At 59.9% G+C, this 230686-nt stretch carries 195 protein-coding genes, 4 tRNA genes and 8 pseudogenes (2 of these 207 only partly in view); 107 read left to right on the top strand and 100 right to left on the bottom strand.

The features are described from left to right. From M0746_RS08400 to M0746_RS08390, 3 genes are all read right to left on the bottom strand, one after another. A protein-coding gene (locus tag M0746_RS08400) for a TetR/AcrR family transcriptional regulator (protein ID WP_090282838.1) crosses the window boundary here: on the bottom strand, positions 1-325 show its 5' portion. It extends 296 nt beyond the left edge of the window; 325 of the gene's 621 nt are visible here — the first part of the coding sequence; its start codon is at positions 323-325; its stop codon lies off the left edge, out of view. A gap of 76 nt (positions 326-401) precedes the next feature. Next, a complete protein-coding gene (locus M0746_RS08395; RefSeq protein ID WP_093102428.1) occupies positions 402-1544 on the bottom strand; it encodes an HlyD family secretion protein in 1143 nt (380 codons plus the stop codon). After that, positions 1541-3196, bottom strand: a complete 1656-nt coding sequence (locus M0746_RS08390; protein WP_258448781.1) for an MFS transporter — start codon at positions 3194-3196, stop codon at positions 1541-1543. Before M0746_RS08390 ends, M0746_RS08395 begins: the two co-directional genes overlap by 4 nt. Before the next feature lie 307 nt (positions 3197-3503). On the opposite strand from M0746_RS08390, the gene M0746_RS08385 reads away from it, so the two are divergent. From M0746_RS08385 to M0746_RS08360, 6 genes are all read left to right on the top strand, one after another. Continuing rightward, positions 3504-4799: an OprD family porin gene (locus M0746_RS08385; RefSeq protein ID WP_423815354.1), complete on the top strand. Its 1296-nt coding sequence runs from the start codon at positions 3504-3506 to the stop codon at positions 4797-4799. A gap of 410 nt (positions 4800-5209) precedes the next feature. Beyond that, positions 5210-6034 (top strand): NAD-dependent epimerase/dehydratase family protein, encoded by an 825-nt coding sequence (locus M0746_RS08380; protein WP_208940710.1) that lies wholly within the window; start codon positions 5210-5212, stop codon positions 6032-6034. A 30-nt stretch (positions 6035-6064) separates the two neighbouring features. Beyond that, positions 6065-6958 carry an SMP-30/gluconolactonase/LRE family protein gene (locus M0746_RS08375; protein ID WP_258448780.1) on the top strand — a complete coding sequence of 298 codons (894 nt, stop codon included), beginning with the start codon at positions 6065-6067 and terminating at the stop codon, positions 6956-6958. 60 nt (positions 6959-7018) lie between these two features. Further along, positions 7019-7993: a TRAP transporter substrate-binding protein gene (locus M0746_RS08370; RefSeq protein ID WP_258448779.1), complete on the top strand. Its 975-nt coding sequence runs from the start codon at positions 7019-7021 to the stop codon at positions 7991-7993. A 77-nt stretch (positions 7994-8070) separates the two neighbouring features. Next, positions 8071-8598 carry a TRAP transporter small permease gene (locus M0746_RS08365; protein WP_258448778.1) on the top strand — a complete coding sequence of 176 codons (528 nt, stop codon included), beginning with the start codon at positions 8071-8073 and terminating at the stop codon, positions 8596-8598. Next, on the top strand, positions 8598-9878 hold the full coding sequence (locus M0746_RS08360; protein WP_258448777.1) for a TRAP transporter large permease: 1281 nt from the start codon (positions 8598-8600) through the stop codon (positions 9876-9878). The genes M0746_RS08365 and M0746_RS08360 overlap by 1 nt, the downstream gene beginning before the upstream one ends. Before the next feature lie 45 nt (positions 9879-9923). On the opposite strand, the gene M0746_RS08355 is transcribed toward M0746_RS08360, so the two are convergent. The 3 genes from M0746_RS08355 to M0746_RS08345 all read right to left on the bottom strand — a co-directional run bounded on the left by M0746_RS08355 (position 9924) and on the right by M0746_RS08345 (position 12487). Beyond that, the gene (locus M0746_RS08355) at positions 9924-10724 is read right to left on the bottom strand and encodes a sulfite exporter TauE/SafE family protein (protein WP_258448776.1); all 801 of its coding nucleotides are present in this window, start codon (positions 10722-10724) and stop codon (positions 9924-9926) included. A gap of 9 nt (positions 10725-10733) precedes the next feature. After that, positions 10734-11978: an NAD(P)/FAD-dependent oxidoreductase gene (locus tag M0746_RS08350; RefSeq protein WP_258448775.1), complete on the bottom strand. Its 1245-nt coding sequence runs from the start codon at positions 11976-11978 to the stop codon at positions 10734-10736. A 167-nt stretch (positions 11979-12145) separates the two neighbouring features. Next, entirely contained in the window at positions 12146-12487 is a 342-nt protein-coding gene (locus M0746_RS08345) for an ArsR/SmtB family transcription factor (protein WP_093102455.1), read from the bottom strand. 91 nt (positions 12488-12578) lie between these two features. Between M0746_RS08345 and M0746_RS08340 the strand changes: the two genes are divergently transcribed. Further along, complete coding sequence (locus M0746_RS08340) at positions 12579-13442, top strand: MBL fold metallo-hydrolase (protein ID WP_258448774.1); 864 nt, start codon at positions 12579-12581, stop codon at positions 13440-13442. A 184-nt stretch (positions 13443-13626) separates the two neighbouring features. On the opposite strand, the gene bkdR is transcribed toward M0746_RS08340, so the two are convergent. After that, positions 13627-14115 carry a Bkd operon transcriptional regulator BkdR gene (gene bkdR / locus M0746_RS08335; protein ID WP_025111414.1) on the bottom strand — a complete coding sequence of 163 codons (489 nt, stop codon included), beginning with the start codon at positions 14113-14115 and terminating at the stop codon, positions 13627-13629. 185 nt (positions 14116-14300) lie between these two features. Between bkdR and M0746_RS08330 the strand changes: the two genes are divergently transcribed. From M0746_RS08330 to M0746_RS08310, 5 genes are all read left to right on the top strand, one after another. Next, positions 14301-15536, top strand: a complete 1236-nt coding sequence (locus M0746_RS08330) for a 3-methyl-2-oxobutanoate dehydrogenase (2-methylpropanoyl-transferring) subunit alpha (RefSeq protein WP_208940703.1) — start codon at positions 14301-14303, stop codon at positions 15534-15536. A 1-nt stretch (position 15537) separates the two neighbouring features. After that, positions 15538-16596: an alpha-ketoacid dehydrogenase subunit beta gene (locus M0746_RS08325; RefSeq protein WP_064390582.1), complete on the top strand. Its 1059-nt coding sequence runs from the start codon at positions 15538-15540 to the stop codon at positions 16594-16596. Then, a complete protein-coding gene (locus M0746_RS08320) occupies positions 16597-17868 on the top strand; it encodes a dihydrolipoamide acetyltransferase family protein (RefSeq protein WP_258448773.1) in 1272 nt (423 codons plus the stop codon). It begins immediately after the preceding gene. A gap of 7 nt (positions 17869-17875) precedes the next feature. Beyond that, complete coding sequence (lpdA, locus tag M0746_RS08315; RefSeq protein ID WP_258448772.1) at positions 17876-19249, top strand: dihydrolipoyl dehydrogenase; 1374 nt, start codon at positions 17876-17878, stop codon at positions 19247-19249. Positions 19250-19492: 243 nt separating this feature from the next. Further along, entirely contained in the window at positions 19493-20512 is a 1020-nt protein-coding gene (locus tag M0746_RS08310; RefSeq protein WP_039762213.1) for a branched-chain amino acid aminotransferase, read from the top strand. A gap of 188 nt (positions 20513-20700) precedes the next feature. Here M0746_RS08310 and M0746_RS08305 read toward each other — a convergent pair whose 3' ends face one another. The 4 genes from M0746_RS08305 to M0746_RS08290 form a co-directional block, all read right to left on the bottom strand. Next, the gene (locus M0746_RS08305) at positions 20701-21603 is read right to left on the bottom strand and encodes a TIGR03915 family putative DNA repair protein (protein WP_258448771.1); all 903 of its coding nucleotides are present in this window, start codon (positions 21601-21603) and stop codon (positions 20701-20703) included. Continuing rightward, a complete protein-coding gene (locus tag M0746_RS08300) occupies positions 21600-22820 on the bottom strand; it encodes a putative DNA modification/repair radical SAM protein (RefSeq protein ID WP_090282821.1) in 1221 nt (406 codons plus the stop codon). Before M0746_RS08300 ends, M0746_RS08305 begins: the two co-directional genes overlap by 4 nt. Before the next feature lie 233 nt (positions 22821-23053). After that, positions 23054-24322 (bottom strand): Nramp family divalent metal transporter, encoded by a 1269-nt coding sequence (locus tag M0746_RS08295; protein ID WP_446731292.1) that lies wholly within the window; start codon positions 24320-24322, stop codon positions 23054-23056. A 114-nt stretch (positions 24323-24436) separates the two neighbouring features. Then, positions 24437-24976, bottom strand: coding sequence for a chalcone isomerase family protein (locus tag M0746_RS08290; RefSeq protein ID WP_258448769.1), 540 nt, complete (start codon positions 24974-24976; stop codon positions 24437-24439). 146 nt (positions 24977-25122) lie between these two features. Here M0746_RS08290 and M0746_RS08285 point away from each other — a divergent pair, with 146 nt between their 5' ends. After that, complete coding sequence (locus M0746_RS08285) at positions 25123-25896, top strand: hypothetical protein (RefSeq protein ID WP_258448768.1); 774 nt, start codon at positions 25123-25125, stop codon at positions 25894-25896. A gap of 84 nt (positions 25897-25980) precedes the next feature. Then, positions 25981-26538, top strand: coding sequence for a hypothetical protein (locus M0746_RS08280; protein WP_258448767.1), 558 nt, complete (start codon positions 25981-25983; stop codon positions 26536-26538). On the opposite strand, the gene M0746_RS08275 is transcribed toward M0746_RS08280, so the two are convergent. The 4 genes from M0746_RS08275 to M0746_RS08260 all read right to left on the bottom strand — a co-directional run bounded on the left by M0746_RS08275 (position 26528) and on the right by M0746_RS08260 (position 30206). After that, positions 26528-27244 carry an alpha/beta hydrolase gene (locus M0746_RS08275; RefSeq protein ID WP_258448766.1) on the bottom strand — a complete coding sequence of 239 codons (717 nt, stop codon included), beginning with the start codon at positions 27242-27244 and terminating at the stop codon, positions 26528-26530. The genes M0746_RS08280 and M0746_RS08275 overlap by 11 nt on opposite strands. Before the next feature lie 194 nt (positions 27245-27438). Continuing rightward, the gene (locus M0746_RS08270; protein ID WP_258448765.1) at positions 27439-28551 is read right to left on the bottom strand and encodes a succinylglutamate desuccinylase/aspartoacylase family protein; all 1113 of its coding nucleotides are present in this window, start codon (positions 28549-28551) and stop codon (positions 27439-27441) included. A gap of 203 nt (positions 28552-28754) precedes the next feature. Next, on the bottom strand, positions 28755-29534 hold the full coding sequence (locus tag M0746_RS08265; RefSeq protein WP_258448764.1) for an ABC transporter substrate-binding protein: 780 nt from the start codon (positions 29532-29534) through the stop codon (positions 28755-28757). A gap of 243 nt (positions 29535-29777) precedes the next feature. Further along, positions 29778-30206: a rhodanese-like domain-containing protein gene (locus M0746_RS08260; RefSeq protein ID WP_258448763.1), complete on the bottom strand. Its 429-nt coding sequence runs from the start codon at positions 30204-30206 to the stop codon at positions 29778-29780. A gap of 102 nt (positions 30207-30308) precedes the next feature. On the opposite strand from M0746_RS08260, the gene ftrA reads away from it, so the two are divergent. Then, the gene (gene ftrA, locus M0746_RS08255) at positions 30309-31277 is read left to right on the top strand and encodes a transcriptional regulator FtrA (RefSeq protein WP_258448762.1); all 969 of its coding nucleotides are present in this window, start codon (positions 30309-30311) and stop codon (positions 31275-31277) included. A 72-nt stretch (positions 31278-31349) separates the two neighbouring features. On the opposite strand, the gene M0746_RS08250 is transcribed toward ftrA, so the two are convergent. Together M0746_RS08250 and M0746_RS08245 are read right to left on the bottom strand one after the other, a co-directional pair. Continuing rightward, positions 31350-31760: a hypothetical protein gene (locus M0746_RS08250; RefSeq protein ID WP_258448761.1), complete on the bottom strand. Its 411-nt coding sequence runs from the start codon at positions 31758-31760 to the stop codon at positions 31350-31352. Positions 31761-31796: 36 nt separating this feature from the next. Further along, positions 31797-32135, bottom strand: coding sequence for an FKBP-type peptidyl-prolyl cis-trans isomerase (locus M0746_RS08245; RefSeq protein ID WP_258448760.1), 339 nt, complete (start codon positions 32133-32135; stop codon positions 31797-31799). Between the two features lie 141 nt (positions 32136-32276). On the opposite strand from M0746_RS08245, the gene M0746_RS08240 reads away from it, so the two are divergent. Together M0746_RS08240 and M0746_RS08235 are read left to right on the top strand one after the other, a co-directional pair. Further along, the gene (locus M0746_RS08240; RefSeq protein WP_258448759.1) at positions 32277-33323 is read left to right on the top strand and encodes a M4 family metallopeptidase; all 1047 of its coding nucleotides are present in this window, start codon (positions 32277-32279) and stop codon (positions 33321-33323) included. 14 nt (positions 33324-33337) lie between these two features. Continuing rightward, positions 33338-33649 (top strand): protealysin inhibitor emfourin, encoded by a 312-nt coding sequence (locus tag M0746_RS08235; protein ID WP_258448758.1) that lies wholly within the window; start codon positions 33338-33340, stop codon positions 33647-33649. 22 nt (positions 33650-33671) lie between these two features. Here M0746_RS08235 and M0746_RS29180 read toward each other — a convergent pair. Continuing rightward, positions 33672-33979: pseudogene (locus M0746_RS29180) on the bottom strand (RcnB family protein). 765 nt (positions 33980-34744) lie between these two features. Between M0746_RS29180 and tcuC the strand changes: the two are divergent. Further along, the gene (gene tcuC / locus M0746_RS08220; RefSeq protein ID WP_258448755.1) at positions 34745-36037 is read left to right on the top strand and encodes an MFS transporter; all 1293 of its coding nucleotides are present in this window, start codon (positions 34745-34747) and stop codon (positions 36035-36037) included. A gap of 12 nt (positions 36038-36049) precedes the next feature. Further along, positions 36050-36820: a substrate-binding domain-containing protein gene (locus tag M0746_RS08215; protein WP_208940681.1), complete on the top strand. Its 771-nt coding sequence runs from the start codon at positions 36050-36052 to the stop codon at positions 36818-36820. On the opposite strand, the gene M0746_RS08210 is transcribed toward M0746_RS08215, so the two are convergent. Further along, entirely contained in the window at positions 36810-37724 is a 915-nt protein-coding gene (locus M0746_RS08210; RefSeq protein WP_090284255.1) for a LysR family transcriptional regulator, read from the bottom strand. The two genes, M0746_RS08215 and M0746_RS08210, sit on opposite strands and share 11 nt — an antisense overlap. 249 nt (positions 37725-37973) lie before the next feature. On the opposite strand from M0746_RS08210, the gene M0746_RS08205 reads away from it, so the two are divergent. Next, complete coding sequence (locus tag M0746_RS08205; protein ID WP_258448754.1) at positions 37974-39782, top strand: monovalent cation:proton antiporter-2 (CPA2) family protein; 1809 nt, start codon at positions 37974-37976, stop codon at positions 39780-39782. Between the two features lie 268 nt (positions 39783-40050). Here M0746_RS08205 and hcnC read toward each other — a convergent pair whose 3' ends face one another. The 7 genes from hcnC to M0746_RS08170 form a co-directional block, all read right to left on the bottom strand. After that, positions 40051-41310, bottom strand: coding sequence for a cyanide-forming glycine dehydrogenase subunit HcnC (gene hcnC / locus M0746_RS08200; protein ID WP_258448753.1), 1260 nt, complete (start codon positions 41308-41310; stop codon positions 40051-40053). Next, on the bottom strand, positions 41303-42712 hold the full coding sequence (hcnB, locus tag M0746_RS08195; protein WP_258448752.1) for a cyanide-forming glycine dehydrogenase subunit HcnB: 1410 nt from the start codon (positions 42710-42712) through the stop codon (positions 41303-41305). Before hcnB ends, hcnC begins: the two co-directional genes overlap by 8 nt. After that, positions 42709-43023, bottom strand: a complete 315-nt coding sequence (gene hcnA / locus M0746_RS08190) for a cyanide-forming glycine dehydrogenase subunit HcnA (protein ID WP_090284264.1) — start codon at positions 43021-43023, stop codon at positions 42709-42711. Before hcnA ends, hcnB begins: the two co-directional genes overlap by 4 nt. 241 nt (positions 43024-43264) lie before the next feature. Further along, positions 43265-43951, bottom strand: a complete 687-nt coding sequence (locus M0746_RS08185; protein WP_342454855.1) for a hypothetical protein — start codon at positions 43949-43951, stop codon at positions 43265-43267. Then, positions 43927-45003, bottom strand: a complete 1077-nt coding sequence (locus tag M0746_RS08180) for a hypothetical protein (RefSeq protein WP_258448751.1) — start codon at positions 45001-45003, stop codon at positions 43927-43929. The genes M0746_RS08185 and M0746_RS08180 overlap by 25 nt, the downstream gene beginning before the upstream one ends. Before the next feature lie 23 nt (positions 45004-45026). After that, a complete protein-coding gene (locus M0746_RS08175) occupies positions 45027-45269 on the bottom strand; it encodes a delta-60 repeat domain-containing protein (RefSeq protein ID WP_258448750.1) in 243 nt (80 codons plus the stop codon). Positions 45270-45559: 290 nt separating this feature from the next. Beyond that, positions 45560-46489, bottom strand: coding sequence for a hypothetical protein (locus M0746_RS08170; protein WP_208940675.1), 930 nt, complete (start codon positions 46487-46489; stop codon positions 45560-45562). A gap of 297 nt (positions 46490-46786) precedes the next feature. On the opposite strand from M0746_RS08170, the gene M0746_RS08165 reads away from it, so the two are divergent. Further along, positions 46787-47470 carry a response regulator transcription factor gene (locus M0746_RS08165; protein ID WP_203418544.1) on the top strand — a complete coding sequence of 228 codons (684 nt, stop codon included), beginning with the start codon at positions 46787-46789 and terminating at the stop codon, positions 47468-47470. After that, positions 47448-48842 carry a sensor histidine kinase gene (locus M0746_RS08160; protein ID WP_208940673.1) on the top strand — a complete coding sequence of 465 codons (1395 nt, stop codon included), beginning with the start codon at positions 47448-47450 and terminating at the stop codon, positions 48840-48842. Before M0746_RS08165 ends, M0746_RS08160 begins: the two co-directional genes overlap by 23 nt. A 177-nt stretch (positions 48843-49019) precedes the next feature. Here the strand turns inward: M0746_RS08160 and M0746_RS08155 are convergent, their stop codons facing one another. Both M0746_RS08155 and M0746_RS08150 read right to left on the bottom strand, forming a co-directional pair. Continuing rightward, positions 49020-49688 carry an HAD-IA family hydrolase gene (locus M0746_RS08155; protein WP_258448749.1) on the bottom strand — a complete coding sequence of 223 codons (669 nt, stop codon included), beginning with the start codon at positions 49686-49688 and terminating at the stop codon, positions 49020-49022. Between the two features lie 54 nt (positions 49689-49742). After that, the gene (locus M0746_RS08150) at positions 49743-50156 is read right to left on the bottom strand and encodes a response regulator (protein WP_208940671.1); all 414 of its coding nucleotides are present in this window, start codon (positions 50154-50156) and stop codon (positions 49743-49745) included. Positions 50157-50354: 198 nt separating this feature from the next. On the opposite strand from M0746_RS08150, the gene M0746_RS08145 reads away from it, so the two are divergent. Then, a complete protein-coding gene (locus M0746_RS08145; protein ID WP_258448748.1) occupies positions 50355-51296 on the top strand; it encodes a class I SAM-dependent methyltransferase in 942 nt (313 codons plus the stop codon). Between the two features lie 125 nt (positions 51297-51421). On the opposite strand, the gene M0746_RS08140 is transcribed toward M0746_RS08145, so the two are convergent. Then, the gene (locus M0746_RS08140; RefSeq protein ID WP_258448747.1) at positions 51422-52054 is read right to left on the bottom strand and encodes a TetR/AcrR family transcriptional regulator; all 633 of its coding nucleotides are present in this window, start codon (positions 52052-52054) and stop codon (positions 51422-51424) included. Between the two features lie 165 nt (positions 52055-52219). Between M0746_RS08140 and M0746_RS08135 the strand changes: the two genes are divergently transcribed. Next, positions 52220-52660, top strand: a complete 441-nt coding sequence (locus tag M0746_RS08135) for a hotdog fold domain-containing protein (RefSeq protein ID WP_258448746.1) — start codon at positions 52220-52222, stop codon at positions 52658-52660. Between the two features lie 168 nt (positions 52661-52828). Here M0746_RS08135 and M0746_RS08130 read toward each other — a convergent pair whose 3' ends face one another. The 3 genes and pseudogenes from M0746_RS08130 to M0746_RS08120 all read right to left on the bottom strand — a co-directional run bounded on the left by M0746_RS08130 (position 52829) and on the right by M0746_RS08120 (position 55586). After that, entirely contained in the window at positions 52829-53515 is a 687-nt protein-coding gene (locus M0746_RS08130) for a GNAT family N-acetyltransferase (protein WP_208940667.1), read from the bottom strand. Between the two features lie 75 nt (positions 53516-53590). Then, a pseudogene (locus M0746_RS08125) lies at positions 53591-54147 on the bottom strand (YceI family protein). A gap of 83 nt (positions 54148-54230) precedes the next feature. Then, entirely contained in the window at positions 54231-55586 is a 1356-nt protein-coding gene (locus M0746_RS08120) for an MATE family efflux transporter (protein ID WP_208940665.1), read from the bottom strand. 201 nt (positions 55587-55787) lie between these two features. Between M0746_RS08120 and M0746_RS08115 the strand changes: the two genes are divergently transcribed. Continuing rightward, entirely contained in the window at positions 55788-56348 is a 561-nt protein-coding gene (locus M0746_RS08115; RefSeq protein WP_258448745.1) for a chorismate mutase, read from the top strand. Between the two features lie 136 nt (positions 56349-56484). Next, positions 56485-58128 (top strand): sensor domain-containing diguanylate cyclase, encoded by a 1644-nt coding sequence (locus tag M0746_RS08110; protein ID WP_258448744.1) that lies wholly within the window; start codon positions 56485-56487, stop codon positions 58126-58128. Between the two features lie 54 nt (positions 58129-58182). Here M0746_RS08110 and M0746_RS08105 read toward each other — a convergent pair whose 3' ends face one another. Continuing rightward, positions 58183-58569, bottom strand: coding sequence for a c-type cytochrome (locus M0746_RS08105; RefSeq protein ID WP_258448743.1), 387 nt, complete (start codon positions 58567-58569; stop codon positions 58183-58185). Positions 58570-58623: 54 nt separating this feature from the next. Beyond that, positions 58624-59955, bottom strand: coding sequence for an aminotransferase-like domain-containing protein (locus M0746_RS08100; RefSeq protein WP_258448742.1), 1332 nt, complete (start codon positions 59953-59955; stop codon positions 58624-58626). A gap of 91 nt (positions 59956-60046) precedes the next feature. On the opposite strand from M0746_RS08100, the gene M0746_RS08095 reads away from it, so the two are divergent. After that, positions 60047-60940, top strand: coding sequence for a DMT family transporter (locus M0746_RS08095; RefSeq protein ID WP_258448741.1), 894 nt, complete (start codon positions 60047-60049; stop codon positions 60938-60940). Here M0746_RS08095 and M0746_RS08090 read toward each other — a convergent pair. After that, a pseudogene (locus M0746_RS08090) lies at positions 60941-61758 on the bottom strand (cupin domain-containing protein). It lies immediately after the preceding gene. Between the two features lie 218 nt (positions 61759-61976). Here M0746_RS08090 and M0746_RS08085 point away from each other — a divergent pair. Together M0746_RS08085 and M0746_RS08080 are read left to right on the top strand one after the other, a co-directional pair. After that, entirely contained in the window at positions 61977-62495 is a 519-nt protein-coding gene (locus tag M0746_RS08085; protein ID WP_258448740.1) for a carboxymuconolactone decarboxylase family protein, read from the top strand. A gap of 190 nt (positions 62496-62685) precedes the next feature. Continuing rightward, positions 62686-64917, top strand: coding sequence for a GAF domain-containing hybrid sensor histidine kinase/response regulator (locus M0746_RS08080; protein ID WP_258448739.1), 2232 nt, complete (start codon positions 62686-62688; stop codon positions 64915-64917). Here M0746_RS08080 and M0746_RS08075 read toward each other — a convergent pair. Beyond that, on the bottom strand, positions 64885-66330 hold the full coding sequence (locus tag M0746_RS08075) for a SulP family inorganic anion transporter (protein ID WP_258448738.1): 1446 nt from the start codon (positions 66328-66330) through the stop codon (positions 64885-64887). The two genes, M0746_RS08080 and M0746_RS08075, sit on opposite strands and share 33 nt — an antisense overlap. Positions 66331-66484: 154 nt before the next feature. On the opposite strand from M0746_RS08075, the gene M0746_RS08070 reads away from it, so the two are divergent. Then, the gene (locus M0746_RS08070; RefSeq protein WP_258448737.1) at positions 66485-66784 is read left to right on the top strand and encodes a DUF7693 family protein; all 300 of its coding nucleotides are present in this window, start codon (positions 66485-66487) and stop codon (positions 66782-66784) included. Between the two features lie 70 nt (positions 66785-66854). Beyond that, entirely contained in the window at positions 66855-67403 is a 549-nt protein-coding gene (locus tag M0746_RS08065; protein WP_258448736.1) for a hypothetical protein, read from the top strand. Positions 67404-67444: 41 nt separating this feature from the next. Here the strand turns inward: M0746_RS08065 and M0746_RS08060 are convergent, their stop codons facing one another. Further along, on the bottom strand, positions 67445-68080 hold the full coding sequence (locus M0746_RS08060) for a hypothetical protein (RefSeq protein ID WP_258448735.1): 636 nt from the start codon (positions 68078-68080) through the stop codon (positions 67445-67447). A gap of 151 nt (positions 68081-68231) precedes the next feature. Next, positions 68232-69242, bottom strand: coding sequence for a lysozyme inhibitor LprI family protein (locus M0746_RS08055; protein WP_258448734.1), 1011 nt, complete (start codon positions 69240-69242; stop codon positions 68232-68234). Here M0746_RS08055 and M0746_RS08050 point away from each other — a divergent pair. Next, positions 69235-69603: a hypothetical protein gene (locus M0746_RS08050; RefSeq protein ID WP_258448733.1), complete on the top strand. Its 369-nt coding sequence runs from the start codon at positions 69235-69237 to the stop codon at positions 69601-69603. The genes M0746_RS08055 and M0746_RS08050 overlap by 8 nt on opposite strands. 39 nt (positions 69604-69642) lie before the next feature. On the opposite strand, the gene M0746_RS08045 is transcribed toward M0746_RS08050, so the two are convergent. After that, positions 69643-70179, bottom strand: a complete 537-nt coding sequence (locus M0746_RS08045) for a cysteine hydrolase family protein (RefSeq protein WP_258448732.1) — start codon at positions 70177-70179, stop codon at positions 69643-69645. A gap of 65 nt (positions 70180-70244) precedes the next feature. Beyond that, positions 70245-71972: a gamma-glutamyltransferase gene (ggt, locus tag M0746_RS08040; protein ID WP_258448731.1), complete on the bottom strand. Its 1728-nt coding sequence runs from the start codon at positions 71970-71972 to the stop codon at positions 70245-70247. Positions 71973-72122: 150 nt separating this feature from the next. On the opposite strand from ggt, the pseudogene M0746_RS08035 reads away from it, so the two are divergent. Continuing rightward, positions 72123-72636: pseudogene (locus M0746_RS08035) on the top strand (methylated-DNA--[protein]-cysteine S-methyltransferase). A 1-nt stretch (position 72637) separates the two neighbouring features. Here the strand turns inward: M0746_RS08035 and M0746_RS08030 are convergent. The 3 genes from M0746_RS08030 to M0746_RS08020 form a co-directional block, all read right to left on the bottom strand. Next, positions 72638-73228: an NUDIX domain-containing protein gene (locus tag M0746_RS08030; protein WP_208940649.1), complete on the bottom strand. Its 591-nt coding sequence runs from the start codon at positions 73226-73228 to the stop codon at positions 72638-72640. Between the two features lie 365 nt (positions 73229-73593). Further along, complete coding sequence (locus M0746_RS08025) at positions 73594-74229, bottom strand: lytic polysaccharide monooxygenase auxiliary activity family 9 protein (protein WP_258448730.1); 636 nt, start codon at positions 74227-74229, stop codon at positions 73594-73596. Between the two features lie 220 nt (positions 74230-74449). After that, positions 74450-74887: a hemerythrin domain-containing protein gene (locus tag M0746_RS08020; protein WP_258448729.1), complete on the bottom strand. Its 438-nt coding sequence runs from the start codon at positions 74885-74887 to the stop codon at positions 74450-74452. A gap of 150 nt (positions 74888-75037) precedes the next feature. Between M0746_RS08020 and M0746_RS08015 the strand changes: the two genes are divergently transcribed. Then, entirely contained in the window at positions 75038-75463 is a 426-nt protein-coding gene (locus M0746_RS08015) for a GNAT family N-acetyltransferase (RefSeq protein ID WP_258448728.1), read from the top strand. Between the two features lie 106 nt (positions 75464-75569). On the opposite strand, the gene M0746_RS08010 is transcribed toward M0746_RS08015, so the two are convergent. Further along, positions 75570-75920 carry a hypothetical protein gene (locus M0746_RS08010; RefSeq protein ID WP_258448727.1) on the bottom strand — a complete coding sequence of 117 codons (351 nt, stop codon included), beginning with the start codon at positions 75918-75920 and terminating at the stop codon, positions 75570-75572. 134 nt (positions 75921-76054) lie between these two features. Between M0746_RS08010 and M0746_RS08005 the strand changes: the two genes are divergently transcribed. The 7 genes from M0746_RS08005 to M0746_RS07975 all read left to right on the top strand — a co-directional run bounded on the left by M0746_RS08005 (position 76055) and on the right by M0746_RS07975 (position 80022). Next, positions 76055-76384, top strand: coding sequence for a DUF6388 family protein (locus M0746_RS08005; protein ID WP_258448726.1), 330 nt, complete (start codon positions 76055-76057; stop codon positions 76382-76384). A 171-nt stretch (positions 76385-76555) separates the two neighbouring features. Beyond that, complete coding sequence (gene tusD / locus M0746_RS08000) at positions 76556-76948, top strand: sulfurtransferase complex subunit TusD (protein ID WP_208940643.1); 393 nt, start codon at positions 76556-76558, stop codon at positions 76946-76948. Between the two features lies 1 nt (position 76949). Beyond that, positions 76950-77306, top strand: a complete 357-nt coding sequence (gene tusC, locus M0746_RS07995; RefSeq protein ID WP_258448725.1) for a sulfurtransferase complex subunit TusC — start codon at positions 76950-76952, stop codon at positions 77304-77306. Continuing rightward, entirely contained in the window at positions 77306-77599 is a 294-nt protein-coding gene (gene tusB / locus M0746_RS07990; protein ID WP_258448724.1) for a sulfurtransferase complex subunit TusB, read from the top strand. Before tusC ends, tusB begins: the two co-directional genes overlap by 1 nt. Then, positions 77596-77931 carry a TusE/DsrC/DsvC family sulfur relay protein gene (locus tag M0746_RS07985; RefSeq protein WP_258448723.1) on the top strand — a complete coding sequence of 112 codons (336 nt, stop codon included), beginning with the start codon at positions 77596-77598 and terminating at the stop codon, positions 77929-77931. The genes tusB and M0746_RS07985 overlap by 4 nt, the downstream gene beginning before the upstream one ends. Next, the gene (locus M0746_RS07980; RefSeq protein WP_258448722.1) at positions 77928-78929 is read left to right on the top strand and encodes a glycosyl transferase family protein; all 1002 of its coding nucleotides are present in this window, start codon (positions 77928-77930) and stop codon (positions 78927-78929) included. Before M0746_RS07985 ends, M0746_RS07980 begins: the two co-directional genes overlap by 4 nt. A gap of 91 nt (positions 78930-79020) precedes the next feature. Further along, positions 79021-80022: a glutathione S-transferase family protein gene (locus M0746_RS07975; RefSeq protein WP_258448721.1), complete on the top strand. Its 1002-nt coding sequence runs from the start codon at positions 79021-79023 to the stop codon at positions 80020-80022. A gap of 132 nt (positions 80023-80154) precedes the next feature. Here the strand turns inward: M0746_RS07975 and cysG are convergent, their stop codons facing one another. The 6 genes from cysG to M0746_RS07945 all read right to left on the bottom strand — a co-directional run bounded on the left by cysG (position 80155) and on the right by M0746_RS07945 (position 87822). Further along, positions 80155-81549: a siroheme synthase CysG gene (cysG, locus tag M0746_RS07970; protein WP_258448720.1), complete on the bottom strand. Its 1395-nt coding sequence runs from the start codon at positions 81547-81549 to the stop codon at positions 80155-80157. Continuing rightward, complete coding sequence (gene serS / locus M0746_RS07965; RefSeq protein WP_125927824.1) at positions 81550-82830, bottom strand: serine--tRNA ligase; 1281 nt, start codon at positions 82828-82830, stop codon at positions 81550-81552. It lies immediately after the preceding gene. A gap of 15 nt (positions 82831-82845) precedes the next feature. Then, positions 82846-83220: a fluoride efflux transporter CrcB gene (crcB, locus tag M0746_RS07960; protein ID WP_208940637.1), complete on the bottom strand. Its 375-nt coding sequence runs from the start codon at positions 83218-83220 to the stop codon at positions 82846-82848. Then, on the bottom strand, positions 83220-84542 hold the full coding sequence (locus M0746_RS07955) for a replication-associated recombination protein A (protein ID WP_090284341.1): 1323 nt from the start codon (positions 84540-84542) through the stop codon (positions 83220-83222). Before M0746_RS07955 ends, crcB begins: the two co-directional genes overlap by 1 nt. Before the next feature lie 153 nt (positions 84543-84695). Then, on the bottom strand, positions 84696-85316 hold the full coding sequence (gene lolA / locus M0746_RS07950) for an outer membrane lipoprotein chaperone LolA (RefSeq protein ID WP_208940636.1): 621 nt from the start codon (positions 85314-85316) through the stop codon (positions 84696-84698). Positions 85317-85392: 76 nt separating this feature from the next. Next, on the bottom strand, positions 85393-87822 hold the full coding sequence (locus M0746_RS07945; RefSeq protein WP_167359897.1) for a DNA translocase FtsK: 2430 nt from the start codon (positions 87820-87822) through the stop codon (positions 85393-85395). Positions 87823-88308: 486 nt separating this feature from the next. On the opposite strand from M0746_RS07945, the gene aat reads away from it, so the two are divergent. The 3 genes from aat (at position 88309) to infA (ending at position 90086) form a co-directional block, all read left to right on the top strand. Further along, positions 88309-88989: a leucyl/phenylalanyl-tRNA--protein transferase gene (aat, locus tag M0746_RS07940; protein ID WP_258448719.1), complete on the top strand. Its 681-nt coding sequence runs from the start codon at positions 88309-88311 to the stop codon at positions 88987-88989. A 58-nt stretch (positions 88990-89047) separates the two neighbouring features. Then, positions 89048-89755, top strand: coding sequence for an arginyltransferase (locus tag M0746_RS07935; protein ID WP_090284349.1), 708 nt, complete (start codon positions 89048-89050; stop codon positions 89753-89755). A gap of 112 nt (positions 89756-89867) precedes the next feature. Further along, positions 89868-90086: a translation initiation factor IF-1 gene (gene infA / locus M0746_RS07930; protein ID WP_002553999.1), complete on the top strand. Its 219-nt coding sequence runs from the start codon at positions 89868-89870 to the stop codon at positions 90084-90086. A gap of 674 nt (positions 90087-90760) precedes the next feature. Here infA and clpA read toward each other — a convergent pair. Further along, positions 90761-93031 carry an ATP-dependent Clp protease ATP-binding subunit ClpA gene (gene clpA, locus M0746_RS07925; RefSeq protein ID WP_007964841.1) on the bottom strand — a complete coding sequence of 757 codons (2271 nt, stop codon included), beginning with the start codon at positions 93029-93031 and terminating at the stop codon, positions 90761-90763. 30 nt (positions 93032-93061) lie between these two features. Beyond that, a complete protein-coding gene (clpS, locus tag M0746_RS07920; protein ID WP_011334948.1) occupies positions 93062-93445 on the bottom strand; it encodes an ATP-dependent Clp protease adapter ClpS in 384 nt (127 codons plus the stop codon). 224 nt (positions 93446-93669) lie between these two features. Between clpS and M0746_RS07915 the strand changes: the two genes are divergently transcribed. Further along, complete coding sequence (locus tag M0746_RS07915) at positions 93670-93981, top strand: cold shock domain-containing protein (RefSeq protein ID WP_258448718.1); 312 nt, start codon at positions 93670-93672, stop codon at positions 93979-93981. Between the two features lie 80 nt (positions 93982-94061). Here the strand turns inward: M0746_RS07915 and icd are convergent, their stop codons facing one another. Beyond that, positions 94062-95318 carry an NADP-dependent isocitrate dehydrogenase gene (gene icd / locus M0746_RS07910; RefSeq protein WP_258448717.1) on the bottom strand — a complete coding sequence of 419 codons (1257 nt, stop codon included), beginning with the start codon at positions 95316-95318 and terminating at the stop codon, positions 94062-94064. A gap of 481 nt (positions 95319-95799) precedes the next feature. On the opposite strand from icd, the gene M0746_RS07905 reads away from it, so the two are divergent. From M0746_RS07905 to M0746_RS07790, 24 genes and pseudogenes are all read left to right on the top strand, one after another. Beyond that, complete coding sequence (locus M0746_RS07905; protein ID WP_258448716.1) at positions 95800-98025, top strand: NADP-dependent isocitrate dehydrogenase; 2226 nt, start codon at positions 95800-95802, stop codon at positions 98023-98025. A gap of 223 nt (positions 98026-98248) precedes the next feature. After that, positions 98249-98689, top strand: a complete 441-nt coding sequence (locus M0746_RS07900; RefSeq protein WP_258448715.1) for an NUDIX hydrolase — start codon at positions 98249-98251, stop codon at positions 98687-98689. 59 nt (positions 98690-98748) lie between these two features. Then, positions 98749-99873 (top strand): tRNA 2-thiouridine(34) synthase MnmA, encoded by a 1125-nt coding sequence (gene mnmA / locus M0746_RS07895; protein WP_258448714.1) that lies wholly within the window; start codon positions 98749-98751, stop codon positions 99871-99873. Then, positions 99870-100493 carry a high frequency lysogenization protein HflD gene (hflD, locus tag M0746_RS07890; RefSeq protein WP_090284360.1) on the top strand — a complete coding sequence of 208 codons (624 nt, stop codon included), beginning with the start codon at positions 99870-99872 and terminating at the stop codon, positions 100491-100493. Before mnmA ends, hflD begins: the two co-directional genes overlap by 4 nt. Positions 100494-100619: 126 nt before the next feature. After that, positions 100620-101990: an adenylosuccinate lyase gene (gene purB / locus M0746_RS07885; protein ID WP_003223822.1), complete on the top strand. Its 1371-nt coding sequence runs from the start codon at positions 100620-100622 to the stop codon at positions 101988-101990. An 86-nt stretch (positions 101991-102076) separates the two neighbouring features. Next, positions 102077-103246, top strand: coding sequence for a ribosomal protein uL16 3-hydroxylase (locus M0746_RS07880; RefSeq protein WP_093100576.1), 1170 nt, complete (start codon positions 102077-102079; stop codon positions 103244-103246). Then, entirely contained in the window at positions 103239-103664 is a 426-nt protein-coding gene (locus tag M0746_RS07875; protein WP_258448713.1) for a GNAT family N-acetyltransferase, read from the top strand. The genes M0746_RS07880 and M0746_RS07875 overlap by 8 nt, the downstream gene beginning before the upstream one ends. 243 nt (positions 103665-103907) lie before the next feature. Continuing rightward, the gene (locus M0746_RS07870; protein ID WP_258448712.1) at positions 103908-104669 is read left to right on the top strand and encodes a secretin N-terminal domain-containing protein; all 762 of its coding nucleotides are present in this window, start codon (positions 103908-103910) and stop codon (positions 104667-104669) included. A 473-nt stretch (positions 104670-105142) separates the two neighbouring features. After that, positions 105143-106468, top strand: a complete 1326-nt coding sequence (aceA, locus tag M0746_RS07865) for an isocitrate lyase (RefSeq protein ID WP_016775277.1) — start codon at positions 105143-105145, stop codon at positions 106466-106468. A 647-nt stretch (positions 106469-107115) separates the two neighbouring features. Beyond that, the gene (locus tag M0746_RS07860) at positions 107116-107529 is read left to right on the top strand and encodes an NADH-quinone oxidoreductase subunit A (protein ID WP_003223812.1); all 414 of its coding nucleotides are present in this window, start codon (positions 107116-107118) and stop codon (positions 107527-107529) included. Between the two features lie 10 nt (positions 107530-107539). After that, entirely contained in the window at positions 107540-108214 is a 675-nt protein-coding gene (locus M0746_RS07855) for a NuoB/complex I 20 kDa subunit family protein (RefSeq protein WP_016775278.1), read from the top strand. Between the two features lie 69 nt (positions 108215-108283). Continuing rightward, positions 108284-110068, top strand: coding sequence for an NADH-quinone oxidoreductase subunit C/D (gene nuoC, locus M0746_RS07850; protein WP_258448711.1), 1785 nt, complete (start codon positions 108284-108286; stop codon positions 110066-110068). 2 nt (positions 110069-110070) lie between these two features. Continuing rightward, positions 110071-110568, top strand: coding sequence for an NADH-quinone oxidoreductase subunit NuoE (gene nuoE / locus M0746_RS07845; protein WP_003223804.1), 498 nt, complete (start codon positions 110071-110073; stop codon positions 110566-110568). Continuing rightward, a complete protein-coding gene (gene nuoF, locus M0746_RS07840; RefSeq protein ID WP_258448710.1) occupies positions 110565-111920 on the top strand; it encodes an NADH-quinone oxidoreductase subunit NuoF in 1356 nt (451 codons plus the stop codon). Before nuoE ends, nuoF begins: the two co-directional genes overlap by 4 nt. A gap of 136 nt (positions 111921-112056) precedes the next feature. After that, entirely contained in the window at positions 112057-114771 is a 2715-nt protein-coding gene (gene nuoG / locus M0746_RS07835) for an NADH-quinone oxidoreductase subunit NuoG (protein WP_258448709.1), read from the top strand. After that, entirely contained in the window at positions 114768-115775 is a 1008-nt protein-coding gene (gene nuoH / locus M0746_RS07830) for an NADH-quinone oxidoreductase subunit NuoH (protein ID WP_039763316.1), read from the top strand. The genes nuoG and nuoH overlap by 4 nt, the downstream gene beginning before the upstream one ends. An 11-nt stretch (positions 115776-115786) precedes the next feature. Beyond that, entirely contained in the window at positions 115787-116335 is a 549-nt protein-coding gene (gene nuoI / locus M0746_RS07825) for an NADH-quinone oxidoreductase subunit NuoI (RefSeq protein ID WP_016775283.1), read from the top strand. Positions 116336-116344: 9 nt separating this feature from the next. Continuing rightward, positions 116345-116845 (top strand): NADH-quinone oxidoreductase subunit J, encoded by a 501-nt coding sequence (gene nuoJ, locus M0746_RS07820; protein WP_090284375.1) that lies wholly within the window; start codon positions 116345-116347, stop codon positions 116843-116845. A gap of 3 nt (positions 116846-116848) precedes the next feature. Then, a complete protein-coding gene (nuoK, locus tag M0746_RS07815; RefSeq protein WP_003180046.1) occupies positions 116849-117157 on the top strand; it encodes an NADH-quinone oxidoreductase subunit NuoK in 309 nt (102 codons plus the stop codon). After that, the gene (nuoL, locus tag M0746_RS07810; protein WP_258448708.1) at positions 117154-119007 is read left to right on the top strand and encodes an NADH-quinone oxidoreductase subunit L; all 1854 of its coding nucleotides are present in this window, start codon (positions 117154-117156) and stop codon (positions 119005-119007) included. The genes nuoK and nuoL overlap by 4 nt, the downstream gene beginning before the upstream one ends. A 39-nt stretch (positions 119008-119046) precedes the next feature. Then, on the top strand, positions 119047-120579 hold the full coding sequence (gene nuoM / locus M0746_RS07805) for an NADH-quinone oxidoreductase subunit M (protein ID WP_208940624.1): 1533 nt from the start codon (positions 119047-119049) through the stop codon (positions 120577-120579). Between the two features lie 7 nt (positions 120580-120586). Then, complete coding sequence (gene nuoN, locus M0746_RS07800) at positions 120587-122050, top strand: NADH-quinone oxidoreductase subunit NuoN (RefSeq protein ID WP_208940623.1); 1464 nt, start codon at positions 120587-120589, stop codon at positions 122048-122050. A 313-nt stretch (positions 122051-122363) separates the two neighbouring features. After that, positions 122364-122715 (top strand): annotated as a pseudogene (locus M0746_RS07795) (toxin). Beyond that, complete coding sequence (locus M0746_RS07790) at positions 122705-123019, top strand: helix-turn-helix domain-containing protein (protein ID WP_126364511.1); 315 nt, start codon at positions 122705-122707, stop codon at positions 123017-123019. Before M0746_RS07795 ends, M0746_RS07790 begins: the two are co-directional and overlap by 11 nt. 87 nt (positions 123020-123106) lie before the next feature. Here the strand turns inward: M0746_RS07790 and M0746_RS07785 are convergent, their stop codons facing one another. The 3 genes from M0746_RS07785 to M0746_RS07775 all read right to left on the bottom strand — a co-directional run bounded on the left by M0746_RS07785 (position 123107) and on the right by M0746_RS07775 (position 127884). Then, positions 123107-124267 carry a hypothetical protein gene (locus M0746_RS07785; RefSeq protein WP_258448706.1) on the bottom strand — a complete coding sequence of 387 codons (1161 nt, stop codon included), beginning with the start codon at positions 124265-124267 and terminating at the stop codon, positions 123107-123109. Positions 124268-124369: 102 nt separating this feature from the next. Continuing rightward, positions 124370-125935: a hypothetical protein gene (locus M0746_RS07780; protein WP_258448705.1), complete on the bottom strand. Its 1566-nt coding sequence runs from the start codon at positions 125933-125935 to the stop codon at positions 124370-124372. Positions 125936-125976: 41 nt separating this feature from the next. Further along, complete coding sequence (locus M0746_RS07775) at positions 125977-127884, bottom strand: hypothetical protein (RefSeq protein WP_258448704.1); 1908 nt, start codon at positions 127882-127884, stop codon at positions 125977-125979. A 285-nt stretch (positions 127885-128169) separates the two neighbouring features. Here M0746_RS07775 and M0746_RS07770 point away from each other — a divergent pair, with 285 nt between their 5' ends. The 7 genes from M0746_RS07770 to M0746_RS07740 are packed head-to-tail and all read left to right on the top strand — an operon-like array spanning position 128170 to position 144163. Next, positions 128170-131751, top strand: a complete 3582-nt coding sequence (locus M0746_RS07770) for a Tc toxin subunit A (RefSeq protein ID WP_258448703.1) — start codon at positions 128170-128172, stop codon at positions 131749-131751. A gap of 9 nt (positions 131752-131760) precedes the next feature. Next, the gene (locus tag M0746_RS07765) at positions 131761-135816 is read left to right on the top strand and encodes a neuraminidase-like domain-containing protein (protein WP_258448702.1); all 4056 of its coding nucleotides are present in this window, start codon (positions 131761-131763) and stop codon (positions 135814-135816) included. Beyond that, the gene (locus M0746_RS07760) at positions 135716-136624 is read left to right on the top strand and encodes a Tc toxin subunit A-related protein (RefSeq protein WP_258451450.1); all 909 of its coding nucleotides are present in this window, start codon (positions 135716-135718) and stop codon (positions 136622-136624) included. The genes M0746_RS07765 and M0746_RS07760 overlap by 101 nt, the downstream gene beginning before the upstream one ends. After that, positions 136621-136857, top strand: coding sequence for a hypothetical protein (locus tag M0746_RS07755; RefSeq protein WP_258448701.1), 237 nt, complete (start codon positions 136621-136623; stop codon positions 136855-136857). Before M0746_RS07760 ends, M0746_RS07755 begins: the two co-directional genes overlap by 4 nt. Then, positions 136746-140420, top strand: coding sequence for a SpvB/TcaC N-terminal domain-containing protein (locus M0746_RS29175; RefSeq protein WP_258451449.1), 3675 nt, complete (start codon positions 136746-136748; stop codon positions 140418-140420). Before M0746_RS07755 ends, M0746_RS29175 begins: the two co-directional genes overlap by 112 nt. Beyond that, positions 140402-141190, top strand: coding sequence for a hypothetical protein (locus M0746_RS07745; protein WP_258448700.1), 789 nt, complete (start codon positions 140402-140404; stop codon positions 141188-141190). Before M0746_RS29175 ends, M0746_RS07745 begins: the two co-directional genes overlap by 19 nt. A 45-nt stretch (positions 141191-141235) precedes the next feature. Further along, positions 141236-144163: an RHS repeat-associated core domain-containing protein gene (locus M0746_RS07740; protein WP_258448699.1), complete on the top strand. Its 2928-nt coding sequence runs from the start codon at positions 141236-141238 to the stop codon at positions 144161-144163. A 193-nt stretch (positions 144164-144356) separates the two neighbouring features. On the opposite strand, the gene M0746_RS07735 is transcribed toward M0746_RS07740, so the two are convergent. From M0746_RS07735 to M0746_RS07705, 7 genes are all read right to left on the bottom strand, one after another. Further along, the gene (locus M0746_RS07735) at positions 144357-146999 is read right to left on the bottom strand and encodes an RHS repeat domain-containing protein (protein WP_258448698.1); all 2643 of its coding nucleotides are present in this window, start codon (positions 146997-146999) and stop codon (positions 144357-144359) included. A 215-nt stretch (positions 147000-147214) separates the two neighbouring features. Beyond that, a complete protein-coding gene (locus M0746_RS07730) occupies positions 147215-148957 on the bottom strand; it encodes an ABC transporter substrate-binding protein (RefSeq protein WP_208940616.1) in 1743 nt (580 codons plus the stop codon). 47 nt (positions 148958-149004) lie between these two features. Then, entirely contained in the window at positions 149005-149277 is a 273-nt protein-coding gene (locus M0746_RS07725; RefSeq protein ID WP_038861868.1) for a DUF2160 domain-containing protein, read from the bottom strand. 10 nt (positions 149278-149287) lie between these two features. After that, positions 149288-150088, bottom strand: coding sequence for a carbohydrate ABC transporter permease (locus tag M0746_RS07720; protein ID WP_208940615.1), 801 nt, complete (start codon positions 150086-150088; stop codon positions 149288-149290). Between the two features lie 9 nt (positions 150089-150097). Next, complete coding sequence (locus M0746_RS07715) at positions 150098-150964, bottom strand: carbohydrate ABC transporter permease (protein WP_007912484.1); 867 nt, start codon at positions 150962-150964, stop codon at positions 150098-150100. Further along, positions 150961-152070, bottom strand: coding sequence for an ABC transporter ATP-binding protein (locus M0746_RS07710; RefSeq protein ID WP_258448697.1), 1110 nt, complete (start codon positions 152068-152070; stop codon positions 150961-150963). The genes M0746_RS07715 and M0746_RS07710 overlap by 4 nt, the downstream gene beginning before the upstream one ends. Beyond that, positions 152070-153164, bottom strand: coding sequence for an ABC transporter ATP-binding protein (locus M0746_RS07705; protein WP_258448696.1), 1095 nt, complete (start codon positions 153162-153164; stop codon positions 152070-152072). Before M0746_RS07705 ends, M0746_RS07710 begins: the two co-directional genes overlap by 1 nt. A 383-nt stretch (positions 153165-153547) precedes the next feature. Between M0746_RS07705 and M0746_RS07700 the strand changes: the two are divergent. Further along, positions 153548-155382 (top strand): annotated as a pseudogene (locus tag M0746_RS07700) (sigma-54-dependent Fis family transcriptional regulator). Between the two features lie 201 nt (positions 155383-155583). On the opposite strand, the gene cysS reads toward M0746_RS07700, so the two are convergent. Together cysS and M0746_RS07690 are read right to left on the bottom strand one after the other, a co-directional pair. Continuing rightward, on the bottom strand, positions 155584-156966 hold the full coding sequence (gene cysS / locus M0746_RS07695; protein WP_208940612.1) for a cysteine--tRNA ligase: 1383 nt from the start codon (positions 156964-156966) through the stop codon (positions 155584-155586). Positions 156967-156984: 18 nt separating this feature from the next. Beyond that, a complete protein-coding gene (locus M0746_RS07690) occupies positions 156985-158682 on the bottom strand; it encodes a glutamine--tRNA ligase/YqeY domain fusion protein (protein ID WP_258448695.1) in 1698 nt (565 codons plus the stop codon). A 249-nt stretch (positions 158683-158931) separates the two neighbouring features. Here M0746_RS07690 and M0746_RS07685 point away from each other — a divergent pair, with 249 nt between their 5' ends. Both M0746_RS07685 and lpxH read left to right on the top strand, forming a co-directional pair. Continuing rightward, complete coding sequence (locus M0746_RS07685; RefSeq protein ID WP_076567676.1) at positions 158932-159438, top strand: peptidylprolyl isomerase; 507 nt, start codon at positions 158932-158934, stop codon at positions 159436-159438. Beyond that, on the top strand, positions 159435-160187 hold the full coding sequence (gene lpxH, locus M0746_RS07680) for a UDP-2,3-diacylglucosamine diphosphatase (RefSeq protein WP_258448694.1): 753 nt from the start codon (positions 159435-159437) through the stop codon (positions 160185-160187). Before M0746_RS07685 ends, lpxH begins: the two co-directional genes overlap by 4 nt. 136 nt (positions 160188-160323) lie before the next feature. Here lpxH and M0746_RS07675 read toward each other — a convergent pair whose 3' ends face one another. The 7 genes from M0746_RS07675 to M0746_RS07645 all read right to left on the bottom strand — a co-directional run bounded on the left by M0746_RS07675 (position 160324) and on the right by M0746_RS07645 (position 171535). Further along, a complete protein-coding gene (locus tag M0746_RS07675) occupies positions 160324-161853 on the bottom strand; it encodes a DHA2 family efflux MFS transporter permease subunit (RefSeq protein ID WP_258448693.1) in 1530 nt (509 codons plus the stop codon). Between the two features lie 161 nt (positions 161854-162014). Beyond that, positions 162015-163217, bottom strand: coding sequence for an HlyD family secretion protein (locus tag M0746_RS07670; protein ID WP_258448692.1), 1203 nt, complete (start codon positions 163215-163217; stop codon positions 162015-162017). Between the two features lie 15 nt (positions 163218-163232). Beyond that, positions 163233-164702, bottom strand: coding sequence for an efflux transporter outer membrane subunit (locus M0746_RS07665; protein ID WP_258448691.1), 1470 nt, complete (start codon positions 164700-164702; stop codon positions 163233-163235). Then, on the bottom strand, positions 164692-165174 hold the full coding sequence (locus M0746_RS07660) for a MarR family winged helix-turn-helix transcriptional regulator (RefSeq protein WP_258448690.1): 483 nt from the start codon (positions 165172-165174) through the stop codon (positions 164692-164694). The genes M0746_RS07665 and M0746_RS07660 overlap by 11 nt, the downstream gene beginning before the upstream one ends. Before the next feature lie 246 nt (positions 165175-165420). Continuing rightward, positions 165421-169095, bottom strand: a complete 3675-nt coding sequence (locus M0746_RS07655) for a translocation/assembly module TamB domain-containing protein (protein WP_258448689.1) — start codon at positions 169093-169095, stop codon at positions 165421-165423. Next, positions 169092-170819, bottom strand: a complete 1728-nt coding sequence (locus tag M0746_RS07650; RefSeq protein ID WP_258448688.1) for an autotransporter assembly complex protein TamA — start codon at positions 170817-170819, stop codon at positions 169092-169094. The genes M0746_RS07655 and M0746_RS07650 overlap by 4 nt, the downstream gene beginning before the upstream one ends. A 65-nt stretch (positions 170820-170884) precedes the next feature. Beyond that, positions 170885-171535, bottom strand: a complete 651-nt coding sequence (locus tag M0746_RS07645; RefSeq protein WP_258448687.1) for a GNAT family N-acetyltransferase — start codon at positions 171533-171535, stop codon at positions 170885-170887. A 323-nt stretch (positions 171536-171858) separates the two neighbouring features. Here M0746_RS07645 and xthA point away from each other — a divergent pair, with 323 nt between their 5' ends. Together xthA and M0746_RS07635 are read left to right on the top strand one after the other, a co-directional pair. Next, the gene (gene xthA, locus M0746_RS07640; RefSeq protein ID WP_208940602.1) at positions 171859-172671 is read left to right on the top strand and encodes an exodeoxyribonuclease III; all 813 of its coding nucleotides are present in this window, start codon (positions 171859-171861) and stop codon (positions 172669-172671) included. 206 nt (positions 172672-172877) lie between these two features. Continuing rightward, positions 172878-174212 carry a phosphate ABC transporter substrate-binding/OmpA family protein gene (locus tag M0746_RS07635; protein WP_258448686.1) on the top strand — a complete coding sequence of 445 codons (1335 nt, stop codon included), beginning with the start codon at positions 172878-172880 and terminating at the stop codon, positions 174210-174212. A gap of 127 nt (positions 174213-174339) precedes the next feature. On the opposite strand, the gene M0746_RS07630 is transcribed toward M0746_RS07635, so the two are convergent. Beyond that, the gene (locus M0746_RS07630) at positions 174340-175569 is read right to left on the bottom strand and encodes an acyl-CoA dehydrogenase (RefSeq protein ID WP_258448685.1); all 1230 of its coding nucleotides are present in this window, start codon (positions 175567-175569) and stop codon (positions 174340-174342) included. Between the two features lie 166 nt (positions 175570-175735). On the opposite strand from M0746_RS07630, the gene M0746_RS07625 reads away from it, so the two are divergent. The 3 genes from M0746_RS07625 to M0746_RS07615 all read left to right on the top strand — a co-directional run bounded on the left by M0746_RS07625 (position 175736) and on the right by M0746_RS07615 (position 178300). After that, a complete protein-coding gene (locus tag M0746_RS07625) occupies positions 175736-176665 on the top strand; it encodes a LysR family transcriptional regulator (RefSeq protein WP_016775308.1) in 930 nt (309 codons plus the stop codon). Positions 176666-176853: 188 nt separating this feature from the next. After that, complete coding sequence (locus M0746_RS07620; RefSeq protein ID WP_093100512.1) at positions 176854-177255, top strand: MerR family transcriptional regulator; 402 nt, start codon at positions 176854-176856, stop codon at positions 177253-177255. Positions 177256-177400: 145 nt separating this feature from the next. After that, complete coding sequence (locus M0746_RS07615; RefSeq protein ID WP_090284431.1) at positions 177401-178300, top strand: hydroxymethylglutaryl-CoA lyase; 900 nt, start codon at positions 177401-177403, stop codon at positions 178298-178300. A gap of 654 nt (positions 178301-178954) precedes the next feature. Here the strand turns inward: M0746_RS07615 and M0746_RS07610 are convergent. Further along, positions 178955-180652, bottom strand: coding sequence for an AMP-binding protein (locus M0746_RS07610; protein ID WP_258448684.1), 1698 nt, complete (start codon positions 180650-180652; stop codon positions 178955-178957). 298 nt (positions 180653-180950) lie between these two features. Here M0746_RS07610 and M0746_RS07605 point away from each other — a divergent pair, with 298 nt between their 5' ends. From M0746_RS07605 to M0746_RS07590, 4 genes are all read left to right on the top strand, one after another. Further along, positions 180951-182114: an isovaleryl-CoA dehydrogenase gene (locus tag M0746_RS07605; protein ID WP_208940597.1), complete on the top strand. Its 1164-nt coding sequence runs from the start codon at positions 180951-180953 to the stop codon at positions 182112-182114. Between the two features lie 112 nt (positions 182115-182226). Continuing rightward, entirely contained in the window at positions 182227-183831 is a 1605-nt protein-coding gene (locus M0746_RS07600; protein WP_258448683.1) for a carboxyl transferase domain-containing protein, read from the top strand. Positions 183832-183844: 13 nt separating this feature from the next. Further along, the gene (locus tag M0746_RS07595) at positions 183845-184660 is read left to right on the top strand and encodes a gamma-carboxygeranoyl-CoA hydratase (protein WP_208940595.1); all 816 of its coding nucleotides are present in this window, start codon (positions 183845-183847) and stop codon (positions 184658-184660) included. Then, a complete protein-coding gene (locus tag M0746_RS07590) occupies positions 184660-186609 on the top strand; it encodes an acetyl-CoA carboxylase biotin carboxylase subunit (RefSeq protein ID WP_258448682.1) in 1950 nt (649 codons plus the stop codon). The genes M0746_RS07595 and M0746_RS07590 overlap by 1 nt, the downstream gene beginning before the upstream one ends. A 40-nt stretch (positions 186610-186649) precedes the next feature. Here the strand turns inward: M0746_RS07590 and M0746_RS07585 are convergent, their stop codons facing one another. Then, complete coding sequence (locus M0746_RS07585; RefSeq protein ID WP_258448681.1) at positions 186650-187309, bottom strand: LexA family protein; 660 nt, start codon at positions 187307-187309, stop codon at positions 186650-186652. Positions 187310-187437: 128 nt separating this feature from the next. On the opposite strand from M0746_RS07585, the gene M0746_RS07580 reads away from it, so the two are divergent. Beyond that, entirely contained in the window at positions 187438-187779 is a 342-nt protein-coding gene (locus M0746_RS07580; RefSeq protein WP_208940592.1) for a DUF6124 family protein, read from the top strand. Between the two features lie 480 nt (positions 187780-188259). Next, the gene (locus M0746_RS07575) at positions 188260-189411 is read left to right on the top strand and encodes a M14 family metallopeptidase (protein ID WP_258448680.1); all 1152 of its coding nucleotides are present in this window, start codon (positions 188260-188262) and stop codon (positions 189409-189411) included. A 57-nt stretch (positions 189412-189468) separates the two neighbouring features. On the opposite strand, the gene M0746_RS07570 is transcribed toward M0746_RS07575, so the two are convergent. Both M0746_RS07570 and M0746_RS07565 read right to left on the bottom strand, forming a co-directional pair. Further along, positions 189469-190014: a cytochrome b gene (locus M0746_RS07570; RefSeq protein ID WP_208940590.1), complete on the bottom strand. Its 546-nt coding sequence runs from the start codon at positions 190012-190014 to the stop codon at positions 189469-189471. Continuing rightward, on the bottom strand, positions 190011-191114 hold the full coding sequence (locus M0746_RS07565; protein ID WP_258448679.1) for a catalase family peroxidase: 1104 nt from the start codon (positions 191112-191114) through the stop codon (positions 190011-190013). The genes M0746_RS07570 and M0746_RS07565 overlap by 4 nt, the downstream gene beginning before the upstream one ends. Before the next feature lie 157 nt (positions 191115-191271). Between M0746_RS07565 and M0746_RS07560 the strand changes: the two genes are divergently transcribed. The 4 genes from M0746_RS07560 (at position 191272) to M0746_RS07545 (ending at position 195156) form a co-directional block, all read left to right on the top strand. Continuing rightward, entirely contained in the window at positions 191272-191778 is a 507-nt protein-coding gene (locus M0746_RS07560; protein WP_258448678.1) for an RNA polymerase sigma factor, read from the top strand. Then, the gene (locus tag M0746_RS07555; RefSeq protein WP_258448677.1) at positions 191775-192530 is read left to right on the top strand and encodes an anti-sigma factor family protein; all 756 of its coding nucleotides are present in this window, start codon (positions 191775-191777) and stop codon (positions 192528-192530) included. The genes M0746_RS07560 and M0746_RS07555 overlap by 4 nt, the downstream gene beginning before the upstream one ends. 98 nt (positions 192531-192628) lie before the next feature. Further along, positions 192629-193759 carry a cell division protein ZapE gene (gene zapE, locus M0746_RS07550; protein WP_258448676.1) on the top strand — a complete coding sequence of 377 codons (1131 nt, stop codon included), beginning with the start codon at positions 192629-192631 and terminating at the stop codon, positions 193757-193759. Positions 193760-193842: 83 nt separating this feature from the next. After that, complete coding sequence (locus tag M0746_RS07545; protein WP_258448675.1) at positions 193843-195156, top strand: leucine-rich repeat-containing protein kinase family protein; 1314 nt, start codon at positions 193843-193845, stop codon at positions 195154-195156. A 113-nt stretch (positions 195157-195269) separates the two neighbouring features. Here the strand turns inward: M0746_RS07545 and M0746_RS07540 are convergent, their stop codons facing one another. After that, complete coding sequence (locus M0746_RS07540) at positions 195270-195974, bottom strand: YebC/PmpR family DNA-binding transcriptional regulator (RefSeq protein ID WP_093100472.1); 705 nt, start codon at positions 195972-195974, stop codon at positions 195270-195272. A gap of 222 nt (positions 195975-196196) precedes the next feature. Here M0746_RS07540 and M0746_RS07535 point away from each other — a divergent pair, with 222 nt between their 5' ends. Continuing rightward, complete coding sequence (locus M0746_RS07535) at positions 196197-197594, top strand: type VI secretion system Vgr family protein (RefSeq protein WP_258448674.1); 1398 nt, start codon at positions 196197-196199, stop codon at positions 197592-197594. Between the two features lie 159 nt (positions 197595-197753). On the opposite strand, the gene M0746_RS07530 is transcribed toward M0746_RS07535, so the two are convergent. Further along, positions 197754-198614 (bottom strand): LysR substrate-binding domain-containing protein, encoded by an 861-nt coding sequence (locus M0746_RS07530; protein WP_258448673.1) that lies wholly within the window; start codon positions 198612-198614, stop codon positions 197754-197756. A gap of 111 nt (positions 198615-198725) precedes the next feature. Between M0746_RS07530 and M0746_RS07525 the strand changes: the two genes are divergently transcribed. From M0746_RS07525 to M0746_RS07515, 3 genes and pseudogenes are all read left to right on the top strand, one after another. Then, on the top strand, positions 198726-199835 hold the full coding sequence (locus tag M0746_RS07525; RefSeq protein WP_258448672.1) for a 2-aminoethylphosphonate--pyruvate transaminase: 1110 nt from the start codon (positions 198726-198728) through the stop codon (positions 199833-199835). A gap of 144 nt (positions 199836-199979) precedes the next feature. Beyond that, positions 199980-200808: pseudogene (gene phnX, locus M0746_RS07520) on the top strand (phosphonoacetaldehyde hydrolase). 187 nt (positions 200809-200995) lie between these two features. Continuing rightward, the gene (locus M0746_RS07515; RefSeq protein WP_258448671.1) at positions 200996-201544 is read left to right on the top strand and encodes a cytochrome b; all 549 of its coding nucleotides are present in this window, start codon (positions 200996-200998) and stop codon (positions 201542-201544) included. A 3-nt stretch (positions 201545-201547) separates the two neighbouring features. On the opposite strand, the gene M0746_RS07510 is transcribed toward M0746_RS07515, so the two are convergent. Both M0746_RS07510 and M0746_RS07505 read right to left on the bottom strand, forming a co-directional pair. Next, entirely contained in the window at positions 201548-202504 is a 957-nt protein-coding gene (locus M0746_RS07510; RefSeq protein WP_258448670.1) for a 1-aminocyclopropane-1-carboxylate deaminase/D-cysteine desulfhydrase, read from the bottom strand. A gap of 148 nt (positions 202505-202652) precedes the next feature. Beyond that, the gene (locus M0746_RS07505; RefSeq protein ID WP_258448669.1) at positions 202653-204692 is read right to left on the bottom strand and encodes an NADPH-dependent 2,4-dienoyl-CoA reductase; all 2040 of its coding nucleotides are present in this window, start codon (positions 204690-204692) and stop codon (positions 202653-202655) included. Between the two features lie 208 nt (positions 204693-204900). Here M0746_RS07505 and M0746_RS07500 point away from each other — a divergent pair, with 208 nt between their 5' ends. Together M0746_RS07500 and M0746_RS07495 are read left to right on the top strand one after the other, a co-directional pair. Further along, positions 204901-206031: a nitrilase-related carbon-nitrogen hydrolase gene (locus M0746_RS07500; protein ID WP_258448668.1), complete on the top strand. Its 1131-nt coding sequence runs from the start codon at positions 204901-204903 to the stop codon at positions 206029-206031. A gap of 3 nt (positions 206032-206034) precedes the next feature. Continuing rightward, positions 206035-207075, top strand: coding sequence for an AraC family transcriptional regulator (locus tag M0746_RS07495; protein ID WP_258448667.1), 1041 nt, complete (start codon positions 206035-206037; stop codon positions 207073-207075). Between the two features lie 420 nt (positions 207076-207495). On the opposite strand, the pseudogene M0746_RS07490 reads toward M0746_RS07495, so the two are convergent. Together M0746_RS07490 and M0746_RS07485 are read right to left on the bottom strand one after the other, a co-directional pair. Then, a pseudogene (locus tag M0746_RS07490) lies at positions 207496-208360 on the bottom strand (DUF2242 domain-containing protein). A 92-nt stretch (positions 208361-208452) separates the two neighbouring features. Further along, entirely contained in the window at positions 208453-209352 is a 900-nt protein-coding gene (locus M0746_RS07485) for a LysR family transcriptional regulator (protein ID WP_258448666.1), read from the bottom strand. Between the two features lie 123 nt (positions 209353-209475). Between M0746_RS07485 and M0746_RS07480 the strand changes: the two genes are divergently transcribed. Next, a complete protein-coding gene (locus M0746_RS07480; protein WP_258448665.1) occupies positions 209476-210660 on the top strand; it encodes an MFS transporter in 1185 nt (394 codons plus the stop codon). Positions 210661-211305: 645 nt separating this feature from the next. Here the strand turns inward: M0746_RS07480 and M0746_RS07475 are convergent. The 10 genes from M0746_RS07475 to M0746_RS07430 form a co-directional block, all read right to left on the bottom strand. Beyond that, positions 211306-213177 (bottom strand): SurA N-terminal domain-containing protein, encoded by a 1872-nt coding sequence (locus M0746_RS07475; RefSeq protein WP_258448664.1) that lies wholly within the window; start codon positions 213175-213177, stop codon positions 211306-211308. Positions 213178-213403: 226 nt separating this feature from the next. Continuing rightward, positions 213404-213676 carry an HU family DNA-binding protein gene (locus M0746_RS07470; RefSeq protein ID WP_003183171.1) on the bottom strand — a complete coding sequence of 91 codons (273 nt, stop codon included), beginning with the start codon at positions 213674-213676 and terminating at the stop codon, positions 213404-213406. Between the two features lie 148 nt (positions 213677-213824). Continuing rightward, a complete protein-coding gene (lon, locus tag M0746_RS07465) occupies positions 213825-216221 on the bottom strand; it encodes an endopeptidase La (RefSeq protein WP_208940569.1) in 2397 nt (798 codons plus the stop codon). Between the two features lie 163 nt (positions 216222-216384). Beyond that, entirely contained in the window at positions 216385-217668 is a 1284-nt protein-coding gene (gene clpX / locus M0746_RS07460) for an ATP-dependent Clp protease ATP-binding subunit ClpX (protein ID WP_016775335.1), read from the bottom strand. 112 nt (positions 217669-217780) lie between these two features. Further along, a complete protein-coding gene (gene clpP / locus M0746_RS07455; RefSeq protein WP_007951559.1) occupies positions 217781-218416 on the bottom strand; it encodes an ATP-dependent Clp endopeptidase proteolytic subunit ClpP in 636 nt (211 codons plus the stop codon). Between the two features lie 91 nt (positions 218417-218507). Then, on the bottom strand, positions 218508-219818 hold the full coding sequence (gene tig / locus M0746_RS07450) for a trigger factor (protein ID WP_093100444.1): 1311 nt from the start codon (positions 219816-219818) through the stop codon (positions 218508-218510). 400 nt (positions 219819-220218) lie between these two features. Next, a tRNA-His gene (locus M0746_RS07445) sits at positions 220219-220294 on the bottom strand. 76 nt (positions 220295-220370) lie between these two features. After that, positions 220371-220455: transfer RNA gene (locus tag M0746_RS07440), tRNA-Leu, on the bottom strand. A 57-nt stretch (positions 220456-220512) separates the two neighbouring features. After that, a tRNA-His gene (locus tag M0746_RS07435) sits at positions 220513-220588 on the bottom strand. A 32-nt stretch (positions 220589-220620) separates the two neighbouring features. Next, a tRNA-Arg gene (locus M0746_RS07430) sits at positions 220621-220697 on the bottom strand. Positions 220698-220972: 275 nt separating this feature from the next. Between M0746_RS07430 and folD the strand changes: the two genes are divergently transcribed. Both folD and pbpG read left to right on the top strand, forming a co-directional pair. After that, positions 220973-221827 carry a bifunctional methylenetetrahydrofolate dehydrogenase/methenyltetrahydrofolate cyclohydrolase FolD gene (folD, locus tag M0746_RS07425; protein ID WP_208940568.1) on the top strand — a complete coding sequence of 285 codons (855 nt, stop codon included), beginning with the start codon at positions 220973-220975 and terminating at the stop codon, positions 221825-221827. Between the two features lie 229 nt (positions 221828-222056). Then, positions 222057-222995 carry a D-alanyl-D-alanine endopeptidase gene (gene pbpG / locus M0746_RS07420; RefSeq protein ID WP_208940567.1) on the top strand — a complete coding sequence of 313 codons (939 nt, stop codon included), beginning with the start codon at positions 222057-222059 and terminating at the stop codon, positions 222993-222995. A 55-nt stretch (positions 222996-223050) separates the two neighbouring features. Here the strand turns inward: pbpG and M0746_RS07415 are convergent, their stop codons facing one another. The 3 genes from M0746_RS07415 to M0746_RS07405 form a co-directional block, all read right to left on the bottom strand. Then, complete coding sequence (locus M0746_RS07415; protein WP_258448663.1) at positions 223051-223257, bottom strand: hypothetical protein; 207 nt, start codon at positions 223255-223257, stop codon at positions 223051-223053. An 11-nt stretch (positions 223258-223268) separates the two neighbouring features. Further along, positions 223269-223472, bottom strand: a complete 204-nt coding sequence (locus tag M0746_RS07410; protein ID WP_208940565.1) for a DUF6021 family protein — start codon at positions 223470-223472, stop codon at positions 223269-223271. Between the two features lie 90 nt (positions 223473-223562). Continuing rightward, positions 223563-224234, bottom strand: a complete 672-nt coding sequence (locus M0746_RS07405) for a peptidase C39 family protein (RefSeq protein WP_258448662.1) — start codon at positions 224232-224234, stop codon at positions 223563-223565. Between the two features lie 232 nt (positions 224235-224466). On the opposite strand from M0746_RS07405, the gene M0746_RS07400 reads away from it, so the two are divergent. After that, on the top strand, positions 224467-224634 hold the full coding sequence (locus tag M0746_RS07400) for a hypothetical protein (RefSeq protein WP_258448661.1): 168 nt from the start codon (positions 224467-224469) through the stop codon (positions 224632-224634). Positions 224635-224874: 240 nt separating this feature from the next. Here M0746_RS07400 and M0746_RS07395 read toward each other — a convergent pair whose 3' ends face one another. Continuing rightward, positions 224875-225624 (bottom strand): TerC family protein, encoded by a 750-nt coding sequence (locus M0746_RS07395; RefSeq protein WP_203418679.1) that lies wholly within the window; start codon positions 225622-225624, stop codon positions 224875-224877. 30 nt (positions 225625-225654) lie between these two features. After that, complete coding sequence (locus M0746_RS07390; RefSeq protein WP_258451448.1) at positions 225655-225897, bottom strand: hypothetical protein; 243 nt, start codon at positions 225895-225897, stop codon at positions 225655-225657. A 133-nt stretch (positions 225898-226030) separates the two neighbouring features. On the opposite strand from M0746_RS07390, the gene nhaR reads away from it, so the two are divergent. Further along, positions 226031-226930, top strand: a complete 900-nt coding sequence (gene nhaR / locus M0746_RS07385; RefSeq protein ID WP_208940561.1) for a transcriptional activator NhaR — start codon at positions 226031-226033, stop codon at positions 226928-226930. Here the strand turns inward: nhaR and M0746_RS07380 are convergent. Beyond that, the gene (locus M0746_RS07380; protein WP_093100186.1) at positions 226925-228082 is read right to left on the bottom strand and encodes an MFS transporter; all 1158 of its coding nucleotides are present in this window, start codon (positions 228080-228082) and stop codon (positions 226925-226927) included. The two genes, nhaR and M0746_RS07380, sit on opposite strands and share 6 nt — an antisense overlap. 309 nt (positions 228083-228391) lie before the next feature. On the opposite strand from M0746_RS07380, the gene sstT reads away from it, so the two are divergent. Continuing rightward, positions 228392-229624 carry a serine/threonine transporter SstT gene (sstT, locus tag M0746_RS07375; RefSeq protein WP_208940559.1) on the top strand — a complete coding sequence of 411 codons (1233 nt, stop codon included), beginning with the start codon at positions 228392-228394 and terminating at the stop codon, positions 229622-229624. 183 nt (positions 229625-229807) lie between these two features. Here the strand turns inward: sstT and M0746_RS07370 are convergent, their stop codons facing one another. Beyond that, the gene (locus M0746_RS07370) at positions 229808-230317 is read right to left on the bottom strand and encodes a DUF1993 domain-containing protein (RefSeq protein ID WP_208940558.1); all 510 of its coding nucleotides are present in this window, start codon (positions 230315-230317) and stop codon (positions 229808-229810) included. 125 nt (positions 230318-230442) lie between these two features. Between M0746_RS07370 and M0746_RS07365 the strand changes: the two genes are divergently transcribed. Beyond that, positions 230443-230686: the 5' portion of a YceH family protein gene (locus M0746_RS07365; protein WP_258448660.1), read on the top strand. Its footprint extends 401 nt past the window's final position; the window shows 244 of its 645 coding nt (coding positions 1-244); the start codon lies at positions 230443-230445; the stop codon falls past the right edge of the window.

Below are 230686 nucleotides of genomic sequence, written 5' to 3'. Positions count from 1 at the left end.
CCCAGACTTTCGAGCCGTACGGGCGGCTGCGCGAGTGGTTCATCTTGGCGCGGATGTAACTGCTGAGCACAACGCGCGGATCGTCGAACATCTCAAAGCACAGCGCGTCCTGCTTCCACACTTCGAGCAGGTCGAACAGCACCGCGCTGTACAGCTCGCTCTTGGTTGAAAAGTAGTAATGTAGATTGGAGCGTGGCAGTTGCACCTCGGCGGCGATGTCGGCCATGGCGGTACTGCCGAAGCCTTTTTCGGCGAAGACTTTTTCCGCCGCCAGCAGAATTTTTTCGACGTTGCTGCGGCGAATTTCGATCTTGTGATTGCCCATGTGGGCTCCCTGACGACAGCGTTGACCAAGACTAGCATTCGCTTGCAACGGATGGAAAACCCAGGCTCCCACAGGCTCAATGCGGTTGTGTGTCACCCGCCGCGGTGTCAATGCTGACCACCACCGACATCCCCGGCCGCAACCGCTCCTCTTCCTGCTGATCCGGATCTATGGTGATCCGCACCGGCACGCGCTGGGCGATCTTGACGAAGTTGCCGGTGGCGTTGTCGGCCTGCAGCAAGGCGAATTCAGAACCGGTGCCCGGGGAAATATGCTGCACGTGCCCGGTGAATTTGCGGTGGTTCAAGGCATCGACAGTGAAGCGCACCGGTTGCCCGACGCGGACGTTGTCCATCTGGGTTTCCTTCATGTTGGCGATCACCCATTTCTGATCCGGCACCAGCGCCATCAACTGTGCACCGGAGTTGACGTAAGCGCCGAGGCGCACGCCAATCTGCCCGAGCTGGCCGTCGCGCGGGGCGACGATGCGCGTATTCGACAGGTCGATCCGCGCCAGTTTTACCGCCGCTTCGGCGCTGGCCACGGCGGCTTCCAGCGAGCCACGATTGACGATCACGGTTTGCAGGTCCTGGCGGGCGATTTCCAGGTTGGCCTTGGCTTGCGCTACGGCAGCGGTGCTCTGCGCATTGGCGGCAAGGGTCACGTCGAATTCGCGCTTGGACACCGAGCCGTCGCTGACCAGATCCTTGTTGCGGCGCAGATCCGCCTCGCTCTTGCGCAACTGCGCTTCACTGTCGGCCAGTACCGCCTGGCGCAACTTGATCGTCGCTTCGGCGCTGTTGCGTTGCTGTACCACGTTGGCCAGCGCCGCGCGCTGCACTGCCAGTTGCGCCAGCGCCTGATCGAGGCGCTGCTGGTAGATCCGGTCATCCAGACGCACCAGCAGATCGCCGGCCTTCACGTATTGAAAATCCTGCACCGGCACTTCAAACACATAGCCGCTGAGCTGCGGCCCGATGATCGTCACCTGCCCGCGAATCAAGGCGTTTTCGGTGGTTTCGACGGCGCTGCTGAACGGCGGCAATTGCCAGGCGTACAGCACGATCAGCACGCCGACGATGGCAATCGCGGCAAAGCCCAGTGACGAGATGATGCGCACGCGCAGCGAGCGTGGCGCGGTGTTTGGCGATGACGGCGGCGTCTGCCCTTCAGGCGTGGCGGCAATTGCGTTGGTGGTTGTGGTGGTCGGTTCGGTCATGAAGAAGTGGCACCGCTTGATGGTACGGAAGGCGTCGGCTCGATGGCTTTGGTGGTGCTCATCAGCCACAACGCGCGAATCGAAAGCCAGATCATGGTCAGTACGGCAATGACCGCGATCAGCATGAAGACATCGTTATAGGCCAGCACGTTCGCTTCGCGGGTTGCCGCATTGGCGAGGCTGCGGATGCCGACCAGATTGCGCAGGCCGGGGTCGGCGAAAAACCCGCTATAGGCCGCACCACCACTTTGCACGCGCGCCGCCACGAGCGGATCGGACATCACCAGTTGCTCGACGATGTGGCTGGAATGGTATTTCTCGCGCACGATCTGAAAGGTCCCGAGCAGTGCCGCGCCGAGCAGCCCGCCGAGGTTGTTGCAGATCCCGAACAGCACGGAAAAGCTCACCAGATTGCGCGGATTGGTCAGCACGTTGCGCGTGCCGAAGACCATGGTCGGGCCGAGAAAAAACGTACTGCCGAACGCCAGCAAAAACTGGCTGACATACATGTTTTGCGGGCGCGTGATGTTGCTGGAAAAACTGTCCATCACCGACCCCGTGGCCATCAGCGCCAGGGAGATGATCAGTGGCATCAGCAAGTGTTTCGGGTCGATGGTCAACGCGCTGGTCGCCAGCCCGGCGATGCTGCCGATCAGCATCACCACGTACAGGCTGTGCAACTGCTCATAGCCCATGTTGAGGTTCTGCAGGAAACCCACCGCGCCGGTGGATTGCTCCGAAGTGACCATGCGAATCAGGGTCACCGCCAGCGCCAGGCGGATCATCGTTCCGCTGCCCAGCCAGCGCGTCATCAGCAGCGGGTTGCTACGGTTGTGCTCAATGGCCAGGCCCATGATGATCAGCGCGATCGACGCCGCCAGTGCGACGCCGATCCAGTCGGCTTCCAGCCACCAGTCGATACGCCCCAGTGACAGCACCGCACAGAGCAGGCCGACGCCGGTGGCGAGAATGGCGAAGGTCAGGAAGTCGAGTTTTTCAAAGGTCTTGAAGCGGTCGCCCGGCGGCAACTTGAGCAGCAATACGCAGCCCAGCGACAGCAGCGCCATGCCCAGTTCGAACAGGTACAAACCGCGCCACTCGGCAATCTGCAACAGGTCTTCGGAGAACAGCCGCGCCAGGGGCAGCGCCAGTTGCGAGGTGCCGAGGCCAAGCACCAGTGCCTTTAGCCGCCACTTCGCCGGGAACGCCTGAACCATGTAATACAGGCCCAGCGAACTCAGCGCCGCGCCGACCATGCCATGCGCCGCCCGCACCGCTATCGCCGAATTCAGGTCGTTGACGAACAGATGCCCAAAGGTCACCAGCGCATACAGCACCAGAAACACCTCGGTGAAAGCACGCAAGCCGAACTGCTGCCGAAACTTCACCAAAAGCAGGTTCATCGACACGTTGGTCATCACGAAGGCTGCCGGCAACCAGGCCATTTCTGCAGTGGTCGCGCCGAGCGAGCCTTGCAGATAAATCAGGTTGGCGACCACCAGCGAGTTACCCAAACCGCCGGTCACCGCCACCAGCACACCGACCAGCGCATAGGCCAGGCGCTTGCGGTTGGAGTGCAACGGCGTCGAAGGCGAACCGGGCAGGCTGGGCTTCTCGTGCGGCTGCCATTGGCGCGGAGCGTATTTATCCATCGAAAGGCCTTGTGCGGAGGATGGGCCAAGTTTGCCGCAATTCGCCCGGCAACACACATTCCCTGGACAACACAAAACCCTGTAGGAGTGAGCCTGCTCGCGATAGCGGCGTGTCAGTCATCGATTTCGTCACTGACAAACCGCTATCGCGAGCAGGCTCACTCCTACAGGGGACAATGCGCCCCGCTGGAGTCATCGTATAACTTGCTGTTGACAATCCCCGAAAATATGGGAAATATCCGCATCGATGTTGTACGACGACGTATGACAAATAATAAAAACAACAAGCGAATCTGGGAGCGTCACAGTGAGCACACTCGCCCGCAATTCCGTCCGCCCTTCACCTGTTTCCAATTTCAAACCCCGTTCGACCCTGAGCCTGATCGGCTGCAGCAGTCTGGTCCTCGCCCTGCCGATGAGCGCCCAGGCCGAAGGTTTCCTCGAGGACAGCAAAGCCACGCTGAACCTGCGCAACGCCTACTTCAACCGCAACTTCGTCAACCCGGCCAACCCGCAGGGCAAGGCTGAAGAGTGGACGCAGAGCTTCATCCTCGACGCCAAATCCGGTTTCACCCAGGGCACCGTCGGCTTCGGCCTCGATGTGCTCGGGCTGTACTCGCAAAAGCTCGATGGCGGCAAAGGCACCGGCGGCACGCAACTGCTGCCGATCCACGATGACGGTCGCCCGGCGGACAACTTCGGTCGCCTCGGTGTCGCGCTGAAAGCCAAGGTGTCGAAGACCGAATTGAAAGTCGGTGAGTGGATGCCAGTGTTGCCGATCCTGCGCTCCGACGACGGACGTTCGCTGCCGCAAACCTTCCGCGGTGGCCAGATCACCTCCACCGAAATCAACGGTCTGACCGTCTACGGCGGCCAGTTCCGTGGCAACAGCCCGCGCAACGATGCAAGCATGGAAGACATGTCGATGAACGGCCGCGGCGCGTTCACTTCGGACCGCTTCAACTTCGGCGGCGGCGAGTACACGTTCAACGACAAGCGCACCATGGTCGGCGTGTGGTACGCCGAGCTGACCGATATCTATCAGCAGCAATATTTCAACCTCAGCCACAGCCAGCCGCTCGGCGACTGGACCCTGGGCGCCAACCTCGGTTTCTTCACCGGCAAGGAAGACGGCAGCGCTCAGGCCGGCGACCTCGATAACAAGACCGCGTTTGCCATGCTTTCGGCCAAATACGGCGGCAACACCTTCTACGTCGGCCTGCAGAAACTCACCGGTGACGATGCCTGGATGCGGGTCAACGGCACCAGCGGCGGGACCCTGGCCAACGACAGTTACAACGCCAGTTATGACAACGCCAAGGAACGCTCCTGGCAGTTGCGTCATGACTACAACTTCGTCGCCCTCGGCATTCCTGGTCTGACGTTGATGAACCGCTACATCAGCGGTGATAACGTGCACACCGCCAGCACCAACGACGGCAAGGAATGGGGCCGCGAATCGGAACTGGCCTACACCGTGCAGAGCGGCCCGCTGAAAAGCCTCAACGTGAAATGGCGCAACGCGACCATCCGCCGCGACTTCAGCACCAACGAGTTCGACGAGAACCGGATTTTCATCAGCTATCCGATTTCGTTGTTGTAACGGTTGGTGGTTTGCTCTGTGGGAGCGAGCTTGCTCGCGAAAGCTTGAAGTAAGCGGGAGCCTTTTTTATTGCTCGAGCGGGCCCCATCGCTGGCAAGCCAGCTCCCACAGGGTTTTGTGGCGGAAAGAAGGATTGGAGCCGACTCAGATTATTGTGGGAGCTGGCTTGCCAGCGATGGCGGCGGCAGATTCGGCAGTAATGGACTCTGACACACCGCCCTCGCGAGCAGGCTCGCTCCCACAAGGGATTGCATTGCAAGGCGGGAATCAGGGGTTCAGAAAAATGATTCGGCCCTTCCGTCATCTACACCAAAAGTCGCGTTGACAAGTTCCGGGAACCCTACCGATACTTCAGCGCAGTCATACGACAACCTACAACAAACCTAATAACAATGTGTTCAGGGATTGCCATGACTTCTACCTCTACTCCGCGCGCTCCATTCAATCGCCTGCTGCTGACCGGCGCTGCCGGTGGCCTGGGCAAAGTTCTGCGCGAACGCCTGCGTCCTTACGCCAATGTGCTGCGTTTGTCCGATATCGCCGCCCTCGCCCCGGCCGTCGATGATCACGAAGAAGTCGTACTCTGCGATCTGGCCGACAAACAGGCCGTGCATCAACTGGTCGATGGGGTCGACGCGATCCTGCATTTCGGCGGTGTCTCGGTCGAGCGCCCGTTCGAAGAAATCCTCGGCGCCAACATCAGCGGCGTGTTTCACATCTACGAAGCCGCACGCAAGCATGGTGTGAAGCGGGTGATCTTTGCCAGCTCCAACCACGTCATCGGCTTCTACAAGCAAGACGAAAAACTCGACGCCAGTTCCCCGCGCCGCCCTGACGGTTACTACGGTCTGTCCAAGTCCTACGGCGAAGACATGGCCAGCTTCTATTTCGATCGCTACGGCATCGAAACCGTCAGTATCCGCATCGGCTCCTCGTTCCCGGAACCGCAGAACCGCCGGATGATGCACACCTGGCTGAGCTTCGACGACCTCACGCAACTGCTCGAGCGTTCGCTGTACACGCCGAACGTCGGTCACACCGTGGTCTACGGCATGTCCGACAACAAAGACGTGTGGTGGGACAACCGCTACGCCAGCCACCTCGGTTATGAAGCCAGGGACAGCTCGGAAGTGTTCCGCGACAAGGTCGAAGCACAACCGATGCCGGCCGCCGATGATCCGGCGCGAATCTATCAGGGCGGCGCCTTTGTAGCGGCCGGCCCGTTCGGCGACTGATCCCCGCGACCACGACACGAGGTAATCAGTATGCAAGCCGAATTGATCGTCGATGCGCGCAACGCTGTGGGCGAAAGCCCGGTCTGGGTCGCCGAGGAAAACGCCCTGTACTGGGTGGACATTCCCAACGGCGGGCTGCAACGCTGGAGCGCCGACAGCGGGCACGTGGCGTCGTGGAAAGCGCCAGAAATGCTCGCCTGCATCAGCCGCCACCGCAGCGGTGGCTGGGTGGCCGGCATGGAAAGCGGTTTCTTTCGCCTGCACCCGCACAGCGACGGCAGCCTCGACAGCGAATTGCTCGCCAGCGTCGAACACAGCCGCGCCGACATGCGCCTCAACGATGGTCGCTGCGACCGTCAAGGGCGTTTCTGGGCCGGCAGCATGGTGCTGAACATGGGCCTGAATGCGCCTGAAGGTCGACTCTATCGCTACGGTGCCGGGCAGTCCGGTGTGGTCGAAGCGCAACTCGACGGTTTCATCGTGCCCAACGGCCTCGGCTTCAGCCCGGACGGCAAGACCATGTACCTGTCGGATTCGCATCCCGAGGTGCAACTGATCTGGGCGTTCGACTACGACACCGAGACCGGCACGCCGTCGAACCGCCGGGTGTTTGTCGACATGAACCACTTCCCCGGCCGCCCCGATGGCGCCGCCGTGGATGCCGAAGGTTGCTACTGGATCTGCGCCAACGACGCCGGCCTGATTCACCGTTTCGCCCCGGACGGTCGTCTGGATTTTTCACTGGAAGTGCCGGTGAAGAAACCGACCATGTGTGCCTTCGGCGGCAGCGACATGAGCACCCTGTTTGTCGCCTCGATTCGCCCCGGCGACGACCACGATCCGCAATCCCTGGCCGGTGGCGTGTTTGCCCTGAAGCCCGGCGTCAAAGGACTCGCCGAACCACTGTTCAACGATTTGCTTTAAACCCTCTGCTGCACCGCTGCGCCTTGAACACAAAAATAACAAGACTGGAGACTCACCCCCATGAACTTCAAACGCACCTTGCTCGCCGCTGCACTCCCGCTGATCTTCACCTTTGCCGGTGCCGCTCAGGCGGAGATGAAACTGAAATTCGCCGACATTCACCCCGCCGGTTACCCAACCGTGGTGGCAGAAAAATCCATGGGCGATACCCTGACCAAGGAAACCAACGGCGAGCTGACTTTCCAGTATTTCCCGGGCGGTGTGCTGGGTTCGGAAAAGGAAGTCATCGAGCAGATGCAGGTCGGCGCGGTCCAGCTGTCGCGCGTCAGCCTGGGGATCGTCGGCCCGGTGGTGCCGGACGTGAACGTGTTCAATATGCCGTTCATCTTTCGCGATCAACAGCACATGCGTAACGTCATCGACGGTCCGGTGGGCGACGAGATCCTCGACAAGATCACCAACTCCGAATTCGGCCTGGTGGCCCTGGCCTGGATGGACGGCGGCACGCGCAACATCTACACCAAGAAACCGGTGCGCAATCTCGAAGACCTCAAAGGCATGAAAATCCGCGTGCAGGGCAACCCGATGTTCATCGACATGATGAACGCAATGGGCGGCAACGGTATCGCCATGGACACCGGCGAGATCTTCAGCGCCCTGCAGACCGGGGTGATCGACGGCGCGGAAAACAACCCGCCGACCCTGCTCGAACACAACCACTTCCAGAACGCCAAGTTCTACAGCCTGACCGGTCACCTGATCCTGCCAGAGCCGATCGTGATGTCGAAAATCACCTGGGAAAAACTCACTCCGGATCAGCAGACCCTGGTCAAGAAAGCTGCCAAGGCTGCCCAGGCTGAAGAACGCGTACTGTGGGACAAGAAGTCCGCTGCCAGCGAAGAAAAACTCAAGGCCGCCGGCGTCGAGTTCATCACCGTCGACAAGAAACCCTTCTACGACGCCACCGCTCCGGTACGCGAGAAGTACGGCGCGAAATACGCTGACCTGATCAAGAAAATCGAAGCCGTTCAGTAACGCCCTCCCGCTCCGTACTCATGAAAAAGGCCCGGCGCGCCTGCTGTTCGAGGCGCGCCCGGTTACGGTGGAACCCGATGAAGAATCTGCTGCTGCGTATCAACGACAAGATCTACATGACGTGCATCTGGGTCGCCGGCCTGTCTGTCCTGGCAATCTCCCTGATGATCCCCTGGGGCGTATTCGCCCGCTACGTGCTCGGCACCGGCTCCAGTTGGCCGGAGCCCACGGCGATCCTTTTGATGATGGTGTTCACCTTCATCGGCGCCGCCGCCAGTTACCGCGCCGGTGCGCACATGGCCGTGGCCATGCTCACCGACCGCATGCCGCCGCAGCTGAAATCCGCCGCGGCGATTTTCTCCCAACTGCTGATGGCCGCGATCTGCATCTTCATGACCATTTGGGGCGCCAAGCTGTGCATGTCGACCTGGAACCAGTTCATGGCCGCCCTGCCCGATTTGCGCGTTGGCGTGACCTACCTGCCGATTCCCGTGGGCGGCTTGCTGACGCTGATTTTCGTGCTGGAAAAACTCTTGCTCGGTGACCAGAGCAAACGTCGGGTCGTGCAGTTCGACCTGGTTGAAGAAAGTGAAGGTACCGCTTAATGGACGCTCTGATTCTGCTGGGCAGTTTTATCGTATTGATCCTGATCGGCATGCCGGTCGCCTACGCGCTGGGCGCTGCGGCGCTGATCGGTGCGTGGTGGATCGACATTCCGTTCCAGGCGGTGATGATTCAGGTCGCCTCGGGGGTGAACAAGTTCTCCCTGCTTGCGATTCCGTTCTTCGTCCTGGCCGGGGCGATCATGGCCGAGGGCGGCATGTCGCGGCGCCTGGTGGCGTGTGCCGGCGTACTGGTGGGTTTCGTGCGCGGCGGCCTGTCACTGGTCAACATCGTCGCTTCGACGTTCTTCGGCGCGATCTCCGGCTCCTCGGTAGCGGATACCGCTTCGGTGGGTTCGGTGTTGATTCCGGAAATGGAACGCAAGGGCTATCCGCGGGACTTCTCCACTGCCGTGACCGTCAGCGGCTCGGTGCAAGCCCTGCTCACCCCGCCAAGCCATAACTCGGTGCTCTACTCGCTGGCTGCCGGCGGTACGGTGTCGATTGCCTCGCTGTTCATGGCCGGCATCGTCCCGGGCCTGATGATGAGCGCGTGCCTGATGGTGCTGTGCCTGATCTTCGCGAAAAAGCGCAACTACCCCAAGGGTGAAGTGATCCCGATGCGCCAGGCGTTGAAAATCGTCGGCGAAGCGCTGTGGGGCATGATGGCCATGGTGATCATTCTCGGCGGTATCCTCTCGGGTATTTTCACCGCCACCGAATCGGCGGCCATCGCTGTGCTGTGGTCGTTCTTCGTGACCATGTTCATCTACCGCGACTACAAGTGGAGCGAACTGCCGAAACTGATGCACCGCACCGTGCGGACGATTTCCATCGTAATGATCCTGATCGGTTTCGCCGCCAGCTTCGGCTACGTCATGACCCTGATGCAGATTCCGGCGAAGATCACCACGCTGTTCCTGACCCTGTCGGACAACCGTTACGTGATCCTGATGTGCATCAACGTCATGCTGCTGTTGCTCGGCACGGTGATGGACATGGCGCCGCTGATCCTGATCCTTACGCCGATCCTGATGCCGGTGATTCTCGGGATCGGGGTCGACCCGGTGCAGTTCGGCATGATCATGCTGGTCAACCTGGGGATCGGATTGATAACACCGCCGGTGGGAGCCGTGCTGTTCGTCGGTTCGGCGATAGGCAAAGTCAGCATCGAAAGCACCGTGAAAGCGCTGCTGCCGTTCTACGGCGTGCTGTTCCTGGTACTGCTGCTGGTGACCTACGTGCCGGCCATTTCCCTGTGGCTGCCGCACCTGGTGTTGTAAACCGCTGACCCATCGCAGCCCAGGCCGGGCTGCGATGGTTTTACCTCAGGCCCGCAGCAACATGTACCCCGCCACCACCACGCAGACACTTGCAAACCCGAGCTGCAAGGCCCGCGCCGGCACCCGCGCACAGAGTTTGCGGCCGATGATCATGCCGACCACGCTGGCGATAATGAACGCCGCGCCCTGGCTGTCGATCCGCACGCCGGCGTGAAACGCGCCGATCACACCCATCGCAGAAATCAGACTGATCACCATCAACGAGGTGGCGACAATGCCGCGCATCTGCACATCGGTGAGTTGCTTGAACGCCGGCACGATCAGAAAACCGCCACCGACCCCGAGCAAACCCGAAACCACCCCCGTAACCGCGCCCAACGCCGCCAGGGTCGCGGTGCATTTGGCGGTCCAGTCGAAGCGCCCGGTCTGCTCGTTGAGCATGCAGTTTTTCTGGCCCCAGCTGGCGTGACCGTGATCGCTCGGCCCCGCTTGCTGGCGCTCTTTTCTGAACATGCGCCAGGCGACCATGACCATCAGCAGGCTAAACAGGATCATCAGCACCTTTTCCGGCAACTGATGCGCGAAATAGATCCCCAATGGCGAAAACACCGCCCCTAATGCTGCGATCAGCAGCGCCGCGCGATACCGCACCAGGCCGTGGCGCAAGCCATCGATAGCGCCGACTGCCGCCGCGCTGCCCACCGCAAACAACGCCACCGGCGCCGCTTGCGTCATGCTCCAGCCAAGCCCGAGCACCAGCGCCGGCACCGCAAGAATCCCGCCGCCAGCGCCGGTCAAACCCAGCACCAGGCCCATCACCACGCCAAACACACTTGCCAGCCACATAAGGTTTTCTCAGTCGACTCTGGACAGGCCGGTCAGCCATTCGCGGCCTTTGAGCATGCCGTTCCAGTAGAACCATGGCAGCAGCGTCGCCTTGAGCCACCACGCCGAGCGGCGCGCAAGGGTCGGGTCCAGGGCAAAGGTCGGCAGCAGTTTTCCGCCATAGCCAAACTCGGCCAGAATCACCTTGCCCTTCTCCACCGTCAGCGGGCAGGAACCGTAGCCGTCGTACTTCAGCGGCAGCGCTTGTTGCTGACGCGCGGCCAACAGATTTTGCGCAACCACCACGACTTGCTTGCGCACCGCCGCGGCGGTTTTCGCATTTGTCGTGCCGCAGATATCTCCCAAGGCAAACACCTCGGCAAAGCGCGGATGTTGCAGGCTGTGCGGGTCGACCTCGCACCAGCCAGCGGCGTCGGCCAGCGCACTGTGCGCGATGAAATCCGGCGAAACCTGCGGCGGTACGACATGCAGCAAGTCGAAGGTTTTCGCCACGCGGCTGACGTTGCCCTCGGCATCCTTGACCTCGAACCAGGCGGTTTGCGCCGGGCCGTCGACTTTCACCAGATTTGAGTTAAAGGCCAGTTGCGCGTTGTATTTTTCGATGTATTTCATCAACGGCGGCACGAAGGTCGCCACGCCAAACAGCGCGGCACCGGCCAGATTGAATTCGACCTCGATATTGTTCAGCGCCGCGCTTTTGCGCCAGTGATCGCAGGACAGGTACAAGGCTTTTTGTGGCGCGCCCGCGCACTTGATCGGCATCGCCGGTTGGGTGAACAGCGCACGGCCACCGCGCAGCTTTTGCACCTGATCCCAGGTGTATTGCGCATGCTGATAGCTGTAGTTGGAGGTCACGCCGTGCTGGCCGAGACTGTCCTGCAGGCCTTCGATTTTCTCCCAGGCCAGGCGCAGGCCGGGGCAGACGATCAGGTTCTGATAGCTGACCGTGCGCTGATCGTTGAGCTTGAGTTGACGTAGCTCAGGGTCGATTGCTGTGACTGCCGCCTGCACCCAGTTGGCTTGCCGGGGCATGACGTTGCTCATCGGGCGGACGCTGTCCTTGACGTCGAAAGCGCCGCCGCCGACCAGTGTCCACGCCGGCTGGTAATAGTGATGGCTGCTCGGTTCGATCACGGTGATGTTCAGCGCCGGATCGCGCTTGAGCAGGCTGGCGACCAGCGCAATCCCGGCCGAACCGCCACCGATGACCACGATATCGGCACTGATGGATGGGCCCCAGTGTTGATCGTTCATTGCTTGTTCCTTTTGCTGCACGCAAGGATTTGTTCGGGTCAAACCAAAGAACCTGTGGGAGCTGGCTTGCCAGCGATAGCGGTGTGTCAGTCACATAAATGTTGGCTGATAAGCCCTCATCGCTGGCAAGCCAGCTCCCACAGGGTAAGTTGTGTTCCGGCTGGCATTTATTGATGGCCCAGAGTTTTGAGCACCGCCCCGCAATAAAGCCCGGACAGGGTCTTCATCACCTGGATCACTTCGTGACTGGCGAGGCCGTAAAAGATGTACTTGCCTTCTCGGCGGGTCGCGACAAGCCCTTCGTCACGCAGGATGCCCAATTGCTGGGACAGCGTCGGCTGGCGCACGCCGGTCATGGTTTCCAGCTCGCCGACGTTGCGTTCGCCCTGGGTCAGTTGACAGAGGATCAGCAGGCGATCCTCATTGGCCAAAGCCTTGAGCAGCGCGCAGGCCTTGGAGGCCGAGGCGCGCAGTTGGGCGACTTCACATTCGGTCAGACTGGATTGCATTTGCACGAGGCCTTGAAGGTCACTTAAGCTGCGAACATTATGTTTTTAGATAAAGTGTTGCAACCCATTTTCCTCGTTCAGGTTGGTGTCCATGCCCGCGCAGATTGAAGCTTTCCTCGACCCCGCCTCTTCGACCTACAGCTACGTGGTCTATGAAGTCGACGGCGGCCAATGCGCAATCGTCGATCCGGTGCTCGATTACGACGGTGCCGCCGGGCGTACCGGCACCGTGCAGGCGGACAGGATCATTGCGTTTGTCGAGGCGCATCATTTGCAAGTGCAATGGCTGCTGGAGACCCACGCCCACGCCGATCACCTCTCCGCTGCGCCGTATCTGCGGCAGAAGGTGGGTGGGAAAATCGCCATCGGTGCCTCGATCAGCCAAGTGCAGAACGTGTTCAAGACGCTGTTCAATCTGGAGCCGGAGTTCTCGGTCGACGGTTCGCAGTTCGATCATCTGTTCGCGCCGAACGAGTCATTCCACATCGGCAATCTCAAAGCCACCGCCCTGCATGTGCCCGGCCACACCCCGGCCGACATGGCCTATCTGATCGACGGCGAGCAGATTCTGGTCGGCGACACGCTGTTCATGCCGGATGTCGGCACGGCGCGCTGCGACTTCCCCGGTGGCAATGCTCATCAGCTGTTCGCTTCGATCCAGAAACTGCTGGCCTTTCCCGCCAGCGTCAAGCTGTACGTTTGTCACGACTACCCGCCCGAAGGCCGCCAATCACATTGCCAAACCACGGTCGGCGAGCAGCGTAAAAGCAATATCCATGTGCATGACGGCATCGACGAAGCGACGTTTGTCGAAATGCGCACCCGGCGCGATGCCGGCCTGGGTATGCCGACGCTGTTGTTGCCGGCCATTCAGGTGAACGTGCGCGCGGGGAATTTGCCGGCGGCGGAAGACAATGGCGTGGTGTACCTGAAGATTCCGCTCAACAAACTCTGACCCTTGGTCAGGCCCCAAAGCTGATCGTTCCCACGCTCTGCGTGGAAATGCCGCCAGGGACGCTCCGCGTTCCGCTTCAGGAAGTGACGCAGAGCGTCACGGGATGCATTCCCACGCGGAGCGTGGGAACGATCGGCCTCGGCAGGTCGGGTCGGGTCGGGTCGGGGGATCAGATCAGATCACGTTATGCGCCCAGGGTCAGGCCGTTGGCGGGTAGTGGCAACGCGGTTTTATAGCGCACCTGCTTCAGGGCGAAACTCGAGCGGATATTCGCCACCCCCGGCACCTTGGTCAGAAAATCCATCATGAAGCGCTCCAGCGACTGAATCGTCGGCACTAGCACCCGGATCAGATAGTCCGGGTCGCCGGCCATCAGGTAGCACTCCATCACTTCCGGACGATCGGAGATGGCTTCCTCGAAATGCTGCAGCGCTTCTTCGACCTGTTTTTCCAGGCTGACGTGGATGAATACGTTCACGTGCAGCCCCAGCAGGTCGGCATCCAGCAGCGTCACCTGCTCGCGGATCAGCCCCAGTTCTTCCATGGCCTTGACCCGATTGAAGCACGGCGTCGGCGATAGATTGACCGAGCGGGCGAGGTCGGCGTTGGTGATCCGCGCATTCTCCTGAAGGCTGTTGAGAATGCCGATGTCGGTACGGTCCAGTTTGCGCATGAGACAAAACCACCTGCTTTTTATGTTTATGCAGAATTTCTATCTGCAAATCACCTTCAGCGCAACGAAACACAGATAAATATTCTTCTTGGCCGCGCCTATGATTGTTGTAGGACAAGATTTCTTCTACCGAGGAATGATTGCCAGCTCACTACAAGAAATTCACAAGATCGAGCGTAGAAGCCATGACCCAAGCGTATGAACCGCTGCGTCTGCACGTCCCTGAACCCTCGGGCCGCCCAGGCTGCAAAACCGATTTTTCCTACCTGCATCTGACCGACGCAGGCACGGTGCGCAAACCTCCCATTGATGTAGAACCTGCCGACACCGCTGACCTGGCGCGAGGCCTGATTCGCGTGCTCGACGATCAGGGCAACGCCCTCGGTCCGTGGGCGGAAAACGTGCCGGTCGAGATCCTGCGCAAAGGCATGCGCGCGATGCTCAAGACGCGCATCTACGACAACCGCATGGTCGTCGCCCAGCGCCAGAAAAAAATGTCGTTCTACATGCAGAGCCTTGGCGAAGAAGCCATCGGCAGCGCCCAGGCGTTGGCGCTGAACATCGATGACATGTGCTTCCCGACCTATCGCCAGCAAAGCATTCTGATGGCCCGCGATGTGCCGTTGGTCGATCTGATCTGCCAATTGCTGTCCAACGAGCGCGATCCGCTCAAGGGCCGTCAGTTGCCGATCATGTACTCGGTCAAGGATGCTGGTTTCTTCACGATCTCCGGCAACCTCGCCACCCAGTTCATTCAGGGCGTGGGCTGGGGCATGGCCTCGGCGATCAAGGGCGACACCAAGATTGCCTCGGCATGGATCGGTGACGGCGCCACCGCCGAATCAGACTTCCACACCGCCCTCACCTTCGCCCACGTTTATCGTGCGCCGGTGATCCTCAACGTGGTCAACAATCAGTGGGCGATTTCGACCTTCCAGGCCATCGCCGGTGGTGAAGCGACCACCTTCGCCGGACGCGGCGTCGGTTGCGGCATCGCCTCGCTGCGGGTCGATGGCAATGACTTCTACGCGGTCTACGCCGCTTCTGCCTGGGCCGCTGAACGTGCGCGACGCAACCTCGGCCCAACCATGATCGAATGGGTCACCTACCGCGCCGGCCCGCACTCGACCTCTGATGATCCATCCAAATACCGCCCGGCCGATGACTGGAGCCACTTCCCGCTCGGCGATCCGATTGCGCGTCTGAAACAGCATCTGATCAAGGTCGGTCACTGGTCGGACGAAGAACACGCCGCCGTCAGCGCCGAACTAGAAGCCGAAGTGATCGCCGCGCAGAAACAGGCCGAACAGTACGGCACTCTTGCCGGCGGCCAGATCCCAAGCGCCGCGACCATGTTCGAAGACGTCTACAAAGAGATGCCGGAGCACTTGAAGCGCCAGCGTCAGCAGTTGGGGATCTGAGATGAACGATCACAACAACAATATTCAGCTGGAAACTGCCATGACCACGACCACCATGACCATGATCCAGGCCCTGCGCTCGGCCATGGATGTGATGCTTGAACGTGATGACAACGTGGTCGTGTTCGGTCAGGACGTCGGCTACTTCGGCGGCGTGTTCCGCTGCACCGAAGGCCTGCAGACCAAGTACGGCACCTCGCGTGTGTTCGACGCGCCGATCTCGGAAAGCGGCATTGTCGGCGTGGCCGTGGGCATGGGTGCCTACGGTCTGCGTCCGGTCGCTGAAATCCAGTTCGCCGACTACGTCTATCCGGCTTCCGACCAGATCATTTCCGAAGCGGCGCGCCTGCGTTATCGCTCGGCCGGCGAGTTCACCGCGCCGATGACCCTGCGCATGCCCTGCGGCGGCGGCATTTATGGCGGCCAGACCCACAGCCAGAGCATCGAAGCGATGTTCACTCAGGTCTGCGGTCTGCGCACGGTGATGCCGTCCAATCCGTATGACGCCAAAGGCCTGCTGATCGCCTCCATCGAAAACGATGACCCGGTGATCTTTCTTGAGCCAAAACGCCTGTACAACGGCCCGTTCGATGGCCACCACGACCGCCCGGTAACCCCTTGGTCGAAACACCCGCAGGCCCAGGTGCCGGACGGTTATTACACCGTGCCGCTGGACGTCGCCGCGATCACCCGTCCAGGCAAGGACGTGACCGTGCTGACCTACGGCACCACCGTCTACGTGTCACAAGTGGCGGCCGAAGAATCCGGCGTCGATGCCGAAGTCATCGACCTGCGCAGCCTGTGGCCGCTGGACCTGGACACCATCGTCAAATCGGTGAAGAAAACCGGCCGCTGCGTGGTGGTTCACGAAGCCACCCGCACCTGCGGTTTCGGCGCCGAACTGGTGTCGCTGGTGCAAGAGCATTGCTTCCATCACCTGGAAGCGCCGATCGAACGCGTCACCGGTTGGGACACCCCCTACCCGCACGCGCAGGAGTGGGCGTATTTCCCAGGGCCGTCCCGAGTGGGCGCGGCGTTGAAACGGGTCATGGAGGTCTGAATGGGCACGCACGTTATCAAGATGCCGGACATTGGCGAAGGCATCGCAGAAGTGGAACTGTCGCAATGGCACGTCAAGGTCGGCGATCTGGTCGTTGAAGATCAGGTACTGGCGGACGTGATGACCGACAAGGCGATGGTCGATATTCCGTCGCCAGTGCATGGCAAGGTGATTGCGCTCGGTGGTCAGCCGGGTGAAGTGATGGCGGTCGGCAGTGTGCTGATCAGCATTGAAGTGGAAGGCGCCGGCAACCTTAAAGAGTCCGCCGCGCCTGTGGTGACCAAAGAGCCTGCGGCGCCGACAGTTGAAACCGTCGTTGAGAGCAAACCTGCTGCAGCCGCAGCACCGCGCCCTGCTCCTGTTTGCCAAGGCCCGATGGTGGCTCGCGAAGCAGACGAGCGCCCGCTCGCCTCGCCAGCCGTACGTAAACATGCGCTGGATCTGGGTATTCAACTGCGTCTGGTACGCGGCAGCGGCCCGGCCGGTCGCGTGCTGCACGAAGACCTTGAAGCCTATCTCGCGCAAGGTCAGTCGAACGCTTCGGCACCCGCTGCCGCTGCTTATGCCCAGCGCAACGACGAAGAACAGATTCAAGTGATCGGCATGCGCCGCAAAATCGCCCAGCGCATGCAGGACGCCACGCAGCGTGCTGCGCATTTCAGTTATGTCGAGGAAATCGACGTCACCGCCATCGAAGAACTGCGCGCGCACCTCAACGAAAAGCACGGTGCCAGCCGTGGCTGGTTGACCTTGTTGCCGTTCCTGGTGCGTGCACTGGTCGTGGCCTTGCGCGACTTTCCGCAGATGAACGCCCGTTACGACGACGAAGCGCAAGTCATCACCCGCCTCGGCGCGGTGCATGTCGGCGTCGCCACGCAAAGCGATGTTGGCCTGATGGTGCCAGTGGTGCGTCATGCCGAGGCGCGCAGCCTGTGGGATAGCGCTGCGGAAATCTCGCGCCTGGCCAACGCCGCGCGCAATGGCAAGGCCAGTCGCGACGAGTTGTCCGGTTCGACCATCACCTTGACCAGCCTCGGTGCGCTGGGCGGCATCGTCAGCACGCCGGTGCTGAACCTGCCGGAAGTGGCAATCGTCGGCGTGAACAAGATCGTTGAACGGCCGATGGTCGTCAAAGGCCAGGTGGTGATCCGCAAGATGATGAACCTGTCCAGCTCGTTCGATCACCGTGTGGTCGACGGCATGGACGCGGCGCTCTTCATCCAGGCCATTCGCGGCCTGATCGAACAACCTGCCACTTTGTTTGTGGAGTAAGGCGCCCATGCAATCTTTGAACACCACGCTGCTGATCATCGGCGGCGGCCCCGGCGGTTACGTCACGGCAATTCGCGCCGGGCAACTGGGCATCCCCACGATTCTGGTCGAAGGCCAGGCGCTGGGCGGCACTTGCCTGAACATCGGCTGCATTCCGTCGAAGGCGCTGATTCACGTCGCCGAACAGTTTCACCAGACGCAACATCACAGTCAGCATTCGGCGCTGGGCATCAGCGTTTCGACGCCGATCCTCGACATCAGCAAGAGCGTCGAATGGAAGGACGGCATCGTTGATCGCCTGACCACCGGCGTTGCCGCGCTGCTGAAGAAGCACAAGGTTCAAGTCATTAACGGCTGGGCGAAAATCATCGACGGCAAAACCGTCGAGGTGGGCGATACGCGCATCCATTGCGAACATCTGGTACTGGCCACCGGGTCGACCAGCGTCAACCTGCCGATCCTGCCGATTGGCGGGCCGATCATCTCCTCCACCGAAGCGCTGACGCCGAAGTCGGTGCCCAAACGCTTGATCGTGGTCGGCGGCGGTTATATCGGTCTGGAACTGGGCATCGCCTATCGCAAACTCGGTGCCGAGGTCAGCGTGGTCGAGGCGCAGGATCGCATCTTGCCGGCTTACGACGCGGAACTGACGCAACCCGTGCATGACGCGTTGAAGCAACTGGGCGTTAAGTTGTATTTGAAGCACAGCGTGCTGGGTTTCGATGGCACTTTGCAGGTGCGCGACCCTGAGGGCGAAACCCTGAATCTGGAAACCGATCAGGTGCTGGTCGCCGTCGGCCGCAAACCGAGCACCCAGGGCTTCAACCTCGAAGCGCTGAATCTGGACATGAACGGTTCGGCGATCAAGATCGACAGCCGCTGCCAGACCAGCATGCGCAACGTCTACGCCATTGGCGACCTCAGCGGCGAACCGATGCTGGCGCACCGCGCGATGGCGCAGGGCGAAATGGTCGCCGAGCTGATCAGCGGCAAGACCCGCGAATTCAACCCGACCGCCATCGCTGCAGTGTGCTTTACCGACCCGGAACTGGTGGTGGTCGGCAAGACCCCGGACGAAGCCAAGGCTGCGGGACTGGACTGCATCGTTTCCAGCTTCCCGTTCGCCGCCAACGGCCGGGCGATGACCCTGGAATCGAAAAGCGGTTTTGTCCGCGTGGTCGCGCGTCGCGACAATCATCTGATTGTCGGCTGGCAAGCGGTGGGCGTTGGCGTGTCGGAGTTGTCGACGGCGTTCGCGCAAAGCCTGGAAATGGGCGCGCGCCTGGAAGACATCGGCGGCACCATCCACGCCCACCCGACGCTGGGTGAAGCGGTGCAGGAAGCGGCGTTGCGTGCTCTTGGGCATGCGCTGCATCTGTGACACTTGATCGTTCCCACGCTCCGCGTGGGAATGCAGCCGGGGACGCTCTGCGTCCCGACAGCCGAACGCGGAGCGTCCGATGAGGCATTCCCACGCAGAGCGTGGGAACGATCAGGCGTAGGAACGATCGGCGGAGCGAATTCCGGCTGCGAAACCGCTCAAGAATGAAGTATTGTTGTGCCCATCCAAAAAACGTCAGAAGCCTTGAACCGTTTCGGCGGTTGTTCAGTGATAGAGGGTGTCATGGGTAACGAGAGCATCAATTGGGACAAGCTGGGTTTTGATTACATCAAGACCGACAAACGCTATCTGTCGTACTTTCGCGATGGCGAGTGGGACAAAGGCACCCTGACCGAAGACAACGTGCTGCACATCAGCGAAGGCTCGACGGCTCTTCACTATGGCCAGCAATGCTTCGAAGGCATGAAGGCCTATCGTTGCAAGGACGGCTCGATCAACCTGTTCCGCCCGGACCAGAACGCCCTGCGCATGCAGCGCAGCTGCGCGCGGCTGCTGATGCCGACTGTGGACACCGAGCAATTCATCGAAGCCTGTAAAGCCGTGGTTCGCGCCAACGAGCGTTTCATCCCGCCTTACGGCACCGGCGGCGCGCTGTACCTGCGTCCGTTCGTGATCGGCGTCGGTGACAACATCGGCGTGCGTACCGCACCCGAGTTCATCTTCTCGATCTTCTGCATCCCGGTCGGCGCCTACTTCAAGGGCGGCCTGACCCCGCACAACTTCCAGATCTCCAGCTACGACCGCGCCGCCCCGCAAGGCACCGGCGCCGCCAAGGTCGGTGGCAACTACGCGGCCAGCCTGATGCCGGGCTCGAAAGCCAAGAAAGCCAACTTCGCCGACGCGATCTATCTCGACCCGATGACCCACACCAAGATCGAAGAAGTCGGCTCGGCCAACTTCTTCGGGATCACCCACGACAACAAGTTCGTCACCCCGAACTCGCCATCGGTGCTGCCAGGCATCACCCGCCTGTCGCTGATCGAACTGGCAAAATCGCGTCTGGGCCTGGAAGTGGTTGAAGGCGACGTGCTGATCGACAAACTGGCGGACTTCAAGGAAGCCGGCGCTTGCGGCACCGCTGCCGTGATCACCCCGATCGGCGGCATCAGCTACAACGACCATCTGCATGTGTTCCACAGCGAAACCGAAGTTGGCCCGGTGACGCAGCAGCTCTACAAAGAGCTGACCGGCGTGCAGACCGGCGACATCGAAGCGCCAGCGGGCTGGATCGTCAAGGTTTGATTTGACGGTTCTGGCTAAAGAAAGCCCTCCACCAAGTGATTGGTGGAGGGCTTTTTTGATTGTGGTTGTTGGTTTTTTTGGGTAAGGCTGGAGATCTTTTCCCCTCACCCCAGCCCTCTCCCCCAAGGGGGCGAGGGGAAAGGGAGCAGATCGTTGGGCTTTTCAAAACCTGAGTTCGACTCGAGTTCTCAGGTCGATGTAGTACGGGCGGGCTCCTCGGTCGGCTCCCTCTCCCTCCGGGAGAGGGCTGGGGTGAGGGTAGGCTTTTCGCTCTTCAAGGCAATCCGCTTACCCGACCGCGCCGCAATCCCGCTTGCCTGCCCATCCCCCTGCTTGCCCATCCGCGCCTGCGTAATCAACCCGGGAATCAATTCCCCCTCCGGCAGGTTCTTCCAGAACCGCACCGGCAAATGCCCTTGCATGACCTTGGGGTTCAACCGCGCCGGGTTGAAGATGTGGCTGTAATAGGTCAGCCACAGATCACCATGGGGATCGTCAACGTTCTGCGCCAGTTGCTGCCATTCCACCGGGCATTGGCGCTGATGGATCAGTTGCTCGCCATCGTAATAAACCCCGTCCCGGGGCGTGGCGATCAGCCAGCGATGGCGGCCCATGCGTCCGATAAAATGCGCGCTGGCGCTGTGCAGGATGTCGTGCGCCGGTTCATGCCACGCGACGTATTCGGGCCCGGCGCTGTCTTTCGGTCGTTCGATGAAGCGCACGAACGCATGCAGATGATGAGCTTCACGATTCACCTGTTTGATCCGCCGCTGCAACTCGCTGCCGAGTTTGTCGCCGGCCATCATCGCGGTACGGTCGCCGTGGCTGACGCGCCACAACACTTCGTACAGCAAACTCCAGCGCTGATCACCGCGATAGCGCGAGGCCTGTTCCAGGGTGTCGAGCAACGTTCGCGGAATGCGCGCCTGAAACGGCCCCTGCCCTTCAGGCACCGGGTCGTCATTGGCGAACAGATCGCCGACGCCCTGCGTGGCCCAACTGACCAGACTCGGGTCGATTTCGTGGCTGAGCAGCCAGCGCGCCTGCTGGCGCCAGGTATCGAACAGGTCGTCGCAATCGAGATTGATCATCCCCACAACCCCATCTGCTGCGGCATCGGCCGGTCGCGCAATTGCTGATAGAGCATGTGGCTGGTGACTTCGGCCTGCTGCGGATGGTAATCGCTGGTGATGATGAACGGCTTGGCCTTGGCCAGTACGCAACGCATGCGCGCGACGTCTTCGTAGCGGATGCGTCGCTGTCGGCGCAACTCGACCAAACGTTCAGTGGTGCGCAGACCGATGCCGGGAATGCGTGCGATCAACGAGGCCTCGGCACGATTCAGATCCAGCGGAAACACTTCACGATTCTGCAACGCCCAGGCCAGTTTCGGGTCGATGTCGAGCGCCAGATTGCCCGGTCCCTTGAGCAATTCGTCAGCGCTGTAGCCATAACTGCGCAAGAGGAAATCGGCCTGATACAAACGGTGCTCGCGCATCAGCGGCGGCGCGGCCAGTGGCACGCTTTTCGGGCTGTCGGGGATCGGGCTGAACGCCGAGTAATAAACCCGGCGCAGACGGAAGTTGCCGTACAGGGATTGAGCGCTATGCAGGATGGTGCTGTCGTCGGTGTCATCGGCGCCGACAATCAATTGCGTGCTCTGCCCGGCCGGGGCGAACTTCGGCGCGCGCGGCTCGTTAAGCACGGTCTGCACGCCGGTGTAGATGGTGTTCATCGCTTGCTTGATCGAGCCAATGTCCTTCTCCGGCGCCAGGGTTTGCAGGCTGGCATCGGTGGGCAGTTCGATGTTGACGCTCAGGCGATCGGCGTAACGCCCGGCCTCCTCGATCAGCGCCGGATCGGCCTCGGGGATGGTCTTGAGATGGATGTATCCGCGAAACTCATGCTCCTCGCGCAACAGCTTCGCCACCCGCACCAGTTGCTCCATGGTGTAGTCCGCCGAGCGAATGATGCCGGAGCTGAGAAACAGCCCGCTGACACAGTTGCGCCGGTAGAAATCCATGGTCAGCGCCACGACTTCCTCGGGGGTGAAACGCGCGCGCGGCACATCGCTGGAACGGCGATTGACGCAGTATTGGCAATCGTAAAGACAGAAATTGGTCAGCAGGATTTTCAGCAGCGACACGCAACGCCCGTCCGGCGTGTAGCTGTGGCAAATGCCCATGCCATCAGTCGAGCCCAACCCGCTCTTGCCCTCGGAGCTGCGCTTGGGCGCGCCACTGCTCGCACAGGACGCGTCGTACTTGGCGGCGTCGGCGAGAATGCTCAGCTTGTCGATGATTTGCATGGCGCGGGCTCTTTACTGTGTGCATATACAGTATAGGCTCGACCGCTTTGACACAAGGTGACGGATAACCCCCTCGTCGGGTGGTGTTGCCTAGGCTCGCTTGTATTGCGGGACCTGATCGTTCCCACGCTCCGCGTGGGAATGCAGCCACGGACGCTCCGCGTCCGCTGTGACGCAGAGCGTCACGGGAGGCGTGACCACGCAGAGCGTGGGAACGATCAGTCTGTCAAAGATCAAACCACCCACTGCGAAATCAGCCAGCCATTCGCCCCGCTGATCACCACAAACACCCCCCACGCCAGCACCCGCGTCGGCCAGCGATTCACAAACGGCCCCATCAGTTGCTTGTCATTGGTCATGCGAATCAACGGATACAGGGCAAACGGCAATTGCAGACTCAACACCACCTGGCTCAACACCAGCAACTTGCCGATGGCGTTGTCGCCCATCAGCCACACGCCAATGAACGCCGGAATCAGCGCCAGCCCTCGGGTGATCAACCGCCGCTGCCAGCACGGTATCCGCAGGTTCAGATAACCCTCCATGATCACCTGCCCGGCGATGGTGCCGGTGAAGGTTGAACTCTGCCCCGACGCCAGCAACGCGACGCCGAACAACACGCTGGCCAGTGCCCCGCCCACCAGCGGATCGAGCAAGTGATAGGCATCCTGAATGTCCACCACATCGGTGTGCCCGGACTGGTGAAACGCGGCAGCGGCGAGGATCAGGATCGCCGCGTTGACCAGCAGCGCCAGCGCCAGTGAACCGATGGTGTCGATGCGCGCCAGTTTTACCGCATCCTGCTTGCTCGCCAGGTCCTTGCCGATCATCCGCGTCTGCACGATCGAGGTGTGCAGATACAGGTTATGCGGCATCACCGTGGCGCCGAGAATACCGATGGCCAGGTACAGCGGTGCGGCATCGCTGATCGCCGCCAGTGAGGGTTTGAAGCCTTGGGCGACGTCCGGCCAGTAGGGTTTGATCAACAGCAATTCAACGAAAAAACACACGCCGATGGTCGCCACCAGCACCAGCATGATCGCTTCCAGCCGCCGGAAGCCGCGATTCTGCAGGGCCAGCACCAATAGCGTGTCGAACGCGGTCAGGGCGATGCCGAAGGTCAGTGAACAACCGAGTAGCAAGTGAAACGCCAGGGCGCAACCGAGCACTTCGGCAAGGTCGGTGGCGATGATCGAGATTTCCGCCAACACCCACTGCAAGCGCGCGGTCGGGGTGCTGTAGCGCTCGCGCGACAGCTGTGCCAGATCGCGTCCGGTGGCAATGCCCAGCCGCGAACACAGGCACTGCACGACCATCCCCGCGAGGCTCGCCAGCAACACCACGAACAACAGGCTGTAGCCAAACCGCGAGCCGGCCTCGATCGCCGTCGCCCAGTTGCCGGGGTCCATGTAGCCGATCGACACCAGCAAACCGGGCCCGGCAAAACGCAGTACACGTTTGAAGAACGCGGCAGAAGGGTCGACCGCAACGCTGCCGGCCACTTCCGGCGGGCAAAACGGCGCGGTGGCGAGTTTGGGCAAGCTGAATTTCACGCACACATCCAGAAACAAGTCGAAAGGACGCAGCTTAGACGGTTCGCCCGGTGCGGTGGAAGGTCAAGGTTGGCGGGTGCCCAACAATTGCTCGCGCAGATCGGGATTGCGCGTGCGCGGGTCGAGCCAGATATCGAAAAACGCCCGGGCGAACTGCGGATCGTCGATCTCGTGCTGCAAGCGCTGGCCGACAAAAAACCGCGCGCCCTGCCCCGGCAGATAGACCCCGGTGATCCGCGTGCCGGCCTGCACATCAACGAACGATTGCTCCATCTGCGCTTGCCACCCGGCCAGTTGCGCTGGACTTACACGATTACCCGACAGCCGTTTGATCTCGTCGACGCTGGCCTGCACCAGGTCGTCGCGGGAAATCTTGCGGCGGTAGATCAGCTCCAGCGCAAACGGCTGTTCATCAGCCAGCGGGTGTGCGGCACTCCACAGCCGTGCATCGTAAACGTCGAAACCGAACACGCTGAATTCGCCGCTGCCAATGATCTGCGCCCCCGGCACCGCGTCCTGCCAATTGGCCCAGGTCGGCGTCAGCAACAGCGCCCACAGGCCGATGCCGCAACAGCCGCGAAGCATTTTTGAAGTTCTGTTCATCGCGCATCGCTTCCGGCCGACCTTGATAGTCAGAGCATAGCCGTAATTGCTTTCGAGTTTTTGTATACAAAAATTGCAAACATAGGCAGCAATCACTTTTCCACGGTGCTAACGTGGCCTCCCTGCATCCCGATGGAGACACCTGCGTGCTGATCCTTAAACTGCTGCTGATTCCGGCCTTCCTCTTGCTCATCTCGCTGGCGGGCAAACGCTGGGGGCCGAGTGTGGCCGGATGGCTGTCGGGGTTGCCGGTGGTGGTCGGGCCGATTCTGTTTTTCCTCGCCATCGAACAGGGGCCGGAGTTTGCCGCGCAATCGGCGGTCGCAGCCCTATCGGCGATGTTTGCGATGATTGCTTTCTGCATCACTTACGCGCAGGTGGCGCAACGGGCGAACTGGCCGTGGGCACTCGCGGCCTCGCTGGCCGTCTGGACGGTACTGGCGCTGCTGCTGTCGCTGGTGCCGCCGTCGCTGCCGTTTTCGTTGGCGGCAGCGACGATTGCGCTGCTGGCCTCGCCTTATCTGTTTCCGCTGGTGCAGCCCGTGCTGAACGCTCCTGCGCCAAAGTCCGACCGACTGGTCTGGCGCATGCTCGCCGGTGCCGCGCTGACGTTGGCGGTGACGATGCTGGCCAGCACCGTCGGCGAGCGCTGGAGCGGTTTGCTCGCGGTGTTCCCGGTGCTCGGCAGCGTGATGGCGGTGTTCTCGCAGCAGACCCGCGGCCCGGCCTTCACCGCCGCGCTGTTGCGGGCGACGGCGACCGGCATGTATTCATTTTCCGCGTTCTGTCTGGTGTCGGCGCTGACCCTGCCGAGCCTTGGCCTGAACGGTTTCATCGTCGGTGTGGCGGTGTCGGTGGCCATGCTCGGGGTGACCAGAAAACTGCTGGCCCGGCCAGTGGCCAACGCGCCGGCGCAGTAACCGCTCGGGCGAATCGTGCTGGAACGTGCGCCCCGCTCCGTGGGATCATCGCCCGCCTCGCGCGACCATCCCACGGAGATTCACATGTCATTGTTGAGCAAAAAAGCTGCCGTCCTGCTGCTGTCGGCGGTTGCCGCTCTCGGCGCGATCAACGCGCAAGCGGCCAAGGAAAAATCCACCAGCGAAAAAGTCTCGCTGCTCGATGGCAAGTTCAGCTTCGTCCTGCCCAAAGGTTTCGTCGCCGACCCGCTGCCGCCAAGCCCGAGCGGCGCCAAGGGCACGATGTACACCAACCAGGCGACGAAAACCGTGGTCATCGCCGCTGAAAACCAGATTCCGCAAGGGCAGAACGTCAAGGACAACGACGGACCGTTCCTCGACGGTGCGGTGTCCAGCTTCATTGAAGACCAGCGCAAAGCCCTGCCGGATTTCAACAAGCTCAGCGAAAAAAGCCTGACCCGCAAAGGCACCGGCCTCGGCTTGCGCCAGGTCGACAGCACCGCCACTCAGGGCGGCGGCCAGACCCTCAACACCACGTTGATGGCCGGCTCCGGGACGAAAATGGCGCTGGTGCAGGTGATCTCCCGCGCCAGCGACAAGAAAGGTCACGACGCGCTGATCAAGACCCTGCTCAAGGATTGAGCTGCTGTAGCCAGCCGCTCAGGTCGCGCAATTCCGCCGCTGTGATGCTGTGACCGATGCCGGGGTAAGCGTGAAACTGCGGCTTGTAGCCGAACTTTTGCAGTTGCGCGTTGGCTTCGGTGCCGAGTCGGTAAGGCACCGGATCATCGGCGGTGCCGTGGCCGATGAAGATGTGCAGCGGCAGCGGCGCCTGCCCGGCCTGCAACTGGCTTTTCAGTACCGGCAGCAAACGTCCGCTCAACGCGGCAAACCCGCCGATGACCAGCGGCGGCCGCAGCCCTACCTCGTAACTCATCATCGCGCCCTGGCTGAAACCGATCAGGTACACCTTCTCCGGGGTCGTGTGATATTTGCCCGTGGCTTGAGTGATGAACTCACGCAGCTTCTGGCCGCTGACTTTCAGATCATCGGTCTCGCCGTTGTAGGCTCCTTCGCCCTTTTTGCGAAACCACTGGTAACGTCCTTCACCGAGCTCCATCGGCGCCCGCACCGACAGGTAGTTGTACTGCGCCGGAAGCTGAAATTTCATCCCGATCAGATCGGCTTCGTTACTGCCGTACCCGTGCAGGAAAATCACCAGCGGCCGCGGCTCGGCATCGGGGTGGACCTGTTCGAGGTATTTGAGCGGCAGATCGGATTGCAGGGTAGTTTGCGCGTGGACAGCGGTGGATGCGAGCAGGGTCAGCAGAGCGAATATCTTCAACATTGCAGCGTTCCTTCACAGAGTGTCGGGTTCGGGGGGAGCCTAACATTCTGAAAGATAGCGGTGTTGCCGCTCACGCCATCGCTGGCAAGCCAGCTCCCACAGAGAGCGAGGGAGATTGCAAAAAATGTGTTCACCGCAAAACCTGTGGGAGCTGGCTTGCCAGCGATGAGGCCATCCGCCTCAACGAAAATCTGTCAGTCGTTGGTCAGCTTGCCAGTGCGAAACGGCACCCGCCCCGCCACTTTCGCCTGCCAGATCCCCGGTTCGGTATAGCGCCCGCGATCCAGCGCAAACAACACGCCGCTGGTACCGGCGCGCACGGTGCTGACGCGGTCTTGCAACGGGTCGACCACTTCAAACAATGCGTCGCCCTTCTCCACCCATTCGCCGGCATTACGCAGGAAACTCACCACGCCATGGTGCGGTGCAAACAGGTACTCGGTGCCTTCGAACGGTAGGCCTTCGCAGCATTCGCTCGGCACCGCCGGCCATTCGCCGCTGATGAAACCCTGCTCGGCGAGAAAGCCGAGGATCGCCTCGCAATTGGCCTGCGCCTGATCGACCCGCGTGTCGCCCATGCTGCCCAGTTCCAGCGTGGTCGCCAGATTCGCTGCCGGAATCGCCGCCTGCGGAAACGCCCGCGCCAGGCGCAACCATGGTGTCGAGCAGGATTCATCGAACGAGCTGCCGCCAGAATCCTCACACAACAACGCCACACCGGCCCTCAAGCGCGCCGCCAACGATTGCCATTGCGGCCAGTGTTGCGGCAGTGCGTAGAGGTGAATCGCCGCATCGAAATCGCAATGCAGATCAAGGGTGATATCGGCGTCGCAGGCGTGGCGCAGCAACAGCCGATGCAGCGCTTCCAGTTGCGAAGCCGGCGCCGGCAGCGCCTCGAATACCTCGCCCATGGCCTTGCGGATCAGCGCGACGTTAGCCTCGGCATCCGCGCCCAACCGCTCGCCGACCAGCGCCGCAACCGGCGCGCTGAGTTCGACAAACGCGCGGTTGAAATTCTTGCCGCTGCCCAGTTCGAAACGGCCCATGTGCGCGCCTTGCACGTGCTGATCGAGGCCGATCGGGTTGGCCACCGGCACCAGTTCGATCATGCCTTGCAAACGGCCTTGTTGTTCAAGTTGGTTAAGACGTTGCTTGAGTTCCCACGCCGTGCGCATGCCCGGCAATTCATCGGCGTGCAGGCTGGCCTGGATGTACACCTTGCGAGTGCCTGCGCCATAGCGAAACACGCTCAGAGAACGCTCGCTGCCCAAGTGGCTCCAGGGCAGGATGTGGTCGATGCGTTGCATGGGGAAACTCCTGAAATATGAGCGCGACACAAATCCCCTGTAGGAGTGAGCCTGCTCGCGATAGCGGTCTGTCAGTCAATCATGATGTTGAATGATAAACCGCTATCGCGAGCAGGCTCACTCCTACAGGTTCTTCGTCGGTAGGAAGAAAGCATAAAAAAAGTGGCCACCGCGCAAGCGGGGCCACTTTTTTCTAACGCGTATTAATGGCCGTACACGTCAAAATCGAAGTACTTGTCCTGGACTTTCTTGTATTCGCCGTTAGCGCGGATTTCGGTGATGGCTTTGTTGAACTGCTCGGCCAGCGCGGTATCGCCCTTGCGCACTGCAATGCCGGCGCCGCCGCCGAAATACTTGGCGTCTTCGTAGGTCGGGCCGACGAATTCGAAGCCTTTGCCGGCGTCGGTTTTCAGGAAACCGTCGCTGAGGTTGACCGAGTCGGCCAGCATCGCGTCGATACGACCGGACACCATGTCGAGGTTGGCTTCCTGTTGCGAGCCGTAGCGCACCAGTTCGATCCCGGCCGGGACCAACACTTCGGTGGCGTAGCGATCGTGGGTACTGGCACGCAGCACGCCGACTTTCTTGCCCTTGAGTTCGGTCAGCGGGTCTTTCACGCCCGAGCCTGCCTTCATCACGAAGCGCGCCGGGGTGTGGTAGTACTTGATGGTGAAATCGACGTTCTTCTTGCGATCGTCGGTGATGGTCATCGACGACAGGATCGCGTCGATCTTCTTCACTTTCAGCGCCGGGATCAGGCCGTCGAATTCCTGCTCGACCCAGGTGCATTTGACCTGCATCTGCGCGCACAGGGCATCGCCGATGTCCACGTCGAAACCGGTGAGTTTGCCGTCAGGGGTTTTCATCGAGAATGGCGGGTAACCGGCTTCGATACCGATGCGGATCGGCTTGGCGTCGGCGGCCACGGCGGTCAGGGACAACATCGACAGTGCCAGGGCACCGAACATCACTAGCTTGTTCATTTATAACTCCTGTGTGCGGAGGCTTTTATTGGCAGCTTCGAGTCAGCGTTCGGTCCGGCCTTGGAACGGCAAAAACCGACGTGGCCGGCAGTCTATGGCGGCGCGCACAGGGCAAATTGTGTTTAAGCGACAAATACTTATGTAAGTTCGGCGCAGCGCTTGACCGGGGTCAAAGGCTGCGCCGTCGTGGTGCAAAGGCTGTAGGACAAGCGTCGTTTTGGCCCGGATTTTTCTATTAACGGGTCAGCATTCGCAGGCCATCGGTGCCTTGGCGGATTGCGCAAGACTCAGTTTGAAACCCTCATCGAGCCAACCGGTGACACCACCGATCATCTCCTTGACCGGGTAGCCGAGCGCCGCCAGTTTCACCGCAGCCTTGTTCGCACCGTTGCAATGCGGGCCGGCGCAATAGACCACAAACAGCGTGCTTTTTGGGTAGCTCGCCAGCTCGGTCGCGGTGAGCAAGCGCGTCGGGATATTGATCGCGCCCGGCACATGCCCGCGTTCGAACGCCAACGGCCCGCGCACGTCCACCAGGACAAAGTCGACGTCGCCGGCCTCGTAGCTGCTGAAGACGTCGGAACAATCGGTTTCGAAGGTCAGACGATTGCTGAAGTGCATCAGGGCAATCGCCGAGGGGGCAGCAGGAATGTCGCGAACCAGGCTGGTCATGGGTGTGGCTCCTTGCTTCTGTTCAGGTGTGAACAGACTTTATCGCCGGCTCGCTTGCCGCTACAGTGGCGGACAAGACACCTACCGGGAATTTTCCGCCAAATGCCCACATCCTCCAATCTGGTCGCGATTCTGGCCTACGACGGCCTCTGCACATTCGAGTTCGGCATCGCCGTGGAGATCTTCGGCCTCGCCCGGCCGGAGTTCGACTTCCCGTGGTATGCACACGCGATTGCCGCAGTCGATCAGGGGCCAATGCGCGCCATGGGCGGCATTCAGGTGCTGGCCGACGGTGGTCTGGAAATATTGGCCGAGGCACGCACCGTCATCATTCCCGGCTGGCGCGACCGTAACGCGGCGGTACCCGAAGAATTGCTCGACGCCCTGCGCCTGGCCCACGCCCGCGGCGCGCGATTGCTGTCGATCTGCTCCGGCGTCTTCGTGCTGGCAGCCACTGGTTTACTCGACGGCCACCGCGCCACCACGCACTGGCGCTACACCGACGAACTGGCACAACGCTTCCCGGCCATCGCAGTCGACCCGGACGTGCTCTATGTCGACGCCGGCCAACTGATCACCTCAGCCGGCAGCGCCGCCGGCATCGACGCCTGCCTGCACCTGGTCGCCCGCGACTTCGGCACGCAAGTCGCCAACAGCGTCGCGCGGCGACTGGTAATGTCGCCACAACGCACCGGCGGCCAGGCGCAATTCATCCCGACCCCGGTCAGCGCCACGCCGCGTAACGACCTGTCGCGAGTCATGCAATGGGCCCGCGAGCGTTTGCATCAACCGCTGGAAGTGCGCGACCTGGCCAGCGAAGCGGCGATGAGCGAACGTACGTTTTTGCGGCGCTTTACCGAGGCCAGCGGGCAGTCGCCCAAGGCATGGTTGCAGCACGAGCGACTGGCCCGGGCGCGGGAGCTGCTGGAGAGCACGGATCAGCAGACCGAGCAGATTGCCGAGCGCTGCGGGTATCGCTCGGTGGAGAGCTTTCGAGTGGCGTTTCGTGGGGTGGTGGGGGTACCGCCCTCGGTTTATCGGGAGCGGTTTGGGCGCGGGGTCGACGCCTGAACTGATTTCGATGAGCCATTCACCAGCAGGCTCACTCCTGCCGTGAAACTGCGGCGTACTCAATTGTGGTGGCTAAGGCCGGAAATCCGCCAAGACAAACGGCGTACGGCTGCGCAAATAAACGTCGACATCGTCCAGCGAGTGCAACGCCTCGCTGGAGGATTCCGCGCTCCCCTCATCGTCCTGACGAACGACCGTGACGAAGAAGATTTCTTCCTCGCGGACCAGCGTTGCAGTGCGTTTGACTGGCCTGCCCGCCTCCTGCGCAAAAGAAACCGCTCGTAAAGTCTGGGTCTGCAGCGTCTCGACCACCTTTGTTTTGAGCGCTTTGCGCTTGGCGATCAATTCTCTGGAGACCAGCCAGCTGCCCAATGTCGCGGCAGCGGACACCAACAACATGTAGTTATAGGTGGCGCCCCTGCGCGTCGCATGTTTTTCGACCAGCCAGTCGGCAACCTGTGAAACCACCTGCCACGCATCCATTGCATCGATTCCTCAGCAAAACAAACCTATCCGGTTTCAATCCTCCCGCGTCAAAACCTCCAACAACTCAATCTCAAACACCAGATTCGAATTCGGCGGGATCTTGCCCATCGTCCGCTCGCCATAACCCAGATGCGCCGGCACCAACAATTTGCGTTTGCCGCCCACCTGCATGCCCATCAGGCCCTGATCCCAGCCTTTGATCACACGACCCGTGCCGATCACGCACTGAAAGGGTTTGCCGCGGCTCCTGGACGAATCGAATTCGCTGCCGTCTTCCAGCCAGCCGGTGTAGTGGGTGGTAATCAGCGCACCTTTGACGGCGGCTTTGCCGTCGCCCGGTTGCAGGTCGATGATTTGCAGTTCGTCTGACATGTGGTTGACTCAATCAGGATGGCCCGGTTGGGCGCGGGCGGGTTTTTTCGCAGAATTACGCGCCGATGGCAATCGATGGAACCGAAATTCACGCCGCGGCTCACATGGATATCGACATCGTATGACGACAAGGAAGCTTTGATGACCGACTCTCGTTTGCTGCGCAGTTTTATCCCGCCTTACATCCTCAACCGGATCATTGCCCACGGTTCGGAACCGCAACGCAACGCCGCGATGCAGACGCTCAACCATGTACGCAGCCTCTTGCCCAACCCCGGCCGCCCTTCACAGCCGCCAGCGCGGGCGGTGTTGCCGCAGGCGACCAAACCGGGTCTGGCCCGGCGCAGCGTGCATGATGCGCATAACAAAATGCTCCTGCCGGGCATGCCGGTACGCCTCGAAGGCCAGCCGCCGTCGGGAGATCCGGCGGTCGACGAAGCCTACGACGCATTGGGCGCCAGCTATGATTTCTTCTGGAAAGTGCTCGGGCGCGACTCGATCGACAATCAGGGCTTTGCGCTGATCGGCAGCGTGCATTACGGTCAGGGTTACGAAAACGCATTCTGGAACGGCGCGCAAATGGTCTTCGGTGATGGCGACGGCGAAATCTTCCAGCGCTTCACCCGCTCGCTCGACGTGATCGCCCATGAACTGGCGCACGGGGTCACCGAAAGCGAGGCTGGCTTGATTTACGCCAATCAATCAGGGGCACTCAACGAATCGCTGTCGGACGTGTTCGGCGTGCTCACCAAGCAATACACCCTCGGCCACACAGTCGAGCAGGCCGACTGGTTGATCGGCGCCGATCTGCTGATGCCGAAAATCCAGGGCAAGGGCTTGCGGTCAATGTCGCACCCCGGCACCGCGTACGACGACCCCTTGCTGGGCAAGGACCCGCAACCGGAGCACATGCGCAAATTCGTCATCACCAGCGAAGACAATGGCGGCGTACACATCAACTCCGGAATCCCCAACCGCGCATTCTATCTGGCGGCTCGGGCACTGGGCGGCTTCGCCTGGGAGAAGGCCGGACGGATCTGGTACGACACGCTGTGCGATGATCGCTTGAGCCAGGACGCCACATTCGACGCGTTCGCAAAACTGACGATCGACCACGCCGGCCAGCGCTTCGGCACCAAGGAAGTTGAAGCGGTACAGCACGCCTGGGCGCAGGTCGGCGTTGAGTAAGCTGAGGAGACTGTATGAAAACGCTACCCGATTTAGGTGACGATTCCGTTTTGCGTGTATCCCGCCAGGGTGGCGTCGCCGCGATTCACAGCCTGAGCCGCCCGCGTGAAATTGAATTCGCGCAATGCGACATCAGCCAACGCTCACGCATCTGCTCAGTCCTCGAAGGCTGCCTGCCGCTGGACAGCAGCGACTCCGGACGCGGGGACCAGCGCTTCTATCAGATTGAAGTGCGTTACAAGTCGGGGGAAATGTTGCTGAAGGTGCCTGAGGACCGGGCGCCGGGTGAACTGGTGCATCTGTGGGACAAGGGAGAGGTTTTGTAAACGCTCTCCCGGCATTCGGTGTTTAACGCTCGACCGGCTGCATCTCGACAATCGTGCCGTTGGTGATCATCACCATCACGTACTTATCGTTGATCTGCACCCACTGCGCCTGCTCGATTGGCGCCTTCAGACCTTTGGCCTTCCAGTTCTGCAGGGCCTTGTCCTTGCGTTGATACATCTCCGGCGCACGGTCGTTGACCTTCAACTGACGATCGCTGGTCGGCGATTGAACGGAAGGATCGCTTGAGGTTTGCGCCGCTTGAACAAGGGGGTGATCCCGGCAACGCCGGCAACCAGAGCCAGACTGGCGATAAGGGTCTTGCTGTTCATCGGTGAACCTCCTGAATTGGGTAGTACCTGAACTCCGACTGCGTGGGGCGCGAATCATTCCTTTTTTTGCCCGGGGGTGGCTGTCGACGGGTTTGTGGAAAACAAAAGCAAGATCAAGAGCCCCTCACCTAGCCCTCTCCCGGAGGGAGAGGGAACTGATCGTGGTGTCTGGGCGAGATGCGCCGGCCTGCAATACCGAGTTGTACTTAATTTCCAAAGCCAACGCAGATCGGCTCCCTCTCCAGGGGGAGAGGGCTGGGGTGAGGGGCGAATCCAAAACAAATCCCAAGCCTAGCGCCGCTTCTAACCACTCAACAATGAGCGTTAGCTCGAGTGCCCTTGATCTTGATCTTGCCTAACCAGCGACATCGGAAGGCTGAGCGCAGGGATTGATCCGGGCGTGGGAGCGCAGCGACCGTACGACGAAGTCGTACACAGCGGAAGTAGGTGCAGCGAAGCAAACCGTAGCCGCTGCGCCCGGATCAATCCCGGAGCGAAGGGACCCGAGCTTGCGAGGGCCGAACGTAGGAGCAAGCCTTTGGGTTACCTTTTTGGCGTTTGAAAAAGGTGACCCGCCGTAAGGGCGGACCCCTAAGCCGCCGTTACCGCAGCAATGGATATGTACTCGATTGATCCGCCCTGAACATCAATCCATGCCAACAATGCAATTAACAGATTGTTACATCTGCGCCACCATCCACCTCAATAAAAACCGTGCGCCGCCCTCCCGTAGCGCACGTCATAAAAGCGGTGGAGTCCTTTACCATGACAACCTCAATCCCACACGGCGGCTCACGCGCCGGTGCCATTTTCCGGGTCACCTCGGGCAACTTCCTCGAACAGTTCGACTTCTTCCTGTTCGGTTTCTACGCCACACAAATCGCCGCGGTGTTCTTCCCGGCAAGCAGTGAATTCGCCTCCCTGATGATGACCTTCGCCGTATTCGGCGCAGGCTTCCTCATGCGCCCGCTCGGCGCCATCGTGCTCGGTGCCTACATCGACGACGTCGGCCGGCGCAAAGGCCTGATCGTCACCCTGTCGATCATGGCCAGCGGCACGATATTGATCGTGCTGGTGCCCGGATACGAAACCATCGGCCTGTTCGCCCCGGCGCTGGTGCTGATCGGACGCCTGCTGCAAGGCTTCTCGGCCGGCGCCGAACTGGGCGGAGTGTCGGTGTACCTGTCGGAAATCGCCACGCCCGGTCGCAAGGGTTTCTTCACCGCATGGCAATCGGCGAGCCAGCAAGTGGCGATCATCGTCGCTGCCGCACTCGGCTATGGCCTGAACCTGTGGATGGCGCCGCAGGCGATCGCCGACTGGGGCTGGCGGATTCCGTTTTTCGTCGGTTGCATGATCGTCCCGTTCATCTTTTTCCTGCGCCGCAACCTGGCGGAAACCGAAGAGTTCGCTGCGCGCAAGCACCGTCCAAGCATGGCCGAAGTGTTCCGCACCCTCGGCCAGAACTGGGGTGTGGTGCTGGGCGGCATGTTGATGGTCGCGCTGACCACCACGGCGTTCTACCTGATCACCGTATACGCGCCGACCTTCGGTAAAACCGTGCTGCACCTGAGCACTTCCGATGCGCTGCTGGTGACGCTGCTGGTCGGCGTTTCGAACTTCTTCTGGCTGCCGATTGGCGGCGCGCTGTCCGATCGCATCGGCCGTCGCCCGGTACTGATCGCCATGGCGTTGCTGGCGCTGGCCACAACCTATCCGGCGCTGTCGTTCCTGGTGCAGTCGCCAAGCTTCAGCCACATGTTGCTGTCGCTGTTGTGGCTGTCGTTCATCTATGGCCTGTACAACGGCGCGATGATTCCGGCGCTCACCGAGATCATGCCGGTGGAAGTGCGCGTGGCCGGTTTCTCCTTGGCCTACAGCCTGGCCACGGCGATTTTCGGCGGATTCACCCCGGCGATGTCGACCTTCCTGATTCAGTACACCGGCGACAAAGCCGCGCCGGGTTACTGGATGAGCATCGGTGCGCTGTGTGCGTTGTGCGCCACTCTTTATCTGTACCGCCGTGCCGGTGGTCGTCTGCAACCTGTCGCGGCCTGAGGAAAACCTGCCATGAAAAAACTCTTTACTGTCACCGCCCTCCTCGCCGGTCTGGCGTTCAACCTGAGCGCCCACGCCGCAGAACTCAGCGTGATGACTTCCGGTGGTTTCACCGCCGCCTACAAAATCCTCGGGCCGAAATTCGCCGCTGCCAGCGGTAACACGCTGACCACCAGCCTCGGCCCGTCGATGGGCAAAGCCCCGGAGGCGATCCCTAATCGTCTGGCGCGCGGCGAGCATGCCGATGTGGTCATCATGGTCGGCTATGCCCTCGACGAGTTGATCAAGCAAGGCAAGGTCGACCCGGCTTCGCGGGTGGAACTGGCGGATTCGCGGATCGGCATGGTGGTGCGCGAAGGCGCGGCGAAACCGGACATCAGCAGCGTCGACGGCTTGAAGAAAACCCTGCTCGGTGCGCAATCCGTGGCGTACTCCGACAGCGCCAGCGGCGTGTACATCGAGCAGCAGCTGTTCAAGAAACTCGGCATCGAAGATCAGTTGAAGCCGAAGGCCAAGATGATCGCGAAAATCCCGGTGGGCTCGGTGGTCGCCAGCGGTGACTATCAACTGGGCTTCCAGCAGGTCAGCGAATTGCTGCCGGTGCCAGGGGTGAGCTTCGTCGCAAAGATTCCGGAATCGGTGCAGTCGGTGACCCGTTTTGCTGCCGGCATTCCGGTCAAGGCCGAGCATCCAGAAGAAGCCAAAGCCCTGCTCGCCTACCTCGCCGCGCCTGCTGCCCAGGCTGACGTCAAGGCCACCGGGCTGGATTCGGTCAAGCGCTGATCGTTGGCGGCTGGACCTTCATTTCCACCACCAGCCGCTCCAGTTCCAAAGCCGCCGGGGTCAGCGTACGACCCCGGCGCTTGAGGATGCCGACACTGCGCATCACTTGCGGATCGGTCAGCGGCACCCGTGTCAAAATCGGATGATCCGGCCCGGGCAACGCCATCAATGGCACCGCCGCTACGCCCAACCCCGCCTCGACCAAGCCGATCATCGTCGTCACATGCCGCGTCTCGCAGATGCTCTGACGCTGCGGCACCACCCCGCCCAACGCCTGGTCCAGCAGAAAACGATTGCCGGAAGTCTTGTCCAGGCCGATGTAATCCTGCTGATAGAACTCGTCCCACGTCACGCTGCTGCGCTGCGCCAACGGATGATCGCGGCGACAGGCGACCACGTAGCACTCCTGCACAAGCGGTTCGAAGTCGACTTTGGCATCCTGCGTGCCGAGAAAACTCAAACCGAAATCCGCCTCGCCATTGACCACTGCACTCAACACATCATGCGCGCTGGAGTCGAGCACCTTGACCTTGATCCGCGGGAACTGCTGGTGATAACGCGCGATGACCCGCGGCATGAAGTAGTACGCCGCCGACGGCACGCAGGCGACGGTGACATGGCCCAGCCGCGTCGAGGCCACTTCGCTGATACCCAGCAATGCGACGTCGAGATCATCCAGCAAACGTTCGACGCTGGGCATGAAACCGCGCCCGGCCTGGGTCAGGCTGACCTTGCGCGTGGTGCGCTCGAAGAGCTTGACGCCGAGCGCGTCTTCGAGCTTTTCGATGCGCCGGCTCAGCGCCGGTTGCGACAGGCGTACGGTATCGGCGGCCTTGCGAAAACTGCCCTGCTCGACCACCGCGCGAAAGGCTTGCAGGTCGTTGAGGTCGAAGTTGATGGCCATGGCGGTTCCGGAAATTGATGCGCAGGGATTATAAATGTAACCATTTGATGCAAAACATTACAGCCACGACGCAAATCCCTTGTAGGAGTGAGCCTGCTCGCGATAGCGGTGAGCCAGTCAACGATGATGTCGAATGACCCACCGCTATCGCGAGCAGGCTCACTCCTACAAGGGATCTTGGGTGGATGCAAAGCCGCTGCAACCCTTATCCTTGTCGCCCCCCGCCGTACCGTTGTCAGGAGTAGACCCATGCCCCATGAAGGCAATCTGTTGCAAGCCGCTGTCGTGTTTCTGTTCGCGGCGGTGCTCACCGTGCCTTTGGCCAAACGTCTGCAACTGGGCGCGGTGCTCGGTTATCTGTTCGCCGGGGTGATCATCGGCCCGTCGGTGCTCGGCCTGATCGGCAACCCACAGAGCGTGGCGCATATTTCCGAACTGGGCGTGGTGTTGCTGCTGTTCATCATTGGCCTTGAGCTGTCGCCGCGACGCTTGTGGGTGATGCGCAAATCAGTGTTTGGCGTCGGCCTGGCGCAGGTGTTGCTGACCGCGTCGGTGATCGGCGTGCTGGCGTTGTCGGTGTTTGGCCAACCGCTGAACAGCGCGATTGTGCTGGGTCTGGGCCTGGCACTTTCCTCGACCGCGTTCGGCCTGCAGAGTCTGGCCGAACGCAAGGAACTGACCAGCCCTCACGGGCGGCTGGCGTTTGCGATTCTGTTGTTCCAAGACATCGCCGCGATCCCCTTGATTGCCCTGGTGCCGATGCTCGCCGGCGTCGATCACCACACCAGTACCGCCGACGATATCCGTCACAGTCTGCAGGTGCTCGGCGGCATCGCCGTGGTGGTGATTGGCGGACGCTATCTGCTGCGCCCGGTGTTTCGCGTGGTGGCGAAGACCGGTTTGCCTGAGGTGTCCACCGCCACCGCATTGCTGGTGGTCATCGGCACCGCGTGGCTGATGGATCTGGTCGGTGTGTCGATGGCGCTGGGGGCGTTTCTGGCCGGTCTGCTGCTGGCGGACTCGGAATATCGGCATGAGCTGGAAGCGCAGATCGAACCGTTCAAAGGCCTGCTGCTTGGGCTGTTTTTCATCAGCGTCGGCATGGGCGCGAATCTGAGTCTGCTGCTCAGTGCGCCGATCACCGTGCTGGGGCTGACGCTGCTGCTGATCGGCCTGAAATTGCCGCTGCTGTTTGTGGTTGGACGGCTGGCGGGCGGCCTGAACAAGATCAGTGCGATTCGCCTCGGCATCGTGTTGGCGGCTGGCGGTGAGTTCGCTTTCGTGGTGTTCAAGATCGGTCGCGATCAGGGCCTGTTCGAGCCGCGTCTCTACGACCTGCTGGTGCTGACCATCACCCTGTCGATGGCGGTGACGCCGTTGCTGCTGTTGCTTTGCGCGCGGCTGGTCAGCCCGAAAGTGCAGCCCGTGGAAGTGCCGGAGAAATTCCGCGAAATCGATACCGAAGCACCGCGCGTGGTGATCGCCGGCATGGGCCGGATGGGCCAGATCGTCGCGCGGATTCTGCGCGCGCAAAATATCAATTTCGTCGCGCTGGACACGTCGGTGGAAACCATCGAACTGTCGCGCAGTTTCGGCGGTGTACCGGTGTTCTATGGCGACCCGATGCGCCCGGAAATCCTCCATGCGGCGAAAGTCGGCGAGGCGGAATATTTTGTCATCGCCACCGATGATCCAGACACCAACATCAAGACCGCCGAGGTGGTGCGCAAGCTCTATCCGCACATGAAAATCATCGCCCGCGCCCGTAACCGTCAACACGTGCATCGTTTGATCGATGTCGGCGCCGAGGCGATTCGGGAAACCTATTATTCGAGCCTGGAAATGAGTCGACGTACGCTGGTCGGGCTCGGTCTGACCCAGGAACAGGCCGATGCACGGATCAAGCGCTTCAAGCATCACGACGAACAGGTGCTGGAGGCGCAGCACGCGGTCTACGACGACGAGGCCAAAGTCCTGCAGACCGCTCAGGAAGCCCGAGCAGAACTGGCCAAACTGTTCGAGTCGGATCAGCTGGAAGAAGAAGCCCGAAAATCCTGAAAATGTGGCGCAGCTCACGCCGCCATCGCGGGCAAGCCCGCTCCCACAGTGGCCGAGTCGAACCGACATTTCGTGTACGCCATCTAACCCTGTGGGAGCGGGCTTGCCCGCGAAGAGGCCGGCACCGTCAACACTAATATCCTGATTGTTCCCACGCTCCGCGTGGTAACACAGCCCGGGACGCTCCGCGTTCCATTCGCGAGCTGGAACGCGGAGCGTCCCTTGAGGCATTCCCACGCAGAGCGTGGGAACAATCATGTCGTTCAGGTCAGGCCAGTTCGGCCGTGCGTTGCTCCTTGACCGGCGCCACCGAAAACCGGTCCGCCAGAAACGGTGCGATATCCAGTGGCAACGGCTCGTCATTCACCAACTTGTCGAGCAATACGCCGGTAATCGCCGAAGTCAGGATGCCCGTGCGAAAGTGCCCGCAAGCATTCAGGTAACCCTCCACCCCTCGCATCGGCCCGAGGATCGGCAGTTCGTCCGGCGAACCCGGACGCAGCCCGGCCCAGGTGCGCTTCAGATTCACATCGGCCAGTTCCGGCAGGCAGCGCACCGCGCCCTGCACCAGCCCGGCGATTTCCGGGAAGGTGGTGGTGACGTCGAAGCCCTTGTCTTCGGTGGTGCTGCCGATGAGGATCTCGCCGTTGTCCTTTTGCGCCACGTAGCAGTCGCTGGTGGTCAGGCAGCCGTTGAGGATCTTCGGCATGCGTTCGGTCAGCAGAATCTGGCCCTTGACCGGTTTCACCGGAATGCGAATCCCGGTGGCCCACTCGCTCAGATCCGCCGCCCAGGCGCCCGCGGCGTTGATCAGCGTCTTGCAGTGGAACACGCCCTCCTCGCTCGTTTGCACCCCGGTCACCCGCGTGCCGTGATGCAGTACCCCGGTGACATTGGTGTTGACGAAAATGTCCACGCCATTCTGCCGCGCACCTTCCAGGTAGGCATCGGCGAGGCGGAACGGGCTGACCTGATGATCGCAAAGGAACTCCAGCGCGCCGCGTGCCTCGTGGCTGACGCTCGGTTCGGCTTCGCGCAACGCCGCTTGATCGAGCCAGCGCACCTGATCGGCCAGATGCGGAATGCAGCCAACGATGTGCTCAGCGTAGAGCCGGTCTTCTTCATCATAAATGACGAATTTCAGCCCGGTCCGCTCGAACTTGAAATCCATCCCGTGATGGTCTTTCAGCTCGCGGTGCAAGGCCGGGTACAGCGCGTTGGACTGCAAGGCGAAATCGAAAAACGACGTCGGCAGAATGTGCGGCGTGCTCGCATCCACCGCCACCGCCGCGCCCTGGGTTTCGCGCTTGCGATTGGCCGACATCATGCGAAAGAAAATCACCCCGCAGCCCAGCCCGACTGACTCGCCGATCGCCCACAAACCACCGGCCGACGCACGGGTGGCGTTGCCGGGGCGCTTCGCGTCGATCAGCGCAATCCTCAGGTTTTTGCGTTTGGACAATTGATAGGCGCAGGACGCCCCGATCACGCCGCCACCGGCAATGACCACGTCGTAGAACTTACTCATGGGCAGCGGCCTCCGTGCCGACGGACTGGAACGCGGAAAAAGGAATCGGATCAATCGGGAAGCGCGGACGCAGCCAGCCGACATCCTTGCGACCGGTGGCCTGGCGCAGACGATCACTGCAATAGCCGACGCACATGCGCCCCTGGCAATCGCCCATGCTCACACGGGTGCGCATTTTCAGGCTGGCGATGTCTTGCACGCCTTGCTCCAGCGCCCGATCAATGTCGGCGCGGGTGGCGTTTTCACAACGGCAGATGACCGTTTCGGCCGTCGGCAACGCGGTCTGGCCAACGCCGCGCTCGGTGTAGCGATCCACCGCCGCACGAAAACGCACGATGGCTTTGAGTTTGCTCAAGTAGCGGTCGCGGCGCACCCGCGCCAGTTCTTCTTCGAGCACGCCGCGTTGCAGCAGGATTGACGTCGCCGCAATCTTGCCAGCGAGCATCGCCGCTTCACCGCCACGAATCCCGCCCATGTCGCCGGCCAGATGCACGTGCGGCTCGTTGCTTTGCTGCCAGATATTGGCATTGGCGCGCAGGTAACCGTCGTCACTGAAGCCGTGATCGAGGCCCATCTGCTGGCTCAACTGCGTGCGCGGGATAAAGCCGTAACCGACTGCCAGGGTCTGCGCTTCGAAGCGCTCGACGCGGCTCAGGTCCGGTTCCCAGGTCGCCGAATACGGCGCGACGCTGACACTTTTCAGTTCGCCCTCGCCATGCGCTTCGACCACGCCCCAGCCGTATTGCAGGGGGATGCCGTGCAGTTTCAGGTACGCGAGCATGCTCAAGCCATCGAGGAACAGCTGCGGCTTGTTCAACAACGCCAGACTTTCCCGGGCGATCTTGCCAAATGCACAAGCCTCATACACGCCCGCAACACGGACGCCGGAGGCATGCAGTTGCGTCGCCACAAGCGGCAACAGCGGCCCGGTGCCGGCAATGATCACCGGCCCTCGTGGCTTGACCACGCCACTTTTGATCTGCAACTGCAGGCCGCCCAGCATGATCACGCCAGGCAACGTCCAGCCGGGAAACGGCACGCTGCGCTCGTGACAACCGGCGGATAACAGCAACTGTGCGTATTCGATTTCATGCAGTTGCTCGTTGTCGTCGAGCACCACCAGCGCGCGAGTGCCTTCAGCGCCGACCACGCGGTGGTTGAGGCGCACGTCAATCAGCCCGGCCTGCTGCTGAAATTCACCGTGCAGCTTGCCCAGCACCTCGGCGTAACGCGGGCCGAGATAGTCCAGTTGCACGCCGTCACGCAGCGGCCCGCGATAGACCACGCCGCCGAGGCGCGACGCTTCTTCGAGCAAGGTGCAGCGCACGCCGTGACGGGCCAGTTCGATGGCGGCCGCCATGCCGGCAGGACCGCCGCCGACAATCACTGGTTGCAGGCTCATACCACCTCCTGCGCAGTGATGCGATTGACCTGGGTTTGAATCTGCATGCCGTCGCGTACCACGGTCTGACAGGCGCGGCGTTTATGCCGACCGTTGATCCGCACCAGACAGCACTGGCACACACCCATGCCGCAGTAGGCACCGCTGATTTGGTTGTGATCGTTGCGCGCGATCTGGCGCAGGCCGAGGGATTGAATAACGCTGAGAACGGTTTCGCCGATGGCAGCGGTGACAGGCTGGCCGTTGATGTGCACGGTCATGTCCGCCTGCACCAACGGCTGGATATCGAAGGATCTTTCTAGGCAGTTCATTGCGGTGTTCGTCCGTGAAGGTTCGGTTGAGGTGGTGTCAGCTCCTTGCTGCACTACACCGTGTCGACGCGTTTATTGTTGCTGTGTTGGGCCGTCGACGCGGGTACTCCGTCAGCGCAACAAGGTGCGCGTGAAGCACTGTAGTTCATACCTCAGCAAAGGCCTGGATCATTTACGTTAAGCGATATCACCAGAGGAAATATTGATCCAGGCCAGTAAAGACGGTGGGATTGTCCAGCGATCAGTTGGAGAAAACGAACTGCCCTTTGATCTTCTTCGCACCAATAAAGCCCAGGTCCGGAAACAACAGGGATTTGATCCAGGCGGCGTAGAACACAATGGCCAGCGTGATGCCGACGGCGATCACAGTCGACAACGGATCTTCCTCATAGCCTTTGAACATGGGCGACACCTGACTGATGGTGAGGAGAACGTAAACGGTGTAAGCGGCTGCAACGTTCTTGTAGAAACCCCACGCAAACAACAACGGGATGCCACCGGCGATCAGCAACATGATGAGTGCCAGAACCGGGGTTGCGTCATAGAACAGAAAGAAACCGAAGACTGCGCCGATCAATGCCTGGATGCAGGTCAACACAACCAGCAAGGTGACTTTAAGTGAATGTTTTTCTCTGAGGACCGGATCCGCACGCCCCCGATCCAGGCTGCTAACACGCGATCTTTGACCGCTCCACCCGACAACGCTTTGAACGTTTCGGTTTTCGAGCGCCCGGCTTCGAGCATTTCCACCAACTGGCGTTTGATTTCCTTCTTGTTCAACGTGTTCATCCTTAAAGAGATAAAGCGGCCAATCCACTTCCGGCGGCGATTCTCGCCGTTGGCCCCGCAGAAAGCAAAGAGCCGCTTCCAATTCAAAGTGAAAGCGGCTGCAATCTGATTGCTTTAACCCAGAAGACGTGTGGCCCACCCACCGACTACCACCCATTCCCATGTATCAAGCAAGTAATAGCCACAGGCAACGATTCGCCCGTCGTCCAGCACGTTCATATCCTTGTAATAACAAAACATCGTTTCATCATCAAAAACGTAGAAACCTTTTCCGTTAAACGCCGGATCCAATGAGCCGTCAGCACGATAGCGGGCTGCAATATACGTATCCCCACCGTTGATATATCGAATGCTGCCATTACCGGCTACGACGATTACCCCATCCTTCTGCGATACGCATTTTTTCCAGTGAACGCCAGCCTCTTGCAGGGGCGCAAACAAAGGTTGGCCTCCATTGAATACAAGGTTGTAACTACCATTGGAATTAAGCACAACAATGGCGCCTTGTAATGTGCCCATTGGAGCACCTGCACCTACGACTACAATTCTCCCATCGCCTTCTCTCACCGCTATGTCGTTGAACTCGACCCAGCGGTGCTTTAGCGTGAAAGCCCGGCCATCATTGAAGGAATTATCGATATGGCCGGAACCATCAAAACGAATCAGGTAACCACCCTGTAGCCCCGGGGTATCGTCAGTATATTTTCCACAGACCAATACCTTGCCATCTGGCTGAGTAGCGACTCCCAAGGCCGTATTGGATGTATTGTCAAAGTCAACCAGCGCAAACCCATGATCATTGAACGTCTTGTCTTTCGACCCGTCCGGGTTGAGCCGAAGAATGATGCCGTTCGAGTTCACGAATTCGTCGAAGACATTGGAAACCACGATTATCTTGCCATCCGCTTGTTCTGTGACTGAACTGCCCGATCCCGCAGTTGCCCGCGAAGACCGTACTCTCTTCCAATGTCGCGGACCTGAACTGACATTGCCGGGCGGAATCAGCTCAGGCTTATCCATTTCATCGAAACGAAGGTAACAAACACCTTCTTCACCGAAGGACGGATCTTGCTGTCCATCAGGGAGACAACGCACGAGCGCTATTCCCTCTACAGAGCCTGCTTGTTGATAGGTACCCCGCAACAGCCACGCGCCATCTTGCAAGAGACTGAGCCCGACAACATGCGCCATGATTGCGTTTTCCAAAGCAATTACTACAAACCCCTTTCCCCGCCGAATCCAGTGTCCAGTGTTCCGTCTTCGTGAAACCGGGCAACCGTGGCCGACCCGAATAAATCAAACGGGTAAAATCCAACCAGAGTCTTTTTGTCAGGCAATGCCAATACGGCTGCTGATTCGATATCAGGCAATCCGTCTAACGGAAACTTTAGCTTCCCCGCATCGGCGAAGGCCGGATCAAGAGTACCTGCGTTTTCAGGTTTCAATCGCGTGTTCATGTCAGTCACTCGAGGCAAACTTGAATAAACGTCTTGTCTATTCCCGCTCCGATTCCAGCACTTTCATCACGCGGCGCCACCTGTCAGAAATACTAGTTCCACTTGCCGTGCAGGCCAAATACATGACCCTATAAGCCAGAAATGAAAAAGCCGCTTTCACCCGAAGATGAAAGCGGCAGAGGCATCCTGCCTCAGAGGGATCAGTGCACGAACAGGGCGATCAGGATGATGATCGGGATAGGCACGCCGAGGAAGAACAGCAGTAATGAGCGCATGGTTTTGCTCCTTGTTTAACGGACTGGAGTGGTCGTGGTGTAGGTGTCGACTTCGACGTATTCCACCGCGTCGCGACGACGACCGCCGAAGGTGGCGGCGAGGCTGGCAAAGAACGCACCGGCCAGCAGTGCGACGAACATCCACAGCGAGGTGTAGGCAGCGACTTTGGCGGCGGTGTCGGCGGCTTGCTGAGCTTTCAGTTTGGCGTCGGCGATGGCTTTCTGCGTGCTGGCGTAGATCTCGTCGACACGACGTTCAGCATCGGCCTGGCTCAGATTGGTTCGCTGGGCGACCAGTTGGGCCAGGTAGGTACGGTCTTCGGCACTGAGCTGACCGTTGGCCAGGCTCTGGGCGAAGATGCGGGTCACGGTGCCGCGTGCGGCGTCATCGCTGACAGCAACAGGACGGTCGTCGCGAAACAGGCTGTCGACGAAATAGCCGTACTGATCGCTGTCAGTGTTGGCAGCCGCCGAACCGGCCGCCTGACTCATCGCACCGGCAGCACCGCCGACAACGTTGGCACCGGCCTGCACACCGCCGCTGACGACGCTGCTGACCGAGCCGACCACCAGCATCGCGGTGACCAGTGTGGCCACGCACCAAGCGAGGAAACCGTGGGCGGTGTCGCGGAAATACACCTCGTCACCGTGCATGTTCGCCCACTTCACCCGCAGGCGACCGGCAATATAGCCACCCATGCCGGAAGCGATGATCTGCGTCACTGCCAGCCAGACAATCGTCGAAATACCCAGGCCCTTGGCGCTGACGCCCTCTCCGGCCCACGGCGAAACAGCGGAGAAACCCAGACCGAAGCCGAGCAACACCAGAATCATCGACAACGCCGCAGCCGCCGCAGCGCCCGCGAAAATCGCGCCCCAGGACACACCCGAAACGCTGCTTGACTCTTCAACGGCAGAATAAAATCCATCAGAAGATCTGTTCATTGTTGTTCTGCTCCACGCATGAAAAATGATGTTACAAGTACTCAACGGAGCAATTGCAGCGACCGTGCCAGTCGTCAGAACAAAATAAATTCATGATTTTCAATCATTTAGAAAAGATGAACTTCCTCAGACCATGCAATTTGCAACAACTGCGGGTTATCAGCGGGTTTTCTGCATTGGCTGGCGCGCTGAAATCTGCATTTGTGACAGCCTGAAGATGAAAGTTAATTTAAAGCGTCAGCGGAATTTCTTGGCAAAATGCTGCCATTCCGTTTGAACCGATCAGCAGGCCTGCCTATGACTCGTATCTTGACCATCGAAGACGACGCCGTGACCGCTCGGGAAATCGTCGCCGAACTCAGCAGCCACGGGCTCGATGTCGACTGGGTCGACAATGGCCGCGAAGGCCTCGACCGCGCCGTGAGCGGCAATTACGACCTGATCACCCTTGACCGCATGCTGCCCGAGCTGGATGGCCTGGCCATTGTCACCACTCTGCGCACCATGGGCGTGGCGACGCCGATTCTGATGATCAGCGCCCTTTCCGACGTCGACGAGCGCGTGCGTGGCTTGCGCGCTGGCGGTGACGATTACCTGACCAAGCCGTTCGCCACCGACGAAATGGCCGCGCGGGTCGAAGTGCTGTTGCGCCGCCAGACCAGCGTCGCCACGCAAGCGACGACGCTGCAGGTCGCTGACCTCGAACTCGACTTGATCAGCCACGAAGCGCGCCGTGCCGACCAGGTGCTGACGCTGCTGCCGACCGAGTACAAACTGCTCGAATTTCTCATGCGCAACAGTGGCCAGATCCTTTCGCGGATGATGATTTTCGAAGAGGTCTGGGGTTATCACTTCGACCCGGGCACCAACCTGATCGACGTGCACATCGGCCGCCTGCGCAAGAAGATCGACGCCGCCGGCAACGTTCCGCTGATCCGCACGGTACGGGGCTCCGGCTATGTCATTGCCGAACCCGTCTGACGGCTGGCGCTCTTCCAGCAGTCGTTTGCTGGCGCTGTACAGCTCGCTGTTCGTGGCCTGGAGCGCGATCCTCATGGGGGTCATGTATTACGAGGTATCGGGCTACCTCGACAACCTCGCCAAGCATTCGCTGATGCAACGCCAGCACCTGTTTTCGCACTTTCGTGGCGAGCAACTGGAAGACGCCCTCGCCGCCAGCATGACTTTCGATATTCGTGGCATCGACGCCTACGGCCTGTTCAGTGCCGACGGCGTTTACCTCGGCGGTGCGCTGCAACAGATTCCCGAAGGCTTGCCGCTGGACGGCAAGATCCACATGCTCGCCGACTGCGCCGATTCCGACGATCCGACCCTGCCGAACGACAGCTGCGATGCCGTGGCCACGCAAACCCGCGATGGCCGCTGGCTGGTGCTGCTGCGCGACAACGGTTCGCTGTTCGCGGTGACGCGGATCATTTTGCATGCGTTGTTCTGGGGCGTGTCGCTGACCATTTTGCCAGGTGTCGCCGGATGGCATCTGCTGCGGCGCCGGCCGCTACGACGGATTCGGGCGATTCAGGACAGCGCCCAGGCGATCGTTGCCGGTGATCTGACCCATCGTTTGCCGCTGTCCAATCGCCGCGATGAGCTGGACATGCTCGCCGCCATCGTCAACGCGATGCTGGAGCGCATCGAGCGGCTGATGAACGAAGTCAAAGGCGTCTGCGACAACATCGCCCACGACCTGCGCACGCCACTGACGCGCCTGCGCGCGCAGTTGTATCGCATGCAGCAACAGGCCGGCGAAGGCTCGCAGGAAGCGGCGCAACTGGATCTGGTGCTGGCCGAAGCGGATACGCTGATGGCACGGTTTCGCGGCTTGCTGCGGATTTCCGAGCTGGAAGATCGTCAGCGTCGCTCGGGTTTCGTGCAGCTCGACCCGGTGCAACTGCTCGAAGAACTGCATGAGTTTTACTTGCCACTCGCCGAAGAAGGCGAGCTGCGTTTCGAGCTGAACATGCCGGAAACCCTGCCGCCGCTCAATGGCGATCGGGCGTTGCTGTTCGAGGCACTGGCGAATCTGTTGAGCAATTCGATCAAGTTCACCCCGCCCGGCGGCACGGTCTTGTTGCGCGGGGTCAATGTCGGTGGGCAGACGCAGATCGAAGTGCACGACTCGGGGCCGGGAATTCCCGAGGCGGAGCGTGAGGCAGTATTCCAGCGTTTCTACCGCGCCGACGGCGGGCAACCGAAGAGCGGTTTTGGCCTTGGGTTATCGATCGTCGCGGCGATTGTCAGCCTGCACGGCTTCAGCCTGCAGGTGAGCAATAGCGATCTGGGCGGGGCGAAACTGCTGCTCGATTGCCAGCAAAGCCTGATCGGCAGTTCCTGATCAGCGCTTGAAATGCAGCACCTGCGATGATCGTTCCCACGCTCTGCGTGGGAATGCAGCCCGGGACGCTCCGCGTCCCTGTTCGAGAGGCGGAACGCGGAGCGTCCCTTGAGGCATTCCCACGCAGAGCGTGGGAACGATCGGTCCGGGGTGACCTAGACCGGGGAGAGGGGCCTTTCAGTTTTCCAACAACCGCAGTAACCCCTGACCATCAACCTCAACCCTGATCGCGTCATAACTGGCAATCGTCGCGTGCGTGGTCTCCAGCGGATGCTGATGAGTCGTGGTAATGATCATCACCGGCGCACCCGCCGCTTCCGCCGCTTGAATGCCCACCGTCGCGTCTTCGAATATCAGGCAATCGCGCGGTTCAACCCCGAGGCGTTGCGCCGCCAGGCGATACCCCGCCGGATCAGGCTTGCCGGCCTTGACGTCTTGCGCCGTGATCAACACTGCAGGCGCGGCAATCCCGGCGGCCGCCATGCGCCGCAACGCCAGATCCCGCGGTGCCGAGGTGACCATGGCCCAGCGCTCGGCCGGCAGGCTATTGAGAAACGCCGCGGCGCCGGGAATCTCGACAATGCCTTCGACGTCGTCGATTTCCGCAGCGGTAATGAACGCCGCTTGGGCTTCGGCGTCCACCCCCGGCAGGTTCAGACGCGTGATGGTGTCGATAGCACGTGCACCGTGGATGGTCGGCAGAAACGCCTCGACATCGACGCCATGGCGTACCGCCCAGGCCGACCAGATACGCTCCGCAGCGGCGATCGAATTGAGCACGGTGCCGTCCATGTCGAACAGGAAGGCACCGAACGCGCGGTCGAAAACAGAAATTTCAGCAGACAAAAGGGCAAATCCTCTGACAAGGGCGGGCAAATTCGCCCGCCAATGTAGCACCCGTCAGTGCAATTGCGGGGCCTTGGACTTGAATGCCTCTTCCACGCAATCGAGCAACTGACCGATCGCCCAGGGCTTTTTGATGAACGCCACCGAATGCTTGACTCCCGAGGTTTCCGGGGTCTCGTAACCGGACATGACCATCACCGGTTTTTCCGGCCAGCGATCACCGAACAAATTGGCCAGGTCGGCGCCATTGAGTGTGCCGGGCATGGTGATGTCGGTCAGCAACAGCGCAACGTCCGCCGCGTGTTTTTCCAGATACAGTGACGCTGCGTCAGCGCTGGTTTGCGGTTCGACCTTGAACCCTTCCTCCTGAAGAATTTCGCAAAGAAACTCCAGAATCAACGGATCGTCCTCGACTACCAGAATCAACCCGCCAGGAAGGTGCGCGCTCGACGTAGGTGTAGGGCACATGAACAGCACTCCCCGAATTACATTTTTCGATTAGCGGTTTGGATCCGCTGCTTATCTGGTATGAGCCACGCGCTCTGCAGAAATTCACTTTTGATACAGGACTTTTCGACAACGAGGTTTCCAGCGGTATGGGTCGGGGTTCGCAACGCAGCAATTGTGGTTAAAATGCCGGCCCCTTCTGCTTGCCGATCCTGACCGATGACCCCTGACGCTCTCGCCACCCTCCGCGCCCATTTGCTGCCGGCGCTCGCCGCCGCTCCCAGCGAAACCCGTCGCCTGTTTCACGGTCGCGGGCGCTGCTGGCCGGGGCTGGAGCAGTTGACGGTGGACTGGCTGCAGGGCGTGGTGCTGGTGTCGCTGTTCAAAGAACCGGCGCCTGAGCAACTGGCAGATCTGAAACGCTTGCTGCTGGACATCACTGCCAGCGAAGAATGGCGGCAGTGCGGTGCGCATACTTTGTTGATCCAGCATCGCTACTTGCCACAAAGCACCGCCGAATGGCTGCTCGGCGACGAAATTGAGGAAATGACCATCGTCGAGGGCGGCTTGCAGTACCGCGTCGATCTGGGGCGCAAGCAGAACGCCGGGCTGTTTCTTGACATGCGTTACGGGCGCGACTGGGTGCGTGAACAGGCCAGCGGCAAACGCATTCTCAACCTGTTTGCCTACACCTGCGGTTTCTCGGTCGCGGCCATCGCCGGCGGCGCCAGCCATGTAGTCAACCTCGACATGTCCCGCGCGGCGCTGAGCCGCGGTCGCGACAATCATCGCCTGAACGGCCACGACCTGAGCAAAGTCAGTTTCCTCGGCCACGATCTGTTCAAGTCCTGGGGCAAGGTGATCAACGGCGGCCCGTACGATCTGGTGATCATCGATCCGCCGTCGTTCCAGAAAGGCAGCTTTCTGCTGACCAAGGATTACCAGCGCGTGCTGCGGCGCCTGCCGGAATTGCTCACAGCACAGGGCAGCGTACTGGCGTGCATGAACGACCCGGCGTTCGGCTCGGACTTTCTGATCGATGGTGTGACGCGGGAAGCGCCGGGGTTGCGTTTTGAGCAGCGGCTGGATAATCCGCCTGAGTTTCCGGACATCGATCCGGAGAGCGGCTTGAAGGCGCTGGTTTTCCAGCGCAACGCCTGACTTGACGAAAACTTTCTGAACAACACCCATCTCGCTCCCACAGGGTTAGCGTTCTGCTTGAGAAACATGGCGGGCCAGCGCAAACAACTTGGGCTGCCCATTGACTGCCATCCCCCTGCGCAAAATCAGTCTGGCAACGCCGAGTCGGCGCGAATCGAGCGCCATGCGGCTTGCGCCAGTACTTCGCGATATTTCATCGGGCTGCCTTTCACTCGCCCCGCCAGCCACGCCCGGCAGTAGCTATCGGCCTGGCCGATGATCAGTGATGGCAACAATTCGAACGGCAACTCGCGCAGTTCGCTAATGCGCCCGGACTCGCCGAGCCATTCGCGCAGGCGCCGATTGCGCGCCTTGTTGCGTTCCGCCAACTCGTCCTTGAACGGTCCCTTGGTCACGGCAAACCGCGCGTGATACTGAAAGCGCGCCCATTGCGGCTGGCGCTCGACCCAGTCGAGGTAGCTGAACACCAGCGCCTGCACGCCTTGTTCGGTGGTTTGTGCGGCATCCAGATATTCATCACGAAGCCGCGTCTGATCCTCCAGCGCCGTAAAAAACAGCGCCGCGACCAAGCCTTCCTTGTTGCCGAAATGGTGATAGATCGCGCCGACGCTGGTATCGCACTCGGCGCGAATCATCTCGATGGTGGTGGCCTCGATGCCCTGTTCATTGAACAGGTCCAGTGCTTTGCGAAAGATATCGCGCTTGAGCTCGGCGCGCCGGCCGGGGTAACTGCGTTCAAGTAGATCTGCGGTGTCCATGCTGCTCACAGCCTGAAAAATGAAAAAGTCGAAGACACGCTCGTGCCCAATAAAAAAGCCTGCACAGGTTGACAGATTTGGCGCAGACAGAATACCGTTCCGTTACAGAATATTATTCTGTAACGGAACATAGTTCTGCAAATTACTTAGCGCGAGGCGTTTTCCATGAGTCAGTCTCTCAGCATGTTCAACAGCGTCGGCTCCGACGCTTTCAGCAAAATGGCCTGCCAGTTCGCCCCCTACTTCAGCACGATCAACCCGTTGATCACCGAACTGCGCCCGAATGCAGCCACCGTGCAAGTGCCGTTTCGCAAGGAAATCACCAACCACCTCGGCACGGTCCATGCGATTGCCATGTGCAACGCGGCAGAACTCGCCGGCGGCATGATGACCGACGTTTCGATCCCCGACGGCGCACGCTGGATTCCCAAAGGCATGAGCGTGGAATACCTGGCCAAGGCCAAAACCGACGTGACGGCGGTGGCCAGCGCGGAAGGCGTGGATTGGCAAAGCGCGGGCGACAAGGTGGTGACCGTCGATATTCACGATACCGAGGGCAAAAAGGTCTTCACGGCGCGGATTATCATGAATGTGAAGCTTGGCTGAATGGACGGGTGTTGCGTGAGCCTGACCTCACCCCAGCCCCTCACCCGGCGGTAAGGGCGCCGATCCCGGTTGCCTGCCGACCTGATCGTTCCCACGCTCCGCGTGGGAATGCAGCCCCGGACGCTCCGCGTCCATGACGCAAAGCGTGATGAGAAAACTCCGGTCAACTCAGTGCAGCGTCAGCCGCTGCCGGACAAACTCCTCGGTATGCCGGGTCGTCTGATCCAGATGCCGGTCGCGCTGTTTCTCGGCGTCGAGCATCGCGCGCTTGCCGTTTTTCTGCAGCAGATAGGTATGAATCTGCTGCACCTCGAGTGAGCGATAGATCGGGGTGGTATCGATGAAACCGCGCAAGCCGTTGCTGCGATAGTGCCGGGTACTCATCAGCACCTGGGTTTCGCGCGAGCCGATCACCTCAAAGCCCAGCGCCTCGAAATACGCGACCTTGCCAACGCTACACGTCAGTTCGGCATGCGGGTATCGCCCGACCATCTCGCCGAGCATCGCCCGTGCCACACCCTGGCGCCGATGCCCTTCGCGCACCGCCATGTAGGCGACGCTGCACGCTTCCCAGTCGCCCTGCACCGGCAGGTACAGAACAAAGCCGATGACCTGCTCCGGGTCGTCCTCAGCGGTCGCGACCAGCAATTCCACTTCGGTGCCCTTCTCGCCGTTCAACGCTTCCAGATACAGATGCACCTCATAACCCACCGCGTACTGATAGACGTTGTACAGCAGGTTGCTCGGCCCCAAGCCGACGGCGCTGATGTCGGTCAGGTAGTCGACGACCATTTGCAGGATCTGGCTGTTGACGCTTTCAGGGCATGGGGTTTTGTAGTGGGTGATGCGTGGCATGACAGGCAAACTCCGGCGGAAAACGGCGACATCATACCTTGTGGATCAACAGAGTCTGCCGATGTCAGCTCAGCGTCACTGCTGCGGCGCCACGACCTTGAACTTGATCGCGATCTCTGTGGACACCACAGAGTCCGCCCACTCCCCGCGCCGAGGCCGAACTCGTCGCGCTTGAGGATCATCTCGCCGTCGAACACACCGATGCCTTTGCCCGGTTTCAGTTCTACTGGCACCTGAACAGCGCGAGTCATGCCTTTAAGGGTGAGCTGGCCGTCGACCAGATAGCGATGCTGTGCGACTTCAGTGAAACGCGTCGACTGAAACACCGCCACCGGAAAGTTCTCGATGTCGAACCACGCCGGTTTCAACAGTTCGGTGTTGGCGTCTTCACTGCCGGCATCGATGCTGCTGAGGTCGATGTGTAAAGTGGTCCGGGCGTTGCCGAGGTCATTGCTGTCGAAATCCAGCGTTGCCTCGAACTTGCCGAAGATGCCATACATCGGCGCGCCCATCTGTTTGTAAGTGAAGCTGATCTGGCTGGCGGTGGTGTTGACCCGGTTGTACTCGACGGCCTGCGCCGCAGCCGAGACGCATAAGGAAAACGCGGCAGCCAGCAGCAATCGGATCAACATGACTTTCTCCAGGCTGGGCTCGCTATAGGGACACCCCGATTGACTTAAGCAAACAACTGACCGTTACGCCAACGCTAATCGGGCTAAACCAACCGTTCGATCTTCTGATGCCGCCAGACCAGTTTGTAATACAGCGTCTGCAGCACCAGCATGCCCAGATACGCGACCGGAAATGCCATCCACACACCTTGCAAACCAAACTGCCCGTCGAGCCAATACGCTGCCGGCAGTTGCACGCCGACCACGCAGATGATCGCAATGGCCACCGGCACCAGCACCGTACCGCTGGCGCGCATGATGCCGCCGATGATCGCCTGGAAGCCGAACACCAGCAGGCTCCATAACATGATGTGCAACAGGTGCTCAGCCATCGCCCGGGTCGAGTCATCGGTGAGGAACAGCCCGAGCAACCAGTGCGATAGCAGGTAACCGAGAACGATCAAACCACCGGTCAGGCACACGTTGATCAAAAGGCCCGTACGCAGGATCGGGCCCATGCGTTCCAGCCGCCCGGCACCGATGGCCTGTGCACCAAGAATCGATGCGGTGATCGCAATCGACAGCGCCGGAAACTGCACGTAGTTGACGATCTGCGTCACTGCGCCGTAAGCCGCGGTTGCTTGCGAACCGTGCTGGTTGACCAGTGCCAGAATCACCAGCTCCGACAGCGACAGCACAATCATTTGCACGCCGGTCGGCAGGCCGATGCGCAGCACTTTGCCGAGAATCGCACCGTCGAGTCGCAGTGCGGCAAAAAATTCCCGGTCCGGCGCCAGTGGATGCCCCTTGCGAATCAAGCGCCACGCCAGCCACGCCATCGCCGACAGGTTACCGGCCAGTCCGGCATAGGCCGCGCTCTGAATACCCAGTTGCGGCAAGCCGAACCAGCCACGAATAAGCGCCGGCGTCAGCGCCAGCCCGACGCAGGTCGAGACCATCAGTGCCAGCAGCGGTGACAGCGTATCGCTGACCCCGCGCAGCAATTGCGTGAACAGCACGAATACCAATAGCGACGGCAGAATCCACAGCATCACATGGGCGTACGCCACTGCATCGTCCAGCACATCCGCCGGCGTTCCCAGCCCGGTCAGCGCCTGTCGCGCAAATACACTGCCGAGCACCGCCGCCAGCAACCCGATCAACACCCCCAACAGCAGCGTCGCGCCGGCGATCGCCTTGACCATGTGCGTTTCGCGCGCGCCCCAGGCCTGGCCGATCAGCACACCCGCCCCCGCACCGAGGCCGATCACCAATGCGATAAAGAAGAACACGACGGGAAACATCCCCGACACCGCCGCCAGCGCCTGGGTGCCGAGCATCTGGCCGATGTAGATGCTGTTGACCGTGCCCGACATGGATTGCAGAAAGTTTGACAGCACCATTGGCGCAAGGAACAGCAGATAGGTTTGCCAGAGCGGGCGGTGGTCGGCGACTTGCATTGAGGGGTGGTCCATCTCTACGGCGGGAGGGTTGATGGAGGATAGCTTCGATGACATGCGGGCGGTGTGCAATTAACATTTCCGTTCGCTGTTTATCAGCGGTCCAAACATTGTCTAAACGATCGCTGAGGGCAGTAGGTAGCGTGTCACGGGCTGTGGTAAATACAACGCACGCCAATTTCTCTGCTTGAGGTTCTGTACATGCCGCACCTTGCCAATCTGCTGACCGGTACCTTTCTCGCCCTCCTCGTCACCGGCGCTCAAGCCGCTACGCCCGCCGAAACCCTGAAGCCGTTGGTGCAGACGCTGAACGAACGCCTGAACATCGGCGACCTCGTGGCGCTGACCAAATGGAACAGCGGCAAGCCGATCCAGGACAGCCCGCGTGAAGCGCAAGTCATCGCCAATGCACGAACGCTGGCCACAGAACACCAACTCGATCCGGAAGATGTCGCGCAATTGCTCGCTGCGCAAATGGAGGCGAACAAGCTGGTGCAGTACGGTCTGCTGGCCCGGTGGCAAGCCGCCGGAGCCGCGCCAGACACGCCGCGTCCTGATCTGGGCAAGCAGATCCGCCCACGCCTGGATCAATTGCAAACGCGGCTGCTGCAGCAGTACGCCGACTTCGCGCCGTATCGCCATGATGCCGACTGCCCAAAGTGGCTGGTCAACGCGCGCAATGGCCTGACCGAGGATGCGCTGCATGAGCTGGCGCTGACCCGTGCGACCGGTGAACTGTGCATTCGGCCGGTAGCGCCGTAGGCAACAGCGTACGCACCTCTTCCAGAATCACAGGCAAGCCAACCTGAAACGGCCGCGGGGTATCCACACTTGACTGGCCCCCGCCGCCCATTGCGCATACCATTCGCCGACAAAATCAGAACAGACCCCGCCTGCCATGCTCAAAGCCAGTCTGCGTAGCCACCTCACCCTCTGGTTCGCCGGACTGTCCTTGCTGACGCTGTTGAGCGTGGGTTTCTATGTCGGCCATATCGCCACCGAGCAGATGAAGCAGGCCAGCGGCAACGCGCTGCTCAATACCGCGCGCGCGGCGGCGTCCTCGTTGGGCGAGCAACTGCGCGAACGCCAGCTGGAGGTTTATCTGCTCAGCCGCGCTCCGCACCTGGAGCGCGGCGATCTCGACAACCCGGCGATCCTCAAATCCATGCAATTGCGCACCGATGCCCGCGCCGAGTATGCGTGGATGGGCGTTACCGATGCCGAGGGCAAGGTGCGTCAAGCGGTGGGCGGTTTGCTGGTCGGCCAGTCGGTGCAGCAACGGCCGTGGTTCCGCGCCGGGCTGGATGGCGAGTACACCGGCGACCCGCACGAGGCCGTGCTGCTGGCGAAAATGTTGCCCGGCCTGCCCAACGGCGAACCGTTGCGTTTCATCGATTTTGCCGCACCGATCCATAACGCCGATGGTCAGGTGATCGGCGTGCTGGGCGCGCATGCGCACTGGAGCTGGGTGACCCGCATGATCGAGTCGGCGGCATTCGCGCATAAACATTCTGCGCCGGACATCCAAGCGTTGATCATCGATCACGATGGCAAGGTTCTCTATCCGGAAGCACTGGCGGGCCAGCAAGTGGCGACGGCAGACGAAGAGCTGCAAGGCTGGACGGCGAGCAATGGTTTTCTGACCAGTACGGTCAGCGTGCCGACGCCCTCCAGCACGGCACTGACCTGGTCGATTGCCGTGCGCCAGCCACTGGAAACCGCACTGCAACCGGCACGCCTGCTGTTCTACAAACTGCTGATTCTCGGCGTGTTCGCGGCGCTGATTTTCGGCCTGGTGGCTTACTATCTGGCGCTGTATTTGAGCCGGCCGATCGAGCAGCTCGCGCACTCGGCCCGGCAGGTGCAGAACAAACAGACCGGCGCGCAATTTGCCCTGCAACACCCGGTGCAGGAAATTGCCCAGCTCGGTCAGTCGATCGAGGCCATGACCCAGTCGCTGCTCGCCAAGGAACGTGAGCTGCAACAAGCCAATGCGTCGCTGGAGGCCACCGTCGCGCAACGCACCGCAGCGCTGACCAAGGCCAATGCCGAACTGCTCAATCTGGCGACTCACGACGCCTTGACCGGCGTTTATAACCGCCGTCGCTTCGACGAAAAACTCACCGAGTACACGCTGCTGTTTCGCCGCACCGGCCGCCCGTTCTCGCTGCTGCTGATCGACGCTGACCACTTCAAACGCATCAACGACACCCACGGTCACGCAGTGGGCGATGCCGTCCTGCAACAATTGGCGCAACTGATTCAGGCCAGCGTGCGCAGCACCGACTTCGTCGCGCGTTACGGCGGCGAAGAGTTCGCCGTACTGCTGCCGGAAATCGCCACCCCCGACACACCGGACGTGGTCGCCGAAAAGATCCGCGCGGCCATCGCCAGCGCGGATTTCCCCGGCATCGAACAGGTCACGGTGAGCATCGGTATCGGTCTGGCTGACCCGGCCGACAACAGCCATGCCGCGCTGCTCAAACGTGCTGACCAGCAGCTCTATCAAGCCAAGGCAAACGGTCGAAATCGGGTGGCGTGATCAGGCGATGTTCAGATATCGCTTCGGCGTCGCAGTTGGAAATCGCCGCAGGATTTACTGAGAAAACGTCTGCAGATACGCCAGCAGATTATTCAGCTTCTCCTCGTCGCTCAGCCCCCAGAAAATCATCCGTGTGCCGGGCACCACGCCTTTAGGGTCTTTCAGGTAGGCAATCAGCGTTTGGCGATCCCAGGTCAGCCCGGAGTTTTTCATCGCGTCGGAATATACATAGTTCGCTGAAGTCCCCGCCGCCCGGCCAATGATGCCATTGAGTTGCGGGCCGAATCCGGGGCGCGCGGATTCGCCGACCTGGTGGCAGCCGCCGCACAGGCGCGGGAAGATTTTTGCGCCGGCTTCGGGGTCGCCTGCGGCCTGCGTGAGAGGACTGAGCAGGCCGGTGCCGAGCAGCAGCGAGAGGGTCAATGCAGCAGAGTTTTTCATCATCACGGATTCCGGTTCGATTGCAACGGGCGGCGCAAGGTTAGCATCTTGTCTTCATAGATAAGCACCGAGGATCTGGCGGATTTTCTTCAGCGCCTGGCGTAGCACATCGATGTCGACCGAGCCCAATGCCAGACGAATCGCGTGCGGCACATGGCTTGCCACGGCGAACGGTTCGGCGCTAGTGACCGAAATCTGCTCACGCATCAATTCGACGACGATTTGGTCCGCACGGACATCCTCCGGCAGCGGTAACCAGAGGAAATACGAGGCCGGATGGCCAATACAATGCAGGCCTTTGAGCACCTCGGCGGCCAACGCTTGTCGCGTCTTGGCGTCGTTGCGTTTCTGCTCTTCAAGCAGCGTCACGGTGCCGTCGTCGAGCCAGCCGCAGGCGATGGCGGTCATGACGCCGGGGGTGTTCCAGGTCGTGGCCCGGATCACCCGTTCCAGCGCTGGCACCTGCTCGATGGGTGCGGCGATGAAGCCCACGCGCAGGCCCGTGGCGATATTTTTCGACAGGCCCGAGACGTACACCGTGCGTTCCGGCGCCAGATCGATCAATGCGCGCGGCGGGTTGTCCACCAGAAACGCGTAGGCCGCATCCTCGATCAATGTCAGATCGTGCCGCCGGGCAATCGCCACCAATTGCTCGCGCTGCACCAATGGCGTCACCCAGCCCAGCGGATTGTGCAGCGTCGGCATGCAGTACACGGCACGCACTGCGCGATGGCGGCAGAGTTTTGCCAGGGCGTCGAGGTCCGGGCCCTGGGCGCCGGACGGGATCGCGACAATTTCCAGATGCAGTGCTTCGGCCAGGACCTTGAAGCCGGAATAGGTCAACGCGTCAGCGGCGATCACATCGCCGGGCTTGAGCAGCGCCATCAACGTCACCGCCAGCCCCTGCTGGGCGCCGTTGACGATCAGCACTTGCTCGGCCGAGACCTCAACACCGCGGCTCAGCAAATGCCGGGCGACTGATGCGCGCTCGTGGCCTCGACCGGCGTGGGGTTGATAGCGCAGCAGCGCTTCGAGGTCGCCCGACAAGGCCAATTGGCGCAGCGCTGTGCGCAATAGCTCGGCCTGCCCAGGCAATGACGGGTAGTTGAAATTGAGGTCGATCATGCCGACCGCCACGTCTTTCTGATCGATGCCCTGCCCCGGCGCCAGCAACGTTTCACGGACAAAGGTGCCGCGCCCGGTTTCACCGCTGACCAGCCCCATGGCCTCAAGCTCGGCGTAAACGCGCGAGGCGGTGACCAGCGCCAGCCCTTCCTGCGTCGCCAATTGCCGATGGGTCGGCAAGCGTGTGCCCGGTGCCAGACGCCCCGAACGAATGTCCGCAGCATAAGCGTCGACCAAGGTTTTATAACGGGAGCGTGGCATGTCGAAGTGTATCCATGACAATTTTTTGATTGTGCTGATTCTCGGCCCTAGCATCGGCGCAACGCCACTCACTTGTCGAGCGTGACTTCGTATGGAACAGACCTCGCACCTGCCCGCCCCGGCAATGGAAAAAACCAGTGGCTGGATCAACGGTTTCATCGGCGTGCTGATTTTCAGCGGCTCGCTGCCCGCCACACGCCTGGCGGTGCTGGAGTTCGATCCGGTGTTTCTGACGGTGCTGCGCGCTGCTACCGCCGGGGTGCTGGCCGTGGTTCTGCTGGGGTTGTTCCGCCAACCACGGCCGGCGCGCAATCAATGGCTGTCGCTGCTGATTGTCGCGCTCGGCGTGGTGCTGGGTTTTCCACTGCTGACCGCGTTGGCACTGCAACACGTAACGTCGGCGCATTCGATTGTGTTTGTAGGATTGCTGCCACTGGCCACGGCGATTTTCGGCGTGCTGCGCGGCGGTGAGCGGCCACGTCCAGTGTTCTGGCTGTTTTCGATTATTGGCAGTGCGCTGGTGGTCGGTTTCGCCCTGTCGCAAGGTTTGACCGCCTCGCCCATTGGCGACCTGTTGATGCTCGCAGCGATTCTAGCGTGCGGCCTCGGTTATGCCGAAGGCGCGAAGCTGTCACGTAGCCTCGGTGGCTGGCAGGTGATTTGCTGGGCGCTGGTGCTGTCGTTGCCGCTGATGACGATAACCAGTGTGTGGCTGGCGCCCGCCTCGTTCGCCACCATCAGTGCATCGGCTTGGCTGAGTCTGGGCTACGTGTCGCTGTTCAGCATGCTGATCGGTTTTGTGTTCTGGTATCGCGGCCTGGCTCAGGGCGGGATCGCAGCGGTCGGGCAATTGCAATTGCTGCAGCCGTTTTTCGGCCTGGCACTGGCGGCGACCTTGCTGCACGAACAGGTCAGCCTCGGCATGCTGGCAGTGACGTTAGGGGTGATTCTCTGTGTCGCCGGGGCGAAAAAATTCGCGCGATGATTATTCCAAAGCGGCCTTCCATTCGCGCGGACTGAGCCCGGTCTTGCGGCGAAACGCCCGGGCCAATGCCGACGGGCTTTCGTAACCGACTTCCTCGGCGATCAGCGCGATGGGCCGGCCCTCGCGCAGGCGTTTCTGCGCCAGACTGACCCGCCAGCTCAGCAGATAATCGGCCGGCGTCTGCCCAACCACCCGACGAAACTGCTCGGCAAAACCGGCACGGGACAGGTTGGCGACTGACGCCAGCTCGGCCACGCTCCAGGGTTTTTGGGGTTGTTCATGCATCAGGTTCAAGGCCCGGGACAAGCGCGGATCGGCGAGCCCGGCAATCATTCCGGGCTGTTGCTCGCGGCTGCTGATCAAGTGCCGTAACAGCAGAATCACCAACAATTCGAACAGCCGATCCATCACCGCCACACGGCCGCAATGGCCTTCGAAGGCTTCCTTGAACAACCATTCGAGAGTGCTGCCCAGTTCGGGAATATCGGTCAGCTTCAGCACCAGATAATCCGGTAGCGCCGCCGCAAGGGCATTGCCGGAGCCGCCGTCGAATGTCAGCGAGGCACAGACCAGCCGGGTGTCCATGGCTTCGTCGGCAAACATGCGATGAGTGAAGGGCCGGGGAAAAAGATCAGCGACGGTTCAGTCAGCCGCATCTCACGCTCACGGCCCGGCTGCAACAGCAGCTCGCCCGCCTGCAATAGATGAACATGGCCGACCGGTTCGTCCTCATGCACGCTGACGCCACAAAACGCGCCGCTGTGAAAGGTCCCGGCATTTACGCCGAAATGGCTGAGCAAGGTTGACAGGCGATCCATGGACGACTCCGGCTTTGTTGGCTGCTTGGGGTGTTGCAACGCTGGCTCCGCGTCGACACTTTCGCGAGCAGGCGGCCGTCCAGTCAATGAACTCTCTAAGCGCTTATTTGGACGATCTGCAGCATATCCTCGACGATTTGCCGCCAAAGCACCAGTCGCTCTCAATAACATGGCCTCCATCCCCGGCGCACTTCGCACCGGTCCTTCGGAGAATCACCATGAGCCGCATCAACGCTATCAGCCTCGACACCGCCACCGACGCCACCCGCCCAGTGCTGGAAGGCGTGAAAAAGAAAATCGGTTTTCTGCCGAATCTGTTCTCCACACTGGCCAAGGCGCCGGTCGCCCTCGACACTTATGTGCAGGCTTCGGCGATCCTCGGCAAGACCTCGCTGAGCGCCCAGCAAAAAGAAGCGGTGTACCTCGCCACTTCGCAAGTCAACGGTTGCGACTACTGCCTGGCAGCGCACACCCTGTTCGCCGGCAAGGCCGGACTGTCGGCCGAGGACATCGTCGCCGCCCGTCACGGCGAACTCAACGCTTACGCCGCCCTCGCCCGCCAATTGGTCGAAACCCGCGGCCACTTGAACGATGAACAGATTGCTGCCGCACGCGCCGCTGGTATCGACGACGTGAAAATCATTGAAGTGATCGCATTGGTAGCGGTGCAGACGTTGACCAACTACCTGAACAACACCGCGCTGACGGACATCGATTTCCCCACCATCGACGCGTGATAAAAAGTCAGCAACAACGCCGTGGCGAGGGAGCGATACCCTCGCCACAAATCGTTTCGTGCGCTGCATCGTGGCATGATGCGCACAGGTCCGGATCCACCGCTGGCCAACACCACGCCGGCACTCTGAAACCAAACACCGGCACGAGGGTCTTCTTCACATGCTGACGTCAGGATAAGACAAGTTCCCCATGAAAGACTGGTTGCAGGACAACGGCGCAATGGCCGAGCAGATTCGACGTCACGATTGGGCGAACAGCCCGCTCGGTCCGTTGGAGCACTGGCCCGATGTGCTCAAGACCACTGTCTCGCTCTGCCTCGCCTCGCACTTCCCCCAAGCGATCATTTGGGGACCGGAACTGATCACCCTGTACAACGACGCGTTTGTGCCGATTCTCGGCGACAAGCCCGACGCATTGGGTCGCCCCTTCAGCGATATCTGGAAAGAAGCCTGGAGCGAGATCAGCCCCATTGCCGATGCGGCCTACGCCGGACGCGCCACCTATATCGAAAACTTCGCGCTGATGATCGAGCGTGGCCGCGGCCCCGAGCAGGCCTATTTCACCTTCTGTTACAGCCCGATTCGCGACTCTCTTGGCAATGTCGTCGGAATGATCGACACCGTCACCGAAACCACGCAGACCGTCCACCTCAACCAGCGCCTGGTGGTCCTCGATGCGATCGGCAAGGCGGTGACCAACGCCACTGACGCCCAGGACATTCTGGCGACGAGCACGCGGCTGATGGTCGAGCAGTTGCAACTGTCCAATTGCGCCTACGCCGACATGGATGCCGACGAAGACGGCTTCACCATTCGCGGCGACTACGCGGCGCCGGGCTCGCCGAGCATCGTCGGCCATTATCAGTTACGCGATTTCGGCAAAAAAGCCGTGACCCTGCTGCGTGCCGGCAAGCCGTTGATCATCCATGACAATCGCAGCGAACTGCCGCCGGAAGAATCGGCGACATTCCAGGCCATCGGCATCACGGCGACCATCTGCATGCCGCTGATCAAGCAAGGTCGCTTGACCGCATTGATGGCCATTCACGACAAGGCGCCGCGAGTCTGGTCGGACTTCGAGCAAGCGCTGCTGAGCGAAGTGACCGAACGTTGCTGGGCGCACATTGAGCGGGTCCGCGCCGACGCCAGCGTGCGCGAAGGCCTCAACGCGCTGGCCGAACTCAACGCCACGCTGGAACAGCGAGTCGAAGAGCGCAGCCTGCGCCTGGCCCATGCCGAATCAGCGTTGCGCCAGTCGCAAAAACTCGAAGCCATCGGCCAGCTCACCGGCGGCGTCGCGCATGACTTCAACAACCTGCTGACGATCATCCGCTCGTCGGTGGATTTTCTGCGCCAGCCCAATCTTTCCGAAGAGCGCCGCCAGCGTTATATGCGTGCGGTGTCCGATACGGTTGAACGCGCTTCCAAGCTGACCAGCCAGTTGCTCGCCTTTGCCCGTCGCCAGCCGCTCAATCCGCAGGTGGTCGATGCCGGCGAGCGTCTGGAAAACATCGGCGAAATGCTCGAATCGGTCACCGGTGCGCAAATCCATGTGTGCGTTGAACGGCCCGATCATCCCTGTTATATCCGCGTCGACCTGAGTCAGTTCGAGACGGCGCTGATCAACATTGCACTCAACGCCCGTGATGCCATGAACGGTCAGGGGCTGCTGAAATTGCGCCTGGAGTGCAACAAGGCACTGCCAGCGATTCGCGGCCACGCCAGCTCCGGCGGGCAGTTTGCGTCGATTGCTCTGGCGGACAGTGGCCCCGGCATTGATGCGAAGACGCTCGAGCATATCTTCGAACCGTTTTTCACCACCAAAGATGTCGGCAAAGGCACCGGGCTGGGCTTGTCGCAAGTGTTCGGCTTTGCCAAGCAATCGGGCGGCAACGTCGACGTGTCCAGCGTGCTCGGTGAAGGTTCGGAGTTCACCCTGTACCTGCCGCAGGTGCCTGCCAGCGAAGTGGAATGCAACGATGCGGCGGACGATGCCGATGCAGAGCCGCTGCACGAAAAGCGTCGGGTGCTGGTGGTCGAGGACAATCTTGAGGTGGGCCGCTTTGCCAATCAGATTCTGCAGGACCTGGGCTACGAGACGGTCTGGGCGACCAACGCCGAGGAAGCGCTGCAACTGGCCGGTGCCGACGCCATGGGCTTCGATGCGGTGTTTTCCGACGTGGTGATGCCGGGCATCACCGGCGTCGCACTCGCCAAGGAGCTGCGCCGACGCCGCCCGGATCTGCCGGTGATTCTGACTTCTGGCTACAGCGAAGAACTGGCGCGCAGCGGTTACGAGGGGTTCGAGTTCATCGCCAAGCCCTACTCCGCCGATCAGGTCTCGCGCATTCTCGGCAAGACCTGGCTCAAGGACACGAACTGTGAAGGTTCAGTCGTGGTCGACGCCGGCACGCTTGAGTAACTTCTTGCAGCGCTCCGACAGATGAAACACCTGCAAATGCTTGCCGGCCTTGGCGTAGCGTTCGCGCAGGGTTTTCAACGCGGCGATTGCTGAATAATCGACGAAGCTCAGATGCCGGCAATCCAGCGTCACCCGGGCCGGGTCATTGGCTGGGTCGAACTGGTTCAGGAACGGCGTGGTCGAGGCGAAGAACAACGTGCCGTGCAAGCGATAGAGCTTGCTGCCGTCGGCTTCCAGATGCTCGTCGGCGTACAGTTCGCGCGCCTGCTGCCAGGCGAAGTTGAGCGCAGCAATAACGATGCCGCAGAGCACGGCAGTGGCCAGATCGGTGAACACGGTGATGGTGGTCACAGCGATGATCACCAGCACATCGTTGAACGGCACTTTGTTGATTACTCGCAACGATGCCCAGGCAAAGGTCTGCTGCGACACCACGAACATCACGCCGACCAGCGCCGCCAGCGGAATCCGCTCGATCAGCGGCGACAGGAACAGAATGAACAACAGAATCAGCACGCCGGCGACCACCCCGGACAACCGCCCGCGCCCGCCGGAACTGAGGTTGATCACCGTCTGGCCGATCATCGCGCAACCGCCCATGCCGCCGAACGCACCCGAGACCATGTTCGCCGCGCCAAGCGCCACGCACTCGCGATCCGGGTAGCCGCGGGTTTCGGTGATTTCGTCAGTGAGGTTGAGGGTCAGCAGGGTTTCCAGCAGGCCAACCAGCGCCATCAGGATTGCGTAAGGCGCGATGATGCGCAGGGTTTCGAGATTCCACGGGATGTCCGGCAGCGCGAAAGTCGGCAAGCCACCGGCAATATGCGCCATGTCGCCGAGGGTGCGGGTCGGCAAACCGAACACATAGACCAGCAGACCGACGCCGAGAATCGCCACCAGCGCCGGCGGCACCGCACGGGTCAGGCGCGGCAGGACGTAGACGATGGCCATGGTCAGCAGCACCAGACCGGTCATCAGATACAACGGCGTGCCGCTGAGCCAGTCTTCACCGCTCTTGAAATGCTCCAGTTGCGCCAGGGCAATGATGATCGCCAGGCCGTTGACGAACCCCAGCATCACCGGGTGCGGCACCATGCGCACCAGTTTGCCCAGGCGCAGCAGCCCGAACGCCATCATGATCAGACCGCCGAGCAGCACCGTCGCCAGCAGATACTGCACGCCATGCTGCACCACCAGCGCCACGATCACCACGGCCATCGAGCCTGCGGCGCCGGACACCATGCCCGGCCGCCCACCGAACAACGCCGTCAGCGTACAAATGATGAACGCGCCATACAGGCCCATCAGCGGATTGAGGTGCGCCACCAGCGCGAATGCAATGCATTCGGGCAACAGGGCAAACGAGGTAGTGAGTCCGGCCAGGACATCGGCGCGCAGACGAATCGGTTTCATGGCTTACCTGACTGAGCGGCCGACGCGGCGACCGCAGGTGTTCGGGAAAAGAGGGGGCGAATGTTACGGAATTGTTCCGTGTCGGGCCAGTGATCGCTGACAGGTGTCGACCCGGACCTTATGCTGGGGCTTCCTTTTTTCAATCGAGTTCAACATGTCGTCATCTTTGACCGCCCGCGAAGTTTGTCAGCGTCTTCGCGAAGCGGCGCTGGGCGTATTGACGCTCAAGGTCTGCGAAGGGCCTGACGCGATGGGGCTGATGAGCGTCGATATCGACGGCTGGCGCCTGCTGCTGGATTTTGCCGATCAACGATTGCATCACTGTGAATACGCCTGCAGTCCTGAAGGTAATGAGGGCGCGCTCGAGACGTGGCAGCGTTATGGCATGGATCCGGTAAGCCTGCTCAGTACCCGGGAACTGGCACAGGTTGAGTGTTTGTTGCAGAACAAATGAACAAGATTGCCCAATGGTGGCACAGTGCCCATAATTCGCCCCCCTTTAGATACATACGCAAGGAATTGCCGTGAAGAAGTCTCTGTTGCTGCTCCCGATGCTGGCGCTGTTGCTGCAAGGGTGTGGCATGACCATGACCCGCTACGAGCCGAGCTACGAAAACGTGCAGAAGCTCAAGCAAACCCCACCATTGAATGCGATCAGCAACCCGCAAGTCAGCGCCGAATCCGGTGAAGGTTCGCTGGTGGTTCGCGCCAATCCGGTTCGCTCCCCTCCCTCCGGCAGCATCCCGGCGCATATCCAGGACGCAATCACTGAAGAACTGCGCAAGGCCGGCTTGCTCGACCCTCAGGCTCAGCGTCACTTGAACGTTCTGGTGGTGAAAAATGAACTGTCCGCCGGCATGGGCACGGGCGATGGCAAGCTGGCTGCCCGCTTCACCCTGCTCAAAGGCAATGACGTGGTGTACGACGCAACCAAGACCGTCAGCAGCCAATGGAGCAGCAGCTTCTTCGGTTTCATTGCGATTCCGAACGCAGTCAATGCTTACAACCCGATGTTGCGTGACCTGCTGAAAGATTTGTACAGCGATCCACAATTCATTCAGGCGTTGAAATAACCGTTGAAAAAAGAGCCGCAATTGCGGCTCTTTTTTTGGCGTTACGCTCGTGGGATTCGGGTTTCGAGTGCCGAATACTTGAGATTTTTGTTATCTACCATTTGCTTCAGCAACGCGTTGACCTGACGGGTGAACGTGTCATTCACCGCCTCAGCCGGAGTGTTGCCCATCAACGGAATGAACCAGATGCCGATCCACGTGCCGACCGCATCGTGGTTGCTGGCGGTGGTCAGGGGCTGACCCGTTCCATCCTGTGCTTCAAGGCTCATGGTGTACTGATCGGTGCCGTACGCCGGAATCACGCCCAGGCTGAGACCACCGATGAAGGCCAGCACCATCGAACCGGCATTCGGCGGATGGTTGTACATCTTCAGACGCAGGCTGTAATCGCCTGGCTGTTTCTGAAATTCGTCCAGAGTGACGCGACCGAACAGGCCGGAGTCAGTGAGGATTTTCTGCAACTGCGGTTTAAGTTGCTCACGCGCTTGTGGCACTTCCACGGCGGAGGCACTTTTCGGCTCGCCCTGATAGAAGTCGAAATCCACGTAGACGTTTGGCTTGTTGGCGTAGCTGTCCATCGACGGCATGGTCACCGGTGCCACTTCGTCTTTAGTGAAACTGGCACAACCGCCCAGCGCAAGTACCAGCCCCAGCGCGAGTATTTTCCCGAATTGCATGATATCCGTCCCTATGTGTACACAAACAAATGATGGCATTACGCCTCCAGCGTGAAGGCCGGGCGGATTCTAGAGAGTGCTGTGGCTGCGGGAAAGCCTGAAAGCAGAAATTTGACGAAAAATATTTGGCGCATTGCAGATGGGATGCCCGTCAGGGCATGAAATCCACGGGCAATTGCAGATGATCTTTCATGCGGTCGTACCAGGCTTGCAGCGCGTCGGGCAGATGGGTCTTCCAATGCGTGACGTTGGTGTAATAACGCAGCCGTGATTGACCGTTATCGTTGGTCACCAATAAAACCCAGTAGCGCGCATCGGGTGCCCTCATCACGACGCCGGTAGCCCCAAGGCCGCGCATCGACATCTCTGTCACCTCATTGCCCGGGATATCCTTTGAGGCGTCAGCGCTCATCAAGCTGCCAGACTTTTCGACGAGCCTTTGATAATCCTCGCCAAGCAGCGAACGCAGCGCCTGATCCTCCATTAGCGTGCGCGCCAGACCCAGGCTGAGCAGGTCATAATCGAGCGTCAGAGGCTGCTGCGCAGCAACGAAGCGCCCGGTGTAAAACACCCCCAATCCGGCACTGCAATATCCGCCCGCTGCGGGTTGAGAAATGTCCAGCACACCGTTCACCGGCGTGAAAACCAGGATGCACTCGTCTTGGGCGAAAACGGCCTTGCCGTCCTTGAACTCGGCAATGCCGGTCAGATCCCCGGAATTGCCACCCTCCGCTGCCGTGATGTCGAAACTGATGTGTGTGGCGTCATCGCGCTGCGTGACGACGGTTGCCGAAGTCGAAGCACTTGGCGGGATCAATTGCCAGGTGGCGTGCCAACTGAAGGGCTGACCGGCGTGCTCCAATTCGGCCAGACGCATCAAGTACGCACGACGCAGACAGGCCGTCGAATCGCCACAGGCGTTGCGGCTCTTCAGCCACTGGCGCTGATCGGCCTTGAGCATTTTGGCGTTGGCGACCTTGGCCAGCGTGGAGCGCCAAAGCGTCGCCAGCTTGTCATCGAGCGCCGAAATTTGTGCGTCGCTACAAACGGCTTTTTCGGTTTTGCTGACAGCGCTGGCGCAATCGAAACTGCTGGCGTGGATGGCGCCGGTAAACACAAGGCAAGTCAGGGCAACCATGTGACGCAGGTTGGAAATGAACATCGGCAGATTCCATTCTTCGGATGGCGCACAGTATGCCAGCGCTGGAGCTGGAAATCTGTGGCTGGGCCTGCTCGAAAGCGCCGGAGCCGCTATTGATGATCTGGCTGGACTGACGCCTCCCGAAGGTTTTGCGATGGGCTCGAGTTTGGAGTCAGCGCAGGCCCCTTGTGGGAGCCAGCCTGCTGGCGATGGCGGTGGGTCAGGTGCTGATGCTTTGGCTGGGCTGATGCTTTCGCGAGCAGGCTCGCTCCCACAGTTTTTTGCAGTGCATGCAAAATCCTGGGTAAATCACGAGTCCACTGTGGGAGCGAGCCTGTTCGCGAAAGCGGTGTGTCAGTTGCTGATGATTTGGCTGGACTGACGCCATCGCGAGCAGGCTCGCTCCTACAGTTGTCGGGTGTTATTTGAACTGGATGGTCGCCGCGGGCTTGACGTCGGTCCGCGCCACGGAGCTGGTCAAGGCGGCAAAGCCCTTGTTGTGTTCGGCAATGATGTCTTCGGCGCTCATCGTGCCGTTGTCGACGGTCGAATGCGCGTCTTGCGCGACGACTACGTCATAGCACAGTTCATGGGCTCGGCGCACGGTGGCGTTGACGCAGTAATCGGTCTGCAGACCGCAGATCACCAGACGTTCGAAGTCTTCGTTGGGTAGCAGCTTGCCCAGGTCGGTCTGGTAAAAGGAGTCGCCAGTGGTTTTATTCACACGCAGATCTTTGGTGGATATCAGCAAACCATCGGCGAGTTGCCATCCGTCAGCATCGCGAACGAACGGCCCGTCCTTTTCTTCATGTTGAATCAGCACCACCGGAACGCCGGCCTCTCGAGCGCGGCGGCTCAGATCATTGATCGTAGAGATCACGCGGTCGATTTCGAAACACTGATATTCACCAGCACACAGAGCCTGCTGGACATCGATGATCAGTAATGCGGTGGACATGGCGAGCCTTCCTTGATCAGTCCTTGAAAATCGGGCGGACCTGAGCCCGCCCCTTTTTACCCCGCTCAGTAGCCCAATGACAACCCGGTATTGCGCCGTGGATCGTTGGCACCGTAGAAGCGGTTCTTGCCGACCGGTTTGCCGCCGAGTGATGGCGCGCCGACCAGAATCGCGGCGATATGGTTAGGGTCTTGCGGACCGGCAAATTTGTGGCCCCAGCTTTCGAGTAGCTTTTTCGTGTCGGGGCTGGCGGCAAAGTCTTCGAGGTTGGTTTCTTCCGGCATCCACTGTTGGTGGAAACGCGGAGCGTCGACGGCTTCCTGCAGGCCCATGCCGTAATCGATGACGTTGAGCATGGTCAGCAGCGTTGCGGTAATGATCCGGCTGCCGCCCGGCGTGCCGACCACCATCACCACCTTGCCATCCTTGGTGACAATGGTCGGGCTCATCGACGACAACGGCGCCTTGCCCGGCGCGATGGCGTTGGCTTCGCCCTGCACCAGGCCGTACATGTTCGGCACGCCGACCTTGGAGGTAAAGTCGTCCATTTCGTCGTTGAGAATAACGCCGGTCTTGCTCGCCATCACGCCCGCACCGAACCAGTCGTTGAGGGTGTAGGTGACCGACACCGCATTGCCCCACTTGTCGACAATCGAATAATGCGTGGTGTTGCTGCCCTCATGTGGCGCCACGCCGGGTTTCAGTTCAGCCGATACACCGGCCTTCTGCGGCTGGATCGCGTCGCGCAGTTTGGTCGCGTAATTCTTGTCCAGCAGATGCTCGATCGGGTTTTTGACGAAATCCGGATCGCCGAGATAGCTGTTGCGGTCCACATAAGCGTGGCGCATCGCCTCGATCTGGTAATGCATGCCCTGGGCGGAATGGAAGCCCAGATCCTTCATCGGATAGCCTTCGAGAATGTTCATGATCTGGCAGATCACCACGCCACCGGAGCTTGGCGGCGGTGCCGAGACCACGTGGTAACCGCGGTAATCGCATTCCACTGGAGCCAGTTCGCGGGTCTTGTACTTGTCGAGGTCGGCCTGAGTGATGATGCCTTTGTTGGCCTGGCTGGAGGTCACGATCGCATCCGCGACCCAGCCTTTGTAGAAGCCGTCGACGCCTTTTTCGGAAATGCTGCGCAAGGTCTTGCCAAGGTCCTTCTGCACCAGTTTTTGCCCGACCTGCATCGGTTCGCCGTTGTGCAGGAAAATCGAACCGGAATCGCGCATGTCCTTTTTGAATACGTCGGTGGCGTACTCCAGCAACTCGACATCGCCCTGCTCCAGCGCAAATCCGTCTTCGGCCAGTTTGATTGCCGGCGCGATCATTTCCTTGCGCGATTTGGTCCCGTACTTGCTCAGTGCCAGTTCCATGCCGGACACGGTCCCCGGCACGCCAACCGCCAGGTGCCCGCGGGTACTCAATTCAGGAATGACATTGCCGTCCTTGTCCAGGTACATGTTCGCCGTTGCCGCCAGCGGTGCTTTCTCGCGAAAATCAAGAAAGGTCTTGCGTCCGTCCGCCAACTGAATGGTCATGAAACCGCCGCCGCCGAGGTTGCCTGCCGCGGGATACACCACCGCCAGCGCATAGCCCACCGCGACCGCCGCATCGACAGCATTGCCGCCGCTTTTAAGCACATCGACGCCGACATGCGTGGCCAGATGTTGTGCGGTGACTACCATGCCGTTTTCGGCAGCGACCGGCGCCACCGATGCGGCGTGAGCCATCAGACAGCTGAGTGCCAGGGACGTCGCAATCAGCGACCTGGTCAAAGGTTCGTACTTCATGAGTCGATCTCTTTTTTGTTTTAGGGGACGGCGCAAAACCCTGTGCAGCGTTTCAAGCGCAATCAGCAGTATGGTCGGCTTTAAGTATTGCGCCTCCCTGTGTCGCCGGTATGCTGGACGCGGTTCACACTTTCCAGCGGGGTTGCACTGATGCCTTACACATTCATCACCCTGCCCTCGCCGGTCGGCGAGCTGAAGCTCGTCGCGAACGGATCGCGACTGGCGGCCATCCTCTGGGAAAACGAAGCCGAACCGGGTACGCCTCGGGCCGATGAGCGAAGCGCCGGACAATCCGCTCCTGCAAAACGCTGCGCGGCAACTGGAAGAATATTTCTCCGGGAGCCGCATTCACTTCGATCTGGAACTCGACTTCACTGGCACGACTTTTCAGAAACAAGTCTGGGCTGCGCTACTGACCATTCCATTCGGCGAAACCCGCACCTACCGCCAGATCGCCGAGCAGATCGGCAACCCCACTGCCGTGCGGGCCGTGGGCGCGGCGAACGGGCGCAATCCGATCTCCATCATCGCGCCGTGTCACCGAGTGATCGGCGCGTCGGGAAAACTCACCGGTTTCGCCGGCGGGCTTGAAGCTAAAGAGCGACTGCTGACCCTTGAGGGTGGCCAATGGTCGCCCATTGGCAAAACCGGCGAGCTGTTCTGACTCAAGCACCAAACAGATTATTCATCGCCGCGTACTGCAACAGCATGATGGTCTTGGCATCGCAGATCTCACCGCGCTGAAACGCCGCCAGCGCCTCGTCGAACGCCCATTCCAGCACCTCCAGCTCCTCGGTTTCCTCCTCCAGCCCGCCACCGTCGCTGACCTTTGAGGCCGCGTCGTATTCGGCGATGAAAAAGTGCAGCTTTTCGGTCACCGAACCCGGGCTCATGTAAGCCTCGAACACCTTCTTCACATCGTGCACGCGATAACCGGTTTCCTCCTCGGCTTCATCGCGAATACGTTGCTCCGGCGCGGCACCTTCAAGCAGCCCGGCCGCCACTTCGATCAGCAAACCGTCATGCCCGTTGACGAACACCGGCAAGCGGAACTGCCGGGTCAGCACCACCGTGCGTTTGTCGCGATTGAACAACAGAATTGCCGCGCCATTACCACGATCGTAGACCTCACGGGTCTGACGCTGCCATTGGCCATTGTTGCGGTGATAGTCAAAGGTGATCTTTTTCAGCAGGTACCAGTCGTGGGACAACACCTGAGTGTCGATGATATTGACCCGCTCGGCTGTGTTGGACATGACGCCTGATCCTTTAGTCATTGTTGGCCTCCGGGCCTGCAAATGCCCGGTTATTTGAACGAAAAAACCAACCATATATCGCCCTATAAAGCATGTCGAACCGTCCTACGGACACTGCCTATTTCCTCGCCCTCCTCGCTGATCTGCAGCCCAACAGCGAAAACTTCTCGAGTATCTGAGCGACCTCGAGCTGGAGGCGCTGCCTGCTCTGTTTTCCAATGACGCATAGCCCTTTGAACAAAAGCCCGGCAGCGCTACCGGGCTCGTTCATGTACCGTTAAATAGCCATGAAGTCTCCACTGATAAAGTCGTCATGGAGCACTGCTTGATCCTTTCAAGCAATTATTCTCGAGGCCATCACCCCCTCATTTAAAATCAACATCAAACGCCTGATAAAACGCATTACCAGTATTGGCAACGATCCACATCAGCACGATGACGTGACGACCCTTTTTGCTTGTCGGCAGTACCACCTCGTGGTCGACCTTGGCCTTCAATTCGCCCGCATGGCTGTAATACGGCACTTGCGGGTAGAAATCCTCAAAAAACGGTTGAGCTTCGAGTTGCGCCCGGGTGATACGTTGCTGCGGATCCCAGCCATCCCGGGTAATCAACCAGCGATAACCACGGGTGGTGTGCGGCGCGGTGTATTCCCATTTGACCTGCAGGGTTTGACCGGCGGTGACATTGAGCAGCGGCCACGCAAACGGACGACCGAGCTTTTTGCTCATCTCGGCATCGGTGAAGTTCACACAGTCGCGTGCATCGTCCTTCCCGCCGCTGAGGATGTAACCGTCGGCAGGTGGCGCAACGCTGGCCGAGTCGGTTTCATACGGTGGCGGAAACGGCCCTGCCACCAGCGCCGGAAAGTTCTTGCCACCCTCCATCTCGTTGACCTGCCAGCCACCCAGCAAGCCGAGATCGATGGCCACCCCACCGCGACTGGCTGGAGACGTCACGCGACCGTGTTTCAATTGGTTTTCTGGTATTGCCTGATTCATGATTTTCACTCCATTGATTGATGACTCTCCTTCCCGAGGAGAGGACTTCAAGCTAACGGAGGTGAATTTTTTGTCCATTGGCGAATTTGTCGCGGTCAGCGAATTGCTGCCAACCAAACGCCGTAAATACTGGATAGATATACAGTCACAGACGTCAACGCCCACGCGCGATAACGGCAAAGGATTACATGCCAACACTACAAGGGCTGCCATCCGGTATTCAGGTGAGCTGCGCCTGGAACTCCTTCTCATACTCCCCAGCCAATTGCTCTTTCTGCTTCTCATCAAGCAGTTTCCCGGCCATCTGAAAGAACTTATGTTCCTCCTCCTCAAGATGATGATGAACCTTGTCCGACAGCTTCTTCGCCGTCGCCAGCCACGCCGGGCTGGACATCTCGGTCTCGTCGAGTTCTTCCATCATTTCGTCCATTTCATGGTGCTCGGCGATGGCGTGACGGCTCAGGTCGACGCCTTCATCCATTGCCATCAACGGAATATAGAAGTGACGCTCTTCTGCGGTTTCGTGGGCTTGCAATTCTGCTTTGAGCTGTTTGTAGGCCTCGACCCGCTCCGGACTGTCGCCGCTGGTTTCGATCAGGGCTTTGGCGTAAGTGCGCTGGCGTTCGTGGCTTTCGCGCAGGGCTTGAAAAATATTCACGAAATGTCCTCGTTAATCGCGCTCAGGGGAAGGCGCGATAGAGCCTAGACCGCATCGCGTGATTGACGGTTCCGCTTGTTTGATCGACGTGCTTGGAAGTGCTTGCCCGGACGCGTTAGGCTGAGCGTTCAATACACAAGGAAGTCATCCATGAATGTGCGAATCGAGCTGACGCAGAGCCCTACCGAGGAACAACGCCAGGCCATTCTCCAACCATTGATTGAATACAACGATGCGAGGGCCGGCATATCGAAAACGGAGCCGTTCGCCTTGATGGTCAAAGATGAACGTGGCGCAATACTGGGCGGTTTGTACGGGCGAGTGACGTTGCGCTGGATGTTCATCGATTTGCTGTCTGTGCCGGAGCAGGTTCGCGGACAGGGAATTGGCTCGAAATTAATGGCCCAGGCACAAGCATTAGCCACAGAAAAGAATTGCCTGGGCATCTGGCTCGATACTTTCGACTTTCAGGCGCCGGGGTTTTACCAGAAGATGGGTTTCAGCCAATTCGGTGAGATCGTTGATTATCCACCGGGACACAAACGACACTTCTTCCAGAAGCGGCTGATCGATTGAACGTGCCGCCCCCATTCGCGAGCAGGCTCGCTCCCACCTTTGATTTGTGATCGACACAGAACAAAGTTGGCGTGAGCCATGGCAGCCCAGGGCTCAACGCTATTGCTTACAGACAGGTCGCCAACGCCGCCAACCGGCGCTTGGCAACAAAATCGTCTTGCTGCGCGTAGTAATTCAGCGTCGTGCCCGAAGCGTCAGTGATCACGTCGACAAACGACTCGGCCGAACGCGTATACACCGTCGTGCCGCCGGAATTGCGCGGTTCCATGTAGGCCGCCGCGTCCACACCAAATACCGCTTCGTCCTGCCAGCCGAATTGCACGCACTGCGCGACGACTTTTTCGGCCTTGTCCGAGGACAGCACCTTATAAGGGGTTTTGGTCCGCGCATCGTTCATTACCGAACCCGCGCAACCGGCAAGCATCGTGGCCGCCAGCGCTACCATCAGAATTCGCATCGCATTCGCTCATTGGCAAAAAAGCGGACTGTATCACCGCAGCCGCTGAAATCGTTCTGCTTTACTGCATTTATAACGCGACAGGTGCAAGCCGCTGCGGCACCCTAAGGTCATCAGCCTCACAAGGAAAACTAATGGCGCCTACCGATCAGCGACATGAGCATGCTCTGAAATTGTTTCTCGACGCACGTCCCGAACTGCGCGAAACCCTCGACCACCTCAACCCGTTGCTGGCGCAGGCCAAGGGTGAAACCCAGGCGCAGTACCGCGAAGAGCGGCTGCACGAAGCGTTTGAAGCCGAGGCGGAAAGTCAGGGGTTGTTTGCCTGGGAGCTGACGTTGCAACTGACCGCTGATACGCCTGAGGAATATCAGGCGCAGCGTCTGGAAGTGCACCGTGAAGTCGCGGAAATGGCCGGGATGGACTGGCTGGAATATTGCGATCTGTATGGCATCGAACCGTAACCAATTGCAGGCCTTCGACTGCTCGCAATAGCGGTGTGTCAGGAATATGAGTTGATTGGCATACCACTATCGCGAGCAGGCTCGCTCCTACAGGGGCGTGCATCAACTTGGGTTTCGCGGCAGCCTGCATAAAGCTTTATCATGGCCGCAGTTTTGCTGATCGAGTCCGTCATGAAATTCGCCATTGCGCTGTTTTCCGCCGCCCATGCGCCCTCCTCGCGCCGCGCCCTGCTGTTTGCCCAGGCAGCGCTGGCCGGCGGGCATGAGATTGTCCGGCTGTTTTTCTATCAGGACGGCGTCTATAACGCCTCCGACGCGCTGGTCACGCCGCAGGACGAACTGGACCTGCCCAAGCAATGGCGCACATTCATCGACGAGCAGAAACTCGACGGCGTAGTGTGCATCGCCGCCGCGCTGCGCCGTGGTGTATTGAACGCGGAAGAAGCCAAGCGCTACCAGCGCGAGGCGGTTTCCATCAGCGCACCGTGGGAATTGTCCGGCCTCGGTCAGTTGCATGATGCGGTGCAGGATGCCGATCGCCTGATTTGCTTCGGAGGTGCGTGACATGGCCAAATCACTGTTGATCGTCAGCCGCCAGTCACCCTGGTCTGGCCCCGGCGCTCGCGAAGCGTTGGACATCGTGCTCGCCGGTGGCGCGTTCGATCTGCCGATCGGTCTGCTGTTTCTCGATGATGGCGTGCTGCAACTGGCGGCTGGGCAGAACGCCAAAGCGCTGCAGCAAAAAGACCTCAGTGCCAATCTGCAAGCGCTGCCGATGTTCGGTGTCGAGGAGCTGTTTTATTGCCTGGAAAGCGCCAACGCGCGCGGGCTCGAAAAACCCTCGCTGGACGAAGCGCAGCCGCTCTCTGCCGAACACATCACCGCCCTTATTGACCGCTACGATCAGGTGATCACCCTCTGATGTCGACTTTGCATGTGTTGTCTCACTCCCCTTTTGGCGATGATCGCCTGAACAGTTGCCTGCGCTTGCTCGGCAGTGCTGATGCGCTGTTGTTGTGTGGCGATGCGGTGTACGCCCTGCAACCGGGTGGTGCACCGTTTTCCGCCCTGCAAGACAAAAAAATCAGCCTGTTTGTGTTGCTTGAAGATGCTCAGGCGCGCGCGATCGAGATTCCGGACTGGGCCAAAGTCATCGACTACCCGGCCTTCGTCGAGCTGTCGATCGACCATGACAAGGTCAACAGCTGGTTATGAATGCACTGACCGTCGGCGCCCGCGCCATCGAACTGGACAAGGACGGTTTTCTTGTCGATCTGAGCGACTGGTCGGCCGACGTCGCCAGCGCCCTGGCCGCCGCAGAAGATATCGAGTTGACTGGCGAACACTGGGAAATCCTCGAACTGCTGCGCAGCTTCTATGCCGAATTCCAGCTGTCCCCGGCCACGCGCCCGCTGATCAAGTACACCGCGTTGAAACTCGGCGCGGACAAAGGGAACAGCCTGCACCTCAACCGACTGTTCAAAGGCACCCCTGCCAAACTCGCCGCAAAACTGGCGGGCCTGCCCAAACCGACGAATTGCCTATGACCGACTTTCCAGCATTGACCCTCGAAACGCCCGCCGAGCATCCGTTTGCGCAGTTCGTGCGCATTCTCGGCAAAGGCAAGCGCGGCGCGCGTGATCTGACGCGCGAGGAGGCCCGCGAAGCCATGGGCATGGTGCTCGATGACACGGTCGAAGACACCCAGCTCGGCGCCTTCCTGATGTTGCTGCGGCACAAGGAAGAAAGCGCCGAGGAAATGGCCGGTTTCACCGAAGCCCTGCGCGAACGCTTGCAAGCGCCAGCCCTGAACGTTGACCTCGACTGGCCGACCTATGCCGGAAAAAAACGTCACTTGCCGTGGTATCTGCTGGCCGCCAAGTGCCTGGCGCAGAACGGCGTGCGCATCTTCATGCATGGCGGCGGCGCGCATACCGCCGGGCGTCTTTACAGCGAACAGCTGTTGGGCGAACTGAATATCCCGCTGTGCCGCACCTGGCCGCAGGTCGGCGACGCGCTGGATAACGGCGGACTGGCGTTCATGCCGCTGGTGGACTGGGCGCCGCAACTGCAAAAGATGATCGACCTGCGCAATACGCTGGGTCTGCGTTCGCCGATTCATTCGCTGGCACGGATTCTCAACCCGCTGGGCGCGCGATGCGGCCTCCAAAGCATTTTCCATCCCGGCTATCAGGCAGTGCATCGCGATGCCAGCGGTTTGCTCGGCGATACGGCGATCGTGGTCAAGGGTGATGGCGGCGAAATCGAGATCAACCCGGACGCCACCAGCCACCTCTACGGCACCACGGGCGGGCAGAGCTGGGACGAGGAATGGCCGCAGCTGTCGGCGCAACGCCATGTCAAACCGGCGACGCTGGATATCGAGCAGCTGAAAGCGGTATGGCGTGGCGACGTGGTCGACAGTTATCCGCAAATGGCATTGATCGCGACCATGGCACTGGCCCTGCGCGGCCTCGGTGACAGCCGTGAGCAAGCCTTCGCCACGGCCGAGCAATACTGGGCCGTGCGAGACAAATCGATTTAACCGATCATTCACGCCCGATCTTTGCGCTTTTTGTTCGAACTCATCGGAATAGACTCGGCTCCAATGAATATTGGTATACGGAGTCTGGATCATGGGTTTACTCGTCGATGGCCACTGGCAGGACAAGTGGTACGAAAGCAGCAAGGACGGCGCGTTTCAGCGCGAACAGGCTCAACGCCGCAACTGGGTCACCGCCGACGGCCAGCCGGGTCCGAGCGGTGAAGGCGGCTTTGCTGCCGAAGCCGGGCGCTATCACCTCTACGTTTCGCTCGCCTGCCCGTGGGCGCATCGCACCCTGATCCTGCGCAAGCTCAAGGGCCTGGAGAGTCTGATCGACGTCTCGGTGGTCAGTTGGCTGATGCTGGAAAACGGCTGGACCTTCGACAAGGCCCTCGGCTCGACCGGCGACAAGCTCGACGGCTTCGATTACATGCACCAACGCTACACCGCCGACACGCCTGATTACACAGGGCGCGTCACGGTCCCCGTGCTGTGGGACAAGAAGCTCAAGCGCATCGTCAGCAACGAATCCGCGGAAATCATTCGCATGTTCAACAGCGCATTCGACGCGCTGACCGGCAACGATCTCGACTTCTACCCGGCGCCGTTACGCAGCGAAATCGATGCGCTGAACGAGCGCATCTATCCGGCAGTGAACAACGGCGTGTATCGCGCCGGTTTCGCCACGTCGCAGCAGGCTTATGAGCAAGCATTCGATGAGGTGTTCGCCGAACTTGATCATCTGGAACAGCTGTTGGGCGCCAATCGTTATCTGGCGGGCGAGTACCTGACCGAAGCCGATGTGCGTCTGTTCACCACAATGATCCGCTTTGACGCGGTGTATCACGGCCACTTCAAGTGCAACCTGCGGCGGATTGCCGATTACCCGAATCTGTCGAACTGGTTGCTTGAGATGTATCAGGTCGACGGTGTTGCCGAGACGGTGGATTTTCAGCACATCAAACATCACTACTACGGCAGTCACAAGACGATCAACCCGACGGGCGTTGTGCCGAAGGGGCCGGAGCAGGACTTTACTGTGGCCCATGACAGGGCGCGGTTGGCGAGCAAAGGGGTTTGGCGCCGGGGTTGAAATTCGAGCAGCTCTTGAGGGCGCCATCGCTGGCAAGCCAGCTCCCACAAAGTCTTGTGTAATGCTGAAGATTGCAGCTTTGACACAATACCTGTGGGAGCTGGCTTGCCAGCGATTGGGGCGACGCGGTGTTTAGACCTGCGCCTGAGCCCCTTCAAACCACGCAAGCTTCTCGCGCAATTGCACCACTTCACCGACGATTACCAGTGTCGGAGCATGCACTTCATGCTCCGCCACCAGTCGCGGCAAGTCGGCCAGCGTGCCAGTAAAGACCCGCTGATTGACTGTGGTGCCCTGCTGAATCAATGCTGCCGGGGTATCCGCCGAACGACCATGCTTGATCAACTGCTCGCAGATGATCGGCAGCCCCACCAAGCCCATGTAGAACACCAGCGTCTGCGCCGGCGCGACCAGGTCGGACCATGGCAGATCGGTGGAACCGTCCTTCAAGTGGCCGGTGACAAAGCGTACCGACTGCGCGTGATCGCGATGGGTCAACGGTATTCCTGCATACGCCGCGCAACCACTGGCCGCGGTGATGCCTGGGACGACCTGGAACGGAATGCCGTGGGCCGCGAGTTCTTCGATCTCTTCGCCGCCACGCCCGAAAATGAACGGATCGCCGCCCTTCAACCGCACGACACGCTTGCCGGCCTTGGCCAGATCGACCAGTTGCTGATTGATCTGCTCCTGCGGCACCGCATGCTCCGAACGGCGCTTGCCGACGTACACCCGCTCGGCATCGCGCCGGCACAGTTCGAGGATTGCCGGTGCAACCAGGCGGTCGTAAAGCACCACATCAGCCTGCTGCATCAGACGCAAGGCCTTGAACGTCAGCAGATCCGGATCGCCCGGCCCGGCACCCACCAGATAGACCTCACCGGTGGTGACCATCGCTTCGCCATCGATCTTCGCTTGCAGCAGGCGCTCGGCTTCGGCGCCCTGCCCGGCCAGTTGCCGATCGGCAATCGGCCCCTGAAACACGTCTTCCCAAAAACCGCGACGCTGCTGCACATCCGGAAACAGGTTTTTCACCTGATTGCGAAACCGCGCAGCGAGCCCGGCCAGATGGCCATAGGTCGATGGAATCCAGGTTTCAATCTTGGCGCGAATCAAGCGCGCCAGCACCGGCGCGTCGCCGCCGCTGGACACGGCAATGATCAGCGGCGAGCGATCGACGATCGCCGGGAAGATCACACTGCACAGGGCCGGCGCGTCGACCACATTGACCGGTACGCAACGTCGATGCGCATCCGCCGAGACTTGCGCATTGAGCGTCTCGTCGTCGGTGGCGGCAATGATCAGCCCGCAGCCGTCGAGATCCGTCTCAACATAGCCACGCAGCACACATTCGCCGCCACTGGCAGCGACGAGTTCGGCCAGTTGCGGTTCGATTTCAGGTGCGACCACCCGCAGCAGCGCACCGGCATCGGCCAGCAGGCGGGATTTGCGCAAGGCAATTTCCCCTCCACCGACCACCAACACACGACTGCCGCGCAGGTTGTGAAACAGCGGCAGATATTTCATTTAGCCGATGACCTCAAGGCCACCCATGTACGGTTTCAGTACGTCCGGCACGCGGATCGAACCGTCAGCCTGCTGGTAGTTTTCCAGCACCGCAACCAGCGTACGACCGACTGCCAGACCGGAACCGTTCAGGGTGTGCACCAGTTCCGGCTTGCCGGTTTCCGGGTTGCGGAAGCGCGCTTGCATGCGGCGGGCCTGGAAATCACCGCAGTTGGAGCACGAGGAAATTTCGCGGTATTTGTCCTGGCTCGGGATCCACACTTCCAGATCGTAGGTCTTGACCGCGCTGAAACCCATGTCGCCGGTGCACAGTGCCAGGGTGCGGTATGGCAGACCCAGCAGTTGCAGGACTTTTTCGGCGTTGGCGGTCAGGCCTTCCAGCGCTTCCATCGACTGCGACGGCTCAACGATCTGGACCATTTCGACTTTGTCGAACTGGTGTTGACGGATCATGCCACGGGTATCGCGACCTGACGCGCCGGCTTCGCTACGGAAGCACGGAGTGTGGGCAACGAATTTGATCGGCAGCAGCTTCGAGTCGACGATTTCACCGGCAACGATGTTGGTCAGCGACACTTCGGCGGTCGGGATCAGGTACAGATCGGCTTCGCCTTCGCGAGCGATCTTGAACAGGTCTTCCTCGAACTTCGGCAATTGACCGGTGCCTTGCAGCGCCGGCGCCTGAACCAGATAAGGCGTATAAGCCTCTTCATAGCCATGCTCGTTGACGTGCAGGTTGATCATGAACTGCGCCAGCGCACGGTGCAGACGAGCGATCGGGCCACGCAACAGGGCGAACCGCGCGCCGGACAACTTGGCCGCGGTTTCAAAATCCAGCCAGCCGAACTTCTCGCCCAGGGCAACGTGGTCTTTCACTTCAAAATCAAACTGCGTCGGGGTGCCCCAGCGACGCACTTCGACGTTGTCGTCTTCGTCCTTGCCGACCGGCACGGATTCGTGCGGCAGGTTGGGAATGCCCAGCAGGATGGAGTCCAGTTCGGTCTGGATCGCGTCCAGCTCGACTTTACCGGCGCTCAACTCGCCCGCCATACGCTCGACGTCCGCCATCAGCGGCGCGATGTCTTCGCCGCGCTGCTTGGCCTGACCGATGGATTTTGAGCGCGCGTTACGTTCAGCCTGCAGTGCTTCGGTGCGGGTCTGGACGGTCTTGCGCTGTTCTTCCAGCGCTTCGATGCGCGCGGTGTCCAGGGCAAAGCCACGGGAAGCCAGGCGGTCCGCTACGTCCTGAAGGTTGCTACGTAACAGTTTGGAATCGAGCATGTCGGTTTCTCGTTATCAAAGTTTGGTCAGAGACAGGCCAGCCCACGTCGCAAGCAGCCCGCCGAATACGCTGAGTGCCGCATAGCCCAGGGCCAGCGGCACCTGCCCGCTTTCCAGCAGGCGCACCGTATCCAGTGAAAAGGATGAAAAAGTCGTCAGCCCCCCGAGGAAGCCGACCATCAACCCGGCACGCACCTCGATGGGTACTTCCGGGCGTATCAAAAACAGGCCGTACAACACGCCAATCAGCAGACAGCCCACGATATTAACGGCCAGCGTCGCGGTATAGAAGTGCCGCGGCCAATTGGCGCTGATCCAGTTGCCGGTGGCGAAGCGCAGCAAGGTACCGGCCATCCCGCCGACAGACACCGCAACAATTAATGGGACCACTATTTTCTCCGCTGCCGAGGGCTCAGACGATCGAGTTGAGCGAGGTGATTGAGCTTCTCGCCGATCTTCAATTCCAGACCGCGCGGCACTGGCTGATAGAACGGAATCGGTTCAAGTTCTTCCGGGAAATAGTCTTCACCGGCCGCGTACGCATCCGGCTCGTCGTGGGCATAGCGGTATTCGTCGCCATAGCCGAGTTGCTTCATCAGTTTGGTCGGCGCATTGCGCAGGTGCAGCGGGACTTCAAGCGAGCCGTTTTCGGCCGCCGCGCGCAAAGCGGTCTTGAAGCCCATGTACACCGCGTTGCTTTTCGGCGCACAGGCCAGATAAGTGATGGCCTGCGCCACCGCCAGTTCGCCTTCCGGACTGCCGAGACGCTCCTGCACTTCCCACGCTGCCAGGCACAGGCTCAGCGCGCGCGGGTCGGCGTTGCCGATGTCTTCGCTGGCCATGCGCACTACGCGCCGGGCCAGATAAAGCGGATCGCAACCGCCATCGATCATCCGCGCGAACCAGTACAGCGCGCCGTCAGGATTGGAACCGCGCACTGACTTGTGCAGCGCGGAGATCTGGTCGTAGAACGCTTCACCACCCTTGTCGAACCGGCGACGGGTATCGCCGAGCAGGCTTTGCAGCAAATCAGTGCCTATCTCACTGTTGTCTTCGGCCAGGTCCGAGGCGTTTTCCAGCAGGTTGAGCAGGCGCCGGCCATCGCCATCGGCGGCAGACAGCAGCATCTGGAAACCTTCATCGCTGAGGGTCAGGTTGCGCTTGCCGAGGCCGCGCTCTTCGCTCAGTGCGCGGCCGACCAGTTTGCGCAGCGCCGCTTCGTCGAGGCTTTTCAGCACGTAGACGCGAGCGCGGGACAACAAGGCGTTGTTGAGTTCGAACGAGGGGTTTTCCGTGGTCGCACCGATGAAAATCAGCGTGCCGTCTTCGACGTAAGGCAGGAAGGCGTCCTGCTGGGACTTGTTGAAACGGTGGACTTCATCGACGAACAGAATCGTGCGCTTGCCGTACTGGCCGGCCTGCTGCTTGGCGATTTCGACGGCCTGACGGATCTCTTTGACCCCGGCGAGCACCGCCGAGACCGTTTCGAAGTGCGCATCGGAGACTTCCGCGAGCAATCGCGCCAGAGTGGTCTTGCCCACACCTGGCGGTCCCCAGAAGATCATCGAATGCAGGGCACCCTGCTCCAGCGCTTCACGCAGCGGCTTGCCACGCGCGAGCACGTGTTCCTGACCGACGTACTCGTCCAGATTGGTCGCACGCAAACGCGCGGCCAGTGGCTGGGCAATCGGTGCACTGCGAAACAGATCCATCACGTAGCGTTGAAACCTCTATTTGAACCGGTTGCCATTCATGCTTTTGATTTTGCAGGAGTGAGCCTGCTCGCGATAGCGGTGGATCAGACAACGAAGTGGTGCTGACAGATCGAATCGCGAGCAGGCTCACTCCTGCAAGGGGTTTTGTGTTTATTCCTGGATAACGTCGGCACCCTTGGGAATGTCGAACTTGAACTTGGAGGCCGGCACCGCTTCGTTGGCCTTGACCCCGGTAAACAGGATATTGGTGCGCTGGCCGACGCTGTCGATCAATTGCATGTCGTTAAGCAGACCGTTGCGGAACGACAGGCGCAGATTGTCGAACAGGGTGTCTTTGGTTTTCGGCTTGAGGGTGAAGTCGATCACACCGCCCGCCTCTTTCGCGCTGATATCAAAGCTCTGGCTGATCTTCGACACGTCACCGGACAGCAGCAGCGCCGGGGTCTGGGTCAGGCGCTCGTCGAGCTTCTTGATCGTTGCCTGTTCGAGATCCGGGTCCCACAGGGTGACCTTCTTGCCATCGGAGACCATGGTCTGCTCGGCCGGAGCATTGGTGTGCCAGTAGAACAGGCCCGGACGCTGCAGGGTCATGTTGCCGGTGGTTTCCTGCAACTGGGTGCCGCTGCCGTCAAGGGTCAGCTGCGAGAAGTTCGCGCTCAGGGTCTTGGATGTTTCCAGCAATTGGGTCAGACGCGCCACGTCCTTTTCATCGGCGTGGGCCGTGAAGGTGGTCAGCGCCAGTACTGGCAACAGCATGCGGATAAGACGCATGGGAGTCCTCTTGAATACTCGTTGGGAGAGGACGGCGCGTCATTGCGCCATCCCTTGGGCAAAAAGGCGTTTCGAATCAGTCGCGCACCGGGCCCGGGGCCAGAACCTCGCGGGAACCGTTGGTGTTCATCGAGGTGACGACGCCGGCCATTTCCATGGCTTCGATCATTCGGGCAGCGCGGTTGTAGCCAATCTTCAGCTTGCGCTGTACTGCGGAAATCGAAGCCCGGCGGCTTTCGAGGACGAACTGTACGGCTTCGTCATACAGCGCATCGGCTTCCGGATCATCGCCGTCGCCGCCACCGCTGCTGCCTTCAAAACCGCTGCCCGCCTCTTCGACACCGTTAAGAATGTCGTCGTTGTATTCTGGTGCGCCGCGCAGTTTCCACGCCTCGACCACACGGTGAACTTCATCGTCGGACACGAACGCGCCGTGAACCCGAATCGGCAGACTGGTGCCCGGCGGCATGTAAAGCATGTCACCGTGGCCAAGCAGTTGTTCGGCGCCACCCTGGTCGATAATGGTCCGCGAGTCGATCTTGCTCGACACCTGGAACGCCATACGGGTCGGAATGTTGGCCTTGATCAGACCGGTGATCACGTCTACCGACGGACGCTGGGTCGCGAGGATCAAGTGAATGCCGGCGGCACGGGCCTTCTGTGCGATACGGGCGATCAGTTCTTCAACTTTCTTGCCGACGATCATCATCATGTCGGCGAATTCATCGACCACTACGACGATGGTGGGCAGTTTTTGCAGCAGCGGCGCTTCGTCGTGGATGCTCTCGCGCTTGTACAGCGGATCGCTCAACGGCTCGCCAGCGTCCTGCGCTTCCTTGACCTTGGCATTGAAGCCGGACAGGTTACGCACGCCCATCTTGGCCATCAGCTTGTAACGACGCTCCATCTCGGCAACGCTCCAGCGCAGGGCGTTGGCGGCGTCTTTCATGTCGGTCACAACCGGGCACAACAGGTGGGGGATGCCTTCATAGATCGACAGTTCAAGCATCTTCGGGTCGATCATGATCAGTTTGGCGTCTTCCGGGCCGGATTTGAACAGGATCGACAGGATCATCGCGTTCACACCAACCGACTTACCGGAGCCGGTGGTACCGGCGACCAGCAGGTGCGGCATCTTCGCCAGGTCAGTGATGACCGGTTTGCCGCCGATATCGTGACCGAGGGCCAGGGTAACAGGCGATTTGAAGTTGTCGTATTCAGGCGTCGACAGCACTTCGGAGAAACGCACGATCTGCCGGTCTTCGTTGGGAATCTCGATACCGACCGTGGTCTTGCCCGGAATCACCTCGACCACTCGCACGCTGGTCACTGCCAACGAACGCGCAAGGTCCTTGGCCAGGTTGGCGATGCGGCTGACCTTGACCCCTGCTGCAGGCTGAATCTCGTAACGGGTAATCACCGGGCCGGGATGGATCGAATCCACCGCCACTTCGACACCGAACTCCTTGAGTTTGATTTCCAGCAAATGCCCGACCGCCGCAAGCGATTCCGGCGAGTAATTGAGTTGTTTCTTTTCCGCAGGATCGAGGATCGAGATCGGCGGCAACGTGCCTTCCACGGCGCTGTCGACGAACAACGGCACCTGCTTCTCTTTCTGCACGCGCTTGCTTGGCTCGGGCGCTTTGGCCGGCGCCGGGGCGATCACTGGCGGCACCTGCTTCTCGCGATCGGACATGTGCTTGCTCAGGGCTTGCTCGCGTTCGATCAGGCGTTCTTTGACTTTGGCCTGCTCGCGCTTATCGGTGACCGTTGGCGCGACCACATCATGCACACGATCATCGACCTCTCGCAGTTGCGCGACCAGTTGCTTGCGTTCGGTGCGCGCCGCCCACCAGCGATTGAGCGCACCCTGAAACAGTTCGAACAGGTCGAGGGTGATCTTGCCGGTGATGTCCATCACCTTGAACCACGACAGATCGGTAAACACCGTCAGACCGAACAGGAACAGCGCGATGAACAGCAACGTGCTGCCCTGAATGTTCAGTGCATTCTTCGCCAGGTTGCCCAGGCTTTCGCCCAGTGCACCACCGGCGCCCGCCGGCAGCCCAGACGCGGCATGAAAATGCAGATGCGCCAGCGCCGCGCCGGACAGCACCAGAAATACCAGACCGATCAGGCGCCAGGAGAAAAGCCAGCCGCTCCACTGCCACGGCTCGTGGCGCTGACGGAAGATCTGATACGCCTTGATCGCCAGCAGCAACGGGAAGATGTAGGCGAAGTAACCGAGCACCATGAACAGGATGTCGGCGCTGTAGGAGCCCGCCGGTCCGCCGAAATTCTGTACGTCATCGATCTTACTGTTGTGGCTCCAGCCCGGATCGTCCTTGCCGTAGGTCAGCAAAGCCATCATCAGGAACAGGCACAAGGCACCGATGGCGATCAATGCACCTTCCTTGAGCCGGTAGTGCAATTGTTGGCGCCAGAGCGGAACGACTGTTTTGGGTGCTTCGGTGGATTTCTTCAAAACGCTTCTTTTCCTGCGCACAAGGCGCGTCCATCTATTGAATGACGATAAAAAACTGCCCAATCCAGGCAGGTAAAAAATCAAACGAGCGCAAACGGAACTACTTTTAACATTACGCCGCGCTTTTTATAAACACAGCACATGGCCGACATTGTCCGATAACCCGCCATTGTACGGGTTTGTGCGTTCGATGCCATGCTTCAAACCCCGTGATTGAGCATAGCCAAGCACACAGAAGCTGCGACGCAATTTGAGCATGCATTTACCTTTTGTGACAAAGGCTTATGACGGCTAGTTGATGAACGTAGCGAAGCAGCCGATATCTGCCCGGCGGCGACGCTTGCCGCGCACTGCCACGGCGTCGTTTACGACCGCGACCGACACACCAAGTTGCAGCTCAATACTGACTACGTCGAACATCTGTGCAGGACATCAGCGCCGTTTCGCGGCAAACTCTTTCGCGGTGGCCTGCGCGCCCCGCCCTCCCCTTCTGCAAGCCTGGATGCCATGCTGACTTGGTTACAACGTAATTCGATGACCTTCCCGCCACTGGAAAAGGCCATGCGCGAGCCCAACGGATTGCTCGCCGCCGGTGGCGATCTGTCTGCCGATCGTCTGATCCAGGCTTATCGTCATGGCTGCTTTCCGTGGTTTTCCGAAGGCCAGCCGATTCTCTGGTGGTCGCCGGATCCACGCACCGTACTGTTTCCCGACGAACTGCACGTTTCGCGCAGCCTCGGCAAACTGCTGCGCAAGGAACGCTATCAAGTGACCTTCGATCAGGATTTCGAAGCCGTGATTCGCGCCTGCGCCGCGCCACGGGATTACGCCGATGGCACCTGGATCACCGAGGCCATGCAGGACGCCTACATCGAACTGCATCGTCGCGGCTTTGCCCATTCGGTGGAAGTGCGCGATCAGGGCGAACTGGTCGGCGGCCTGTACGGCCTGGCGATGGGGCAGCTGTTTTTCGGTGAATCAATGTTCAGCCGCGCCGACAATGCCTCCAAATATGGCTTCGCCACACTGGTGCGCCACCTCAGAGAAGCGGGTTTTGTGCTGATCGATTGCCAGATGCCGACCGATCATCTGCACAGCTTCGGTGCACGAGCGATTCCCCGCGAGCAATTTGCCGACTATCTGGCACGCCATCTGGATCAACCCAATCAGGCAAGCTGGGTTTGCTGAGCGACTTTTGCGCAGGTGGCTTACACTTAATCCACCAGCTTATTCCGAGGGTTGATTCATGACCGAGTTGGCGCGCCTGAAGTTCTATGCCACTCAGCCCCACTCTTGCAGTTATCTGCCCGAGGAGCAGGCTACGACCCTGTTTCTCGATCCGAGCCAGCCCATGGATGTGCATGTCTACGCAGACCTGTCGGAAATGGGCTTTCGTCGCAGCGGCGATCATCTGTACCGCCCCCATTGCCAGAATTGCAATGCGTGCGTACCTGCGCGCATACCGGTGGCGCAGTTCCTGCCCAACCGCCAGCAAAAACGCATTTTCAAACGCAACGCCGATTTGCAGGTGCGTCCGGCCAAACCGCAATTCAGCGAAGAATATTTCGACCTCTACCAGCGCTACATCGAACAACGCCACGCCGACGGCGACATGTACCCGCCGAGCCGCGATCAGTTTTCGACCTTTCTGGTCCGCGACCTGCCCTTCTCGCGCTTCTACGAGTTCCGACTCGACGGACGGTTGCTGGCGGTAGCAGTGACCGATTTGCTGCCTAACGGCCTCTCGGCGGTCTACACCTTTTACGAACCGGCCGAAGAACGCCGCAGCCTGGGACGTTTCGCGATCCTCTGGCAAATCGCCGAGAGCCAGCGCCTGGGGCTTGAGGCGGTCTACCTCGGCTATTGGATCAAGAACTGCAAAAAGATGAACTACAAGACCCAATATCGCCCTATCGAACTGCTGATCAACCAGCGCTGGGTCATCCTCAACTAAAGCAAAAGCTCAAACCCCTTGGCGTAAACCCCATTTTTCGGGCACAATGCACGCCGCTTTTGCCTGGCGCAGTTGCACCGGGCCATTCACTGGATACCGAGGGCTTTACTGCATGTCGAAAGAAGACAGCTTCGAAATGGAAGGCACTGTCGTCGACACCCTGCCCAACACCATGTTTCGTGTGGAGTTGGAAAATGGGCACGTCGTAACCGCGCATATTTCCGGCAAGATGCGCAAGAACTACATTCGTATTCTTACCGGTGACAAAGTGCGCGTCGAACTGACGCCCTATGACTTGAGCAAAGGGCGCATCACCTACCGCGCTCGCTAATCAAGTCAATACAAAACGCCCGGCTTTTAGCCGGGCGTTTTTGTGTCTGGGGTTTGGGTGCAGCCGTTTGCTGCGGCTGCGCTTGAATTGCTCGAAGATCAAAAGCAACGTCAAAAGCCCCTCACCCTAGCCCTCTCCCGGAGGGAGAGGGAACTGACCGAGGTGGTTGGAAGAGTTACGCAGACATGAAATACCGAGTCGTACGCAAAATTTGAAAAGCACAACGATCGGCTCCCTCTCCCTCGGGAGAGGGCTGGGGTGAGGGGCAGCCACACCACAAATCAAAATCCATGCGACGCTTCTCACCACTCAATAGGCCGAGTGTCAGCTCGCCTGCTTTTGATCTTGATCCACCGGCGACGTCGGAAGGCTGAGTGGAGGGATTGATCCGGGTGTGGGAGCGCAGCGACCGTCTGGCGCAGCCAGACACAGCGGAAGGAGGTGCAGCGAAGCAAACCGTAGCCGCTGCGCCCGGATCAGTCCCGGAGCGAAGGAACCCGAGCTTGCGAGGGCCGTACGTAGGAGCAAGCGTTTTTTGCTTACTTTTTTGGCGCTTGTAAAAAAGTAAGTCGCCGTCAGGCGAAACCGCCAGAAGCAACACCCGCAGCAACGGATATACCCCCAATCCCGAGACAAAGAAAGGCGCCCGAAGGCGCCCTCTTAAACCACAGCCGTCAGGCCATTTCCGCCGTAGTCTCGAAGTCAAACGTCAACTCGCCATCCTTGATGTCGATGTGCACCACACCGCCATGCTCGGCCAGTTCGCCAAACAGAATCTCTTCCGCCAGCGGACGCTTGATCTTGTCCTGGATCAGACGCGCCATTGGACGTGCGCCCATTGCCGAGTCGTAACCACCCGCCGCCAGCCAACTGCGCGCCGCATCGGTCACCTCAAGCAACACGCGCTTGTCTTCCAGCTGCGCCTGAAGCTCGGTAAGGAACTTGTCCACCACGCTCTTGATGACCTCATGACTGAGGCGACCAAACTGGATAATGGTGTCCAGACGGTTGCGGAATTCCGGCGTAAAGCTCTTCTTGATCACTTCCATCGCATCGGACGAGTGGTCCTGATGGGTGAAACCGATCGAAGCGCGCGCCGCCGTTTCGGCACCGGCGTTGGTGGTCATGATCACGATTACGTTGCGGAAGTCCGCCTTGCGCCCGTTGTTGTCGGTCAGCGTGCCGTGGTCCATGACCTGCAACAGCAGGTTGAAGACTTCCGGGTGCGCTTTCTCGATTTCATCGAGCAGCAGTACGCAATGCGGCTGTTTGGTGATCGCTTCGGTCAACAGACCGCCCTGATCAAAGCCGACATAGCCTGGAGGCGCACCGATCAGACGCGAGACGGTGTGACGCTCCATGTACTCGGACATGTCGAAACGAACCAGCTCAATCCCCAAGGCCTTGGCCAACTGCCGCGCGGCCTCGGTTTTACCAACACCGGTCGGCCCAGCAAACAGGAACGAACCGACCGGCTTGTCCGGCGACTTGAGCCCGGCGCGTGACAATTTGATTGCAGTCGACAGCGAATCGATCGCTGCGTCCTGACCGAACACCGTCAGCTTCAGGTCACGCTCCAGATTACGCAGCAGCTCCTTGTCGGAACTGGTGACGTGCTTCGGTGGAATCCGCGCGATTTTCGCCACGATATCTTCGACCTGCGGCACTTCGATACGCTTGACGCGCATCTCGACCGGTTGCAGACGCTGATAGGCGCCCGCCTCGTCGATCACATCGATGGCCTTGTCCGGCATGTGCCGGTCGTTGATGTAGCGCGAAGCCAGTTCGGCAGCGGCGCGCAACGACTCATCGCTGTACTCGATGTTGTGGTGCTGCTCGAAACGGCCTTTGAGACCACGCAGGATGCCGATGGTGTCTTCCACCGACGGCTCGACGACATCGACCTTCTGGAAGCGACGCGCCAGCGCACGATCCTTCTCGAAGATGCCGCGGAACTCCTGGAACGTGGTCGAACCGATGCAACGAATGTCGCCAGACGACAGCAGCGGCTTGAGCAGGTTAGAGGCGTCCATAACGCCACCGGACGCAGCGCCGGCACCAATAATGGTGTGGATCTCGTCGATGAACAGGATCGCCTGCGGACGCTTTTTCAGTTCATTGAGCAGCGCCTTGAAACGCTTCTCGAAATCACCGCGGTACTTGGTGCCTGCCAGCAGAGCGCCAAGGTCCAGCGAGTAGACGACGCTGTTGGCCAGCAGGTCCGGCACCTGATTGTCGACAATGCGCTTGGCCAGACCTTCCGCAATCGCGGTTTTACCCACGCCTGCCTCGCCGACCAGCAGCGGATTGTTTTTGCGCCGCCGCGCGAGAATCTGCGCAACACGCTCGACTTCCGATTCGCGGCCGACCAGCGGATCGATACGACCCTGGCGCGCGAGCTCGTTGAGGTTGCTCGCATAAGCATCCAGAGGATTGCCTGAAGAAGAAGACTCACCGCCCTCGTCGTCCTGCATATCTTGTTCACCTTCAGAGTGATCGCCATGCCCCGGCACTTTGGAGATGCCGTGGGCGATGTAGTTGACGACATCAATGCGCGCAACGCTCTGCTGTTTCAGCAGGAATACGGCCTGACTCTCTTGCTCACTGAAGATGGCGACCAGCACATTGGCGCCAGTCACTTCGCGTTTGCCCGAGCTCTGTACGTGGAAAACAGCACGTTGCAGGACACGCTGGAAGCCCAGGGTTGGCTGGGTTTCGCGATCTTCGTCATGGACGGGGATCAATGGCGTGGTGGAGTCGATGAACTCCTGCAGGTCGTGCTTGAGTTTGTCGAGGTTCGCGCCGCAGGCACGCAAAACGGTGGCGGCAGCCTCATTGTCCAATAGGGCCAACAGGAGATGTTCGACGGTCATGAACTCATGACGCTTCGAACGAGCCTCCTTGAAGGCTAGATTGAGGGTGACTTCGAGCTCGCGGTTTAACATAGCTTCACCTCATACCCAAGTGGTCGGCGATTAACCGTCCTTCTCGATTTCACAGAGTAGCGGATGCTGGCTTTCCCTGGCGTACTGGTTGACCTGCATGGCCTTTGTCTCGGCGATGTCGCGGGTAAACACTCCACATACTGCCCGCCCTTCTGTATGGACGGCCAGCATGACCTTGGTCGCCAGCTCGCGATTCAGGTTAAAAAACACCTCGAGCACTTCGACGACGAAATCCATCGGTGTGTAGTCATCGTTGAACAAAACCACCTTGTACATTGGCGGCGCCTGTAAAGCAGGCTTTGCTTCCTGAACAGCAACGCCTGCCGAATCGTCGTCGTGCTCCTGTGGAAGATCCTTTTGGAGAAGCGGGCGATCCTGATTGAATGTTAGTCGAATCTGGCTGATTGCATGCATGGAAAGAAAGGTTCGTCAGTTGTGCAAATACAGTGGTGGGGGCGGCTGCCTGCGTTTTCAACTCCGACTGCCCGGTCACCTTGACTATCGGGAAAACGGTGTTACAACCAATAGAGCCCACAGTGGGTAAAAAAGATCCGCGGAGTCAATTCTTTTATCGAATTCGATTGCGGATGAACGGGATGATACTCCAGCGATGGAGACTGTTGCAGAGGGATTTGAGCATGGTTGTCGGCAAGGTGAAATGGTTCAACAATGCCAAGGGATTCGGTTTCATCAACACCGACGCTCGTGCAGGCCGCGATGAAGATGGTAAAGACATCGATTTCTTCGCGCACTACTCCGCGATTGACATGGATGGCTACAAAACCCTCAAGGCCGGACAGGCCGTGGTTTTCACGATTGTTCAAGGCCCCAAAGGGCTGCATGCCGTAGGCATCAAACCTGTGATCGAGAAACCAGCCAGTGCCGCCGAAGGCGCTGCAGTGGGCGCTGCTGCTGCCGCGGCTGCCGCGGCTGCCAAAGCGATGAGCTGACCGACTCTCTGGGAATACTCTCGATAATAAAAAACCGCCTGACCCTTGGATGAGTCAGGCGGTTTTTGTGTATCCGCGTTTTACATATGCGAAATCAACGCATCCCCAAAGCCCGAAGACGAAACCAGCTTGGCCCCCTCCATCAAGCGCTCAAAGTCATACGTCACAGTCTTCGCCCCGATCGCACCGTTGGTGCCCTTGATGATCAGATCGGCCGCTTCGGTCCAGCCCATGTGTCGCAGCATCATTTCGGCCGAAAGAATCAGCGAGCCAGGGTTGACCTGATCTTTGCCGGCATACTTCGGCGCGGTACCGTGGGTCGCTTCGAACATCGCCACGGTGTCGGACAGGTTGGCGCCCGGTGCAATACCGATACCGCCCACTTCTGCCGCCAGGGCGTCGGACAGGTAGTCGCCGTTGAGGTTAAGGGTCGCGATCACATCGTATTCGGCCGGACGCAGCAGGATCTGCTGAAGCATGGCGTCGGCAATGGCGTCCTTGACCACCACGTTCTTGCCGGTTTTCGGGTTCTTGAACTGCATCCACGGACCGCCGTCGAGCAGGGTCGCGCCGAATTCTTCCGCCGCCACCTCGTAGGCCCATTCCTTGAAGGCACCTTCGGTGAACTTCATGATGTTGCCTTTGTGCACGATGGTCAGCGAATCGCGATCGTTATCGACCACATACTGCAGAGCCTTGCGCGCCAGACGCTTGGTGCCTTCGCGGGAAACCGGCTTGACGCCGATGCCGCAGTTTTCGTCGAAACGGATCTTGGTGACGCCCATTTCTTCTTTAAGGAATTTGATCACCTTGGTGGCTTCCGGCGAACCGGCCTTCCACTCGATGCCTGCGTAGATGTCTTCGGAGTTCTCGCGGAAGATGGTCATGTCGACGTCGCCAGGCTTTTTCACCGGGCTAGGCACGCCTTCGAACCAGCGCACCGGGCGCAGGCAGACGTAGAGGTCGAGTTGCTGACGCAGGGCCACGTTCAGCGAGCGGATGCCGCCACCGACCGGGGTGGTCAGCGGGCCCTTGATGGAAACGACATAATCCTTGACCGCGTCGAGGGTTTCCTGCGGCAGCCAGGTGTCCTGATCATAAACCTGGGTGGCTTTTTCCCCGGCGTAGACTTCCATCCAGGAAATCTTGCGCTTGCCGCCGTAGGCCTTTTCAACAGCAGCATCGACAACCTTGATCATCACCGGACTGATGTCGACACCAATGCCGTCACCTTCGATGAAGGGGATGACCGGGTTATCAGGAACATTGAGAGAATGGTCTGCATTGACGGTGATTTTGTCGCCGACGGCTGGAACCTGAATCTTCTTGTAACCCATGCTGAACTCCATTGTTTGGATTGAACACCTGGCTTGCTTCGAGCGTAACCCAGTTGAATCAACACGCAAACCCTATGTTCCGCCGCCGCGCACATCTCGTTTCGTACAAGCCTGAAAGCAAAGGGAAAAGCGCCAAACTCCAGCATTCGTAACGAGTCTTTGCCCAACCCTGCCCTGCGACCTTTAGACCAATGGACGAGAATCGTTGCATATGAACCATCGGCAGATTGCCAGCTACCTATGTATAATGCCGCCCGCTGACCACAGGGTCACGACGGCTGGCCTCTCTAGCACGAGACTTTCCGCCTGATTGGTCGGGTTGTTACCGCAGCCTGACTGCTTGACGCTCTACTGATGCACCCAACATCACCGCGAAGAATCTCGACATTCGGTTCATGGATGACTTTGAACGAACGCGCTTACCCGGCGCCCCTCGAGTTTCTGCGCACGCTTTAGCAAAGAAGAGAGAGTTAATCCGAATATGCCCACCCGCTCGAAGATCATCTATACCTTCACCGACGAAGCTCCTGCCCTCGCCACCTATTCCCTGCTGCCGATCATCGAGGCTTACACCGCCTCGGCCGATATCGCCGTGGAAACCCGCGATATCTCTCTTGCAGCGCGCATTCTGGCAAGCTTCCCCGAGCAACTGGGCGACAAAGCCGTAGCCGACCACCTTGCCGAACTGGGCGAACTGGCCGTTACGCCTGAAGCCAACATCATCAAGCTGCCGAACATCAGCGCTTCGGTGCCGCAACTGCAAGCCGCGATCAAAGAGCTGCAGGCGCAGGGCTACAACCTGCCGGACTACCCGGAAACCGTGACCAGCGACGCCGACAAAGAAGCCAAGGCGCGTTACGACAAGGTCAAGGGCAGCGCTGTGAACCCGGTGCTGCGTGAAGGCAACTCCGACCGTCGCGCTCCGCTGTCGGTGAAGAACTACGCACGCAAGCACCCGCACAAGATGGGCGCCTGGGCCAAAGACTCCAAGTCCCACGTCGCTCACATGAGCACCGGCGATTTCTACGGCAGCGAAAAAGCCGCCCTGATCGACGCCGCTGACGCCGTGAAGATCGAACTGATCGCCAAGGACGGTACTGCAACCGTTCTGAAAGAAAAAACCACCGTTCAGGCCGGCGAGATCCTCGACTGCGCCGTGATGAGCAAAAACGCCCTGCGCGCGTTCATCGCTGCTGAAATCGAAAGCGCCAAGGCTCAGGGCGTGCTGCTCTCGGTGCACCTGAAAGCGACCATGATGAAGGTCTCCGACCCGATCATGTTCGGCCAGATCGTTGCCGAGTACTACAAAGACGCGTTGACCAAGCATGCTGACGTGCTGGCCGAAATCGGCTTCAACCTGAACAACGGCATCGGCGACCTGTACGCGCGCATCAAAGCGCTGCCGGCCGCGCAGCAAGCGCAGATCGAAGCGGACATGGCTGCGGTCTACGCTGTGCGTCCAGCGCTGGCGATGGTCAACTCCGACAAGGGCATCACCAACCTGCACGTGCCGAGCGACGTCATCGTTGACGCCTCGATGCCCGCCATGATCCGTGACTCCGGCAAGATGTGGGGCACCGATGGTCAACTGCACGACACCAAGGCAGTGATCCCGGATCGTTGCTACGCGACCATCTATCAGGCCGTGATCGAAGACTGCAAAGCCAATGGCGCTTTCGATCCGACCACCATGGGCAGCGTGCCGAACGTCGGCCTGATGGCGAAGAAAGCCGAAGAGTACGGCTCGCACGACAAGACCTTCCAGATCAAGGCTGACGGCGTGGTTCGCGTGACCGACAGCAAAGGCATCGTGCTGATGGAGCAGGCTGTTGAAGCCGGCGACATCTTCCGCATGTGCCAGACCAAAGACGCGCCGATCCAGGACTGGGTGAAACTGGCCGTCAACCGCGCTCGCGCCAGCAGCACCCCGGCGATCTTCTGGCTCGACCCGATGCGCGCTCACGACGGCGTGGTGATCGAGAAGGTTCAGGCGTACCTGAAGGATCACGACACCGCCGGTCTGGACATCCAGATCATGGCGCCGGTCGATGCCATGAAGTACACCCTGCAGCGCACCCGCGAAGGCAAGGACACCATTTCGGTGACCGGCAACGTACTGCGCGACTACCTGACCGACCTGTTCCCGATCATGGAACTGGGCACCAGCGCCAAGATGCTGTCGATCGTGCCGCTGATGAACGGCGGTGGCCTGTTCGAAACCGGCGCTGGCGGTTCGGCTCCAAAGCACGTGCAGCAACTGGTTGAAGAAAACTTCCTGCGCTGGGATTCGCTGGGTGAGTTCCTCGCCCTCGCCGCTTCCCTCGAGCATCTGGGTGTGAACTACAACAACCCGAAAGCACTGGTGCTGTCGAAAACCCTGGACCAGGCCACCGGCCAGTTCCTCGACAACAACAAGTCGCCATCGCGCAAAGTCGGCAACATCGACAACCGCGGCAGCCACTTCTATCTGGCGATGTACTGGGCTCAGGCTCTGGCTGCCCAGACCGAAGACGCTGCACTGCAATCGCAGTTCGCGACGCTGGCCAAAACCCTGACCGAGAACGAGGCGACCATCGTTGCCGAGCTCAACGCCGTTCAGGGCAAGCCAGTCGACATCGGCGGTTACTACCACGCCGACGCCGAGCTGATCAGCCAGGCCATGCGCCCGAGCGCAACCTTCAACGCGGCGATTGCTGCGCTGGTTTAAGGTTGTAGTGCGGCAAACGAACCCCGGCCCTGTGCCGGGGTTTGTGTTTCCAGACTTTGTGATTAGCACAAAACCCTGTGGGAGCTGGCTTGCCAGCGATGGCGGTTTATCATCCAGCATGGATGGTGACTGACCCACCGCTATCGCTGCGATGCGGCGTTCCGACAAGCCAGCTCCCACAGGGATTGGGGTTTAACCAATAGATTGAGGATGATTTTATGGAATGGCTCCCCACATCACCGTCGCCACCATTGTCGAGGACAATGGTCGCTTCCTGATGGTCGAAGAGCACAAGGCCGGGCGCAACGTGCTCAATCAGCCCGCCGGGCATCTCGACCCGGATGAAACGCTGATCGAAGCCGCCGTGCGCGAAACCCTCGAAGAAACCGGCTGGGATGTCGAGCCCACCGGTGTCATCGGTATTTACCTGTACACCGCGCCGAGCAACGGCGTGACTTACCAGCGTGTTTGCTTCAGCGCCAAAGCCGTCAAACACCACCCGGACTATCAGCTTGACGACGGCATCCTCGGCGCCAAGTGGCTGAGCCGCGACGAATTATTGGCCCAGCGGGACAACTGGCGCAGCGAGTTGATCATGCGCTGCATCGACGATTATCTGGCCGGTCATCACTTCAGCCTCGAACTGATCCGCCCTTCCCTTTAGCCTTGCGGCCGCGAGCCTGCTAGAATCGCGCCCTTTTCCAAGACACTCATTGAATCCCTATGCGTGATCCAGCCCCTTCTGACACATCCAAGAAGCGCGTCATTGTCGGCATGTCCGGCGGCGTGGACTCTTCCGTTTCCGCTCTCCTGCTGATCGAGCAGGGGTATGAAGTGGAAGGCCTGTTCATGAAGAACTGGGAAGAAGACGACGGAACGGAATACTGCACTGCCATGGACGACCTGGCGGATGCTCAGGCTGTCTGCGACAAGATCGGTATCAAACTGCACACGGCCAACTTCGCCGCTGAGTACTGGGACAACGTGTTCGAGCACTTCCTGGCCGAATACAAGGCCGGACGCACGCCGAACCCGGACATCCTGTGTAACCGCGAAATCAAGTTCAAAGCGTTCCTCGACTACGCGATGATGCTCGGCGCCGACCTGATCGCCACCGGCCACTATGTGCGCCGCCGCGACATCGATGGCCACACCGAACTGCTCAAGGGCCTCGATCCGAACAAGGATCAGAGCTACTTCCTGCACGCGGTGGGCGGTGAACAGATCGCCAAGACGCTGTTCCCGGTCGGTGAGCTGGAAAAACCGGAAGTGCGCGCAATTGCCGAGAAATACGAGCTGGCCACCGCCAAGAAGAAGGATTCCACCGGGATCTGCTTCATCGGCGAGCGGCGTTTCAGCGACTTCCTCAAGCAATACCTGCCGGCGCAACCCGGCGAGATCAAAACCACCGAAGGCGAAGTCATCGGCCGTCACCACGGCTTGATGTACCACACCATCGGTCAGCGCCAGGGCCTAGGCATCGGCGGCTTGAAAGACGCCGGCGATGAACCGTGGTACGTGCTGCGCAAGGACCTGGACGTCAACGAACTGATCGTCGGCCAGGGCAACAACCATCCGTGGCTGTTCTCCGGCGCCCTGCTTGCTTCGGAGATCTATTGGGTCAACCCGATCGACCTAAGCCAGCCGCTGCGCCTGACCGCCAAAGTGCGTTATCGCCAGAGCGATCAGGCCTGCACCCTGGAGAAAACCGCCAGCGGCTATCGCGCCGTGTTCGACGAGCCGCAACGCGCGGTGACGCCGGGCCAATCGGTGGTGTTCTATGACGGTGAAATCTGCCTCGGCGGTGGCGTGATCGAAGTCGCCGAACCGTGGAGCGGCCAGGCATGAGCCCGACTCAGGAGCAACTGACGGCGCTGGGCGGTGTGTTTCTCGCTGCCGTGCTGGTTGATCGCATTGCCAAGACCGGCCAGACCAACGAGGCTGGCCTGAGCTGCATGCTCGGCAGCCTGCTGGTGCGCGACCCGAAAGACACGCTGGACGTGTACGGCGGCGATGACATCAATCTGCGTGAAGGCTATCGCGCGCTGATTGGCGCTTTGGAGCGCGACCCGAGCACCTTGCAGCGCGAGCCGCTGCGTTATGCGCTGTCGATGCTCGGCCTGGAACGCCAACTGGCCAAGCGCGACGACATGCTCGACACCATCAGCAAGCGTTTGCCGCAGATCCAGTCGCAGGTTGAGCACTTCGGTCCGGCCCACGAAAACGTGGTCGCTGCGTGCGGCGCGCTGTATCAGGACACCCTGAGCACCTTGCGTCAACGCATTCAGGTGCACGGCGACATGCGCAACCTGCAACAACCGAGCAACGCCTCGAAGATTCGCGCCTTGCTGTTGGCGGGGATCCGTTCGGCGCGTCTGTGGCGCCAGCTTGGCGGTCATCGCTGGCAATTAGTGATCAGCCGTCGCAAGTTGCTTAAAGAGCTGTATCCGCTGATGCGCAGCGAGTAAACGCCGCGTAATACCAGTTTTGTAGTCTGTAACGCGTAATACGCCGGTCAGTTGGCGACGGACCGGCGGATTTTTTCATGTATGATACGCGCCCCATTTCGTTGCCCGACTGTCCGAGAACACCCCATGCAGCTCTCTTCGCTCACTGCGGTTTCCCCTGTTGACGGCCGCTACGCCGGCAAAACCCAGGCCCTGCGCCCGATTTTCAGCGAGTACGGCCTGATCCGTGCCCGCGTTCTGGTTGAAGTGCGCTGGCTCCAGCGCCTGGCCGCCCACGCCGGTATCCCTGAAGTGCCGGCCTTCTCCGCCGAGGCCAACGCCGTTCTCAATGAACTGGCTGAAAACTTCTCGCTGGAGCACGCCGAGCGCGTCAAAGAGATCGAGCGCACCACCAACCACGACGTCAAGGCGATCGAATACCTGCTCAAGGAGCAGGCGGCCAAGCTGCCGGAGCTGGCCAAGGTCAGCGAGTTCATCCACTTTGCCTGCACCAGCGAAGACATCAACAACCTGTCCCACGCACTGATGCTGCGTGAAGGCCGTGACGACGTGATGCTGCCGCTGATGCGCCAGACCGCCAACGCCATCCGCGAACTGGCCATCCGTTTCGCTGACGTGCCGATGCTGTCGCGCACCCACGGTCAACCAGCCTCGCCGACCACCTTGGGCAAAGAACTGGCCAACGTGGTTTACCGTCTCGAGCGCCAGATCGCGCAAGTCGCTGCCGTACCGCTGCTGGGCAAGATCAACGGCGCTGTCGGCAACTACAACGCGCACCTGTCGGCCTACCCGCAGATCGACTGGGAAGCCAACGCCCGCGCTTTCATCGAAGACGAGCTGGGCCTGGGCTTCAACCCCTACACCACGCAGATCGAACCGCACGACTACATCGCCGAGCTGTTCGACGCGATCGCGCGCTTCAACACCATCCTGATCGACTTCGACCGTGACATCTGGGGCTACATTTCCCTGGGTTATTTCAAGCAGCGCACCATCGCTGGCGAAATCGGTTCGTCGACCATGCCGCACAAGGTCAACCCGATCGACTTCGAAAACTCCGAAGGCAACCTGGGTATCGCCAATGCGCTGTTCCAGCACCTGGCGAGCAAACTGCCGATCTCCCGCTGGCAGCGCGACCTGACCGACTCCACCGTCCTGCGCAACCTCGGTGTCGGCTTCGCCCACAGCGTGATCGCCTACGAAGCCAGCCTCAAAGGCATCAGCAAACTCGAACTCAACGAGCAGAAGATTGCCGCTGACCTTGACGCCTGCTGGGAAGTGTTGGCCGAGCCAATCCAGACCGTGATGCGCCGCTACAACATCGAAAATCCGTACGAAAAGCTGAAAGAACTGACCCGCGGCAAGGGCATCAGCCCTGAAGCACTGCAGACTTTCATCGATGGCCTGGACATGCCAGCCGAAGCGAAAGCCGAGCTCAAGCAACTGACCCCGGCCAACTACATCGGCAATGCTGTGGCACAAGCCAAACGCATCTGATCGACCGTTTGCCCCGTTCAAGACGCCCGGCCGCGCCGGGCGTTTTTATTCCCGTCTGAAAAGTGCTTTTTTTCAATAGGTTACATATGAATTCCGACATTCCTCTTCAACTTCTGGGCGGCCTCACGGCACGCGAATTCCTGCGCGACTACTGGCAGAAAAAGCCGCTGCTGATCCGTCAGGCCATTCCTGACTTCGAAAGCCCGATCGACGCCGACGAACTGGCCGGCCTCGCCCTGGAAGAAGAAGTCGAATCGCGCCTGGTCATCGAGCACGGCGAGCGCCCATGGGAACTGCGTCGCGGCCCGTTCGCTGAAGACGAGTTCAGCAAACTGCCGGAAAAAGAATGGACTTTGCTGGTCCAGGCAGTTGATCAGTTCGTGCCGGAAGTCAGCGAGCTGCTGGAAAATTTCCGCTTTCTGCCGAGCTGGCGCGTCGACGACGTGATGATCAGCTTCGCCGCTCCCGGTGGCAGCGTTGGCCCGCACTTCGATAACTACGACGTCTTCCTGCTGCAAGGTCACGGCAAGCGCAACTGGAAAATCGGCCAGATGTGCGATTCCGAGAGCCCGCTGCTGCAACATGCCGACCTGCGCATCCTCGCCGAATTCGAACAGACCGAAGAATGGGTCCTGGAACCGGGCGACATGCTTTACCTGCCGCCGCGTCTGGCCCACTGCGGCGTTGCGGTCGACAACTGCATGACCTACTCGGTCGGCTTCCGCGCGCCGAGCGCCGCTGAAGTGCTGACCCACTTCACCGACTTCCTCAGCCAGTTCCTGACTGACGAAGAGCGTTACACCGACGCCGACGCCAAGCCAGCCGCCGACCCGCACCAAATTCAACACGATGCGCTGGACCGCCTGAAGAGCCTGCTCGCCGAACACATGAGCGACGAGCGCCTGCTGCTGACCTGGTTCGGCCAGTACATGACCGAGCCGCGCTACCCGGAACTGGTGGTCGGCCCGGAAGACGTCGAAGAGGAAGATTTCCTCGCCGCCCTGCAGGACGGCGCCGTGCTGATTCGCAACCCGAGCGCGCGCCTGGCCTGGTCGGAAGTCGATGACGACCTGCTGCTGTTCGCCAGCGGCCAGAGCCGTTATCTGCCGGGCAAGCTGCGCGAACTGCTGAAGCTGATCTGCGCCGCTGACGCCTTGCACGCCGATAACGTCGGTGACTGGCTGAACGACGAGGACGGTCGCAGCCTGCTTTGCGAACTGGTCAAGCAAGGTAGCCTGGGGTTCGCCGATGAATAAAATTCGCGTTCGTGTCGCAGACTGGCAAAAGGACAACGCCGAGATCCGGCGCATTCGTGAAACGGTGTTCATCGCCGAACAATCGGTGCCACCCGAGCTTGAGTGGGACGCGGACGACGCGACCGCCGTGCATTTTCTGGCGTTTGAAGGCGACTTCCCGATCGGCACCGCGCGCTTGCTGGCCGATGGGCACATCGGCCGGGTCTCCGTGCTGAAAGACTGGCGCGGGATGAAGGTCGGCGACGCACTGATGCAAGCGGTCATCGCCGAAGCCGAAGCGCGCGGCCTGAAGCAGCAAATGCTCAGTGCGCAGGTGCAAGCCACGGCGTTCTACGAGCGCCTGGGCTTCAGCCTGGTCAGCGAGGAATTCCTTGAAGCCGGGATTCCGCATGTCGACATGGTTCGGCATTCGGCTTAAGACCGCGTCGCGGCCTTCGCGAGCAGGCTCGCTCCCACAAGGGATAATCAGTGAACACAAGTTTGGTGTCCGGCCGAGATCCAATGTGGGAGCGAGCCTGCTCGCGAAGGGGCCCTTGAGAACACCACTAAACGCCCCGCCATCCAACGATGCCGGGGCGTTTTGCTGTCTACGATTCAACTTGCCCCACCCCGGGCCGACAAACTGGCAATATCAAGCCTTTCGAACGCGGAGATAACGGACATGTCCCTACGCACCCTGCTCACCACCCTGCTGCTCGGCTGCAGCTTTTCGGTGCTGGCAGCCACAGAAATCGTGCCGCTCAATTACCGCACCAGCGCCGACATGCTGCCGATGGCACAGGACTTTCTCGGCAAGGACGGGCAAGTCAGCGCCTATGGCAATCAACTGATCATCAAGGCTGAACCGGACAAGATTCAGGAGCTCAAGGCACTGATCGGCCAGCTCGACACTGCGCCCAAGCGCTTGCTGATCACCGTCGACACCAATGAAAACAATGGGCGTGGCGACGAAGGTTATTCAGTCAACGGCGCCCAGCCGAACCAGACTCGCATCATCAGCCGCAGCACGACCAGCCGCGAAGGCGGCGTGCAGCAAGTGCAAGCCACCGACGGCATGCCGGCGTTGATCCAGGTCGGGCAAAGCGTGCCGATCACCAACGTTCAGAGCGATTCCTACGGCGGTTACAACAGCCAGACGCAGTACCGCAACGTCACCCAGGGTTTCTACGTAACCGCCAGCGTCACCGGTGACATTGTCCATCTGGCGATCAGTACCAATCGTGACCGCATGAGCCAGGAACGTCCCGATGTAGTGAACGTGCAAAGCACCGACACAACCGTCAGCGGACGCCTCGGTGAGTGGATCACCCTGGCCGGCGTCAATCGCCAGACTCAGGCCGATAAACAGGGCCTGACCCGCAGCTACTCGACTCAAGGCCGGGATGACATGACCCTGCGGGTGAAAGTCGACGCACTGGACTAAAGCACCGAAAACTGACTGATTAGTCGTATTAGACGAAAGATGTAGTGCTTGAAAAAAGCACTACAAAACGTTTGACGCGAAAAAAAAGCGCGGGCATGATGGCCTCGCTCCCGCTAATCAGAGGCCCTGGCAAGGGCCTTCGAAGCGCTGCCCGCACCTACCCAGCGAGCCGTTTCGTGTCTGTACCGCCCACAAGGTGTGTTTGACGAGGTTGCCGACTGGAACGAAGTTGTCCCGAGGGACGGAAGCGTATTTAGGTAACCCGGCTTCACGCTGCAGACCGCATAAAGGCCCACGACGCCGGAATGCGCCCGCACCGCGCCACTACCTGCTCACTTCCCCTCGAGCCCATCGTTCATCCCGTCGCCTACCCCGCCGAATCCGACTTGACCACCTAAGCTTCTGGTCAGCGAGCGCAGGAATTTTCCACCGCAGAACAACTTTTCAATAAAGACGCGACGAGGTTTATCTCCATGGCACTGACACGCGAACAGCAAATTGCAGCCCTCGAAAAAGACTGGGCTGAGAACCCGCGCTGGAAAGGCGTGACACGCACTTACTCCGCTGCTGACGTGGTCCGTCTGCGTGGCTCGGTCCAGCCTGAGCACACCTTTGCAAAGATGGGCGCCGAGAAGCTGTGGAACCTGGTGACCCAGGGTGCCAAGCCGTCCTTCCGTCCTGAGAAAGATTTCGTCAACTGCATGGGCGCCCTGACCGGTGGCCAGGCTGTTCAGCAGGTCAAAGCCGGTATCCAGGCGATCTACCTGTCGGGCTGGCAAGTGGCCGCGGACAACAACTCCGCCGAATCGATGTACCCGGACCAGTCGCTGTACCCGGTGGACTCGGTGCCGACCGTGGTCAAGCGCATCAACAACTCGTTCCGTCGTGCTGACCAGATCCAGTGGAAAGCCGGCAAGAACCCGGGCGACGACGGCTACATCGACTACTTCGCGCCGATCGTGGCGGATGCTGAAGCCGGTTTCGGCGGCGTTCTGAACGCTTACGAGCTGATGAAGAGCATGATCGAAGCAGGCGCCGCCGGCGTTCACTTCGAAGACCAGCTGGCTTCGGTTAAAAAATGCGGCCACATGGGCGGCAAGGTACTGGTACCGACTCAGGAAGCCGTACAGAAACTGACCGCTGCGCGTCTGGCGGCTGACGTTGCCGGCACGCCGACCATCATTCTGGCGCGTACCGATGCCAACGCCGCGGACCTGCTGACGTCCGACTGCGACCCGTACGACCAGCCGTTCGTGACTGGCGAGCGCACCCAGGAAGGTTTCTACAAGGTTCGCGCCGGTCTGGACCAGGCAATCGCCCGTGGCCTGGCTTATGCGCCGTACGCCGACCTGATCTGGTGCGAAACCGCCAAGCCGGATCTGGAAGAAGCCCGTCGCTTCGCTGAAGCGATCAAAAAGGAATACCCGGACCAGCTGCTGTCGTACAACTGCTCGCCTTCCTTCAACTGGAAGAAAAACCTCGACGACGCGACCATCGCCAAGTTTCAGCGCGAACTGTCCGCCATGGGCTACAAGCACCAGTTCATCACCCTGGCCGGCATTCACAACATGTGGCACAGCATGTTCAACCTGGCGCACGACTACGCCCGCAACGACATGACTGCCTACGTGAAACTGCAAGAGCAGGAATTCGCTGACGCCGCCAAGGGTTACACCTTCGTGGCTCACCAGCAGGAAGTGGGCACCGGCTACTTCGACGACATGACCACCGTGATCCAGGGTGGCTCGTCGTCGGTCACCGCGCTGACCGGTTCGACTGAAGAAGAACAGTTCCACTGATAGCGCTTCGCTGAGCAAACGGCCTTTGCGGATCGAATAAAAAGCTAACCGCAGAGCCGCATGACTGACGCCCCGACTGGTTCGGGGCGTTTTTTTGCCTGCAGCTATCGCCAAATCACCTCAACCCTCCTGTAGGAGCGAGCCTGCTCGCGAAGGCTTAATGCCAGCTTGCATATAAGGTGACTGACCCGACGCCTTCGCGAGCAGGCTCGCTCCCACAGGGTTCGTCTTCGAGCCGCGAGTCAAAACATTGATCTGACGCGCCACAAGCGTCAGAAATTTCCGCTACAACGGTAGGCTTTGCTACTTGCAGTAACGCGCAAGTAAGACAACTTCCCAGCCCCTCACCCGATAAACAGTTCCAAATTCCGCTCAAACGATATCAATTATCATTTAGCCGCAACTATGATCATTACCGCTCAAACAAAACATTATTCGTGGAAAACCGCCTGATGCCCGGAAAGCCTGGGCCGAAAGGGTTTCGAGGGCCGCTATGTCCTTATTCCAATAAATAATTTCGCTACGGGAATTTTACTTGCCGGGTGTTTAGCCATAAAATCAGCCCGATTGATTGCTGCGACATATCGTCACTGCCTTATTTCTTTATCAAGCTCAGAGACCTTTGCTCTCTGTTAAGGATTACCAGCATGCCCGAAGCGACAGGACTCATGGCCCACAACTGGGGCTTTGCCATTTTCCTTCTGGGTGTCGTCGGCCTCTGCGCCTTCATGCTTGGCGTCTCCAGCCTCCTCGGGTCAAAAGCCTGGGGTCGCAGCAAAAACGAACCGTTCGAGTCGGGCATGCTACCTACCGGTGGCGCCCGCTTGCGGCTCTCAGCCAAATTCTATCTGGTCGCGATGCTCTTCGTGATCTTCGATATCGAAGCCCTCTTTCTCTTTGCATGGTCTGTGTCCGTCCGCGAAAGCGGCTGGACCGGATTCGTCGAAGCTCTCGTTTTCATAGCAATTCTGTTGGCAGGTCTTGTCTACCTGTTCCGAGTGGGCGCCCTTGACTGGGCTCCGGAAGCTCGTCGCAAGCGGCAGGCGAAGCTGAAACAATGAGGCTTTGGCAATGCAATACAATCTCACCAGGATCGACCCCGATGCTCCTAACGAGCAGTATCCGATTGGCCAGCGGGAAACCGTTGCCGATCCGTTAGAAGATCAAGTCCACAAAAACATTTTCATGGGCAAGCTGGAAGACGTGCTGAGTGGCGCGGTCAACTGGGGGCGTAAAAACTCCCTGTGGCCGTACAACTTCGGCCTGTCGTGCTGCTACGTGGAAATGACCACCGCCTTCACGGCGCCCCACGACATCGCGCGCTTTGGCGCCGAAGTGATCCGGGCCTCGCCGCGCCAGGCCGACTTCATGGTTATCGCCGGTACCTGCTTCATCAAGATGGCGCCGATCATTCAGCGTCTCTACGAGCAAATGCTCGAACCGAAATGGGTGATTTCCATGGGTTCGTGCGCCAACTCCGGTGGCATGTACGACATCTACTCCGTGGTTCAAGGCGTGGACAAGTTCCTGCCCGTGGACGTCTACGTACCTGGCTGCCCGCCCCGTCCGGAAGCATTTCTGCAAGGCTTGATGCTGTTGCAGGAATCGATTGGACAGGAGCGTCGTCCGCTTTCCTGGGTCGTTGGTGATCAAGGCGTCTATCGCGCCGACATGCCTTCGCAAAAGGAACAGCGCCGCGAACAGCGAATCGCAGTCACCAACCTGCGCAGCCCTGACGAAGTCTGATCCAGATCTGTTCTTAGTAACGAGAAGCTGGCTTCATTCTTTACGTTGACCGAAAGCGAAAAAATAACCATGACTACAGGCAGTGCTCTGTACATCCCGCCTTACAAGGCAGACGACCAGGATGTGGTCGTCGAATTGAACAACCGCTTTGGCGCCGAGGCGTTCACCGCTCAGGCAACCCGCACCGGCATGCCGGTGCTGTGGGTGGCCCGCGCCAAACTGGTTGAAGTCCTGACTTTCCTGCGCAACCTGCCCAAGCCGTACGTCATGCTCTATGACCTGCACGGCGTGGACGAGCGTCTGCGCACCAAGCGTCAAGGGCTGCCGACCGGCGCCGATTTCACCGTGTTCTATCACCTCATGTCGCTGGAGCGTAACAGTGACGTGATGATCAAGGTGGCCTTGTCCGAAGGCGACCTCAACATGCCTTCCGTCACCAGCATCTGGCCGAACGCCAACTGGTACGAGCGTGAAGTCTGGGACATGTTCGGCATCGACTTCAAAGGCCACCCGCACCTGTCGCGCATCATGATGCCGCCGACCTGGGAAGGTCACCCGCTGCGCAAGGACTTCCCGGCGCGCGCCACCGAATTCGATCCGTTCAGCCTCAACCTCGCCAAGCAGCAGCTTGAGGAAGAAGCCGCGCGTTTCCGCCCTGAAGACTGGGGCATGAAGCGTTCCGGTGCCAACGAGGACTACATGTTCCTCAACCTCGGCCCGAACCACCCTTCGGCGCACGGTGCGTTCCGCATCATCCTGCAGCTGGACGGTGAAGAGATCGTCGATTGCGTCCCGGACATCGGTTACCACCACCGTGGTGCCGAGAAAATGGGCGAGCGTCAGTCCTGGCACAGCTACATTCCGTACACCGACCGCATCGATTACCTCGGCGGCGTGATGAACAACCTGCCGTACGTGCTCTCGGTCGAGAAGCTGGCCGGCATCAAGGTGCCGCAGAAGGTCGACGTCATCCGCATCATGATGGCCGAGTTCTTCCGGATCACCAGCCACCTGCTGTTCCTGGGTACTTATATTCAGGACGTGGGCGCGATGACCCCGGTGTTCTTCACCTTCACCGACCGCCAGAAGGCGTACACGGTGATCGAGGCGATCACCGGTTTCCGTCTGCACCCGGCCTGGTACCGCATCGGTGGCGTTGCCCACGATCTGCCGCGCGGCTGGGAAAAACTGGTCAAGGATTTCGTCGAGTGGATGCCCAAGCGTCTGGACGAATACACCAAGGCCGCCCTGCAGAACAGCATTCTCAAGGGTCGTACCGTCGGCGTCGCTGCCTACAACACCAAAGAGGCCCTGGAATGGGGCGTCACCGGTGCCGGCCTGCGTTCGACCGGTTGCGATTTCGACCTGCGTAAAGCGCGTCCGTACTCGGGCTACGAAAACTTCGAATTCGAAGTGCCGCTGGCCGTCAACGGCGATGCCTACGACCGCTGCATGGTCCGCGTCGAAGAGATGCGCCAGAGCATCAAGATCATCGATCAGTGCATGCGCAATATGCCGGAAGGCCCGTACAAGGCGGATCACCCGCTGACCACGCCGCCGCCCAAAGAGCGCACGCTGCAGCACATCGAAACCCTGATCACGCACTTCCTGCAGGTTTCGTGGGGCCCGGTCATGCCGGCCAACGAATCCTTCCAGATGATCGAAGCGACCAAGGGTATCAACAGTTATTACCTGACGAGCGACGGCGGCACCATGAGCTACCGTACCCGGATCCGCACTCCGAGCTTCCCGCACCTGCAGCAGATCCCTTCGGTGATCAAAGGCAGCATGGTCGCGGACTTGATTGCGTACCTGGGTAGTATCGACTTCGTTATGGCCGACGTGGACCGCTAAGCATGAACAGCACGCTTATCCAGACAGACCGTTTCACCTTGAGTGAAACCGAGCGCTCGGCCATCGAGCACGAGTTGCATCACTACGAAGACCCGCGCGCGGCGTCGATCGAAGCCCTGAAGATCGTTCAGAAGGAACGCGGCTGGGTGCCGGACGGTGCCTTGTACGCAATCGGCGAGATCCTCGGCATCCCGGCCAGCGACGTTGAAGGCGTGGCGACGTTCTACAGCCAGATCTTCCGTCAACCGGTCGGCCGCCACATCATTCGCGTCTGCGACAGCATGGTCTGCTACATCGGCGGCCACGAATCGGTGGTCAGCGAAATCCAGAACAATCTGGGCATCGGCCTGGGTCAGACCACCGCCGACGGTCGTTTCACCCTGCTGCCTGTCTGCTGCCTCGGCAACTGCGACAAGGCACCGGCGCTGATGATCGACGACGACACCTTTGGCGACGTCCAGCCTGCTGGCGTGGCCAAACTGCTCGAGGGCTACGTATGACCCTGACATCTTTCGGTCCTGCCAACCGCATTCAGCGTTCGGCCGAGACTCACCCGCTGACCTGGCGTCTGCGCGATGACGGCGAAGCCGTATGGCTCGACGAGTACCAGGCCAAGAACGGTTACGCCGCGGCGCGCAAAGCCTTCGCCGACATGGATCAGGACGCCATCGTCCAGACCGTGAAAGACGCCGGCCTCAAAGGTCGCGGCGGTGCAGGCTTCCCCACTGGCGTGAAGTGGGGCCTGATGCCCAAGGACGAATCCATCAACATCCGCTACCTGCTGTGCAACGCGGATGAAATGGAACCGAACACCTGGAAAGACCGCATGCTGATGGAGCAACTGCCCCATCTGCTGATCGAAGGCATGCTGATCAGTGCTCGCGCACTGAAAACCTACCGTGGCTATATCTTCCTGCGCGGCGAATACACCACCGCCGCCAAGCACCTCAACCGTGCTGTGGAAGAAGCCAAGGCTGCGGGCCTGCTGGGCAAGAATATTCTGGGCAGCGGTTTCGATTTCGAGCTGTTCGTCCACACCGGCGCCGGGCGTTACATCTGCGGTGAAGAAACCGCACTGATCAACTCTCTCGAAGGTCGCCGCGCCAACCCGCGCTCCAAGCCGCCCTTCCCTGCCGCCGTTGGCGTGTGGGGCAAGCCGACCTGCGTGAACAACGTCGAAACCCTGTGCAACGTGCCGGCGATCATTGCCGACGGCGTTGACTGGTACAAGTCGTTGGCCCGCGAAGGTTCCGAAGACATGGGCACCAAGCTCATGGGCTTCTCCGGCAAGGTCAAGACCCCTGGCCTGTGGGAGCTGCCGTTCGGCGTCACCGGCCGCGAGTTGTTCGAAGACTACGCCGGCGGCATGCGCGACGGCTTCAAGCTCAAGGCCTGGCAGCCAGGGGGCGCCGGTACCGGTTTCCTCTTGCCGGAACACCTCGACGCACAAATGTATGCCGGCGGCATCGCCAAGGTCGGCACCCGTATGGGTACCGGTCTGGCCATGGCCGTGGACGACAGCGTCAACATGGTCTCGCTGCTGCGCAACATGGAGCAGTTCTTCGCGCGCGAATCCTGCGGTTTCTGCACCCCGTGCCGCGATGGCCTGCCATGGAGCGTCAAGCTGCTGATGGCCATCGAAGAAGGCCGCGGTCAGCCCGGCGACATCGAGACCCTGCTGGGTCTGGTCGGTTTCCTCGGCCCAGGCAAGACCTTCTGTGCTCACGCACCGGGTGCCGTGGAGCCGTTGGGCAGTGCCATCAAATACTTCCGTCCAGAGTTCGAAGCCGGTATCGCGCCTGTCAGCGCCGCCGTCCCGCCTCTGGCAAGGCCGATCGTAGTCGGCGCGTAAACGCTTAAAAAGGCGAAGGGTCCGTGCCCTTCGCCTTTCGTCCGATGACGCCTTTCGGGGCTGACTGGATTCGGACGCATAACAAGATTCCATTAGCCACGCCCGCTGACACCGGGCCAACGAAGACCTTTGAACCATGGCCACTATCCACGTAGACGGCAAAGCGCTCGAAGTCGACGGGGCAGACAACCTGTTACAGGCATGTCTGTCGCTGGGCCTCGACATTCCCTATTTCTGCTGGCACCCCGCGCTTGGTAGCGTCGGGGCCTGCCGCCAATGCGCGGTCAAGCAGTACACCGACGAGAACGACACCCGTGGTCGCATCGTCATGTCCTGCATGACGCCTGCCACCGACAACACCTGGATCTCCATCGACGATGAAGAATCCAAGGCGTTCCGCGCCAGTGTTGTCGAATGGCTGATGACCAACCACCCGCACGACTGCCCGGTGTGCGAGGAAGGTGGTCACTGCCACCTGCAAGACATGACCGTGATGACCGGCCACAACGAGCGCCGTTATCGCTTCAGCAAACGCACCCACCAGAACCAGCAACTGGGCCCGTTCATTTCCCACGAAATGAACCGCTGCATCGCTTGCTACCGCTGCGTGCGTTTCTACAAGGACTACGCAGGCGGCACCGACCTCGGTGTATTCGGCGCCCACGACAACGTGTACTTCGGTCGCGTTGAAGACGGCACCCTCGAAAGCGAGTTCTCCGGCAACCTCACCGAGGTCTGCCCGACCGGTGTGTTCACCGACAAGACCCACTCCGAGCGCTACAACCGTAAATGGGACATGCAGTTTGCCCCAAGCATCTGCCATGGCTGCTCGAGCGGTTGCAACATCTCCCCGGGCGAGCGTTACGGTGAACTGCGTCGCATCGAAAACCGTTTCAACGGTTCGGTGAATCAGTACTTCCTCTGCGACCGTGGCCGTTTCGGCTACGGCTATGTAAACCGCACCGATCGCCCGCGTCAGCCGCTGCTGGCCGACGGCACCAAGCTGAGCCTCGACGACGCGCTGGATAAAGCGGCCGACCTGCTGCGCGGCCGCAACATCGTCGGTATCGGTTCGCCGCGTGCCAGCCTCGAAAGCAACTACGCGTTGCGCGAACTGGTCGGCGCCGAGCACTTCTATTCGGGTATCGAAGCTTCCGAACTGGAGCGCATCCGTCTGGTTCTGCAGGTGCTCAAAGACAGCCCGCTGCCTGTGCCGAACATGCGCGACATCGAAGACCACGATGCGATCTTCGTCCTCGGCGAAGACCTGACCCAGACCGCCGCCCGTATGGCGCTGGCCCTGCGTCAGTCGGTCAAGGGCAAGGCTGAAGACATGGCTGAAGCCATGCGCGTCCAGCCTTGGCTCGACGCGGCAGTGAAGAACATCGGTCAGCACGCGCTGAACCCGCTGTTCATCGCCAGCCTCGCCGAAACCAAGCTCGACGACGTCGCTGAAGAATGTGTACACGCTGCTCCAGACGATCTGGCACGCATCGGTTTCGCCGTTGCTCACGCTTTGGATGCCAGCGCTCCGGCCGTTGAAGGTCTGGACGCTGGAGCGCTGGAACTGGCGCAGCGCATCGCCGACGCCCTGCTCGCGGCCAAGCGCCCACTGATCATCGCTGGCACTTCGCTCGGTTCGAAAGCCCTGATCGAAGCCGCGGCGAACATCGCCAAAGCCTTGAAGCTGCGTGAGAAGAACGGTTCGATCAGCCTGATCGTGCCGGAAGCCAACAGCCTCGGCCTGGCCATGCTCGGTGGCGAATCGGTCGATGCCGCGCTGCAAGCGGTCATCGAAGGCAAGGCCGATGCGATCGTCGTGCTGGAAAACGATCTGTACACCCGCACCGCCAAAGCCAAGGTCGACGCTGCACTGAACGCGGCGAAAGTGGTGATCGTTGCCGACCACCAGAAAACCGCCACGACCGACCGCGCACAACTGGTTCTGCCAGCGGCAAGCTTCGCCGAAGGCGACGGTACGCTGGTCAGCCAGGAAGGCCGCGCCCAGCGCTTCTTCCAGGTTTTCGATCCGCAATACCTGGACGCGAGCATCCTCGTTCACGAAGGCTGGCGCTGGCTGCACGCCCTGCGCGCGACCCTGCTGAACCAGCCGATCGACTGGACGCAACTCGACCACGTCACCGCTGCCGTGGCTTCGAGCACCGAACAGTTGGCGCGTATTGTCGATGCCGCGCCGTCGGCGGCATTCCGCATCAAGGGTCTGAAACTGGCGCGTGAGCCGCTGCGTTATTCCGGTCGCACCGCGATGCGCGCCGACATCAGCGTTCACGAACCGCGTATGCCGCAAGACCACGACACCGCGTTCGCCTTCTCCATGGAAGGTTACTCGGGCTCTGCCGAACCGCGTCAGCAGGTGCCGTTTGCCTGGTCGCCGGGCTGGAACTCGCCACAAGCGTGGAACAAGTTCCAGGACGAAGTCGGTGGTCACCTGCGTGCTGGCGATCCGGGCACCCGCCTGATCGAAAGCACTGGCGACTCGCTGAACTGGTTCGCCGCTGCGCCGCGTGCATTCAACCCGGCGCCAGGTACCTGGCAAGCCGTGCCGTTCTTCCACCTGTTCGGCAGCGAAGAAAACTCTTCGAAAGCCGCCCCGGTGCAAGAGCGCATTCCGGCCCCTTACGTGGCACTGGCGAAATCCGAAGCGGATCGTCTGGGCGTCAACGACGGTGCCCTGCTGAGCCTGAACGTGGCCGGCCAGACCCTGCGTCTGCCGCTGCGCATCAATGAAGAACTGGGCGCCGGTCTGGTGGCACTGCCTGCGGGCATCGCCGGCATTCCACCGGCATTCGCCGGTGTGTCCGTCGACGGTCTGCAGGAGGCAGCGCAATGACCTGGTTCACCCCTGAAGTGATCGATGTGATCCTGACGGTCATCAAAGCCATCGTGATTCTGCTGGCCGTGGTGGTCGCAGGCGCCTTGCTGAGCTTTGTCGAACGTCGCCTGCTGGGCTGGTGGCAAGACCGTTATGGTCCGAACCGCGTAGGCCCGTTCGGCATGTTCCAGATCGCCGCCGACATGCTGAAAATGTTCTTCAAGGAAGACTGGACCCCGCCGTTTGCCGACAAGGTGATCTTCACCCTGGCACCGGTGGTCGCCATGTCGGCCCTGCTGATCGCCTTCGCGATCATCCCGATCACCCCGACCTGGGGCGTGGCGGATCTGAACATCGGCTTGCTGTTCTTCTTCGCCATGGCCGGTCTGTCGGTCTACGCGGTACTGTTCGCCGGCTGGTCGAGCAACAACAAGTTCGCCCTGCTCGGCAGCTTGCGTGCATCGGCGCAGACCGTGTCCTACGAAGTGTTCATGGGCCTTGCGCTGATGGGCATCGTGGTCCAGGTCGGCTCGTTCAACATGCGCGACATCGTCGAGTACCAGGCGCAGAACCTGTGGTTCATCATTCCGCAGTTCTTCGGCTTCTGTACCTTCTTCATCGCTGGCGTCGCCGTGACTCACCGTCACCCGTTCGACCAGCCGGAAGCGGAACAGGAACTGGCCGACGGCTACCACATTGAATACGCCGGTATGAAATGGGGCATGTTCTTCGTCGGTGAATACATTGGCATCATCCTGATCTCGGCGCTGCTGGTCACCCTGTTCTTCGGTGGCTGGCACGGTCCGTTCGGCATCCTGCCGCAACTGTCCTTCGTCTGGTTCGCACTGAAGACCGCGTTCTTCATCATGCTGTTCATCCTGCTGCGCGCGTCCATCCCGCGTCCGCGTTATGACCAGGTGATGGATTTCAGCTGGAAATTCTGCCTGCCACTGACCCTGATCAATTTGCTGGTGACCGCTGCGGTTGTGTTGTTGAACACGCCTGCGGTTGCGGTTCAGTGAGGATTTGACCCATGTTCAAATATATTGGCGACATCGTTAAGGGTACCGGTACCCAGTTGCGCAGTCTGGTCATGGTCTTTGGCCATGGCTTTCGCAAGCGTGACACCCTGCAATATCCGGAAGAACAGGTCTACCTGCCGCCGCGTTACCGTGGCCGCATCGTCCTGACCCGCGACCCCGATGGCGAAGAACGCTGCGTAGCCTGCAACCTGTGCGCCGTGGCGTGCCCGGTGGGTTGCATCTCGCTGCAGAAAGCTGAAACCGAAGACGGTCGCTGGTACCCGGACTTCTTCCGTATCAACTTCTCGCGCTGCATTTTCTGCGGTCTCTGCGAGGAAGCCTGCCCGACCACCGCAATCCAGCTGACCCCGGATTTCGAGATGGCCGAGTTCAAACGTCAGGATCTGGTGTACGAGAAAGAAGATCTGCTGATCTCCGGCCCCGGCAAAAACCCTGATTACAACTTCTATCGTGTTGCAGGTATGGCAATCGCTGGCAAGCCGAAAGGCGCTGCGCAGAACGAAGCCGAACCGATCAACGTGAAGAGCTTGCTGCCTTAAGGAAGAACGATGGAATTCGCTTTCTATTTCGCATCGGGTATCGCGGTGGTGTCCACGCTTCGTGTGGTCACCAACACCAACCCTGTGCACGCCCTGCTCTACCTGATCATCTCGTTGATCGCCGTGGCCATGACCTTCTTCGCCCTCGGCGCACCGTTCGCCGGTGTGCTGGAAGTGATCGCCTACGCCGGCGCCATCATGGTGCTGTTCGTGTTCGTGGTGATGATGCTGAACCTGGGCCCGGCCTCGGTGCAGCAGGAACGCACCTGGCTCAAGCCCGGCATCTGGGCAGGACCGGTGATTCTTGCCGGGCTGCTGCTGGCCGAACTGCTGTATGTGCTGTTCGCTCACCAGAGCGGTCAGGCCATCGGCCACACCACCGTAGACGCCAAGGCCGTGGGCATCAGCCTGTTCGGCCCGTATCTGCTGGTGGTCGAACTCGCCTCGATGCTGCTGCTCGCCGCAGCCGTCACGGCGTTCCATTTGGGCCGTAACGAGGCGAAGGAGTAAGACATGCCTGCTATCCCTCTCGAGCATGGACTGGCGGTTGCCGGCATCCTGTTCTGCCTTGGTCTGGTCGGCCTGATGGTCCGCCGCAACATTTTGTTCGTGTTGATGAGTCTGGAAGTGATGATGAACGCCTCTGCCCTGGCCTTCATCGTCGCGGGCGCCCGCTGGGCGCAGCCGGATGGACAGATCATGTTCATCCTGGTGATCAGCCTGGCAGCCGCCGAAGCCAGTATTGGCCTGGCGATCCTGCTGCAACTGTATCGCCGCTTCCACACGCTCGATATCGACGCTGCCAGTGAGATGCGCGGATGAACCTGATCTTTCTGACTTTCGTATTTCCTCTCATCGGTTTCCTGCTGCTGTCGTTCTCCCGTGGACGCTGGTCGGAAAACCTCTCGGCGCTGGTCGGCGTGGGCTCCATTGGCCTGTCGGCGATTGTCACCGCCTACGTCATCTGGCAATTCAACGTCGCGCCTCCCGAAGGCGGTCACTACACCCTGGTGCTGTGGCAGTGGATGGCGGTGGAAGGCTTCAAGCCTGATTTCGCCCTCTACATCGACGGCCTGTCGATCACCATGCTCGGTGTGGTGGTGGGCGTCGGTTTCCTGATCCACCTGTTCGCGTCCTGGTACATGCGCGGCGAAGCGGGCTACTCGCGCTTCTTCTCGTACACCAACCTGTTTATCGCCAGCATGCTGTTCCTGGTGCTTGGCGATAACCTGTTGTTCCTGTACTTCGGCTGGGAAGGCGTGGGCCTGTGCTCGTACCTGTTGATCGGTTTCTACTACAGCAACCGCAACAACGGTAACGCTGCACTCAAAGCCTTCATCGTGACCCGGATCGGCGACGTGTTCATGGCCATCGGCCTGTTCATCCTGTTCCAGCAAGTGGGCACGTTGAACATCCAGGAACTGCTGGTGCTGGCGCCGCAGAAATTCCAGGTCGGCGATTTCTGGATCACCCTGGCCACCTTGATGCTGCTGGGTGGTGCGGTCGGTAAATCGGCACAACTGCCGCTGCAAACCTGGCTCGCCGACGCGATGGCCGGCCCTACCCCGGTGTCGGCACTGATTCACGCCGCGACCATGGTAACCGCCGGTGTCTACCTGATTGCCCGGACCCACGGTCTGTTCACCCTGGCGCCGGATATCCTGCACCTGGTCGGCATCGTTGGTGGCGTGACGCTGGTACTGGCCGGTTTCGCCGCGCTGGTGCAAACCGACATCAAACGTATCCTCGCCTACTCGACCATGAGCCAGATCGGCTACATGTTCCTGGCGCTGGGTGTTGGCGCATGGGATGGCGCGATTTTCCACCTGATGACCCACGCCTTCTTCAAGGCGCTGCTGTTCCTTGCTTCCGGTGCGGTGATCGTTGCCTGCCACCACGAGCAGAACATCTTCAAGATGGGCGGTCTGTGGAAAAAACTGCCACTGGCCTACGCCAGCTTCATCGTCGGTGGTGCTGCGCTGGCCGCTCTGCCACTGGTCACCGCAGGCTTCTACTCCAAGGACGAAATCCTTTGGGAAGCGTTCGCCAGCGGCAACCACGGCCTGCTGTATGCCGGTCTGGTCGGTGCGTTCATGACCTCGCTGTACACCTTCCGCCTGATCTTCATCACGTTCCACGGTGAAGCCAAGACCGAAGCCCACGCCGGCCACGGCGTCGCACACTGGCTGCCCCTGTCGGTGCTGATCGTGCTGTCGACTTTCGTCGGCGCGATGATCGTGCCGCCGCTGCACGGCGTTCTGCCGGAAAGCGTCGGCCATGCCGGTGGCGAAGCCAAGCACAGTCTGGAAATCGCCTCGGGTGCCATCGCCCTGGCCGGTATCCTGCTGGCGGCCCTGCTGTTCCTTGGCAAGCGTCGTTTCGTCACGGCGATCGCCAACAGCGGCATCGGCCGTTTCCTTTCGGCCTGGTGGTTCGCTGCCTGGGGCTTCGACTGGATCTACGACAAACTGTTCGTCAAGCCGTACCTTGCGATCAGCCATGTACTGCGCAAAGACCCGCTCGACCAGACCATCGGTCTGATCCCGCGTATGGCCAAGGGTGGTCACACTGCCCTGAGCCGTACCGAGACCGGTCAACTGCGTTGGTATGCCGCCTCGATGGCTGCTGGTGCCGTGCTGGTAATCGGCGCCATCGTGCTGGTAGCGGTCTGATATGAACCTTGCGAATTTGCGAAAGGAAACGAGCCCGTCATGATTCTGCCTTGGCTAATCCTGATCCCCTTCATCGGCGGCCTGCTGTGCTGGATGGGTGAGCGCTTCGGCGCTACCCTCCCGCGCTGGATTGCGCTGTTGACCATGACCCTGGAACTCGCCCTCGGCCTCTGGCTGTGGGCCCACGGTGACTATTCATTTGCACCGGCGCCGGGCGCCGATCCGACCTGGGCGCTTGAGTTCAAGCATGTCTGGATCCAGCGTTTCGGCATCAACGTGCACCTGGCCCTCGACGGCCTGTCGCTGTTGATGATCCTGCTGACCGGTCTGCTGGGTATCCTCTCGGTACTCTGCTCGTGGAAAGAGATTCAACGTCACGTTGGCTTCTTCCACCTGAACCTGATGTGGATCCTGGGCGGTGTGGTCGGCGTGTTCCTCGCCCTCGACCTGTTCATGTTCTTCTTCTTCTGGGAAATGATGCTGGTGCCGATGTACTTCCTCATCGCGCTCTGGGGTCACAGTTCTTCGGACGGCAAGAAAACCCGGATCTACGCAGCGACCAAATTCTTCATCTTCACGCAGGCTTCCGGCCTGATCATGCTGGTGGCGATCCTCGGTCTGGTGCTGGTCAACTTCAACAACACTGGCGTGATCACGTTCAACTACGCCGACCTGTTGAAAACCAAGATGTCGATGACCACCGAGTACATTCTGATGCTCGGCTTCTTCATCGCCTTCGCGGTCAAGCTGCCCGTGGTGCCGTTCCACTCGTGGTTGCCTGATGCTCACGCCCAGGCACCGACTGCCGGTTCCGTCGACCTCGCCGGTATTCTGCTGAAAACTGCGGCCTACGGCCTGCTGCGTTTCGCCCTGCCGCTGTTCCCGAATGCCTCGGCCGAGTTTGCGCCGATCGCCATGACCCTCGGTCTGATCGGGATTTTCTACGGCGCGTTCCTGGCCTTCGCACAAACCGACATCAAGCGTCTGATTGCCTTCTCTTCCGTTTCCCACATGGGTTTCGTGTTGATCGGCATCTACTCCGGCAGCCAACTGGCGCTGCAAGGCGCAGTGATCCAGATGTTGGCGCACGGTCTGTCGGCCGCGGCACTGTTTATCCTCAGCGGTCAGTTGTACGAGCGTCTGCATACTCGTGACATGCGCGAGATGGGCGGCCTGTGGTCGCGCATCGCGTACCTGCCGGCGATCAGCCTGTTCTTCGCGGCGGCGTCGCTGGGTCTGCCGGGTACCGGTAACTTTGTCGGCGAATTCCTGATCCTGATCGGCTCCTTCGCCAGCGCTCCATGGGTCACGGCGATCGCCACCTCCGGTCTGGTGTTCGGCTCGGTGTACTCGCTGATCATGATTCACCGTGCCTACTTCGGTCCGTCGAAATCCGACGCGGTGTTGCACGGGATGGACGCGCGCGAACTGATCATGGTGCTTGGCCTTGCGGTGCTGCTGGTTTACCTCGGCGTCTACCCGCAACCGTTCCTCGACACCTCTGCCGCCACGATGCATGGCGTGCAGCAGTGGCTCGGCACCGCCTTCACTCAACTCGCTTCGGCCCGGTAAGAGCGCTATGGAATTCACGATTCAACACTTTATTGCGCTTGCGCCACTGTTGATCACCAGCCTCACCATTATCGTGGTGATGCTGGCAATCGCCTGGCGCCGCAACCACTCGCAGACCTTCCTGATCTCGGTCGCTGGTCTGAATCTGGCTCTGCTGTCGATTTTGCCGGCGCTGAAAGTCGCGCCGCTGGCCGTGACGCCGTTGCTGCAGATCGACACCTTCGCTTGCCTGTACATGGCGCTGATCCTGGTCGCCACCCTCGCCTGCGTCACTCTTGCCCATGCTTATCTGGGTGATGGCGGCTCAGGCTACCCGGGCAACCGCGAAGAACTGTACCTGCTGATCCTGATGGCCGCCGCCGGTGGTCTGGTGTTGGTCAGCGCGCAGCACCTGGCCGGTTTGTTCATCGGTCTGGAACTGCTCTCGGTACCGGTTTACGGTCTGGTGGCTTACGCGTTCTTCAACAAGCGTTCGCTGGAAGCCGGCATCAAGTACATGGTGCTGTCGGCGGCCGGTTCCGCGTTCCTGCTGTTCGGTATGGCGCTGCTGTACGCAGACGCCGGTTCGCTGAGCTTCGTGGGTATCGGTCAGGCGCTGGCTGCAACTGGCTTGCCGAGCTCGCTGGCGCAACTGGGCCTGGGCATGATGCTGATCGGTCTGGCGTTCAAGCTGTCGCTGGTACCGTTCCACCTGTGGACGCCGGACGTTTACGAAGGTGCGCCGGCCCCGGTGGCGGCGTTTCTCGCCACGGCTTCGAAGGTGGCGGTGTTTGCGGTGATGGTGCGTCTGTTCCAGATCTCCCCTGCCGCCAGCAGCGGTGTGCTGAGCGACGTGCTCAGCGTCATCGCCGTCGCTTCGATCCTGTTCGGTAACCTGCTGGCCCTGACCCAGAGCAACCTCAAGCGTCTGCTCGGTTACTCGTCCATCGCGCACTTCGGCTACCTGCTGATCGCGCTGGTGGCGAGCAAGGGTCTGGCGGTGGAAGCCATCGGCGTGTACCTGGTCACCTACGTGATCACCAGCCTCGGCGCTTTCGGCGTGATCACCCTGATGTCGTCGCCGTACAACGGCCGTGACGCGGATGCTTTGTACGAATACCGCGGCCTGTTCTGGCGCCGCCCGTACCTGACTGCCGTGCTGACCGTGATGATGCTGTCGCTGGCCGGTATCCCGCTGACCGCGGGCTTCATCGGCAAGTTCTACATCATCGCCAGCGGTGTCGAATCGCACCAATGGTGGCTGGTCGGTGCGCTGGTGCTGGGCAGCGCCATCGGCGTGTTCTACTACCTGCGCGTGATGGTCACCCTGTACCTGATCGAGCCGAACCTGCGTCGACACGACGCCCAACTGCACTGGGAGCAAAAGGCAGGCGGCGTGATGCTGCTGGCCATCGCCCTGGTCGCATTCTTCCTGGGTGTGTACCCGCAGCCATTGCTGACGCTGGTACAGCAGGCGGGTCTGGCGGGCTGATTGCTCCGTTAGAACGGGAAACAAAAAACGGCACCTTCGGGTGCCGTTTTTTTGCGCGGTTTTTTTCGCAGCAAACAGTACGTGGCGAGCGCCGCATCCGGTCCGGCTTACGGAGTCGAGGTCTTTTTCCGACACGCCAGTCGCGACGTCTCCCCTCCCCTCTATCTCCTCTTCTCACTCCACATGTAGACGCTTCCTACAGGTGTTTTTGCGAGCGGAGTCTAGCGTTGAATAAGCAGCGAAAAGGATGGCTCGGAGGCCTTGACCAATTCGCTTTTCAAGGACAACACTATACGTAGGCAGCGTACCAAACATGGATGCTCTTTTTATCGAACTCCCTGCGTTTCAGAAGCACCGCGATGACTACCTCGACGAGGACCTGTTTCTCAGTTTCCAACTGGAATTACTGAAAAACCCCAAAGCAGGCGATCTCATCGAAGAAACCGGAGGGCTACGAAAAATCCGCTTCTGCGATCAACGACGGGGCAAAGGCAAGCGCAGCGGATTACGCATCATTTATTACTGGTGGTCAGGCTTCGATCAGTTCTGGCTGTTCACCGTCTACAGCAAAAACGATCAAGACGACCTGACGCCCGCGCAGAGAAAACTGTTCAGGCAAACGCTGGATCGAGAACTCAACACGAGAACCCCACTATGAAACGTGACATTTTTTCCGAACTGATGGATGGTCTCGACGCCCTGGCCGATGAGCGCCAAGGCAAGATCACATTGCGCACCCACAAGGTTCAGTTACCCAAACTGGTGCCGATCACCGCCGAAGAAGTGGTCGCCATCCGTCAACAGCTCAACCTGTCCCGATCGGTGTTTGCGATGTACCTGCGCACCAACACCCGCACGCTCGAAAACTGGGAACAGGGCCGAGCGACGCCCAATGCCCAGGCGACAACATTGATTCGTCTGGTTGAGCGCTTTCCACAGACGATCGAACAGCTCGCGGCACTGAGCTGATATTCGACATGGCTCATCTTGAAGAAATGAAAACGCCTTTCCTCTGGCGAGAAAAGGCGTTGGCTACGTCCGGGACATCGAGGTTTCTCAGACGGTAGTTCCGTCATAGCGGTTGAGAATGGAAAACCTGGGGTTTTGCCCATCTGTGTAAAAAACCGAAAACCGACCGTCAGACTGAGTGTTCCCGGACAAAGGCGGCCTTCCGTCATAAGTGGTTGTCACTAACACACCAGCGGCAGCCCGCTCCGTGAACGTCGACTCCACGAGAATTCCGTACTCCATATTGCCGGGCGGAAATGCCACCTCCCTGGGTCCGAACCATTTAGCGATGCGGACTTTGTTATGCCCAAGAGACATCGGTAATTTCAACGAATCGAAGTCCCACGCCGGCACCCTCAACCACGCTGAAAAGCCGCCGGCCTGACTGCTATTTTTGCAATCCAGCAACCAGCACGCGCCCTCGGCACCCAAAGTCTGCGCAGTGCTCGGGCTTACCGTTACGCCTAGACCCAGTGCTTCTGCGCTCAACTCAAAAGTCACCTTCTGCCCAAGGAACCGACTGTCAGGCTTTGCCTTCACGTTAATGATGTGCGCCGCACCCAGGCAGGGATAAGCCGGGTCGCCCCCGAAAGTTTGCGTAAACGAATCGAGATCGATCTCCACATCGTCTGTCATATTTCCGCCTTCAACGCGACCCGGCAACTGCCAGCCTGGCAGTAGCGCGCTGACTACGCTCAAACCGAAAACACCGGTGCTGCACTCCTTCGTTGAGATATCCCAGCGAATAGATGCTCCCGGCATAATCGTCTGAGGTGTTCCCAGATCCGGCACGAAGGTCAGGCCTCGTTCCGAGGCGTCCCAAAAATCCTGCAGGATCACGGTAGTACCGATCAAAGTACTGTTGTCGTTCGCCTTCAGCTCCAGCTTATAGGGCAGGTTCCTTCGCAGCAGCATCAGATCGCTTACCGCCAGATCAACCCGCTCGCCGTCCAGATAAAGCCCGGCCTCCTTGGTCCATTCGTCATGCAGCGCGGTCATTACTTCGTAGCGGGCGGTCATCACCACATCGTCGTTCTGCCGGGTAATATCAGCCAGAACTTCACTTTTGCCGACGGTGGCAGGTGTGTATCGGTATTGCGTCCAACCCTGCACGTCGGTTTCCGTACTGGCCAGTATTTCCTCCTCACCATTGAGACGCCATTCCACTGTGATGCCTTGGGCGGCTTCTGCAATGACACCATCAATCACTTGGACTCTCAACAATACGCTCTGACCAGTGCCCATAACCGGCGTACCAATGACCGGGGCGGCATCGCCAATCGCGTACTTGGAGTCGACGACATAGAAAAGCTAGAGGCTCAGTCCATTCGGAACAGTCGCCGTCGACTCTCTGCTGTGCCCGCACACTATAGGAAGCAACAGGCCACTCCTCTTTTGCCTTCCAACGCCAATCCACCGAACCCGCGACGCTATCAATGGGCGTCTCGGCTTCATTCGCATGGCACAGAACGATCTCTCCCCGGTTTCGCCTTTACCTCGGATCTGCGGTTTACGCAAAGTGTTGCCGCCCGGCGAAGGCACTAAAAATATCGGGGGTTTTGGCGGTGGTTTTACCGTAAATGAATGGCCAGCACTCCAATCGGAACCGGGTCCGTCCAATGCTTGCATGACTTGGAGGTCGATTTCGCCTGGCTCCAGAGGATTAATGACGGTGAAGACGAGATTGCCGCTGGCGTCCGCGATGTTTTCGTACAACACATCGCTATCTTTGAGACGAACGGAAATTAACGCACCTTGCAGGCCGGCGATTTTGATGGTCGGGTATCGAGAGGTCCTGCCACCCCTTTGCGGCTCAAGAATCACGGGGCTTTCCGGCTTCTCCCCAACCTCAACGGTGAAGGTGCAGAGGTCGCTGTAGTCAGAGTCCATACCGTTTACTGTTTGTATAACCTTGACCGTATTTTCACCCGGCCCCCAATCCGACTGAGGCGTGAAAACGCAACCGGCGCCGTTCACAGCAAAATCGCCAAGCACATTGTCGTCGGTTTCTGTGAACATTTGCAGGGTGACGGTGCCGGTCGCGACGCCGGTAATGATCAGTACCTGATTACTGGCAGCCGGGTCAGGTGGCGGCGCGATGACTGGTTTCGATGGCTTCACGCTCACGGTAACCAGATCGCTTGGATCGGAAACCACACCATTAACGGTCTGCACGACCTTGACTTGCGTCGCACCGGCAACCCAATTCGCTGTTGGCGTAAAAGTGCGTGTGCTACCGCTGCTGGTAAAACTACCGGCCACTGCTACATCTGCGGCGTCGAACATTTCCAGGATGACGGTGCCGGTCGCGACGCCGGTAATGGTCAGTACCTGATTACTGGCAGCCGGGTCAGGTGGCGGCACGATGACTGGCTTCGATGGCTTCACGCTCACGGTAACCAGATCGCTTGGATCGGAAACCACACCATTAACGGTCTGCACGACCTTGACTTGCGTTGTACCCGCCGCCCAGTTCGCTGTCGGCGTGAAAGTGCGCGTGCTGCCACTGCCGGTGAAACTGCCAATCACCGGTGCATCTCGCTCCGTAGACATTTGCAGCATGACGACACCTGCCACGACGCCGGTAACGGTCAGTGCCTGTATTGCTGAGGCTGGGCTGGGTGGCGGTGTGATGGCGGGTCTGGATGGCTTCGCTGAGAAGGAGATGTGATCGCTCGGATCCGAACCCATTAAGTCTATGATTTGAACAACCTTTACACGATTGATGCCTGGAGCCCAGTCCAAGGTTGGCGTAAAAGTACGTGTGCTTCCACTGCCAGTAAAATCGCCAGCCACCGTTACGTCTTTCTCTGTATACAGGCGCAGGTTGACGTTCCCTGCCACGACGCCAGTAATGGTCAGCGCTTGATTCGGCATGGACGGATCAGGCGGCAAAGTGATGGCCGGTTTGGATGGCTTCACTCTGATTGAAACAAGATTGCTCCAATATGAAGGCATGCCCCCACGAATTGACGGGCCTTGAGACCGGTGGCTCCTGCTGGCCAGTCCGAAGTTGGCGTAAAACTAGCGTAGACACCGCCCGTGAAATGACCTTCCACCGTATCGCCTTCCTCAGTGGCGACTTGCACCGTGGCAAATTCCATGAGACGGGTAAAAGTGAGTTTCTGTCTTGGTGAAGCCGGTATAGGGGGATATTCGATGGTAAGTTTTTCTGGTCTCGCTCCAATGTACTCAATATCGCTCGGATCCGAGGCCACGCCATCTACCGTTTGAACGGCTTTTACCCCGGTGCCTGCTACCCAGTTCGAAGTTGGCATAAAAGTACGTGTGCTTCCGCTGCCAGTGAAAAAGCCACCGACCGTTGCGTCCTTCTGATTGTACAAGTTCAGCATGTCGTTGCCTGTTACAACGCCGGTAATGGTCAGCGCCTGTTTGATCTCGGGCGGGCTGGGTGGCGGAGTAATAACCAGTCTGGGTGGTTTAACTACAATGGAAACAAGATCGCTCGGATCCGAATCTACACCACCTACGGTTTGAACGACCTTGACCCGGCCTGGAACCCAGTCGGCTGTTGGAGTGAAATTGCGTGTGCTGCCGTTGCCGCTGAAATTGCCATCCACCGGTTCGTCTGCCTCGGTGGATATTTTCAGTGTGACGTTACCTGCCACGACGCCGGTAATGGTGAGTATCTGTCTTGCTGGGCCCGGATTGACCGGCGGTGTAATGGCGGGTCTGGATGGCTTCACTTCGATGGAAACAAAATCGCTCGGATCCGAAGCCACGCCATTTACGGTTTGAACGACGTTGACCCGGGTTGTGCCTGCATCCCATCGCAAGCTTGGTGTAAAACTGCGTATGTTTCCACCACCTATGAAAGCGCCATCCACCAGTGAGTCATCCTCGGTGTGCATTTGCAGCGCGATGTTACCTGCCACGACTCCGCTTATCTCCAGTGCCTGCATGACCGAGGCCGGGCTGGGGGGCGGTGTGATGACTGGTCTGGACGGTTTCACTGGAATAAAAACAAGATTGCTCGGATTCGAAGGCACACCATCCAGGAATTGAACGACCTTGACCCGAATGCCTGCAGCCCAGTCGTAGGTTGGTGTGAAAGTGCGAGTTGCACCACTGCCAGTGAAACCGCCTTCAACCGGTGTGCCTTCTTCAGTAGACAATTGCAGTGTGACGTTACCTGTCACGACGCCGGTAATGGTCAGTATCTGTCTTGCTGAGGCAGGACTGGGTGGCGCAGGTATGCCGGGTATGGATGGCCTTACTCCAATGGATACAAGATCGCTCGGGTCTGAAGCCAAGCCACCTACGGTTTGAACGACCTTGACCCAATTGAGGCCTGCTGCCCAGTTCGTGGTTGGCGTAAAAGTGCGCATGTTGCCACTACCAGTGGAACTGCCAACCACTGGTGCGTGTAGATCGGTGGACATTTGCAGCGTGACGTTGCCTGCCACGACGCCGGTAATGGTCAGCGCCTGTTTGACCGCAGCCGGGTAAGGCGGCAAGTTGATGGTCGGCCTGGGCGGTTTAAGATCGGGTACGTGCAAGTTGTAACAATATGCCCAATCACTCCAGAGCCAAGCCTGTTTGTACCTGACTCTGAAATTGAAATAGGCATTAAAGCGATCAAAAGCAATATCGGGTACCCAATGCTCCAACTTTACCCACTCATCCTCGTAACCATGATGGTCAGTTGCTTCACCCCAACATTCGATTTTCCAACTATCAGCCAGTGCAGGGGCTAAAGCTACGATATTGAACCCAAAAGGCGAGACTGTTGAATTATCCAAAGGTGACAGGATTAGCGGTGCCACCCACGCCCCATTCGGTTGTAGTGCGTTTTTATCATCCATCCCTATCGCTCCCATTCTGGCGGCGCAATTACCGGCCTCAATGGCGCGACTTTTAACTCCATTCAACGCCTACACACACCTGTCAACTCTGTCAGTGCCGACGAATGGTCGAGCATGGAATACGTTATTACGGGTTCAGGATAAGAACGTCCTTTTATTGCGACACGATCTAAAAAAAACCGTGAACCTGTAAAGTCTGACAGGTTACGCCGCATTCTTTTGCCTCTATCTTGATCCTGCCAGGCATTCTCGGATGCCTCCCTTTTCGGCAGGAGATCCAAAGTCATGGCCGACACCCCCTCACTGTTAAACGCGCTCATCAAGCCTGAAGCCCCAGTGAAAAAGGGCCGCAACACCTTCGCCACGGCCATGCAGAAAATGGGCTTCACCTCGGTCTTCGATATCGTGCTGTTGCCCAAGGCGGCATTCGCCCGTCAGCTCGCCCGGTACAGCGATGCCAACGCTGACCTGGCTTACGACAACGCGATGGGATACGCGGCATTGATTGCGCGTTTGTATCGTGAATACAAAACCTCTTCAGGGACAGTTCAGCAGTTGGCGCGACGCAGTGGCCTTCGCGCACTGGTGCCGTCGGGTCCGACTTTTCAGGGGCAGTTCAAGGAGAACTGGGACGAGTACTGCGAGGTGGGGGCTATTGCCGACGCGACCGGACCTGTCGCTTATTTATCTGCACTGAGAATATTTGCCAGCCAGCTGGAAGATACCAGTACCGACACCCTGCGCCTCTTGATGGAAAAGCGTCGTCCTGATTTGAAGGACCTGTTGATCACTCACGAGAGCACCTTCACTCCGAGGCCGATGCTGGAAATCGTCAACGAGGTACTGGAGCGTCATCTACGCGCGTGGCTGGATCGCAATCCTGCCGACAAAGCTCGCTCTATCCATGAAGTCCTGGCTGATCGGCACTACCCTTTCGAATTGCCCTATAACTTCTATCACCACCAATGCCGTTTGGGCCTTGACGATAAAAAGCCGCAGTTGGGCGAATTGAATTACCTGGCCAGCCTGTTGCTTCCGATCAAACAGGCAGCAGCCAACGATTACGGGCAGTTACAGCAACTGGCGTCACAGGCGCAACGGCTGCTGTGCGGGTTGAGTCCACAACAACAGCAATTGCTGATCGAACCCTCGGTATTCAGCGACTTTTATCTGACCCGCAGTGATCTGATCGATGGCTGGCAAAGCCCCCTCACCGCCTATCTGCGGCCGCATACCACGCAGAGCAGATGTTATCTGCTGCTGCCGGGGCAGGCAGATATCGTGACCGCAACACCGTTGGCGGACACGCCAACCGATGCAACTGGCGCTAAAACCGCAGTATCACTGACCTTTCACAACGACGCCGGGACCCAGCTCGCCAGTATCGATCTGAGCTCAAACGTCTCGGCCCCGCCAGGGGCTGGATGGCTGGTGAATCGTCTGCACGCTGCCGGTAACTCCATCATTGCGCATTTCAAGGCGACTACCCTCCCGACGCCCACAGAACAGGGATATATCGCCAGATTTGAACTGATCACCGTCACCGGAACCGCGGCCGAACCGGTCCGTCTGGCCAGGCAACGCTTCGCCCTGACACTGGATGAGCAATACAGCCTGACAAGCACAGAGCAGGACTTTCTCAAAAGAAGCTACGGTATCCAGGCCAACAGCGATTCGACCGTGTGGCAATTGACCCTGATGACCGACTTCATGCAACGCACTGGCTTGAATGCGGAACAAGTCGAGCAACTTGTCGCTCGCCGCAGGTTCGAGGTGCGCGTGTCGCCGAGTTGCCCTGACCTGCAGCCAGCCCGCAACGTCGGTGCGCAACGGCGAACCACCGACAGGGTATCGGAGTTTTCTTATCCAGATCGCTACGGCGCCTGTTACGTCAATGGCACCGGCCCCGGCACCGAGCTGTACGAACGTGAGCAGGAAACGTCCCCCGAGAAAGTCCTGCACGATGACTCGGACAACGCCATCGGGCTGGAGCAGACAGCGTCGGCGGACAGCACACAATGGCGCCTGACCAAAGTCTCGCTGGACCGTCTCGATCGCCTGCAGCGAATGGCCCGTCTGCATCGCTGGACCGGCATTCCTTTCGCCCATCTCGACACCTTGATCATCAGCGCCATACGTGCCGAAGGCGAAGCCAACCTGGGCATGGAACTCAACGAAAATACCCTGCGTGCGCTAGGCGTCTATCGCTACCTCAACCATCACTACTCCATAGAACCTGAACAATTCGCAGCGCTGATGCACGACCTCAGCCCCTATGCCAGTGGCAAGGACCAGGTGCCGTTGTTCGATCAGGTGTTCAATCGCGTCCAGTTGTTCGACACGCCGCTGATTCTCGATCAAAGCGTTATCGATCTAACATCCGGCGATGCCGCCACGCTGAAAACCGTGCTGCAGTTGTGCGCCGGCCTGAAGGTGCAGCCGACCGAAGATTCGTTCTTGTTGATTGCCGCGCAAACCAACGACCATTTCGGCTCACTGCGCCGCGACTTGCCGACTATCTCTTCACTCTATCGTCAGACATTGGTGGCGCAGTTATTTGGCCACTCGGTGGCCGAGGTGCTGACATTGGCGAAACTGCTGGGAGGCAAAGCGTTCCTGACCGCGTTGGTCGGCGGCCATTTGAGTGCCAGGACGGAAACGCCAGCACCCGACATTCTCGATGTGCTGATGATTTTGCACTGGGCGTTTGACTGGCTCAAGCAGAGCCAGCAAACCGTTGATCGCTTGCAGCAGCGCTTGGGGCCGCCCGCTCTGCTGCGTGCCGATACACCGGAGGATGCTCGCCGCACCCGCTTAACTGAAGAGACATTGTCTGACGATCTGCGCGCGCGACTGGTGAAATTACAGCGCGACACACGCCAAAGCCTGATCACCAAAGAGCAAGTCGCTGCGTTGGGACTTCCGCCCCGAAATGGCGACTCTGGGGGTGAAATCAATTGGTTCGAGTTACTCGATGATCACGACTTGATCAGTTCCGAAGGACTGATAGCTGGCCTGGACAAGCCTTTGACGCTGATGGACGAACCGATCGGCTGGCTGGAGACTGGAGTGGCGTCATTGCTCCAGCACCTGATTCTGCAGCCCGAAGTCAAAGCCGCATGCGCTGCGAAACTCATCGACTTGCTGCTCCGCGCCCATGACCATCAGAGCCAACTGCTCGAAGGCCTGTTCCAGGAAACCGCGCAACTCCCGGCAGATCGCTGCAACGCGGTCATTCATTGGGCACACTCTTCGATTTACAGCATTTTGCTCGCTGCCCTGGAGGACACGCTGGAGGTGCTTATCGAGCATTTCCAGCGCGTATCGCGCCACGCGCAAATCATCGTAGAACTGCGGTTGAGCAATAGCGCCTTACGCGCGTTTGTCGTCAACCCGGCCTGGCTCGGTGGTGTGCAATACACCGGCAGCGGCGGCGAACCAACGCTCTCCGACCTCTACCTGCTCGAGCGTTTCAGTCATTGGTTCCATAGCCAGAGCCAACCGGAGGACAGCCTGCTGAGCTACTTCACTTGTGCCAACCCACCCAAGGTACAACTGAAGAACAAGGCTTTGCGCCAGCTCGCCAGCGAAACCGCCAATGCGGCGCTGGCCCACCTGCTGGAATGGTCGGAGGCGGAAATCAGCACACTGACCGACATTCTGCCCGACAAACGCGCCAGTTCCATGGCTCACGTCGATTGGGTACGGCGCTGCCAGGCTGCCTGCCAGGCCAGCGGTTTGTCCGCTACCGCGCTGCTGCAAGCCACCGATCTGACCGACACCAGCTCGCTGGAGGACTGGAAAGCCGTAGGTCAAGCGGTCATGGCCACTCACTCCGCCGCCGCTGCCGCAATGGCCACTGACTAAGGAACGATCATGACGAACTCTTTTGACGCGCCTCTCAACGAAGCATTGCGTGACGCAATGCTCGCGCTTTATTTGCACGAAGCCGTGCCTAACGATGAATACCTCATCGAGCAAAAACTGAACCTGCAGATCAAGACAGCCAACGACCTTTATGAGTACTGGTTACTTGATGTGCTGGTCACCCAGAATGTTTCGACCAGTCCGGTAGCCTGCGCGATTGCCAGTTATCAGCAATTGATCAACGGCCTGCTCCTCAACATGGAGCCCGGTTACAGCAATGACAGCCTCACGCCCCAACAAAGCAAAACCTGGCGCGACGGGCTCAATCGCTACCCGATCTGGTCGGCGATACAGCAGTTGCACCATTTTCCAGACATTTATCTGGACCCGACCCTGCGCCTGTCCAAGACCGCCAGTTTCGAGCAGCTGGAAAACGACCTCAAGCAGGCGGAGATTCAGCCGGAGACCGTGCAGACCGCCGTGCTCGCCTACCTGGCGCGGTTTGAAGAAGTTGCCAACCTGAAAGTCTGCAACGGTTATATCGACGGTGAAGATTTCGCCAACAGCACCTATTACTTTGTCGGCAAATCACCGGCGGAAAACGCTTATTACTGGCGCTCGCTGGACATGTCGCAACGGGCAGTGAAACAACCGGCCGGCACGCCAGATGAAACCCCGGTCAAATACGACAAACCGCTACCCAACGCCTGGTCGGATTGGCAGAAGGCCAATGTGCCGATTTCCGAGAAAGCGCTGGAACATACCATTCGCCCGTGCTGGTTCAACAACCGCTTGTTCATCGTATGGGCCGAGGTTGAACTTCAGGATGATGACGCCTTTGAATCTGGAGAACCAGGGACAAGAGCTGCAGACACTCTGAAACCCCACCCACGCTTTCGCTTGTATGCCAGTTACAAGAAATACGATGACAGTTGGAGTGCGCCGCGGGCCTATGTCGAGAGTTATTGCACAACCAAGGCGCTGGTTGATCGACCAATAGAAGAGATCCAACAAGAGACCCAAACCATCGTGGTGTATGACCATTCGACGTCCCCGGAGTCGATGGTTCTCATGTTGTATTCACATTATCAGGGCAGCAGCGAACCAGGCACCGACAAATATGATTTCCTGCGAACGGTGCGTATTGACAAGAACTTCAATACGACGCCGCTGTTTCCGTTATCAGGGGCGGTGGGCGTCACCAAAGTGAATACGGTAATTCCCGCGAGAGTGGCTGAGGACAGCCAGGCCCATGTTTTACTGATTGGCAATACATTTGCCCTTCAGGAAAAAAATGCCGGGCGCTTCCAATACTGGCTGCCGTCTGGCACGCCTGAGTTTGGTAGCGTAGTGCATCAAACTCCCGCTAAAGAGATCGACACCTGGAATTTCAGTGGCTGGCAATCGCGCATCAGGACCAGCGAGAAAAATGTCGACCTTATTTACAACCGGAGCAGCTCCGACATCACGCTGACTGTAAGACTGGAATCTGGTTTTATACCTTATCGAGAACTGCAAATCCTCGTTTATGACGTCCCGGACACTGCGACCTTGTTGTTCAAGATAACGCTAAGATTCGACCCTGCCGATGTATATAACGATTGGGTGACATTGCTTCCAGGCTCAACTATCCAGCCGGTAGGCACCGACTTCATGAACGTAGACGATGCAGCTTTTTGCTTTACAGGAACGCCCGATATTATTCGAAGTCTGATTGCGGATTTCAACTTACCGACCGAGTTCAGAGTTCCTGCCACTGCAAAGGGAGGAACCGCTTGCGTGGCAGGCAAGTGGGCGAACCGGGAAATCCTCTACCACTTGATGACAGGCGCAGACGTCTTCTTCAAAACCTTCTGGCGACGTACCACCAGCGAGTCGCAAATACAGCTTCATGAACCCGCTGTTCGTAATGCCAGCGGTTCGTGGGGACACGGGTACCAGTTTTTCATTGCTCATCCTCTGTCTTTCATTCCAGACCAGCCTCCGGAAACCTTTTCCGGAATGCGCCTGCTCGCTCAAACTCAAGTGGTCGATGTCCTTCCACTGGATTCGACCCTGACCTATTCGTTCTCCATCGATCAGTCCACCTTGCAACCCGAAGGCTGGCCTGGTACATGGCCAGACGAACCCAAGGACGTGAAAATTCCGCTTATCTACGGGGTACTCGTCTACGACCGCACTCCTTTGACAAGCACACTGGTTGGCGGAGCCCTGAAAATGCTGACCGTCGGCTGGGGCGAAGTGCTCTCTGCGGCCTTGCCAAGAGCCCCCAGCATCAACGACGTGGACAACCCGTCTCTGGGGGACAGCGCTTCACTGGGCAAAGCGCAGTTCATTGACTTCAGCGGTTCAAGTATTCATCTGAGCGACGGCCATAAACCCATAGGAGGTGTCAGGGCACCTGTGCGCATGAACACCACCTTCGCCCGGCAATTGATCAACCTCGCCGAGAGCGGCATGGACAACCTGCTGAGCTGGGAAACCCAGACACAACACGCTGAACCGCCGATCCCCGACGGCCTTGGTGCGCAATCGATGGATTTTTCCGGGGCGTACTACCTGTATTTCCTAGAGCTGTTTCTCTATCTGCCATGGCTGGTGGCGTACCGCTTGAACGAGGAACAGCAATACGACGAAGCGAAACACTGGCTGGCTTATCTGTTCAATCCGGCGCGGCAAAGCGCTGACCCCGGGCATCCTGGTTATTGGCAGGCCGTGCCGCTGGAGCAACCGGTGTGGCCAGGCCCGGCAGACCCCAGCCAGGCGATTCTCTACCCTGACGATCCGCATCAGATTGCCCTGAGCTTTCCGGTGCATTTCAAAAAAGCCTTATACGGCCTCTACATCGATATCGAAAGCAATCAGGCTGACCAGGCTTATGGGGAGCTGACCCCGGACGGTCTCGCGGAAGCCAAATTACGCTATGTGCACATTCTCGATTTGCTCGGACCACGCCCCGATGTGCGCCAGGCCGACGACTGGGTACCGGTTACGCTGGAGGCATTGAGTTCGGCGAAAAATGACGATCTGCGTGAGTTCGAAAAGCAACTTGTCGCCTTGCAGCACCAGCGGCAGGAACAGCCGCCACTGCGCATCGGCACCGCCCCGCAATCCGAGCCAGCGCCACTCTTGTGTCTGCGGTCTTATGGCGCTGACACATCGCTGGCGAGCGTCGACAATCCCTATCTGCGGCGTCCGTTCAATCCCGAGTTGATCAAGCGCTGGGACCGAGCCGAGAGTCGCTTGTACAATTTGCGGCACAACCTCGACATGGCCGGCGCGCCCTTGCACCTGCCGTTGTTCGCGACACCGCTCGATCCGCGCGCCCTGCTCAATGCCTGGGGCCAGGGTTTGTCCGGCGCGGCGCTGAGTCGGTTGTTGACGCCACAGATTCCTCACTACCGCTTCAGTTTCATGTTCGCTTTGGCGCAGAACGCTGTCGACAGCGTGATCCAGTTCGGCTCGACGCTGTTGTCGCTGATTGAGCGCAAGGAGCAGGCGCAATACCTGGAACTGCAACAGCAACAAGCGTGGAATCTGGCGAAGGTGGCGGTGGATATACAAGCGCAAGCCATGAAGATTGATGAGAAAAACAAGGAGGTTTTGCTGGCGAGTCAGACGATGATCAAGGGCAGGGTTGCCTACTATAAAAAATTGGTGGACGACGGCGTCAGCGACTGGGAAAAAACGGTGACAGCATTCCATTTTCTGGGGGGCGGCTCAAGCCGCTGGCCACTTCACCCTAGCGTATGGAGAAACCCTGAAAAACGCACCCAACATCATCGGCACAGCCAGCGGTGGTGCACGTCCGGAAGGCTCATTGCGCGACGTCGCGGAAACTTTATTTGGAGTTTCATCGGGTTTTTATACCGCTGCTCAGCTCACCGACCGCCTCGAATATTTCCGGCGCCGCAACCAGGAATGGACCCAAGCCCAGGACCAGTCAAAACTCGAAGCCGAACAAATCAAAGCCCAGCTCGCCCTATTCGAAGAACAACACAAAGCCACCCAACTGCAACTGCGCCAGGCACAAACGGCACTCAACCAGGCCAAGGCCACCCATGACTTCCTGCTGAGCAGCAACCGCTTCAGCAAATCCCAGACCTACGACTGGCTCAACAGCAAGTTCGCCGGTTTCTACAGCACCGCCTTTACCACTGCGCAGTCTCTGTGCCAGGCCGCCGAAGCCTGCTGGCAATACGAGATGGGTAATTTCACCCAGTCGTTCGTCCGCCCCGGCGCGTGGAATGCCACCTACCGCGGCCTCGGTGCGGGGGAAGTGCTGAAAATGAATCTGCAACAGATGTACAGCAGCTATTTGCAGCACAACCGCCGCGATCTGGAAATCAGAAAAACCGTATCGCTTAAAGAATTGAAGGCCAAGGACCCCGATGCCTCCCTGAATAAAACCTGGGCCGAGATCAAGACTTCGCTGGAAACCGACGGCACGTGCGAATTCGAACTGACGCACAAAATGTTCGAGGATGATTACGCCGGAGAGAATCATTATCTGCGCCGCATCAAGACCATCAGCGTGACCCTGCCCGGTGTAATCGGACCTTATCAGGATATTTGCGCGGTGCTGAAACAGACTCGCAGCAAGGTAGAAATGGCGGCCAAACCGGGCAGCAATACCCGGGATAATCTGCGGGTGAGCCAGCAGATCGCCCTGTCGACTTCGCTGCAAGACAACGGCATGTTCCAGCTCAATTTCCAGGACGAACGCTACCTGCCGTTCGAGTACACCGGAGCCATTTCTGCCTGGAGCCTGACGTTTCCGAACGACAAATCTCAAGAGCTCATGCTCAAATCCCTCACCGATATCATTGTGCACGTGAGCTACACCGCGCGCTGCGAAGGCGGTTCGCTATGAACCAACAAGAGCAGCCGCAAACCCCGACAATGCAGATCAACACCCCGACCCTGCCCAAGGGCGGCGGTGCCATCCAGAGCATCGGCAAGGGCTCGGCCGGTGTGGGCACCAAGGGCACCGCATCGCTGGAGTTGCCGCTACCGATTTCCCCGGGCGCGGTTTTGCCCCTGCGCTGGGGCTCGGTTACAGCAGCGGCACCGGCAACAGCCCTTGCGGGATTGGCTGGCAACTGACGGTCAATGCAGTCACCTTGCGCACGGTCAAAGGCGTGCCAGCGTATGACGGCACTGATGAGGTGGTCGGGCCTGACGGTGACGTATGGATGCCCGAGCGTAATGAAAGCGACGGCACGCTGATTTCTCGCAGCGCCAGCTCCTACAACGGCCTGCCCCTGACCACTGCTTACACCGTCGTGCGCCACTGGCCGCGGGTCGAAGGCGCGTTCACCCTGATCGAGCATTGGTCGAGCGCCACCGACACGCCCGGTTTCTGGCTGCTCCACGGTGCCGACGGCAGTTTGCACATGTATGGCAGCACTGCCCTGTCACGCCGCGCCGACCCAGCTGATCCGCAGCGAGTCGGGGTCTGGCTGATCGACGAAAGCCTCAACACCTGCGGCGAGCACATTGTTTATCAATACAAGGCCGACACCGAAGCGCCTGTCGCACCGCAGTTTCGCGATTACCGTGCGCAGCGTTATCTCAGCCGCGTGTGCTACTGCAATGTAACCGCTGATCCGCACCTGTACGCCTGGCAGGCCGGTCGCCGGGAACCGCCGCAGTGGCACTGTCAGCTATTGTTCGATTACGGCGAGCGCAGCACCGATCTGCAACAGGTGCCGACCTTCGCGGAACAACAGACCTGGCCCGAGCGCAGTGACCCATTCTGGATTTACGCCTACGGTTTCGAATTGGGGACGCGGCGTCTCTGCCGCCAGGTGCTGATGTTTCATCAGTTTCCCGAACTGGGTGAAGACCCGGTGCTGGTGCAGCGCCTGCTGCTGCAATACCGCTGCAGTCCGCTGGGCTACAACCAGCTCAGTGCCGCGCACCAACAGGCCCATGACGGCCTCGGCCAGATCGAAAGCCGGCCACCGATGGAGTTCGCTTACAACACATTCGATCTCGAGCCGACCGTGCAGGGCTGGACAAGATTTCCCGACATGCCCGGGCTCAATGACGGCCAGCAATACCAAATGGTCGATCTGTACGGTGAGGGATTGTCAGGCGTGCTATGTCGCTATGACCAGGCCTGGTATTACCGTGAGCCACTGCGCGCAGAGGCCGGCGGCGATGAAGTCGACTACAGCGACTGGCAACGCCTGGAACATGCGCCTACGGCTGATCGCGACAAACCGGTGCATCAATCCCTGACCGACCTGACCGGCGACGGCAGGCTCGACTGGCTGCTCGTCGCGCCAGGAATGTGCGGTTATTTTACGCTCGACCCGCAGCGCAACTGGTCTGGTTTTCTGCCCTTCGATGCGTTCCCGGCCGAATTTTCCCATTCGATGGCACAAATGACGGATCTGATGGGTGACGGTCTGAGCGACCTGACGCTGATCGGTCCGCGCAGTGTACGTCTGTATGCCAACCGTCGCGCCGCCGGGTTCGCCGCCGGCGTCGATGTGCCTCATACCGAAAAAACTGCCACAGGCACAGACGATGACCTGCCCGTGCTCAGCAATTCGCCAACCGAACTCGTGGCATTTGCCGATGTGCTGGGCAGTGGTCAGCAACATCTGGTGCGCATCCGCCACGATGAAGTCAAATGCTGGCCGAATCTGGGACGTGGACGGTTCGGCAAGGGCTTCGTGCTGTGCGCCCTGCCCTTCGCCTACAGCGAGTTCAACGCGTCACAGGTGCTGCTGGCCGACCTCGACGGTTCGGGCGCGGCCGATCTGATCTACCTGGAAACCGAACGCCTGCGGGTGTTCATGAACCACGCCGGTAAAGGTTTCGAACAAGTCTCCGTCGATTTGGCCTGGCCGCAGGGATTGGCCTACGACTCACTCTGGCAGGTCAGCGCCGCCGATTTGCAAGGTGTGGGCTGCTCCAGCCTGATCGTGACATTGCCGCACATGTCGCCACGGCACTGGCGCTGCGACTTCATCAAAGCAAAGCCCTATTTGTTGAACCGCAGCTGCAACAACATGGGCGCCAGCAGCGGCGTGACCTATCGCAGCTCGGCGCAGGAATGGCTGGACGAAAAACGCGAGCAGCAAGCCGCTGGCATTGAACATCCGGCGTCGGCGCTGCCGCTGGCCATGCACCTGGTGAGCCGGCAGACCCAGCACGATGAGATCACCGGCAACACCCTGACGCAGACTTTTCGTTATCGCGGCGGCTACTACGACCGCTTCGAGCGCGAATTTCGCGGTTTTCGTCTGTTGCTGCAAAACGACACCGAAGCAACGGTGGCCGAGCGTGCGACCATCGGCTTCACCGCCCCCATCCTCAGCAAGACCTGGTTCCACACCGGCGAGGCGATCGACCCGCCGAGAAGCGGTTACTACGCTGGCGACGTTGAAGCGGTCGAACTCAAGCCGACTTTGCTGCAGAACTACCACGTCAATGACGGTGCAGCGCAATCCTTCACTGTGGCCGATAACGACAGCGCCCGAGAGATCGCTCGCACCCTGAGCGGCCGGGTGCTGCGTTCGGAGATCTACGCGGCGGACGATAACCCGGAGACCGCCGTGCCCTATGTGGTTCAGGCGCATCGCTACGGCGCGCGGATAATACGGCCCAAAGGCAAGCATCAGCCCTACGCCGTCATTTTGCCGCTGGATCTGGAATCGCTAAGCTATCAATACGAGCCATCGCTGGCCGACGATCCGTTGTGCCGGCACCAACTGAGCCTTGAGTGGGACGCCTACGGCAGCAGCTTGCACGGTTTCACCGTGAACTACCCGCGACGCAGGGTCCCCACCGACACGCCACCGTTCAGCGATGAACATCAGCAGAGCTGGTGGCGGGACGCCCATGACAATGCCCAACAGAAATGGTATCTGAGCCAAACCAGAGCGCTACCGATCCACTTGCCGGATATCGAGGCATGGCGCCTGGGCCTGCCCTTCCAACAGCGCAACAATGTGCTGGTGCTGGAAAAAAACGCGCTGAGTGCGCAAAACATCAATCACGAACATTTTTTGCAGATGAGCCACGACGATGGCGAATGGGCGAAACAGGCCGTGTTGGCCGGCCTGTCGCTGCAGCGCTACATCAACCCGGATAACGCCCAGACGCTGGAGCCCGGTGAGGCCACCTTTGCCGGTTTACCCGGTTATCTGGAAACGGCGGAACTGGATGCCGTCGCCCTGAGCGCTTACGACAAACTCAAGAATGCCGACGGCGAAATGCCCTTCAATCTGAAAGAAAAACTCGAATCGCCAGAAGTCGGCTATCACATCATGCCGCTGTTTTTGCCGGCAGCCGCCGGGACAGCAATCGCCGATCCGGACGATGCGAAAAACTACCTGTGGTCGGTGCACCGAGGCTTCCCCATTTACCAGGGGTTCGACCGCTTTTATAACGTGGAGAAATACCGCGAAACCCGCAGTCACGGCGAAACCCTGATCAGCTATGACCCGTACGGGTGCCTGACCACCGCCGTGACCTTGCCCGACGGTTGTACCACCCGCAGCCTCGACGTGGATTACCGCACCTTCCTGCCGGCGGCCATCGAGGACGCCAACCGCAATATCCAGGAGGCGCGCTACAACGCGTTCGGCGAGCCACTGGTCAGCAGTTCCATGGCACCGAGCTGGGCGAGCCGGTGGGCTTCGACCCACTGAGCAGCTACGTGCCGCCGCCGGATCGCGATCCGATGATTGCCATTGCCGCCCCGAAAAACGCCATCGGCCGGTTTGCCAGCGCCGGTTTCTGGGACACGTTCAGCTGGATGGGCCGCGTTTCCAGCGTCACGCCGCTCACCGAGGACTGGATGACGTGGGCGAAGAGTCGAGGCTTCATACTGCCCAGCGGGCACTTGTGCGACCACGCCCGACAGCACCTCGCAGGCCTGGAAAATCCCGACGCCAACGAGACGCTGCTGCAGCAGCAGATCAACGCCGCGCAACGCGAACCGGTGTACCACGTCGCGCTATTGGCGGACCGGTACCCCGACGACCCCGAGCTGCAGGTTCGGGTCAGTATTGCCTGTCTCGACGGCTTCGGCCGCCCGTTGCAGACCAAGCAGGAAGTCGAACCGGGCAAATCCTGGCAGGTCGATGAAAAAGGCGAGTTGATCCTCGACGCCGAGGGCCAACCGATAGAAGCCGAGGTGCCGAGACGCTGGCGCGTCAGCGAACCGGTGGAGTACAACAACAAAGGTGAAAAAGTGCGGATCTACCGACCCTATTTCGCCGATCAGCCGCGCTACATCAATGACCGTTCAATGCGCGCGCATGCCTTTCATGATCAGCAGTTCTATGACGCCGCGGGCCGCCCGACCGAAACCGTGCTGGCGAAAAAAAATGCTGCAGGGCAATCAGCCGACGATGAAAAACCTGCGCCGGGAAATCTGGTACTGGATCTGGTGCAACGTGGCCTTCGACGAAAATGATTTGTTCGAGCCTCCACCGGAACAACGGAGGCGAAACTGGTGGTCATGAGTCCGGGCATCCATGCACAGACGCCGAACCTCGCCGCCATCGACAGTCGTGGTTTGCCGGTGCGCCAGGTGGCCTATTGGCGCGAGGACGCCAGCGAGCCTGAGGCGCGCATCACTACCCGTCACCATGACGCTGCCGGGCGGTTGGTGGCGCAGCGAGATCCACGTTTGTTCGCCGACACGTCAGCCCCGGCCAACCTCATCACGGTGTATTCACTGACCGGACAGGTCCTGACTACGCAGAGTGTCGATGCCGGGTGGCGCGTCAGCCTGTTGGGTGAAGCGCGTCAAGCGCTGCACGGTTGGGATGGCCGTGGCAGCCAACGCACAATCGAGTACGACGAACAACGGCGGCCACTGGCACTGTTTGAACACGCCCGCGACGGCCAGCCTTTGTGCGCGGAGCGTTATGGTTATGGCGGCAGCGATCCGGCGTTCGCCACACGTAACCAGTGCGGGCAACTGATACGGCACGATGATCCGGCCGGCACACAGTTGTTCGAACAGTTCGGATTGACGGGTGGGGTTGTGCAGCAGACTCGGCATTTTCTGAGCAAGCTGGAAGATCCAGACTGGCCAGCGCTTGCGAACGAGCGCGATGATTTGCTTGAAACAGGAATGGGTGCAAGGACCACTTGGGATTTCAGTTCGATGGGCGAACAGATCAAACAGACGGATGGCGAGGGGAACCAGCAGTTCTTCAGATACACGCTCACCGGTCAGTTGCGCGAGGCCGGTGTACAGCTGAAAGCTGATATCAGTGCAACAGCCCTGATTAGCGATATCCAATATAACGCCAGCGGTCAGGTCCAAAAGGAATCTACCGGCAACGGTTTGATCAATTATTTTCATTACGACATCGAAGACGGCTGTCTGAATCGCAAACTGGCACGGCTGGGCGAGAATAAACCTTTACAGGATCTGCGTTATGCGTTCGATGCGGCAGGTAACGTCACCCGCATCGAAGACGCTGCCCTGCCGTGCCGTTTTTTTGCCAATCAGCGAATCGAACCGATCAACTATTACCGCTACGACAGCCTTGCCCGACTCATCGAAGCCACAGGCTGGGAAGCGAGTCCCAGGAACCATGGCCCGTCTTCATCCCCCGATAATCCCACCGCCGCCAGTCATTATCGCCAGCATTATCGCTACGACGCCGGGCATAATTTGTTGGAGCTGATTCACGTTGGTACGCAAAACCCGGGGCATCGTCTGGTCGCCCATGCTCACGGTAACCGCTGCCTGCCGGTACGCGAAGGCGTGGAACCAGAAGACGAAGACTTTCGCCGAAGCTTCGATGCCAACGGCAATCTGCTGACCCTGCAACCCGGCCAAGTACTGCATTGGAATGTGCGCAATCAATTAAGCGAAGTACGAGCGGTAAAACGCAGAGGCACTGACGACGACTGTGAACGTCATGTCTATCGCGCCGACGGCATGCGCGTGCGCAAGGTGCGCGCGCTACAGACCCATAGCCAGACCAACATTATCGAAACCCGTTATTTGCCTGGGCTGGAAATTCACACTCACAGTGGTACTGGTGAGGAGCTGCATGTCATCGTCGTCTCGACCGGAGGCGGTAGTACACGTGTACTGCATTGGCCGAGCGCCCCTCCAGCGCCGATCACCAACAATCACCAGCGTTACAACCTGACGGATCACTTGGGTTCCAGCACTGTTGAACTGGATCAAAACGCCAACGTCATCTCTCAGGAATGCTATTACCCGTTTGGCGCCACGGCGTGGTCCAACGGTGAAGCCGTGTCCGTCAGTTATAAAACCGTGCGTTATTCGGGCAAAGAGCGGGATGCGACGGGGCTTTATTACTACGGATATCGATACTACGTTCCTTGGTTCCAGCGCTGGTTAAACCCTGATCCGGCTGCAGACGCGGCCGGACTGAATTACTTTCAGTTTGTCGACAGCAATCCGGTCACTAACATTGACCCTGACGGACTGGACTCCAAAAGAGCTCGAGGATTATGGAAGTTTGCCATCGACAGCGTCTTGAATCAGCGTGAAGACCGAGACATCGTCACAATAGCTCCCGGCATAATCGCTGTCGCCCTCCAGGGAAGCGCTGAGGTTTTCGCGCAGGCGGGTATTGATCTGTCGCGCCGTTTCAAACGTGACCGAACACTTTTCTATCTATCAATTGATTCGAGTTACGAAGGCCGAATAGTCGGTGGTGATGAACCTGTACAGCTGAAAACAGCTTCTGCGGCCGATTTGAATCAGGCGATCAGTACACCTGACTCAAAGTGGACGGCCTTCCTCAACGGTGGCTTCTATAACCACGGCCAACGAGCCTCCACGCAGAACCCTTCATGGGCTTCGATCGGCACCAGCTTCATCGATGGCCAATACAAACCTTCCGTGCCCGTTCCTGCTGGCTACGCTGACACTTATGTCGATCTGAAAATGGGTGATGGATCGTTCATCCAGACAGGTCCATTGCTTGCCCGCGACGGTAGAGCTGTATTTACCCAGCAACATCTTGAGCAACCCAGGTTCCAGTTCGATTCCCAGCGCAATATCCCGGGAGAACTGGGACATGCCAACCGGCCAAACAATCGTTCGGCGATCAGCCTTGCATCCGGCCAGAGTAACGCGCCAGAGCGCACACGGTTGGTGATTGGAATCGGAGACAGTCGCCGTAGCGACGACTCCTCCGGATTTACATTGCCGGAATGGGCACAGGTCATGGCCAGAATCGACCGTTTAAATGCGGTACCAGGCTGGTCGGTCAATCTGGACGGTGGGGACTCCAGCGCGTTGGGTGTGATTGATCAATCCGATGTGGTTTTGATGGATGCAGGTGCGCCGGGCAATAAGGGGCGATCGACGGGCAACTTCATTGTGTTCTCAAAAAAACACCATGAACCCGGCCCCCACTGCGCGCGAGGTAGCCTGCAAGCGCAATGAGGCTTGCCCATGCATAGATTTTTTTGCACTTGGCTCATCCTCATAACGCCGCCTTTGGCCAGGGCCACGGTAGAGATCGTCAGACGACTGTGAAAGCACTGAGTCGGGCAAGTTTCATCGTTGATTCCTCGTTTAAGTAACTGACGGGATCAAGGTAACAATCCGAACCAACTCAGCATCTGCTTCAGATTCCTCAAAGATTTGGTTTTTCTATCCCGCCCCGCGCTTTCGGTCTTACAGCGATATAAAAACTTGGAAAATCAGCATGAGGGGAAACAGATCTTTTGACGCTGGTGGCTTCCATATCCAAAGCCTTCAAAATTTGCGCAGTATTTTTCCCATTGGGCGTTGTGAAAAAAGCTTCTTTCAACTCAATAGAATCACTTGCAAATTTCTCGGTTGCCGCCAACGTTTCCTTGTTCTTCACTTCATTACGAACCATCATAGAGGGGTAATCAGTTATACCCATATATGCAGCCTGAACCAGCTGAACATCACTTGCAAAAAACTGCTTCGTTTTGCTTTCTTTATAATTACCTCTGAAAATCCAAACTCCTGACGGGTGATATTCATTGATAAATTCGTCCTTGATGACCTGCCCGTCACTTCCATGGTCCTCAGGAAAAATCATTCTGCCAGAGCTGATTTTTACAGCGTCTATAGGCTTGTGCTCCAGAAGCGAATTGAGTTGCGTAATTCGGCCAATGTTATTCTGAAAATAATCAGAAACACGACTCAAAAATTCCTCATTGACCTTCACCGTATTAATCTCTGGGATCTGATCAGGAGCGTTACGCGGTAAGTCATTTGAGAAATTATCAACTTGATCCAGGTGCTCTTGCTTAGGCGTTACGTTGTTTGGAGGCACCGGACTAAGTCCTGTGTACTCCCGCAGGGAAACGGGCGAGTTCCTCAATACACGAAATAAATTCAACCCATCAACGTCCCACGCTGGATCCGGATTCACCCATCGCTGCAACCATGGTGCGTAATATCGATATCCATAATAATAAAGCCCGGTTGCATCGCGCTCCTTACCCGAATAACGGATGGTTTTATACTTCGCCACCAACGCACTTTTACCCGCCCAGCACGCCGTGCCACCAAACGGGTAATAGTGCTCCTGACTCAAAATTCCCGCGCCATCGTCCAATTCCAGAGTGCTGGAACCGAGATGATCACTCAGGCTGTAACGCAGTTGATCGCTTTCAGCGCCATCAGGCCAATGCAGCATTCGCACCTGATTACGCCCGGCCGCGACAATGATCACATGCCGCTCTTTTCCGTTCGCTTCGCGATGCACCTCAAGACCCGGCAGATAACGCACTTCTGATTTCAGGTCTTGCCCGGAGGTCTGGCTGAGGCGTGTTTTGCGCAAGCGATGGCCGGGTCGGTCGTAGACATACACTTCGTCGTCATCCGGCTCGTCCTGGCGTTGCACCAGCGTCACTCGTCTCAATTGATTGCGCACATCCCAGCTCATGGCCTGTCCGCGCTGCAATTGCAACTGATTGCCAGCGAGATCAAATCCTTCCGAAATCTGCGGTTCTCCCGGCAGCGAGGCATCGTCGCGCTGCCCCAGACTTCGATTGCTGTAAGCAGAGGTAAACATCGAAAAACCCGGCGCATCGCTGTGATGACGGGCGAGCAGATTGCCCGCCGCGTCGTAATTGAATGTCTGGATGTAGTTGCGCCGCTGATTCGGGTCCAGCGGTGTGGGCAGCAGATCCGGTAATGCCGGGCCATGGCTCGGCTGGCTGACTTCCCAGCCTTTGGCCTGAACCAGTTGATACAGGCTGTCATAGCGATAGCGGCTGACCGGCTCGATGCGCTGCTGATTGAAGTAAGTCACGGCCTGGGTTTTGTCTTCGAGGCTGACGATATTGCCCACCGGGTCGTAGACGTAGTGCAAATTCTGCAAGGGCGTTTGTTCGCCGACGGCTGCGCTGAGCTTCAGCAGCCGACCATCCTCAGGGCTGTACTCTGCGCGGGTCGTGACACCATTACCGGTGGTCTCATGTTCGATCTGCTCGTGCGCGTTGTAACGGATAGCCGTGACCAGGCATTTGGGTTGCCTATCCGCGCCGGCCGGGTGAAGCCACAGCGCAGACAGTTTGCCCGCCACGTCGTGATGGAAGGTTTGGGCATTGCCCATGGCATCGGTCTGCTCTTTCAATTCGCCCGTGGGAAAGAAAACGTAGCGGGTGACGTAGGACTGCGCCTCCAGAAACACATCACGACGTTCAGGGTCGCCAGGCCAGTCGGGCAGATCGAGGTCCGTCAGCATGCGCCGCGATTCGACCAGTTCGGCACCGGCCAGACCATAGTCGTTAATGAGCCGGGACCCTGCCGGGTCATCATGGCGGATCAGGCGACCGCACTGATTGTGCCGGGCATAGACATCATCCGCATCGGCATAGCTCAATCGCTCAACCACACGAGGCGGTTCGCCACGGGCCTGCTCCCTCACAACAATCGGGCGCTGCAGGTCGTCATAGTCGCTATTGCATTCGCTACCTCGGGCGTCCCAGGAGCAACGCAATGAGCGGGCCTGATCCGGCAGACTCAACTGCCACCCGGCATCGACGCTGTCCGTCAGCAATGCCTGCCCGCTCAATCCGTACGTGGTAGCCAGGTTCGGCTTCGGCGCCGTTCCCCACAATCGCGGATCCCACGATGCCACCTGACGCCCCGCTGCATCGAACACATGCCGGGTAATGCGCGGGTCGATGTCGGGCGAATCCGGATGCCGGCAATAGCCGACGCTGCGGATCATCAGCGAGCGGGAATCGATGACCGATAGCGTCGGCGTAGCGGTGTCGTGATGAACATCCATGGCCACAAGCGTCCTTTCTCACCTTTGAGTGAAGAATGAGCGCTTTGGGGATTTACCGATACTGTAAGAACTAACAGGTGCCATCCCGGCGATGGGCGAGTTGATAGAGACGCGTTAGCGCAACCTGCAGGCGTGCGCCTGCTCGCCATTACGGTAAACCGGGCAGCAAAAAAAACGGCACCTTCCGGTGCCGTTCACTTTCTGCATTTCAATTGTTACTTACGCGCATCCGCCCAGGATTTCAGCAGTTCGCTGTAGCTCACCGTCTCGCCCTTCGGCTTCTCGTTCGCCAGTTTCGGCTTCGGTGCGCCCGGCTGGTCAAACCAGTATTGCGCGTCGCGTTCCGGGTTCATTTTCGGTGCGCACACGGCCTGGGCCTTGGAGCGTTCGAGGCGTTCCATGATGCGGTCCTGATCCTTGGCAAGGCCATCGAGCGCCTGTTGCGGGGTCTTCTCGCCGCTGGCCGCTTCGGCGATGTGGCTCCACCACAGTTGCGCCAGACGCGGGTAGTCCGGCACGTTGGTCCCGGTCGGGGTCCATTGCACGCGGGCCGGGCTGCGATAGAACTCGACCAGGCCGCCGAGTTTCGGCGCCATATCGGTCATCGCCTGCGAGTTGATGTCCGACTCGCGAATCGGCGTCAGGCCGACGATGGTTTTCTTCAGCGACACGGTTTTCGAGGTGACGAACTGCGCGTACAGCCACGCCGCCAGTTTCTGCTTCTCAGGCGTGGACTTCATGAACGTCCACGAACCCACGTCCTGATAACCGAGCTTCATGCCCTCTTCCCAATATGGCCCGCGCGGCGACGGCGCCATGCGCCATTTCGGCGTGCCGTCGGCGTTGACCACCGGCAGGCCCGGTTTGGTCATGTCGGCGGTGAAGGCGGTGTACCAGAAGATCTGTTGGGCGATGTTGCCCTGCGACGGCACCGGGCCGGACTCGGAGAAGGTCATGCCGGCCGCCTCCGGTGGTGCGTATTTCTTCAGCCAGTCGACGTATTTGGTGGTGGCAAACACCGCTGCCGGGCCGTTGGTGTCGCCGCCGCGGGTCACGCTGGAGCCGACCGGGTGGCAGTCCTCGACGCGGATGCCCCACTCGTCCACCGGCAGACCGTTGGGGATGCCCTTGTCGCCGCCACCGGCCATGGAGAACCAGGCATCGGTGAAGCGCCAGCCCAGCGACGGGTCCTTCTTGCCGTAGTCCATGTGCCCGTAAACGCGTTTACCGTCGATTTCCTTGACGTCTTCGCTGAAGAATTTGGCGATGTCTTCATAGGCCGACCAGTTCACCGGTACGCCCAATTCGTAGCCGTACTTTTCCTTGAACCTGGCTTTCAGGTCGGCGCGTTCGAACCAGTCGGCACGGAACCAGTACAGGTTGGCGAACTGCTGGTCGGGCAGTTGGTAGATCTTGCCGTCCGGTGCGGTGGTGAACGAGATGCCGATGAAGTCCTTGATGTCGAGGGTCGGCGAGGTGAAGTTCTTGCCTTCGTTGGCCATCAGGTCGGTGATCGATTCGGTCTTGCCGTAGCGAAAGTGCGTACCGATCAGGTCGGAGTCGTTGACCCAGCCGTCATAGATGTTCTTGTCCGACTGCATCACCGTTTGCATTTTCTCGACCACGTCGCCTTCCTGCAGCAGGTCGTGGGTGAGCTTGATCCCGGTGATTTCGCTGAAGGCCTTGGCCAGCACTTTCGATTCATATTCGTGGGTGGTCAGGGTCTCGGAAACGACCTTGATGTCCATGCCGCGAAACGGCTCGGCGGCCTTGATGAACCACTTCAATTCTTCCAGCTGCTGTTCGGCCGTCAGGGTCGAGGGCTTGAACTCGCTGCCGATCCATTTTTTCGCGGCATCTTCATAGGCGTCGGCCCAGGCAGATGCGCTCAAACCGCTGAGTGCCAGCATGGCTGCCAATGAAATGCTATGTCGCAGCTTATTGTTTTTATCGAACATAGAGACCTCCTGTTTAAGTTGTGGAGCCGCATTGCCGAACGATTCGGTTAGCCCCAACGCATCACAGCCAACAGCCACACCAGGGACAACGCGGACGCGACCCAGATGCTCCAGTCGGTGACGCCGATTACCAGCAAGTGCAGGTAGGCGCTGCCGAGAAGACCGATAAACAAGCGATCGCCACGGGTCGTGGCAATCGGCAGAAACCCTCGCCGCAAGATGCTCGGCGAGCGCAATTCCCAGGTGGTCATGCCCACCAGAATCAGACCGATGCCGATGAAGAACGCGGCGGTCGGTGTCGTCCAGCTCATCCATTCCATCATCAGCTCCTCAGACTCGACCGAGGGCAAAGCCCTTGGCCACATGGTTGCGCACAAACCAGATCACCAGCATGCCCGGCAGGATGGTCAACACCCCCGCTGCTGCCAGCACGCCCCAGTCGATCCCCGACGCCGACACAGTGCGGGTCATCACTGCCGCGATTGGCTTGGCGTTGACCGAGGTCAGCGTGCGCGCCAGCAGCAGTTCGACCCAGGAAAACATGAAGCAGAAAAACGCTGTGACACCGATGCCGGAACCGATCAACGGGATGAAAATCTTCACGAAGAACTTGGGGAAACTGTAGCCGTCGATGTAGGCGGTTTCGTCGATCTCCTTCGGCACGCCGGACATGAAACCTTCGAGAATCCACACCGCCAATGGCACGTTGAACAGACAGTGCGCCAGCGCCACGGCGATGTGCGTGTCGAACAGGCCGATCGACGAATACAACTGAAAGAACGGCAGCAAAAACACCGCCGGCGGCGCCATGCGGTTGGTCAGCAGCCAGAAGAACAGGTGCTTGTCGCCGAGGAAACGATAGCGTGAAAACGCGTAGGCCGCCGGCAACGCCACGCTCAACGAGATCACGGTGTTGAGGCTGACGTAATACAGCGAGTTGAGATAACCGGTGTACCAGCTCGGATCGGTGAAGATCACCTTGTAGTTCGCCAGCGTGAAGGCCTGTGGGAAAAGCGTCAGGCCGCCGAGGATTTCGGTGTTGCTCTTGAACGACATGTTCAGCAGCCAGTAGATCGGCACCAGCAGGAACAGGATGTACACCAGCAACGGAACAAGCTTTCTTTTGCTCATGGCCGGGCCTCAGCGGTTGGCGTCGGAGTGCGTCATGGCGGTATAGAACAGCCACGACACCAACAGGATGATCAGGAAGTACACCAGCGAAAACGCCGCTGCCGGACCGAGGTCGAATTGCCCTACGGCCATCTGCGTCAACGTCTGACTGAGGAAGGTCGTGGCGTTGCCCGGCCCGCCGCCGGTGAGCACGAACGGCTCGGTGTAGATCATGAAGCTGTCCATGAAGCGCAGCATCACCGCGATCAGCAGCACGCTTTTCAGCTTGGGCAATTGAATGTGGCGGAACACCGCCCAGGCCGATGCGCGATCGATGCGCGCGGCCTGGTAATAAACGTCGGGAATCGCGCGTAGGCCGGAGAAACACAGCAGCGCGACCAGCGAAGTCCAGTGCCAGACGTCCATCACCAGCACCGTCACCCACGCGTCCATGGTGTTGGCCGCGTAGTTGTAGCTGATGCCCATCGCGTTGAGGCTGGAACCGAGCAGGCCGATGTCGGCGCGGCCGAAAATCTGCCAGATCGTGCCGACCACGTTCCACGGAATCAGCAGCGGAATCGCCAGAATGATCAGTACAACCGACGACCAGCGGCCCTTGGTCGGCATGGTCAGGGCGACGGCGATGCCCAGCGGGATTTCGATCAGCAGCACGCAGGCCGAATAGATGAACTGGCGCAGCAGCGAGTCGTGCAGACGCGGGTCGAGCAGCACCTGCTTGTACCAGTCGGCGCCGACGAAGTAGCGGCTGGACTGGTCGAAGATGTCCTGCACCGAATAGTTGACCACGGTCATCATCGGGATCACCGCACTGAATGCCACCAGCAGGAACACCGGCAACACCAGCCACCAGGCCTTGTTGTTCTGCACCTTGTTCATGGCTGCACCTCATCGTCGGCTTCGAGCAGAAACTCATCCGCATAGACCATCAACCACTGCGCCGGAAAACTGATGTACGCGGTGCCCTGCGGTACCGGTTTGTCCTCGGCCAGACGCACCTTCAACGGCGCACCGTCGAGGTTGAGGGTCATGATCTTGTAGGTGCCGAGGTCTTCAACGTGTACGACGTTGGCCTGCATCGCGTCATCGAACGGCTCGTCCCATACATGAATGAACTCGGGGCGGATACCGACCTTGAGATTCTTCCACTGGCCGTGCTCGATATGGCGCTGCAAGGCTTCGGACAACGGCAGGTGCGTCGAAGCGAAACCGACGCCGCCGGGCTGCGGCTGCACCTCGATCAGGTTCATCCCCGGGCTGCCGATGAAATAGCCGACAAAGGTGTGGCTCGGCCGCTCGAACAATTCCCGTGGCGTGCCGAACTGGACGATCTGACCGCCGTACATCACCGCGATCTTGTCGGCGAAGGTCGAAGCCTCCAACTGATCGTGGGTGACATAGACCATGGTGATGTTGAACTGCTCGTGGATCTGCTTGAGCTTGCGCCGCAGCTTCCATTTCAGGTGCGGGTCGATCACTGTCAGCGGCTCGTCGAACAGAATCGCCGAGACGTCGTCGCGCACCAGCCCACGGCCCATCGAGACTTTCTGTTTTTCGTCGGCGGTGAGGTTGCGTGCTTTCTTGCTCAGCAGATTCTGCAGGTCGAGGACTTCGGCAATTTCCTGCACCTTGCTGTGCACTTTCGCCTCGGCCATGCCCTGATTGCGCAGGGGGAAGGCAAGGTTGTCGAACACGCTCATGGTGTCGTAGACCACCGGAAACTGGAACACCTGGGCGATGTTGCGCTTCTCCGGCGTCAGGTCGTTGACCGCTTTGCCATCGAACAGCACATGGCCCTGGGACGGGCTGAGCAGGCCGGAAATGATGTTGAGCAAGGTCGACTTGCCGCAACCGGACGGGCCAAGCAAGGCATAGGCGCCGCCCTGCTCCCAGATGTGATCCATCTCGCGGATCGCGTAGTCCTCAGCGCCGCTCGGGGTTTTGCTGTAGCTGTGGGCAAGGTGTTGCAAGCGGATTTCGGCCATCAGGCAACCCTCGCGACACGCCGGCCCGGTGCTTGCACCAGACGGCCCTGCGCATCGAAAACGAACAGTTTGTGGGTCGGGATGTAGATGCGGATCGGCGCATCGACGTCGTATTCGTGAACGCCCGGCAAATGCAGCACCAACAGGAAGTGCTCGTTGCGCACATGCAGGAAGGTTTCCGAGCCACTGATCTCGGCGACTTCAACGGTCACCGCCAGTTCCAGATCATCGTCGTTGCTCGGCACCAGCGAGATATGGCTGGGTCGCACGCCGAAGCGGTATTCGCCCTCGCCCACCGGACGCAGATCGACGTTCAACGGGAAGTGGACGAAATTGGCGAAGCTGACTTCGTTGCCGGCAATGCGCCCGGGCATCAGGTTGATCGGCGGTTCGGAGAACAATTCGGCCGCCAGCACGGTTTGCGGCTGGTGATACACCGAGGTCGACGGCCCGCTCTGGATCACCCGGCCTTCATGCAGGATCGTCGTGGTGCCACCCAGCGCCAACGCTTCGTTGGGCTCGGTGGTGGCGTAGATGGCGATGGTGTGGCGCGCCTTGAACAGCTCGCGCATTTCCTGACGCAGCTCTTCGCGCAGTTTGTAATCGAGGTTGACCAACGGCTCGTCGAACAGGATCAGTTCGGCATCCTTGACCAGCGCGCGGGCCATCGCGGTGCGCTGTTGCTGACCACCGGACAGCTCCAGCGGGTAGCGCTGCAGAAACTTCTCGATGCGCAGCATCTTCGCGGTTTCCTGCACCTTGCTGTGGATGATGTCTTTCGCCACACCGGCCTGGCGCAACGGCGAGGCGATGTTCTCGAACACGGTCATGGTCGGGTAATTGATGAACTGCTGATAGACCATCGACACGTTGCGCAGACGTACCGGACGCTGAGTGACGTCGACGCCGTTCATCAGGATGCGCCCGCTGTCGGGCTTGTCCAGCCCGGCCATCAACCTCATCAGACTGGTCTTGCCGGACAGCGTACGGCCGAGCAGAACGTTGAAGGAACCGGGTTCGAATTTCAGGCACGCATCGTCGATCCAGATCTGGCCTTCGACGGTACGGCTGACGTGCTCCAGGGTGAGTGACATGGCTCGGCCTTTTTTATTTTTGGAGTCAAGCGACCGGAGCAACAGAGCGACATTCGTGCCAGAAATGACAAGTGCTTGATTTGCCTCGAGAACCAATGTTTACACGGGCAAGCGCCGTTCACAGCTGAACACTTTTGAACAGTCGGGTGATTGACAATGAACAATAGTGAACAACACTCTATGAACGCTTTTTCCTCGATTCTGTGAACGCCGAAGATCCATTGTAGGCCTTCGCCTGCTCGCGATAGCGGTGTGTCAGTCGATGCAAATATGTCTGATACACCGCTATCGCGAGCAGGCGAAGGCCTACAGGGGATCTGTGTTGTTTTCAGGATTTGGGCTCATAACAATAATAAAATCGCTGCACTCAGAGGCTCGCCCCCATGGCCGCACCTGCTTCGCCGCTGTCCCACGATGCGATCGTCCAGACTTCCTGGCAACGTTGTCGCGCGTTCGGTCTCGACCACCAGAGCACCCCGGCCTTCGATCAACTGCCCGCCGCCGGCATTGCGCAACTGCTCGACCGCCATCATTCACTGGTGCAGACCACGCATCAGGAAGTCCTGCCCTATTACGAAAACATCCTCAGCAATTCGAACTGCCTGATCATGCTCGCCGACAATCAGGGCCAGGTGCTGACTTCGTGGGGCACCCAGCGTTTTATCGAACCGAACCTGGCGCGCGGCTTTCAGGCCGGGGCGAGCTGGATGGAGCGCTGCAGCGGCACCAATGCGATCGGCACCGCGTTGGCCTGCGAACAGGCGGTGCACATCGAACACGATGAACACTTTCTCAAGGCCAACCGCTTCATGACCGGTTCCGCCGCGCCGATTTTCGACGCCGAACGCAAGGTCATCGCCGTGCTCGATGTGTCCAGCGACAGCTACCTGCCGCCCTCGCACACCCTGGGCATGGTCAAGATGATGAGCCAGACCGTGGAGAACCGGCTGATTCTCAACCTGTTCCATGGCCAGCACTTCCAACTGACCTTCAACACCGGGTTGAACAACCTCGACAGCCAGTGGGCCGGATTGCTGATCTTCGATGAGAGCGGTCAGGTGCTGTCGGCCAATCGCCGCGCGGACAATCTGCTCGGTGTGCGCTTGTCGCGGGTCAGTGTTGAAAGCCTGTTCAAGGTCTCGCTGCTGGAGCTGATCAATCAGCCGGACGGTTTGCCATTCGCCTTGCAGACTTCCGGGCGTAACCGTTTTCAGTGTCTGTTGAAACGGCCGAAACAGGCGCCCGTGCAGGCCCGAGTATTTGTAGCCGAGGACAAGCCAGCGTCGCCAAGCGCGATCAGCCTCAACAGCCTGCATTTCGGCGACAGCCGCGTGGAAAAAGCCGTGCGTCAGGCTGAGCGTTTGCTGGAAAAAGACATCCCGCTGCTGATCCACGGTGAGACCGGCGTCGGCAAAGAGGTGTTCGTCAAAGCCCTGCATCAAGCCAGCTCGCGGAACAAACAGGCTTTCATCGCAGTGAATTGCGCGGCGATCCCCGCCGAACTCGTTGAATCAGAGCTGTTTGGTTATGAAAAAGGCGCGTTCACCGGCGCCAACCAGAAAGGCAGCATCGGCCTGATTCGCAAGGCCGACAAGGGCACGCTGTTTCTCGATGAGATTGGCGATATGCCGCTGCCAACCCAGGCGCGCCTGTTGCGGGTGTTGCAGGAGCGTTGCGTGCAACCGGTGGGCAGCAGTGAATTGTTCCCGGTGGACCTGCGGATCATTTCGGCGACCAACCGCTCGTTGCGCGAACAGGTGCAGTTGGGCCGGTTTCGCGAGGATCTGTATTACCGCATTGGCGGGCTGACCCTGGAATTGCCGCCGCTGCGTGAGCGCAGTGATAAACAGGCGTTGTTCAAGCGGCTGTGGGAGCAGCATCGTGAGCCGACGCAGTGGGCGGGTTTGAGCTCAGAGGTGCTGGAGTTGTTTGAGAAGCATCCGTGGCCGGGGAATTTGCGTCAGGTCAGCAGCGTGATGCAGGTGGCGCTGGCCATGGCCGAGGAGCAACCGGTACGACCGGAGCACTTGCCGGATGATTTTTTTGTCGATCTGGAGATGGAGCCGGTGGAGAGCTGCGCCCCGTTAGGGATTGATCTGAACGATGTCGAGGCGTTGAACCGGGAGTTGAAGGCTTCCGGGGGAATATTTCGCATCTGGCGCGACGGTTGGGCGTGAGTCGCAATACGCTTTATAAGCGGTTGCGGCAAACTGAGTGACACGTTGGCCTCAAGGGCGCCATCGCTGGCAAGCCAGCTCCCACAGGTGTTTGGAGTGTTCACGAATTTGATCGTTCCCACGCTCTGCGTGGGAATGCAGCCCGGGACGCTCTGCGTCCCTGCAGAGCCGAACGCGGAGCGTCCGTTGAGGCATTCCCACGCAGAGCGTGGGAACGATCAAGCAACATCGCAGGCGCCTACTCAGTCAGCCAACCGCCAGGTCGTCCCACCCTTGCCGTCTTCCAGCACCACACCCATCGCCGTGAGCTGATCACGAATCCGGTCCGATTCGGCCCAGTCCTTCGCAGCCCGAGCCGCCAGACGCGCGGCAATCAGCGCATCCACTTCAGCCGCATCGACACGCCCTTCGGCGCCCGCCTGCAGGAAGTCATCCGCTTCGAGCTGCAACACGCCCAGCACGCTGGCCAGTTCTTTCAGACGAGCCGCCAGCCCCGCCGCTGCATCGAGATCGCTCTCGCGCAGGCGGTTGATCTCGCGCACCATCTCGAACAGCACGGCGCACGCTTCCGGGGTGCCGAAGTCGTCGTTCATCACCGCAGTGAAACGCTCAACGAACGCTTCGCCGCCGGCCGGCGCCACGTTCGGCAGGCCTTTCAACGCGTGGTAGAAACGTTCCAGTGCGCCCTTGGCGTCCTTGAGGTTGTCTTCCGAGTAGTTGATCGCGCTGCGGTAGTGGCTCGACACCAGCAGGTAACGCACGACTTCCGGGTGGTACTTTTCCAGCACGTCGCGGATGGTGAAGAAGTTGTTCAACGACTTGGACATCTTCTCGCCATTGATGCGGATCATGCCGCAATGCATCCACGCGTTGGCGTAGGTCTTGCCGGTGGCCGCTTCGCTCTGGGCGATTTCGTTTTCGTGGTGCGGGAACTCAAGATCGCTGCCGCCACCATGAATATCGAAAGTCTCCCCGAGGCAGCAGGTCGACATCACCGAGCACTCGATGTGCCAGCCCGGACGCCCGGCGCCCCACGGCGATTCCCAGCTCGGCTCACCCGGCTTGGCGGCTTTCCACAGGACGAAGTCGAGCGGGTCCTGTTTCGACTCGTCGACTTCGATGCGTGCGCCGATACGCAGGTCTTCGATTTTCTTGCGCGACAGCTTGCCGTAGCCCATGAATTTGGCGACGCGGTAGTACACGTCGCCATTGCCCGGGGCGTAGGCGTAACCCTTGTCGATCAGCGCCTGGATCATCGCGTGCATGCCGGCGATGTGATCGGTGGCGCGCGGTTCCATGTCCGGCTTTTTGATATTCAGGCGCGCTTCGTCTTCGTGCATCGCGGCGATCATGCGCTCGGTCAACGCTTCGAACGATTCACCGTTCTCGTTGGCGCGGTTGATGATCTTGTCGTCGATATCGGTAATGTTGCGCACGTAGGTCAGGTCGTAGCCGCTGAAGCGCAGCCAGCGCGTCACCAGGTCGAACGCGACCATGCTGCGGCCGTGGCCGAGGTGGCAGTAGTCGTACACGGTCATCCCGCAGACGTACATGCGCACCTTGTTGCCATCCAGCGGCTTGAAGACTTCTTTGCTCTTGGTGAGCGTGTTGTAGATCGTCAGCACGTTAATTCCTTGACGCTCTCACTGGCCCCACGAATCACGCAGGGTCACGGTACGGTTGAATACCGGCTGACCGGGTTTCGAGTCCTTGAGATCCGCGACGAAGTAGCCTTCGCGTTCGAACTGGAAACGGTCTTCCGGCTGTGCATTGCCGAGCGATGGCTCGGCACGACAACCGGTCAGCACTTGCAGTGAGTCAGGGTTGATGTTGTCGAGGAAACTCGCGCTGTCTTCGGCTTTTTCCGGGTTCGGCGAGCGGAACAGGCGATCGTACAGACGCACTTCGCACTCGACGCTGGCGGCGGCCGGCACCCAGTGGATCACGCCTTTGACCTTGCGCCCTTCCGGGTTCTTGCCCAGCGTTTCCGGGTCGTACGAGCAACGCAGTTCGACGATGTTGCCGTCGGCGTCCTTGATCGCTTCGTCGGCGCGGATCACGTAGCTGCCGCGCAGCCGCACTTCACCGGCCGGCTCCAGGCGCTTGTAGCCCTTCGGCGGCTCTTCCATGAAGTCGTCACGGTCGATGTAGATTTCCCGGGCGAACGGCAAGGCGCGCACGCCCATGTCTTCTTTCGGGTGGCGTGGCAGTTCGAGGTTTTCGACCTGGCCTTCCGGGTAGTTGGTGATGACCACTTTCAGCGGACGCAGCACGCACATGGCGCGCGGGGCGCTGTGGTCGAGGTCGTCGCGGATGCTGAATTCGAGCATACCGAAGTCGACCACGCCGTCGGAACGGTTGGTGCCGACCATTTCGCAGAAGTTGCGGATCGATTTCGGCGTGTAGCCACGGCGGCGGAAGCCCGACAGCGTGGACATGCGCGGATCGTCCCAGCCGTTGACGTGCTTTTCGTCAACCAGTTGCTTGAGCTTGCGCTTGCTGGTGATCGTGTAGTTCAGGTTCAGGCGGCTGAACTCGTACTGGCGCGGGTTCGCCGGCACCGGCAGGTTCTCCAGGAACCACTCGTACAGTGGACGGTGGCTTTCGAACTCGAGCGTGCAGATCGAATGGGTGATGCCTTCGATGGCGTCCGACTGCCCGTGGGTGAAATCGTAGTTCGGGTAGATGCACCACTTGTCGCCGGTCTGGTGGTGATGAGCGTGGCGAATGCGATACATGATCGGGTCGCGCAGGTTCATGTTCGGCGAGGCCATGTCGATTTTCGCGCGCAGCACGCGGGCGCCGTCGGGGAACTCACCGGCCTTCATGCGTGCGAACAGGTCGAGGTTTTCCTCAACCGAACGGTCGCGGAACGGGCTGTTCTTGCCCGGCTCGGTCAGGCTGCCACGGTATTCCTTGGCCTGCTCCGGGGTCAGGTCGTCGACGTAGGCCTTGCCGGCCTTGATCAGCTCGACCGCCCAGTCGTGCAACTGGTCGAAATACTGCGAGGCATAGCGCACTTCACCGGACCACTCGAAGCCCAGCCATTTGACGTCGGCTTCGATCGCGTCGATGTATTCCTGGTCTTCCTTGGCCGGGTTGGTGTCGTCGAAACGCAGGTGCGTGACGCCGCCGAACTCCTGGGCCAGGCCGAAGTTCACGCAGATCGACTTGGCATGGCCGATGTGCAGGTAGCCGTTGGGCTCAGGCGGAAAACGCGTGACGATCTGGGTGTGCTTGCCCGAGTCCAGGTCTGCCTGGATGATCGGCCGCAGGAAATTGACCGGCACGGCAGGGCCGGACTTGGCATTCGAGGTAGGGTCGACAGTGGGCTTGCTCATAGGATCCTTGACTTACATGTGCGCGGCCGCAGAGGGGGCCAGACAAAACAAAGCCGCTATCATAGCCGATGCTGTCAAGGGGCTGACAGAGCAGGCTCCATAAAGCGGCGCATTTAATCGCGCGGAAATGAAAAACCGCCTCGAAATTCGCGCCTGTCACGCTAAACTGCGCACCTTGGCCGAAGCAGGCTGAACCGGTTGCGGGGCTGAAGGTCCCAAAACCACGAATTCCTCAGAAGAGTAGCGATCATGACTCAAGTCAAATTGACCACCAACCATGGCGACATCGTCATCGAACTGAACGCTGAAAAGGCGCCGATCACCGTCGCCAACTTCATCGAATACGTTAACGCCGGTCACTACACCAACACCGTGTTCCACCGCGTCATCGGCAACTTCATGATCCAGGGCGGCGGTTTCGAGCCAGGCATGAAAGAGAAGAAAGACAAGCGTCCAAGCATTCAGAACGAAGCGGACAACGGCCTCTCCAACGACAAGTACACCGTCGCCATGGCCCGCACCATGGAGCCGCATTCGGCTTCGGCGCAGTTCTTCATCAACGTTGCCGACAACACCTTCCTCAACCACAGCGGCAAGAACGTGCAGGGCTGGGGCTACGCGGTATTCGGTAAAGTCACCGCCGGCACCGACGTTGTCGACAAGATCAAAGGCGTGTCGACCACTTCCAAGGCCGGCCACCAGGACGTACCAGCAGACGACGTGATCATCGAGAAAGCCGAGATCATCGCCGCGTGATATTGCTGATTTCAGACTTGCATCTGGAAGAGGAACGCCCGGACATTACCCGGGCGTTTCTGGATTTGCTCGCCGGACGCGCCCGCTCGGCGAGTGCCCTGTACATCCTCGGCGACTTTTTCGAGGCGTGGATCGGCGACGACGCCATGACGCCCTTCCAGCGTTCGATCTGCCAGGCCCTGCGCGACTTGAGCGACAGCGGCACGGCCATTTTCCTGATGCACGGCAATCGCGACTTCATGCTCGGCAAGGCCTTTTGCAAACAGGCCGGCTGCACGCTGTTGAAGGACCCGAGTGTCGTGCAGTTCTACGGCGAGCCGGTGCTGTTGATGCACGGCGACAGCCTGTGTACCCGCGACGTCGGCTACATGAAGCTGCGCCGCTACCTGCGCAACCCGATCACCTTGTTCATCCTGCGCAACCTGCCGTTGCGCACGCGCCATAAACTGGCGCGCAAGCTGCGCAGCGAAAGCCGTGCGCAGACGCGGATGAAGGCCAATGACATTGTCGATGTCACGCCCGAGGAGATTCCGCGAATCATGCAAGACTTCGGCGTGAAAACCCTGATCCACGGTCACACCCATCGCCCGGCGATTCACAAGCTGCAGCTGGGCGAGCAAGCGGCGAAACGGATTGTGCTGGGGGACTGGGATCGTCAGGGTTGGGCGTTGCAGGTGGATGAGAGCGGGTATGCGCTGGCACCGTTCGACTTCGCCCCGCCACCAGCCCTGCCCGCCCCCACCGAATGATCGTCCCCTGCGCATGATCGTTCCCACGCTCTGCGTGGGAATGCCTCTACGGACGCTCCGCGTTCGGCTCTGGATGGGACGCAGAGCGTCCCGGGCTGCATTCCCACGCAGAGCATGGGAACGATCTTCGGGGAGATCAGTGACCGCTGGCAGCAGGCCCTGCCTTGGCAGCAAACGGCGGCTTCGCCAGCCACACGATCAGAATCAACCCCATAAACCCCCACCCCAACAGCGTGAAGTAATCCACGGTCGATAACATATACGCCTGACTGGAAAGGATCTGATTCATCTGCGCATACGCCGGCTGACTCGCCCCGCCCAGCGCATGCAAGGTCTCGCGCGTGGCCGGCTCGAAGGTGCTGATGCTCTCGCTCATGTAGGCATGATGCTGATTCGCCCGGCGAATCCAGATCCACGTGGTCAGCGACGCCGCAAAGCTGCCGCCCAAGGTCCGCAGGAATGTCGCCAGACCGGCCCCGTCGGCAATCTGGCTCGGCGGCAGATCCGACATCAGAATACTTAGGGTCGGCATGAAGAACAGCGCCACGCCAATGCCCATGAACAATTGCACCAGAGCGATGTGCTGGAAGTCGACTTCGTTGGTGAACCCGGCGCGCATGAAGCAGCTCAGGCCGATCGCCAGAAACGCCAGCCCGGCGAGCAGGCGCAGGTCGAACTTGTGCGCGTACTTGCCGACAAATGGCGACAGCAGCACCGGCAGAATACCGATCGGCGCCACGGCCAGACCGGCCCAGGTCGCGGTGTAGCCCATCTGCGTCTGCAGCCATTGCGGCAGGATCAGGTTGATGCCGAAGAAGCCGGCGTAACCCAAGACCAACACCAGCGTGCCGATGCGGAAGTTGCGGTAGGCGAACAGGCGCAGATTGACCACGGGGTGCTGGTCAGTCATTTCCCAGATCACAAACACCGCCAGCGCGACCACGGAAATTGCCGCGCCAATGATGATGAAGTTCGACTCGAACCAGTCCAGATCATTGCCCTTGTCGAGGATCACCTGCAACGCGCCGACGCCGATGATCAGCGAGATCAGCCCGACGTAGTCCATCGGCTGGCGGCTAGTGACCACCGGCCGCTTGGCCAGTTGCGAACGCACCACCATCACCGCAAAAATCCCGATCGGCACGTTGATGAAGAAGATCCACGGCCAGCTGTAACTGTCGGTGATCCAGCCGCCGAGAATCGGCCCGGCAATCGGCGCGACCACCGTGACCATCGCCAGCAAGGCCAGGGCCATCCCGCGTTTCGCCGGCGGATACACCGCGATCAACAGCGTCTGCGTCATCGGGTACAGCGGCCCGGCGACCAGCCCTTGCAGGACCCGGAAACCGATCAGCTCGGGCATCGATGTAGAAATACCGCAGAGAAACGACGCCAGCACAAACAGCATCGTCGCCCACAGAAACAGTTTCACCTCGCCGAAGCGGCGGCTGAGCCAGCCGGTCAGCGGCAGCGCGATGGCGTTGCTCACGGCGAACGAAGTGATCACCCAAGTACCCTGCTCCGAACTCACCCCCAGGTTGCCGGAAATCGTCGGCAACGCCACGTTGGCGATGGTGGTGTCGAGCACCTGCATGAACGTCGCCAGCGACAGGCCAATGGTGCTGAGCAACAGGCTGGGCGGCGTGAAAGAAGCGTTATTGCTCATGGTGGATCCTATGAAACCTGAGAGGCGCCGTGCCATGGCAGGCACAGCTGCCCCTGTGGGAGCGAGCCTGCTCGCGAAGGCGGTGGATCAGCCGACATTTATGTTGAATGTCAGTCAGCATTCGCGAGCAGGCTCGCTCCCACAGGGTTTGGGGTCAGCATTCAGCGCTGTGCGGTTTTGCTCGTCGCGGCGCTGTTGTCGTGGATCAGCTGGGCAATCATCGCGTCGGCCTCGGCCAGTTGGCGGTCATACACATTGGTGCTGAACGAGGCTTTTTGCGGTGGCTGTTGCGCCAGCACCGGGCCGCTCTGGTCGTGCAGGTTGACTTCAACATTGGTCGACAGACCGACGCGCAGCGGATGTTTGGCCAGCTCTTCGGCATTGATGTGAATCCGCACCGGCACGCGCTGGACGATCTTGATCCAGTTACCGGTGGCGTTCTGCGCCGGCAGCAAGGCAAACGCACTACCGGTGCCGGCGCCGAGGCTGTCGACGGTGCCGCTGTACTTGACGTCGCTGCCGTACAGGTCGGCTTCGATGTCCACTGGCTGACCGATGCGCATGTCACGCAGTTGGGTTTCCTTGAAGTTGGCGTCGATCCACAGTTGATTGAGCGGGATCACCGCCATCAGCGCGGTGCCCGGCTGTACACGCTGACCGAGCTGCACGGTACGCTTGGCGACGTAACCGGTCACCGGGGCAATCAAGGTGCTGCGCGCATTGGTCAGGTAGGCCTGACGCAAATCGGCCGCCGCCGACATCACGTCCGGATGCGAGGACACCACGGTGTCATCGACCAGCGCACTGGTGGTTTTCAGTTGCTGTTTGGCGTTAGCCAAAGCGTTCTGCGCCGAGGTCAGATCGTCGCGAGCGTGAGACAGTTCTTCCTGGGAAATCGCCCCGCCCTGCGCCAGATTCTTGCGCCGGTTGTAGTTGTCCTGCGCTTTCTGCACTTCGGCCTGTTGCGCGTTGACCTGGGCTTTCATGCCGTCGACGTTGCTGTACAAGCCGCGCACTTGACGCACGGTGCGCGCCAGTTTGGCCTTGGCACTTTGCAGGCCGACTTCGGCGTCGTTGGGGTCGAAGTTGACCAGCACCTGGCCCTCCTGAACCAGATCACCATCATCGGCACCAATGCTGACCACGGTGCCGGTCACCAGCGGGGTGATTTCCACGACGTTACCGTTGACGTAGGCGTCGTCGGTGCTTTCGCTCCAGCGCCCGATGAATTCGTGATACGCCCACACGCCAGCAATGGCGAGCAGAACGACCACGGCCAGGGTCAGCAGCATCACTTTGCGTTTGCGCGGGTTGCCGGTGTCCGGGGTGTTGTCTTGAGCTTGAGTGTTTTCGGCAGTGGCCATGACAAATACCTTGAATTAGTTGTGCGCGGTGGCTGGGGTGGCGTTGGCTGCGGTCAGGGTTTCACCCTGGAAGCCGCCGCCCAGCGCTTGCATCAGTTGAATCGACAGGTCGATCTGCTCGGCATTGAGCGTCGCCAGCTGACGCTGGGCCTGGAGCAATTGCTGCTCGATGCTGAGCACGTCCAGGTAGTTGCCGATGCCAGAACCGTAACGCTGGACTGCGGTGTTGTAAGAATCCTGAGCAATGTCGGTGGCGTGCTGTTGCGCACCGATCTGCCGGCCGATATCACGCAACTGGTTGATCGTGTCACCGACATCGCCAAGGGCTTTCACCAGGCTTTTGTTGTACTGCGCCACCGCCAGATCGTAATCGGCGTCGCGGGCATCGAGGTTGGCGCGCAGGCGGCCGCCATCGAAAATCGGCAGCGACACGGTCGGCGCAATATTGAAGAAGCGACTGGCCGAGCCGAACATCGCGTCGCCCAATAGCGATTCGGCACCCGCCGACGCGCTCAGGTTGAGATTGGGATAGAAGCGCGTCTTGGCGGCATCGATATCCTTGCTCGCCGCCTCGACACGCCAGCGCGCCGCGACCAGATCCGGGCGCCGGCCGAGCAGTTCGGCAGGCAACACCGACGGCACGGCGACGGCGCTGGCTTGCAGAACTTTTGGCCGGGCGATTTCGTTGCCGCGATCCGGGCCTTTGCCGAGCAATACCGCCAGCGCGACTTTGGCGCTGTGCAGGCGTTTTTCCGCGTCGATCAGGCTGGCTTGAGAACTGGCTTCCAGACTTTGCGTTTGCTGGAACTGATACTGGCTGTCGATCCCCGAACTCAGACGACGCTGGCTCAGGTCGAGCATCTGCCGGGTGCGCTTGAGGTCTTCGTTAGCCAGGTCATAAACGATATGCGCCTGGCCGAGATCGCTGTAAGCGCGGGCAACATCAGCGGCCAGCGTCAGTTGCGCGGCCTGACGATCGACTTCGGCAGCGCGCGCCTCACCGAGTGCGGCTTCCCAGGCATCGCGCTGGCCGCCCCACAGATCGAAATTGTAATTGAAGCCGGCGCTGACATTGCGCACCGTCGAATAAGCGCCGCCCTGCCCCAGTGGGTCCTGATCACGGGCCAGCCGCGAACGGCTGATGCCGGCGCTGGCGTCGAGGGTCGGGTAGCGCTCGGCATCGGCGGCATACGCCGCGGCGCTGGCCTGATGAGCACGAGCGGCAGCAATCTGCATGTCCGGGCTGTCGTGCAGCGCCTCGCGGATCAGGCCGTCGAGCTGCGGATCGCCGAGGCTGGCCCACCAATCGCTCTTAGGCCACGCCGCTGGCGACAGCGTGACGCCATCCAGAGACTGCGCTGTCTTGAGGTTCGCGGCGTCGAGGCGCTGACCTTCGGTATCGAGGCCGCTGTAATTGGCGCAACCGGCGAGGATCATCGCCGACAGCAGCAGGGTCAGGCTGCTGCGCAAGGTTTTACCGCTCATTGTGGTCACCTAAGCGCTGGAGGGTGATCGGGTCACCGGCCGCCAGCAGGATTTTCTTGAGGAGGTATTCGAGGGTTTTCAACTCTTCGCGGGAGATGGCACCGGCCAGTTCGTTCATCGCATCGGCACCGATCTGCGGCAGGCGATCGGTCAGTTGCTGGCCCTGTCCGGTCAGTTTCAACTGCACCTGCCGGCGGTCGTCTTCGCTGCGTTGGCGCAGCAGAAAACCTTTCTGCTCCAGCCGATCGAGCATGCGCGTCATCGACCCACTGTCCAGCGACAGGTGCCGGCACAGCTCGGCCGGGGTGTCGACGCCGAACTGGGCCATGATGATCAGCACCTTGAACTGCGCGGCAGTGATGCCGTGGGGTTCCATGTGCGTGTCGATGATCCGGTCCTTGAGCAGCGCGGCACGGCCGAGCAACAGGCCGAGATGGCAATGTTTGAATTCTTCCGGGGTGAAATGCTTCATGGGCGCACCTGATAACTGCCTAGGCAGTGAATGTATGTCGAGATGTTACTGCTTAGGCAGCGAATGTCAACGTAATAGTTAGGGGGCTTAGTAATTAGTTACTGACCGACCACCCGGGATCGTTCCCACGCTCCGCGTGGGAATCGCAGCTTGGGACGCTCTGCGTCCCTGTCGGGAGCTGGAACGCAGAGCGTCCCTTGAGGTATTCCCACGCAGTGCGTGGGAACTCATTAACGCAAGCGCGGTCTAGAAATCGCGCTTGTAGAAGATATCCAACGAACTGGCGACGCCACTGGCGGCTTCGACATACACCTTCTTGCTCAGCTTGTAGCGCAGGGCAATGGTGCTGGCCGGTTCGAACACACCGACGCCGTAGCGCAGGCTGAGTTTTTCGGAGATGTTGCCGCTGGCGACGACGCTGGTGTCGTTGCCGCTGCCCTGGGTGTCGAGCTGGAAATCCTGAATGCCCAAGTCCTTGGCCAGCCCGCTGGTGACCCCGGCGCTGCCCATCAAACCCAAGCCCAGCGCGGCTTGCGCAAGCATGTTGTTGTCTTCGCCATTGGTGCTCAGCGGACGCCCGAGGACCAGATAAGACAGCGCCTGCTCCTGACTCATGGCCGGTTCGGAGAAGATCTGCGTGGTCGGCTGTTCGGCGCTGCCGCTCAGACGAATACCGGCGATCACGTCGTCGGTCTGGCGGATCGCTTCGATGTCCAGATACGGCTGATCGATGGGACCGGCGAACAACAGCCGCGCGCGGCGCACCGTCAGGCGCTGGCCGTAGGCGCGGTAGCGACCGTCGTTGAGCCACAGCTCGCCGCGGGTGTCCATGTTGTCGCCGATGTGCACCTGACCCTGCAGATTGGCGGTCAGGCCGAAGCCGGCGAAGCTCAGCTTGTTCTGGCCAACGATCACGTCGATGTCCATTTTCATCGCGAGCGGCGCTTTGCCCTCTTCGGTCTGTGCGCCGACGATAATCGTGTCGTCCGAGACTTTCACGGTAGACGGCGGCAGTTCGCGCACGGTGATTTCACCGTTGGGCACCAGCACCTTGCCGGCGATTTTCAGCTCGTCGCCGGCCATGGAAATCTTCAGGTCTGGCGCCACTTCAAGCTTGGCGTACGGCTCGACAGTGACTGGCAACTGCGTGCCTTTCAACGCCAGGTCGACCACCAGCGCCTGACCCCAGGCGACGTTGCCGTTGAGACTGCCGCGGCCGGTTTTGCCGCTGTTCCAGCCGCCATCGAGGCGCACCGATTCGCCGGCAATCGCCGCGGTGAGTTGCAGGTTCTGCAGCTCCATCGGCAATTCGGCGCCGGACACTTCGCCGTCGCTCAGTTGCACCGTGCCGTTGACCAGCGGCGCCAGCAGGCCGCCGGAAATCGTGCCGCTGCCGTTGAGGCGGCCGGTGAGTTTTTCCACCATCGGCACAAACGGCCGCGCAACCGACAGGTCGAGGCCGGAGAGGTGGAACGAGCCGCTTAACGGTTTGTTTTTCGGCAGTGGATTGAGCTGCGCCTGCACCAGCAGTTCGCCGAGTTTGCCGCCAACGAAGTTCAGTTCGGTGTCGACGCGTTTCGGCGTCAGTTTGCTGGTGAGCCTGAGCGTCTGGTAGGGAAAGTCCAGCCATTGCTGCTTGTCGCGCATGCGCAAGGTGCCGCCGCTGGCGTCGATGCTGACCACACCGTTGGGGCCGCTGGCCGGCAGGTCGAGCTGCAGATCGGCATTCAGCCGGCCCTGCCAGGCGAAGTCTTTCGGCAGCCACTGCGCCAGACTTTCCAGCGGAAACTGCTTGAGGTGATAGCGCAGTTTCGGCTCGGGCATCAGCCGCTGATCTTCGCCGCACAGACTGGCACTGCCGGAGGTCCAGCAATGCGCGCCGAAGTTGATCTTGCCATCGGCGAGGCGTTCCAGTTTCGCCGGATTCTGCAACTTCCAGTCCTGCCCGCCGGCCTGAATATCGCCGCTGGCCAGACGCCCGCGCCAGTTGCCCTGATCCAGATTGCCGTCCAGCCCCAGCGCGAGTTTCAGCTTGGGTCCGAGCAGATCAAGGTTGAGCTTCTGGCTTTTGATATCTCCCTGCGCGCTGGCGGTCAGTGTGCCCAGCGATGTATCGCCGACCTGAATGCCGCTGCCCTTCAGATCGATCTTCGCCCGTTGCGCACTGTCGAGATTGGCGTCGAGGTTGAGGCTTTGCAGGCGATTGTCCTGGAACACCAGTTGCGAGCCCTGCAAGTCGAGTTTGCCCTGCGGCGCCTTCAGCGTGCCGGCGACGTTAATCTGGCCGTTGACCTGCCCGCGCAACTGCGGCCAGAGCTGGGCCAGACGCGGCAACTTGATGTCGATCTGCCCGGCGAGCTTCTGTTGCAGGCTGCCCTTGCCGCTGATGCTGTTGTCGCCGAGACGGATTTGCAGAGCGTTGAGGTTCCACTGCTCGCCGGCGCCGTCAGCCTTGGCTTGCAAGATCGCCGGTTGCCCGCGCAGTTTGCCTTTGAGATCCAGATCGGCGTTGAGGCTCAGGCGCTCATTCTTCATTTCGCCGGTGCTTTTCAGCGGCCCGGCCAACGTGCCGGGCAGTTCGGCGACCCAGTACGCCGGATTCAGTGCCGACAGTTGCAGCGCGGTGTCCCAGGCGATGCCGTCGGCGAACTTGACCTTGACGTGGCCTTCGGCCTTGCCCTGCCCGGCTTCCATCACCAGTTGCGGCAAGGCGATCTGTTCGAGGCTGCCGCTGAACGGACTGCTCAGGGTGAAAGCGCCCGCCGGACCGTCCAGTGCGGCGGCAAAGTTGCCGAGGTATTGACCGTCGGTGTAGGAAACTTCACCCGTGAAGGTACGCAAAGCGACTTGCGGCTCGTCGATTTCGTTGTAGAGCCGATGCCAGGGAAAGTCCTGCCAGTTGATGTTGGCTTGCGCGCTGAGGCCTTTGCTCCAGTCGACGTTACCGTTGAGTTTGAGGCTTTGTTTGTCGTTGGCGGTCAGATCAAGCCCGGCGATTTGCGCACCGTTGGCGTCGACTTTGCCTTTGAGCAGCAGCGCCACCGGGGCTGTGTCGGCGGGCAATGTGGCAGTGCCGTTGAGTTGGTAACCGTTTTTCAGGTCGCCTTCGCCAGTCAGCACTAACTGGTTGAGTTGCAGGGTGTCCGGCAGCTCGGCGCTCGGTTTGAACGCTTCGCTGGTGATACGCACCTTGGCCGGCAGGTTTTCCACCAGCGGTTGCAACTCGCCGGTCAATTGGCCGTCGAGGTAGCCACGGCTGTCGGCGTGCAGGTTGAGCGTCTTGAGCAGATCGCCCTCGGCTTTCAGGGCCAAAGTCCATGGTTCAGTGCCCGGCGCAGGTAACGTCAAATCACCTTGGATAGTCAACGACCAGTTGCCGGTCGGTTGCAGCAGGCCGGACAGATTCAGGCTGAGTTCGTCGCGTTGCAATTTCACGCGGTCGATCTGCAGACCCTGGGCGCTCCAGTGCGCGGCCAGTTGCAAACCTTTGAGCTGCTCGCTGCCGTTGAACAGCAGGCTGCCGACCTGCACATCGCCCAGCTCGATGGCCAGTGGCAATTGCAGATCCGGCAGTTTGATCGGCCCGCTCTCGGTGGTTTCTTCACCCGGCGGGAATTGCAGGACTACCTGATCGGCCTTGAGCCGATCGATACACAGGGTCATGCGCGTCAGGCACAGCGGCGACCAGGCGAAGATCGCTTTGTTCAGTTCGACACGGCTGGTGTCCTGCTGCCACAGAAGATGATCGGCACTCCACTCGCCGCCAAGGCGACCCTGGAAATTCTCCACGCTCAAGCCCGGTACCAGGCTCAGCGCCCAACGGCTGCCGGCCTGAGTGCCGAGCACCGCGCTGATCGTCAATACCATCAACAGCAACAACGCCAGCAGCGTCACAGCCGTTATTTTCAAACCACGCTTCACAGCTCAGGCCCCATGGAAAAGTGCAGCCGGATGCCGCCGTCGTCGTCCAGCGCATGGGCGAGATCGAGGCGGATCGGCCCGACCGGCGAAACCCAGCGCACACCGATGCCGACCCCGGTCTTGAGATTCGGCAGTTCGAGTTTGTTGAAAGAGTTGCCTTGGTCGACGAAGGTCGCCACGCGCCATTTCTCGGCGACTGAATATTGATATTCAACGCTGCCGGCGACCATGTAGCGCCCGCCGATGCGATCGCCATCGGAGTTTTTCGGCGACAGGCTCTGATAGTCATACCCGCGCACGCTTTGATCGCCACCGGCGAAAAAGCGCAGCGACGGCGGGATCGAGTTGTAGCCGTTGGTGGCGCTGCCGCCGACCTGCACCCGCCCGAGCAAACGGTGCTTGTCGAACACCGTGGTCAGGCCTTTGACCAGCGCCGTGCCATATAACAGGTTGTTGTCGGAACCGAGGCCTTCCTTGGCCACTTTGCTTTCGAAGCTCAGGCGATAGCCGTTGCGCGGGTCGATGCGGTTGTCGCTTTTCAGGTAGGAATAACTGATGCCGGGCATCAGCAAGGTGCTCAGGCCGGAGTCGTCTCCGAGTTCGTATTCCTCGCGCTGCCATTTCAGCGAGATCACCCGCTGCCAGCCGCTGGGCAACTTGCTGTGCCATTCCGGGCCGAAGGTCAGCAGTTTGCTGCGCGTGTCGGAACCTTCGATGTCTTCGAATTGATAACCGCCGGCCCAACGCAGTTTGTCGGTCAGCGGCGGGTCGAGTGGAATGTCGTAAAACAGCCCGACGTTTTGCCGTGGCGCGGAAAGCTCGGCTTCCCAGCCATAGCTGTCGCCTTGCGGATTGACCCAGTGGCGGGTCCAGTTGGCTTTGATGCGTGGGCCGACGTCAGTTGAATAACCGAGGCCCAGGCCCATGGTGCGCGGTTTGCGCGTATCGAGTTTGACGTCGACCGGGATCACCTGGTCTTTGGTCGCCGTCGGTGCCGCGTCGACGCGCACGCCCTCGAAATAGCCGCTCGATTGCAGGTCGCGGTTGAGCTCGGCGATCAGCTCGGAGTCGTAAGGCTCGCCGGCCTTGAACGGCACCATGCGTTGCAGCAGGTCTTCGTCAAACGGCGTGTCGCCCTCGAATTTCACTTTACCCAGCGCATAACGCGGGCCGCTGTCGTAGATCAGCTCGACATCGGCGACGCCGGCGCGCGGATCGACCAAGAGCTTTTGACTGGTGAAATGGCCACTGAAGAATCCGAAGCGCGAGGCCTGATTCTGAATCACCCGTTTGGCATCTTCGTAATGGCCGTGATTGAGCACTGCGCCGGACTTGAGCAGATCGCTTTTCGGCACCCGAAAGGATTTCAACGAGGCCGCCGGCCCATCGACCCGCACGGTGACGTTGCGCAGGCGGATCGGCTCGCCCGGATCGATGTTGAGCACCAGACGCGGTTTTTCCCCGCCCTTGACGTCGCTGTCGATCTGCGGCTGGTAATAGCCCAACGCCTGGGCAGCCTTGCGCGCCTGCTCTTCGGCACCGCGACTGAAGCGCTGCAAGGCTTCTTCGTCACGATCGCCGAGGCTGCCGATATAGCCTTCTATATTGGCCTTGAGTTCATCGTTGGACGGTTTGATCCGTACATCCAATTCACTTTGCGCCAGCGCCGCGCAGCTGGATAACAGCATCAGCACGCCACTGGTAAATCTTCCTGGAAACTTCATAGGCGCGGATGCTATCAGGGCTGGGGAGCGTGATAGAACAGGAAATTTCCCAAGAAGTTCGATTATTACGCTGTTGCTGTTTGTAACACCTGCGGATTGGCGTGGAAAAACACGTGCTCACGGACCGGCCCGACGGCAACCTCGCCGATCTCCTGATAACCCTGCCTTTTATAGAATTCCAGGTAACGCGGGTTACCGGTGTCGAGCACCACGCCTTGTGAGGTCTCGTCCACCGCGCACCAGTTGTGTACGGCGGTGAGCAGTTGTTCGCCGTAGTGCTTGCCCTGGAATTGTGGATGCACGCCGAGCAACGGCAGCATGTGCACCGAGTCACCGGGCACGCACGCGGCGACGGCATCGTGATATTCCAGATAGCGCCGAGTGCAGCGAAACCCGGTGCTGAGCACCATGCGCAGGCGCCACGCCCAGCTTTCCGTCACGCCCAGGCGCCGTTGCGGCGGCGCGATCAGGGCGATGCCGATCAGCCGATCGTTGACCAGCAGCCCGATCGCCGGCAGGTCCTGGAGGAAATGCTGCTTGACCAGCTCGCGCACCGTGGCGCGCACGCGCTGCTCATAGCCGTGACGTTCGGCTTCGAACAGGTAGCCGAAGGTCGGCTCGTGACGGTAGGCCTGATACAGCAACGAGCGCGCTTCACGAGAATAGCCGCGGTCGAGCATATGGATGTCGGCGATGACGGTCTGGGTGTCAGGCATGGTGGTGATTCTCCCCGGGGCGCGCTCGAAGGATGGCGCGCTTGTTGGTACGAACCTTGGGCGGGTGGTGTGGTTCCCCTGACAGGTTAGACCAGCTCTGGATCTTCATCGACTGTGAGGGCCTCATCGCTGGCAAGCCAGCTCCCACAATGTCCGTGCCGTTCACAAACATTCCCACACAACACAGAAACCTGTGGGAGCTGGCTTGCCAGCGATGGGGCCGGGACAAGCGCTACAAATCCCACAGGCCAAAATGATATCTCCCACACTGGCCCCCATGCCCCATGTCAGCTAGCATCGCCCTTTTGCCAGGACTGCCGACCATGAAGATTGTTTCCTTCAACATCAACGGACTGCGGGCGCGCCCGCATCAGCTGGCGGCGCTGATCGAAAAACATCAACCGGACGTCATCGGTCTGCAGGAAACCAAGGTCCACGACGACCAGTTCCCGCTGGAAGAAGTGCGCGCCCTCGGCTACCACGTGTACTTCCACGGGCAGAAAGGCCATTACGGTGTCGCCCTGCTCTCGCGCAACGAGCCGATCGCTATTCACAAAGGTTTCGCCACCGACGAAGAAGACGCCCAGCGGCGCTTTATCTGGGGCACCTTCGCCGATGCCAATGGCGTACCGGTGACGATCATGAACGGCTATTTCCCCCAAGGTGAAAGCCGCGATCACCCGACCAAATTCCCCGCCAAACAGCGTTTCTACAGCGATCTGCAAGCGCTGCTCGAAAGCCAGTTCCACAACGAACAACCGCTGGTGGTGATGGGCGATGTGAACATTTCCCCGGAAGACTGCGACATCGGCATCGGCCCGGACAACATGAAGCGCTGGCTGAAAACCGGTAAATGCAGCTTCCTGCCGGAAGAACGCGAGTGGATGGCACGCCTGAAGAACTGGGGCCTGACCGACAGCTACCGGCACCTGAACCCGGACGTGACCGACATGTTCAGCTGGTTCGACTACCGCAGCCGTGGTTTTGAGGATGAACCCAAGCGTGGCCTGCGCATCGACGTGATTCTCGCCTCCCATGGTTTGCTGCCACGGGTGAAGGATGCCGGCGTGGACTACGAACTGCGCGGCATGGAGAAGCCCTCGGACCACGCGCCGATCTGGCTCGAGCTGGCCTGATCCCAGCTTCGCTGTAGTCCCTTTGTGGGAGCGAGCCTGCTCGCGAATGCGGTGTATCAGAAACATGTCTGGTACTGACACTCCGCCTTCGCGAGCAGGCTCGCTCCTACATTTGGCATTCACCGGCGTTAAATCGCTGTCATCTTTCGGTCACGCGCCTGACTTAATCTCCCCGGCAATCCCCCAAGCCTCGATTCGGTGCCGGCATGTCCCTGCGTGTGTTCTGCGTTTTTCTATCCAGCGCCTGGCTGTCGGTCTGCGCCGCTGCCCTGCCGTTGCCGGAAAGCGGCCCGGCCCTGCGCATTCAGGGCTCCAATACCATCGGCGCCGAACTCGGCCCGGCATTGGTGGAAGGTCTGTTGCAGGAACAAGGCCTGTTGAAAATCCACCGCGAAACCCCGGACACCGCCAACGAGCAGCGCATCGTCGGCCAGACCGCCGAAGGTCAGCGCATGGTGATCGAAGTGGCTGCGCACGGCTCCAGCACCGGTTTCATCGCCCTGAAAAATGCCAGCGCCGACCTCGCCGCCGCTTCCCGCGAGATCAAGGACAGCGAGTTGCAGGCGCTGCAAGCATTGGGCGATCTGAAAAGCCCGGGCGCTGAGCAGGTGATCGCCATCGATGGCCTGGCAATCATCGTTCATCCCGACAATCCCTTGCAGCAACTGAACACCGAGCAACTGGCGCGGATCTTTGCCGGCGAAGTGAAAACCTGGGAAGCACTCGGCGGGCGTGGCGGTGCGATTCATTTATATGCGCGCGATGATCAGTCCGGCACTTACGACACGTTTAAGGAACTTGTCCTCAGCCATCGTGGGAAAAGTCTGAACAGTGCGGCGAAACGTTTCGAATCCAGCGAGCAATTGTCCGATGCGGTCAGTAGTGATCCGCAGGCCATCGGCTTTATCGGCCTGCCTTATGTGCGTCAGGCCAAAGCCGTGGCGATCAGCGACGGTGCGTCGCTGCCAATGCCGCCCCTCGGCAGTCTGATTGCCACCGAGGATTATCCGTTGTCGCGGCGATTGTTTTTCTATCTGCCACCGCAGAGCCAGAATCCGTGGGCAAAAGCCTTGGTCATGTTTGCGCAAAGTCGTCAGGGCCAGCAGATTGTCGCGGCCAATGGTTTTGTCAGCCAGACCGTGCATGCCATGAGCGTGGCGCCGAATGCGCTGATGCCCGAGGGTTATCAAGCGCTGAGCCGACACGCGCAGCGTCTGACGGTGAATTTCCGTTTCGAGGAAGGCAGTGCGAGCCTGGACAACAAGGCGCGCCAGGATCTGGCGCGGGTGCTCGACTATATAAAGCGCCATGACAAGAGCGAGCGTGCGGTGACGTTGGTCGGTTTTGGCGATGCCAAGGATGACCCGGCGCGTGCGGACCTGTTGTCAAAGCTGCGGGCGATGGCGGTGCGTCGCGAACTGGTCAAGAACGGCGTGGTGCTGCGCGAAGTTCGCGGCTTTGGTGCGTTGATGCCGGTGGCGGCGAACAATGCGGATGAGGGGCGGATCCGGAATCGGCGGGTTGAGGTTTGGGTGTACTGATCAGCCCTGATCGTTCCCACGCTCTGCGTGGGAATGCATCCCGTGACGCTCTGCGTCACAGTGGACGCGGAGCGTCCATGGCGGCGTTACCACGCAGAGCGTGGGAACGATCAGGTAAGGTCTCGGATCAGCGCTCGCTACGCAGCATTTCCTTCGGCACATACTTGCCGATTTCGAACTTGCCGATCGCCGCGCGGTGCACTTCGTCCGGGCCGTCGGCCAGGCGCAGGGTGCGTTGCATGGCGTACATGTAGGCCAGCGGGAAATCGTTCGAGACGCCGGCACCGCCATGCATCTGGATCGCCCGATCAATCACCCGCAAGGCGACGTTCGGCGCGACCACCTTGATCTGCGCGATCTCGCTTTTGGCAATCTTGTTGCCGACGGTGTCCATCATGTACGCCGCTTTAAGCGTCAGCAGGCGTGCCATGTCGATCTCCATCCGCGAGTCGGCGATCTTGTCGATATTGCCGCCCAGGCGCGCCAGCGGTTTGCCGAACGCGGTACGGCTGACCGAGCGTTTGCACATCAATTCCAGCGCACGCTCAGCCATGCCGATCGAACGCATGCAGTGGTGAATCCGCCCTGGGCCGAGGCGCCCCTGAGCGATTTCGAAACCGCGGCCCTCACCCAGCAGAACGTTTTCATACGGCACGCGCACGTTGTCGAACAGCACTTCGGCGTGGCCGTGCGGTGCGTCGTCGTAACCGAACACCGGCAGCGGACGGACGATCTTCACCCCGGGGGTGTCGACCGGCACGAGGATCATCGAGTGCTGGGCGTGGCGCGGTGCGTCGGGATTGCTCAGGCCCATGAAAATCAGGATTTTGCAGCGTGGATCGCAAGCACCGGAGGTCCACCATTTCTTGCCATTGATCACCCACTCGTCACCATCGCGCACCGCACGGGCGGCCATGTTGGTCGCGTCAGAGGAGGCAACGTCCGGCTCGGTCATGGCAAACGCCGAGCGGATTTCGCCGCGCAGCAGCGGTTCAAGCCAGCGCTGTTTCTGCTCTTCGTTGGCGTATCGCACCAGCACTTCCATGTTGCCGGTGTCCGGCGCCGAGCAGTTGAACGGCTCCGGCCCGAGCAACGAACGGCCCATGATTTCCGCCAGCGGCGCGTACTCAAGGTTGGTCAGGCCGGCGCCCAGTTCCGATTCCGGCAGGAACAGGTTCCACAAGCCTTCGGCTTTGGCCTTGGCTTTGAGCTCGTCCATGATTGCCGTCGGCTGCCAGCGATCGCCCTCGGCAACCTGGCGCTCGAACACCGCTTCGGCCGGATAAACGTAAGTGTCCATGAACGCGGTCACGCGCTCACGCAGTTGTTGAACCTTGGGCGAATAAGCGAAATCCATGGGCAGCACCTTCTCTTATGGAGGTTGTTCAGGTCATGCAATCGATGCTAGAACAGCGCTGATAATTTACCTAGCCTATTCTCGGCGTGTATAAACATTCATCACCGATATATGATCGGCTGATGGCCAGCCCTGAAATCGCCCCAATAACAAGAGAAGCCGCGTTATGAATCTGAGCAAGGTCGACCTCAACCTTTTCATCGTCTTTGACGCGATCTACACCGAAGCCAACCTGACCCGCGCCGGACAGATTGTCGGCATCACCCAGCCGGCGGTGTCCAACGCGTTGGCACGGTTGCGCGAAACCTTCAACGATCCGTTGTTCGTGCGCACAGCCCAGGGCATGGTGCCGACGCCGATGGCGCAGAACATCATCGGGCCGGTGCGCAACGCCCTGTCGCTGCTGCGCGTATCGGTGCAGGAAAGCCGCATTTTCAACCCGGCACAAGCGGTCAAGACCTACCGCATCAGCATGACCGACCTCACGGAAGCAATCATTCTGCCGCCATTGTTTCAGCGCTTACGCCGACTGGCGCCGACGGTGATCATTGAGAGTTTTCTGTCCAAACGCCGGGAAACCACCAAGGAACTGGCCGCAGGGCGCCTGGATTTCGCCGTCGACGCACCGCTCAACACCGACCCGCAGGTGCGCCACGTCAAGTTGATGGACGACCGTTACGTCTGCGCGATGCGCAAGGGCCACCCGATGGCAGGCAAGGAAAAACTGTCGCTGGATGATTACCTGTCGCTGACCCACATTCACATTTCCAGCCGTCGCAGCGGGCTGGGTTATGTCGATCTGGCGCTGGGCAAAATGGGTATTCAACGCAAGATTGCCCTGCGCTCGCAGCACTATCTGATGGCCTCGCAAGTGATGCAGCAGACCGACATGGTCATGACCGTGCCGGAACGCTTTGCTCGCCGTCATGACCTGCAATCCTTCAATTTGCCGGTGAATGATGTGCCGTCGGTAGAAACGCACCTTTATTGGCATGAGAGCACCGATCAGGACCCGGCGAATCGCTGGATGCGCGAGCAGATGATCGAGTTGTGCCAGCAGGTCACGGCGCAGGAGAAGAAGCTGGAGAAGGTGTAGGGCTTATTACCGCGTTAGCGTTCTTCGCGAGCAGGCTCGCTCCCACGGGGATCTATGGCGTACACAAAACCAATGTGGGAGCGAGCCTGCTCGCGAAGGGGCCATCAACACAACACAAAATCATCCCGCTTGACGTAAACGTCAACACGCCATTAGCTTAGCGCTATGCCCCCTCTCCGAGCGCTTTCATGAGCAGCCAGACCTACAGCATTTCCGACCTCGCCCGCGAGCTGGACATCACCACGCGGGCCATTCGTTTTTATGAAGAACAAGGCCTGCTGCGCCCCGAGCGCCGTGGCCAGGAACGCATTTATTCGCCGCGCGACAAGGTCAGCCTGAAGCTGATTCTGCGCGGCAAGCGCATCGGTTTTTCCCTCGCCGAATGCCGCGAGCTGATCGAGCTGTACGACCCGTCCAGCGGTAACACCAGACAGCTCAACAGCATGCTGGCGAAAATCGCCGAACGCCGTGAACAGCTCGAACAGCAATTGCTGGATATCGAACAGATGAAACTCGAACTCGATACCGCTGAAGAGCGCTGCGTGCAGGCGCTGGAGCAGACGCTCAAGAGCCAGCAGATAGCCCAGTAACCAGACACTACACCTTTCCCTGTGGGAGCGGGCTTGCCCGCGATGGCGTCGGGTCAGTCAACATCATTGCAGGATGTTCCGGCCTCATCGCGGGCAAGCCCGCTCCCACAGGGATCACCACGAATCCACGAAGCAGGTCCCGTCCATGTCCCTCCCCTCCCAAGTACGCCTGATCGAAGTCGGCCCCCGCGATGGCCTGCAGAACGAGGCCCAGCCGATCAGCGTCGCCGACAAGGTGCAGTTGGTTGATGCCTTGAGCGCCGCCGGCGTTGGCTATATCGAAGTCGGCAGTTTCGTCTCACCCAAATGGGTGCCGCAGATGGCCGGCTCCGCCGAGGTGTTCGCGCAGATTCAGCGCAAGCCCGGCGTGACCTACGGTGCACTGGCGCCGAATCTGCGCGGTTTTGAAGATGCGCTCGCGGCCGGGGTCAAGGAAGTCGCGGTGTTTGCCGCCGCGTCCGAAGCGTTCTCACAGCGCAACATCAACTGCTCGATCAGCGAAAGCCTGGCGCGGTTTGCGCCGATCATGCAAGCGGCGCAACAACACGGCGTTACCGTGCGCGGTTACGTCTCCTGCGTGCTTGGCTGCCCGTATGAAGGCACGGTCGCGCCGGAGCAAGTGGCGATGGTCGCGCGCGAGTTGTACGCGATGGGCTGCTACGAGGTTTCGCTGGGCGACACCATCGGTACCGGCACTGCGGGCGCGACTCGCCGCCTGTTCGAAGTGGTGTCGGCGCAGGTTCCGCGAGAAAAACTCGCCGGGCATTTCCACGACACTTACGGCCAGGCCATGGCCAATATCTACGCCAGCCTGCTCGAAGGCATCGCCGTGTTTGATAGCTCCATCGCCGGCCTCGGCGGCTGCCCGTACGCCAAAGGCGCGAGCGGTAACGTTGCCAGCGAAGACGTGGTGTACCTGCTCAATGGCCTGGGTATCGAGACCGGCATCGACCTGGACGCCTTGATTGCCGCGGGCCAGCAGATCAGCACGGTGCTCGGCCGCCCGAGCGGCTCGCGCGTGGCCAAGGCGCGCAGCGCACAGTGAGGTGTTACCGCTGAGTTCCTGGTGTGGGGAAAAGCGAGTAACACGGAAACAAATTGTCTGGCTTTGCTCTGGCTGAAAAAATCTGAAAATTTCAAATCATTGATTTTAAAGGCTTTTAAAAAGTTGGCACGACACCTGCTATCTCTATCGCATAACAAGAATAAAAAGCCGCAAACTAATAAAAACAAGACGAAACGACTCTGACATAACAAAAACAACACGGCAGAGACGCAGCTAACAGATTTTTTTGGAGAAGGTGTGCTTTTCAGGGTGCTCTCAGGAGTGACCCGCAACCGGGCAGAGAACAATAAAACTACCTTCAGGTAGCTCCCGAATCGGTTGGATCGTTAAACGAGAAAGCAGATCAGCGCTCAAAAAAATACGTTTGCTCTTGACCCCGGATGGGGGTCGCAAAAAAAGCGGTAAAGGGCCACGGTTGCCAAAAACAACAACAGACCGACCCTCAATAATAAAAAGAGCACGCAACGACAAATTAAAGGGGAGCTTCGGCTCCCCTTTGTGCTTTCTGTGATTTCCGAAAACCATGCAAAACCCTGTGGGAGCTGGCTTGCCAGCGATTGCGGTAGATCATTCAACATAGATTCTGCCTGACCTGACGCCATCGCTGGCAAGCCAGCTCCCACAGGGTTGTGGTTATCCCTCGATTGTTTTCAGCTCTTCGATACTGATTTCGCGCATCCTGAACTTCTGAATCTTGCCCGTCACCGTCATCGGAAACTCCTCAACGAATTTGAAGTGCCGTGGCGTCTTGAAATGCGCGATGCGTTCCTTGCACCAGGTTTGCAACTCTAGCTCGGACGCGCTGTGGCCGGGGTGGAACCTGATCCACGCGACGATCTCTTCGCCGTAGCGCGAGCAGGGAATGCCGACCACTTGCACATCCGCCACCGCCGGGTGGGTGAAGAAAAACTCCTCCAGCTCACGCGGATAAATGTTCTCGCCGCCACGAATGATCATGTCCTTGTTGCGCCCGGCGATGTTGACGTAGCCGGCCTCGTCCATGCTCGCCAGATCGCCGGTGTGCATCCAGCCCGCCTCGTCGATGGCTTCAGCGGTGGCCTGGGGGTTGTTCCAATAGCCGAGCATCACGCTGTAACCGCGAGTGCAGAGTTCGCCGATGGTGCCGCGCGGTACAAGGTTGCCGGCCTCGTCGATGATCTTGCTTTCCAGTTGCGGCTGGGTGCGGCCGACGGTGGTCACGCGCAATTCCAGCTCGTCGTTCGGCCCGGTCTGCAGCGACACCGGGCTGGTTTCGGTCATGCCATAGGCGATCTGCACTTCGCTCATGTGCATCTCGCTGATGACCCGGCGCATCACTTCGATCGGGCACGTCGCGCCGGCCATGATCCCGGTGCGCAGGCTCGACAGATCGAACTCGCAGCGTTGCGGCTGATCGAGCATGGCGATGAACATGGTCGGTACGCCGTAGAGGCCGGTGGCGTGTTCTTCGGCGACGGTTTGCAGGGTCAGCAGCGGATCGAAGGCATCATTGGGGTAGATCATCGTGCTGCCATGGGTGATGCAGCCGAGGTTGCCCATGACCATGCCGAAACAGTGATACAGCGGCACCGGGATCACCAGGCGATCGCGCGAGGTCAGGCCGATGCTTTCGCCGACCATGTAACCGTTGTTGAGGATGTTGTAGTGGCTGAGGGTTGCGCCCTTGGGGAAACCGGTCGTGCCGGAGGTGTACTGGATGTTCACCGGTTGATCGAAGTGCAGGCTGTCACTGCGCTCGCGCAGTTGCGCAGGCGAAACACTCGCCGCCAGTTCAGCCAATTGCGACCATGGCAGAAAGCCTGACGGCGGCTGCGCATCGAGGCTGATCAGCCCGCGCAGATCCGGCAGGCGCTCGCTGCGCAGTTGGCCGGTGGCGTGCCCGGCCAGTTCCGGCAGCAGGCCCTGCAACATTCCGTGATAGTCGGACGATTTGAACGCCCCGGCGCAAACCAGCCACTGGCAGCCCGATTGCTTGAGCACATATTCGAGTTCGACGCTGCGATAGGCCGGGTTGATGTTGACCAGGATCACGCCGATTTTCGCCGTGGCGAACTGGGTGATGCACCACTGCGCACAGTTCGGCGCCCAGATACCCAGGCGGTCACCGGCCTGCAAACCCAATGCGAGCAGCGCCCGGGCATGCACATCCACTGCTTCGGCCAGTTGCCGCCAGGAATAACGCAACTGCTGATGGCGCACCACCAGCGCTTCACCGTCCGGGTATTGCTCGACGGTTGCGTCAAACTGCTGACCGATGGTCAGCGCGAGCAAGGCCTTGTCCTGCGAACCACGGGTGTAGCTGCGCTGCGGTGCGGCACTGGGTTGATCCATGATGACCCCCTGTTGTCTTTATTAGTGGGTGTGTCGAAGTGTCCCTGTGGGAGTGAGCCTGCTCGCGATGGCGATTTATCAGTCGACGACGAGGGTGACTGATCTGACGCCATCGCGAGCAGGCTCACTCCTACAAAAAGCATTCGGCTTTTCGATCGTGAATGGCCCCTACTCTCGCCCAAGTTGACGTTAACGTAAAGTGTGATTGACAGTCATTCGTCGCAGGCTTACGTTAACGTAAAGGTGATAACTGACCGACCGTTGTCACCGCCACTACAAAAAAGCCAAAAGGTGCCGCATGAGCTATCCATCCCTGAACTTCGCCCTCGGTGAAACCATCGATATGCTGCGCGATCAGGTTCAGTCCTTCGTCGCCGATCAGATCGCTCCGCGTGCGGCGCAAATCGACAGCGACAACCTGTTCCCCGCCGACCTGTGGCGTAAATTCGGTGACATGGGCCTGCTCGGTGTCACCGTCCCGGAAGAATATGGCGGCGCTGGCCTGGGTTATCTGGCGCACGTGGTGGCGATGGAAGAAATCAGCCGCGGCTCGGCTTCGGTGGCGTTGTCCTACGGCGCGCATTCCAACCTCTGCGTGAACCAGATCAACCGCAACGGCAATCACGAGCAAAAAAGCAAATACCTGCCGCAACTGATCAGCGGCGAACACGTCGGTGCGCTGGCGATGAGCGAGCCGAACGCCGGTTCCGACGTGGTCTCGATGAAACTGCGCGCCGACAAGCGCGGCGATCGTTTCGTGCTCAACGGCAGCAAGACCTGGATCACCAACGGCCCTGACGCCAACACTTACGTGATCTACGCCAAGACCGATCTGGAAAAAGGCCCGCACGGCATCACCGCCTTCATCGTCGAGCGCGACTGGAAAGGCTTCAGCCGCAGCAACAAATTCGACAAGCTGGGCATGCGCGGCTCCAACACCTGCGAGCTGTTTTTCGATGACGTCGAAGTGCCGGAAGAAAATATTCTCGGCGTGCTCAACGGCGGCGTAAAAGTGTTGATGAGCGGCCTCGATTACGAGCGCGTGGTGCTCTCCGGCGGGCCAACCGGGATCATGCAGTCGTGCATGGACCTGATCGTCCCGTACATCCACGACCGCAAGCAGTTCGGCCAGAGCATCGGCGAGTTCCAGCTGATCCAGGGCAAAGTCGCCGACATGTACACCCAGCTCAACGCCAGCCGCGCCTACCTCTATGCGGTTGCGCAGGCTTGCGAGCGCGGCGAAACCACGCGCAAGGACGCCGCCGGGGTGATCCTCTACACCGCCGAACGCGCCACGCAAATGGCCCTCGACGCGATCCAGATTCTCGGCGGCAACGGCTACATCAACGAATTCCCGGCAGGCCGTCTGCTACGCGACGCCAAGCTGTACGAAATCGGCGCAGGGACCAGCGAGATCCGACGCATGCTGATCGGCCGCGAACTGTTCAACGAAACGAAATGAATTTCGTCAGCTGCAAGCCGCAAGTAAGCTCCCAGCTGCAAGAGGAACCGCGCTCTTGCCCCAACTTAGCTTGCCGCTTGTAGCTAGAAGCTGCTTACGGAGTAAGCCCCCCATGATTTTGCACACTCAGCTCAATCCGCGTTCAGCCGAGTTCGCCGCCAACAGCGAGGCGATGCTCAAACAGGTCGACGCCCTGCACACGTTGCTCGCGCAAATCGCGCAGGGCGGCGGCACCAAAGCTCAGGAACGACACACGTCGCGGGGTAAATTGCTGCCGCGTGAGCGCATCAACCGCTTGCTCGATCCGGGCTCGCCGTTTCTGGAAATCAGCCAGTTGGCCGCCCACGCGGTGTATGGCGAGGACGTGCCGGCGGCGGGCGTGATTGCCGGGATCGGCCGGGTCGAAGGCGTCGAGTGCATGATCGTCGCCAACGATGCCACGGTGAAAGGTGGTTCGTACTACCCGCTGACGGTGAAGAAACATCTGCGTGCGCAAACCATCGCCCAGCAGAATCGCCTGCCGTGCATCTACCTGGTGGACTCGGGCGGCGCCAACCTGCCACGTCAGGATGAAGTGTTTCCTGACCGCGAGCATTTCGGGCGGATTTTCTTCAATCAGGCCAACATGAGCGCGATGGGCATCCCGCAGATTGCCGTGGTCATGGGCTCGTGCACCGCTGGCGGTGCGTACGTACCGGCGATGGCCGATGAAGCGATCATGGTGCGCAACCAGGCGACGATTTTCCTTGCCGGCCCGCCGCTGGTGAAAGCCGCCACCGGTGAAGTGGTCAGCGCCGAAGATCTCGGCGGCGCCGATGTGCATTGCAAGACCTCCGGCGTGGCTGACCATTATGCCGAGAGCGACGAACACGCCCTCGCCCTCGCCCGCCGCAGCGTCGCCAACCTCAACTGGCGCAAGCTCGGCGAACTGCAGCAGCACACGCCGATTGCGCCGCTGTACGCCAGCGATGAGTTGTACGGCGTGGTCTCGGCCGATGCCAAGCAGCCGTTCGATGTGCGCGAAGTGATTGCGCGGCTGGTCGACGGTTCGGTGTTCGATGAATTCAAGGCGCTGTTCGGCACCACGCTGGTTTGCGGTTTCGCCCATCTGCACGGTTACCCGATTGCAATCCTGGCGAACAACGGCATCCTCTTCGCTGAAGCCGCGCAAAAAGGCGCGCACTTCATCGAGCTGGCCTGCCAGCGCGGCATTCCGTTGCTGTTTCTGCAAAACATCACCGGTTTCATGGTCGGGCAGAAATACGAGGCCGGCGGCATCGCCAAGCACGGCGCCAAACTGGTGACCGCAGTGGCCTGTGCCAAGGTGCCGAAATTCACCGTGATCATTGGCGGCAGCTTCGGCGCCGGTAACTACGGCATGTGCGGGCGTGCTTACGACCCGCGTTTCCTGTGGATGTGGCCGAACGCGCGCATTGGCGTGATGGGTGCTGAACAGGCCGCCGGTGTGCTGGTGCAGGTCAAGCGCGAGCAGGCTGAACGCAGCGGCCAGGCGTTCACTGCCGAACAGGAAAGCGAGATCAAGCAGCCGATTCTCGACCAGTACGAAGAACAGGGTCACCCCTACTATTCCAGCGCACGACTGTGGGACGACGGCGTCATCGACCCGGCGCAGACCCGCGATGTATTGGCCCTGGCCTTGTCCGCGTCGCTGAACGCGCCAATCGAACCGAGCCGCTTCGGCGTGTTCCGGATGTGATGGGGAAAATCTGATGAGCGACTTCAACACCCTCGAACTGCAAAGCGACCCGCGCGGTTTCGCCACGCTGTGGCTCGACCGCGCCGAGAAAAACAACGCCTTCAACGCCGAGATGATCCGCGAGCTGATCCTCGCCCTCGACAAGGTTGCCAGCGACGCCAGCCTGCGTTTTCTGCTGGTGCGCGGCCGTGGCAAGCACTTCAGCGCCGGCGCCGATCTGGCGTGGATGCAGCAATCGGCCGAGCTCGATTACCACACCAACCTCGACGACGCCCGCGAGCTGGCCGAGCTGATGTACAACCTCGCCAAGCTGAAGATTCCTACACTGGCGGTGGTGCAAGGTGCCGCATTCGGTGGCGCGCTGGGGCTGATCAGTTGCTGTGACATGGCGATCGGTGCCGATGATGCGCAGTTCTGTCTATCGGAAGTGCGCATCGGTCTGGCACCTGCGGTGATCAGTCCGTTCGTGGTGCAGGCGATTGGCGAACGTGCGGCGCGGCGCTATGCGCTGACGGCCGAACGCTTCGGCGGGCAGCGGGCCCGGGAGATCGGTTTGTTGTCCGAGAGCTATCCGCCAGCCGAACTCGAGCAACAAGTAGAACAGTGGATCAACAATCTGCTGCTTAACAGTCCGGCGGCCATGCGCGCCAGCAAAGACTTGCTGCGCGAAGTCGGCCATGGCGCGCTGACCCCGGCGCTGCGCCGCTACACCGAAAACGCCATCGCCCGTATTCGCGTCAGTCCCGAAGGCCAGGAAGGCTTGCGTGCGTTCCTGCAAAAACGTCCGCCGAGCTGGCAAGCCGCAACCACCACCAAGGAGCCGCGTTGATGAGCGCAACCGTTCTCACCACCCTGCTGGTGGCCAACCGTGGCGAAATCGCCTGCCGCGTCATGCGCACCGCCAAAGCCTTGGGCCTGACCACCGTCGCGGTGCACAGCGCCACTGATCGCGAAGCGCGGCACAGCCGTGAAGCGGACATCCGCGTCGATCTGGGTGGCAGCAAAGCGGCCGACAGTTATTTGCAGATCGACAAGTTGATCGCGGCCGCCAAGGCCAGCGGCGCGCAGGCGATTCATCCGGGTTACGGATTTCTTTCGGAGAATGCCGGTTTCGCCCGCGCCATCGAAGCGGCCGGGCTGATGTTCCTCGGCCCGCCCGCCTCGGCCATCGACGCCATGGGTAGCAAGTCCGCCGCCAAGGCGCTGATGGAAACGGCCGGCGTGCCACTGGTGCCGGGTTACCACGGCGAAGCGCAGGACCTTGACACCTTTCGCGCGGCTTGCGAGCGCATCGGTTATCCGGTGCTGCTCAAAGCCACGGCGGGCGGTGGCGGCAAAGGCATGAAAGTGGTCGAGGACGTCAGTCAACTCGCCGAAGCGCTGGCCTCCGCGCAGCGTGAGGCGCAGTCATCGTTCGGCGACTCGCGCATGCTGGTGGAGAAATACCTGCTCAAGCCGCGACATGTGGAAATCCAGATCTTTGCCGATCAGCACGGCCATTGCCTGTACCTCAATGAGCGCGATTGCTCGATTCAACGACGTCACCAGAAAGTCGTCGAGGAAGCCCCGGCGCCGGGTCTGTCCGCGGAGCTGCGGCGGGCAATGGGCGAAGCGGCCGTGCGCTCGGCGCAGGCGATCGGTTATGTCGGCGCGGGCACCGTGGAGTTTTTGCTGGATGCGCGCGGCGAATTTTTCTTCATGGAGATGAACACGCGGTTGCAGGTCGAGCATCCTGTGACCGAAGCCATCACCGGTCTGGATCTGGTGGCCTGGCAGATTCGCGTCGCCCGTGGCGAGGCGCTGCCGATCACTCAAGAACAGGTGCCGCTCAACGGTCATGCGATTGAAGTTCGCCTGTACGCAGAAGATCCGGCGAATGACTTTCTGCCCGCGACCGGCCGTTTGGCGTTGTATCGCGAATCCGCTGACGGACCGGGGCGCCGCGTTGACAGCGGGGTCGAGGAAGGCGATGAAATTTCGCCGTTCTATGACCCGATGCTTGGCAAGCTGATCGCCTGGGGCGAGGACCGCGAACAGGCCAGATTGCGCTTGTTGAGCATGCTCGACGAATTCGCCATTGGCGGTTTGAAGACCAATATCAACTTTTTGCGGCGGATCATTGCGCATCCGGCGTTTGCTGCGGCTGAACTGGATACCGGGTTCATTCCGCGCTACCAGGAGCAACTGCTGCCCGCGCCGCAACCATTGAGCGATGCGTTCTGGAACGCGGCCGCGCACGCGGTGGCGCAGAGTCTGCCGCAATTTTCGCGCAAGGATGACCCGGCTTCGCCTTGGTCAATCAACAGCGGTTTGCGCGCAGGCTTGCCACCGGAAATGACCCTGCATCTGAGTTGCGAAGGTCAGGATAAAGTGCTGACGCTGAATGACATCGGCAATGCCAGACTAAGCGGCGAAGCGCTCAGCGTCGAAGACGCAGGCGTACGCCGTAGTTTGCGCACCATTCGCCAGGGCGATGCGCTGTACCTGCAATGGGACGGCGAGTTGCGACGTGTCGAAACGTACGACCCGATCAGTGCCGTTGACGCCAGTCACAGCCATCAGGGCGGTCTGACTGCACCGATGAACGGCAGCATCGTCCGCGTGCTGGTCGAGGCCGGGCAAGCGGTTGAAGCCGGTGCGCAACTGGTCGTGCTCGAAGCGATGAAAATGGAGCACAGCATTCGCGCGCCGCACGCCGGTGTAGTCAAAGCCCTGTATTGCCAGGAAGGCGAAATGGTCGGCGAAGGCAGCGCTCTGGTGGAACTGGAAGCCGTATAAATAAAAGGATCGATCCTACGCCGAGCGTGGATCGATCTGACTAGTAACGGGCCGTGGCTTGCACCACGACACCGATGATTCGACATTCGTCGGTCAACACGGCTTTCGGCCAGGTTGGGTTGAGCGGTACCAGGTAACGCTGGCCGCCCTGCTCATCAAGTTTGCGGAAAATCGCCTCAGGGCTGTCGGGCCACTGGGCAATCACCAGTTTGCCCGGCACGGCCTCAACCGCCGGGTCGACCAGAATCAGCATGCCTTCGGCAATGCTCTGGCCGGTCGGCGCGGTCATCGAATCCCCCGCTACCGTCAACCAGAACGCCGCGCCACGCGCGTGGTAATCGGTGAGTTCGAAACGCTGTTTGGCGGAGGCCTGGGTGTAGGACGCCGAGTCGCTTTCGCGCACTTCGCACGTCGTCTGCCAATCGCTGACCGGGTAACGGAAGTACGGGTTGTACTTCTGTGCCAGCGGCATCTCGTCCTCCGGCGTGACTTGCGGTTCACGAATCACTAGCACCACTTCGAGGAAATCCAGACCCAACGCCTGCAGCACGCGGTTCATTTCGGTAATACCGGGTTCGCGACGCTTGTTCAGCCAATGACCGATCCCGCCCTGGGACATGCCGACGCGCTCTCCGAGCTCTGTTTGAGTGATTTTGAGTTCACTCATTTTGGCCTTGACCAATTCAATCCATTTATCCATGTGCAGCACCTTACTGTCGATGCCTTCGGCCGGCAAAACACAAATTGTAGTATTTAAATTCCAGTCACAACTACGCACAGTACTATGCTGAGAGGACGGATTCTCAATTCAACAAGGAGTGCCCTCTCATGACGAATATCAGCAGCAAAGACTTGCCCGATCTGCAAATGGACACCACGTTCACCTCGCCTCAAGGCAACGCGGCCGCCCAGCGGGCGCTGGATTATTACTTGAAACCGGCTGTGTCAGAACCCGAGGTGGATGAGCGTTTCTTCGACGTCAAACGTCACCTCAGCGGTGAAGAAGCCCTGGTGCATGCTTCAGATCTGTTGCGCTGTGCGGCGGCGACAGCGTTCAAGGCAGCGGAGACCCTGCAGGGCGCGAGCCGCGATCTGGCGTTTTCCGTGGTGCATATGGTGGATATGGCGCGGGCGATGGTTGACCATTCACTCGATGGCGAAGAAGCCTGAGCAAAGCAGACAGCGGGAGACCGGAAAGAATTTTCCAATCGGGCAGATAAAAACATTTGACTTGCAAATGATAATGATTATTATTGCAGGCAGCTGATCGCGAGATCAGTCGATGGACCAGAGACCTTAGGTCGGTCTTCTGGACTATCTCCTCATCAGGCTAATCACGGTTTTTGACCCGGCTTTTTGCCGGGTCTTTTTTTGCCCGTTTTTCGGGCTTATGGCTTCAGGCTAATGAAGTCTTTGGGTGTTGCGTATTCGATGGCGCGGATAATATCAAAAGAATATCGGATGACAAGCCAGGCCCGGCCACATTGGGGCAAACTTTGCCAATTAGCACTTGAGAATCACTCGCAGACTCTCTAAGCTGCTTGCGCGTCACGGAGGACGCCCCCCGCTGCAACCCCCGCAATACCCCTCGGTTTCAACCCTGCCTGCGTGTAAAGTGACGGCCATAAAAATCGTATTCAGGAATCGATCATGTCCGTGGCCAAATCCTCGTTCGACATCAGCGCCAATTTCGACAGCGGCAACATTCAAGTCATCGACCTCAGCAATCCGCTCAGCCCGGTTCTGGCGATTCGCCCGGACACCCGCAGCGCACATTTTCAATGGTTCCACTTCAAGGCCAGCGGTCTGCATGTCGGCCAGGAACACTGGTTCCGGCTGGTCAACGCCAGCCAGTCTTCGTATAACAAGGCCTGGACCGGCTATCAGGCCGTGGCGTCTTACGATCACGTCAACTGGTTCCGTATCCCGACCATTTTCGAAGGCGATTCCCTGCGTTTCTGCCTCGAAGCCACCCAGACCCACGCCTGGTTCGCCTATTTCGAACCGTACAGCCGCGGCCGCCACGACTGGCTGATCGAGCAGGCGCTGAGCAAGGCCGGCACGCAATTGCTCGCGACCGGCAAAAGTGTCGAAGGTCGTGCCATCCAGTTGCTGCGCAAAGGCAGCGGCGCCGAGGGCCAGCGCAAAGTCTGGATCATCGCTCAGCAACACCCGGGCGAGCACATGGCCGAATGGTTCATGGAGGGCGTGATCGAGCGATTGGAAAGACACGACGACCCGGTGTTGAACAAACTGCTGGCCAGCGCCGACCTGTACCTGGTGCCGAACATGAACCCGGACGGTGCCTTCCACGGTCATCTGCGCACCAATGCCATGGGCCAGGACTTGAATCGCGCCTGGCAGAACGCCAGTCAGGAAATCAGCCCCGAAGTACTTTTCGTACAGCAGCAAATGGAAAAATATGGCGTCGACCTGTTCATCGACGTACACGGCGACGAGGAAATCCCCCACGTGTTCACCGCCGGTTGCGAAGGCAATCCAGGCTTCACGCCGCGCATTGAAAAGCTCGAGGAGCACTTCCGCTCGCACCTCAAGCACACCACCAGAGATTTCCAGACCCAGTACGGCTACACCCGCGACGAACCGGGCCAGGCCAACATGACCCTGGCCTGCAACAGCGTCGGGCAGAAATACGACTGCCTGTCACTGACGCTGGAAATGCCGTTCAAGGATCACGATGATCACCCCGACAAAATCACCGGCTGGTCGGGCAAACGCTCGAAACAATTGGGCAAGGATGTGCTGACGACCATCGCCGACATGGTCGACAGCCTGCGCTGATCTCCTTCCCTCGCTGACTCGCGAGTGGCGCATCGACTCGATGCGCCACTCGGGCGATCAACTGCGATCGCGACCACGCAACATGCTGTCGAGCACTTCGTCGCGACGTATCCAGCCGTGAAACAGCGCCGCGGCCAGATGCACCAGCACCGTCAGAAACAGCAGATAAGCCAGATAGCCGTGCGCCTTGCGCAGCAGCGCGAACAACTGCGCATCAGCAGGCACGATCGAAGGCAATTGCAACGCGGTACCGAGCATCACCGGCTCGCCCGAGGCGCTGATCATCGCCCAGCCGAGCAACGGCAACACCAGCATCAATCCATACAGCAACCAATGCGACGCCTTGGCCGCCAGTGCTTGCCAATCCGGCAGATCCGCCGGCAAGGGCGGCTGACGCGTACTCCAGCGCACCAGCAGACGCACGATCACCAGCGCCAGAATGGCAATGCCCAGCGGCTTGTGCAGATGGATCAGCCATTCATGCCGTTCGGACACCGAGGTGACCATGCCGGCGCCAATAAACAGCATGGCGATGATCATCACGGCCATCAGCCAGTGCAGCAGCCGCGCCAGCAAAACGAAATGGGTCGGTTGAGCGCTCATGGGCGAGCCTCCTGTTTGGCGGCGGGCAACTGGCTGACTTCGCTGGTGCGGCGCAGGTAGGAATCAGCGTAACCGGCGGACCGCGCGGCGAGCAGCGGGTCGTCGGAACCCTGAATACCGGCCGGCAGCACCAGCGGATCGTAGTTGATGTCACGGCACTCGCCGCTCAGTTGCGGCTGGGTTTTCTCCAGCACCAGCGTGCCGGCGTTCAACACTTTGCGCTCGGCGGGCCAGTTCTTGCTGGCGTCGTTGACCGGATCCTCAGGATTGGCCAGGGTGATGTTCAACTGAAAACGCAGTGGACCGGATGCCAGGCGTTGCACCAGATCCTTTTCGAGAAAATCGCCGCCCTCAGGCGCAGTGGCACCGGCGGCATCGCGCGCAACCGGGGTCATGCTCCAGCGCACCGCCTGCTTCTTGCCGTTGCCGTCGACCAGATAAAACGCGTTGACGCTGTTATAGGTTTCGGTGGCGTAACTGGCCGACGGTTTGGCCGTCTTGATCCAGGTCAGAAAGGGTACGGCTTCCGGGTGCGCGGCGAAGAACGCCGGGACCTTCGTCGGGTCCGGTTTACCAGTGGCCGGGTCCGGCGACTGTGCCTGCTGCAACTGATAGAACGCCTCCGGCGTGCCGACCGGAAACACCGGCATGCTGTTCATGCCGGTGCGCCATTGTTGGCCATTGGCCTGGGTGAAGCGCAGCGCCAGACTGCGGATCGGCACGCTGCTGTCCGGCGCGTATGGGTTGCCCGACGGCAGTGCGAAACGTCCGACCACCGGGGTTTGCGCCTCGTTGAACACCTGCGCAGTGGAAAACGCGCGCGCCTCGCCGCTGCTCTCGAAATGGCCGATCACGCACACGCCTTTGCCGTGGTTACGGCGAAAGCCGGGATGCACGCCGTTGTTTTTTTCCAGTACATCGACCAGCGCTTTTGGCGTCAGGCGTTGTGGGTCAAGGTTGCCATGCACATAGGCAAACGCCCCGGCGACCGCGGCCACGACCACGGCGATGCCGCCCAGGCGCAACATCAGGCTTGCCGTAGACAAGGGTGGGCGCCGCGGTCCGCCGGGCGGTGTATCGGATGAAGAGCGAACAACCATGTAAGGCTCCAGGGCCAGTGGCCGCAATCAGGAAGAGTCAGCAAGACGCACCCCGTCGGGTTTTATTCCACGCCTCGGTATTTATTTTTCCGAACGTGGAATAACCTCCGGCGACGGACGTCTTCCTAGTCCACAGCGTAGTGAATGGCAGCACGTGATGAGCGAATTCGACGAACAATTGCGAGAGATCATTCCCAGATTGCGCCGCTTCGCCGTGTCACTGACACGCAACAGCAGCAGCGCCGACGATCTGGTCCAGGCCAGCCTGGAACGGGCATTGTCGAGTTGGGGCGAAAAACGCGCCGACGGCGACCTGCGCGCGTGGCTGTTTGCAATTCTGTACCGGCAGTTTCTCGACGCGCATCGCCGCTCTCGACGCTATGCGCGGATGCTCGAATTTTTTACCGGTCGCGATGACGCCGAACCGTCGGTGGAACGCACGGTGATCGCCCAGTCGACCCTGCAGGCCTTCGACCGCCTGCCCACCGAACAACGCGCGCTGCTGCTGATGGTCTCGGTCGAAGGCCTGTCCTATAAAGAGGTCGCCGAGATTCTTGGCACCCCGCTCGGCACCGTGATGTCGCGTTTGTCCCGCGCCCGCCAGGCCCTGCGCCAATTGAGCGACGGCGAAATCAGCAGCCCTTCTTTGCGGATACTCAAATGATCAGCCTGCCTCCCAATGAGCGTGACCTGCACGCCTACGTCGACCATCAACTCAGCGACGCCGACCGGCGTGTACTGGAAACCTGGCTGGCCAGCCACCCGGACGAAGCGGAACAGGTTCGCGCCTGGCAACACGATGCCCAGCAACTGCGCGCAGCCCTCAGCGGTGCGTTGCAGCAACCGGCCAATCCGGCCCTTGATCCGGCGCTGATTCGCCAGCGCCGCCAGCGTCAGTCACGGCGCCACCTGGCCAGTGCAGCGCTGCTGCTGATCGCCGTCAGCATCGGCGGTTTCAGTGGCTGGCAGGCGCGGGAGATGACCCTCGTGCGCGGCTCGGTATTACCGATGACCGACGCTTTGCAGGCCTATCGCCTGATCGCCCAGCAAGGCCTGCTTCCGGCCGATTATCAGGTCGACAATGACGGTGACATGCAGCGTTGGCTCGACCGTTATTTCAATCAGGCCAGCCGCTTGCCGGATCTTGCGGCGGCCGGGTTCGAACCGGTCAGCGGACGCCTGCTCAGCACCGATGAAGGGCCGGCGGCGATGGTCATGTATGAAGATCGCAGCGGTCACAAGGTGAGTTTCTACGTGCGCCCGCCGGGGCCGAAAAACACCTTTCTGCCACGCGGGCGGCGCAGTGACGGCGATCTGCAGGCCGAGTACTGGTCGGGTGGCGGCTACAACTATGCGATGGTCAGCCCGACGGATTCGCCGGCAGCGCCTTTGCTCAAACAATCGCAGCCCTTCTGAACGGAACATCGAGCGCGGTGGCCGATCGACTCGGCCTCTGGTTACACTGAGCCGCCGCGCTTCCGGGCGCCGGTTCAACGAACACGGAGACACCGCGATTGCCTGCCCCACCGTCGAAACGATCAAAACTGCTGGCGCGCTGGCCGGCATTGCGCCGCTGGCTCGGCAAGGGCGTTCCGGCCAGTGCCGGGCATGATGCCAACGCCCGATTGATCCGCGATCATTTTCGACACAAGGCCCACGAACAAGGCTATACCCTCAGTCACAGCCAGCAGCGCGTCATCGATTGCATGGCGCAGCAGGCCAGCCTGTTGCTCGGCACCGGCGCGCGTCAACCGCCGAGCCTGTATCTGTTCGGCGCGGTCGGACGCGGCAAGAGCTGGCTGCTCGACGGTTTCTTTCAGGCGCTGCCGATCACTCAGAAACGCCGCCTGCATTTCCATCAGTTCTTTGCGCAATTGCACGACGGCATGTTCCGCCATCGTGGGCAGGACGATGCGCTGGAGCTAACCCTCGATGAACTGCTGGAAGATTGTCGGGTGCTATGTTTCGACGAGTTCCATGTGCATGACATTGGTGATGCGATGCTCATCACCCGGCTGTTCAAGGCACTGTTCAAGCGGCAGATGCTGCTGTTGCTGACGTCCAATTACCCGCCCGAAGGCCTGCTGCCCAATCCGCTGTATCACGCGCGTTTCAAACCGGTGATCGAACTGATCCACGCGCGTATGCAGGTCATGGAAGTCGGCGGGCCGCATGACTACCGCAGCCAGCAGCGCCTGGTTGAGCATCAAGTCTTTACCCAAGGCCATTACGTGTGGCCAGGCACGCCCGCGCAACGCGCCGCCCTCGATCTACCGCCGACGGCGGCACCTGCCGTTGCGCTGAGTGTCGGCACCCGACAGTTACAGGCGCGGTTCTGCGCGAATCGGCGCGTCGACTTCACCTTCAACGACTTGTGCGAACAGCCGACCGCCGTCATGGATTATCTGGAGCTGTGCCGACGTTTCGATCATTGGGTCATCGAGGATTTGCCCGAGCTGGGCGAATGTCCGATCGCCACGCAGCAGCGCTTCATCAACCTGATCGACGTGCTTTACGACCAGGACAAGCACCTGACGCTGATCGGGCGACTACCACTGCGCGACAGCCTGGAAGGCCATGCCATCGATCTGGCCCGCACCCGCAGCCGCCTGGGACAATTGCAAGCAATGCACGACCCGCACTGACACACTGGGTTTCGTGGTGCTAAACCGCTTTGCCGTTATCATGTTGCCCCGCGCCGCTCCTCTATCAAAAGCGAACACCTACCATGCACACCCTTGCTCAATTGCGCGCCGGCGAACTGTCGGGCATTACTCGTCTGGATCTGTCTTGTGGCCTGACCGAGTTTCCGCGCGAGATTTTCGATCTGGCCGAGACCCTGGAAATCCTCAACCTCAGCGGCAACGCCTTGAGCCGTCTGCCGGATGATTTGCATCGCCTGACGCGCCTGCGCGTGCTGTTCTGCTCCGACAACCGGTTCACCGAACTGCCTGCCTGTCTCGGCCAATGCGCAGCGCTGACCATGATCGGTTTCAAGGCTAATCGCATCGCCAGCGTACCGGCCGCCGCCCTGCCGCCGCTGCTGCGCTGGCTGATTCTCACCGACAACTGCCTCGAACGTCTGCCGAACGAACTCGGTGAGCGCCCTGCCCTGCAGAAACTCATGCTCGCCGGCAATCGCTTGCAAGCGCTGCCGCCATCGCTGAGCCAATGCCATCGGCTGGAGCTGATCCGCATCGCCGCCAATCGTCTGACCGAGCTGCCGCAGTGGCTGCTGACCCTGCCGAGCCTGGCGTGGCTGGCCTACGCCGGCAATCCGCTGGAAACCGAGGCGGACGCTGCGGCGCTGCAGGCGACGCCGCAAATCGACTGGGCGGCACTGCGGCTGCAGCAGCGCCTGGGCGAAGGTGCCTCGGGGGTGATCTCGCGTGCGGACTGGCAACGTGTCGACGGATCGCTAACCCCGGTGGCGGTGAAACTGTACAAGGGCGAGATGACCAGCGACGGCTCGCCGTTGCACGAAATGAATGCCTGCATCACCGCCGGCCAGCATCCCAATCTGATCCGCATCGAGGGCCGCATCAGTGGCCACCCTGACGGCCAGCAAGGACTGGTGATGCAGTTGATCGATCCGTCGTTTGCCAACCTCGCCGACCTGCCAAGCCTTGATTCCTGCTCGCGCGATGTCTACGCCGCTGATCGCCGCTTAAGCGCCGAGGTTGCGCTGAACATCGCCAAAGGCATCGCCTCGGCGGCGCAGCATCTGCATCGTCAGGGCATTACTCATGGCGATCTGTATGGGCACAACATTCTGTTGAATCAGCGCGGCGACTGCCTGCTCGGGGATTTTGGGGCGGCGTCATTCCATGCCGTCGACGACAACCCGCAGACGCGCGCGCTGCAACGCATCGAGGTGCGTGCCTTCGGGATATTGCTCGGGGAATTGCTGGCGCGCATCGATAGCGGGCTGAGCGATCGGCAGCGGCTGGCGCTTGAGGTGCTGCAGGAGCGTTGCTGTCAGGCGGATGTGCTGGGGCGGCCGGGGTTCGGCGAGATCATAGAAGTGTTGGGGACATTGTGACCGCTGCGCGGTCAATCGCGAGCAGGCTCACTCCTACAGGGGATTTGTGTGGTTCGCAAATCCAGTGTGGGAGCTAGCCCTGCTAGCGATGGGGCCATCACTGACGAGGCCGATCAGCCCGCCAGACCGACGAACATATCCTGCACGTCGTCATGGTTGTCGAGGCCTTCGAGGAATGCTTCAACCTCGGCCATCTGCTCGTCACTCAGACCGCTGACCGGGTTCTTCGGCTGGTAGCCGAGCTTGGCCGAGAGCACGGTGAAGCCTTGCTCCGGCAGGGCTTTCTGCACGGCATCCAGATCGGTCGGATCGGTCAGGAACAACGTCGCGCCCTCTTCTCCCGGCTCGAAATCCTGCGCACCAGCCTCGATCGCGGCCATTTCCGGGTCCGCGTCCGGGCTCTCCGGCGCGGCTTCGATCATGCCGACATGGTTGAACATCCACGCCACCGAACCGGAAGCACCCAACTGGCCCTTGCGGAAGGCCACACGGATTTCGGCGACGGTGCGGTTGATGTTATCGGTCACGCACTCGACGATCAGCGGCACCTGGTGCGGGGCGAAACCTTCGTAGGTCACGCGATGGTATTGCACGGTCTCACCCAGCAGACCTGCGCCTTTCTTGATCGCGCGATCGAGGGTTTCTTTTGGCATCGAGGCTTTCTTGGCCTGTTCGACCACCAGACGCAAATGTGCGTTGGTGGCGGTATCGGCACCGTTGCGGGCAGCGATGGTGATTTCCTTCACCAGTTTGCCGAAGATCTTGCCCTTGGCGTTGGCAGCCGCTTCTTTGTGTTTAACCTTCCACTGTGCGCCCATTACTCACTCTCTTTGATCTGTGGCGCCGAGACATCTATTGGCCGACGCGTGGCGGCAAGTTTATACGGCCTAAACTCGGCAATCGACCAAAAAAACGCGATGCCGAATCGACAACTTCACCAGACCTTGTAGGGAGATTCTGAAAAACGTCTTTGACATGACCATTCCGCGCTGCGGTTTCGTACCCTCTGACTCCCGTATTGCCTGACAGAGCCTGTGCCAATGCTCAATGACAAGGAAAGTCCCTTCACCCTGACCCTGACCGAGAGCGGGCTGAGCCTGCCAGTGCTCGGTTTTGACGGCGAGGAAGCGCTCAACCAGCCTTATCGTTTCGATATTGAACTGATCGGCCTCGCCCCCGCCGTGACGCCGGGCATGTTTCTGCAGCAACCGGCCTTCCTGCGCCTGGACGAGCGGCACGGGATTCACGGCGTTATCGACCATGCCAGTTGCGAACATCGCGGTACGCACCGGATCGGTTATCGGTTGAGTCTGGTGCCGCACCTGCAACGGCTGGCACATCCGCCTAAACGACGGGTGTTCGTGCAGCTCAGCGTGCCGCAGATTGTCCATCAACTACTCGTTGAGAACGCCCTTGCCGCTGAGGATTACCGGATCGACATGACGGTCGGCCATTACCCGCTCCGGCCATTTTGCATCCAGTACGAAGAAAGCGATCTGGCACTGCTCGATCGGCTCTGCGAGGAGGAAGGCATTCACTACCACTTCGAACACCGCGCCAACGGCCACCTTGTGGTGTTCGCCGATGACAGCCTGAGTCTGCCGCAAACGCCGATCATGGTGCCGTTCAAAGTGTGCGAAGAAACGCCGTCGCCCTGCATCAGCGCGCTGTACCAGCATCATCACGCTGCGCCCATTGCCACGCTGCCGGCGGTGCGCGATCGAGGCCAGCCGGCCGGCAGCGACGTGGCGGCGAATCAGCGAATGGCCCATTTACCACCACCGATGGCTGCACTTGACCAGCGTCACCACGAACAGCGCAGCCGTCGGCATCTGCAACGCCAGCGCTGCCAGCACCGCACGATCAACGGCCGCAGCGACCGCAGCGGTTTGCTCAGTGGCGATCTGTTGCAGGTCTCGGCGCATCCGATCAGCCATTTCAACGAACAATGGCGGATCACGGCGATCCGTCATCGCGGGCAGCATCCATCGATTCTCGACCCGACCCCCAACGTGCATCGCTATCACAACGACTTTTGCGCGCAGCCGTGGTCGAGCGATTTTCGCCCGGCGCTCAAACAACCGCGGCCGAGCATAGCCGGGTTTCATCTGGCCCAAGTGCTGGGCACCCACGGGCAACCGGCGCAGCTGGACGAACAGGGCCGCGTCGCGGTCAGGCTCTGGCCGTCGGCGCAGGCACCGGCGACCGATAGCGACACGGTGTGGCTGCCCGTGGCCATGACGCGCACCCAGCGTCGCCTCACGGCGGATGATCTGCCCTGTGCCGGCAGTGAAGTGTGGGTGAGTTTTCTTGACGGCGATCCGGATCGACCGATCCTGTGCCTGGGCAATTCACCCGACCCGGCACCGCGCCCGCCACCGCCTGTGCGCGATAACGGCTTGTTGCTCGATTGGCTGCTCAATCGCGCCGAGCCGTGAGCCGCGCACTGTCAACTGGCGCTGCTGATCTGGACCGGCTGAGACTTGTGTAGTCGGCACTGGCCCTATCGCCAGCAGGCTAGCTCCCACTGGGAATTTGCGTCGTTCCAAAACCTTGTGGGAGCCAGCCTGCTGGCGGTTGCAGGCGCCACGGTCTGGTCAGGCCGGCGCCAGATCGAAAAACGCCTGAATCAAGCGCAACTCCCGCCGCCGCTCCATGCAGCCGATCATGTGCCTGTTCACCAGTCCTGCCCCGGCAAGCGCAATCGCCACCACCCGTGGGTCGTGGCTGACCTCCACCGAAGACACCACGCCCACGCCCAGGTCGGCGGCGACGGCTTCGGTCACCGCTTCGCGACTGTCGAGTTCCAGTAGCACGCGCGGCTGAATCGACGCCTGCGCGCAGGCCTGATCGAAGGTGCGCCGGGTAATCGAGCTCGGCTCACGCAACACCATGATCACCTGATCGAGTTCTTCGAGCGGCACTTCCCCGGCGCGCCGTGCCCACGGATGCCCGGCCGGCACCAGCGCGCAAATCCGCGATTCGCTCAGGCCTTGCAAATGCAGACCTTTGCGCGGCTCGACCTCGGTCAGCACCGCCACGTCCGCATGCTCGGACAACAATGCCGCCAAGGTTTCCTGCGCATTGCCCAGGCGCAGATTCACGGTAATGCCGGGATACCGCGCACGCAGGCTGGCGAGCATCGGCATGACCATGTGCGGGCCATCCGCTGCCACTTCCAGGCGACCGGTGAGCAATTGCCGGTTGGCTTCAAGCATCGTCTGCGCCTCTTCGGCCAGACCGAACATCGCGCGGGTGATCGCGGCGAGTCGGGTGCCCTCCTCGGTCAGCTCCACCCGTCGCGCGGTGCGCCGCAACAGGGTGATCTGGTAGTGCTCCTCCAGCGCCTTGATGTGCCCGGTGACCGCTGGCTGGCTGATGAACAAGCGCGCAGCGGCGCGGGTGAAGCTGCCTTCGCGGGCAACGGCGTCGAAGGCGCGCAGCTGGAACAGGTTCATGAATAACCCTCACTGATGGCTGGCATAACAACAAACAATTTGATTGATGCAACGGCGAATTGCAACGTATGCCCCGTAGCTTCATCCCCAGCGCAACCCGAGGACACCCGCATGAGTATCGCCGAACCCATCCTGCTCACTCCCGGCCCGTTGACCACTTCGGCCCGCACTCGCCAGGCGATGCTGGTCGACTGGGGCTCCTGGGATGACCGCTTCAATCAACTGACTGCCAGTCTGTGCGAGCAATTACTGACGATCCTCAACGGCGCCGCGACGCATCATTGCGTGCCGTTGCAGGGCAGCGGCACGTTTGCCGTCGAAGCGGCCATCGGCACGCTGGTGCCGCGTGATGGCAAGGTCCTGGTGTTGATCAACGGCGCCTATGGCAAGCGTCTGGCGAAAATCTGTGAAGTGCTCGGCCGCTCGTTCAGCACCTTCGAAACCGCTGAAGACGAACCGACCACCGCCGCCGACGTCGACCGTCTGCTGCGCGCCGACAGCTCGATCACCCACGTCGCGCTGATTCATTGCGAAACCAGCACCGGCATTCTCAACCCCTTGGCAGAGATCGCTGCAGTGGTTGCGCAGCACGGCAAACGCCTGATCATCGACGCCATGAGCTCGTTCGGCGCGCTACCGGTGGATGCGCAGAAGGTGCCGTTCGATGCGCTGATTGCGGCGTCCGGCAAATGCCTGGAAGGCGTGCCGGGGATGGGCTTTGTTTTCGCACGCAAAGAGTCGCTGGCCGCTGCCGCTGGCAATTCGCATTCATTGGCGATGGACCTGTTCGACCAGCACACCTACATGCAAAAGACCGGGCAATGGCGCTTCACCCCGCCGACTCACGTGGTCGCGGCGCTGCACGAAGCCTTGCAGCAATACAGCGAAGAAGGTGGCCTGCCGGCGCGGCACGCACGTTATGCGGCCAACTGCCAGGCACTGATGGAAGAGATGGGCAAACTCGGCCTGCGCAGTTTCCTGCCGGCAGCCATTCAGGCACCGATCATCGCCACGTTCCATGCACCGAAGGACCCGCGTTATCAATTCAAGGCGTTCTACGAGCGGGTCAAGGCCAAGGGTTACATCCTCTATCCGGGCAAATTGACCCAGGTGGAAACCTTCCGTGTCGGCTGCATCGGCCACGTCACCCCCGAGCAAATGCGCGAAGCCGTCGCGGCCGTCGGTGAGGTACTGCGCGAAATGGAAGTGCTCGATATCTGAACCACACACAAATCCCATGTGGGAGCGAGCCTGCTCGCGAAAGGGCCCTGACATTCGCCATTGACGTCGACTGAACCGACGCTTTCGCGAGCAGGCTCGCTCCACACATTTCGACTTCATTGCCACCACAGGATTTTGACCAACATGAACTACACCACCCCCACCAAACTGCAAGCCGCCATCCTCGACTGGGCCGGCACCGTGGTCGATTTCGGCTCGTTCGCGCCGACGCAGATTTTCGTCGAGGCGTTCGCCGAGTTCGACGTGCAAGTGTCCATCGAAGAAGCCCGGGGCCCGATGGGCATGGGCAAGTGGGACCACATCCGCACCCTGTGCGATCAACCGCAGGTCGCCGAGCGTTATCGCAAGGCATTCGGCCGCACGCCGACCGATGATGACGTGACCGCGATCTATAACCGCTTCATGCCGCTGCAGATCGAAAAAAATCGCCGAGCACTCGGCGCTGATTCCCGGCGCCCTGGAGACCATCGCCAGCCTGCGCGAGCAAGGGATCATGATTGGTTCCTGCTCGGGCTATCCGAAACAGGTGATGGACAAGGTGGTCGAACTGGCCGCGCGCAATGGTTATGTGGCCGACCATGTGGTCGCCACCGATGAAGTGCCGAACGGTCGCCCATGGCCGGCGCAAGCCCTGGCCAACGTTATTGCGCTGGGCATTGATGACGTGGCGGCCTGCGTGAAGATCGACGACACCGTGCCGGGCATTCTCGAAGGCCGCCGCGCCGGGATGTGGACCGTCGCGCTGATCTGCTCGGGCAATGCGCTGGGTCTGGATTACGACGGTTTCCGCGCTTTGGACAGCGACGAACTGGCCAGCGAGCGCAAGCGCATTCACGCGCTGTTCGCCGGTTCGCGCCCGCATTACATGATCGACACCATCAGCGACCTGCCCGAGGTGATCGCTGACATCAACCAGCGGCTGGCCAGGGGTGAAATGCCGCAATCGAGTTGATTCCCTCGGTTGTTGCCAGAAAAAAGCGCCACTGTCATCGCGACATTGGCGTTTTTTTATGCCCCGGACTGACGCAACGCAGGGAAAGTCCAGTCAGCCTCGGGCAATTGCGCCAAAGCGGATTACAGTTAACCCATGCCGTCATTCAGAACGGCCGTTGCGACCCTGATCCGTGAGGTAATCCCGAATGCCGTGGACAAGTTCCGAATCGCGCTACAGCACCGTCTCGGTTCTGCTGCACTGGCTGATGCTGGTGCTGTTGGTGCTGGTTTACGCCAGCATGGAGTTTCGCGGCCTGTTCCCCAAGGGCAGTGGCGGCCGCACGCTGATCCGTGAAATGCACTACCTGCTCGGGCTGACCGTGTTCGTGCTGGTGTGGTTTCGCCTGCTCGCACGCAGCCTCGGCCCGGCGCCGAACATCTTTCCGGCCTCCCCGGCCTGGCAAACGCTGCTGGCGCGGCTGATGCACTGGGCGTTGTACCTGTTCATGCTCAGCATGCCGATCCTCGGCTGGCTGATCACCAGCGCCGAGGGCCATCAGGTGATGTTTTACGGCTTCGATCTGCCGCTGCTGGTCGGCGAAGACAAGGCGTTCGCCAAACAGGTCGAAGGCTGGCATGTGCTGATCGCGACCATCGGTTACTGGCTGATCGGCCTGCATGCGCTGGCGGGCATTTATCACCATTACGTGGTGCGCGATAACACGCTACTGCGGATGATGCCCAGGCGCGGCTGAGCGTCAGCGGCCGGCGAGCATGGCGCGTCGGCCCTGCAAGCCACCGCTGTGCACGAACAGCAGCCGCGTGCCCGACGCAAACCGGCCAGCCTCGACCTGCTGCTTGAGCGCCAGCAAGGCTTTACCGGTGTACAGCGGCTCCAGCGGCACACCGCAGGCCTGCTCGGTCTGTTCGATGAACCTCAGCAAGGCCGGATCGACCCTGGCAAAACCGCCCCGGCTGGCATCGATCAAGGTGTAATCGGCGCTACCCTGCCCGGCCTGTTGCAGAATCGATTCGACCTGCGCTGCGACGCCATGATCTTCCGGCACTGCCAGCGCGCCATAGACGTGTCGCGCGCCGGCCTCGGCGAGCACCAGCCCGGCCAGCGTCGTGCCGGTGCCGCAGGCCAGCCACCAGGCGTGATAATCGCTCCAGCCCAGCGCCGTCAACTGCGCTAGCGCTTGCGTCCGAATCGCCGCACAGCCGCGTGCCCCGGCTAATCCCCCGCCGCCCTCCGGCACCGCATACAGCTGCGGATATTGCGCCTGCCAGGGTTGCCAGAATCCCGGCTCGTTACGGGCGCGATAGCCGCCGTAACCCAACCAGTGCAGTTGCATGCCGAACGCCTGCAAATCAGCCACTGTCGGCGTTTGCTGCGCATGTCCGCGCAACAGGCCCACAGTTTTGAATCCCAAGCCTTTGCCCGCCGCTGCCAGCGCATGCAGATGATTGGAATGCGCACCGCCGAGGCTGATGATGCCGTCGGCGCCGGCACGCTCGGCTGCTTTGAGGTGTTCGGTGAGTTTGAACCACTTGTTGCCGCTGATCAGCGGGTCAATCCGGTCGAGGCGCAGGATCGCCACTTCGATGCCGGCAGCGCTGAGCCAGTCCAGGCAGAGATGTTCGAGAGGGGCTTGGGGTAGCCAATTGGCGGGGGCAAAAACATGAATGCCGGCTCTGTTGCAAAGAGCCGGCATCTTAACAGCCAGGCGTTAAAAATCTGCCAGCGTACGCCAGTCCTGTGGGAGCGAGCCTGCTCGCGAAGGCGTCGTGTCAGTCGACAGTTGTATTGGCTGACACTCCGCTTTCGCGAGCAGGCTCGCTCCCACAGGTCCGGCGCTGAGCTTAAAGCTCAGCCGCCAGACGCGATCCCTGATTGATCGCGCGCTTGGCATCCAGCTCCGCCGCCACGTCAGCGCCACCGATCAAATGCACATTTTGCCCTGCCTCCACCAGGCCATCGTGCAACTCACGCAGCGGATCCTGCCCCGCGCAGATCACAATGTTGTCCACCGCCAGTACTTGCGGCTCAGCGGCCTCGCCGATGCGTATGTGCAGACCGTCGTCATCGATACCGAGGTATTCGACGCTGTTGAGCATCTGCACCTGCTTGTTCTTCAGACCGGTACGGTGAATCCAGCCGGTGGTTTTGCCGAGGCCATCGCCGACCTTGGTTTTCTTGCGCTGCAACAGGAACACTTCACGCGCCGGGGCATGCGGCGCGGCTTTGATCCCGGCAACACCACCGCGGGCCTCCAGCTGCGTATCGATGCCCCACTCCTTCCAGAATGCTGCACGATCCTGACTGGTCGCCACACCTTGGTGGACGAGGAATTCGGACACGTCGAAACCGATACCGCCAGCGCCGATGACCGCCACGCGTTTGCCCACTGGTTTACGCTCGAGAATCACGTCCAGGTAGCTCAGCACCTTGGCATGCTCGACACCCGGAATCGCCGGCACACGCGGAGCGATGCCGGTGGCGAGGATGATCTCGTCGTAGCCGCCCTCGACCAGTTTCGCCACATCGACGCGGGTGTTCAGGCACACCTCGACATGAGTGGTCTGCAACTTGCGCTTGAAGTAACGCAGGGTTTCGAAAAACTCTTCCTTGCCCGGCACGCGCTTGGCGATATTGAACTGGCCACCGATTTCGCTGGCCGAATCGAACAGCGTCACCTGGTGGCCACGCTCGGCAGCCACGGTCGCAGCGGACAAACCGGCAGGGCCGGCACCGACCACGGCGATTTTCTTGATCTGTTGCACAGGCAGGTAATTCAGCTCGGTTTCGTGACAGGCGCGCGGGTTGACCAGGCAACTGGTGAGCTTGCCGCCGAAGGTGTGGTCGAGGCACGCCTGGTTGCAGCCGATGCAAGTATTGATTTCGTCGGCGCGGCCTTCAGCGGCTTTATTGACGAAATCCGGATCGGCAAGGAACGGCCGCGCCATCGAGACCATATCGGCATCGCCTTCGGCGAGAATCTGCTCGGCGATTTCCGGGGTGTTGATGCGGTTGGTGGTGATCAGCGGAATGCTCACCGAGCCGCGCAACTTGGCCGTGACTTTACTGAACGCGGCGCGCGGCACTTTGGTGGCGATGGTCGGAATCCGCGCTTCGTGCCAGCCGATCCCGGTGTTGATAATGGTGGCGCCGGCCTGCTCGATGGCCTTTGCCAACGTGACGATTTCGTCCCAGGTGCTGCCGCCCTCGACCAGATCAAGCATCGACAGTCGGAAAATAATGATGAAGTTCGGGCCAACCGCTTCGCGCACCCGGCGCACGATTTCCACCGGCAGGCGCATGCGATTTTCGTAACTGCCGCCCCAACGGTCGGTGCGGTGGTTGGTGTGCGCGGCGAGGAACTGGTTAATGAAATAACCTTCCGAACCCATGATCTCGACGCCGTCGTACTCGGCAGTCTGCGCCAGCACCGAACAGGTGACGAAATCGCTGATCTGCTTCTCGATGCCTTCCTCGTCCAGCTCCTTGGGCTTGAACGGGTTGATCGGCGCCTGGATCGCACTCGGCGCGACCTGTTTCGGGCTGTAGGCATAACGGCCGGCGTGGAGAATCTGCATGCAGATCTTGCCGCCCGCCTCGTGTACCGCGCGGGTGACGATACGGTGCTTGAGCGCTTCCTCTTCGGTGGTCAGCTTGGCCGCGCCGGAGTACACGCCGCCCTCGTCGTTCGGGCCGATACCGCCGGTGACCATCAGGCCGACACCGCCACGCGCACGCTCGGCGAAGTACGCCGCCATGCGTTCGAACCCGCCCGGCTTTTCTTCCAGACCGGTGTGCATCGAGCCCATCAGGGTGCGGTTGCGCAGCGTGGTGAATCCCAGGTCCAGCGGGGCCAACAGGTGCGGGTAATGAGCGGCGGTCATCGGTAACTCCACAACGAGCGATCACGGAAAAGTTGCGGGCGCTCTGCGGCTCCCGTCAGTCATGCTCGACAGACTAAGAGCCGCCTCGCTGCGGCTCAATGACCGTAACTGACAACTTATTGATCCAAATGCGCAGCGCCCCTTGGCAATCGCCGCCATGCGCCCTACCCTAGTCGCCATACCCTGCACCCGGTCGTTGTTGGTTTTCATGCGCAAACTTTTGTACCTGACGTTTTCCATGGCCCTTGTGGCTGCCCTCACCACCTACGCAATGTGGGCGGCGGACCGGCCGGTCGGGCATTACCTGTCGGACCTGCGCATCAAACTGGCGGTCGACCAAGGCACACCCGCCGACCGCGGCAATCTGCTGGGCATCCAGCCCGAACTGTTTCCCACCGACTATCAAAGCCCCGAGCGCCTGCACCGCAAGCTCGCGGCCTATTTGCAGCAGGCGCAGGATCAAGGCTTGTTGAACGAAAAAACCGTGGTGGTGTTGCCGGAAAACATCGGCACCTGGCTGCTGCTCAGCGGCGAAAAAGACGAGCTGTATCAAGCCCCGACCGTTGACGAGGCGATGAACTGGCTAGCGGCGAGCAATCCGTTGTTGTTCGCTCGCGCCTGGCTGCGCGCCAGCGGCAACGATCGTCTCAACGACGCCCATCTGCGCATGAAAGCCAAATCCATGGCCAAGCAATATCAGGCGCTGTTTGGCGGTCTGGCCAAGGAATTTCGTGTGACCCTGGTGGCCGGTTCGATCGTGTTGCCGGAGCCGGAAATTCGCGATGGCCGACTGAAACCGGGCAGCGGCTCGCTCTACAACAGCAGCGTGGTGTTCGGCCGCGACGGCGTGCCACTCGGCCAGCCGCAGCGGCAGATGCACCCGGTGTTCGCTCAACGTGACGTGATCCAGGCCGAGGACAAAGAGCGCATCAACGTGGTCGACACCCCCGCCGGACGTCTCGGCGTATTGATCGGCAGCGACAGTTGGTACCCGCAAAACTACCGCACGCTCGACGAGCAAAACGCACAATTGGTCGCCGTGCCGGCGCAGTTGTTCGGCCAGGACGCATGGAACCAGCCGTGGCGCGGTTATAAAGGTTCGAATACGCCCGGTTCGGTGAGCCTCAAGCCCGGCGAAGTTACTGAAGGACAGGCCTGGCACCGACTGACCCTGACTGCCCAGCCACCGAGCAGTCGGGCGATTGCCGGCGTCAGCGTGTTTATGCGCGGGCAGTTCTGGGACAAGGCCAGCTCCGGCCAGAGTTTTCTCAGCAGCAACGGTCGGCATTTTGCCGATGGCGACGCCCGTGGCGCGCGTCTGCTGAACATCTGGTTGTAAGCCATGAAGCCACTGCCGATGCGTCTTGGGGATCTGTCGGTGGGTTTCGTGCATAGCCTCGCCGACGCCGTGCGCAGTCATGGCATCGACCCACAGCCGCTGCTGGAACAATACGGCCTCGACGCGGCGCGACTGGCCGAAGCGGGTGCGCGCTTGTCGATCCCTCGCTACATGCGCCTGGGCCACGCAGCAATTCAATTGACCGGGGATGCAGCGCTGGGTTTGCGCATGGGCCAGCTCAGCCGTCTGAGCCAGGCCGGACTTGCCGGCGTCACCGCCGCGCAAGCCCCGACCGTGCGCGAAGCCGCGCGCTGCCTGATCCGTTTCGAAGCCCTGTACGGTTCGAACTATCGCGGCCAATCGAGCTTTCACGAAGATGCCCATGGCGCGTGGCTGCGCTTCTATTCGATCAGCCCGTACAACGCTTACAACCGCTTTGTCGTCGATTCGATCGTGGCTGGCTGGCTCAACCAACTCTCGACCGTCGGCCGCCAGCCGCTGCGGGCCGAGCGCATCGAGATCGAATTCACCGAGCCCGATTACCGTCAGGCCTACAGCTCGCTCGGCGATTGCCCGATCCTGTTCGGCGCCGAGGGCAACCAATTGCGCCTGAATCTGGACAGCCTCGCGCAGCGCAACCCCGAGCATTGCCCGAGTACCTGGCGGCACCTGCTGCAACTGTGCGAGCGAGAACTTGAGCAACTGACGCGAACCCGCAGCCTGCGCGAACGTATCATTCAATTGCTCGGGCCGTTACTCAATGGTGGGCGCGAACCGGATCTTGAAGAGGTCGCGGCACGCCTGAAACTGCCGACCTGGACCCTGCGGCGCAAACTGGCCGAGGAAGGCACGCAATTTCGCGCCATTCTCAACGACACGCGCCGGGACCTGGCAATGACCTACATCCGCGATACCGAACTGGCGTTCGGCGAAATCGCCTATCTGCTCGGTTTTGCTTCAGCCGAAGCATTTCAACGAGCGTTCAAGCGCTGGAGCGGCCAGACGCCGGGCGAGTTTCGTCGCAGTCATCGAATACGGGTTTGAAGCAGCTGCAAGTTTCAAGCTGCAAGCTCAGAGCTCAGAGCTCGGTTGCGTCGTCTGCGGGTTCGGGTTGGTCCAGTTCGTAAGCCTGGTATTCGAGCAGTTCTTCCTGATACTCATCCATCGTAAAATCCCCCAACTGCTCGTCATGAAAAATGGCTTGATCAATCGACCTGTGCCCCGAGCATAAAGTGCCCGTGTGAAGGAAAAGTGAAACGCAGCCTTCATGAATAAAACGTAGCAGGTGGTTGGGGATTTATCGCGGTGGGATTGTCAGGGGAATGTAACCAATCTTTAAGCTGCCCCGGATACCACTGTGGGAGCGAGCCTGCTCGCGAAGGCGGTGCGTCAGCAACAGCGTCGTCGACTGACACACCCCTCATCGCGAGCAGGCTCGCTCCCACAGGGTTTTGTTGAAGTGAATTATTGACCGGACGCAGGCATCGCCGGAATCGGCTCGGACGGCGGCGGAATGTCCGGGTTCGCTGGCGGCGTGATGGTTTCGCTGGCCGGCGCGGGCTCTTCAACGGGGGCTGGGGTAATTGGCGCCTGCTCCGCAGGCGGCACCACCGGCTGGGAATCGACTGGCGCGGTTTCCGCCGGAGCCGGGGCTGGCTCTGCAGCAGGCAGGCGCAGGCGTTGCAGCAGGTTCCGCCGCTGGTGTCGGCACCAACGGCGCAGGTGCCGGCGCTGGCGTCGCTTTCGCCTCAGGCACACCGAGGTCTGCCTTGGGCTTCTCCTCGATATGCGCAGCCTTCTTCGCATCCGCCGGCAGGAACTGCTCGACCAGGGTAAAGAAACGCTCATAGAACTTCTGCGCAGTAACCGTCTCACTGGCAACCTTGACCATCGAATCGTCAGACGAGCCGATCGGCATCGACACCGAGCCCAACACACCCACACCGAGACTGGCCGAGTTGTTGGTCTTCTTCAGCGCATAACGATCCTGCAAGGCATTGGCGAACATCGTCGCATGGTGCCCGGCACTGCCATCGTCGGCGCACACCACGTTGAAGCTGATCTCCATGTGGGTATCGCCGGTCTGCTGGAAACTCTTGTGCCCGCTGACCAGTTTCGGATCGCTGCTGGTGATGATGTAGCCCTGACTGAGCAACGCCCGCCGCGCCGCTTCGCAACTGGCCGCATCCGTCACCGGATAATTGCGCGAAAACGTACCGGAGTCATCGAAGTTTTCGTGCTCATACATCGGCTTGTCTTTCGAACAACCGGCAACGGCAGCCAACAACAGCGCCAACCCGGCTACACGCAAGGGAATGGAAATCAACATTGAACATCCTGAGAGAAAACAGTCCGGGGCGTATTGTGCAACAGATCGCGACCCCGCGGCGCATGGAATAGTGTCTTGAAACGGTTACAACCCTATGTCATCTGCGTAGCGGGGAAAAGGCGCGAGACCAAATGATCGATGAACACGCGCAGTTTCGCCGTAGCGTGACGACTCGATGGCCATAGGACCCAAAACTCACCGGTGTGTTCCAGGTGCGCATCGAGCACCCGATGCAAGCGTCCTTGCGCCTCGGCCTCACGGGTCATGAAATCAGGCAGGCAGGCGATACCCATGCCGGCCAGCGCCCCATGGCTCACCGCTTCGATGGAGGTACTGACCAGGCGGGCGGGCAACGTCGGCTCCACGGTCCCCTCTTCGCGGATCAATGGCCAGGCTTCCAGTTTTCCAGTGGCGTGGAAGGTGTGCCGCAGGCACGCGTGAGCGGCAAGATCAGCCGGCGTCTGCGGTACGCCACGCTGCTGCAGATACGCCGGACTGGCCACCAATACCATGTGAAAAGTACCCAATCGTCGCGCCATCAGACGCGAGTCGCGGGGCTTGCCCGTGCGGATCACAGCATCAAAACCTTCTTCCACCACATCGACCATACGATCGGTCAGATCCAGATCCAGCTCGATTTGCGGGTACATCGCCATGAACTCAGCCATGACCGGCATCACCAGCCCATGCACCTGCGGCAGGCTGATGCGCAACCTGCCGTGGGGTTTGGCGGAGGCGTCGCACAGTTCGAATTCCGCCGCTTCGACTTCCGCGAGGATCTTTCGGCACCGCTCAAGAAACATCGCGCCTTCGCTGGTCAGCGTGACACTACGCGTGGTGCGCTGAAACAGCCGCACGCCCAGTCGGGCTTCCAGCCGCGCGATGCTTTTGCCCACCGCCGACGATGAAACACCTTGTAGCCTGCCAGCCTCGGTGAAGCTACGCGTCTCGGCGACCTGAACAAACACCGCAATACTGCCAAGGCTATCCATACCACTCCCCCATTGCTGACATCCTTGTCCGATATGTTCGGAACCTTAACCCGTTTTTCATCACCGTGCAGCGCCCTACTCTGCGTTTCTCGTCAAATTCGCACATGGAAGCCGTCATGAACGATGCTCAACCCGCTTGCCCCGCTCGATCAACCCGAACGCTTACCCCTCGCCGCGCTGCTGGCACTGGCCACCGCCGGATTCATCACGATAATGACCGAAGCCATGCCGGCCGGTCTGTTGCCACAGATGAGCAGCGGCCTGAATGTCTCGCAGGCACTGATCGGGCAATTGATCACCGTATACGCGTTCGGCTCGATCCTGGCGGCGATTCCCCTGACGATCGCCACCCGAGGCTGGCGCCGAAAACCACTGCTGCTGTCCGCCGTCGCTGGTTTCGCGATCGCCAACAGCATCACCGCCGTGTCGGAGCTGTACTGGCTGAGCCTGATCGCACGCTTTATTGCCGGAGTGTTCGCCGGTCTGCTCTGGGCGCTACTGGCGGGTTACGCGAGCCGAATGGTCGCCCCGCACCTGCAAGGCCGTGCCATTACCGTGGCGATGCTCGGTGCACCTCTGGCGCTGTCGCTGGGAATCCCCGCAGGCACTTTGCTCGGCACGCTGGTCGGCTGGCGCCTGAGCTTCGCGATCATGACCGGGCTGACCATTTTGCTGGTGATATGGGTACGCTGGCTGGTACCGGACTTTGCCGGCGAACGCGCGGGACACCGCACCCCTTTGCGGCAGGTATTTACCTGGCCCGGCGTACGCCCGGTATTGTTTGTAACCCTGACCTACGTGGTCGCACACAATCTGCTGTACACCTACATCGCACCTTTTTTGCAGCCCTCCGGACTTGATGCAACGATCGACCGGGTGTTGCTGGTATTCGGCCTCGCATCGGTGCTGGGCTTATGGATCGTAGGCGTCCTGATTGACCGCTGGCTGCGCGAACTGGTGTTGATCAGCGCCGCGCTGTTCATGCTGTCCGCGCTCGCGCTGGGCCTGTGGCGCGACTCGCCGAGCGTGGTTTACACGGCCATCGCCGTCTGGGGACTGGCCTTCGGCGCAATGCCATCCCTGTTGCAAACCGCATCAGCGAAAACCGCGAGGAGCGCAGCCGATACCGCGCAATCGATGCTGGTGACGCTGTGGAATGTGGGAATTGCTGGCGGAGGCTTGATCGGAGGCCTATTGCTTGAAGACGTCGGCGCAGGAACATTTCCGTGGATTGTTGCAGGCTTGCTGGTTTTCACCCTGGGTGTGACGATCAAGGCTCGCAGACATGGATTTCCAACTGCCAGATAGATGCCGTCTAGTTGCCGGAAATGCTTAAACCAAGCCCGAAAGTCAAAAGCCCCTCACCTAGCCCTCTCCCGGAGGGAGAGGGAACTGACCGTGGTGATCGGAAGAACTACGTCAACATGAAAAACCGAGTCGAATGCAAGTTTCAAAACCAACCAAAATCGGCTCCCTCTCCCTCGGGAGAGGGCTGGGGTGAGGGGCAGCCACACCACAAACCTAAAGCCAACCATCTGCTTCTAACCACTCAACAATGAGCGCCAGCTCGAGTGCTCTTGATCTTGCCTAACCAGCGACATCGGAAGGCTGAGCGGAGGGATTGATCCGGGCGTGGGAGCGCAGCGACCGTCTGGCGCAGCCAGACACAGCGGAAGGAGGTGCAGCGAAGCAAACCGTAGCCGCTGCGCCCGGATCAATCCCGGAGCGAAGGGACCCGAGCCTGCGAGGGCCGTACGTAGGAGCAAGCGTTTTGGGTTACCTTTTTGGCGTTTGAAAAAGGTGACTCGCCGTAAGGGCGAAACCGCCATCAGCCGCACCCACACCAACGGATATACACCTAAAACAACCACAGCCTGGTCGGCCCACAGGCCGCCAAGGCGCAAAAAAACCCCGACCTAAAAAGGCCGGGGCTCCCATGTCTCCAGTCAGCAATCAGAACCGCTCGATATCCGCCTGACTCTCCAACTGCTTGCGATACGCCGCGAAATCCTGCTGCCCCTCACGGGAAGCCAGGAAACGCCGGTACTGCGCCTTCTCTTCTTCCGTCGGTGCAGCCGCTTCGTTAACGCCATTCAAGCGCACGATCATCAGGCTACCGTCCGGCAGCGTCACGCTGCTGAACGTTGGCTTGTCCTTGGCGGCCGGCTTCGGCATGCGGAACAGCGCCTGCAACACCGCCGGATCAACACCTTCCTGACCACGGGTAGCCGCTTCGGTGACTTTCCAGCTCTGCCCGTCAATTGCCTTGTCCAGAGGTGCCTTGCCATCGCGCAGATCAGCGATCAGCTTCTCGGCACGGGTCTTGGCGGCCGCACTGGCATGCTCTTTGGTCAACTGAGTGCGGATCGCCGCATTCACGCTTTCCAGCGGCAACTGCGCAGGCTTCAAGTGTTCCTTGGCGCGCAACACGACCACGGTTTCCGGATCCAGCTCGATGGCGGTGCTGTTGGCACCTTCATCGATCACTTCAGGACTGAATGCAGCGGTGACCACGGCACGGTTGGCCGCAACGCCTTCGCCACCTTCACGGCCGAATGGCTTGGAGGTGTGCACGGTCAGCTTCAGATCGGCCGCAGGTTGCGCCAGATCGGATGCTTCAAATGCCGAATCTTCCAGCTGCTTGGTCGCTTCAACGAAACGCTGCTCGACCTGCGCGGCTTTCAGCTCACGGGTCAGCTTGTCTTTCAGGCTGGCGAGAGTCGGCACTTCAGGCGCTTCGACACCCAGCAACTTGATCAGGTGATAACCGAAATCGGTGCGAACCGGCTCGGAGACCTGATCTTTGCCCAGCGAGTACAAGGCCTTTTCGAACGCTGGGTCGTAAACACCAGGACCTGCATAGCCGAGATCACCGCCATTGTTGGCCGAACCCGGATCCTGCGAAAACTCTTTGGCCAGCGCTTCGAACTTCTCGCCCTTGGCCAGACGCGCCTGGACTTCTTCGATTTTCGCCTTCGCCTGAGCCTCGGTGGTCTTGTCGTTCACTTCGATCAGAATATGCGCCGCACGACGCTGTTCCGACAGGTTGGCGATTTCTTTCTGATACGCGGCTTCGAGGTCTTCGTCCTTGACGGCGACCTGGTCGAAGAACGAAGCCTTCTTCAGCTCGACGTAATCGATGATCACCTGATCCGGAGTCATGAACTCTTTGGCGTGTTCATCGTAGTAAGCCTTGACCTCGTCGTCGGTGAGCTTCACGGCGGTCGGGTCAGCCTTGACGTTGAGCGTGGCGAAATCGCGGGTCTGTTTCTCCAGACGGGCGAATGCCAGCACTTCGGCGTCGGTGACGAAACCGCTGCCCGCGACACCGGCGCGCAGTTGGCCGATCAGCATTTCCTGAGCCAGCATCTGGCGGAACTGCATGCGGCTGTAACCCAGTTGACGGATCACCTGGTCGAAACGCTCGGAACTGAACTTGCCGTCCACCTGGAATTCAGGCGTTTGCAGGATCACTTGATCCAGCGCACCTTCGGAGAAAGCGAATTTGGCCTGCTCGGCACCTTGCAACAACAGCTTGCGATCAATCAGCCCCTTGAGGGCCGATTCGCGGAGCATTTTTTCATCGAGCAAGGAAGCATCGAAGTCCTTGCCCAACTGTTGCATCAGCTGACGGCGTTGCATGTCAACGGCCTGGCTCAGCTCGTTCTGGCTGATTTCTTCGCCATTGACCTTGGCCGCCTCATTTTTATGAGTCGTGGCCTGGAAAATGGCATCGAAACCGGTCAAAGCCATCAGTGCAACGATGACTCCGATAATGGTCTTGGCAATCCAGCCTTGTGAATTGTCCCTGATATTCTGCAGCATGCGTCCCCCAGAAACGGTTGAACTTCAATTTAGGCAACCGTGGAGCGTGGGTAGAATCCGGATAGAAGAAAGGCGCATCCGAGGATGCGCCTTCTCGTAACTGGCGGAGCGGACAGGGCTCGAACCCTCGATCCCGGCGTTACAGGCGACTTTTTCAGTGACCTGCTCTACCGCTCCGCTGCCAAGTCAGGCTTGACCCCGACCCGGATGGGTAAAAACCTGAAACTCAGTTAACAGCTTCTTTCAGTGCTTTACCGGCTTTGAAACCTGGCTTCTTGGCAGCCGGGATTTCCAGAGTCTTGCCGGTCTGTGGGTTACGACCGGTACGAGCCGGACGGTCCGTCACGGAGAAAGTACCGAAACCAACCAGAACAACGGAGTCGCCAGCCTTCAGAGCGCCAGTGACGGATTCGATTACAGCGTCCAGCGCACGGCCAGCAGCAGCTTTCGGGATATCAGCGGATGCAGCGATAGCATCAATCAGTTCCGACTTGTTCACTCTAAGTCCCCTTATATCTATTTTGAGATGATTCTAAGTTTTTTGGTGAAAGCAAAAACGAGTGCTGAATGGCCTACAGACACTTAAGAGCCGCTTTATAACAAGGGCTCTAAAAAACTGTCAAGGAAGCCCCCCAGGCAAAAGCCTATTAATGCGTGCTAATTCTTTCCTTAGAGTCAGACTCACGTTTTTCGTCCTTGGCAACTATCTCCGGAGCCACATCCGGCAAGGGCTCCGGCGCGTATTGCAGCGCAATTTGCAGGACCTCGTCAATCCATTTAACCGGTTTAATCTGCAGATCCTGCTTGATATTGTCAGGAATCTCCTTCAGATCGCGCACGTTCTCTTCAGGAATAATCACGATCTTGATTCCACCGCGGTGAGCCGCCAGCAGTTTTTCCTTCAGACCACCAATCGCCAGCACCTGACCACGCAAGGTGATTTCACCGGTCATGGCCACGTCGGCGCGCACCGGAATGCCGGTCAAGGCCGAAACCAGCGCCGTGCACATACCGACACCGGCGCTTGGGCCGTCCTTCGGCGTGGCGCCTTCAGGCATGTGAATGTGCGTGTCGCGCTTCTCGTGGAAGTCCAGCGGAATGCCCAGGCTTTTGGCGCGGCTGCGCACGACGGTTTGCGCGGCAGTGATCGATTCGACCATAACGTCGCCGAGTGAACCGGTCTTGATCAATTGACCTTTACCCGGAATTACCGCCGCTTCAATGGTCAGCAACTCACCACCGACCTGAGTCCAGGCCAGGCCAGTCACCTGCCCTACTTGATCCTGTTGCTCGGCCAGGCCGTAGCGGAACTTGCGCACGCCGAGGAAGTGCTCGAGCAGATCAGCTGTCACTTTCACCGAGAAGCGTTTTTCCATCGCGTGCTCTTTCACAGCCTTGCGGCAGACCTTGGCGATCTGACGCTCGAGGCCACGCACACCGGCTTCACGAGTGTAATAGCGAATGATGTCGCGGATCGCTTCGGCATCAAATTCCAGTTCACCCTTCTTCAGACCGTTGGCGGCGATCTGTTTTGGCGAAAGGTATTTGACGGCAATGTTGATCTTTTCGTCTTCGGTGTAGCCCGGCAAACGGATGACTTCCATCCGGTCCAGCAGCGCCGGCGGAATGTTCATCGAGTTCGAGGTGCACAGGAACATCACATCGGAAAGGTCGTAATCGACTTCCAGATAGTGGTCGTTGAAGTTGTGGTTCTGCTCTGGATCGAGCACTTCCAGCAACGCCGACGCCGGGTCGCCACGCATGTCGCTGCCCATCTTGTCGATTTCATCGAGCAGGAACAGCGGGTTGCGCACACCCACTTTTGTCATCTTTTGAATCAATCTTCCTGGCATCGAACCGATGTAGGTACGGCGATGACCTCGGATTTCCGCTTCATCACGCACGCCGCCGAGGGCCATGCGCACGAATTTACGGTTGGTGGCATGCGCGATCGACTCTGCCAGCGAGGTTTTACCCACGCCTGGAGGACCGACCAGGCACAACACCGGCCCACGGATTTTCTTCACACGCTTCTGCACGGCGAGGTATTCAAGGATGCGCTCCTTGACCTCTTCCAGGCCGTAATGGTCGGCATCAAGGATGTCTTCAGCCCGCGCCAGGTCCAGACGCACCTTGCTTTGCGCCTTCCACGGCACCTGTACCAGCCAGTCGATGTACGAGCGCACCACGGTGGCTTCTGCGGACATCGGCGACATCTGCTTGAGCTTGTTCAGTTCGGCGGTGGCCTTGGCCAAGGCGTCCTTCGGCAGACCGGCAGCGTCGATACGCTTTTTCAGGTCTTCGATTTCGTTGTGGCCTTCGTCGCTGTCGCCGAGTTCCTTCTGAATGGCCTTCATCTGCTCGTTCAGGTAGTACTCGCGCTGACTGCGCTCCATCTGCTTCTTGACCCGGCCACGAATGCGTTTTTCGACCTGCAGCAGGTCGATCTCGGCATCCAGCAGCGCCAGAACGTGTTCAACACGCGCCGACAGGTCAACGATTTCGAGGATTTCCTGCTTCTGCTCGATTTTCAGCGCCATGTGCGCGGCCATGGTGTCGACCAGACGACCCGGCTCATCGATGCTGTTGAGTGACGACAGGACTTCAGCCGGGACCTTTTTGCCCAGCTGGACGTATTGTTCGAACTGCGACAGCAACGTGCGCACGAAGACTTCGGACTCGCGTTCGGCGGCGTCGACTTCTTCGATCAGCGAGACTTCGGCACGGCAGTGGCCGTCGACCTCACTGAAGCGCTCGACCGTACCGCGCTGCTCACCTTCGACCAGCACCTTGACGGTGCCGTCAGGCAGCTTGAGCAGTTGCAGAACCGTGGCAACGGTACCTACGCGATAGAGAGCATCTTCACCGGGATCGTCGTCAGCCGGGTTTCTCTGGGCCAGCAGCAGGATCTGCTTGTCGCCCGTCATCGCGGCCTCGAGGGCTTCGATGGATTTCTCGCGCCCCACGAACAGCGGGATAACCATGTGCGGATAAACCACGACATCACGCAATGGCAAGAGAGGCAATTCGATGGTTGTCTTCATGATTTCGCCTCTACGGCGGCCATAGGGCCGTAATCAGATGGAATTGAACTTGAAACCAAGATGGGGGCTGCCTTGAAAAAAAACAAGCGCAAAGCGGCTGTAAAAAACCAGATAAAAAAAAAGAGGCCCGAGGGCCCCTTCTTTACTGCGACAGGGTGGACGCTTACGCGTCCGGCGCTGCCTTGGCGGTCGGCTCACTGTTCTCGTAGATATACAGTGGCTTGGACTTGCCTTCGATCACGCTTTCATCGATCACGACTTTGCTCACCTCGGACTGCGAGGGGATTTCATACATCGTGTCGAGCAGCACACCTTCGAGAATCGAGCGCAGGCCACGGGCACCGGTTTTACGTTCCAGGGCACGCTTGGCGACCGATTTCAGTGCGTCGGAACGGAATTCCAGATCCACACCTTCCATCTCGAACAGCTTGGCATACTGTTTGGTCAAAGCATTTTTCGGCTCGGTGAGAATCTGCATCAAAGCAGCCTCATCGAGTTCGTCCAGCGTCGCGAGGACCGGCAGACGACCGACGAACTCCGGGATCAGACCGAACTTGACCAGATCGTCAGGCTCGACTTCACGCAGGGATTCACCGACTTTCTTGCCTTCTTCCTTGCTGCGCACTTCTGCGTTGAAACCGATGCCGCCCTTGGTGGAACGGTTTTGAATAACCTTTTCCAGACCGGAGAACGCACCACCGCAGATGAACAGGATGTTACGGGTGTCGACCTGCAGGAACTCCTGCTGCGGATGCTTGCGGCCACCTTGCGGCGGAACGGAAGCGACCGTGCCTTCGATCAACTTGAGCAAGGCCTGTTGCACGCCTTCACCGGAAACATCGCGGGTGATCGACGGGTTGTCGGACTTGCGCGAAATCTTGTCGATTTCATCGATGTAGACAATGCCCATCTGGGCCTTCTCCACGTCGTAATCGCACTTCTGCAGCAGCTTCTGAATGATGTTCTCGACATCTTCGCCCACATAACCCGCCTCGGTGAGGGTGGTTGCGTCAGCGATGGTGAACGGAACGTTCAGCAAGCGGGCCAGGGTTTCGGCCAGCAGGGTTTTACCGGAGCCTGTCGGGCCGATCAGCAGGATGTTGCTCTTGCCGAGTTCGACGTCGTCAGCCTTCTTGTCACGCTGGTTCAGACGCTTGTAGTGGTTGTACACCGCTACGGCCAGAACCTTTTTCGCACGCTCCTGACCAATGACGTACTGGTCAAGGATGCCGCTGATTTCTTTAGGCGAAGGCAATTTATGCGCGCTGCTTTCGGCCTGGGCTTCCTGCACCTCCTCGCGGATGATGTCATTGCACAGGTCGACGCACTCGTCGCAGATAAAGACCGAGGGGCCGGCAATCAATTTGCGCACTTCATGCTGGCTTTTGCCACAGAAGGAGCAATAGAGCAGCTTGCCGTTGTCCTCGCCGTTGCGGGTGTCAGTCATTCGTTCGATCCAAATCCGATAGGCTTGCAACACAAGATGAAGGCTATTGCGGGCTTTTTCAAGCCCGCTGCTGATCGGACGTGCCGACCAGGCCTGTTATGTGTCGCTTATTTTAAGCTGGGCGCTGGTTGATCACTTCGTCGATCAGGCCATATTCCTTCGCCGCTTCTGCACTCATGAAATTGTCGCGATTGGTGTCGCGCTCGATTTCTTCCAGAGTACGGCCGCTGTGCTTGGCCATCAGCGTGTTCAGGCGCTCGCGGATGAAAAGGATTTCCTTGGCGTGGATTTCAATGTCCGACGCCTGGCCCTGGAAACCGCCCAGTGGCTGGTGAATCATCACGCGCGAGTTCGGCAGGCAGAAACGCTTGCCCGGGGCACCTGCGGTAAGCAGAAACGCGCCCATGCTGCATGCCTGACCGATGCACGTGGTCGATACGTTGGGTTTGATGAACTGCATGGTGTCGTAGATCGACATGCCCGCAGTCACCGAACCGCCCGGGGAGTTGATATACAGATGGATGTCCTTGTCCGGGTTTTCCGCTTCAAGGAACAGCAGTTGCGCACAGATCAGGTTGGCCATGTAGTCCTCTACAGGACCCACCAGAAAGATCACTCGCTCCTTGAGCAGGCGCGAGTAGATGTCATAGGCGCGTTCGCCACGAGCAGATTGCTCGACAACCATCGGGACCAGGCCGCCGGCGGCCTGGATATCAGAGTTCTGCTGAATATACGAATTACGGAACATGCTCTGCAGTCACTCCCAAATAGTTATGTCTTGAATACGCATAAGCCAGCTCGAAGGCTGGCTTATGTGTGTACTTCTAACGCAAAAACAATCAGTCGGCTGCTGGAGCTTCTACCGGTTTGACCGCTTCTTCGTAAGAGACCGATTTGTCGGTCACGCTAGCTTTCTGCAGAACAGTATCCACAACTTGTTCTTCCAGCACAACCGAACGCACTTCGTTCAGTTGCTGCTCGTTTTTGTAGTACCACGACACGACCTGCTCAGGCTCCTGGTAAGCCGAAGCCATTTCCTGAATCATCTCGCGAACGCGGGCTTCGTCAGGCTTGAGGTCGAACTGCTTGACCACTTCAGCAACGATCAGACCCAGCACGACGCGGCGCTTGGCTTGCTCTTCGAACAGCTCGGCCGGCAGTTGATCAGGCTTGATGTTGCCACCAAACTGCTGAACAGCCTGCACGCGCAGACGGTCAACTTCGTTGGACAGCAGCGCCTTTGGCACTTCGATCGGGTTGGTGGCCAGCAGACCGTCCATTACCTGATTTTTTACTTTGGATTTGATCGCCTGACGCAGCTCACGCTCCATGTTCTTGCGAACTTCGGTGCGGAAGCCGTCGATGCCGCTTTCCTTGATGCCGAACTGCGCGAAGAACTCTTCGTTCAACTCAGGCAGCTTAGGCTCGGACACGGTGTTCACGGTAACGGTGAACTCAGCGGTTTTGCCAGCCAGGTCGAGGTTCTGATAGTCCTCTGGGAAGGTCAGGTTCAGAACGCGTTCTTCACCGGCCTTGGCGCCGACCAGGCCTTCTTCGAAGCCTGGAATCATGCGGCCGGAGCCCAGTACCAGCTGAGTACCCTTGGCGGAACCGCCAGCGAACACTTCACCGTCAACCTTGCCAACGAAATCGATATTCAACTGGTCTTCGTTCTGCGCAGCGCGATCGGCCACTTCAAAACGGGTGTTCTGCTTGCGCAGGATGTCGAGCATCTTGTCCAGGTCAGCGTCGGACACGTCAGCGCTCAGACGCTCAACGGTGATGCCTTCGAAACCGGCAACGGTGAACTCAGGGAACACTTCGAATACAGCAACGTATTCCAGGTCCTTGCCGGCTTCGAGCGATTTTGGCTCGATCGACGGCGAACCTGCCGGGTTCAGCTTCTGCTCAACCACAGCTTCGTAGAACGACGACTGGATCACGTCGCCTACCGCTTCCTGGCGAGCATCGGCACCGAAACGGCGCTTGATTTCGCTCATTGGCACTTTGCCTGGACGGAAGCCAGCAATCTTGGCCTTTTGGGCAGTCTGCTGCAGACGCTTGTTGACCTGAGTCTCGATGCGCTCAGCCGGCACGGTGACGCTCATGCGGCGCTCGAGAGCAGTAGTATTTTCAACAGAAACTTGCATGGATATTCCTCGTTGCACAGACGTTAGCCGGCCGTTTCCGACCCCAGAATCAAGGGCATGCATTCTAGTGGGTCAAACTCAAGAAGTCACCCTACGGAAATCGGGTAAAAAAACAGCAGGCAGTTTATTCGGAGCGATACATCAAAGCAGCGCGCTCCGCAGACGAATACAAACCATCACGCCAGGGCTCTGCAGCAACCGCTTCTATATATAGAAGAGACTGTCAGTCACTCCCTGACGGCCGCACTTGCGAGCAAGTACGCCGGGCAGCGCGGCATCATCGAGCAACATGATTACGACGAAGCGCCCTGCCCTTGCACCTCGAAACCGGCCATGCCGGCTTTCGAAAGCGCTAAAACAAAAAGGCGCCAGACTGTTAAATCTGGCGCCTTTCGAAATATGGGGTGGACGATGGGGATCGAACCCACGACAACGGGAGTCACAATCCCGTGCTCTACCAACTGAGCTACGCCCACCATATTGCGTAACAAAAAAGCCAAACAACTTCTTTGTTGAACCTCACCCGTCCGAAGACTCGAATGAAGCTTTGATTGGTGCGGATGAAGAGACTCGAACTCTTACGCCTCGCGGCGCTGGAACCTAAATCCAGTGTGTCTACCAATTCCACCACATCCGCGGATGAAGCTTTTAAAGCAAAGGCGCCAGACTGTTACATCTGGCGCCTTTCGAAATATGGGGTGGACGATGGGGATCGAACCCACGACAACGGGAGTCACAATCCCGTGCTCTACCAACTGAGCTACGCCCACCATATCGCGTTACTTGTGCCAATGCTGCCTAATGGCGCACCCGGCAGGACTCGAACCTGCGACCATCCGCTTAGAAGGCGGATGCTCTATCCAGCTGAGCTACGGGCGCCTTATTAATCTGTACTCTTAAAGGACTACAAACTAAGTGCTTTCCAGCGTCGCAGAACCTTGATTCCGCTTCACCTTCTTAACCAGTGCTAGGCTGTGCCCGACAAGTGCGACGAATAGTATAGAGGGCTCCGAAGGTCGTCAAATCCTTTTTGAAAAAAATTCATTTAATTAAAGGAGTTAGAGGAATTTGCTGACCAAGCGCCTTTGCCCTCACCGCTCGACATGCGAGAATGCGTTCTCATTTTTTCCCCTCTCGATGGTTAATCACGCGCAATGACTGCACAACTAATCGACGGCAAATCGATCGCCGCCAGCCTGCGCCAGCAGATCGCCCAACGAGTTGCCGAGCGGCGCCAGCAAGGCCTGCGCACTCCCGGCCTCGCGGTGATCCTGGTCGGCAGCGATCCTGCCTCTCAGGTTTATGTCTCGCACAAGCGTAAAGACTGTGAAGAGGTTGGCTTCCTCTCGCAAGCCTACGACCTGCCCGCCGACACCACGCAAGACGCGCTGACCGATCTGATCGATCGCCTCAACGACGACCCGGCAATCGACGGCATCCTGTTGCAACTGCCATTGCCCGAGCATCTCGACGCGTCGAAACTGCTCGAGCGCATCCGCCCGGACAAAGACGTCGACGGTTTCCACCCGTACAACGTCGGTCGCCTGGCCCAGCGCATCCCGCTGCTGCGTCCGTGCACGCCCAAGGGCATCATGACCCTGCTGGAAAGCACCGGTGCCGATCTGTACGGGATGGACGCGGTGGTCGTTGGCGCGTCCAACATTGTTGGCCGCCCGATGGCGATGGAACTGCTGCTGGCCGGCTGCACCGTCACCGTCACTCACCGCTTCACCAAGGATCTGGCCGGCCACGTCGGCCGTGCCGATCTGGTGGTCGTGGCCGCCGGCAAGCCGGGCCTGGTCAAGGGCGAGTGGATCAAGCAAGGCGCGATCGTGATCGACGTCGGCATCAACCGTCAGGATGACGGCAAACTGGTTGGTGACGTTGTCTACGAAACCGCCCTGCCCCGCGCCGGCTGGATCACTCCGGTGCCCGGCGGCGTCGGCCCGATGACCCGTGCCTGCCTGCTGGAAAACACGCTTTATGCGGCAGAAACCCTGCACGCCTGAGTGACATTTTCAGCACTGAAAGAACCCGCCTTGTGCGGGTTTTTTATTGTTTGAGAAAAAACTGTAACCGTTCGCCGGAAACCCCTCTTTTTACAGGCCTTTTCACGAGATTTTCAGGTCGTTCAAACAACCATCGACAGATCTTCAGCCATACTCCTAGAATGCGACCCTTTGAAGAAATAACCCGTTACAAACTAACGGAATATCCAACCTTTATGAGTTCGCCCGCGTGAAAATTCGTCTTTCGATCCTGAGCCTGTTTTTCGCATTCACAGGCACATTCATCACGCCAACGATCAACGCCGCGGAAACCACCGCTGCCCCGCGCGACGCCTCGACCCTGAAGATCGCCTCCGGCAGCGCCCTGCTCATGGATATGCAGACCAACAAAGTCATCTACTCCAGCAACCCTGACGTGATCGTGCCGATCGCCTCCGTCAGCAAATTGATGACCGGACTGGTGGTGGTAGAAGCGCGGCAGAACATGGACGAATGGATCAATGTCGACATCAGCAACACTCCGGAAATGAAGGGGGTGTTCTCCCGAGTCAAACTCAAGAGCGAACTGCCGCGGCGCGAGATGCTGCTGATTGCCCTGATGTCCTCGGAGAACCGCGCGGCGGCCAGCCTCGCCCACCATTATCCGGGTGGCTACGCCGCGTTCATCGCAGCAATGAACGCCAAGGCCAAGATGCTGGGCATGACCAGCACACACTTCGTTGAGCCAACGGGCCTGTCCGAGCGCAACGTTTCCACCGCACGCGACCTGAGCAAGTTGCTGGTTGCTGCACACAAATATCCGCTGCTGAGCGAATTGACCACCACCAAGGAAAAAACCGTCGCCTTCCGCAAACCCAATTACACCCTGGGTTTTCGCAACACTGATCACCTGGTCAACAAGGCAGACTGGGACATCATGATTACCAAGACCGGCTTCACCAATCCTGCCGGCCATTGTCTGGTATTGGTGACGAAGATGGCCAATCGTCCGGTGGCACTGGTGATTCTCGACGCATTCGGCAAATACACGCATTTTGCCGACGCCAGCCGCATTCGCAGTTGGGTGGAGACCGGTCGCAGCGCGGCAGTGCCGGCGGTGGCCCAGCAGTACAAGGCGCAGAAAAACCTCAAGTCGCGCCAGAGCGGCGTGGTCGAAGCCTCTAAATAAGCGTTTCGCACAGGAAAAAGCCCCGAATCTTCGGGGCTTTTTTTCGTCTGCCGGATCAGTCGTTGGGCAGCGGCATCTTGTCGTCATCGGGGATGCCATCGCCCGCAGCTGGATCGCGTGACGGCTCGGGAGTCAGCACATTCGGCCGCGCCAACGGGTCACGCAGCGGGCTGTCCGGATCGAGCACCGGGTCGACGTCTGACTCGGGCGTGGTCGGCACGCTGTCCGGTTTCTGGTCATCGAAGCTTGAATCGGTACTCATACGCACCTCGCTCAGGGTTTCAGATCGCCCAACGGGTCGTAGGCTTTGCCGGGTTTGCGCTGCTCATCGTCGGGTTTTTCATCCAACGGAGCCTTCGCGGGGCCGACCGGGTCCACCTGCGGATCATCGAGATCGGGCGAATCCGGATCGAACCCCAGGTCATCGCCTGAAGAATGTTCGGAAGAATGTGGGCCTTTCGGGGATGAATCTGCCATGTGCGCCTCCTGGTGCGCCCGCAAAATCACGGGCTCTACGCATAGGAGGCGAGCCGGGCGCAGTCGTGCCCGGCAAGTGACGAACGGAGCCTAGTGCGCCGCGAGCGCCTTGCGCGCCTGTGCCGCTTCGTTTTCCTGACCGGCCTGGGCCAGCGCATCGGCCGCCTTCAGCCAGCGTTGCTGATCAACGGCTGCGGGGATCTGCGAAGGCTTCTGGATCAGAATGGCCCAGCCGCCGGACTTTTCCAGCGCCGACTCGAAGGCACTGAAACTCATCAGTTGCCGACGGTTCATCCCGGCGCGCAACAGCACGTTCTGCTTGTTGCGATCGTAGCCGGAGAGAATCGCATAGCGCGGCTCGGCCCAGAACGCCGAACCTTCGCTGAAGCGCACCATCACCGGATAACCGGCGGCCACCTGGGTCAACAGCGCTGGAAGATGACTGTCCAGCGGGTAGACCACCATGCCGTATTCACGGGCGAGATTTTCCATATTGCGCTGCAACTTGTCTTCAGCGCCGGGCAAGTGCAACGGTTTTTCCAGCAGACCCGGCGTGATCACGATGCCCTGCTGCGACAACAGACTGGCCAACACCTGCGGCCCGCTCTGATTGGCTTCGCCGCGGTAGAACGTGCCGCTCAGCTCGACCCGCTCCGGCAGACGCTTGACCTCTGGTGCAACCATGCCTGCGCAACCGTTCAAAACTGCCGCACCGACGGCAATAAGCAGCGCCGCTCGCACTCGGGAAAATAGCTGGACCATCATCACTCTCTGTTCACACGCCGGTCTTCGTGTTCCGGCAACGCTGCGATCATAGGGCCGCGACCGCCTGCGGTATAGCCTTTAACCGCAGACCAGGCAATTGCATAGAGCGAACTGATTGGTCGCCAGCGACCTTTGGTCAATAGCCTGAAACACCCCATTGGCTAGACTGTCAGTGAAACAGAGCGAATTGAAAAGTGTGCGCCCGCTGCAGGGCGAAGAGGAGGCACTGATGAGCCTGACCATGACCATCGTGATGTTGATTGCCGGCTGGCTGGCTGTGGCGACTGCCATGCTGTGGGGGGTGTTGCGGATTTCGCGGCGGCATCATCATCCGGTTCAGCGTGCGCCTGTTGAGAAAAGCGGGGAGCACCGTGGGCGGCATGTGACCGCGCACTAAGATCAAGAGCCCCTCACCTAGCCCTCTCCCAAGGGGAGAGGGAACTGACCGGGGTGTTTATTCGAAGTACTCCAAACTTTGCTACCGAGCCGAACTCAGGATTTGAAAGCCCCCGAATCGGCCCCCTCTCCCTCGGGAGAGGGCTGGGGTGAGGGGCGGATTTCAGATAAAACACACAATATCAAAGCAAAAAAAACCGCCTGAGCCCAAAAGCCCAAGCGGTCTTGACGCTGCCAGCCATTACGCCTGCTGAGCAACCTTCTTCTGTTTAGCCCGGCGCGACATCATGTTCAACACTTCGATACCCGCCGAGAACGCCATCGCCGCGTACACATAACCTTTCGGTACGTGGGCGCCGAAGCCTTCGGCGATCAGGGTCATACCGATCATGATCAGGAAGCCCAGGGCCAGCATTACCACGGTCGGGTTGTCGTTGATGAACTTGGCCAGCGGGTCAGCTGCCAGCAGCATCACCAGCACCGACACCACTACCGCGATGATCATGATCGGCAAGTGTTCGGTCATGCCGACAGCGGTAATGATGCTGTCGATCGAGAACACCATATCGAGCATCAGGATCTGACCGATCGCCGCAGCGAAGCCCAGGGTCACGGTCGAGGTCGCGGTCTTCGGATCTTCCGGGGCCGGGTCCATGCTGTGATGGATCTCGGTGGTGGCTTTCCACACCAGGAACAGGCCACCGGCGATCAGGATCATGTCCTTCCAGGAGAACGCCTGGCCCAGAATTTCGATCACAGGCTCGGTCAGCTGCACGATGAAGGCGATGGTGCTCAACAGCGCCAGACGCAGAATCAACGCCATGCCGATACCAATTCGGCGAGCCTTCTGCCGATGTTGCTCGGGCAGCTTGTTGGTCAGGATCGAAATAAAGATCAGGTTATCGATGCCGAGCACGATTTCCATTACCACCAGTGTGGCCAAAGCAACCCAGGCGGTGGGGCTGGCGGCGAGTTCTAACAGATATTCCATGGGTCAGTCCTGACTCTGTGTAAGACGGGGTTAGATAGTCTTGGAGGAAGATTCGGATTCTTCCGTTTGTTTTTCCGGTGTTTCCTTTTTCTGAATCAAGCCACCGGTGGCATCGCTGAGCGCTTGCTCGGCAGCCTTATGGGTGTCGTCGATCGCTTGCTTGGCGGTTTCAGCCGCCGCGCCCATCAATTGCTGAGCGCTTTTTTCGGCCTGATCGCAACCGGCCAGAAACAGTAAAGACGCAAACATCAGCGCAGGAAATGTGTATTTCATAATGATTCCTCGAATAAACCAGCGCGGCACGCAGAGCAGCCGTCGATGGCTGGGCATTCTAGGCAGGCGAACACTTCAGGAAAATTCGTATTTTTAGCGGCTATACTTCGGTTTTCACGAACTGAAGAACGCCATGCTCAATTACCGTCAACTGCATTACTTCTGGGTTGTCGCCAAGACCGGCAGCATCGTGCGCGCCTGCGAGCAACTGAACCTGACCCCGCAAACCATCAGCGGGCAGATTTCTCTGCTCGAACAGACCTACGGCATTGAGTTGTTTCGCCGCGTCGGCCGGCAACTGGAACTCACCGAAGCCGGGCGTCAGGCCCTGCCCTACGCCGAACAGATGTTCCAGCTCGGCGGCGAACTCGAGTTGATGCTGCGCGCGCAGCCCAACGAACAGCAGATCCTGTTTCGCGTGGGGGTCGCCGACGTGGTGCCCAAATCCATCGTTTATCGTTTGATCGCGCCGACCATGGAGTTGAGCGAACCGCTGCGCATCACCTGCCGGGAAGACAAACTCGAACGCTTGCTCGCGGATCTGGCGATTCAGCGTCTCGATCTGGTGATTTCCGACAGCCCGATGCCTTCGCACCTCGACATCAAGGGCTACAGCCAGAAACTCGGTGAATGCGGCATCAGTTTTTTCGCCACCGCCGAACTGGCGGCGACTTACGGTCAGGATTTCCCGCGCAGCCTGCACGGCGCACCGCTGCTGATTCCCGGCGCGGAAACCGTGGTGCGCAGCCGCTTGCAGCGCTGGTTTGCCGAACAGCAGATCCAGCCGCAAATCGTCGGCGAATTCGATGACAGTGCGTTGATGCAGGCGTTCGGCCAATCCGGCAGCGGGATTTTCATTGGTCCGAGCGTGATTGCCGATGAAGTGAAGCGCCAGTACGGCGTCGTGGTTATTGGCCAGACCGATGCGGTGACCGAGTCGTTCTATGCCATCTCGGTGGAGCGCAAGGTCAAGCACCCAGGCATCGTTGCGATTACCGAGGGTGCCCGACGCGAGCTGTTTACCACCTTATGAAGCGCAGGCTTCGCGCGGCTTCAAGGTCATCAGCACCATGGCGAGGAACACCGACAGCAGGATAAACCCGGCAGCGGCAAAGCCGAGGAAACCGAGGCCGGCGCTGTCGATGACCCGACCGCCGATCATCGCGCCCAGACCGATGCCCAGATTGGCCCCGGCGATGTTCAGCGAGGCCGCGAAGGCCGGCGCTTCCGGTGCGGCCTTCATCAGGCGCACGTGGCTGACCAGGAACAACGCCGCCTGGGTCACGCCCCAGATGGCCATGGCCACGGCCAGGCCCAACGGTGAATGAATGTTCGGCACCAGCGAGACCATGCCAGCGATCATGAACGCACAGAACAGCACCGAAGCGCCGAGCGGGTGCCGGTCCACCGCACGGCCGCCCAACGAGTTGCCGATCAGCCCGACCGCACCGAAGCCCATCAGGCACCAGCCGACCACGGTGCCGTTGAACCCGGCCAGCCGTTCAAGAATGTCCGCCAGATAGGTGTAAGCGGTGAACATGCCGCTGAACACCAGGATCGACAGCAGTACATGGCCGAGCATCAACGGGCTGCGCAGGATCTTGAACTGCGAACGGAAGCTGACTTGATGTTGATGCAGACTGGTTTTCGGCAGATACACGAATAGCAGCAGAGCCTTGGCAAACGCGACCACCGCGAGAATCGCGAAAGCCGTGCGCCAGCCGAAGGCGTCAGAAATCAGCGTGCCGACCGGGATGCCGAACACCGTGGCGCAGACAATGCCGAAACCGATCTTGGCGATCGCGCGACCGGCGAAATCCGGGCCGACGATATCCACCGCCGTCTCGCTGGCCAGCGCCCAGAACACCGGCAACCCCAGCGCCGGAATCAATCGGGCAACGGCCATGACCCAGATATTCGGCGCCAACGCCGCGACGGTATTGGCCAGGCCGAACATGATCAGGATGCTGATGAACAACTTGCGCCGTTCGAAACGGGCGAAATACGCAGTCAGGAACGGGCCGAACATCGCCACGGTAAACGCGAACAGCGTCACCAGTAATCCGGCTTGGGGAATGGTGACTTCAAGATCGCGGGCAATCGCCGGCAACAGGCCGACGATAACGAACTCCGTGGTCAGCACCGTGAAACCGGCAGCGGACAACAGAAGAATAGGCAACAGCATGCGCAACTCCAGCAAAACGACGACACCAGCGATGGCCTTGAGGCCCGCTGGCGAAATTTGAAAATGAGGATGGCGCAGCTTAACAGAGAGTGCCCCGAGCTGACTTGCACAAACCTGTCTGATTGGCCGATCAAACGGGTGGCAGATCGTCACATGCCTGAGGGATAAGGCCTACGCTGTGATAAAGTCCGCGCCCTGCAAAACGTACAGCTTGTTCAGCGGCCGGTTTTTGGCGCTGATGTCGATTCGACACTCGGTTCGTGCCTGCCCACGCAACCTCGCACCCTATAAAAAACAGAGATGCCGTTCATGACCGCCTCATCCCCTTCTCTCCTGCAACGCTTGAAAAAACTCAGCCTGGTGACCCAGATCGTGATCGGCCTGATCGCCGGTATCGCCCTGGCGCTGCTTGCTCCGGAAGCTGCCAAGTCCACCGCGTTCATCGGCAAGGTGTTTGTCTCGGCGTTGAAAGCCGTGGCGCCGATTCTGGTGTTCGTCCTGGTGATGGCCTCGATCGCCAACCACAAGCATGGTCAGGAAACCCACATCCGGCCGATCCTGTTTCTGTACCTGCTGGGTACTTTCAGTGCGGCGGTGGTGGCCGTGGTTGCCAGCATGGCGTTCCCGTCCCATCTGGTGCTGTCGACCGAAAACGTTGCGGTCAGCGCACCGGGCGGGATTGGTGAAGTGCTGCAAAGCCTGCTGTTGAGCGTGGTCGATAACCCGGTCAACGCGCTGATGAACGCCAACTTCATTGGCATTCTGGCGTGGGCGATCGGCATGGGCATCGCGATCCGCCACGCCGGCGATACCACCCGCGAAGTGCTGGGCGACTTGTCCAACGGCGTCACGGTTATTGTTCGCGTGGTCATCCGCTTCGCGCCGCTGGGTATTTTCGGTCTGGTCGCGTCGACGCTGGCCACGTCCGGTTTCGGTGCACTGCTCGGTTACGCGCACCTGCTCGCGGTGTTGCTCGGCTGCATGCTGTTCGTGGCGTTGGTGATGAACCCGCTGATCGTGTTCTGGAAGCTGCGCCGCAATCCTTATCCGCTGACCCTCCAATGCCTGCGCGAAAGCGGTATCACCGCGTTTTTCACCCGCAGTTCGGCGGCGAACATTCCGGTCAACCTGGAACTGAGCAAGCGCCTGGGCCTGCATGAAGACACCTACTCGGTGTCGATCCCGCTGGGCGCGACCATCAACATGGCCGGCGCGGCGATCACCATCACCGTACTGGCCCTGGCCGCGGTGCACACGTTGGGGATTGCCGTGGACATTCCGACGGCGATTTTGCTCAGCGTTGTTGCGGCGATCTGCGCGTGTGGCGCTTCGGGCGTGGCCGGTGGCTCGCTGCTGTTGATTCCGCTGGCATGCAGCCTGTTCGGCATCCCGAGCGAGATTGCCATGCAGGTGGTGGCGGTCGGTTTCATCATTGGCGTGCTGCAGGATTCGGCGGAGACTGCGCTCAACTCGTCAACTGACGTGCTGTTTACCGCAGCGGCTTGCCTGGGTGAAGAAGCGAAGGCCCAGCGTACCGCCTGATATTTACGGCACCCCGATCATTCCCACGCTCCGCGTGGGAATGCCTCAACGGACGCTCCGCGTTCGGCTCGAAAAGGGACGCGGAGCGTCCCGGGCTGCATTCCCACGCGGAGCGGTGGGAACGATCAAATGAAAAGCCCGCCTCGGTGTGAACCTTGGCGGGCTTTTTTGTAGCTGGCTGTTTTAGAACGCGCCCATGTAATCGCGCTTGCCCACTTCCACACCGTTATGACGCAGCAATGCATACGTGGTGGTGACGTGGAAGAAGAATTGCGGCAGACCGTAAGTCAGCAGATACGACTGACCACTGAAGCGCTTCTCTTTTGGTGTGCCGGGACGGGTGACGATTTCAATGCCTTCCTTGCCATCGATCTGCTCTGGCTTGATCTCGCCGATAAAGGCCAGAACCTTGGCGATCAGGGCTTGCAGCTCGGCGAAGGTGGTTTCGCTGTCGTCGTACTTTGGCAGTTCGACTTCAGCCAGACGCGCCGACACGCCTTTGGCGAAGTCGACGGCGATCTGCACCTGACGCGTCAGCGGAAACATGTCCGGGTACAGACGCGCTTGCAGAAAGGCGTTCGGGTCGATGTTTTTCTCGCTGGCGTGGGCTTCAGCCTTTTTCAGCACATCGCTCAGGGCGTTGAGCATTTGTTGAAAAACCGGGACGGATGCGGCGTACAGGGAAATGGTCATGGCAGTCTCGTGTGATGGCTGGGTGGAACAAGGTGGCGATTATAGCCATGCTTGATGACCACACGGCTTGCCTTTTGTTGGGCAAGGATTAGGCTAGGCGCCTTCGACTGCAGAGGGAACGCGCGATGACCACCGAACCAGAATCCAGCTCCGAACAGCCACGGCTCAACGCCACGGAAATCCGCATCCTCGGCTCGCTGATCGAGAAACAGGCGACCAGCCCGGAAAGCTATCCGCTGACCCTCAATGCGCTGGTGCTGGCCTGCAACCAGAAAACCAGCCGCGAACCGGTGATGAACCTGACTCCGGGCCAGGTCGGCCAGAGCCTGCGCGCCCTTGAAGGCAGCGGTTTTGCCAAGCTGGTGATGG

It is taken from the genome of Pseudomonas sp. S11P7, assembly GCF_023195435.1.
GTDB classification, from domain to species: Bacteria; Pseudomonadota; Gammaproteobacteria; order Pseudomonadales; family Pseudomonadaceae; genus Aquipseudomonas; species Aquipseudomonas fluorescens_G.
The sequence above is the reverse complement of the archived record's forward strand: the minus strand, read 5'-3'. Positions and strand labels throughout refer to the sequence as shown.

Coding starts and splice junctions, on each gene's coding strand:
- M0746_RS08100 (WP_258448742.1), bottom strand. CDS start 59,955: ATGCCACGCTCCCGTTATAAAACCTTGGTCGACGCTTATGCTGCGGAC.
- M0746_RS07875 (WP_258448713.1), top strand. CDS start 103,239: ATGAATAAAATTCGCGTTCGTGTCGCAGACTGGCAAAAGGACAACGCC.
- M0746_RS08165 (WP_203418544.1), top strand. CDS start 46,787: ATGACTCGTATCTTGACCATCGAAGACGACGCCGTGACCGCTCGGGAA.
- M0746_RS07790 (WP_126364511.1), top strand. CDS start 122,705: ATGAAACGTGACATTTTTTCCGAACTGATGGATGGTCTCGACGCCCTG.
- lpdA (WP_258448772.1), top strand. CDS start 17,876: ATGCAATCTTTGAACACCACGCTGCTGATCATCGGCGGCGGCCCCGGC.
- M0746_RS08075 (WP_258448738.1), bottom strand. CDS start 66,330: ATGAAACCGATTCGTCTGCGCGCCGATGTCCTGGCCGGACTCACTACC.
- M0746_RS07580 (WP_208940592.1), top strand. CDS start 187,438: ATGACGAATATCAGCAGCAAAGACTTGCCCGATCTGCAAATGGACACC.
- M0746_RS08050 (WP_258448733.1), top strand. CDS start 69,235: ATGAACATCGGCAGATTCCATTCTTCGGATGGCGCACAGTATGCCAGC.
- cysG (WP_258448720.1), bottom strand. CDS start 81,549: ATGAAATATCTGCCGCTGTTTCACAACCTGCGCGGCAGTCGTGTGTTG.
- M0746_RS07390 (WP_258451448.1), bottom strand. CDS start 225,897: ATGAAATACACATTTCCTGCGCTGATGTTTGCGTCTTTACTGTTTCTG.
- ggt (WP_258448731.1), bottom strand. CDS start 71,972: ATGAAGTACGAACCTTTGACCAGGTCGCTGATTGCGACGTCCCTGGCA.
- M0746_RS08005 (WP_258448726.1), top strand. CDS start 76,055: ATGGCGCCTACCGATCAGCGACATGAGCATGCTCTGAAATTGTTTCTC.
- M0746_RS07600 (WP_258448683.1), top strand. CDS start 182,227: ATGATTTTGCACACTCAGCTCAATCCGCGTTCAGCCGAGTTCGCCGCC.
- M0746_RS07645 (WP_258448687.1), bottom strand. CDS start 171,535: ATGCCTGACACCCAGACCGTCATCGCCGACATCCATATGCTCGACCGC.
- M0746_RS07590 (WP_258448682.1), top strand. CDS start 184,660: ATGAGCGCAACCGTTCTCACCACCCTGCTGGTGGCCAACCGTGGCGAA.
- icd (WP_258448717.1), bottom strand. CDS start 95,318: ATGGGTTACAAGAAGATTCAGGTTCCAGCCGTCGGCGACAAAATCACC.
- M0746_RS08275 (WP_258448766.1), bottom strand. CDS start 27,244: ATGTTGAAGATATTCGCTCTGCTGACCCTGCTCGCATCCACCGCTGTC.
- lon (WP_208940569.1), bottom strand. CDS start 216,221: ATGAAGACAACCATCGAATTGCCTCTCTTGCCATTGCGTGATGTCGTG.
- nuoG (WP_258448709.1), top strand. CDS start 112,057: ATGGCCACTATCCACGTAGACGGCAAAGCGCTCGAAGTCGACGGGGCA.
- nhaR (WP_208940561.1), top strand. CDS start 226,031: ATGCTCAATTACCGTCAACTGCATTACTTCTGGGTTGTCGCCAAGACC.
- tig (WP_093100444.1), bottom strand. CDS start 219,818: ATGCAAGTTTCTGTTGAAAATACTACTGCTCTCGAGCGCCGCATGAGC.
- M0746_RS08360 (WP_258448777.1), top strand. CDS start 8,598: ATGGACGCTCTGATTCTGCTGGGCAGTTTTATCGTATTGATCCTGATC.
- M0746_RS07405 (WP_258448662.1), bottom strand. CDS start 224,234: ATGGTCCAGCTATTTTCCCGAGTGCGAGCGGCGCTGCTTATTGCCGTC.
- M0746_RS08140 (WP_258448747.1), bottom strand. CDS start 52,054: ATGGACACCGCAGATCTACTTGAACGCAGTTACCCCGGCCGGCGCGCC.
- M0746_RS07475 (WP_258448664.1), bottom strand. CDS start 213,177: ATGCTGCAGAATATCAGGGACAATTCACAAGGCTGGATTGCCAAGACC.
- M0746_RS08120 (WP_208940665.1), bottom strand. CDS start 55,586: ATGCAAGTCGCCGACCACCGCCCGCTCTGGCAAACCTATCTGCTGTTC.
- M0746_RS08245 (WP_258448760.1), bottom strand. CDS start 32,135: ATGTCAGACGAACTGCAAATCATCGACCTGCAACCGGGCGACGGCAAA.
- M0746_RS07545 (WP_258448675.1), top strand. CDS start 193,843: ATGCACACCCTTGCTCAATTGCGCGCCGGCGAACTGTCGGGCATTACT.
- M0746_RS08160 (WP_208940673.1), top strand. CDS start 47,448: ATGTCATTGCCGAACCCGTCTGACGGCTGGCGCTCTTCCAGCAGTCGT.
- M0746_RS08060 (WP_258448735.1), bottom strand. CDS start 68,080: ATGCAATTCGGGAAAATACTCGCGCTGGGGCTGGTACTTGCGCTGGGC.
- M0746_RS07565 (WP_258448679.1), bottom strand. CDS start 191,114: ATGGTTGTTCGCTCTTCATCCGATACACCGCCCGGCGGACCGCGGCGC.
- nuoL (WP_258448708.1), top strand. CDS start 117,154: ATGAACCTGATCTTTCTGACTTTCGTATTTCCTCTCATCGGTTTCCTG.
- M0746_RS08325 (WP_064390582.1), top strand. CDS start 15,538: ATGAACGATCACAACAACAATATTCAGCTGGAAACTGCCATGACCACG.
- clpA (WP_007964841.1), bottom strand. CDS start 93,031: ATGTTAAACCGCGAGCTCGAAGTCACCCTCAATCTAGCCTTCAAGGAG.
- M0746_RS08070 (WP_258448737.1), top strand. CDS start 66,485: ATGTCGTCATCTTTGACCGCCCGCGAAGTTTGTCAGCGTCTTCGCGAA.
- M0746_RS07730 (WP_208940616.1), bottom strand. CDS start 148,957: ATGTTCGATAAAAACAATAAGCTGCGACATAGCATTTCATTGGCAGCC.
- M0746_RS08390 (WP_258448781.1), bottom strand. CDS start 3,196: ATGGATAAATACGCTCCGCGCCAATGGCAGCCGCACGAGAAGCCCAGC.
- sstT (WP_208940559.1), top strand. CDS start 228,392: ATGACCGCCTCATCCCCTTCTCTCCTGCAACGCTTGAAAAAACTCAGC.
- M0746_RS07515 (WP_258448671.1), top strand. CDS start 200,996: ATGCCGTGGACAAGTTCCGAATCGCGCTACAGCACCGTCTCGGTTCTG.
- aat (WP_258448719.1), top strand. CDS start 88,309: ATGCTGACTTGGTTACAACGTAATTCGATGACCTTCCCGCCACTGGAA.
- M0746_RS08010 (WP_258448727.1), bottom strand. CDS start 75,920: ATGCGAATTCTGATGGTAGCGCTGGCGGCCACGATGCTTGCCGGTTGC.
- M0746_RS08380 (WP_208940710.1), top strand. CDS start 5,210: ATGACTTCTACCTCTACTCCGCGCGCTCCATTCAATCGCCTGCTGCTG.
- M0746_RS08345 (WP_093102455.1), bottom strand. CDS start 12,487: ATGCAATCCAGTCTGACCGAATGTGAAGTCGCCCAACTGCGCGCCTCG.
- mnmA (WP_258448714.1), top strand. CDS start 98,749: ATGCGTGATCCAGCCCCTTCTGACACATCCAAGAAGCGCGTCATTGTC.
- M0746_RS07610 (WP_258448684.1), bottom strand. CDS start 180,652: ATGGATCAACCCAGTGCCGCACCGCAGCGCAGCTACACCCGTGGTTCG.
- M0746_RS08395 (WP_093102428.1), bottom strand. CDS start 1,544: ATGACCGAACCGACCACCACAACCACCAACGCAATTGCCGCCACGCCT.
- M0746_RS08110 (WP_258448744.1), top strand. CDS start 56,485: ATGCTCAAAGCCAGTCTGCGTAGCCACCTCACCCTCTGGTTCGCCGGA.
- M0746_RS07690 (WP_258448695.1), bottom strand. CDS start 158,682: ATGAGCAAGCCCACTGTCGACCCTACCTCGAATGCCAAGTCCGGCCCT.
- M0746_RS07625 (WP_016775308.1), top strand. CDS start 175,736: ATGAATCTGAGCAAGGTCGACCTCAACCTTTTCATCGTCTTTGACGCG.
- M0746_RS07510 (WP_258448670.1), bottom strand. CDS start 202,504: ATGCCGGCTCTTTGCAACAGAGCCGGCATTCATGTTTTTGCCCCCGCC.
- M0746_RS07980 (WP_258448722.1), top strand. CDS start 77,928: ATGACCGACTTTCCAGCATTGACCCTCGAAACGCCCGCCGAGCATCCG.
- M0746_RS07380 (WP_093100186.1), bottom strand. CDS start 228,082: ATGCTGTTGCCTATTCTTCTGTTGTCCGCTGCCGGTTTCACGGTGCTG.
- M0746_RS08375 (WP_258448780.1), top strand. CDS start 6,065: ATGCAAGCCGAATTGATCGTCGATGCGCGCAACGCTGTGGGCGAAAGC.
- M0746_RS08015 (WP_258448728.1), top strand. CDS start 75,038: ATGAATGTGCGAATCGAGCTGACGCAGAGCCCTACCGAGGAACAACGC.
- clpX (WP_016775335.1), bottom strand. CDS start 217,668: ATGACTGACACCCGCAACGGCGAGGACAACGGCAAGCTGCTCTATTGC.
- M0746_RS08025 (WP_258448730.1), bottom strand. CDS start 74,229: ATGAATCAGGCAATACCAGAAAACCAATTGAAACACGGTCGCGTGACG.
- xthA (WP_208940602.1), top strand. CDS start 171,859: ATGAAGATTGTTTCCTTCAACATCAACGGACTGCGGGCGCGCCCGCAT.
- nuoH (WP_039763316.1), top strand. CDS start 114,768: ATGACCTGGTTCACCCCTGAAGTGATCGATGTGATCCTGACGGTCATC.
- M0746_RS07755 (WP_258448701.1), top strand. CDS start 136,621: ATGAACCAACAAGAGCAGCCGCAAACCCCGACAATGCAGATCAACACC.
- M0746_RS07685 (WP_076567676.1), top strand. CDS start 158,932: ATGACTCAAGTCAAATTGACCACCAACCATGGCGACATCGTCATCGAA.
- M0746_RS07575 (WP_258448680.1), top strand. CDS start 188,260: ATGTCCGTGGCCAAATCCTCGTTCGACATCAGCGCCAATTTCGACAGC.
- M0746_RS07505 (WP_258448669.1), bottom strand. CDS start 204,692: ATGACCGCCGCTCATTACCCGCACCTGTTGGCCCCGCTGGACCTGGGA.
- M0746_RS07415 (WP_258448663.1), bottom strand. CDS start 223,257: ATGAGTACCGATTCAAGCTTCGATGACCAGAAACCGGACAGCGTGCCG.
- M0746_RS08085 (WP_258448740.1), top strand. CDS start 61,977: ATGAGCCGCATCAACGCTATCAGCCTCGACACCGCCACCGACGCCACC.
- M0746_RS07670 (WP_258448692.1), bottom strand. CDS start 163,217: ATGGCCACTGCCGAAAACACTCAAGCTCAAGACAACACCCCGGACACC.
- M0746_RS07765 (WP_258448702.1), top strand. CDS start 131,761: ATGACGAACTCTTTTGACGCGCCTCTCAACGAAGCATTGCGTGACGCA.
- M0746_RS08105 (WP_258448743.1), bottom strand. CDS start 58,569: ATGAAAAACTCTGCTGCATTGACCCTCTCGCTGCTGCTCGGCACCGGC.
- M0746_RS08145 (WP_258448748.1), top strand. CDS start 50,355: ATGACCCCTGACGCTCTCGCCACCCTCCGCGCCCATTTGCTGCCGGCG.
- M0746_RS08310 (WP_039762213.1), top strand. CDS start 19,493: ATGGGTAACGAGAGCATCAATTGGGACAAGCTGGGTTTTGATTACATC.
- M0746_RS08205 (WP_258448754.1), top strand. CDS start 37,974: ATGCCCCATGAAGGCAATCTGTTGCAAGCCGCTGTCGTGTTTCTGTTC.
- nuoM (WP_208940624.1), top strand. CDS start 119,047: ATGATTCTGCCTTGGCTAATCCTGATCCCCTTCATCGGCGGCCTGCTG.
- M0746_RS07370 (WP_208940558.1), bottom strand. CDS start 230,317: ATGACCATTTCCCTGTACGCCGCATCCGTCCCGGTTTTTCAACAAATG.
- M0746_RS07595 (WP_208940595.1), top strand. CDS start 183,845: ATGAGCGACTTCAACACCCTCGAACTGCAAAGCGACCCGCGCGGTTTC.
- M0746_RS08115 (WP_258448745.1), top strand. CDS start 55,788: ATGCCGCACCTTGCCAATCTGCTGACCGGTACCTTTCTCGCCCTCCTC.
- M0746_RS08240 (WP_258448759.1), top strand. CDS start 32,277: ATGACCGACTCTCGTTTGCTGCGCAGTTTTATCCCGCCTTACATCCTC.
- M0746_RS07975 (WP_258448721.1), top strand. CDS start 79,021: ATGGGTTTACTCGTCGATGGCCACTGGCAGGACAAGTGGTACGAAAGC.
- M0746_RS08280 (WP_258448767.1), top strand. CDS start 25,981: ATGTCATTGTTGAGCAAAAAAGCTGCCGTCCTGCTGCTGTCGGCGGTT.
- M0746_RS07615 (WP_090284431.1), top strand. CDS start 177,401: ATGTCCCTCCCCTCCCAAGTACGCCTGATCGAAGTCGGCCCCCGCGAT.
- M0746_RS08215 (WP_208940681.1), top strand. CDS start 36,050: ATGAAAAAACTCTTTACTGTCACCGCCCTCCTCGCCGGTCTGGCGTTC.
- M0746_RS07530 (WP_258448673.1), bottom strand. CDS start 198,614: ATGAACCTGTTCCAGCTGCGCGCCTTCGACGCCGTTGCCCGCGAAGGC.
- M0746_RS08130 (WP_208940667.1), bottom strand. CDS start 53,515: ATGCCACGCATCACCCACTACAAAACCCCATGCCCTGAAAGCGTCAAC.
- nuoJ (WP_090284375.1), top strand. CDS start 116,345: ATGGAATTCGCTTTCTATTTCGCATCGGGTATCGCGGTGGTGTCCACG.
- M0746_RS08180 (WP_258448751.1), bottom strand. CDS start 45,003: ATGGCGCATGTTGTCGGGCTCAGTCTCTTGCAAGATGGCGCGTGGCTG.
- M0746_RS07880 (WP_093100576.1), top strand. CDS start 102,077: ATGAATTCCGACATTCCTCTTCAACTTCTGGGCGGCCTCACGGCACGC.
- M0746_RS07705 (WP_258448696.1), bottom strand. CDS start 153,164: ATGTCACTCACCCTGGAGCACGTCAGCCGTACCGTCGAAGGCCAGATC.
- tcuC (WP_258448755.1), top strand. CDS start 34,745: ATGACAACCTCAATCCCACACGGCGGCTCACGCGCCGGTGCCATTTTC.
- M0746_RS08340 (WP_258448774.1), top strand. CDS start 12,579: ATGCCCGCGCAGATTGAAGCTTTCCTCGACCCCGCCTCTTCGACCTAC.
- M0746_RS07605 (WP_208940597.1), top strand. CDS start 180,951: ATGAGCTATCCATCCCTGAACTTCGCCCTCGGTGAAACCATCGATATG.
- M0746_RS07630 (WP_258448685.1), bottom strand. CDS start 175,569: ATGGATTTCGCTTATTCGCCCAAGGTTCAACAACTGCGTGAGCGCGTG.
- nuoN (WP_208940623.1), top strand. CDS start 120,587: ATGGAATTCACGATTCAACACTTTATTGCGCTTGCGCCACTGTTGATC.
- nuoF (WP_258448710.1), top strand. CDS start 110,565: ATGACCCTGACATCTTTCGGTCCTGCCAACCGCATTCAGCGTTCGGCC.
- M0746_RS07585 (WP_258448681.1), bottom strand. CDS start 187,309: ATGGATAAATGGATTGAATTGGTCAAGGCCAAAATGAGTGAACTCAAA.
- M0746_RS08045 (WP_258448732.1), bottom strand. CDS start 70,179: ATGTCCACCGCATTACTGATCATCGATGTCCAGCAGGCTCTGTGTGCT.
- bkdR (WP_025111414.1), bottom strand. CDS start 14,115: ATGCGCAAACTGGACCGTACCGACATCGGCATTCTCAACAGCCTTCAG.
- folD (WP_208940568.1), top strand. CDS start 220,973: ATGACTGCACAACTAATCGACGGCAAATCGATCGCCGCCAGCCTGCGC.
- M0746_RS07985 (WP_258448723.1), top strand. CDS start 77,596: ATGAATGCACTGACCGTCGGCGCCCGCGCCATCGAACTGGACAAGGAC.
- infA (WP_002553999.1), top strand. CDS start 89,868: ATGTCGAAAGAAGACAGCTTCGAAATGGAAGGCACTGTCGTCGACACC.
- M0746_RS08080 (WP_258448739.1), top strand. CDS start 62,686: ATGAAAGACTGGTTGCAGGACAACGGCGCAATGGCCGAGCAGATTCGA.
- lolA (WP_208940636.1), bottom strand. CDS start 85,316: ATGCGTCTTATCCGCATGCTGTTGCCAGTACTGGCGCTGACCACCTTC.
- hcnA (WP_090284264.1), bottom strand. CDS start 43,023: ATGAACTGCCTAGAAAGATCCTTCGATATCCAGCCGTTGGTGCAGGCG.
- M0746_RS08055 (WP_258448734.1), bottom strand. CDS start 69,242: ATGTTCATTTCCAACCTGCGTCACATGGTTGCCCTGACTTGCCTTGTG.
- M0746_RS07410 (WP_208940565.1), bottom strand. CDS start 223,472: ATGGCAGATTCATCCCCGAAAGGCCCACATTCTTCCGAACATTCTTCA.
- M0746_RS08250 (WP_258448761.1), bottom strand. CDS start 31,760: ATGGATGCGTGGCAGGTGGTTTCACAGGTTGCCGACTGGCTGGTCGAA.
- M0746_RS07620 (WP_093100512.1), top strand. CDS start 176,854: ATGAGCAGCCAGACCTACAGCATTTCCGACCTCGCCCGCGAGCTGGAC.
- M0746_RS08320 (WP_258448773.1), top strand. CDS start 16,597: ATGGGCACGCACGTTATCAAGATGCCGGACATTGGCGAAGGCATCGCA.
- M0746_RS08175 (WP_258448750.1), bottom strand. CDS start 45,269: ATGAACACGCGATTGAAACCTGAAAACGCAGGTACTCTTGATCCGGCC.
- M0746_RS07540 (WP_093100472.1), bottom strand. CDS start 195,974: ATGGGCGCACAGTGGAAGGTTAAACACAAAGAAGCGGCTGCCAACGCC.
- M0746_RS07710 (WP_258448697.1), bottom strand. CDS start 152,070: ATGGCCGAAATCCGCTTGCAACACCTTGCCCACAGCTACAGCAAAACC.
- serS (WP_125927824.1), bottom strand. CDS start 82,830: ATGCTCGATTCCAAACTGTTACGTAGCAACCTTCAGGACGTAGCGGAC.
- clpS (WP_011334948.1), bottom strand. CDS start 93,445: ATGCATGCAATCAGCCAGATTCGACTAACATTCAATCAGGATCGCCCG.
- M0746_RS07725 (WP_038861868.1), bottom strand. CDS start 149,277: ATGGAATGGATGAGCTGGACGACACCGACCGCCGCGTTCTTCATCGGC.
- M0746_RS07560 (WP_258448678.1), top strand. CDS start 191,272: ATGAGCGAATTCGACGAACAATTGCGAGAGATCATTCCCAGATTGCGC.
- hflD (WP_090284360.1), top strand. CDS start 99,870: ATGAGCCCGACTCAGGAGCAACTGACGGCGCTGGGCGGTGTGTTTCTC.
- M0746_RS07935 (WP_090284349.1), top strand. CDS start 89,048: ATGACCGAGTTGGCGCGCCTGAAGTTCTATGCCACTCAGCCCCACTCT.
- M0746_RS08300 (WP_090282821.1), bottom strand. CDS start 22,820: ATGCAAATCATCGACAAGCTGAGCATTCTCGCCGACGCCGCCAAGTAC.
- M0746_RS08370 (WP_258448779.1), top strand. CDS start 7,019: ATGAACTTCAAACGCACCTTGCTCGCCGCTGCACTCCCGCTGATCTTC.
- hcnC (WP_258448753.1), bottom strand. CDS start 41,310: ATGAGTAAGTTCTACGACGTGGTCATTGCCGGTGGCGGCGTGATCGGG.
- nuoC (WP_258448711.1), top strand. CDS start 108,284: ATGACTACAGGCAGTGCTCTGTACATCCCGCCTTACAAGGCAGACGAC.
- M0746_RS08260 (WP_258448763.1), bottom strand. CDS start 30,206: ATGACCAGCCTGGTTCGCGACATTCCTGCTGCCCCCTCGGCGATTGCC.
- M0746_RS08210 (WP_090284255.1), bottom strand. CDS start 37,724: ATGGCCATCAACTTCGACCTCAACGACCTGCAAGCCTTTCGCGCGGTG.
- M0746_RS07500 (WP_258448668.1), top strand. CDS start 204,901: ATGCGCAAACTTTTGTACCTGACGTTTTCCATGGCCCTTGTGGCTGCC.
- M0746_RS07770 (WP_258448703.1), top strand. CDS start 128,170: ATGGCCGACACCCCCTCACTGTTAAACGCGCTCATCAAGCCTGAAGCC.
- tusB (WP_258448724.1), top strand. CDS start 77,306: ATGTCGACTTTGCATGTGTTGTCTCACTCCCCTTTTGGCGATGATCGC.
- M0746_RS08135 (WP_258448746.1), top strand. CDS start 52,220: ATGAGTCAGTCTCTCAGCATGTTCAACAGCGTCGGCTCCGACGCTTTC.
- M0746_RS07675 (WP_258448693.1), bottom strand. CDS start 161,853: ATGAGCAATAACGCTTCTTTCACGCCGCCCAGCCTGTTGCTCAGCACC.
- M0746_RS07650 (WP_258448688.1), bottom strand. CDS start 170,819: ATGAAGTTTCCAGGAAGATTTACCAGTGGCGTGCTGATGCTGTTATCC.
- M0746_RS07775 (WP_258448704.1), bottom strand. CDS start 127,884: ATGGATGATAAAAACGCACTACAACCGAATGGGGCGTGGGTGGCACCG.
- M0746_RS07900 (WP_258448715.1), top strand. CDS start 98,249: ATGGCTCCCCACATCACCGTCGCCACCATTGTCGAGGACAATGGTCGC.
- M0746_RS07955 (WP_090284341.1), bottom strand. CDS start 84,542: ATGGATCTGTTTCGCAGTGCACCGATTGCCCAGCCACTGGCCGCGCGT.
- M0746_RS07860 (WP_003223812.1), top strand. CDS start 107,116: ATGCCCGAAGCGACAGGACTCATGGCCCACAACTGGGGCTTTGCCATT.
- M0746_RS08350 (WP_258448775.1), bottom strand. CDS start 11,978: ATGAACGATCAACACTGGGGCCCATCCATCAGTGCCGATATCGTGGTC.
- tusC (WP_258448725.1), top strand. CDS start 76,950: ATGGCCAAATCACTGTTGATCGTCAGCCGCCAGTCACCCTGGTCTGGC.
- M0746_RS08290 (WP_258448769.1), bottom strand. CDS start 24,976: ATGAACAGAACTTCAAAAATGCTTCGCGGCTGTTGCGGCATCGGCCTG.
- M0746_RS07915 (WP_258448718.1), top strand. CDS start 93,670: ATGGTTGTCGGCAAGGTGAAATGGTTCAACAATGCCAAGGGATTCGGT.
- hcnB (WP_258448752.1), bottom strand. CDS start 42,712: ATGAGCCTGCAACCAGTGATTGTCGGCGGCGGTCCTGCCGGCATGGCG.
- aceA (WP_016775277.1), top strand. CDS start 105,143: ATGGCACTGACACGCGAACAGCAAATTGCAGCCCTCGAAAAAGACTGG.
- M0746_RS08270 (WP_258448765.1), bottom strand. CDS start 28,551: ATGCAACGCATCGACCACATCCTGCCCTGGAGCCACTTGGGCAGCGAG.
- clpP (WP_007951559.1), bottom strand. CDS start 218,416: ATGTTCCGTAATTCGTATATTCAGCAGAACTCTGATATCCAGGCCGCC.
- M0746_RS08150 (WP_208940671.1), bottom strand. CDS start 50,156: ATGTGCCCTACACCTACGTCGAGCGCGCACCTTCCTGGCGGGTTGATT.
- M0746_RS07570 (WP_208940590.1), bottom strand. CDS start 190,014: ATGAGCGCTCAACCGACCCATTTCGTTTTGCTGGCGCGGCTGCTGCAC.
- M0746_RS08355 (WP_258448776.1), bottom strand. CDS start 10,724: ATGTGGCTGGCAAGTGTGTTTGGCGTGGTGATGGGCCTGGTGCTGGGT.
- M0746_RS07495 (WP_258448667.1), top strand. CDS start 206,035: ATGAAGCCACTGCCGATGCGTCTTGGGGATCTGTCGGTGGGTTTCGTG.
- M0746_RS07480 (WP_258448665.1), top strand. CDS start 209,476: ATGCTCAACCCGCTTGCCCCGCTCGATCAACCCGAACGCTTACCCCTC.
- M0746_RS07855 (WP_016775278.1), top strand. CDS start 107,540: ATGCAATACAATCTCACCAGGATCGACCCCGATGCTCCTAACGAGCAG.
- M0746_RS08330 (WP_208940703.1), top strand. CDS start 14,301: ATGACCCAAGCGTATGAACCGCTGCGTCTGCACGTCCCTGAACCCTCG.
- M0746_RS08030 (WP_208940649.1), bottom strand. CDS start 73,228: ATGTCCAACACAGCCGAGCGGGTCAATATCATCGACACTCAGGTGTTG.
- M0746_RS08095 (WP_258448741.1), top strand. CDS start 60,047: ATGGAACAGACCTCGCACCTGCCCGCCCCGGCAATGGAAAAAACCAGT.
- M0746_RS08235 (WP_258448758.1), top strand. CDS start 33,338: ATGAAAACGCTACCCGATTTAGGTGACGATTCCGTTTTGCGTGTATCC.
- M0746_RS07905 (WP_258448716.1), top strand. CDS start 95,800: ATGCCCACCCGCTCGAAGATCATCTATACCTTCACCGACGAAGCTCCT.
- M0746_RS08265 (WP_258448764.1), bottom strand. CDS start 29,534: ATGAACAAGCTAGTGATGTTCGGTGCCCTGGCACTGTCGATGTTGTCC.
- M0746_RS07720 (WP_208940615.1), bottom strand. CDS start 150,088: ATGAGCAAAAGAAAGCTTGTTCCGTTGCTGGTGTACATCCTGTTCCTG.
- nuoE (WP_003223804.1), top strand. CDS start 110,071: ATGAACAGCACGCTTATCCAGACAGACCGTTTCACCTTGAGTGAAACC.
- nuoK (WP_003180046.1), top strand. CDS start 116,849: ATGCCTGCTATCCCTCTCGAGCATGGACTGGCGGTTGCCGGCATCCTG.
- M0746_RS07535 (WP_258448674.1), top strand. CDS start 196,197: ATGCTCAATGACAAGGAAAGTCCCTTCACCCTGACCCTGACCGAGAGC.
- M0746_RS07660 (WP_258448690.1), bottom strand. CDS start 165,174: ATGAAGCATTTCACCCCGGAAGAATTCAAACATTGCCATCTCGGCCTG.
- ftrA (WP_258448762.1), top strand. CDS start 30,309: ATGCCCACATCCTCCAATCTGGTCGCGATTCTGGCCTACGACGGCCTC.
- M0746_RS07395 (WP_203418679.1), bottom strand. CDS start 225,624: ATGGAATATCTGTTAGAACTCGCCGCCAGCCCCACCGCCTGGGTTGCT.
- M0746_RS07870 (WP_258448712.1), top strand. CDS start 103,908: ATGTCCCTACGCACCCTGCTCACCACCCTGCTGCTCGGCTGCAGCTTT.
- M0746_RS07780 (WP_258448705.1), bottom strand. CDS start 125,935: ATGCCGAATCAAGCGCTGACCATTACTGGCGTCGTGGCAGGGAACGTC.
- purB (WP_003223822.1), top strand. CDS start 100,620: ATGCAGCTCTCTTCGCTCACTGCGGTTTCCCCTGTTGACGGCCGCTAC.
- M0746_RS07525 (WP_258448672.1), top strand. CDS start 198,726: ATGAGTATCGCCGAACCCATCCTGCTCACTCCCGGCCCGTTGACCACT.
- M0746_RS07400 (WP_258448661.1), top strand. CDS start 224,467: ATGAGCCTGACCATGACCATCGTGATGTTGATTGCCGGCTGGCTGGCT.
- M0746_RS08365 (WP_258448778.1), top strand. CDS start 8,071: ATGAAGAATCTGCTGCTGCGTATCAACGACAAGATCTACATGACGTGC.
- M0746_RS08170 (WP_208940675.1), bottom strand. CDS start 46,489: ATGAACAGATCTTCTGATGGATTTTATTCTGCCGTTGAAGAGTCAAGC.
- M0746_RS07715 (WP_007912484.1), bottom strand. CDS start 150,964: ATGAACAAGGTGCAGAACAACAAGGCCTGGTGGCTGGTGTTGCCGGTG.
- M0746_RS07635 (WP_258448686.1), top strand. CDS start 172,878: ATGTCCCTGCGTGTGTTCTGCGTTTTTCTATCCAGCGCCTGGCTGTCG.
- nuoI (WP_016775283.1), top strand. CDS start 115,787: ATGTTCAAATATATTGGCGACATCGTTAAGGGTACCGGTACCCAGTTG.
- M0746_RS07555 (WP_258448677.1), top strand. CDS start 191,775: ATGATCAGCCTGCCTCCCAATGAGCGTGACCTGCACGCCTACGTCGAC.
- M0746_RS07740 (WP_258448699.1), top strand. CDS start 141,236: ATGAGTCCGGGCATCCATGCACAGACGCCGAACCTCGCCGCCATCGAC.
- M0746_RS07485 (WP_258448666.1), bottom strand. CDS start 209,352: ATGGATAGCCTTGGCAGTATTGCGGTGTTTGTTCAGGTCGCCGAGACG.
- M0746_RS08305 (WP_258448771.1), bottom strand. CDS start 21,603: ATGATCAATCTCGATTGCGACGACCTGTTCGATACCTGGCGCCAGCAG.
- M0746_RS07665 (WP_258448691.1), bottom strand. CDS start 164,702: ATGAGCGGTAAAACCTTGCGCAGCAGCCTGACCCTGCTGCTGTCGGCG.
- tusD (WP_208940643.1), top strand. CDS start 76,556: ATGAAATTCGCCATTGCGCTGTTTTCCGCCGCCCATGCGCCCTCCTCG.
- M0746_RS07735 (WP_258448698.1), bottom strand. CDS start 146,999: ATGGATGTTCATCACGACACCGCTACGCCGACGCTATCGGTCATCGAT.